Below are 229185 nucleotides of genomic sequence, written 5' to 3'. Positions count from 1 at the left end.
TTGCCGCCTTCGCGCAGGGCGATATAGCTCTTGCTGGCCCAGATGCGGGCAAAGTAGTTGGATAGCCCGCCCACATTGTGGGAAATCGACATGTTGTTGTCGTTGAGGATCACCAGCAGGTTGGAGCGGGTGTGGGCCGCGTGGCTCATGGCCTCGAAGGCCTGGCCGGCGGTCATGGCGCCGTCGCCGATGATGGCCACGGCACGGCGATCACTGCCCGCCATTTCCGCCCCCAGGGCCATGCCCAGGGCGGCGCTTATCGAGGTGGAGGAGTGGCCCACACCGAAGGTGTCGTACTCGGATTCACTGCGCTTGGGGAAACCGGACAGGCCATCCTGCTGACGGATGCTGGTGATACCCTCGCGACGGCCGGTGAGAATCTTGTGCGGGTAGCATTGGTGGCCCACATCCCACACCAGCCGGTCGTCCGGGGTGTTATACAGATAGTGAAGGGCCACGGTCAGCTCCACCACGCCCAGGCCGGCGCCGAAGTGGCCGCCACATTGACCCACTGCGTAGAGCAGATATTCACGCAGTTCGTCCACCACCTGCTCCAGCCGGGTGGCTGGCAGCCGTCGTAACTCGGCGGGGCTGGTCAGCGTGTCGAGCAGCGGAGTGGCCGGGCGGGTCAGCGGGATTTGCGTAAATGTCTTGGGCATAGAGGTATGCAGCCTGAAATGCACGGCGAAATTGAGTGCCTAGTATACCTTCACCGGGCGTCAGGCGTCAGTGATCGCGGGAGATGATGTATTGTGCCAATTGTTGCAATGGTTGGGCGCGTTCTCCATACCCGGCCAGGGCCTGTTGGGCCTTCTCACACAACTCCTGGGCCCGCTGCTGGCTCTGTTCCAGGCCGAGCAGGGACGGAAAAGTGCTTTTCTGCAGTTTCTGGTCAGAGCCGGAGGGCTTGCCCAACTGTTCGGTGCCGGCGGTGATATCGAGAATGTCGTCCTGGATCTGGAAGGCCAGACCGACGGCATCGCCGAACCGGTTCAAATCATCGAGTAGCACGGCATCATCCACTTCGGCGGCGAAGTAGCCCAGTTGCAGGCTGGCGGTGATCAGTCGACCGGTTTTCAGATAATGCATTTCTTCCAGTGCTGCCACGGTCTGCTGCTGGCCCTGGGCGAGCATGTCCTGCATCTGGCCGGCGGCCATGCCGTCCACGCCGGCGGCCAGACACAGGTGGCGAATCATGGCGATGCGGGTTTCTGCGTGGTAATGACCGCTGTTGGCGAGCAATTCGAAAGCACGGGTATGCAGGGTGTCGCCGGCCAGGATGGCAGTGGCCTCATCGAAAGCCTTGTGGCAGGTGGGTTGGCCTCGGCGCAGGTCGTCGTCATCCATGGCTGGCAGGTCATCGTGGACCAGCGAGTAGGCATGAATCAGCTCCACGGCGGCGGCGGGCACATCGGCCCGGCCCGGTTCGGCGCCAGCCAGCTGGGCGGCGCCATAGACGAGCAGGGGGCGGATACGCTTGCCGCCGCTGAGGGCCGCATAGCGCATGGCCTGGCTCAGTCGTGGAGCGGCACTGGCGGCAGGGACAAAGGTGTCCAGCGCCTGTTCCAGTCGGGCCCGGCTGGTCTCGCCGAGCTGGTCCAGGGCGGGGAAGTTACTGGCCATTATCTTCACCGGCAAAAGGAGCCGGCTCGGCGTCAGTGTTCTGCTCCAGCAGAATACGTACCTTCTGCTCCGCCTGCTGCAGGGCCTGCTGGCACTCCCGGGACAGGCGAACCCCTTCTTCAAAGGCTTTCAGGGATTCTTCCAGGGTCAGGTCACCGGATTCCATCCGTTCCACAAGGGATTCCAGATTGTCCAGTGAGGTTTCCAGCGCGGGGGCTGCCTGCTTTGCCATGGGTATCTCCTAGCCTGAGTATGTCGCCAAAACGCGCTGAGCTATTCACAGGTGCGATGATAGCAGTCAGAAAGGCAATTTGGGCGTTCTGGGTCAGTGCATCCGGCGGGAACAGTAATGCACAGGCGGTGGTGAATCAATTGCTATCTGCCCGCCTGCGGGGCCTTGAGGCACCATTGTTCGATTTATTTGATGGGTTGCAAGTAGCTGATAATGAAGGGGTAAACCCGGGCTTTCAGAAGCGGGGGAGAATTGATTCCAAATGGTTCTAAACAGGGGGTTCCGGTGCCGATGGCGGCCTGCTTATAGTGAAAGACCCGCCGGAGGCCGCAGGCAGCTTCTTCCTCTGATCTCCTAAGCTATGGCGTTTAGTCTGCGTCACCGGCGGGGTTCTCTCCATGCGATTTGCATAATGCGGCAACAACGCGAACGTCGCCTCAAGGATTAAAAACGCAGCAGGCCGCGCCCAGCCAGGGCGCGGCCTGTTACGTTTCAAGTTGTACCAAGCCGTGCAGTTGCATTCAGAAATCGTAGCGCAGCCCCACTGTGAACACCTGCCCGTCGCTTTCCACCTGGTAGCCAGCCAGTGGGTTGAAGCTGTCCGAATTGGGGGTGTAGATGGCGTAGCCCAGCTCCTCATAGAAGTATTCGGCGAAGAACTTGAGCGCCTCTGTGTGCTGGTAGTCCATGCCCACATGGACGGAATCCCCCTGGAAAAAGGCTTCTCCTTCCCCGTCGGTTTCTTCCCCCTGGGCGTACATGGCCTTGAAGGTGTACTTGTTCCAGCTGTAGGAGCCGTACAGGTTGTAGGTGATGGGGTCCTCATCGACGGTGACGCTGCTGTGGGAAAGCAGCTGTTCCACCTTGGCGGCAAAACGCCAGGGGCCGGTGGTGTAAGTGGCCGAAGCGCCGACCTGGTCCGGACGGTCACCGGAGTCCTGTTCGGTATCCTGGTAGGCCGCTGCCAGGGTCAGGTTGTCCGCTGACCAGGACAGGGCATATTGCATGGTATCCAGGTAGCTGGTGCCAGCTTCGTCTGTCATGTCCACCCCGGAGACCGTGGCGGTGACCCCTGCCATGCTCGGCGAGGTATAGGTCAGGGCGTCGCGGCGGAAGGCTGCCTGGGTGGCAAAACCGGAGTAGAACGAACTGAAGAAATCCACCGGGTATGCCACGTTGTTGTAGTAGGCCAGCCACTGGGTGCCCACCGTCACGCTGCCGTATTGATCATGGGCCGCAGAAATCGTGGCAACGCGGGGCATGCTGTTGTTGTCTTCTTTATAGAGCTCATGAAAGAAGGTGGGGTCCTCGGCGCGCAGGCGCGCGGAGTTGATCGGGAACTCCACTGTGGCGGTGATATCCAGGTTGTCGAAGTCGTTGTAGCTGGCGTTGACGCCGAGCCGGGAATAGGCATCGCGCAGGCCGGTGTAGGAATCGTCTTCCCCGGGCTGGGCTTCATCCACGGAGACGGTTTCAGCCTGAATCCGTAACGAGCCGTAAGGTGTCACCGTCAGTTCTGCCTGGGCAGGCAGGCTCGCCATGCCGGCAAGCAACGCCGCGCTTAGCGGCAGGGTGTGTGGGTATTTCATCCTTGATCTCCCTTCATTTATTTCAAATTCAGACAATCAGAACCGGGCATGGCGACAGGCTGGCTACCCGCTGGGAAACACTGCCCAGAAAGTAACCGTCCACATCGCCACTGGTGCCCCGTGAACCCATGACGATCAGGTCCACGTTGTTGTCCTTGGCAAAACGGATAATGGCCCTGGAAGGTCTGCCTCCCTTGACGAAGGCCCGTACCTGTTCAGCGCCGGCGTCGGCGGCCAGTTGTTTTGCCTGGTCTGCCACCGAAGAGGCATATTCCTTCAGCGCTTCATCCGGTAGCTGTACATCGTTGGGTCGCACCATGGACAGTGACGCTTCAAAGAGACTGTGGTGCTTGAAGACGCAGAGCAGATACAGCTCGGCGTCGTTGTCTTGCTGAAGTTTGGCGGCATGGTCCAGGGCCTTGAGAGAACCTTTGGAGCCATCCACGGGAACCAGAATCCTTTGATACATAACTGCCTCCTTGCGGGTTGTTATTCCTCTCTTGAATCAGTCGAAGACCAGGTCTCTCAGGCACAGGGCGATTTGTGGAAACACAATGACCAACAAGGTGGCTGCCAGCAGCATGATGACAAAAGGCGGAGTGCCCCTTATCACTTCCCAGTAAGGGCGTTTGAAAATGGCAATGGCGGTAAAAATGTCGCAGCCAAAGGGCGGCGTCGCTGAACCGACCGCCACCATCATGGTAATCAGAATCCCCACATGCACTGGATCCAGGCCGGCGGAGGCGACTGCCGGAGCGAAAATCGGTGTGAGCACCAGGATTACCACGATGGGATCGACAAACATGCAGGCAATAAAGAAGGCCACGGCAATGGCCATCAATACGCCGAACGGGCCCGCTTCATTGATCCCCAGGGCGCCGAGTAGAGTCTGCGGAATCTGGGCAAAGGAAATGATCCAGGAGAAACCGTTGCCCACGGCCACCAGGATGAAGACCACGGCGGTGATCAGGCCGGTGGACTTGGCGATGGCATAGATATCCATGGCCTTGAGGGAGCGGAAAATCACGAACTCCAGTAATACCGCATAGAGCACACAGGCAGCGGCCGCTTCCGTGGGGCTGAAAATGCCGCCGTAAATGCCACCGACAATGATGACGGGAAAGCCCAGAGGCCAGAGTGCCTTGCGTACCGAGACAAGGCGCTCGTTCCAGCTTGCCTTGGGTTCGGTGGGGACTTTCTTGGTATGGGCGTAGATCACACAGTAGGCAGAAAACATCAGCAGGATCAGCAGGCCTGGGCCAATCCCGGAGATAAACAGTTCGGCAATGGAGGTGCCGGTGATTACGCCGTAGATAATCATGCCAATGCTGGGAGGGATTAGAAAAGCAATGTCACTGGCGTTGATGATCAATGCCAGGGTAAAGGAATCCTTGTAACCGGATTCCAGCATACGCGGGCGTAGCGGCGAGCCCACCGCAACAACGGTGGCCTGAGTGGAACCGGAAACGGCGCCGAACAAGGTGCAGGAGGCCGCAGTGCTGACCGCCAGGCCACCTTTGATATGGCCGATAAAGGCCATCACCATATTAACCAGCCGATTGGCAGATTGTCCGCGGGTCATGATGTCGGCAGCCAGAATGAACATGGGAACGGCAATAAGGGCAGTGGGACGAATGCCTGCCAACATTTGCTGGATGAAAAAATCCATGCGGCCGAAACCGTCGAACATCATCACGAAGCCGACCACAGCGCCGACGATCAGCGGGACCATCATCGGAAACCCGAACAGCAACAGCACCAACATGACGAGAAACATGATCCAGGCCATCATCAGTCAGATCTCCGTTTCCTGTTCGTCGTAACCATCCAGAACGGTGGTGGACAGATAGACGTCCCGGGAAAAAATATTCTTGATCCCGGCCATGAAGTACTGAATGCCTGTTACGGCAAGGCCTACGGGTACCCACAGATAAATCAGATAAATGGGAAAGCCCAGAGTGGGTAGTACCCGGCCGCTGGTATAAACCGAATGGATGTAGCTGACCGAGTACCAACAAAGGAAAAACATGATCGCAGAAGTGACAAAGCTGATCAGAATCATCATTAGCCGGCGAACATTTGTAGGGAATATATCGTAAATAGCGGACATGCGAATATGTCGGCCATGACGGGCCGCATAGCCCAGGCCGGCAAAGGTGATCATGACGATCAGTATGCGATTGAGTTCTTCGGAAAAGTGCAGGCTTTCACCCATGACGAAACGGCCTACCACATTGGCCACGGTATTGATGGCCATGAGTAGAACGCCGGTGGCGAGGATGATGGCTTCGACTTTGGCGATGCCGTTGTCGAGGGTGCCGAGAAATCCGGGCAGGGTGGATTTCTGCGGAGAGGGAGCCCCATCGTTCATGATTGCGTCCTTCTGCAATTGCCGGTTGAACGGATCGTCCTGATCCGCGCCCCCGGCTTGTGGTGATTCTGGTATAGCCGGGGAAACCCGAGGAATCCTGTACTGCTATTCAGGGTTCCGGAATTGGTCAGTCGCCGGGAGCCGAGCGCAGAGCTGTTCGGCCCCGGCGTGGTATTGCCGGTTATTCTTTTTCAATGGCTTCAAGGTCGGCCTTGAACTGCTTGAGCAGTTTGGCGCCGCTCTCGCCGGTCATTTCCACGAAACGCTCTTCCACCTGAGGAGCCCGTTCCCGGAATGCCTGGCGCTGTTCTTTGGTCAAACGGGTAACGGTAACCTCGTCACTGTCCTCAAGAATCTTGTCGAGCATTTTTTCGCCAAGACCGGGCACGTAGTCCGCAATATGTTCAAAGGCATGATCGGTGGCATTGCGAACCAGTTCCTTATCTTCCTCAGACAAGCCGTTGAAGAATTCCTGGTTGGCCATCATGGCCGTGGTGAACTGGTTGTGACCGGTAAAAATCAGGTTCGGCGACACTTCATAGAGCCCCCCTGACTGGATCCAGAAAATGGGGTTTTCCTGTCCCTGAATGATGTTGGTCTGCAGTGCACCGTAGACTTCACCCCAGGGCAGGGGAGTTGGGGTGGCACCGAAGGCCTGGTAGGTCTCGGAAAGCAGCGGGTTGGTCATGGTGCGGATGTTCTTGCCCTGCAGATCTTCCGGTGAGGTGACCGGTTCATCGGCGGTAATCACCACTTCCCCTTCCGGGTACATGGTCAGCAGTTCCAGGCCCTGTTCGGCGTAGAGCTTGGGGAACATCTCGTTGATGGCCTTGCTTTCTTCAAAGAAGGTGACGACTTTCTCGGAGTCCACTGGCAGCAGATAGGGAATGAAAAAAATCTGTGCTTCGGGAATCAGTGAACCGGTAAAACCCGGTGACTGGTTGACGAACTGCAGCACGCCGGCCTGGGTCAGTTCCATGATATCGTCGGATTCGCCCAGCTCGCCAAAGCGGTGTACTTGAACGGTATGTTCGGAGTTGTCTTCGATGTATTCCTTGAATTTGTGCGCGAAAACATCCTGCACATCGCCTTCGTATTCTTCGTGGGCATAGCGCCAGTTCTGTCCCTGTGCTTCGGCGCTGGCGGCGGGTTCCTCAGCGTTATCGCTGCATGCTGCCAGTGACGCCATCATCACCGTGGCCGCGGCGGCGCCTGCTAGTGATCGAATGGTCATTGTGTACCCTCTATACTCTGGTTGACGGAAATTTCCCTCAAGCAATGTTCGCAAAATCTTCCGTTTTTCACGGACATTGGGCTTCACCTTGGCAAAGGAAAACCGGAAGTGCAAGAAACCGGGTCGCGTTTATGTCAGGAGAGTTACCTTTTTTGCGGGCCGGTGCCGAGTTTGGGGAAATGCGTTTTTTTGCTTTTTTTATGGCGCCGGAGTACTGCGCAATGCAGATGCCGTGCTGGTTTCAGCGGCGAAACATCACGGGGAGTCGCCAGTGCTTTCTGTTAGAATACGCACCATGAAACTGATTCTTGCCCCCATGGAGGGGCTGGCGGACTTCTGGGTTCGTCAGGCCCTTACCGACGTGGGCCATTACGACTGGTGCGTCAGCGAGTTTGTCCGCGTCAGCGAGCTGCTGTTGCCTCCCAAGGTGTTCTATCGCTGGTGTCCGGAGCTCAAACAGGGCTCGCGCACCCGGGCGGGCACCCCTGTGCATGTGCAACTGCTGGGCTCGGATCCTGCCTGCATGGCGGAGAATGCGGCCCGGGCGGTGGAGCTGGGGGCGCCGGCTATCGATCTGAATTTCGGCTGCCCGGCGAAAACCGTGAACCGCCACCGTGGTGGCGCGGTGTTGCTGGACGAGCCGGAGCTGGTGCACGCGGTCACGGCGGCGGTGCGCCGCGCCGTGCCGCCGTCCATTACCGTGTCGGTGAAGATGCGTCTGGGCAACGAAGAGGACGCCTTGGCACTGGATAATGCCCGTGGCGTGGAAGCCGCCGGGGCGGCCTGGCTGACGGTGCATGGCCGCACCAAACGCCAGGGCTATCGGCCGCCAGCCTACTGGGACCGCATTGGCCACATCCGTGAGGCGGTGTCGCTACCGGTGATAGCCAATGGAGAAATCTGGACACCGGAAGATGCGCGACGTTGCCAGCAGGAAAGCGGTTGTGCAGATTTGATGATAGGTCGTGGTGCGGTGGCCGATCCCTGGCTGGTCAACGCCCTGCGTGATGGCCGCGCCACCCGCTGGGAGGATATCCCGCCGGTGCTGAGCCGGTTTCTGGACGATGTCATCGGCACCGGTACCGATGCCCAGGTGGCCGGGCGGGTCAAGCAGTGGCTGAGTTATCTGCGCCGGCAATGGCCTCAGGCCGGTGTGCTGCTGGAGCAGATCAAGCGCGAATCCGACCCTCAGGCTATGGCGCCGTTTCTGGCGGCGCCGCAGCAGGAGGTGTCAGCGTAAAGGGCTGAAACGGTGGCAGGACGAAAAAATCACCGTCGTGACGGTCGGCCATGGCACGGAAGGACGCATCCAGGTTATCCAGTGCCCAGGGCAGTGGCGCCACGTCTTCACGCAGTTCCGCGAAAAAATCATCCCAGTGCACCGGGATCACCGTGTGTGCGCCGACCGCCTGGGCGGTTTCTTCCATGAATGCCTGCTGGTAGGCCTCGCTCTGCTTGCCCAGGCTGGCGCTGGCCAGTAGTGCATAATCCGCCTGGTAGCGGTCCAGTTCGCCGGGTTGCATGCCCGCGCTTCCCTGAATCAGCAGGCTGCCGGCCGGGTGTTTGACCACCAGGCCGTAGCTGGTTCCCTCTTCCCAGGCCCCCAGCGGCGCCGGTGGCGTCACCGGTTCGGTGATTTCGCCTTTGCCGGTCCAGTTTTCGATGACCTCCGGCAGCGGCACGTGGCCGGCGGGGACAAAGTAGAGCGTGAAGTCACCGAACCGGTAAGGGTAGTGGGTCTGTACCGTAGTGATGCGCGCTTCCGGCAGGCCGCCTCCGCGTCCCACCATGGCCGTGGAGGCGGAGCCCAGCAGCTGGGCCCCGGTGCGCCGGGCCACCAGGGGGGAATCCATGGCATGGTCGAAATGGGAATGCAGCACCGGTATGGCGTCCAGCTTGCTGATACCCGCCTGTTTCAGGGCGTTATCAATACGCTGCTGTTCGGGCTTGAGCAGGCCAAACAGCTGGGGAATGCTGACCCGGGAAAAGTAGCCGTCGGTGAGCAAGTGGGTGGTGCCGTCACTGATCAGCACGGTACTGGTGCCGAGAAACGTCAGGGTAACCTCTCCGGGTTCTGCTGGAGGTTGGGCTTCGGCAACGGGCCAGTGATCCCGGGAGGGGGCCAGCTGGAATGACACTGTGATAGCCATCGCCGCTATCAGAAGGGCGCCGATTATCCATCGCGCAATTTTCATGAGACATCCAATGTTGTTCTGTTTTCAGGCCGTTCCGGGCCAAGTGGTGCATTTTAACGAAAAAACGGCAGTCTGACAGGGAGCTACCGCGATAGATGGCGCTCTTTTGCAACGTCTGCACGATGAGCGGGGGCGTTAGCCATATCGTCTCCCCCATCCGGCCCGGCCTCGCGGGGCTTCGACTAAAGTCATACTGTGCCGCCACTGTCCTTTGGCTAGTCTTGGTACAAGCCCGATTCCCCCGTGGGAACCGGCCACTTGTAACGAGGACGCAGAGGGACGAGTAATGAAAGAAGAAAATGCCCGCGCCTATTGGGCTGCCAACCTGCGATTGATTCTGACCTACCTGGCTGTCTGGTTCGCCGTTTCCTATGGCTGCGGAATCCTGCTGGTGGATGAACTCAATCAGATTCAATTTTTCGGATTCAAACTGGGCTTCTGGTTTGCGCAGCAGGGAGCCATCTACGTGTTCCTGGTGCTGATCATCATGTATGCGCGATCCATGAACAAGCTGGATCGTAAATTCGACGTCCACGAAGACTGAGAGGGGTAAGATTATGGATGTTCAAACACTCACCTATCTCTTTGTGGGCGGTTCCTTTGCGCTCTACATCGGGATTGCGATCTGGTCGCGAGCCGGGTCGACAAAAGACTTTTACGTGGCCGGTGGCGGTGTGTCTCCCATTGCCAATGGCGCGGCTACGGCAGCGGACTGGATGTCCGCGGCCTCTTTTATTTCCATGGCGGGGATTATTGCCTACGCCGGTTACGATGCGTCGGTGTACCTGATGGGGTGGACTGGCGGTTACGTGTTGCTGGCCATGTTGCTGGCGCCTTACTTGCGCAAATTCGGCAAGTTTACCGTCCCGGATTTTATCGGTGACCGTTACTACTCCAATGTGGCGCGAACGGTGGCAGTGATCTGCGTGATCTTCGTGTCCTTTACCTACGTGGCCGGCCAGATGCGCGGTACGGGTATCGTGTTTGCCCGCTTCCTGGAAGTGAATGTGAATACCGGTGTGGTAATCGGTATGGCCATTGTTTTCTTCTATGCGGTACTCGGTGGCATGAAAGGGATTACCTACACCCAGGTAGCCCAGTATTGCGTGCTGATCTTTGCCTTCCTGGTGCCGGCGGTCTTCCTGTCCATCATGATGACCGGCCATGTGCTGCCGCAGACCGGGTTCGGTGCCACGGTTCTGGATGCGGCCGGTAACGATTCCGGTGTCTATCTGCTCAACAAGCTGGATCAGGTGGTCACGGATCTGGGCTTTACTGCCTATACCGATGGTTCCAAATCCACCATTGATGTGTTCTTTATTGCGGCGGCGCTGATGTGTGGCACCGCCGGTTTGCCCCATGTGATCGTGCGTTTCTTCACGGTGCCGCGGGTAAAGGATGCCCGTATCAGTGCTGGCTGGGCGCTGTTCTTTATCGCCCTGCTGTACACCTCCGCCCCGGCGGTGGGTGCCTTCGCCCGCCTCAACCTGATCGATACGGTTCACCAGACCCAGTACGAAGAACTGCCGGAATGGTTCTACAACTGGGAAAACTCCGGCCTGATCGGCTGGATGGACAAGAATGGTGACGGTGCGGTGCAGATGAGCGCCGGCGCCCCCTTCGAAGGTAAGCCCACCTTTGCCGGCAGCCGTGAGGAAGCGCAGGGTAGCTACGGCGAGCGCGTTCTCACCAATGCTCCGACTGACAACGATGCGGAAGTGTATATCGATCGCGACATCATCGTGCTGGCCAACCCGGAAATCGGCAACCTGCCGGCCTGGGTGATCGCCCTGGTGGCGGCCGGTGGCGTGGCCGCAGCGCTATCCACTGCAGCAGGTCTGTTACTGGTGATTTCCAGTGCCATTTCCCATGACCTGCTGAAGAAAACCCTGAAGCCGGATATTACCGAGAAGCAGGAACTGTTGGCGGCCCGTGGCGCAGCGGTGGTGGCGATCTGTATCGCCGGCTACTTCGGCATCAATCCACCGGGCTTTGTGGCCCAGGTGGTGGCGTTCGCCTTCGGGCTGGCGGCGGCAAGCTTCTTCCCGGTGATCCTCATGGGCATCTTCTACAAGCGCATGAACAAGGAAGGGGCCATCGCCGGCATGCTCACCGGGCTTGCCTTCACCTTCTGCTACATCGTCTATTTCAAGTTCGTTTCCCCTGAGATGAACAGCGCCGAGCACTGGCTGCTGGGCGTGTCTCCGGAAGGTATCGGGACTGTCGGCATGCTGCTCAACTTTGCCGTGGCCTTTACCGTATCCCGGGTCACCGCACCGCCGCCGGAGCATATCCAGCACATCGTGGAAGACATCCGTGTCCCGCGGGGTGCCGGTGAAGCTGTGGCGCACTAAAGCAAGCTGAGGATGGGGCCGGTATGGGGCGATGGATCCATACCGGCTTTCTTCTCTGAGTGACAAGAGACAAGTTTCAAGTTGCAACGCGAGAGGGTTTGAGAAGCCTGCTTCGACACAGGTGGCCGCGAGGATACGTCTGCCGTAGCCACCCTGAATAATGCGCGTAGCTGTTGCCTTTCGGCTGGCAATATCGGTAATCCGCGTTGTAACTTGAAACTTGCCACTTGCTCCTGAAGGTCGCCGGAAATGATTGAACAGGAACTCGACCAGTATCCGTTCAGCCTGCTGGGAACAGCGGGCCGCCATCGCCTGCATCAGAGCACTGATCTGGCCTATTACGAACCCGGCGATATCATTCTGGAAGCGGCCAGTCCCAGTGACCATGTCTACGTGGTTCACAAGGGCAGCGTGGCGGAGCTGGACGTGAAGGCCCCGGACGGGCGCAGCCAGGTGGGGGTGTATGCCGCCGGTGATCTGTTCGGTGCCATCAGTGTGCTCAACGGCAAAAGCCGTTATCGCTTCCGTGCCGAGCAGCAGACCCTGTGCCACCTGATTCCCGCCGCCCTGTTTCTGGAGCTGTGCGACAGTGAGCCGGAGTTCGGCCGCTTCTTCCGCCAGACGCTGGCAGAAAAAAGCCAGCGACTGGCGGAGCGGCGGGAGGGGGGTGTCACCCTGGCCGGGTTCATGCTGGCGCGGGTGGATCAGTGTATGCGCGAGCCACTGGTCATGGCAGCCAATGCCACCCTGCGTGACGCGGTGACGGCACTCAAGCAACACGGTGTGGACAGTGTGTTGATCCATAGTGACGAAGGCTTTGCCATTGTCACCAAAACCGATCTGCTGACCGCCCTGGTGCTCAACGGGCAAAGTGCCGATACCCCGCTGGAAGCGGCGGCAGAAAAAAAGCTGGTAACAGCCCGCCCGGACGACTATCTGTTCACCGCGCTGACAAGCATGACCCGTCACAAAGTGGCCCGGGTGGTAGTGATGGCGGGCGAGCAGGCGGTGGGGGTGGTGGAGCTCACCGATGTGCTCAGTTTCTTTTCCAGCCGCTCCTACGTGGTGGGGCTGGAAATCGAGAAGGCGGAATCCCTGGACGAGTTACGGCTTGCCAGCGAGCGCCTGCCGGAACTGGTGGAAGCGCTGATGGCCCAGGGCGTGAAAATGCGCTTTGCCATGGAACTGCTGGCCGCCCTTAATGGACGGATCATGGCCAAGGCGTTTGGCATGGTGGTGCCCGCCGAGCAGCAGCAAGCCTGCCTGATCATCATGGGCAGTGAGGGGCGTGGGGAACAGATACTGAAAACCGACCAGGACAATGGCTTGATCCTGGCGGATGATCAGCACTGGCCCCGCTGCGACACCGATGCCCGCCGCTTTACCGAAACGCTACTGACCTTGGGTTACCCGCCTTGCCCCGGCAAGGTGATGGTGTCCAACCCGGAATGGGTGGGCAGCCTGAGCCAGTGGAAGCAGCGCATCCATGGCTGGGCCGGGGATGTGGGTGGCGAAGGCTTGATTCGCATCACCACCCTGGTGGACGCCCATTGCGTGGCCGGCGACAACCGCTTGCTGGACACCGTGCGCACGGCGCTGTTCGATCGCTGCAGTGGCGATGATCTGTTCATGGCGCACTTTGCCCGCCCCATTCTGCAATTTGCCACGCCACTGAATCTGTTCGGCTCCTTGAAAAAGCCCCAGCACGGTATCGATATCAAGAAAGGGGCGTTGTTTCCGGTGGTCCACGGCGTGCGCGCCCTGGCCCTGCAGCAACGGATTGTGGAAACCTCCACCCTGGCCCGGCTGGAAAAGCTGGTGGCATTGAAGGTGCTGGAGCCCGGGGTTGCCGAAGACCTGGGCGAAGCCATGGAGCTGTTCAGTGAGCTGCGGCTGAATCATCAGCTCGAACACCTGCACGGTGATGCCATGAATATTCCCGATAACCATATTGTGGTGCAGCGCCTGTCATCCCTGGAGCGGGATCTGCTACGGGATGCCCTGCATTTGGTCAGTGAGTTCAAACAGCGCCTGTCCCGTCGTTTCCATCTGGAATATTGAGGGCAACCATGGGTGCAGGCAGGAGGATTAAAAGAATGCTGCGACACTGGCGACGTTATACCGACAGGTACCGACACGGGCAGGGGCCCTTTGCCCACCTTTTTATGCCCTACCAGGGCGATGAGGTGATCGCCATCGACTGTGAGACTACCGGCCTGGACAGTCGCCACGCGGAGCTGGTTTCCATCGCGGCGGTGCCGGTGAAGCAGGGGCGGGTGCTGACCAGCCAGGCACTGGATATCAAACTGCAAGCGCCGGACAGCCTGGAAGGCAGCTCCATTCGTATTCATCGTTTGCGGCCGGTGGATCTGGAAGAGGGCGAGTCCGTGGTCGCGGCGCTGGAGCAGCTGCTGGACTTTATCGGCAATCGCCCCCTGGTGGGCTGGTGCGTGGATTTCGACGTGGCCATGGTCAACCGTTACCTGCGCCCTCTGTTGGGTTTCGATCTGCCCAACGCCACCATCGAGCTGTCCAGCCTGTATCAGAAAAAAATGCGTCACTGGAAACCGGAACTGGAGCCGGACTTGCACTTCGATGCCATGGCCGACGCCCTGCAGGTGCCGGTTATGGAGCGGCACACCGCCCGTGGCGATGCGGTGACCGCGGCACTGATGTACTTGCAGCTTCAGAAGCCGGTGATGAATTAACCTGTTGGAGCCTTGCAAGCAAGGCTCCAACGTAAAATTGTGGAGGGAACATGCTCTACGCCGAAAAAATGGCCTTGATTGCCGGTCTCTGTGTCGTGCTGTATGCCTACCTGCGTTACTGGCAACGGACCCGTGATACCCGAGGCCTGCTGATGTTCTGGCGGCGGGAAATGACACTCACTGTGAGTGAATTCAAGTGGCAGCGGGCAGGCGTCGCCCTGTTGCTGGTAGCGGTGGCGCTACGCTTCGTTCAGGCGTTGCTTTAAGCTGAAACCTGTATCCGTTAACCGGGAGCGGCGGTGTTTTCATTGTGGCAGCTGAGTGGCCTGGCACTGGGGTATGTGCTGGTGCTGTTCGTGATCGCCTGGTGGGGCGACCGGGCGGCGCGCCAGGGACGTAAAACCTTCCAGAATGCCTGGGTCTACAGTCTGGGGCTGGGCGTCTATTGCACCTCCTGGACCTTTTACGGGGCGGTGGGTGAAGCCGCCCAGAACGGTTGGAACTATCTGCCTATTTACCTGGGTCCCATTCTCACCGTGCTGCTCGGTGGCGCCCTGATCTACAAGATGGTCACGGTGGCCCAGCAGCATCACATTACCTCCATCGCGGATTTTCTCGCCGCCCGTTACGGCAAGTCCCGCCGCCTGGCGGTGCTGGTCACCCTGGTGGCGATTATCGGCGTGCTGCCCTATATCGCCCTGCAGCTGAAAGCGGTGACCCTGTCATTTGATTATGTGCTCAAGGATTCCGCTCAATACGGGATGGATACCGCCCTGGTAGTGGCGGTGCTGATGGCGGTCTTTACCCTGCTGTTCGGAACCCGTCATATCGATACCACCGAACACCAGTCCGGTTTGATGCTGGCGGTGAGCTTCGAGTCCTTTATCAAGGTAGTGGCCTTTGTGTTGCTGGGGCTGTACTGCCTGTACTTTATTTTCGATGGCCCCATGGATATGTGGCAGCAACTGGAGTTGCAAGGCGACGTCTTGCCGATTTTCGAGCCCACCCTGTTTTCCCAGAGCTTTGTTACCGCCTTGCTGTTGTCCATGGTGGCGATTCTCTGCCTACCCCGACAGTTCCATGCCGGGGTAGTGGAAAACAACGACCTGCGACACCTGCGCACCACTCGTTGGCTATTCCCTTTATATCTGCTGATGTTTGCCATCTTTGTGCTGCCCATCGTGGTGGCCGGCGTCATCACCCAGCCTTACCTGATCGGTCAGGCAGATACCTACATGCTGTCGCTGCCCATGGCCCAGGACAATTCTGCCATGCTGATGGTGTCCTTCATCGGGGGGATTGCGGCGGCAACCGGGATGGTGATTGTGTCCACCATCTCGCTGGCCATCATGCTCACCAACGAGGTGTTGCTGCCCCTGTGGTTGCAGTCCCGGCTTCATGAAAAGGATCAACTGGCTGGCTTGAGCCGGCAACTGCGGTTCCTGCGCCGGGCCAGCATTCTGGTATTGCTGGGCCTGGCCTTTGCCTTCCATACCCTGATTGATCGCTTCGATGGCTTGGCCAGTATCGGCCTGTTGTCCTTTGCGGCGGTGGCCCAGTTTGCCCCGGCGCTGGTGGGGGCGCTGTACTGGCGCACCGGCCACAAGCAGGGCGCCTTTGCGGGGCTGGGAGTCGGGTTTCTGCTGTGGTTCTACTGCCTGCTGGTGCCGGTGATTTTGCCCATGGAATGGGTACAGGTGCTGAATGAACGGGGGCTGCTGGGGCTAGGCCTGCTGCGACCCCATGCCATGTTCGGCATCGAGGGGCTGGAGCCGCTGACCCATGGGGTGTTCTGGTCCCTGTCGGTGAACCTGGCGGCGTTTATCTATTTTTCCCGGCGTGCGAGCCACGATGCCCTGGACGAGGCCCAGGCGGCCCGGTTTGTGGACATGCCCATGGACTGGTGGCGCGAAGGCATCGGTCACCCGTCCATTACCACCGCCGAACTGCTGGAAGTGTGCAAACGCGGGCTGGGCCATCCCCGTGCCGAGCCGCTGTTTTTTGATTACATGCGTCGCCGCAGTGTGTCCGAAGAACTGGAACTGCCGGCTCCCCTGCATCTTGTGCGCTATGTGGAGCGGTTGCTGGCGGGCACCATGGGTGCCTCCACCGCCCGGATCGTGATGAGCACCCTGCTGCGCAAGCAGAACAGTCGCCATGACGACGTGGTACGGATGATGGATGAGGCCTCCGAGCTCATCCAGTTCAATCACCAGTTGCTGCGTACCACCATTGAAACCATCAGCCAGGGTATTTGCGTGGTCGACCGGCAGATGCAGGTGGTGGCCTGGAACCAGGCCTATGTGAAGTTGTTCGATTACCCGGATGGTTTGATTCGACTCGGTCGCCCCATCGAGGAAGTCTACCGCTACAACGCGGAGCGCGGCTACTACGAGGGGGAGAACCTGGAAGAGGATGTGAGCAAGCGGGTGCAGCTGTTACGCGAAGGCCATTCTCACCAGTTCGAACGTGAGCTGCCCAATGGCATTGTTGTGGAGGTGCGCGGCACGCCCATGATCGGCGGTGGTTTTGTCAGTACCTACATGGACATTACCGAGCGCAAGCGCGATGAACAGGCCCTGCGCCAGATCAACGAAAATCTGGAGAACATGGTTGCCGAGCGTACCCGCAAACTCACCGAGGTGAATGAGAAACTGGCCCGGGCCAATGAGGGCAAGACCCGTTTCCTGGCTGCCGCTGGCCATGATCTGATGCAGCCACTCAATGCCGCCCAGCTGTTTACCTCGTCACTGCGCCAGCAGTTGGTCAAGCGTGATGGCGGTGGCTTTGACCATGAAGTGGGCGTGTTAGGACATATTGATACCTCCTTGCAGGCTGCCGAGCAGATCATTTCCGCGCTGATGGAAATCAGCAAGCTGGATACCGGCACCATGCCGACCCATGTGCATCCGTTACGTCTGGGCAGTTTGATGGAGCCGCTCAATCAGGAGTTTTCCGCCCTGGCCGCTGCCAATGATCTCAGGTTGCGCTCGGTGATCTGTAATGCGGTGGTGGAAAGCGACGAAGCCCTGCTGCGACGGGTACTGCAGAACTTGCTGTCCAATGCCATTCGCTACACTGAGCACGGGCGCATCCTGTTTGGGTGTCGTCGTCAGCACAATGCCATTCGTATCGATGTGTGGGACACCGGCCCGGGGATTCCCGATGATCAGCACGAACAGATCTTCCGGGAATTCCAGCGCTTGCCACAACAAAGCCGGAAAGCGGTAAAGGGGTTGGGGCTTGGGCTGGCCATCGCAGACCGTATCTGCCGCCTGCTGGGGCACCGGTTAACGGTTCGTTCCTGGCCGGGTAAAGGTACTGTATTCAGCGTTACGGTGCCGTTGGCCAAGGGAGAGTTACCGCCGCTGTTGCAAGAAGCGGAAACAGTCAGCAAGGGCATTCATGGTATGCGGGTGTTCTGCGTGGACAATGATCCGGCACTGCTCGCCAGCCTGGTGGCGGCCCTGGAAATGCTCGACTGCGATGTGGTTGCCGCCAGTGGTCTGGATGAGGCCTTGCAAAAAGCCGCCGACAGCCCGGTCCCGGATGTGCTGCTGGTGGATTATCAACTGGATAATGAAGACGGCTTCGCCGTGATCGAAGGTCTGGACAGCTGCTGGGACGACGTGGTCCCAGCCATCCTGATGACCGCCGACCGCAACCCGCAGGTCCGCGAACGCGCGGAAGAACAGGGGATTGGTTTTTTGCAGAAGCCGTTGACGGAGGGGATGCTCAGAAGGGCGCTGGAGGCAGTGAATAGTTAACAGTGAACAGTTAATAGTGCGCGCCGAGCGCATGTGTCTTTTAACACGCATGAGGCCGCGACCATGGTTTGGTCGCGGCCTCATGCGTTGAAAATATATAAACCTAAATCGCGAGCTGTTAACTGTTCACTATTCACTGTTAACTGCTTTCCACCCCCTGCGGTTCAATCGCCAGATCCTTCAATGCCAGCACTGCCTGGGTGCGGTTGCGGACACCCAGTTTGCGGAAGATGGCAGTCATGTGGGCCTTGATGGTGGCTTCCGAGACCTCCAGTTCGTAGGCGATTACCTTGTTCTGCATACCTTCCATCAACATGCCCATGACCCGGAACTGCTGCGGGGTGAGGCTGGCGATGCGTTCGCTCATGGCCGAGTGGTCGGGCAGGGTGGGGGGCATGGCGCGACGAGCGTGTTCGGGGAGCCAGCGTTCGCCACCCATGATCTTGCGCATGGCGTCGGTCATGGTGTCGATGGAGGCGGACTTGGGGATAAAGCCATCGGCACCGAAATGAATGGCACGCTGAATCACGTCGACACTTTCGGTGGCGGAAATCACCACAAGAGGCACCTTGCGGTACTGTTCGCGCAGATACACCAGGCCGGAGAAACCATGGGTGCCCGGCATGTGCAAATCGAGCAGAATCACATCAAAGGGAATCGCCTGCTGGCCCAGGGTTTCCAGGGTGGCGAGGGAGTCCGCTTCGTGGATAGTGGCATCAGTAAAGCTGGCCTCCACCGCCTGTTTCAGGGCAGCGCGGAAAAGGGGATGGTCATCGGCTATCAGTATTGTTGTCATGACCCCGATTTAAGCATGAAAGAAAAAAAGATGCTGCCCTTGGGGTACCCGGAGGGCAGCGTGGGAAAAACAGCAAACAACAGACTCCCTTCAGCGTAAATTACTTGTTTCCTGATGCATGGAGTCCTTGAGCGTCGGGTAGTGCATCCTGGCTAGCTTCAGGGCTCCCAGCGCTGACATGAAGTCACCGGTTAACCCGGGTCTCCACCAGGCTTGCCACCACCGCCGGGTCTGCCAGGGTGGAAATATCGCCCAGGCTGTCATGCTCGTTGGCAGCCACTTTTCTCAGGATGCGCCGCATGATCTTGCCGGAACGGGTCTTCGGCAGACCGGCCGTAAAGTGGATCAGGTCCGGAGTAGCGATGGGGCCGATTTCCCGGCGTACCCATTGGCGCAGCTCCTGCAGCAGTTCCTCGCTGGCAGTTTCTCCGTCATTGAGGGTCACATAGACATAGATACCCTGGCCCTTGATGTCGTGCGGGTATCCCACGACTGCTGCCTCGCACACCCGGGGGTGGGCGACAAGGGCACTTTCCACTTCCGCCGTACCCATGCGGTGGCCGGACACGTTCAGCACATCGTCCACTCGGCCGGTGATCCAGTAGTAACCGTCTTCGTCCCGGCGGGCGCCGTCGCCGGTGGTGTAGTAGCCCGGGAAGCTGCTGAAGTAGGTCTGCACAAACCGTTCGTGGTCGCCCCACAGGGTGCGAGCCTGCCCGGGCCAACTGTCGGCAATGACCAGATTGCCTTCGGCGGGGCCGTCCAGCAGGTTGCCGTCGTTGTCCACCAGTGCTGGCTGGATGCCGAAGAAGGGCAGGGTGGCGGCACCGGGTTTGGCTTCGGTGGCAGCGGGGAGCGGGCAGATCATGATGCCGCCGGTTTCGGTCTGCCACCAGGTATCCACCACCGCCGCCTGGCCGTTACCGACCACATCATGGAACCACTGCCAGGCCGCCGGGTTGATCGGCTCCCCGGCGGTGGCCAGTACCCGTAACTTGTCACGGCGGCTGCTCTGGCAGCAGTGATCGCCACCAGCCATCAGGGCGCGGATAGCGGTGGGGGCGGTATAGAGAATTTCCACCTCGTAACGGTCGATGATGTCGCCCACCCGCTGGTCGTTGGGATAGTTCGGTACCCCTTCAAACATGACACAGGTGGCGCCATTGGCCAGCGGGCCATAGACCAGATAGGTATGTCCGGTGATCCAGCCCACATCGGCGGTGCACCAGTACACCTGGCCGGGCTGGTAATCGAAGGCCAGCTGGTGGGTCAGTGAAGCGTAGACCAGGTAGCCGCCGGTGGTGTGCAGCACGCCCTTGGGTTTACCGGTGGAGCCGGAGGTGTAAAGGATGAATAGCGGGTCTTCCGCGTTCATGGCTTCCGCCGGGCAGTGGCTGTCGCTTTGCGCCTGTTCCTCTGCGTAATCCAGATCGCGCCCGGGCTGCCAGTGAATCTGGTTGCCCACATGGCGAACCACCAGCACTTTTTCTACGCCACCGGTGCCGTCCTGGCGCAGAGCTTCATCCACATTGCTCTTGAGCGGCACGGGTTTGCCGCCGCGCCGTCCGGCGTCGGCGGTGATCACCATTTTGGCGCCACAGTCGGCAATGCGACCGGCCAGGGCATCCGGGGAAAAGCCGGCAAACACCACGGAATGAATGGCGCCGATGCGGGCACAGGCGAGCATGGCGAAAACGGCTTCCGGGATCATCGGCATATAGATCATTACCCGGTCGCCCTTGCCGACCCCCTGGCGCTTGAGGGTATTGGCAAGCTGGCAGACATGCAGATGCAGGGCCTGGTAGGTGATTTCCCGGCTCGGTTCGCCGGGTGCATCCGCTTCCCAGTACAGGGCGACGGCATCACCATTGGCAGCCAGGTGGCGGTCGATGCAGTTGCTGCTGGCGTTGAGTTCACCGTCATGGAACCAGCGAATATGCATGTCATCCGGATGGAAGCTGGTGTCGCGAATTTGCAGCGGCTCTCGCAACCAATCGATTCGCTGGGCCTGGCTGCGCCAGAAGCCGACGCTGTCCTGCAGACTCTGCTGGTAGAGAGACTGGTAGTCATTGGCGTCGATCCAGCAATGGGATTTCAGCGCCTCTTTCACCGGCACACGTACACCCGTTTCCATGGGATTTCCTCACTGAAGTGATGCAGTTGTTATAGGGGTGTTGCCAGTGTGCGAAAGCAAGGCGGTGCCCTGAATTAGACCTTGGTCTTACGAAAGGGCTGGCCTGTTTCGACCTATGGCTAATAGTTCGCCGATTATTGGCCGCGCAAGCTGTTCGTGTAGTCACTTACGTGTTGATGAAAACAAGAGGACAGGGCCATGACAGCAATAAAACCCAAGTACCTGTGTGCCGCCGTTTTGCTTGCCCATGCGGGTATGGCGGGTGCTGCTACGCTGGAGGAGCGGGTCGCCGAGCTGGAAAACAAGCTGGAGCATAGTGGCGGCAATAGTCAGATCACCTTCGGAGGCTTTATCAAAGCCGATACCATCTACAGCAAATACAGTGATGGCGAAGAAGCGACAGCGCCGATAGGTGAAGATTTTATGGTGCCTTCTACCATTCCTGTAGCGGGGGAAGAGGGTTCCGGCAAGCTACACATGCATGCCAAGCAGAGCCGCTTATGGTTGAAGAGCGTGACCCATACCCCCATGGGCGACGTGAAAGGCCATATCGAAATCGACTCCCAGACCACAGGTCTGGGGGATGAACGTATCAGTAACAGCTATGCAGTGCGAATTCGACATGCTTATCTGAGCTGGGACAAGTGGCTGTTCGGTCAGACCTGGTCCACCTTCTTTAATGTCAGCGCGCTGCCGGAAACCCTGGATTTTGTCGGTGCTGCCGGCACCGTGTTCGAGCGGCAACCGCAGATTCGCTACACCAGCGGCCCCATCATGCTGGCCCTGGAAAATCCGTCCACCACTCTCTACGGCGGTTCGGAAAACCCCTACGACGATAATGGTGTGCCCGATGTGGTGCTGCGCTACAACCTGACCGGTGACTGGGGCAATGTGAGCCTGTCCGGCATGGGTCGGGAACTGGCCTATCAGGACAACATCGGTGGCCAGGACCGGGACGAAAGCGAATACGGTTACGGGCTGGCCCTGGCAGGCAAGATGATGCTGGGCGAGATGAATGATGTGCGCTTCCAGCTCAATTACGGCAATGCCATCGGCCGGTATCACACCCTTAATGCGTTCCGCTCCGGGCAGATCGAGGCCGACGGGGATATCGAGCTTATCGATCAGTGGAGTGCGGTGCTGGCCCTGCGTCACCACTGGAATGATAGCTGGCGGTCCAACTTCGCGGTATCCATGAGCGAAGCGGATAACCCGGATACCGTGGCCGGTACCACCAATGAAACCGTGCAGAGCGCTCACGCCAACCTGATCTGGCAGGTGGCCAAGCCGCTGTCATTGGGTGGCGAATTGATCTACGGCGAGCGGGAAACCGAAGCGGGTGATGACGGCGACCTGAAGCGCGTGCAGTTCACGGCCAAGTACGCATTTTGAAAACGGCGCTTCAGGTTGAGTCGTTGCAGCCATGCAGGCATGGCGAAGTATCCTCGGGAAATGGCAGGTTCGCCTTGTGAACAAGGCTCCAACGGTAAAGCCTACTGGGCAAACAAAAAAAACGGGGCGCTGATAGCGCCCCGTTTTTCTTGCCTGCGTGTGGCAAGCTTTCTTAATCCAGATCCGCCGGGTACACGCCGTGCTCATCGTGCACTTCCTTGCCGCTCAGGGGCGGGGTGAAGGCGCAGGCTACCACCATGTCTTCGTCACCACCGTAAAGCCAGTGCTCGTCGTGCTCGTCGAGCAGGTAGATGGTGCCCGGCAGCAGGTCGTAGACCTTGCCGTCGGCGATGGTTTCGATCTTGCCGTTGCCGGAAATCACGTACACGGATTCCCAGTGATTCTTGTAGTGGATATGGGTCTTGGTGCCCTTGAAGATGGTAGTGATGTTGAAGGAATGACCCATCTTGTCGTCTTTCAGGGACAGGCGAACAGACTGCCAATTGCCGTTTTCGGCTTTGACGCAACGGTCTGACTTCTCGGCTTCCGCCAGAGTACGAACGATCATGGTGTGGCTCCTGAGCAAAAAGGGAGAGGAGAGAAGGAAGGCTCCCCCGGATTCGGGGGAGCAAGCAGCCTGTTAGGCAGAAATGCTGGAAACAGAGTGCGCTTCACCGCGCTTGATGCGGTCAGTCATGACTTCGGCAACGCTTTCCTTGATGATGTCCAGCGCGCGAGTCAAGTCTTCTTCATCAATGGTCAGAGGACACAGGGTCTTGATCACCTGGTCATCGGCACCGGAGGTTTCAATCACCAGCTGGCGCTTGAAGCAGGCCTTGGTGATTTCACCGGCCAGTTCGCCATCGCGTGCCACCAGACCCTGCATCATGCCGCGACCGTTCAGGTAGAACCAGTGGTCGTCATAGGCGTTGGCGATCTCGCGGAAACGGTCGGTGATGATGTCCGCCTTGCGCTGTACTTCCTTGGCAAACTTGTCGTCGCGCCAGTAGTGATTCAGCGCAGCGGCAGCAGTGACGAACGCCAGGTTGTGGCCACGGAAAGTCCCGTTGTGCTCACCGGGTTTCCACTGATCCAGTTCCGGCTTCAGCAGCACCATGGCAAACGGCAGGCCGTAACCACTCAGAGACTTGGACAGGGTGATGATGTCCGGAGTGATGCCGATATCATCGAAGCTGAAGAAGGTGCCGGTACGGCCACAACCCGCCTGGATATCATCCAGGATCAACAGCATGTCGTGTTTGCGGCAGACTTTTTCCAGGTTGCGGAGCCAGTCGAAACTGGCTGCATTGATGCCACCTTCGCCCTGTACGGTTTCCACAATCACTGCTGCCGGGTGGTCCACGCCGCTGGAGGAGTCGCCCAGCACCTTGTCCAGGTACTCGGTGGTGTCGAAGGCATCGCCCAGATAGCCATCATATGGCATCGGTGTTACACCGCCCATGGTGACACCCGCAACGCCACGGTGGTGGCTGTTACCGGTGGTGGCCAGGGCGCCCAGGCTCACGCCATGGAAGCCGTTGGTGAAGCTGATGATGTTCTCGCGACCCTTGATGTTACGGGCAACCTTCAGCGCCGCTTCCACCGCATTGGTGCCGGTGGGGCCGGTGAACTGCATGATGTAGTCCATATCGCGGGGCTTCAGGATCACTTCATAGAAAGCATCCATGAATTCACGCTTGGCGGTGGTGTGCATATCCAGGCCGTGAACGATGCCGTCGCGCTGAATGTACTCAAGCAGCTTCTCTTTCAGTACCGGGTTGTTATGGCCGTAGTTCAGGGTGCCTGCACCGGCCAGGAAGTCGATGTATTCCTTGCCGTTCTCATCGTACAGGTAGCTGCCCTTGGCCTGGTCAAACACCACCGGGAAGCTGCGTGCATAGCTCATTACTTCCGATTCGTGACTGTCAAAAATGTCGGTATCCATGATTCCTGTTCCTCGCTTGAATTCGGTGCTTGTTTCGTTCTGGTCAGGTCGTTCAGGCTTCGTCTCTATTGAATGGCCCGATACGCAGCAGATATTCGTCGTTGTGTTCGCCGGCAAAGTGAATGCGCGAATCGAACAGTATGAATTCTTCCGTGGGCATGCTGCGCTGGTAGGCGAAGCTGCGGAACATTCCCCAGGACGCTTCGTTGTCCGGGGTAATGGTGGTCTCGATGAACTGTACGTCGCTGCTTTCCTCGCGCTCGATCAGTTCGGCCAGCATGCGCTTGGCCAGACCCTTGCCGCGAGCTTTCTCATGCACGGCCACCTGCCAGACAAACAGGGTGTTCTGCTGCTTGGGCGGGATGTAGCCGGAGATGAAGCCCACCAGATCGCCATCCATTTCCGCGGCGACGGAGGTATCAGCAAAGTGCGTGCACTGCAGCAAGTTGCAGTAGACGGAATTCTCGTCCAGCGGCTTGCACTCACTGATCAGCTTGTGCACCCGGCTGCCGTCCTGGCTTTCCGGCTTGCGGAAAGTGATGTCATCCTGATTATCGGTGGATGAGTCCGTTTTCTTTGCACTGTCTGCAACCATGATTTCACTTTTGGTCCGTTTTAGAGAAAGAGTTGGCTTCGCGTTCGCGGCGGCTGCTCATGTCCACCGCTGGCTGAGCGCGGTCAATTGCGCCCAAATCCAGTACCGGAGAGGCATCGATATCCCCGGCATTCATCATGGCGGCCACCCGTTGCAGGGAGCTCAGTATTAAAGATTGCTCCCAATCTTCGAGGCGGTCAAAGCGCTCGATGAATTCGTCCTGAAGCGGGGTGGGGGCCTGGTCGATAATATCGTCGCCGGCCGGCGTCAGGTGAGCGTATACCCGGCGCTTGTCCTGCTCGCCGCGCTTACGCTCCACCAGTTCCCGCTTCTCCAGGCGATCCAGAATGGTGGTAATGGTGGCCTGGCTGAGGGAGACCTCATTGGCCAGGTCGCCCATGGTGATTTCACCGTGGGCAGAGATCGCCTGCATGATAAGCAGTTGCGGCGAAGTCAGGCCTGAGACCTTGCTCAATTTCCGTGAGTAAAGGTCGGTGGCGCGAATAATCTGTCTTAATGCGATCAGCACGTCTTCGTGTCTGGCCATTGCCGTCAGTTCTCTTGATAACAAAGTAATGTGACCGTTGTTAGACATAATATGTCTGCAATCACCTTTGAGATGTAAGGATTCAACCCCACACCATTCAGGGCAACGCCAAGTAATTCCTTGCGAAAAGTGATAAGCTATTTTAGAGATAAAACATTTAGAAGTCAAAGTAACTGCCCGCCAACAGACTGCCATATCGTCGGAATCCACGTCCTTTCTGGGCTGCACGGGATTTGCCCGGTGCCTTGTTATATGCCCCTTTATCCTTTCTTTAATCCGGTCTGATGCCTTGTCGTCCGCTGAGTCACCACTGATCATTACTGCCAGTGAAACTGGTTACAGCGGTGGCGTATACGGGGGCTTAATGCGACCATAGCGTCGATCTGAAGCGATGCCTTCAGATTCTTGTTTTTGACCGTAAGTCGACAGATTGAGGATAGAGTCTTGCAGACAATGCGACTTGCGCGCCTGGCTTTGCTGGGGGTGTTGTTTCTGGGCCTGGCGCCCATGGTGGTGGCGGAAACCGATCAGGCTCCGCGCCCGGAATCCGAAAGCGAAATCGAAAAAGGCCCGGTTATTTCCCAGTTCCGGGAAAACTGGATCCTTGGCGAGCTGCGGAACCTGCGCCAGGACATGATGGAATACCGTAACCAGATGAACCTGCTGGTCACCGACCGGGAGCTGGAAGTGGCGGACAAGGCCATGGGCTACGCCACCAATACGGTGACCTATTTCTTCTACCTGATCGCCGGTGCCGCCTCCATCCTGGCGCTGGTGGGGTGGTCCACCATCCGTGATCTGAAGGACAACGTGCGGGTCTACGCGGAAAAGGAAATGGCCCGCCTCACCAGCGAGTATGAGGCACGCCTGGCGGATCTGGAGCGGGAGCTGCGCAAGAAATCCCTCACCATTGCCGAAAACCAGGAAGAGATCGAGCGCACTAACGAGATCCACAGCCTGTGGCTGAAGGCCACCAAGGAGCCCAGTGCCCAGGCCAAGATCGAGCTCTATGACCGTATTCTGGAATTGCGCCCGGATGATCCGGAAGCCCTGGCCTGGAAGGCGGATGCGGCCCTGGAGCTGGGCGAGCAGCGCTGGGCCCTGAGTCTGTGCGACCGGGTGCTGGAAGTGGATGAAGAAAACTCCCATGCCTTGTACCAGCGCGCCTGCGCCTGGGCCGGGCTGGGCGAGATCGACAATGCGCTGGCCGACCTGGATACCGCTATCCAGACCTCGGAAACCCTGCGTCGCCATGCCCGCAGTGAAGAGATGTTCCGGCCGCTGCACGAGCTGGCTCGCTTCCAGGAGCTGGTCGGCAGCACAGACGAGCCCATCTGATAGGGCTATTCTGTCAATCCCATAGCCAAAGCCACGCCCGCAAATGGTCAATTTGCGGGATACTTTCTGCTAGACTTGCCCCCCTTGTCAGTCAGGGCGATGACGGTCGGGTTACCGTTTTGTTCACCCGACGGGCCGTAAGATGGCCTCTCGTGCGCCCCTATGGAGAATCCCATGACACGTGAAACTGGTGCCGGTGGCACCAAACAGATGCCGGACGTCGCGTCCAATTCCATGGTGGATCACATCCATAGCACCCTGGATTGGGTCGGCATGAGCGAAATCCACCTGCCCGCCCGGGTCAGTGACACCCTGGCGGGTGAGCGCCCGGTAAGCACCTCCATTCAGGCCTATGTGAACCTGTCCAACCCGGATGCCAAGGGTATTCACATGTCCCGTCTGTTCCTGATGCTGGAAGAGACCTTTGGCGATCATTCGGTCAGTGCTGCATCCATTGAACAGCTGCTGCGTAACTTCCTGCAGACTCACGAAGGTCTCAGCACCCGTGGCTTTGTGCAGCTGGACTTCGAGTACTCCATGCGCCGCCCGGCCCTGAAGAGCAGCTATTCCGGCTGGAAGAGCTACCCGGTGAGCATCAAGGGCACCCTGTGCGAAGAAGGCATGCGTATCGAGATGTACGTGGAAGTGCCGTATTCCTCCACCTGTCCGTGTTCAGCGGCCCTGTCCCGCCAGCTGATCCAGGAACAGTTCCGTCGTGATTTTGCTGAAGGCAAAGTGGATGCGGAGGCGGTGTTTGAATGGCTGGGTACCGAAGAGGGCATCCTGGCTACCCCGCACAGCCAGCGTTCCGTGGCCCAGGTGCGCGTCCTGCTGGATCACACCGAAGGGGATGCCTTTCCAATCACCGCGCTGATAGATTCCATCGAAGGGGCCCTGAAAACCCCGGTGCAGACCGCCGTGAAGCGGGTGGATGAGCAGGAATTTGCCCTGCTCAACGGTCAGAACCTGATGTTCTGTGAAGATGCGGCCCGCCGCCTCAAGCAGGCTCTGAATCCGCAGGGCTGTTACAAGGACTTCTGGCTCCGGGTGAATCACCTGGAAAGCCTGCACGCTCACAACGCTGTGGCCATCGTCACCAAGGAAGTGGACGGCGGCTACCTGCCGATTCCCTGATCTACTGAGGGAATTCTGAAAAGCCTCCTTCCTTAACGGGAAGGGGGCTTTTTTGTGGCTACTAGGCCCTCCCGGCCCTAGTGGGAAGCGATGATCGCATCGCGAAGGACTGGCAGCGTTAGCGTATTAAAGCCTCCAATATTTCGACTCTAGGAATACAGGGTGCGCATAAATTGGAAGATATCCTACGTTTTCCTGGTCTGATCTCTGATGGTTAGTTCTAGCCTTTGAGTTATGGAAAGCAAGGAGCCCTCCATGACTCGAGCGCGTTATTCTCTGGTCTCTCTGGACGAACCCTCGTACTACCACTGCATCTGCCGTTGTCTGCGGCTGGCTTTGCTCGTCGAGGTGTTTGTCATCGATTTGTGTGCCTATGCGGTGATGTCGAATCACTACCATGTTGTGCTTAAAGTGGACCGTGGGTGGGCTGTACGGATAGATAAGCGAGGCATGATTTCCGGGTAGGCAGCGGATTTACTGGAGAGGCTTGGCATTGATCAGCAGGCCTGGCTTAGCCATATGAAGCCTCGGAAACGCCTCCAACCCGTTGCCCTCGGATCTTTGGCGAGGATAAAGGTCTTTGCTGGGGCAGCAGGGCGCGCCTGGATATCGGGGCAAAATGCAGGGTTTGTATGAAATGCTGCTCTAAGATGAGTATAAATTAAATGCGTGCCCCCGATTTTTGCCGATTTTCCGATTAATCCAGATGTTCAAATGAGCGAATGAGTAGATGGTTTCATGAGAATCTATGCCAATAAGGTGTAGAATTTTATTATTATGCATGGATTTTATTATCCGGGAATTGGTGTTTGGGTGATGCGATAGGATAAGACTGATTTTTTGTTGTGGAATAATGGGTGTAGCCTTGTTTAAGGCTTTTAACGTGAGAATAGAAATGCATCTATCAAGGCGATATATAAATCTTATTTTTGTAGGGTGGTTTTCATTTGGATTGACATGCTTTCTTTGTTCCCGTGGTTACACTGGTGGAGCAGAAGCATTTTTCTTTTGGTTGTCATTGGCTTCTTGGACATTGCTTCCATTGGCTCACTTGCTTGGGTTGCAGTCAAAAAGCCCTCTTCCTTAACGGGAAGGGGGCTTTTTTGTGGCTGCCATGCACAAAATACTAAAATACAGTAAATATATGATCACCCTGCCCACAGCAAGGCTGTGAGCCTGATTTCTCCATGACAAGTATTACGGCAGCACCGGAGCACAACGGTCATCGACATATATCCGGTATCGAGTACCTTGATGAGATTGATGTGTAGTAATTCACGGCTGTGCCAGGTTCTGCTTGCCGGGCTCAGGCCTTGGCCACGAGCAGATCGCAGTGATTATGGTTGACCACATAGTGGGTTGTACTACCCAGTAGCCAATCGCTTAGAGCGGTCTCGCCATGTTTTCCCATTGCTATCAGGTCAACCCCAAGACCAACGGCTTTTTTATTAATGGCCATCGGGGTGTAACCGTCCTCAATGATGGTGGTGACACTTTCCGGTTCGATGTTGCATTGCGTCAGCAGTTTCCCCATGGCGTTAATGGCTCGCTGCTCGGTTTGCGCCAGGTACTTGGCCATATCCTCGCCAGTGATTACCCCCTGAAGGCCATGCTCCTGAGGCAGAGGCGGGATGACATGCATGATGTGCAGCATTGCATCCGGTGCCAGCTCCCGGGCAAGTACTAACGCTCGCTGGCTGTCCTCGGTAAAGTCCACGGGGATCAGCACTTTCTGGTAGGGCTGAGTGGCGGGATTCTGGACTACCAGAACTGGGCCGCTGCTGCGGCGCAGTGCCCGCTCCGTGGTGCTGCCAATGACTACGTCGGCCAGGCTGGTTTCCCCTTTGGCGCTGATGATCAGCAGTTCGTCAGGATGGCTTCCCTCGACCAGAACACTGGCAGCATCCCCTTCCTTCACTATCTGCTCAAAAGGAATGCCGCTGGCGTCTTCCAGCGCTCTTCTGGCTTTCTCAAGCCCGGATTCTGCGGCATAACCACGCTTCTGTTCCACTTCGGCCAATACGGGTAAAAGATCCCGCACTGCGCGAATGAAGTGAGGATCAAGTGCGTGGCAAACACTGCCATGGGCAATGCCAAGTTGGCGGATCAGCAAGGCTGCCCGTTCAATGCTCCGCTGGGCCGCTGCTGAAAAGTCTGTTGCTACCCGCACTGATGTGATGCTGCCCATGTTGTTCTCCCTTCTCCTCGGTCCGTGCCTTTTAGGGGGATCATCGCATCACAATAGCTGTCTGCGATGGCGAAGATCTTGCTCCAGATCATGTTTTTGGCGTTGCTTGTGAGAAGGGTGCGTGCATGCGTGCTCCCAATTGGGATGCTTGTCTTGGTCAAAGTGAGGTTGTTCGCTGAGTCGAGAGAGCGTGTATGGGGCGTGGTGTCGTTGAGCCTGTTATCTAGTATTCATATAAATAAACTATTGTGTCGGCTTGGGGCGGGTTATCGCAATAATGAACAATTAAATTGTTTGCTTTTGTCTTGTGGCGTAACTGGATTGGTGTGATTGTCAGTAAAGATGCGATTTTTGTGCTGATATTTTACTGAAATGAAAAGTGTGATGAGCGCCATTGCTGGGTGGGTTATGGAATGGTATCACCTAATTTTTATTTGGGATTTTAGGGTTTTCAAGATGCCAATGACAGAGAGGGTTACACATGAAAGCAAGGATGATTAGTGTCGCGGTGTCGGCGATTGTGCTGGTTACTGGATTGGTCGGACAGGCGCTGGCGGCGGGGGGCGGTGAAATTATCAAGGCGGACCCTTCGAGGCATTTTGACCCAAAAGGAAAAGCGCCTTCAAAATACACTGTTGAAGTACAGAAGGAGCGGCGAGAATCGTTACCTTTTGATGATACGCGTGATTTCGAGGAAGCAAAGAGAGGGCTTATTGCAGCGCCTGATTACAAGCAGATAAAGGCGGATGATGGCCGTGTCGTCTGGGATATTGGTAGTTGGGAGTGGCTGCTCGACGGGAAGGACTATGACAGCATACACCCATCGTTACAGCGTCAGGCGATCCTGAATATGGCCTATGGCCTCTTTGAGGTGCTACCAGGAAAAATCTATCAGGTGCGCGGCTACGATCTCGCGAATATCAGTTTTATAAAAGGTGACACAGGCTGGATTGTATTCGATCCCCTGACGGGTAAGGAAACGGCTAAAGCAGCGCTTGATTTCATCAATGAGAAGCTTGGGAAAAGACCGGTTGTCGCTGTGGTTTATTCACATTCCCATGTGGATCACTACGGTGGTGTACGTGGTGTGGTTGATGAGGCTGATGTAAAAAGCGGAAAAGTAAAGGTGATTGCACCGGCGGGTTTTATGGAGCACGCGATTGCCGAAAATGTTAACGCTGGTAATGCGATGACACGGCGGGCGATGTTTCAGTACGGTCTTTTGCTGCCCCGTAACCCGTACGGTCATGTCGATCAGGCTATCGGAAAGGCTGCCTCAGCGGCTACACCAGGCGTAATTGAGCCAAATCATACCGTTGTCGACGATTTCGAGACGATGACAATTGATGGGGTGCGGATGGAATTCCAGAATACCCCGGGCACAGAGGCGCCTTCGGAAATGAATACCTGGTTTCCGGATATGAAGGCCTTCTGGGCAGCGGAAAACATCACCGGGACGGTGCACAACATCTATACTCTGCGTGGGGCACTGGTTCGTGACCCATTGATCTGGTCCATGTAGTGGTCAACTAATCCCGGACAGTGATTTAGGTTTTTCTTCTGCCACCGCAGGGGCGATTCCGCCGTTGTAGCTGTGTGGCCTGTGGTGATTGTAGTAACCCATCAGATAGTCACCGATATCTTTCTTTGCTTCAGGCAAGTTGCGGTAGCCCATTGTCGGCACCCATTCTGACTTCAGGCTACGGAACAGCCTTTCCATTGGCGCATTATCCCAGCAGTTGCCCCGCCGGCTCATGCTTTGCTGCATCCGATAGCGCCACAACCGCTGCCGGAACATGCGACTGGCATATTGGCTGCCCTGATCCGAGTGGAACATGACTTTCTCAGGCTGACCTCGTTGCTCCCAGGCATGATCCAGGGCCTTCACCACCAGATCTGCATCCGGGTGGCTGGAGATGGCCCAGCCCACAACTCGCCGGGCGTAGAGATCCAGCACGACAGCCAGGTAACTCCAGCCTTTCCCCGTCCAGATATAGGTGATATCTCACACCACACCTGATTCGGGGCTGCCACCGTAAACTCTCGATCCAGATGGTTCGGTATATCGGGCCGCTCTACTGTCGCCTGCTTGTAAGCATGAGGCCCGGGCTGCTTGCAGACCAGCCCGAGTTCACGCATAAGACTGCGTACCTTGAAACGGCCAATTTCCTCCCCCTGCTCATTGAGGAGCCCTTGTATCGTACGGCTTCCCGCCGAGCTGCGACTCTGATTGAATAAGCAGTTCACTTTGGCTTTCAAGGCTACCCTCTCCGCATCAATACGACGGCACCGCTTACGGTGTTCGTAGTAACAGGAACGATGCACATTAAACGCTGAACAGACCAATTCCACAGGCTCTTGCTCACTTAATTGGTCAATCAGCGCGTACGATTCCAGTCGTCCGACATCAAGAGAGCAGTAGCCTTTTTTAGAATGTTCTTCTCCCGTTCCAGGCGCTCACACCGAGCCTCAAGCTCCTGTATCCGGCGCTGTTCCGGGGTAAGAGCCTTGCCTTTGGGGGTAACACCTTGGCGTTCAGCCTCAAGCTGCTTGACCCAGCGCCGCAGCGCGCTCTCAACTACACCAAGCGATGTGCTGGCTTGGGGAACAGTGTAGCCTTGATCCAACACCAAGCTGGCGGCTTCCTGCTTGAACTCAGGAGTAAAGGAACGTCGTTTTCTGGTCATCTGACACCTCGATTAAGGTGGTAACTTTACCACCTACGTTGGTGTCCGGATTCATTAGACCACTACACCAAACATATCAACATTGCCTTGCATCGTTATGGTCAGGAGGCAGACGTGATGTTCGCATCTCACTCCTGGCCCCGTTTTGGAAACGAGCGAATTCAGGAGATTATGCGAACCCAGCGTGACGTGTATGCCCACCTGAATAATGAAGTGCTACACCTCGCTAATCAGGGTGTCACGATTAACGAGATCCACAATGTCTACTCGTTGCCGGAATCGCTCAAACAGAATTGGGCTGCACACAGCTATCACGGCTCGGAAGAGCATAATAGCCGCGCAGTGATAAACCGTTATCTCGGCTACTGGGATGCTAACCCGGCTACCTTGATGCCCTTGTCACCGGCGGATTCTGCGCCTTTGTATGTCGAAATGATGGGTGGGGCCGGCAAGATCATACCAAAGGGAAAGGAGCTCTATAACAAAGGTGAGTACTTCGCGGCAGTAGAGATTCTCAACAAGCTGGTTTATGCCGAACCTGAGAATCAGAAGGCGAAGGATCTGTTGGCCGATGTTTACGAGCAGATTGGGTACCAGAAAGAGAGCCCCAGCGTGCGCAATAGTTTCCTGGCAGCTGCCTATGAATTGCGCAATGGTCTTCCCCCGGGGGAAGCGGTTTCTTCCGCATCTGCTGATACGATTCGGGGCATGTCGACTGAGCTGTGGCTGGATTTTCTGGGCATCAGTATGGACAGCTCCAAGGTGGGCGGTCAGGAGTTTGTGATTAACCTGGTAACCCCGGATAACAAGGAAAAATTTATTGTTGAGCTAAGTAACTCGGTGCTTACCAATATCAAAGGTGAACAGGCAGAGAAGGCAGACCTGACCATCACGGTTGATCGCAAGGATTTGGAAAAGGTCATGGGAGCAGCTGCGACCTTTGACAGTCTTATCAAAGAGGGTAAGGCCACGTTTGAAGGTGACCACAAAGCCTTTGACGTCTTGCGTGAGGCGATGGTGGGCTTTACGCCTGACTTCGAGATGGTACCGGGTGCCTCCCCGAAGAAAGGAACGTCTCAGGCTAAGGCTCCATTGTAAAGAACTGGCTTTGCCGGCCATCACTCTGGCCGTTCTTGATAAAACGCCTACCGTAAAAGGTAGGCGTTTTTCGTTATGCACCTGTAGATAGGGTGCTGGCAGAGGCGTTTTTGTTTAAAACCTGCCGTTGATCCCGAAGCCAAGGTTCGATACTTCATCACCGCTGCGATCTACCGCGCGCAGATATTCCACGCTGAGGAAGATCTGGTTGGTGATGGTGATGTCGGCGCCCAGGCCCAGGGACAGGTCCTTGTAGTTTTCGCCGTCAGAGCCGCCACCGGGGAAGTTGGCGGTGGTTTCGATGTAGGACAGGCCGATCAGGCCGTAGGGGCGTACTGGCAGGGTGTTGGGGAACTGGCCGCGGAAGTAAGCGCCGTACATGCGGTCGATTTCCACGTCCACGTTATTGCTCAGTTCGTCATCGCCGATGCCCAGGCCCAGGCGCAGTTCGCCGCCCAGGGTTTCGTCGCGGTTGATCCAGGTGCCGAATTTGAATTGCAGGGCTTCCGGTTTGGCGGAGGCGCTGGTGTTGTCTGGCTCGATTTTGCTGCTGACGATATCCAGCCCGGCGTAGCCGCTGGCATTGGCCAGCAGGGGCAGGCTGATAAGGGTGGCGATGAGTGTTTTTTTCAGCATTATCAGGGTAGTCCTTTCACAGAGTGACATATGCCAAGGATTGTATCCAATTCACTCCCTGGCTGCGATGACTCGGGTCACGGTGGCGAGAATGGCGGCTACGGCGAGGGTGGTAACGATGGCAGGGCCGCTGGGCCAGTCCAGCCACAGGCTGGCGGCCAGGCCGCTGAGGTAGCCGGCGATGCCCACGGCACCGGCAATCAGCAATGGGCGTTGCCCTTGCCAGGCCGCCAAGGCCGGGAAGATCAGTGATGCAAACACCAGATACACGCCCACGGCCTGCACAGAGGCGGTAATGGCTATGGCAAAGGGCAGGTAGAAGGCGAGCAACGGATGGCGGAACAGGGCCATGGCCGCAAGGGCGGCGATGGCGCTGGCGGCCAGGGCCAGCAGCTGCGGGTTGTCTACCCAGAGGATCTGTCCGGCCAGACTGGCGCTGAGATGTTCGCCGCCGTGGGGGTCGCTGGCGAGCATCAATACGCTGGCACTGGCCAGCACCACGAAGGTGGCGCCGATCAGGGCTTCCTGTACCCGGTGGCCAAGCTTTTCCAGCTGATGCAGCAGCAGGGCAAAGCCCAGCGCAGTGGCGATGGCCACCAGTTGCAGCAGCCAGTTGCTTTCCACATGGGCGAAATGGCGCACGGCCAGCAGACCGGTGGCGGCGGCTTGTGCCACCGCCAGGTCGATAAAGATGATGCCCCGCTCCAGTACCTGCCGTCCTAACGGGATGTGGCTGGCCAGTACCAGCATGCCGGCGATGAACGCCGGCAGCAGGATATCAATCATGCCTTGCCTCTCTCGCAAGCCTGAAGTGCGCTTGTCAGGCGCTGAATCAGGGTGTCGTACAGGCTGGTCAGGGTGTCGGTGTCTTCCTCGCCCGGGGAGAAAGGCAGTTCGACAGCACAGGCGGCGGTACGACTGGCCAGCCAGTTGGGTGCCTTGTCTCCGTTAATGGGCTGGTAGAGGATCAGGCGGACTTGTTCCTTCTCGGCCTTGCCCACCAGGTCGGCCAGGTGGCTCGGGGTAGGCGGCAGACCGGGTTTGGGCTCCAGCTCATCCACACGAGTCATCCCCAGCCAGTCCAGCAGATAGGCCCAGGTGCGGTGGTAGGAAATGACTTTCAGGCCCTCCAGGGGGGCGGCCTGCTTTTTCCAGGCGGCCACGTTGGGCTCGAATGCCGCTTGCCAGGCTTGTTGCTGTTCACGGTAGCGGGCGCCATTGTCCGGATCCAGTGTGGCAAAGCGTTCGGCCAACTGTTGTGAGATGGTGATCACCCGGTTCGGGTCCAGGTGCACATGGGGGTTGCCCATGGCGTGCACATCCCCGTCTGCGCGGTCCAGGGTGGCCGGGATCTCCAGCCGTTCTACCTGTTCGGCGGCCATGAACAGGCCGGGGGCCTGGCGCACGTCCGGGTTGCTGCCGCGGTTGAGCAGCACCGGTAGCCAGCCGGTTTCCAGTCCGGCGCCGGTACACAGCACCAAGTCGGCACGGCGCACCTGGGCGAGCAGGCTGGGGCGGGCCTGGATATGGTGGGCATCCTGCCCCGGCGCACTGGCACTCTTGACGGTGACCAGGTCACCGCCAATCTCCGTGGCCAGTTGGCCCCATTCCGGTTCGCAGGCGAGGATGCGAAGGTCCGCGTGGGCACTGAATGACGCCGCGCAAAGCACGGCGATCAACAGACGGCGGGCCTGCGCAACGGTGGTCTGCAGGATCATGTTGGCCTCCTCAGAATGAGTGCGCGCCGTGGGCGCCCAGGCTCAGGTTGTACTGCAGGAATACCTGGTTGTACTCCTTGCTGCCATCATGGCCGTGCACGTCGTTGCGATTGAATTGCAAGCGCAGCTTGGAGAACTCGGTAGCGTACCAGGTGAGAGCGGCGCTGTGCTGGCGTGACAGGCGCACTTCCTCGGTTTCATCGCCTTCGCTGAATTCTCCACCGATGCCGCTGGCAGCGGTGCGCAGACCGAACTGCCAGCGCGGGGCGAAGCCGTAGGTGGCTTCCACATAGGCAGCGCCCTGTTCGCTGGTCACTGGCAGGCCCAGCTCATCGGCTTCACTGTGGAAAACCGCTTCCTGGTCGGAGTCCGCATAGAAATACTCGCCGGTGAGGCTCCAGCCGCCCTGGCCGTACTGGCCGGTGGGGAAGTGCTTGTATACCGCCTGGGCGCCGTAGATATCGGTGTCGCCTTCGGTGACAAACAGTTCGCCGCCGCCTTCTTCATGGAAGGACTGGCTGTCCTGGTGACGCGCGGCAGACAGGCCCAGCTGCAGGGCGCGACGGGCACCCAGGTCAGGGGCGTAACGCAGGGTGAAAATACCCAGCTGCGGACCGTCCTGTTCGGCCAGATTCAGGTCCTCGGCAGTTACCTCTGTGCCCAGTTCGGCACTGATATCTTCGGCGACATGGTCCGCATCAATCACGCTGCCGGCTCGCTCCAGATTGTCACCCTGAAGGATTTCCAGGCCTAGTTGCAGGTAGCTTTCAGTGGGTGCCAGCCAGGTGAGTTGGAGGCCATCACCGCTGACGCCGTGATCGCCAAACAGGCTCAGGTAAGCCAGGTTCTGGTCGGCGAAGTTCCAGCTATGGGGGTGCTTTTCGTTGTGGTAACCGATGGCGCTGAGGAAGCGACCAGCCTTTACTTGCAGACCGGCAGGCAGGGATTGGCTGCGAATCCAGGCCTCTTCAAGCTCGAAATCGCCGTCGCTGCTGATAGCGGCGGACAGCCAGGCGTCAAAATAGCTGTCCACACTGCCGCTCATGGTCAGCTCGGTTTCGTTGAGGTTGAAACCACGCTTGAGGTCGCCGTGGCCATGGCCCTCATGGCCGCCATGGCTGTGGAAGGCACTGTCGGCATCTTCCAGCAGGGCCGTTCCTTCGCCCTTCACGTTGTCGCTGTAGTACATGCCGTCGAAGATGACGGAGAAAGCCGGGTTGAAGGCGGCCAGGGGGTTGCTGGTATTGTCGTCGGCAGCAAGCACGGAAGAAGAGGCGGCCAGCAGCGCGCTGGCAAGGGAGAACTTTTTCATTTCAGATCCTGAATGTGTTGTCTCTATCGGCAACGGGCATGGGAAACAGGCGCACGAGCCTCTTAACAGGGAAAGAGGACTGGGCGCTCACCACGACCGTTCATTGGCATATCAGTTGATAGGAATTCAGGCGAAGTGCGGGGGAGCCCGGGCTTGTGCCGGCAGGGCGAAACAGGGGGGCAGGAAGGGTTGTGCGTGTGCCTGGCCGATTACCGGGGCGCTGGCCGGCATGGCCGGGACACCGGTGCTGGGCAAGGCGATAAAGCCGCTGTGGCCACACAGGTCGCAGTCTGCCGCCTTTAGGGCCAGTTCATGGGGGCTGCTGGCCGGGTCGATGTGGCTGGGGGCGTGCCAGGCAAGGAACAGCTGAGCACACAGCAGCGACAGAACCAGGGTGAACGACAGGCGAGCATGGATCATTTCGATGCCTCTGCGCTGTCATTGGGCTCGGTGCCCGGCACATAGTCAAAACCGCCGGGGTGCCAGGGGTGACACTTGCACAGGCGCTTCGCCGCCAGCGCGCTGCCGCGCAGGCTGCCATGGACTTCCACCGCCTGTCGGGCGTATTCCGAGCAGGTGGGGTAGAAGCGGCATTGGTTGCCGATCCAGGGACTCAGTAGCTTCTGGTACAACCAGAGCATGCCGAGCAGAAGCGATTTCACGGTATTCGAGACCTGTGTGATGTCAACTCAACGGGCCATGATACGGCCAATTTGGTGGCGGATGCCAGCCTGATACGGGAGCGGGCTGATTCTGCCCTTGCAGGAGCTATGCTTGCATGGCGAACCGGTGGGGGTGGTTCGCCATGCAAGCATGGGCTCCTGCGGGACGCGTTGGCCGGTTGTGCCAATTTGCTGCTGTGCGCTTGTCTGATGAATGGCAAGGCGCATACTGCGGCACGGAGATGATTGTGAGGAGTGTTGTTGTGAAAGCCATTGTTCTGGCGATGTTGATGTTGGCGGCACCCACCTGGGCTGCTGACTGGGAACTGAACCACGAAGGTTCGCAGCGGGGTGAGGTCACTACCTATGTGCGCGAGGTATCAGACAGCCCGGTGAAGGCCTTCAAGGGCGTGGTGGAGCTACAGGCCAGCGCCACCTCGGTGCTGGCGGTGCTCACCGCCGTGGATACCTTTCCTGAATGGATCTTCCAGAGCCAGGGCGCGGAGCGGCTCACCATGGAAGAAAAAGAGCGGATCCACATGCGCTTCAACGGTATCTGGCCGGTGGCGGACCGGGATGTGGTGCTGGCAAATACACTGACCCAGCAGGCCGATGGCGAGATTCACCTGCACAGCGAAAATGCCGAGGGCTTCAAGGACAAGCAGCAGGGCTTTGTGCGCATCCCGGCCCTGGATAACCAGTTCGTGATCACGCCGCTGACGGATGGCTGGGTGCGGGTGAAATTCGAAACCTTCGTGGACCCGGGCGGCAATGTACCTGTGTGGCTGGCCAACCTGGTCTCCACCAAGGCACCCCGGGTGACTCTGGAAGGGCTAAAGGAGCAGCTGGAGAAGCCGCGATTTGCCAAGGCCACGCGGGAGGATTTGCCGGAACTGCCGGGGATGGATGAACTGGCGTTGTGATAGCTGCGAGCTACTAGCTTCTAGCTGCTAGGCGCGATGAAGGATTGTCGGTTGTTGAACGCAAGAGGCCGCGCCAAAACCTTGGGTGCGGCCTCTTGCGTTTCAGATGATGAAAACCTGTTTTTTCTCGCAGCTAGAAGCTAGCAGCTAGAAGCTGCCTTTACCCTTCATCGACTCCAGCGAGTGCCTTCGCGGGTATCTTCCAACTGGATGCCGGCGTCGGTGAGTTGCTGGCGGATGTCGTCGGCGCGGGCGAAGTCCTTGTCTTTCTTGGCCTGGGTGCGCTCGGCGACCAGGGCGTCGATTTCCTCGTTGCTGAGACCGTCGTCGCTCACGTTCTTGTTCTGGAACCAGGCGGTGGGGTCTTCGGTAAGCACGCCCAGCAGGTCCGCAGCGGCCAGCAGTTCGGCTTTTAGCTTCGGCTTGTCGGCCAGCTCCGCCTTGTTCAGTTCCCCGGCGATGGCGTGCAGGGCGCTCACTGCTTCCGAGGTATTCAGGTCATCTTTCAGGGCTTCCAGCACCGGGTGGTTGTCCGGCAGCTGGTAACCGGCTTCCGGTTCCACCGTCTCGCCCCGGCCGAGCAGGGCGTAGTAGAGGGTATCCAGGCCTTTCTCGGCATTCGCCAACACGTCCGCAGAGAAGTTCAGCGGTGAGCGGTAGTGGCTGGAGACCAGTGCGAAGCGCAGGATTTCACCGTGGTACTGGGTGAGCAGGTCGCGTACCAGGCGGAAGTTGCCCAGGGACTTGGACATCTTCTCGCCGTCGATATTGATGTAGCCGTTGTGCATCCAGTAGCGCACGTAATCGGTGCCGTGGGCGCAGCAGCCCTGGGCGATTTCGTTTTCGTGGTGCGGGAAGATCAGGTCCTGGCCGCCGCCGTGGATGTCGATCACGTCGCCCAGGTGCTTGTGGATCATGGCGGAGCACTCAATGTGCCAGCCCGGGCGGCCACGGCCCCACGGGGACTCCCAGCCGGGCTGCTCATCCGTGGACGGTTTCCAGAGGATGAAGTCACCGGGGTGGCGCTTGTAGTCGGCCACTTCCACCCGGGCGCCAGCGAGCATGTCTTCCAGCTTGCGACCGGAGAGTTTGCCGTAATCGGGCATGGATTCCACCGCGAACAGTACCTGGCCGTCGGCCTCGTAGGCATGGCCTTTTTCCACCAGGGTTTCGATCATCTGGAGCATTTCGGGGATGTGATCGGTGGCCTTGGGGATGATGTTCGGGGTCTTGGCGTTCAGGGCCGCCATGTCTTCCAGAAATGCGGCGCTGAAGCGTTCGGTGAGTGCGCCGATGTCTTCGCCGTTTTCCGCCGCGGCCTTGATGATCTTGTCATCAATGTCGGTGATGTTGCGGGCGTAGGCAACCTCCGGATAGAGCCGCTGCAGCAGGCGATACAGCACATCAAACACCACCACCGGGCGGGCATTGCCGATATGGACGAAGTTATAGACCGTGGGGCCGCACACGTAGAGGGTGATGCGGTTGGGATCCAGCGGAATGAAGTCGTCCTTTTGCCCGGTGAGGGTGTTGTGCAGTTTCAGGCTCATTGTTTGTAAAGCTCTTTCGGATCGATGATCGGCGTCTTGTCGATGGTCACGGTGTTGGCGTCGGCTTTCCAGTAGAAGCAGTCGCGGCGGCCGGTGTGGCAGGCGGGGCCGGTCTGGTCCACTTTCACCAGTACGGTGTCGGCGTCGCAGTCGATGCGCAGTTCTTTCAGCATCTGCACCTGGCCGGAGGATTCGCCTTTGCGCCAGAGTGTCTTCCGGGAACGGGAAAAGTAGCAGACCCGACCGGTGGCCAGGGTTTCCTCCAGGGCTTCCCGGTTCATCCAGGCCATCATCAGCACTTCGCCGGTGTCATGCTGCTGGGCGATGGCGGCGATCAGGCCATCGTCGGTGAGCTTCAGGTTGTCCAGGGCCTCCTGCAGAGGTACCTGGAAGCCTTCGGGCTGTTGTTCGTTGTCTTTGAACATGAACGCCTCCGGGGGCTGAATGCTGCCGTTGGAGCTTTGCTTGCAAAGCGAAGGGGGGATCCCCGGTTCGCCTTGCGAGCAAGGCTCCAACGGTGTTTTGTGGCTTCAGATCGGCAGGCGGGTGGCGTTGGCCAGGGCGGTGACGGCGGCGTCCAGGCTTACCGTGTCGGTGGCCTGGGAACCCAGGCGGCGCAAGGCGACCTGTTGCTCTTCCGCTTCCTTTTCACCAATGACCCAGATCTGCGGCACCTTGGCGCGGGAATGCTCGCGTACCTTGAAGCCGATCTTTTCGTTACGCAGGTCCAGTTCCGCCGGGATGCCGGCCGCTTCCAGCTTTTCCTTCACGCTGCGGGCGTAGTCATCCGCCGCATTGGTGATGGTGCACACGGCCACTGGCACCGGTGCCAGCCACAGGGGCAGGTGCCCGGCGGTGGATTCGATCAGGATACCCAGGAAGCGTTCCAGGGATCCCAGCACCGCGCGGTGCAGCATCACCGGGCGCTGGCGGGAGCCGTCTTCGGCCACGTATTCCGCGTCCAGACGCTCGGGCAGCACGAAATCCACCTGCAGGGTGCCACACTGCCAGTCACGGCCGATGGCGTCGCGCAGGACGAATTCCAGTTTCGGGCCGTAGAAGGCGCCTTCACCCGGGTTCAGTTCGCATTCAAGGCCCAGGGATTCCACCGCAGAGCGCAGCGCGCCTTCCGCCTTGTCCCAGGTCTCGTCGGCACCGGCCCGTTTTTCCGGGCGGTCGGAGAACTTGATACGGAAGCTTTCGAAGCCGAAGTCCTTGTAGACCTCACGCAGCATGGTGATGAAAGCGGCGGTTTCCTCGTTGATTTGCCCTTCGGTACAGAAGATGTGGGCATCGTCCTGGCTGAAGGAGCGGGCACGCATCAGCCCGTGCAGGGCGCCGTGGGCTTCGTTACGGAACAGGGTGGTGAACTCACCCAGGCGAATGGGCAGGTCCCGGTAGCTCTTGATGCCCTGGTTGAAGATCTGCACGTGGCCCGGGCAGTTCATGGGCTTGACCGCCATTTCCCGGTGATCGTGGGTGCAGACGGTGAACATGTCATCGCCGTACTTGTCCCAGTGACCGGACTTTTCCCAGAGGATGCGGTCCATCATCTGCGGGGTGGCCACTTCCTGGTAACCGCCTTTTTCCATCTTGCCGCGGATGTAGTTTTCCAGGTTCTTGCGCATGCGCCAGCCTTTCGGGTGCCAGAACATGCTGCCCACCGCTTCCTGCTGGATATGGAACAGGCCCATTTCCTTGGCCAGTTTGCGGTGGTCACGTTTTTCCGCTTCCTCAAGCTGCTTGAGGTAGGCGTTGAGTTCTTTCTTGTCGCGCCAGGCGGTGCCGTAGATACGCTGAAGCTGAGCCTTGGAGGCATCGCCACGCCAGTAGGCACCGGCCACCTTCATCAGCTTGAAGCCGTCGCCCAGCTTGCTGGTGCTGGGCAGGTGGGGGCCACGGCACAGGTCGATAAAATCGCCCTGGCGGTAGAGGCTCACTTCCTGGTCGGCGGGCAGGTCACGGATGATTTCCGCCTTGAATTCCTCGCCTGCTTTCAGGAAGAAGCTGACGGCTTCGTCACGGTCCCAGACTTCACGGCGGATATCCTCGTTGCGGCGTACGATTTCCATCATGCGCTTTTCGATGGCCTTGAGGTCTTCCGGGGTGAAGGAGTCTTCCCGGTAGAAGTCGTAGTAGAAGCCGTTTTCGATGGTCGGGCCAATGGTGACCTGGGTTCCCGGGAACAGCTCCTGCACCGCTTCTGCCATGACATGGGCAGCATCGTGGCGGATCAGTTCCAGGCCGTCGTCGGTGTCGCGGGTGATGATTTCCACCGTGGCGCCATCGTCGATGGGCAGGTAAACATCGATCAACTTGCCGTCCACTTTGGCGGCAAGGGCCTGTTTGGCGAGTTTTTTGCTGATACGCTCGGCGATGTCCAGGGCGGACGCCGGCTGATCAAACGCCATGGTTGCCCCGTCGGGCAGTTGATAGCTGACACTCATGAGAGGTAGGAATCCAGATTGGCTCGGAACCGGCAGATGGTAGGCAATCGCGCCCCCGGCTTCAACCGGAACCGGCGCTATATGCGCCGGTCGGAGGGAAATAGACGTATAGCGGCGTGTTTTGCCTGAAATCCTGGCCCGGCCTATGCTTGTCGAATTGGATAGTGACTTTTATTACGGATGATTATTGGGAGCGGGATTGCTCATGAACTCCTCTTTGCCGGACTCAGCGCCGGTGACGGATGAAAACCTGATGCCGCGGCTGTTGCGGGTGGCGCAACATCTCAGCGAGCAGCGGGACGTGCCGCGCCTGCTACAGGTGTTGCTGGATGAGGCCCTGTACCTGTGCGAGGCCGATACCGGCTGGGTGTGGCTGTATACCGACGGCAAGCCCGAACCGGGTCTGAGCTGCCTTTGCCGTCGGGCCGGTGATGCCTCCTTACATGAGGAGGCCAGTCTGTTCTGCCCCATGGCACGCAAAACCGGTTTGCCCGAGCAGTGTTACGAGGACGGCAAGCCGTTGGCGGTGGACCTGTCGGAAACCGGGCTTGGCGAGGATGATCGCCAGCTGCTCAATGAGCTGGCTCCGGATGCCGGTGGATTACGGCTGTGGCCCCTGCGCAATCACGAAGGGGTGGTCATTGGTGTGCTGCAGCTGGCCTATAACCGGTCCTTGCCGGTTCGTCTGCACCGGCTGGGCAAGCACAGTGACCTGATCTTCCAGTCCCTGCTGACCTACGCGGGGATTGCCCTGAGTAATCTGAGCCAGGTGCAGGAGCTCAAGGAACTGCTGGATGCCTTTATCAAGGTGCTGGCCCAGGCCATTGATGCCAAGAGCCCGCACACCAGTGCCCACTGTCAGCGGGTGCCGGTGATCACCGAGATGCTGGCCCAGGCGGCCTGTGAGGATGATTCGGACTTTGCGGATTTTTCCCTGGATGAGGATGGCTGGTACGAGTTGCACGTGGCGGCCTGGTTGCACGACTGCGGCAAGCTGGCCACCCCGGATTCGGTGCTGGATAAGTCCACCAAGCTGCACACCCTGCATGACCGTATCGACGAGGTGGCCAGTCGCTTTGCCGCCCTTCGCGCGGAAATCCAGTTCCGTTACGAAAAGGCCTGCCTGCTTGATCCCGCCGATGAGCCAGCCAGTCGAGCGCGCATGGAAGCGGAAATCGGCCAATTGAAGGAAGAGCTGGCGTTTCTGGAGCGCATCAACCGGGGCGGAGAGGCCATGGCGGAGGCCGACCAGCAACGGGTGCGAGAGATTGCTGCGCGGCGCTGGACGGATGCCTGGGGCCAGAAAAAGCCTTTGCTCACCGACGACGAGGTTTACAACCTGTGCATTCCCCGGGGCACGCTCACCCCGGAAGAGCGGCAAATCATCAATGGCCACATGGATGTGACCCTGGACATGCTCGGTTCCCTGCCGTTTCCGCCCAAGCTGCGCCAGGTGCCGGAATATGCCGGCGGTCACCATGAAAAAATGGACGGTACCGGTTTCCCCCTCGGGCTTACCCGCGAGCAAATGTCGATCCCGGCGCGGATCATGGCCATCGCCGATGTGTTCGAGGCCCTCACCGCCAAGGAGCGCCCCTACAAGACACCGCTGAAACTCAGCGAAGCGCTTGGCATCTTGCAGCGCATGCGCGACAACGATCACCTGGACCCGGACCTGTACCGGCTGTTTATCCGGTCCGGGGTATGGCGCCAGTACGCCGAGAAGCATCTGGACCCGGTGCAGCTGGATGTGGAGGATGGCACGGCGTTTCTTTGAGCTACGAGCTACAAGCTACAAGCTACAAGCTACAAGCTACAAGCTACGCTGGTTGGATAGGGAAAGGTTGCAAAGTTCCCAAGGCCTTGGCATTGCTACGAAGCCGCTGTGGGAGCTCATGCTTGCATGGCGAACCGCGCTTGCGCGGAATCGCCCGCAGGGCGATCAGGAATATCAGAACTCGACAGGTTCTTCTTCAAGACTTCGCCATATGTTTTCACCACCCATCCACCCGGTAATCACATAGAGGTATTCGATGTTGCGAATTGTTGTAGGTCTGCTTGTGTTGCTGTCGGGCAATGTGATGGCCAGCGATTGGCTGCTATCCCTGGAAGGGGAGCGAACCCAGGGGGCGCTGTTGCGCGGGCAGGTGGCAAGTGGGGTGACGGTCAAACTGGGTGACCGGGCGGTGCGGACTACGCCGGAAGGTTTTTTTGCCGTTGGTTTCGGCCGGGATGATGCCCTTGAGCAGGTGTTAGTACTGGAAAGGCAGGGTGAGGTACAGCAGGTACCCGTGACGCTTAGCAAGCGGGAGTACGACATCCAGCGAGTCGACGGGGTGCCCAAGCGTACCGTGGAGCCGCCGCCGGAAGCGGTGCTCAAACGGATTCGGCGCGAAGTGGCCGAGATCAAGACGGCCCGCAATACCGACTCTCCCCTGCTGGCCTTTCTCAGTGATTTTCAGTGGCCGCTGACTGGGCGAATCAGCGGTGTCTATGGCAGCCAGCGGGTCTACAACGGCAAGCCAGGCCGTCCGCACTTCGGCGTGGACGTGGCCCGCCCTACCGGCACTGTTGTCGTCGCGCCAGCAGATGCGGTGGTGACCCTGGTGCAGGACGATAACTATTATTCCGGCGGCACCCTGATCATGGATCACGGCTATGGGGTGTCCTCCACCATGATTCACCTGAGCGAGGTGCTGGTGGAAAAAGGCCAGACCGTGAAGCAGGGCGACCCGGTGGCCAAAGTCGGCGCCTCCGGCCGCGCCACCGGTCCGCACCTGGACTGGCGGTTGAACTGGTTTGAGGTAAAGCTGGATCCGGTGACGGTGGTGGGGGAGATGCAGTGAACAGTTAATAGTGAATAGTTAAAAGCTGCGCGATCCAGGGTTTTCATGTTTGAAACGCAAGAGGCCGCGCCCATTCTCTGGGCGCGGCCTCTTGCGTTTCAAAACCTATAGTCCGCAACCGCGTCGCTGTTAACTATTCACTATTAACTGTTAACTAACTCAGCATCTCCACCAACCCCTGACTATTCATCAACGCCACCCGGTTACGCCCGGCGCCTTTGGCCTGATAGAGGGCTTCGTCGGCCTGTTTCAGGAGTTCAGCCCCATTACTGGCGCCGTGGTCCGAGCAGGCGACGCCGACGCTGATGGTAACCACCTGGCTGACCCGGGAGCCGCTGTGGGGGAGGCCCAGTTGTTCCACCCGGTTGCGCATGCGTTCGGCAAATACCAGGGCATCGTTGAAACTGGAGTCAGTGAGGACGATAACAAATTCCTCGCCGCCATAGCGGGCTACAAAATCGGTCTCTGCCTGCACCATGGAGAGGGGAACATTGGAGATTTTTTTCAGGCACTCATCCCCGGCCGGGTGGCCGTAGGTGTCGTTGTATTGCTTGAAGAAGTCGATATCGAACAACAGCAGGGAAAGCCGTTCCGGTGCGTCCGGGTTGCCCTGCTTGTGCAGATGGAACAGGTGATTGAGCCGGGACTCCATGCCCCGCCGGTTGATGCAGCCGGTCAGGCCATCCACGGTGGCCTGGTTTTCCAGTACCAGGTTGGCGGAGTGCAGTTCGTTCCGGTGTTGATAAAGCACGTGCTCAGAGAGGAAGTGCTGGCGCAGCAGCCGTTCGTACACGTATTGGCCGAACAGGCTCATGCTGGCAAACGCCAGTGTCACCATGGTCAGGGTGGTGGATTCGAAGGGAGTGCGCTCCGGGTTGGCCACCAGAGTGGCGATCATGGCACCGATCATGATCGTGGAACTGAGTAGGGCGGAATAGAACGGCACACGGATCAGGATGCAGATCATGATGATCGACAGGGGCGTGTGCAGGAAAAAGGTATAGGCAAGGGGGTGGTCAACATGCACGCCCAGATAATTGCCTGTCAGAGCGATGGCAAAGGCCAGCGCCAGTGTGGCCGGGTGTAGCCATTCCCGCCATTGAAGTTTGCGGGTGAGGATAACGCAGCCGCCAGCCAGCATCAGCGTGAACAGGCGGGGGCGCCAGGAGTTGTTGATCACATCCGCGCCGATCCAGGACTCGATCAGCATGGCGGTGACGATCAGAATGGAGACCAGTCCCAGCGCCCAGGGTGCCACCTTTGACACGCTGGCCAGGAAATACAGGCGAAAGTCTTTTTCCAGCGGCTTCGGCAGACGCAGGTGCCACGGCAGAATGATATCACTGCCGGTGGGGAGCGGGTTGCGGTTCTGGGGAGCTGTCACGGCCGATAGGGCTCCTTTCTGTCCATGCGTCGTTGGCGGCCATGTTTCATCATAGAGTATGCCCGTTATGGAAAAAAATCACAGGCGGCCAACGGCATAATGCAAGGACAGAAGGTCGTCAGCGTTCAGTCCAGCAAAGCCAGTAGCGCCTGTTGTTTACCTGCAGGCAACTGTCGGAAGCGTTCCAGCAGGTACGCTTCCTCGTTGCCATCAGGAATTGCCGGTTCGCCATGGGGCAAGGTAGTGGGCCAATTGCTCAGACTGTGCTGCAAGCGGGCAATGATCTCCGCGTTCATGCTTCGATGACTGAGGCCGGCGGCTTCCGCCACACTGGCCCGCATGCCATTGGGAAATCGAACCACGAACTTCTCGGCTCGCGTGGTTGCGCTGCTTGTCATAGTAACCTCTGAATCACACCTGCGAACTATAAAACAGCCTCTGTATATAGAGTGGCTGTTCCAGACAACACGGCAGGGTGTAGCGTTAACAGTGCATCAGACCTTACGCATTTTTTTGCCTTTAGGCGATACTGGCAGCTTGCCATTAAGCCTCAAATAGCGACCCGGTTAACACTGAAAACGGTAAAAATTGCTTTTACATTGCAGAATGCTTCGCGCAACGTGCCGAATACGTCACGTAACGGGGATGGGTACTGCCTGCTGTGTGATGCAGCCGGCATGCTGGGTTCTTCATGTGACAGCCTGATCGCCGCTCTATAGAATCCATCTCAATGATGCTTCATTGAGTGATGATTCATACCATGAATATTGGCGCGGCTGACCTGAACCTGCTCAAGTACCTGGACGTGTTGTTGCGCGAGCAGAATGTGACCCGGGCGGCGGAACAGCTGGGGATTACCCAGCCTGCCATGAGCAATTCACTCAAGCGTTTGCGGGAATTATTCGGCGACCCGCTGTTGATTCGTACCAGCGATGGCATGACTGCGACGGAGCGGGCCCAGGAGTTGCGCCCGTTGGTGCGACAGATTCTGTCCCAGGCAGAGCAACTGTTTACCCCGGAAGATGTGTTCAAACCCTCGGAAAGCCGCCGGGTGTTTCGCATCATGACCAGTGACTATGCGGAAGCTACCCTGGTGCCCCATATTGTGCGGCGCCTGCGTGCAGAAGCGCCCAACGTGGTGCTGGATTTTCTGACTCCCTCGGACGTGAGCTACCAGGACATGGAGCAGGGCCGGGTGGATATGGCGGTGAACCGCTTCAACGAGATCCCCGGCTCCTTTCACCAGGTGAGCCTGTGGAAGGATTCCTTTTCCTGTCTGCTCAACCGGGATAACCCCATTGCCAGTGATTTCAACCTGGAGAGTTATCTGTCAGCGCAGCATATCTGGGTATCGAAAACCGGCTTCGGGGTGGGCTTCGGCATGAATCCGGAAAAGCTCGGCGGACTGGGCTGGATCGACCATGCTCTGGAGCAGCTGGGCAAGAGCCGCAAGATCAGCATTTTTACCCGCCACTACCAGATGCCAGCGTTGCTCGCCATGAACAACGACCTGGTCGCCACCTTGCCAAGCCGCGTGGCGCGCATGCAGGCACAGAACGAACGCCTGCTGATCAAGGAGCCGCCCTTCGATATTCCCCAGTTCGAACTGAAAATGGCCTGGTCGTCGTTGCTGCATCACAACGTGGCCCATCGCTGGCTGCGAAGGCTGATTCAGGAAGAGGCGGAAAGCATTCTGGCGGAGGAGTAGCTACGAGCTACGCTTCGATTGGATAGGGAATGTCTGGAAGGTTCCCGGGACTTCGTCATTGCTACGAAGCCGCTGTAGGAGCCCATGCGAGCATAGCTCCTACAAAAAGGTCTCAATCCTCGCCAAGGCTCGAATCGCGCCGCCAGCGACGCTCCTACAAGCTTCGATTGCGGGCAGGGTGCTATTCGATAAGCTCTCTGCCCAGATCGCGTTACAGCTTGCAGCTCGTAGCCAGCCGCTAGCAGCTCCTTCTCAAATCACCGACGCGCCGCTTAGCCAGCCGCTGTGGGTCTTGCCGGGCATGTTTTCGCCGGCTTCAGCGATGGCGCCCTTGCCCACGCCTTCAAAGGCGCGCACGCGGAAGTGCTTGCCGGGGGCTTCGGTAGCCAGTTGCTCGGCAATGTGGGCGGCCAGCTGCTCCACGGTGGTGTCTGTGTTCACCAGATAGCAGTGGTCTTCGGGGATTACCAGCTCGAAGTGCCCCTGGGGCGCGTCGTAGCGGAAGCGATGGTGGGGAATCTCGTCGATGTAGTAGGTTCCTTCCAGGTCCTCTTCGGTGCCCAGGTAGATATCTTCCCAGCGGTCCGCCCAGAGTTTTTCCCAGTAGCGGCTGCGGCGGCCATTTTCGAAGATGTGGATGCCGGAGCGGTGGCCGTGGGCAATACGCTGGCAGTTGCCGTCGTGTTTCTTCAGGCCGTGGGAGTAGTGATAGAAGGGGGCGGTGCCGGTGTCTTCCTCGCGCAACACGATGCGCACTTCAGCCACATTTTCCGGCACCACCTGCTGCACCAGGTCCATCAGGAACAAGGTCAGGTTGGCCTTGGAGACTTCCGGGCCGCTCATCAGAAGCAGGCTCTCGCTGGGCGCAACCATGCGGATGGTGCCTCCCCGGTACAGCCATTCCAGGCTGGTGTTGTTGTCCCGTTCGCTTACCGTGGCGTGCTCGCTGTCCACCGGCACCAGTAGCCGGTGGTCCACGCTGTCGTCGATGATCTGCTTGATGCGCTTCTTGATGTGGCCGAAGTCGAACACCATGCCCTGATGATCCAGGTCGCCGGTCAGTTCCAGATCGACCAGCCAGGACTCACCGACCATGCCGCGCTTGGGGTGCAGGTAGGAGAAATCGGCGACGGTTAAATTTTCGACAAAAAGAGTGGCCATGCGGTTCCGGTGGAATAAGGTTGGGTTTCGACAGGCTGCTATAATGCCATTATTCTGGGCTGTCGCTAAGGTGTACGCCACACACAGCGACCATTTTACGCGCAGTTACCGTGCGAGCTGTGAACCGGGGCACACCCTTAGGGCCTGAAAACTGCTCGCCCTTGCCTATCCGGAGCAATTCAAACCATGGCTGAAACCCTGTTTTCCAAGATAATCGACCGGGAGATCCCCGCCGACATCATTTTCGAAGACGACCAGTGCCTCGCCTTCCGGGATATCAATCCCCAGGCGCCCACCCACTTCCTGGTGATCCCCAAGAAACCGATCCCCAAGCTGTCTGATGCCGAAGAGGACGACAAGGGCCTGCTTGGCCACCTGCTGCTGGTGGCCAGCCGTGTTGCCGAACAGGAAGGGCTGGAGGATTTCCGCCTCAACGTGAACAACGGCGCCGGCGCCAGCCAGACCGTGTTCCATCTGCATGTGCACGTACTGGGTGGTCGCCCGTTCAGCTGGCCGCCGGGTTGAGCATGGCTCGCCGCTGGCTGGCGCCGGTTACCTTGTCCGGCAACCGGGTGGAGCTGCGTACCCACTGGCACAACCGCCAGTCGCGCCAGGCCATTGCCCGGCACGGAGCCAAGCAGGACGGCGTATTACAAAACCATACCGTGAGTCCTGGCGGGATTTACCGGGATACGGTGGTGTTTTCCATCATCAACCAGGAATGGCCGGCGGTGCGCCAGAATCTGCGTTATCTGCTGGAACGTGGTGCCAGATGAATTACTTTGCCCACCTGTCCCTGGCGCAACCCACTGCGGCGTCTAAGGTGGGCAATCTGTTGGGTGATTTCATGCGTGGGGTGGACGAAGCCTTGCTGCCACTACCCGTGCGGCTGGGGTTGCGCAATCACCGCCTGGTTGACCGTTTTACCGACATGCACCCTCGGGTGCGTGAGAGTCGAAGGCTGTTCTCGCCGCAACGTCGCCGGTTTGCCGGCGTTGCGCTGGATGTGCTGTTTGATCATTTTCTGATTCGTCATTGGTCTCGTTTCTATACGGAATCGCTGGAGTCGGTCATTAGCCGCGATTATGTCCTGCTGCGGCAAGGCGAAATCTTCATGCCCGAATCCATGCGTCGTACCACTGAGCGTCTGGTGGCATTTGATGTTTTTCATCGCTATCAGGAACTGGATCAGCTGGGAGACGTGCTGGACCGGATTGCCGGGAGAATCCGTTTTGCCAATCAGTTTGAGGGCAGCATCGAGGACATTCGTGAGCATTATGGTGAGCTGGAGCAGGTGTTTCTGGCCGTGTATCCGCAGCTGCGGCGTGTGGTTCGCGGTGCCTCGGTGGAGCGGGGACGATAACATCAATGTCGAGGCGCTAGCTGGTACTTGTCCAGCTTGCGATACAGGCTGGAGCGGCTGATACCCAGAACCTGTGCGGCTTGTTGCACATCGCCACAACAACTCTGCAGGCAATGCTGCAGGTGCAGCTTTTCCTGTTGTTCACGGAACTCGCGCAGGGTGCAGCACGACTTGGGTGTCGATAGCGGGGCTGTCAGGCCAAAGTGCGCGGGATCAAGGCTGCCGTTGTTACTGAGTGCCGCTGCCCGCCACAGACAGTTGCGTAGTTCCCGTACATTGCCCGGAAAATCATGGCCCTTGAGGGTTTTTATGGCGTCTTCGCTGAGCGGATGCTGACCGGGCAGCTGCGACAGCAGGGCATTGGCCAGCTCGGGAATGTCATCGCGATGCTCCCTTAAAGGCGGAAGCGATTGGCACAGCACATTGATGCGGTGATACAGATCCAGCCGGAACCGGCCCCGCTCCACATCATCGGCAAGAGGCCGGTTGCTGGCGCAGATGATCCGGGCATGGCAGTGATACTCCCGGTTACTGCCCAGCGGTGAATAGTGGCCGGATTCCAGAAAGCGCAGCAGTGTGGTCTGGCTGGATGCATCCATATCGCCGATCTCATCCAGAAACAACGTGCCGTTGGCGGCGTCATGGACCCGCCCCCGTCTTGCCTGGGTCGCCCCGGTGTAGGCGCCTTTTTCATGGCCAAACAATTCGGCTACGAACAGGTTGTCGGGGATGGCTGCACAGTTCACGGCAATAAAGGGTTCGCGGCGCCGGCAGGACGCCTGATGAATCATGCGGGCGGCACATTCCTTTCCTGTGCCACTTTCTCCTTGTAGCAGAACAGGCAGGTCGGATTGGGCGAAGCGACTGAGGCGTTGGCGTACTTGCTCCATCTGGGCGGATTGCCCCAGCAGCAAAGGTTGTTCGGCGCTGACGCCGGTGTGGCAGAGGGCACTCATGCCCAGTGCATGCCCCAGCGTGTTGTGCAGCTGGGTCAGATTGCAGGGCCAGGTAAAATAATCCCGGAAGCCGTTGGCCACCAGATGCTGCATGCCTTTGCAGCGCATGGCGCTGTTGTCCGTGATTGCCAGATAGTGACCGCGCTTGAGTTGGCCGAGAAACGGTTCCAGCTTTTCCTTCTGTTCTGTGGTTCGGAGTTCCAGAATTCCCACAGAGGGCCATGCCTGAGGCTTCAGGCCGGTCAAGGGTTGTTGCACCAGATGCCAGCCTTGCTGGTGCAGGTGTTGGGCCAGGGGAGATAGCGTCTGGCTGTCCCAGGCAAACAAGGCCTTGCGGACCAGGGAACTCATGGTGCTGTCCCGGTTTTGCGACTCCCTTCGCGTTAGTGGGAATGGGCGTCGCCTCCTGCGCGTTCGCTAACCTCCTGTTTCTGCCCTCCATCACCAAGATTTACACCATCGATTGCCTGCGAGTATCCGGGGTTTGCAACAAAACGTTGTTGGCATGTAACGCTGCCAAACGGGTGGCGCCCGCATCGTCGCAAGGCAATGACAAGGTGTATTCGCAACTAACTGAAACTGTTGGTTTTGTTTTGCCTGTTCAAGGCATGGCCGTATGGGTGTCCCGGAAATGGGAAAAAAAACCGTCCAAACCGTAAACGTCTTTTCCCAAGTCTTTCAAAAATAACCAATAAAAAATTGGCCCGTTTTTTTCAATGTTGCCTCAGAGATACGCGTATTTATCTGGAGGACGGTACCATGAAAAGATTAGCACTCTGGCAGCACTGCTGCTGTTTTCTGATGGCTTTTTTGCTGGGGGTAACGTCCCCGGCGATGGCCAGCAACTTCATCGAAATGGACGGTAATGCGATTGATAATGCCGATCAGGATTGGCAAACCTTTCATAATGGCAACGATGATGGCTCGGCTGCGTTCAGCGGTATCATTGCTGATCCGGCTCCGCTGAGTATTTTTACCGGTGGCGGGTCCAAGGACATCAACGATATTCCCAGTTGGAAGTACCGGGACGGATCGGTGCCCGACAAGAACGATCTGACTAACGGGTATGCAGCCGGCAAGTTGGTCAATGGTGATCTGGTGCTGCATTTCGGTGCCGACCGGTACGCCAACAATGGCGATGCCATCATCGGGTTCTGGTTTTTCCAGGATCAGGTCGGACTCGGTGAACGTGGCGCTTTCATTGGCGAGCATCAGGAAGGCGATATCTTCGTGGTGATGGAGTTCCCCCAGGGGAGCACCAGTGCCCCTTATGTACAGGTTATGCAGTGGGTGAACAGTGGCGGTGACATCAGCAGCAACCTGCTGGAGTTGTTCTCCACTGGGGATCCCAAGGATGCCGGGTATATGGGCGCATTGTGCGGCGGCAGTAATGACGATATTGCCTGTGCCATTACCAATGACATGTCGGAAACCAGTCCCTGGCCATATTTGTCCAAGACCGGGACCACGGATTTCCCCCCGGAATCGTTTTTTGAGGGCTACCTGAATGTCAGTGCGGCGCTTGAGCTGGCCGGGCAGTCTTCCGTCACACCATGCTTTTCCTCATTCATGGTCGAGACCCGGTCCTCCCGGTCTGAGACGGCGCAGTTGAAAGACTTTGTGCTGGGTCGATTCCCGTTATGTGGCATTGAGGTCAGCAAGACTTGTGATGTGACCCGCCTGGCCACTGTCAATGATGATACCGATCGGACCTATGTGGTGGATTTCGAAGGTCTGGTGACCAACAGCGGAGCAGGTACCTTCCCGGCCGGGGAGACCCTGACGGTGGTGGATGATGCCGGCACTCCGGATGACACCAGCGATGATGTGACGTTGACGCAGACATTGTTGACGGCGTTTGCGCCGGGCGAGACCTTGCCCTTCAGCGGCAGTTTCTTCAGCAACGAAAACCCGCCAACCAATACCGTGGATGCCTCTCTCACCTTTGGTGCCGCCACGGTCTCTGCGGACCCGTACTCCATCCAGTGTCAGTCCTTGCCGTTGACGCCGGGGCTCTGGGTCGACAAGGACTGCGCTTCCGGTCTGGTAGCCGAGAGCGGTCAGGTGGTGCTGGAAGTGGGTTACGACATCGCGGTGTGCAATACCGGCGATGTACCGCTGAGCGTGGAGCTGGATGATCCCACGGCCAACTACATGAATACGGTCCTCCTGGATGCCGGTACCCTTTGCGAGACTGATGCAGATTGCGGCGAAGGTGTGGTCTGCCGTGGTGTCGGCATGGGTGAAGGCGATACCGTGGTGAAAGGGGTGTGTGATGCCACCGGTGACATTCTTGGCAGTGACGTATGCTTTGATGTCAGTGGGGATTACCAGCCCAGTACCGTACCGTCCGGGGACCGCTACCTGTCCAGCAACACGGTCACCGCCACGGGCAGCAATGACGAGATTCTGGAGGAGGATATTGAAGCCAGCGCCTCTGACCAGTGCAACCTGTGCCCGTGAGGCTAATGAAAAAAATCTGCTTTGTGTGAGGTGAACGTTCAGGGGCCCGTTGGGGGCCCCTTTTTTATGGCATTAAACTTACAGCGTAGGCAGATCCAGCTCCGCCATGGTGTCGTAATACAGCTCTTCCGCCAGCGTTGAATTGCGTGCCCGTGGCGAGCGTAGAGCCGGTTTGTGGTTGGCGAAATATTCGCCGCTCACCTCGGCATACTGCGGGTCCAGTGCCAGGCTGACGGGCAGGGTCGCTGCCTTTTCCGGGGTGGTCAGTGTCGGGCGAATCAGGGCCATGGCGGCCTTGGGTACATGGCGGAAGATCGGGGTATCCACGCCCCCCGGGTGCAGTGCGTTGCTGGTAATGCCGATATCCCGCAGGCGATCGGCGAGCACATTGCTGAACAGAATATTGCCCAGCTTGGATTGCCCATAGGCATCCATCACCAGGTAGGGTTTGCGGCCACGCCAGGTCTTCTTGTTGATGCGTCCCAGCCAGTGAGCCACGGAGGCTACATGCAGTATGCGTGGCTGATTACCTTTCTTCAGCAGCGGCAACATCAGGTGGGAGAAGAGCACCGGTGCCAGATAATTGACCCCGAACTGCATTTCGTAACCATCGCGGGTGAATTCCTGCTGAGTGGGCACGACGCCAGCGTTATTGATCAGCACATCCAGTTCGCCCAGCTCGCGGTAGATCAACGCGGCGTTGTCGCGGACATTCTCCAGGTCGGAAAGATCCAGGGGAAAGAGCCGGACCTTGGCGTCAGGATGGCGATTCTTGATGCGAGCTATGGCGGCCTGGCCCTTGGTCTGGTCGCGACAGGCCAGGGAGACTTCCGCGCCATGGCCGACCAGTTGCTCGGCGGTACAGTAGCCGATGCCGGAATTGCCGCCGGTAATCAGAACACGCTTGCTCATGGTTTGCTCCGCTGTGGTTTGCGCCAGCTTACCAGTATGGGTGTGTCCTGTGAGGCCAATCTAGTAAGGAGTGCGATCGATCCAGTCGAGGATATCATCAGCCACCTGCTGCCACCGGGGGCTCTGGAGCAGCAGGTGAGGCCCTTCTGGATAGAAGCGATATTCGCCCTGGTCTGCCAGGTGGTCGTGAAGATGGCTGATGCCGGCTGCGGGCACGGAGTTGTCCTTGCCGCCATAGAGCAGCAGCGACGGCGTCTGGAGTGATGGCGCCTGGTCGCTGGCACTGTCGGCCAGCTGGATCAGTCCCCAGTAAGCATCCATGCGGACTTCGCGGATCACCCGAGGGTCGTTGGCCAGACGTTGGGCGCTGTCAGCCGCCAGGTTTGGGTCATCGGGGTCGCGGTTTACTGTCAGCTGGTATCCGGGAGCCAGCAAGGCGGCGCTGGCGATGGCCGCATTCCAGCCGTAACGCAGGCGAATCCCCTCGCGCACTGCAGGCCCGGCGAGCACCATACCGGCCACTTTATCTGGCACTTCCAGTGCCGCCAGAATAGCCACAGCACCACCAAGACTCTCACCGATCAGGAACACCGGGCGCTGATGGCGTTCATAGAGTTGCTTGATCTGGGCGACCGCTTCGGAGACCAGCTGTTCCTCCCCGGCCCAGTGTCCTTGCTCGATACGCTCGCCGAACCCGGCCTGGTCGTAGCTGACCAGCAGGTGCCCGGCGTCGGCGAAGTAGGGGCCAAGGGCGTCGAAAGCCGCGCCGTAGTCACCAAAGCTGTGCAGTCCCAGAATCACCGCATCGGGGTTGTCGACGGGTTGCCATTGGCGAAGAGTGTCGGCGAGGGGGGCAGGCGCAACGGGCTCCTCCGCCCTCTTGTCGGAAAGCAGGTTGCAGGCTGACAGCAGACCGTGAAGCATAACAAGAGTAATCAGACGGAGAATCATGCCATGAGCTTAGCAGTCAGCCCGCAACGGCGAGTGAATGCCGCCGCCTTTACCCTGGTGCTGGTGGCAGTGACCTGGCTGGTGGCACGGTGCGAGGCGGATCAGAGCAAGCCCGCCGCGCCGGACATGGTGACCATGACGGTGACCGCCACCGCCTACAATTCCCTGCACGGCCAGGGCGCCGGTGCGGACCATGCCCTGGCTGCCTGGGGCGACCGCCTCAAGCCGGGCATGAAGGCTATTGCGGTATCGCGAGATCTGATTCCCATGGGGCTGGGGCATAACGCGGAACTACAGATCGAGGGCCTGCCCGGAACCTGGGTGGTGAAGGACAAGATGCACTGGCGCTGGAAAAAGAAGATCGATATCTACATGGGTGAGGATTTGCAGGCGGCTAGGAACTGGGGGCGGAGGAAGGTGAAGATTACCTTTGTGCCTGGGGGGTGAGTTGCAAGCTACAAGCTTCAAGCTGCAACACGACGGAAAAGATTTTGCGTATTGAAAGCATAGGGGCCGCGCCCAGATTTTGGGCGCGGCCCCTATGCCTTGAAAACCGGAAAACCGTTATGCCGTGTTGCAGCTTGTAGCTTGCAACTGCTTCAATCCCGGCTCAAAAAGCGCATCAATAACCGCGTGGAGGCGCTGGGCAGGGCCTTGTCGAGGAGTTTGATCAGCTTGAAGGTAAGGCCCACCGGGTTGTGCACTGGTGCTTTTTCGTTGGCGGCCTGCCAGACCGTATCGGCCACGTCGTCGGCACTCAGGTTGACGCCCATGCGGTCCACCACCGGCGCCCGGACGCTGGCCTTTTCCACCATGGGGGTCTTCACGAAAGGCGGCATGATATCGACGACGCGAATGCCCTGACGGCCCCATTCGATATTCAGCGACTCGGTGAGCGAACGCACCGCGAACTTGCTGGCGGAGTAGGAGGCCAGGTGCGGCACGCCGTACAGGGCCGAGGCGGAACTCATGTTGATCACCGCTGCCGCCTTGCTCTCCTGCAGGAAGGGGTGGGCCGCCAGGCTCATGTTGATCAGGCCGGTCACATTGATATCGATGATCTGCTTGTGCTGTTCTGCGGTGATGGACTCGAAGCGCCCCATGCGCAGGATGCCGGCACAGTTGAACAGCACATCGATGTCGCCGTCTTCGGCGAAGTCCCGGCAGGCATGCTCACAGGCAATGGGATCGGTCACGTCCAGGCGCCGATACCAGCTGTCGTTCAGTTCTCTGGCCAACTTTGCCAGGGCAGTTTCATTCACATCGGTCAGACCAACCCGCCAGCCCTCGTCATGAAAGCGTTTGGCGGTGGCCAGGCCGATGCCGCTGGCGGCGCCGGTGATCAGGATGCGATTCATGCGGCGGGCTTCCAGTGTTGATGGATAAAGCGGGCGCAGGTCATCAGTGCCTGATCCGCATCAGCCAGTACGCCGGCGTGGAGCTGGAAATCATGCCAGCGCTGCGGGTGTACCTGAAGGCGGGCGGGGGTGCCAGCATCGTTCAGGGCGGTACACAGGCGGTGGCTGTCGTTGAGCAGGATTTCGTCGCTGCCGGACTGTATCAGTACCGGAGGCAGGCCCGTCAGGTCACCATTGAGTGGAGAGCAGCTCGGGTGGCTTAAGTCGTCACCGCCATAGGCCTGGGCTGCACTGCGCAACCAGATGGGGCTGAGCATGATGTCCCGGTCGGTGTCGAACAGGTCGTTGAGGCTCAAGTCCACCCAGGGAGAGATCAGGATGGTGCTGCTGGGCAGGGCGATCTTTTCCGTCTTCAGTGCTTGCAGGGCGGCCAGGGCAAGACCGCCGCCAGCGGAGTCGCCGGCGATGACCAGGGTGGTAGGGTCCACGCCCTCTGCCAGCAGGGCTTGATACACTGCCACGGCATCCTCGATGGCGGCGGGGCAAGCATGCTCCGGCGCCAGTCGGTAGTCCGGTACGACCACGCGGGCATTGGCGAATTTTGCCAGGTGCGAGGTAACCGACCGGTGGCTTTCCGGGCTGCCGGCCACATAGCCGCCGCCGTGCAGATAAAGCACGGTGCCCTGGGCATTGAGCGGCGCATAGTGGCGGCAGGGGACGCCGCCCAGCGGAGCGTCATGGCTGGGCACATCCCGGGCCACCAGGGTGGTCTTGGCCATGATGTCCATCCAGCGGCGCTGCGCCTTCACGCTGAAGCGCGGGTTGGCCACCGGTTTGAACAGCATGGCCAGGGACTGGCGCAGGGCGCCGGCCAGTAATTGCTGGGTGCCGGACTGGGCCCGGCTGATTCGTTCAACGAAGGAGCTCATAGTCACTCAGATCCAGGGTCCGTGTCTGGCGCCGGTAGTCAAAGGTAAAGCCGGGCCAGTTGTTGGTGTTTTTGCCGCTTTCGGTCTTGTACCAGCTGTGGCAGCCCTTGTCCCAGACGGTATTGCTGATTTTGTCCTGCACCGTTTTGTTGAAGTCTTCCTGAACCCGGTCGCGGACTTCCAGTGCCTTTATGCCCTGTTCGTCCATCTCTGCCACACATTGCAGGATGTAGTGAATCTGGCTTTCCAGCATGTAGATGATGGAGTTGTGGCCCAGGTTGGTGTTGGGGCCATAGAGCATGAACAGGTTGGGGAAGCCGCGCACGGTGATGCCCAGGTAGGCCTCGGCGCCGTCCTTCCAGACCGCGTTCAGGTCTGCCCCGTCACGGCCGGTGATGGTCATGGGGGTCAGGAAGTCGGTGGCCTTGAAGCCGGTGCCGTAGATGATCACATCGGCGTCGTGATGGGTGCCGGTGCTGTCGGTAAGGCCGCTCTGATCCACCGAGCTGATACCGTGGTTGATCACTTCCACATGGTCCTGGGCCAGGGCCGGGTAGTAATCGTTGGACATCAGAATGCGCTTGCAGCCCATGGGGTAATCCGGGGTCAGTTTCTCGCGCAGTTCAGGGTCCTTGATCTGTTGCTTCAGGTGGCGGCGGAACAGCCACTCGTACACCTTCATGGCTTTCTGGAAGGAGGTGAAGCCCAGAGCCCGGGATTCGTTGGTGGCATAGATGCGCAGCCGATCAAGGGTCTGGGTAATGGGTGCCTTGCTCAGTACCTGGTGTTCCAGTTTGCTGTAGGCGCGATCCGGTTTGGCAATCACATGGGCGGCGGAGCGCTGGAACAGTTTTACCTTGCCGGCCACCTTGGCCACTTCCGGTACGAACTGGATGGCGCTGGCGCCGGTGCCCACCACGGCTACGGTTTTACCGGTCAGGTCCACATCGTGGTCCCAGCGGGCGCTGTGGAAGTGCGCACCAGCGAAATCCTCGATACCGGACAGCGGCGGGTAGGCGGGCTGGTTGAGCTGGCCGGTGGCGGTGATCAGCACCCGGGTAGTGAGGGTGTCGCCGTTGGTCAGGGTTAATTCCCAGATGCCGTCTTCATCCCGGTAGCGAGCGTCGGCCACTTCCGTGTTGAAGCGGATATGCCGGTACAGATCGTACTTGCGCGCGCAGTATTGCTGGTAGGCAAAGATTTCCTGTTGCGGGGCGAAGCGGCGGCTCCATGGGTAATGGCGCTCGAAGGAAAAGGAATACAGATGCGAGGGCACATCGCAGGCGGCGCCGGGGTAGGTGTTGTCGCGCCAACAGCCCCCCACGTCGTGGCCTTTCTCAATCATCAAAATATTCTCTTCGCCCTGGGCTTTCAGGCGAATGGCCATGCCGAGTCCGCCGAAGCCGGCACCGATAATCACCACGTTGTGGGTCACTTGCATGGTAAACATCCCAGTAATCTTTTATTGATGGTTACTCTAACGGGACGGATACGCCTTGTTTATGGCATTCTGGGACACAAAATTGTGGGAAACGGACATTTCATGGATGTACGTCGAGCCATCACCAGTGTGCGCCTGCAAATGGCCTATGCCGCCGAACAGGGGCTGGACGCGGGGGCCTGTCTGGCAGGCAGCGATATTGACCCGACCATGCTGCACCGACCGGATGCGACCATCGAGCGGGCTCAGGAGCGCCGGGTGGTGGAAAATCTCTGTGCGCAACTGGATGATCCGGTTAAACATGGCCTGGCCATGGGGCAGCGCTATCACTTGAGCAGTTATGGGGTGTGGGGCTTTGCCCTGCTCAGCAGTCCTACCTTCCGGCAGGCGGTGGAGCTGGGGGTGCGCTATCTGGATCTGACCTTTGCCTTCCTGGATATCCGCCTTGATGAAGAGCAGGGGGAGGCGGTGTTGATGCTGGATGACAGCGGGCTGCCGGAAACCATTCGCCCCTACCTGCTGGCAAGGGATGCCAGCGCGGTGATGATGGTCCAGGAAGAATTGTTCGCCAGCCGTATTCCGCTCTCCTCCCTGGCCCTGCGATTGCCCGAGCAGGATCCTGCGCCGTTTACCGCTATTTTTGGACTGCCTCCCCGTTTCGACCAGCCGCACAACCAGGCCCGGTTTGTGGCCGGTCTGTTGGACATGCCCTTGCCCCAGGCCAACCCGGTCACCGCCCGACTCTGCGAAGAGCAGTGCCAGCAATTACTTGTCCAGCGCTATCGACAGGGTGGGGTAGCGTTGCAGGTGCGCCGCCGCCTGCTCAGCCAGCCGGGCAGTTTTCCGGATATGGAGGCCATGGCAGCGGAGCTGGGTGTTACCAGCCGCACTCTGCGGCGGCAGCTGCGGGCAGAAGGTACCGGTTACCGGGAACTGCTGGATGAGGTGCGGCGGATGCTGGCGGAGCAGTGGTTAATCCTGGGCGGACTGGGCATGGAAGAGATTAGCGAACGGCTGGGTTTCTCCGAGCTGTCCAACTTCAACCACGCCTTTCGCCGCTGGACCGGCCAGACCCCGGCCCGGTTTCGCCGCGAGCGTCAGGGTGGATGATTTTTTACCACAGAGGCTCCATAGGTTGTAGGAGGCTGCTTGCAGGCGAATCGGGTTAGCAGATCAAGGCCGATGTTCGCTTGCAAGCAAGCTCCTACGCAAGGATTGCAAGACAGTTGCTTCAGGGCATTGCCGGCAGGGTCATTTCGCCTTCCTTGTCGAAGGACAGGGGCAAGGGGACACCGGCGACTCTGGCCTTGCCGACCAGGCGGTACTGCAGCGGCTTGTCCTGTTGCTGCTGGATTTTCTGCAACTGTTTGAGGCTGCCCAGCAGGCTGGTGGTGATGGTGGTGGTCACCTGGGCATCGCCCATGGCGGGCAAGGTGACGCTATCGCCGGTAAGGCCGCGGGCAAACTTTTCCCCGTTGATGAAGATTTCGTAGTCCAGGCTCTTCAGGGTCAGTTGCCGGTTATTGGGATTGCGGGCACGCAGGGTGAGCCCCCATTCCTGTTCAAACAGGGTGATGCTGTTCAGGGCAATACTGGAAACACTGACTTCCGGTGCTTCCAGTGAGCCCAGACGCTGACAGCCCGCCAGCATGATGGCGGCCATGATCAGCCATAACGACACAATCTTTCTCATTCCCGAACTCCTTGGCATTGACCCTGTTAGAGGCAAGCATAGCGGGAAAGTTGCATGAATGAAGGGGGGATGATTTCTGGCTGGGTGAAGCGGGGCAGGTGCATGCCGAACGGCCCGATCTCCCGCCACGCCACCGCGCCCCTGACGGGGCGCGAATGGCGCGGCATCCTGACCGGGCCGCCGGCATGGGTGCCAATGCACATTGTGCATCAGCCCGTTGATAGTGGCGCGGGTTGGCAGGGTATGGCAAGCGACAACTGTGGAAAAATTGTATCTGTCACCAGGGTAGCGACTCTCCCCGCCAGTTGAGGAAGCTGCCACTCTGTTCCGGCGTTGCTTTATCCAGCTGTTCCGTCAATTGCTCTGCTACCCAGTCGGGAGAAAACAGCTTCTCTTGCGGGACCCGGGACTGAAAGGGGGCCGACAGGGGGGTATCGGTGGTACCGGGGTGCAGGGCCAGTACGGTGAGATTGGGTGCCCGGCGGCGAGCCTCCACCGCAAAGGTGCGCATCAGCTGGTTCAGGGCCGCTTTGCTGCTGCGATAGCTGTACCAGCCGCCCAGGTGGTTGTCGGTAATGCTCCCTACCCGGGCGGAGATGGCGGCAAAAGTTGCTGGCTGACGGCGCAGTAGTGGCAGCAGCGCCTGGGCCAGCAAGATAGGCGCCAGGGCGTTGAGGCGGAAACTGTATTCCAGATTCTCCGGTAACAGTTCTTCCAGGCGTTTTTCCGGTGACATGTTCCTGTTGGTGTCGTGCAATACACCGGCACAGCAAATCACCCGGGACAAATGTTCGGTGCGCCTGACGGTTTCATCAGCAAGTGCTGCTGGGCCCCGGTTGGTGGTCAGATCGGCTTCCACCAGCTCAAGCTTGTCATGGCGGGAGGCCAGTGCTGCCAGTGGCGAGCTGTCGGGTTGGCGGCTGCTGGCGATAACCCGATCTCCCCGTGCCAGATGAAGGCTGGTGAGCGCCAGGCCGATGCCGGAACTGGCACCGGTGATCAGTACCGGGTAGGGAAACGATGAAGGTGTCATGGTGGAAGAATCGTCGTAAAGCGGACAAGTTAACGTGAAGAGCAGATCGGGTGTGATGATCACAACAGTCAAAGCCGCACGGCTATGGTAGATTGCCAAAAAATCATCGGGATTGGGGAAGCGCAATGCGTCGTGTAGTAGTGCTGCTGTTAATGTTTTTTGCCAGCCAGCTTCATGGAACCGAGCTGGACAAGGAGCTTGCGGATTTCAAGCGCGACGTGCTGGAAGTCAACAAACGCCTTCTACTGCTGGAAGAGGAGCTGCTGTTCCCCGCCGATACCCAGGTAGGAATCTATGTGTCCCTGGATGTGGGGCATTACTTCCAGCCGGACAGCATAACCCTGGAACTGGATGGGGAGGTGCTGGCCAGCCATCTTTACACCGAGCGTGAGCTGCGTGCCCTGAAAAACGGGGCGGTGCAGCGTCTGGCACTGGCCAACGTGAAGAACGGCGAGCATGAGATGGTCGCTTTCGTGACCGGTATGGGGCCAGAGGGCCGTGAAATTCGCCGGGGTGTGACCGGTCGATTCGACAAGCGCCATGGCCGACACTTTGTGCAACTGCATATTGAGGACGACAAGGCCAAACAACAGCCCCGCCTTTTGTTCCGTGACTGGCGCTGAGACGAGCATGCTGAAGTGGTCTGTCATGGTGTTTATGCTGGCCAGCTCTCTGGCCTGGGGGCGGCTGGATAAGCCGCATCAGGTGCAGGAGCTGGCCTATGGGGAAGTGGCCTATCTCTATCTGCAAGGGGACTATTTTGCCGCCCTGACCCGGGCGCAGATGGCACTGGAGCGTGGCGAGGTAGATGTGCACCGGGCTGACCTGGAAGTGCTGCTGGGCGCCATGTATAGCGCCTACGGTATGCCGGAAGATGCCGAGCGTGTGTTCAGCGCCTTGCTGAATCAGCAGGTCAGCGGTGAGGTGGCAAAGCGAGCCTGGATTCATCTGGCGGGCCTTTACTATCGTCAGCAGAAATATGCTCGCGCCCTGGATACCCTGGAACAGCAGGCCGGCACACCGCCCGAGGATCTCAAAGAGGTCTATCACAGCCTGCGGGCCCGGGTGCTGATGCGCCTGGGCCGTTACGAAGAGGCGGCGGAGTCCCTGGATGCCTTTGCTGCCAATCACCCGCTCAATGCCTATCTTCGCTATAACCTGGCGATTAGCTGGATCAACGGCGAGCACCCGGGGTTGGGTCAGGAATGGCTGTGGCAACTGGCCAACCTGCCGCCCGGTGATCCCCAGGTTAATGCCATCAAGGACAAGGCCATGCTGGCCCTGGCCATTTACATGCTGCGCAGCGATCAGGAGCACCGTGCCCTGCAACTGCTGGGCGATGCCCGCCTGGAAGGACCGTTCGCCGATGTCTCCCTGCTGCTTTACGCTCGTGCCCTGCTGATCGAGAATCAGCCGGCCCGGGCGTTGCCGATACTGCAGCAACTGGACCGCAAATCGATCCAGCGTTCCACCGTGCAGGAAGCGCAGCTGGCGATCCCCTATCTTTATGAACAGATGGGCGATCAGCGTTCCGCCCGGAAGGCTTTCCAGACGGCGCTGGAACGCTTCGAGGGGCTGGAACAATACCTGCTGGAGGTGGAGGCGCGCATTGCCAGTGGCGACTGGTTCGAGGAGATGGTCGGCGAACCGCGCTGGTCCACTGCCATGGACCCGGTGCCGCCGTTTCTGCCGAAAAGGGTGAAGAGTTTTCCCACTTTCTACGAATGGTTTGCCACCACGGAATTCCAGCACGGCTGGAACAACTATCACGAGCTGATGCGTCAACGAAATCTGCTGACCCAGTGGCAGAATACCTTGCCCGCCATGCAAACCATGCTGGCTGCTCATGAGCGCAAACATCAGGAAGTCAGGCCCCAGGCACAGGCCCTGCTGCGGGAACTGTCGCAGCAGGATTTCCAGGGGCGCCTTACCCGGCTGCAGCGGGACTATGATCAGGCGGTAACGGAACAGGATCCGTTACCTTTTGCTACGGACAAGGAGCAGCGTCTCTGGGAGGCCCAGCAGGAAGCGGAGCGCACAACCCGGGGCTGGGGGGAGCGCAAGCGCCCGGACATGACCGCCAAGCTGGACTTCTACAAGGGGGTTCTGTTGTGGGAGATGCAGGAGGATATCGTGCCGCGCCAATGGCAGCGCGAGCAGGAGCTCAAGCAGATCAGTGCCATGCTTGAGCGGACCCGGGAGTTGCGCAGCCGGGTCATGGTGGCCAGCAGTCGGGTGCAGCGGCTGGATTACTTTCGCCAGGAACTGCCGGCCCTGAAGCAGGAGTTGGCTAGCCTGCAACAACGCGGCGAGCGGCTCATGCGTCGCCAGCAATACTCGTTGCAAGCTTCTGCGTTTGAGCAGGTCACGGTGACTCGCAAGAGGCTCAAGCGTTTCAGTGCAGCAGCCCACGAAGGCCTGGCGGATCTGTACAACAAGGCGTTGCGTAATCGTCGCGAGCCGGCCAGTGATGTCGAGTCACCGGTAGAGTAAGAGGGGCGCGACCCACTTCGCCTTCCAAGCAAGGCTCCAACGACAACGTGTTATGTTGGCGGCAACGGTTTTATGGGCAGCCTTGTTCTCAAGGCAACAGCGTTGATGGCAGGGCATGGCCATGGATGGATACGGGTTACTGTTACTGATTCCGGTGATGATGGTGCTGGCGGCGCTGCCCAGTACCAGCGTTGCGCTGGTGGTGGTGCGGTCCGTCCGGCTTGGTGTGGCTCACGGCCTGTGGGTGGCCGCCGGTATTGTCATGGCGGATTTTCTGTTCGCCGCTCTTGCCCTGTGGGGGATGACCGAGCTGGCCCAGCAACTGGGTGGTTTGTTTGCGTTGGTCCGTATCGCCGCCGGCCTCTGGCTGGTGTGGTTCGGCATCACGCTTATCCGCAATCGTGATACGGCATTAAAGACGGGGTCGATCAGCGGTAGCAGCAAGACGGTCAGTTTTCTGGCCGGGCTGGTGGTGACCCTGGGCGATATCAAGGCCATCGTTTTCTACGCCAGCCTGTTTCCCCTGTTTGTGGATATGCGCTCGCCGGATGCGGTGCATATGGTTGGGGTGCTGCTGATTACGGTTTTCAGTGTGGGCGGCGTTAAGGCCGTGTACGCGTTACTGGCCCAACGGATTAGCCGCCGCAGTAATCCCCGTTTACAGCAGCCCCTGAGCATCGCCGCCGGCGGGGCCATGATCGGCGCCGGCACCTGGCTGGTCACCCGCCCGTAGACACGTAGGGTGGATTGGCCGAAGGTGTAATCCACCATCCAACCACCCGTACATGTAATCACAAGGATGTGATCATGCCTCAATATCATCGCCTTCTCGAAGGCGGACGGACCTGGTTCTTTACCGTGAACTTGCAGGAGCGTCGCAGCGGCTTGCTAATCGAGCAGGTGAGCAGCCTGCTCGATGTCGTTGCTTGTGTTCGCCGGAAATACCCTTTCACAATCAATGCCTGGGTGGTGTTGCCGGATCATATGCATTGCGTATGGATACTGCCCGACCAGGATGGCGATTTCTCGTTACGCTGGCGCTTGATCAAAACGGGCTTTGCCAAGCAACTGCCTAGACAGGAAAGCATCAGGGAAAACCGTCTGCGTCGGGGAGAAAGAGGTATCTGGCAACGTCGTTTCTGGGAGCACCAGATCAGAAACGAACTGGACTATAACAACCATGTGGAATACTGCTACATCAACCCGGTCAAGCATGGTTATGTGTCAGCGGTGAAGGAGTGGCCGTATTCCAGCTTTCACCGGGATGTAAGAAAAGGGTTGTTTCCAGAAGATTGGGCCGGGCCGGTGGGCGACGCGGCGTTAGAGTGGGAATAGGTGTTTGTAAGGTGGATTACGCTTTCAGCTAATCCACCCTACCCAGACCGAAACGTAGGGTGAATTAGCCGCAGGCGTAATCCACCTTCCCGGTAGGCGTAATCCACCGTTACTCCGGTGTCGTTAAATCGTTGGAATAAAAAACATTGCCACTGCGGTCGATGATGATAGCCGACGTATCCGGCAGTCGGTTGATCAGGGCCAGGCCTTTTTCTACTCCCAGCACAAAGACACTGGTGGAGAGTGCATCCGCATCCAGGCTGCTGTCTGCAAGCACGGTGACGCTGGCCAGGCCATCGATGCTCTTGCCGGTTTGCGGGGAGAGAATGTGGTGGATGCGGCGGCCATCGCGGATGAAGTAGCGCTGGTAATCGCCGGAGGTGGACATGGCCAGGTCAGTGATGGGCAGGCGCATGGCTACCTTCTCCCGGTTGCGAGGGTGCTGAATGCCCACCTCCCAGGGACGACCCCGGTGATCGCCGAGCACATAACTGTCTCCGCCCAGGGACAGCCAGGCATGTTCAATGCCTGCCTCCTTCAATAGCGCAATGCCCCTGTCGATGGCATGGCCCTTGGCGATGCCGCCCAGGTCGATGCGGGTGCCGGGGGTGCGAAAGCGCACCCGGTAATCCGGCAGCAGTTCAATGCGATCGGCGCCGATGTGGCGGGCTGCATCGGCCAGTTGGGCGTCGTCCGGGGCCTTGCCTTCCCGATAGTCGTAGAGATGGCCGGCACTGGCGAAGGTGATGTCGAAGGCGCCGTCGGTGAGTTGATGGAAATGCAGGGACCGCTCCAGCAACCGGTAGAACTCGGGACTGATAGCCTGCGGTTTTTCATGGCCATGCAGGTTGAGCTGGGCAAGCTCGCTGCTCTCCACCCAGGGCGAGAGTAACTGGTTGAGTCGCTCCATTTCTGTTTCCAGTTGCTGGAACAGGGGGGCGGCATCGTTCTCTGACCACACGGACAAGCTGGCGCGGGTGCCCATGACATCCCAGTCGTGTTGTTGCCAGTCGGCGTGCAGGGGGAGTGCCAGCAGCAGTAGCAGGCTGGCAAGGAGGGAGCGAAACGGGCGAGGGTAATGCATCGGTGTATCCGGGGCCTGTGTAGATGTTGGAGCTTTGTTCGCAAAGCGAAGATGTAAGAAAGCACCGGGGCTGATTTACCCCTTCGCGTTGCAAGCAAGGCTCCAACGGTTGCCGTCAGGTAATGGTACCACTGACGATGGGCTCGAAGGCGGTGAGCCGGTCCATGGCGGTACTGTTGCCAAGGCTGTGATTGGGGAATTTCTCTGCGAATTGGCCTTGTTCGCCATGCAGAGCCATGTAGTTGAGCCACACGGTCTCTGCCAGCAGGTTCACGTTGTTGGCCGCCGGGGTGCTGGCGGTTTCCACCGAGGCGTCCGGGCGCATCCAGCCCAGTTGCTGTTGGCCATTGTGCAGGGTGGGCCGCCCATTCGGGTTGTACACCAGAAAGAAGGATGCGGCGGTGGCGGAGCTGTCGCCGGTCCACTCGCCCTTGCCGCGACCGTTGGGAGAGTCATCAATCCGCCCATTGCTGGATACCGAGCCGTCACTGAAGACATACAGCATCAGCGGGACGCCCTTGCGGCGGGCATATTCCAGGCAGGCACCCATGCACCGTCCGGCGCGCAGGTCGCGGATTTCACCGGTGCCCCGTTCGCCGGTGTGATAGTCAAAGCCGCCCATGGAAATGCAACCGGCACCGGCATAGCCATTGATGACCAGCTTCATGATGGAGGCGGTTTTTTCGAACTCCCGGTCGTTGAGCTCGCTTTCACTGAAGATGCTCAGAATATCCATGTCCGCACGCACGTTCAGTGGGGTGGGGTCACCGTAGCGGTCGGTGATATCCGCCGCTTCCACGTAACCGCAACGCAGCAGGTCCTGGAGATTGGCGCGTCGGTTGCTGTCGGTGAGGCCACTGTCGATCTGGTCGATCCGCCGGTGACTGATGCGGGCGATGGATTCCATCACTGCGGTGGCATCTTCCTGATTAAGCAGCCCAACCAGTTTGCCGGTGTCCACCAGGCCGCTCACATCAGTGATCCGGTCAATCTTGGTGGGGCGGGCCGAGTTGATAATGGAGCCGTCCGGGGCCATGGAGTTGCCCCCGGAGAGGGAGCTGCGCGAGCCGGTCAGTGACATCAGCTCACCATCGGCACCGGCGGTAAAGATGCCGTACATGGGGTTGTGCGGGTTGTTGGCGGTATCATTTTCCGAGCGGGCCGGTATCACACAACCATTCACATTGGCCGCCGCTGCCGGGGCCTTTTCCATGATGCCGCGCAGAAAGGGGGAGTCACTGTGGAAGGCCAGTCCCAGTTCACGATTGATGACGCTGGGATTGTTGTTGGGGGCCAGGCCACCGGGCAGTCCCAGCTTGGAGTAGCCGCCACTGGTGAGGAAGTCTTCCTGCCCGCCCTGGCCGCCGACCAGCACATTGGAGCCGGCAATATTGGCGCCACCGGCCAGGTCGAAGCAGATAAACGGAATCTTGCCCGCCCCTTCTGCCTTGATGCCGCATTCGGTCTTGATGGCTTCCAGGTCGTTGGACAGAGCGGCCATGGCGTCTCGAGGGTGACTGAACAGGCCGAACAGGCCAATGCTGCTGAAGGCAACCCCGCTGATCAAGCCCCGACCGAGCATGTCCCGGCGACTGACGGGTTTGCCGTGGCCCAGATTCAGCAGGGGAGCATCCGGGTGGAGGGGCTGTCGACGTTTGTTGAGAAAGTGGCGTCTCATGGTTTTCCCCTTATTGAACCAGCATGGTGGCACTGCCCAGCATGGTGGCGCAGGCGGCCTTGGTCGCCGTGGCAGTGCGTTCCATACAGTCACCGCTACACTGGGTCAGGTTGGTGTTGAACAACAGATCTTCCAGTTCGCCTTCCACATCGGCTCGGGCGGGCTGTCGTGCCTGGCCGTTACCGACCATGCGCTCGAACAGGGGCGAGATGACCCAGTCGCGCCATTGCTGCTGAGTGATGGAGGTGACGTCGGCGTTGTAATTCATGCCGACAAACAGGGGGGGCACGGTAGTGTCCCCATCCCTTTCTGCTTCCACCAGCGCGTTGCAGTATTCAATGGCCAGCTGGGCGATACCGACCTGGTGAGCGGTCATGAAGGCTTCGATATTTTCCTCGCTGGGCAGCTGGGTACGCAGACGTTGATAAGTTTCCGGGATGTCGCCATGGGTTGGCGGCACGCCAGTGAGCTGGCTCATGGAGGCATTGATCTCGGCAAAGTCGCGCAGGCCTACCGCCGGTTGTTCGCCGTACTCGTTGGCGGGCAGTGGCAAGGGGGTCGGTTCGGTGTGCACATGGGTGTGGCTACCAAGCCGCTCGAAAGTAAGGAAAAACTCGTCGTTTAGCTGGCCCTGTTCCACCGGTAGCAGGGTGCCGAGGCGTGACAGGGTTTCACCCTGCTCGCTGTAACCATCGCCGCCGATCAGGGTGTCCAGGGTGGCAAAGGACTGGGCCACGTCCGGTACCCTGCCGTTGATGCCCAGGCGCAGGCCGGCCAGGGGAATTTCATTGCTGACGATATCCTGCTCCAGATTGATGAAGTAGGGGGCGGCAAACAGGTAGCTGTAGTTGTCGAACCGGGAGACCTCGAAAACCAGATAGGCACCGGGCTGGTCGATCAGGTGACCGATATAGAACGGCAGGAAATACCGTTCCCCCACACCGGCAGCAAAATTGGTGCGGATCTGTTCAGCGGTCAGAGCCCGATTGTGCAAGGCGGCAAACCGGATCACGCCATCCCAGGGGCGATCGCTGGACGCTTCGTTGCCCAGCACCAGTGCAAAGGTGTTGTCCCAGGTGTTGAGAAGGGCCGGGGTGACCGGGTCCTGGGCCGGGTTGAGTTCGCCGTTGATGTAAAGCCGCCGGCCGTTCACCGGATCAAAGGTGACTACCACATGCTGGAGGCTGGCCTGAAGGGGGGCATTGCCGGTTTCCAGGGCGGGCTCGCCATTCAGATCGGTGGCATCACCAATTCGCTGGAACACCTGATAATTGCTGCCGCTCTGGGCCAGCGTAAGGTTGCGGGCATCCGGTCCGGCGGAGTAGCTGATGATGTGGGCATTGTCCTGGCCGGTGCTGGCAGGTACCAGCCAGGCCTCCAAGGTCAGCTCGCCGGTGGCGCGGATCAGCTCGGTAAGCTTGGCGCTGGTCTGGGTATTGCCCTGTGCCTTGGCGGTGCCACCGTTGAGGCGAATGCCCCAGCCCCCTTCCCAGGTGACATCACCACTGAGTTGCAGGTGCAGGGCCGGGTCCACGCCGGAGGCATCGAAGGCGGTGGTTCCTTCGCCGGTCTTGAATTCGTAGCGGGCAATCACGTTGCTGTCGTAGCGACCCCCGCCGGCGGCCAGGGTGCCGTCATCCACGGTGAGCGCCTTGCTCAGCACCAGATCGTCATCCGGCGCGGTGGCGGTAATGCCGCCGGCCATGGCGGTGATGGCCGCTTCCATGTTGTCGGCGTCGTTGTCGCAGCTACCGGACCAGCAGTTATGGCTGTCTTCACCGAGCCGCTCCACCAGCCGGCTAAGCGCTGGATTGTTCAGGTCGATCTTGCTCTGGGCAGCACTGTAGGCCTCGCTCACATCGTCGGATGCAATATAGGGGGCCTGCGGGGTGCTGGCGTCACTCTGGTGACAGTCACTGCAATAGTCGTCAAGCAGTGGGTAGACGTGGGTCTCGAACAGGGTCGGATCCGCCGGGAAATTCTTGCTGTTGCCCGGATCCTTGATAGGGGGGTCCTCCAGTTCGGTGGTGCCGCCTCCCAGCCCGATGCTTTCTCCGGCCCAGGCGCTGATCCAGGTGCTGATCTGATCGGCACAAAATTGCGGGTTGGATTCCCAGCAATTATGGCCGCCGGCCACTTTCTGCACCATTTGCGAGGCGGCGGGTTGGTTCAGGTTGATCAGTGGATTGGCTGCCGCATAGGCCTGGTTGATGTCGCCGGTCTGTACGAAGGCGGGGGTCTGGTTACGGTGACAGGCGCCACAGCGCTGCGCGTCAACCAGGTTGTTCCAGATATAGATTTTGAAGGCGGAAACATCGGCATTGCGCGGAGCGGGGCCATTATAGCTGACGCCACTGTCGCTATCGGTATTCGGGTTGGGCTGGGTGTCGGCACCACTGCCGCTGCCGCCGCAACCGGTCAGGAGGGCGGCGAGCAAGGTGGTTGCAAGAACAGGATATCGCATCGTCTCAGTCCCCCATGCAGTAAACGGCCGCATCGGCAAACAGGGTCTTCATGCGGTAGTTGTCGTTCTTGAAATGGCTGGTCATGCTGGCCAGTTGAGCGGTGTCGTCGCTGTCGGCGGGCTTGCGCAGGCAGACGGCCTGGAACACTTTTTCGGCCTGGCAGCTGCTGAAGACATCGCTTTGTGCCAGTTCCCGGCCGAGGCTTGCAGCGCCGTTACCGCTACCACTGAGATTCGGGTCCCAGCCCAGGTTGGCATTGGGGCCCTCGCGCCAATAGTTGTCCCAGCTGTCGTTGGGGGTGATATAGCCCCACGGGAAATTGTTGCTGTTGATCAGATACTTGCCCTGCACGCGGGTGCCTGTGTCCGGGTCGTTGCTGGTGTTGTAGACCATGCGGCCATCGTCGCCTTGCTGTTCGCCTTCCCAGTCGTAATAGGCAAAGGCCTGGGCCAGGGGATCCATGCCGCTGTGACAGCCGATGCAGTTGTTGCGAAAAATGCGGCTATCGCCGCCGGGGCTGCGGCTCACATCCTGGCGGATGCGGTCAGAGGGCCGGGAGGTGTCTTTGACCTGCTCCAGGTCCCGGCACATATGGTTCATCAGGGTGAAACGCAGCATGGCCCGGTTGGTGCCGGCGTAGAAGAATGCCTGGGCGGCCGCCCGGCTGGTCAGAACCCCGGCCACTGCTTCAGCGGGGGTGCCGTACTGGCTGATCTGACTGCTGGGGGTGAGCACCTCCTTGAGATTGGCATGGCGGCTTTCCAGATTCCGGTAGTGCTCGTTGCTGTCCGCCGCTGCCGCAGGGCTCACATCGCCCACGTAAAGCAGGTCGGCATAGAGGATTTGGCGGAAATCCACATCATCACGGATGGCGCCGATCACGGTGGCGGTATAGTCATTGAGGGGCGCAAAGACGTCCCGGTTCTCGTTGGTCCAGGGCGTGGCAAACTGCTTGAGGGTGACGTTGTAGAATGCCGGATGCTCCATGGCCAGCTCCGCAGCAGCATGGGGGCCGCTGGCAGGGTTGCTGCTGATCAGGTCCGCCATGGTTTGCAGCGTCGCGGCATCGGCCGGTACGCCAGCCAGTCGATTGTGAATGCGTTGTGCCTGATCCCGGCTGTTGGCATTGCCCGTTAATGGCAATAACAGCATCAGCCCCACCAGTACACTCCCCCGGTAGCCTTGCATGGGCCTTATCCTTTTATTCTGGTTGTGGTCCGTCAGCCCCCCGGGACTGCCGGTTAACAGATTTGCCGTTCCCAGGAATTATTATCCATGACATTCTGCCTCTTTCTCTGTGGCACAGAGCTCAGAAAATAACGACAGTTCTGTAATACTGACACAAAGCGAAGAAAAACAGATAAACGGGGAAAGGCATGAGGGGTGTTGTGCTGCTGGGCCTGCTTGGGGCGCTCGGTGGTTGTGGTGGCATGGATGGGGGCGACCAGAAGCAGGCGGTAACCGTGACCGAGGTTCCGCTCGCCTATGTGATGCGCAGCCTGCCACGCGATGAAGACGGCGCACTGGCTGTTACCTCTCTGGAGGCGCCGGCGGATTTCCAGGCCGGTGCCCGGCTGATGGTGAGAGGCAGCGTTTCCTCCCGGTCTGAAGCACAGGACATTTCCACTCCCTTGCTGGGTGTCGGCCATGATATCCGGGATCTCTCTGTCAGTTATGACGGGCAGCGGCTGCTCTTTGCTGCCAGGGCGCCGGCCATCGAGGACGCGGATGATGATGAGCAGCCGACCTGGAACCTGTGGGAATATGATTTTCGCGGCCAGGCCGCGCGCCGACTGATTTCCAGTGACTTGCTGGCGGAGGAGGGGCAGGACCGTTATCCCGCCTATCTCCCGGACGGCCGTATCGTGTTCGCTTCAACCCGCCAGCGCCAGGCTGGTGCGCGTTTGCTGGACGAGGGCAAGCCCCGGTTTATGCCGCTCGAAGAAGGACGCGATACCCATGCCTTCGCGCTGCATGTGATGAATGCCAATGGCGATGACATCGAGCAGATCACCTTCAACATGAGTCACGATGTGGCGCCGCTGGTGGGCCGGGATGGTCGGGTGATCTTCCAGCGCTGGGATAATAAAGACAGTGTGGATCGCTTCGATCTGTATCGCGTCAATCCGGATGGCTCGGCCCTGGAGCCCCTGTACGGAGCCAACAGCCATGACGAGCGCAATGATGAGGAGCGCCAATTCCTGCCCTTGTCATTGATGGGGGATGGTCGCCTGCTGACGGCGGTGCGCTTGCGCGAGGCCCGCGGCGGGGAGATGGAGCCGCGGGCGATTGATATTGATCATTATGTTAATCGTGACGGCCCCCTGTACGGTTCGGTTGCCGGCCAGCCAGAGCAGGCCCTGCCCGCTCCGGGGGGCGCCTGGTCGGAGAGGGTGGCGCTGCAGGGTCGCTTGTCGGATCTGGTGAGTCTGGAGGATGGTACTGGCCGTTTTCTGATGGCCTGGTCTCCGTGCCGGTTGCTGGACGGAGCGTCCTTGCGCCCCTGTACACCAGAGTATTTGCAGCAGGGGCTGCCGGAAGCGCCGCCAGCGTTCGGCTTGTGGGTGTTCGATCCCGCCGAAGGGACACAGCGGCCGGTGGTCAAACCGCAGGATAACCTCTGGGTTACCGAGCTGGTTGCGGCGACTCCTCGCACGTTGCCGCCATTGGTTGTCGCTGCAGGGCGTGACGAGGACCTTGCAGAGGATAACCTGGCGCGTCTGGATATTCGCAGCGTTTACGATCTGGATGGCGGCTTCAACAGCTTTCATGATCCGGCCCTGCCGGGGGTATCTACACTGGAAGCGTTTCGGGATCCGTCAGTGATTACCCCCGGGGATCGTCGAGTCCGTTTTCTGCGGATTACCAAAGGTGCTCTCATTCCTGATGATGATGTGCGTCTGATTGTCGGTGCGCACATCGGTCGAGCCCCGAATTTCGGCATGCGGGAAATCGTCGGCTATGTGCCGGTGGAACCGGATGGCTCCGTAAGGGTGCAGGTGCCGGCCAATGCTCCGCTGGGATTGCAGCTGGTGGATGCGCAGGGAAAGGCAGTTTACAGCCGTCATGGCGCCTGGCTGAACCTGCGCCCCGGTGAAACCCTGCAGTGCCAGGGGTGTCATGAGCGCGGCTCGTCCTTGCCCCATGGTCGCGATGACGGCCTGGCACCTTCTGTTAACCCCGGCGCGCCGCTGGACGGCTTGCCTTTTCCCAATACCCGCACCGATGTGGTGGCGTTTGCCAATGCTGGCGAAACCATGGCCCAGGCGCTCACCCGGTTGCATCCGGAGCGGGAAATCCCGGCCATGGACATGCTTGCCTTTGATGCCTGGAGTGATCCGGCCACTGCCGATGAAATACTGCCGCGCTATGCGGATCTGCAGACGCCGGCACCGGCAACCCCCGACTGCCAGCAACAGTGGCAACCGGAATGTCGTACCGTGATCCACTACGAGGACCATATCCAGCCAATCTGGGACCGGCCCCGCCAGGCCATGGTCGGGGGGGCTCTGACCGATGTGACCTGTTCGAGCTGTCATAACCGTCGGGATGCCAGCAACGCCTTGCAGGTGCCTCCCGCCCAGCTGGAACTCACCGGTGATGCGTCGCCGGATCTGGTGCTGCAGCCGATCAGCTACCGGGAGTTGCTGTTCGATGACGATGAGGTAGTGCTGGTGAACGGTGCCCTGGTCGACCGGCTGGTGGTGGCCACGGATGATGACGGCAATGTGGTGTACCAGACCGATGAAGACGGTGAGTTGATACTTGATAGTCAGGGTAATCCGATCCCGGAACTGGAAACGGTAGAGCTGGATCCGCCGATTCGTTTTGGGCGCGCGCGTACTTCCACAGCATTTTTTGATATCTTCGCTGCGGGGGGTAGCCATGAAGGTTGGCTGGATGCGCAAGAGCATCGGCTGCTGGCCGAATGGATTGATCTGGGCGCGCAGCTCTACAACGACCCATTCCGTGTGCCTGAGAACTGAGGGCTGCTGATTTGCGGCCCCGGATAACCGAATTCTGAAAGGGGAGACGCACCCGGTGCGCCTTGTGGTAGTCCTTTTATCTGTACTGGCGGCGTTGTCCGTCAGCGCCTATGCCGACCCGGCATCAGACGATGCACTCTTGCAGGTCAAGGTGGCAGAGCCCTTCGTGGAGGTTCACACCGGCCCGGGGAGGGGCTACCCGGTGTTTCATGTGGTGGAACGTGATGCCAGCCTGACGTTGCTGTTTCAGCGTGCCGGCTGGATCAAGGTGGAAACGCTGCGTGGCCGGGTTGGCTGGGTGCCTCGACGGGCGTTGACGGCAACGCTTGATGGAAAGGGGCAGCCCCCGGTCATGACCCGTCTGGGGCATGAGGCCTTTCTGTCCGGCCATTGGCAGGCCTCGGTGATGATGGGCGAGCTGGAAGGGGCCAGTTCCCTGTCCGTGGCGCTGGGGTATCGCTTTACGGAAAACCTTACCGCAGAGGGCATGTTTTCCCGCTCCAGTGGCGATTTTGCCAACACGACGCTGGCGGGGCTGAATCTGCAGCACCAGATGTTTCCCCGCTGGCGGGTCTCACCTTATGTGTTGCTGGGAGCGGGCAAGGCCAGTATCGAGCCCCGGGAAACGCTGGTGCGCCCGGAAAACCGGGACGAGAATTACGCGGTGGGTGGCTTGGGCCTCAAGGCCTACCTGTCCCGTGGATTTGTGCTGCGCGGCGAGTACCGCAGCTATGTGCTGTTTACCGAAGAAAATGACAACCGGAATCTGGAAGAATGGAAAATCGGCTTCTCTGCATTGTTCTAGCTATCGTGATGGTGTCCCCGCTGTCGGCGCTGGCTGATGACTCCAGCTCATCCGGCCAGGTGGTGCGAGACGCTGATCCCGGCTCTGTGCTGGATCCGCAGATCGAACGGCGACGTGTTCGCGAAGCGGACATTGATACCGAGAACTTCGAAATTGGCACCTACGCCGGCATTTTGTCCATCGAGGATTTCGGCGCCCAGCCGGTGGTGGGGGCGAGGCTGGATTATCACCTCTCCGAGGATGTGTTTCTGGAAGCGGTGATCGGCCATGCCAAGGCAGACGAGACCAGCTTCGAAACCCTCAGTGCCGGCGTGCAGCTACTGACCGATGATGAGCGTGAATACACCTATTACCAGGCTCTGGTGGGGTACAACCTGCTGCCCGGTGAGGCCTTTCTGTCCCGTAATCGAACCTATAACAATGCCCTGTATCTGCTCGGTGGCGCAGGCATGACCGAGTTTGCCGGTGATGACCATTTCACCCTGGGGCTAGGCGTGGGCTACCGGTTGCTGATCAATGATTGGCTGACGGTTCGTGTGGATATGAAGGACAACATCTTCAACCTGGATGTGCTGGGTGAAGACAAGATGACCCACAATCTTGAGCTGACCGCCGGCGTCGGTCTGTTTTTCTGACAAAGAATGTATCGGGGGAGGAATAATGAAAAAAATACTGATAGTGCTGCTCTGTGGGATGGGGCTGCTGGGTGGTATCAATGCGGTAGCGGCGGAAGGTGATCCGGCGCCGGACTTTACCCTCAAATCTCTCAGTGGTGGGAACATCAAGTTGAGTGAGTTGCGTGGGACGGTGGTGTTGCTGAACTTCTGGGCATCCTGGTGTGGCCCTTGCCGGACAGAGATGCCATTGCTGGACAGTCTCTATCAGCAATACCGTGATTACGGCTTTACTGTTCTGGGCGTGAATCTGGATGAGAACCGGGATCAGGCCGATATGCTTCTGAGCAAGGTGCCGGTGACGTTTCCGATCCTGTTTGATCCGCAAAACCACACCAGTGAAAGCTATGCTGTGGATGCCATGCCCACCACGGTTCTTATCGACCGTAACGGTGTGATTCGTCATCACCACCGTGGCTACAGGGATGGCTATATGGATAAATACGATGCTCAGGTAAAGGCGCTGGTGCTGGAATGATGCGCAGTCTCGTTTTCTCTGCTCTGTTGCTGGTCGTGGCGCTGTCGAGCAGCGGTTGTGCTATCAAGCCCTGGCTCAAGCCCTATGAGCGTTCCCGGTTGGCGGACCCGGTAATGAATGCCTCGGCGCACCCGGTGGCGGAAAGCTACATGGGACATGTGCATCAGGCCAGGGAAAGCATGCGTGGGGCGGAAGGTGGTGCTGGCGGAGGTTGCGGATGCAACTGATGCGCGTTCTTCTGGTGGTCTTGCTGGCGTTGTCGAGCTTGTCGTCGAATGCCTCAGTGCTTCCCGAAGACCGGCTGGATGTGCTGTACCACCAGTACGAAGGGGGTGGCATGAAAATCAATGGCCCGTCCGTTCTGGTGAGAAAGTCCTTCGCCGACAAGGTGGCCGTGCATGCCAACTATTACGTTGATGAAGTTTCCGCTGCATCCATTGATGTTCTGGTGAGTGCCAGCCCGTACTCGGAGGAGCGCACGGAAAAAAGTGTGGGTGTGGATTACCTGCACGGCAAGGCCATCTATTCGCTGAGCTATGCCAACAGCGAGGAAAATGATTTCGAGGCCAATTCCGTTCATTTCGACCTGAGTCAGGACTTCTTCGGTGATCTCAGCACCCTGAGCCTGGGTTATTCCCGGGGTTGGGACGAGGTGTTTCGTAGTGGAGATGATAGCTTTGCTGAAGAGGCCGATCGGCAGCATTTCCGCATCGGGCTTTCCCAGATTCTGAGCAAGAATCTGCGTGCCAGCCTGGCCCATGAATTGATTACCGACGAAGGCTATCTGAACAACCCCTATCGTTCCGTGAGGTATCTGACCTCGCCTGACAGTTACAGCTTCGAGCCAGAGCGATATCCGCAAACCCGTACCAGTGAGGCAACCGCTCTGCGGCTGTCCTACTATCTGCCCTGGCGCGCCGGATTGCATGGTCAGTACCGGGTCTATAATGATTCCTGGGGTATCGATGCCAGCAGTTGGCAATTAAAACTGATACAGCCTCTCGGTGGCAGGTGGACCCTGGAGGGCCGTTATCGGGCCTATGAGCAGGGTGACGCGGATTTCTATGCCGACCTTTTTCCATTCCAGAATGCCCAGAATTTCCTGGCCCGTGACAAGGAGCTCAGCGAATTCAACTCCACGGTAGTTGGCTTGGGTATCGGTTTCGAGTTCAGCAAACCGAACTGGGGAACCATTGATCGGGCAGGCCTGAACCTGTGGGTGGACCGCTTCAGTTTTGATTATGACAATTATCGTGATATCCGGGTCGGTGCCGCCCCTGGTAGTGAGCCGCTGTACAGTTTTGATGCCACAGTAACCCGGTTGCTGTTTACACTTTGGTACTAGTCCTCTGTCGATAAGGGCTTCATGGCGGGCTGAGCCGGGCAGCCTTCCATGGGATCTGTGAGGCCTGTCCCCTGACTGTTCTGAGGGAAGGCGGAAGCCCTCTTTTGCTGTGCCGATCTTCTGTCAAATTCTTCTAATTCCTTCCAAATCAAGTCTTTTTCAGCACGCGCTGCTTTTCTCGCGTGGCGGCCATATTCAATATATTTCACTTAAAAGTGTTACTTTAAGGTTCTTGCCTAGGTCTTTGTTAGATATAGAAAACAAGATGTTTTTATCTGATAAAAATGAGTACCAGTCGGAGGAATTACCTATATCTGTGTGTTCTTATTTTGACTGACTGAAATAAGGGGCATCAGAGCCGAAGTCCTTCTGGGGGAAAGATGAGTGACATAAGAAACGTCTCGTTTTTGCTGTGTTTGCTTGCCGTGGTGCCCTTTGCCACTGCAGCGGACAAGGTGTCCCGGGACAAGATCAAGGGGCTGGATGAGCAGGTGCAGGACATCAAAACCGATGTGCTGGCGATTTCCACAGAGCTGCTGCAACTGGAAGAGACGCTGATCTACCCCTCCAATACCCAGGTCTCCCTCTTTGTCTCCGTGGTCCCTGATCATGATGTCCGGCTGGATTCCATGGACGTGATTATTGATGGCGAGGAAGTCATGCACCACGTCTATACCCACAAGGAGCTGGAAGCCCTGAAGAGTGGCGGGGTGCAGCGTATTTATACCGGTAATGTCCGTTCCGGAAAGCACAAGCTGGAGGTCGTTCTGGCGGGCTGGACTGGTGGCAATGACGAATACCGTGAAACTGCCAGCTATACCTTTACCAAGGATGAGGGGCCGAGCCTGGTCGAGATCTCACTCTTTGGTGCGGATAACAATATCAATTTCAAAGACCGTTAATTCATGGCATGTCGATTCATCGCGCTGCTCGGCCTGTTTGTGGCTTCTGCCACCGGGGTAGCCGACTCATCCAGTACGAATGCGCCCAGGGATCTGTTTCTGGGCGAGTCATTCTATTATGCGGAGCAGGGGCTGTATTTTGATGCCATCTCCCGCCTGGATGCCGAGTTGCAGCAGTATCACCGGGTGGATGAGCGGCAGCTGGATCCGCTACATATTCATGCCAACTACGCCGAGTTCTCGGTGGGCGATTTCGAGCTTTCCTATCGGATGCACCGCAAGGCGGGCCGTGCCATTCAGGCGGTGCTGGAGGGCAACGTCAGCCAGGATATCCGTAATGAGGCCGCGTACCGGCTGGCCCGTATCTATTATGAGAAGGGCGAAAAGGTCAACGCCCTGCATACCATTGACCGCATTGAAGGCGAGGTGCCGGCGCACATACGGCATGATGAGCGATTGCTGCGGGCGCAGATCTATACCGTCAATGGGCGCTTTACAGAGGCCGTGGACATCCTGGAAAAGCTGGAAAAGGTCGACGGTTATGAAGGGTTCGCCGGCTATAACCTGGGGGTCGCCCTGATCCTGCAAGGCGAGGAAGACAAAGGGCTGGCGCAACTGGATAAAGCCGGTCAGATCAAGGTCGATGACGATGATGAGCCCGCTCTGGCGATTCGGGACAAGGCCAATCTGACGCTGGGTTACCGTCTGCTGAAAAATGAAAAAGCCGGTTCCGCGGCACAGTATCTGGACCGGGTGCGTCTCGAGGGGCCCTTCTCCAACAAGGCGTTGCTCGGCGCAGGCTGGTCCAACGTGGCCCGGCAAAAATTCGATCGTGCGCTGGTGCCATGGAGCATCCTGTTCAAGCGCAACTCCACCAACAAGGCGGTTCAGGAAAGTTTGCTGGGTGTCCCCTATGCCTACGCAAATCTGGAATTGCACGGCCGGGCGGCAGTCCTTTACGGCAGTGCCCTGGATGCCTTCGGGGCGGAGCTGGTCAGGCTCAAGGATTCCGTCGCCAGCATCCGTAGTGGCAACTTTCTGAAAGTCATGGTGCGTGAAGAGATCAAACTGGACAGCAACTGGTTGATCCGTCTTCGCGAGCTGCCCGAAACCCCGGAAACCTACTACCTGATGGACCTGATGGCATCCAATGACTTTCAGGCGCTATTGAAAAACTATCTGGATCTGGAAGACATGCGCCAGCGGCTGGTTGCCTGGCAGGGCCATCTGGATGCCTATGAGGACATGATCGCGCTTCGCAGGAATTACTACGAACCCCTGCTTCCCGGCATTGATGAACGTTTCCGTGTGCTCGACTCCAAGATCCGTCTGCGTATGGAGCAACGCCAGAGTCTGGATGACCGGTTGCAGCGTCTGCTGGTCGCGCCGCGCCCTGAATTGCTGGCTACCGCGGATGAACGTATGGCGCTGGAATCACTGGACAGCATTGCCGCGGACTATGCCGGTAATGATAGCGCCTCGGCTGTAGAGGCGCGCCGTCGTATTGCCAGATTGAGAGGCGTTCTTGCCTGGAATATCCATACCGATTACGACCGGCGCCTGACCGAAGCCTTCGAGCATTTGCGTGAACTGGACGATGATGTGGCTCGCCTGGAAAGCATCTATGCCTCCTATGTACGCACCCGCCAAGCGGCTACCCAGAGTTACCAGGGCTATGAAAACCGGATTTCCCTGTCGCGCAATAATATTCGCCAGGCAAGCCTGAAGGTTGACCGGTTGATGAATGGCGTTGGCCACATGCTGGAAACCATGGCTATCAACGAGCTCGAGCAGCGTCAGAGGCGGCTTGAGCAATACCGCGTGCAGGCGCGCTTTGCCATGGCCGAAAGCTATGACCGTGCTGTGAAGGCGCAGCAATCACAGGCCCATGACAGTGCCGGTGAAGAGGAGTCTTCACCATGAGCCGTTATCGTTACACGGCCCTTGGGCTGTCGTTGCTGGTGTTGGCTTCCTGCGCCTCAGTGTCTGAGAAAGGCACCATCGCCCAGCTGCAGAAGGTCAAGCTGGATCTCACTGACGAGAAGATCGAAGGTGGCATCGAAAAGGCCATGCAGGGTTACCAGAAGTTCCTGGAAGAAACCCCGGAATCCGCGATGACGCCAGAAGCCATGCGGCGTCTGGCGGATCTCAAGATTGAAAAGGAATACGGGATTCTGGAGAGTCCGTCACAGCCGGTAGCGCGAACAGCGCCTGCTGCATCGGCGCCGCTGGATCGCCCGGAAAGTGCTGTTATTGCCGGTCAGCAACCCCATGAGACCGACCAGACCGATGTGGCCAGGGAATCCCAGCAGGATTTCGAGGCACGGACAACACAAATGGATGTGCCGGAAAATGCCGACACCTCGCTGGCTGTTCAGGACGGGCTGGCAAACAAGGGGGCCGAGGAAGCGATCAAGCTCTACAAGGAGTTGCTGGAAAAATATCCCTTCTATGAGCGCAATGACCAGGTGCTTTACCAGATGACCCGGGCCTATGAGGAGCTGGGTGAAGTGGAGCAAGCGATTGAGGTCATGAACCAGATCGTAGCGGATTATCCGGATTCCCGGGTTATTGATGAAATCCAGTTCCGGCGCGGTGAATTCTACTTCATGCGCAAGAAGTACCTGGATGCGGAGCGGGCATACCTGGCCATTGCAGAGATGGGTGCCAGTTCTTTCTATTATGAAATGGCACTCTACAAATTGGGCTGGACCTTCTACAAGCAGGATATGCTGGAAGAGGCAATGAATCAGTTTGTTGCCTTGCTGGATCACAAGATCAATACCGGTTATGACTTTGCCAATCCCACGGATGAGTACGAGCAGAAGCGTATCGAGGATACACATCGTGTTATCAGCCTGAGTTTCTCTGCCATGGGTGGCCCGGACGCTGTTGTCGATTACTTCGAAAAATATGGAGAGCGAAGCTACGAAGTCGATATTTACCGGAATCTGGGGGAGCATTATCTGGAGAAGCGTCGTTACGCTGATGCAGCATCCGCTTACAAGACTTTCGTGGAACTGAATCCCTACAACAAGGTGTCGCCGCACTTTGATATGCGGGTTATCGAGATCTACAAGAAAGGCGGTTTCCCGAAACTGGTTATCGAGGCCAACAAGGAGTTTGCTACCAGCTATGGTCTCAAGTCAGCGTATTGGAGCCATTTTGAAGTCGATGCCTTCCCCGATGTGCTGGCCCTTCTCAAGACCAACCTGAAAGAGCTGGCAAACTATTATCACGCTCTTTATCAGAACAAGGATTTCGCCAAGCAACGACAGGAAAACTTCCGCGAAGCCCAGCACTGGTACCATGAATTTCTTGACTCCTTCCCAAGAGATGAGGAGTCACCAGTCATGAACTATCAGTTGGCGGATCTGCTCCTGGAAAACAAATCCTTCCACGCTGCGGCGCTGGAATACGAGCGTACTGCTTACGATTATCCAGCACATGGAAAAGCCTCTGCTGCCGGGTATGCCGCTGTTTACACGCATCGTGAAAATCTCTCGTCCGCAGAAGAGTCTGACAAGCCGACTATCAAGAGGGATGTCATTCGCAGCTCCCTGCGCTTTGCAGATGTTTTTCCGGAGCATGACAAGGCAGCCCTGGTGATGGGCGCGGCGCTGGAAGATATCTTCAGCATGAAGGACTATCCGTTTGCCGTTGCTACCGGCAGAAAAATGCTGGAAAAATTCCCTGGCGCATCCAGAGAGCTACTGCGATCAGCCTGGCTGGTTGTGGCGCACTCTTCCTTTGAGCTCGCACAGTATGCCGATGCAGAGCAGGGCTATTTGAGCGTGCTGCGTCTTACCGATGAGGACGATGAATCCCGCAAGGAGCTGACAGAAAATCTGGCTGCTTCCATCTACAAACAGGGTGAACTGGCAAACCAGGAAGAAAATTATCAGCAGGCTGCAGATCACTTCCTGCGGCTGGGTGTGGCGGCGCCGTCGTCAAGTCTTCGTCCCGCGGCTGACTATGATGCAGCCACCGCCTTGATCAAGCTGAAGAACTGGCAGCAATCTGCTGATGTTCTCATGGCTTTCCGTGGCAATTACCCCGACCACAAGTTGCAGCCTGAAGTAACCAAGAAGCTGGCTCATGTTTATGGAGAATCGGGTCGCTTATCTGAAGCCGCTGCGGAATACGAGCGTATTGAGCGCGAAAGTGAAGACCCGACGGTTCGGCAGGAGGCCCTGAAGGTGGCGGCTGAGCTGTATATCCAGGTGGGCAACAAGAGCAAGGCGGTCAGTGTCTATCGCCATTATATCAAGTCTTTCCCTGAGCCCCTCGAGCCGGTTGTGGAGATGCGTCACAGCATTGCCGGTATTCTCAAGGAGAAGAGCGATATTGAAGGTTATCGACGGGAGCTGCAGGCGATTGTGGATGCCGATCAGCGCGCTGGCGCTGACAGAACCGACAGGATTCGGTATCTGGCTGGCACATCGGCGTTGATTCTTGTTGAGCCGGTTTTTGATGAGTATGCGGCCATTCAACTTACCCAACCACTTGAGCGAAACCTGAAGAAGAAGCGCGATGCCATGAAAGCTGCGAATGCTGCTTTCGGGAAACTGGTGGATTACGAGATCGGCGATGTGACAGCCGCCGCCACATACTACATTGCCGAGATCTACTATAACTTCAGCCGTGCGCTGCTCAACTCGGAGCGTCCCGGAGGTATGGATGAGCTGGAAAAAGAGCAGTATGAAATGCTGCTTGATGAACAGTCATATCCCTTTGAAGAAAAAGCCATTGCCATTCATGAGAAGAATGTTGGGCTGATTGGGGTGGGTGTCTACAACGACTGGGTCGACAAGAGTGTTAGGCGGCTGGCTGCGTTTGTTCCGGGCCGCTATGCCAGATTTGAAGAAAGCAGCGGTTTTGTTACTTCGGTACTCAATGTTGACTATAGCTACCTTGTTCAGCCCAGGGTGGCAGCTCCTGAGGCGGCAACGGTGATGGATGGCGAGCCTGAGGCTGGCGCCAAGTCATCGGAAGAGTCAGCAGACTCCGGCAATCCTCAGGAGCAGGATCAGCAGGCTGAAGAGGCACCTGTTGGTGAGCCTGAGACACCGGTTGAAACCTCTTCGGCAGACGTTGCGGCAGGTGTCGATGAAGGCTCGGCAGATTCCAGTCTGGTAGAGGGAGGCATCTAATGCGGGGACCTTTCTTCTTGGAAAGTCAAAAAGTGCTTGGAGCCGTACTGATTACAGCCTTGCTGCTGTCGGGCTGTGCTTCCTCTCCGGGTGGCGATGCTCGTCAGGGGGGCGCAAAGATCAGCGAGGATGATGTTGCGCTTTTTCAATCGGCCATGATGAAGATTGAGCAAGAAGACTATCAGCAGGGCATTGCGTTGCTTAATGAGCTGGCCGGACGTTCTCGTGAAAGTGCGGTTCCCTTCATTAATCTTGCCATGGCTTACAAGAAACAGGGCGACAGCGAAAAGGCTGAAGAAAATCTGCTGACGGCATTGGAGATCGAACCAAAGAACCCTGTGGCGAATAATGAATATGCCATCCTGCTGAGAGAGAGTGGTCGGTTTGATGAATCTCGGGCCTTGTATGAAAAAGTAATCACCTGGTACCCGAGTTTTGCCCTGGCCAACCGAAATCTCGGAGTGCTTTGTGATATTTACCTGAGGGACTACTCGTGCGCTCTTGAGGCTTACCGGGCATACAGTGCTTTGTTGCCGGATGATGAAGATGCCCGGATGTGGGTGTCTGATCTTGAGTGGCGAGTCAAGCAGCAAGGGGGTGGCTGATGCGATATTTTCTTGTGTTTTTTCTCTTCGTCCTGGTTATGCCTTCATTGGCAAATGCCGAGGAAGAAGGGGGGCAGGAAGACGAGGCGAAGATGATTTCTGGGATGTCGGTTCTCGGTAACAAGGATGCTCCAAAATCATTGTATATCGTTCCCTGGAAGAGTTCCGAAATTGGTGTGGAGACTGATTTGACATCAAGTCTTCTTGACGAAGAGATGGTGCCGGTGGATAAGCCGGTATTTATGAGAGAGCTGGATTTTTACCAGGTCAGTACTGAGAAATAAAAACTCAAGCGATTATCTGAGGAAGAGTGAAACCATGAACGTGATTATAAAATTTTTCCAGGACGGTGGCTTTTGGATGTACCCGATTCTGGTGGCCGGCATCGTCGGTGGGGCCTTCGCCGTGGAGCGCTTTATCAAGCTGAAGCTTCTGGAGAGGGCAAATCGTAAATCCTGGGAGGAGCTGCACCCTGTACTGGTGTCTGGCGACTTCGAACGGGCCAGAGAGATGGTCGAGGGGGACAACTCCGCTGTCGCGCAGCTTCTTTCCATGGGCCTTGAAGTTCAGGGCACCGTCCGTCGTCGGGACGATATCGAAATTGCTATGGAAGAGGCGATGATGGAAATTACGCCACAGCTGCAGGCGCGGACCATTTACATCTCCATGTTCGCCAATATTTCCACCCTGCTGGGTCTGCTTGGCACCATTATCGGTTTGATCTCGGCGTTTGAGGCTGTTGCCAATGCCAATCCTGCGGAAAAGTCTGCAATGCTTTCCAGCTCTATTGCTATGGCAATGAACACCACCGCGTTTGGTTTGATGGCGGCGATCCCCCTGTTGATTTGCTACAACATGGTCAGCTCCAAGACTGCTGCCATTGTCGGCAGCCTGGAAATGATTTCGGTAAAAATGCTCAAGCTGGTAACAACGCTGACAAAGAGAAGTTATCAGCAAAAACCGGCACAAGATAATGAAAGTGCTGAGCCTGAAGGGGAATCTCCTATTATTCCAGAGCCCGCCCAGGCGACAACCTGAGTTCTGAAAAATGCGAAGAAAAAAGCATCTGAAGCTACAAGAAGAAGTTGAGCTGGATGTCACTTCTTTCATGAACCTGATGGTGGTGCTGATTCCCTTCCTGTTGGCGACTGCAGTTTTTTCCCAGGTCACGATTCAGGAATTGAATGTGCCTTCGCCCGGTGTAGGTGGTGCAACGCCGGATAAGCCGTTGGTCACGATTGAAGTGATGGTCAGGAAAGAATCAATTGAAATCAGTAATGGCAAGGTTATTACAAACCGCTTTCCTAAAGAGGAGGGTGAGTATGACCTTGAGGCCCTGACGGGTGCGCTTCTGAATCTCAAGGAGCAATACCCTGACAAAGAGGATGCCACCGTGCTGCTTGAGCCTGATATCGAATATAACGACATGATAGCAGTGATGGATACCGTCAAGTTCCATGATGTTGCCAGCGAAGATGGCGAGGATAACTCCCGGGTGCTTTTCCCTGAAATTTCCATTGGGGATGCTCCATGAGAAATCCGAGAAGAATGCGCAGGCTGGCCAGCTTGACAGAGAGGCCGGCAGGTTCGCTCAGTCTGACATCGTTGATGGATATTTTTACCATCCTGTTGCTGTACTTGCTGGTGAACCAGTCAGACAGCACCCCTCTGGATCCGCCGAAAGACATCCGGCTGCCTAACTCTATTGTCGAAACAAAGCCCAGAGAAAGTCTGGTGGTGTCCGTGAGTGGTGACCAGGTTCTGGTGAAGGGTGAGGCTGTTGTCTCCATGGCTGATGTGATTGCCAGTAGCGGTGACGTTATTGAACCCATACGGTCACGGATGGAGAGCATCCGAAAAACGTCTGTCGGTGAGGGGGACGAGGCCGATGCACGTAATACGGAGGTGACGATCATGGCTGATCGTGGCGTTCATTACAGTGCGTTGAAGCGAATTATGGCCTCTTGTACGGCTGCCGGTTACAACAAGATTTCTCTGGCGGTCAATCAAAAATAATCTTTATGTTGGCATGATCCTGTGAATACATCTTTGGCACAGCGACAGCAGGTGTTGATTGAGCAGATCGAGAGCGAAGAAACTGCGCTTGCCGATCTCCAGATACGCCTGCGTACAGTTGAATCCGAGCTGACGGATATGGCGCCGCAGCGTCAGAAATTTCAGTTGCTGGGCGTGATTTGCGAGTCACTGGACCAATTGAGCGAAATGGGGGCAGCTTCGCTGTTCTGGGGGGATGATGCATCTCCTTCAGATCATGAGAAGCAGCTCTCTCGCAGTCGTGAGCTCGCCAGCGCCTTTAATAATGAGTTCGATAACCTTGAGGCCGGCAAGACTGAGATTCAGCAACAAATTTCTCAGGGTGAAGAGAGGCTTGGCGAGCTGGATTATCACCTGGCGGAAGTGACTGAGGAGCTGGAAAACGCCCAGTACGATTTTGTCATTGAGCGCGAAGCGGACGATGAAAAGCTCTTCCGTGCCGGCATTATGCCCTGGTCCCGCTCCGATGAAGATCGCAAGCGTCAGCGCAAGGTTCTGCTTTGTTCCCTGGCGGTGATGGTGATTGTGGGCCTTGTCCCCGGTATCTGGGAATTGCCGCCGCCAGACCCGAATCGCAAGATCGAGGTCCCGGAACGTCTGGCCCGCATGGTCAAGAAAAAAGTGGCGCCAGAACCGGTTCAGAAGCGCGAACAGCCCAAGAAGGAAGAGAAGAAGGATGCTTCCAAGGTGGCTGAAAAACCCAAGCCTGAAGAAGTGCAGAAGGCGCGTAGCAAGGCAAAAACCAAAGGGGTTCTGGCACATAGCGATATGTTCTCGGATCTGACCGAGGACGCTGTATTGTCAAATCTGGGTGCAGATGCCCGGATTTCCGGTAGCCAGTCCAAGGGGGCGGCGCAAAGCAGTGGTGCCAAAGGCTCGCGTGCGCTCATCACTGCATCAACATCAGCCAGTGGAGGTGTGGCTGCTGTGGCTTCGGTGAGTCGTGGTGGTGTTGGCAGTGGCAGTGGTAGTGCAATTGCCGGTAGTGGCGTGTCTGTAGGATCGGTGAAGAGCGATGTGGCAGCCAGTGTCAGCAAATCTTCCCGACCGGTCAGCAAAGGCGCAGGTCCGTCACGCACGGATGAAGAAATCCAGATCGTCTTCGATCGTCACAAGTCCGCACTCTACCGTATCTATAACCGTCAGCTGCGCAATGATCCCAGTCTGCGCGGCAAGATGGTGCTGGAACTGGTGATTGAGCCGGACGGCTCGGTGTCGTCGTGCCGAGTGAAATCCACGGATATGGATTCGCCGACATTGTCTTCGGGGATTGTGTCCCGAGTGAAAATGTTCAATTTCGGGGCCAAGGAAGGAGTGCCGACCACGAAAATTCTTTATCCGATCGACTTTCTGCCTGCAGGCTAGGGTGATCCCCGGTGCGGTTGTTCGGGCCGTGCCGGGGTCATGATTTCCGCTGATGTCGGGCTCTCTGGCGTCACGATAAGCATCTTATTGCATTTTGATAAGAGTTCCCGATAAATGATTGTTTCTTCTGGATAATTGCGTGTCACTTCACGGTATTCCCAGTAGCTTTTTCCTAGACTCGATTGCCGCTTTGGTTTTTTCGTACCAAGCATTTATAAGAACTAAAGACTGATAGGGTCATTGCGTTGAAAAGAGAGTCTTTCCGGGGAAGGCCGCCCGCTGGGGGGGCGCTGTGCAGGCAGCGTATTGCCACCATCGTCGCGCAGGTTTTTGCCGTCATATTGTTGCTGGGGACCTCCGGTATTGCCGAGGCGGTACAGTACAATTGCTCCGACTACCCATTGATCAATGGTTTTCATGTCATTGATGGTGAGGTGCCGACGACGCCACCTTTTCCGCCATCATCGCCGGCGCCGGACAATATCAAGATTGATGTGAATTGCCGGATCCAGAACTATCCGCAAGGGTATCCCGGCGGTTTCAATACCAACTTCAGCTTTGATAACAATGACCCCACCCCTTATCTGGTGATATTCGACAATGTGTTCCACACCGGGAACATGTCCTGTAACACCGTGGCGGAACACAAGATCTGGTTCACCAATGGTTCCTCCAGCAAGATTCTTGGTGGTAGCTGTCAGAATCTGTTGATCCCTGTCGAGATGATCGACAAGCGAGCGCTGGAAGGCCCGGGAGGAAACGAGATTACCTCGGCCACAGTCGGCGTTCCCTTTACCTACAATCTGACCATTCCGGTGCTGTTCGATGCTGGCTCCGGCACGGTGATCAATGGCGAGGGCTCCCTTAACGACGTCCATGATATCTCCGTACGGGACGACATTTCCTCGGCCGCTCTGGGGGTGGATCTGACCTACCTGGGGCATACCGTTACCCGTGAAAGCAACGGCGCTCCGGTCGCCCATAACTTCAGCAATGTGGGCGGGCTGCTTACGTTTGATAACTTTCAGCCCAATATCTTGCCGGCTGGCGAGCAGATCATTATCGAGATCGAGGTGGTGCTGGAAGACACCCCGCTCAACGCTCCGGGTTCTGCTTTTATCAACGTGGCCGAGTGGGAATTTGGTCGCTTTATCGACGGCATCTTCTATGACCCTCTGCCTGGGGAGAACGGCCGGGCAGAGCTGGTAACGATTTCCGAGCCCGAGCTGGTGCTGGACAAGAATACCGATGCCACCGCCATCAATTTTACGGATTCTCCTTCTTATACTGTCGATGTTCAGAATGTGGGCGGGTTTGATGCCTGGGGTATCACGGTCGAGGATGAGCTCCCCACCGGTATGTGCCTGACCGATCCTTCTGCCAGTGTTGTCGCTTCCGTGCTGGCCACGGATGGCAGCACGGTGGTGCGTACCCTGGATCCTCTGGCTGGGGATTTTGTCGTCAGCTACGACGCCGGCACCTGTCTGCTGACGGTGACTTTGAACGATTCTGCGGGGGCGATAGCACCGGATCAGCATCTGCTTATCAGCTACGACAGCCAGCTTGATCCCATTGGCAGCCCGGATGAGGCCAGTGATGGCGATACGCTGACCAACGTGGCTGCCGCCACCCAGTGGTTCAATGACAGTAGCGCCAATGCTTCCCGGGTTGAATTTACTGCTCCACGTTCTGACGGTACTCCCGGGGTCACGGATAATCAGGATGCCGAATCAGTGACGGCGGGCCTGTCTGGTTATTATTTCGAAAAGACAGTCGTCAATCTGGTTACAGGAGCGTCGCCTGCCTTTACGGCGGCGTCCGGTGATCGCCTTCGTTACCGTCTGCGACTGTTTAACCTGGATCAGGTCATCAATGACATCAGCATCAGCGACCTGATCGATGTGGCCGGCCTTGATGCATCGTCATTGGTGATAACCAGCTGCCCGGCACTGGCAACCTGCTCTTTCGATGCAGGTACAGGGTTGCTCTCCGTTGATGGGAATCCTGTTCTGGATGCGGCAGCCGGCACCGACTTGATGGTCGAGTATGAAGTGGATGTGCTGGGTGGGCTCGCCGATGGCACCTTGATCAGTAACCAGGCGGATCTGAGCGCCACTGATGGTCTGGGTGATCCCTTCCTGACGCAAAGTGATGACCCTAACGTGAATGGTGTCTCCGACCCGGAAGTAGACGGCGATGAGGATCCGACCGTTGTTCAGGTGGTGGCACCCGGTCCGTTGAGCAAGGCCAACCCGGCGCAGAGCGAAGTGGCCATTGGGGAGCAGTTCACCTATCGGGTCACGGTACCGGAAACCCCGGACGCCTCGCCGCTGTTTGACGTGCGTATCCTCGATAACCTGGCCGCCTCCGGTGTGGATCTGGAATTTGTCGGTGCCACCGTGGTATCGGGCGGCAGCTGGTCCCTGACCAATACCGGTACGGCAAGCGATCTGGTGATTGAGGATCTGTCCACCGGCATCGATATTCCGGCCGGAGGCCAGGCCGTTATTGATATTACCGTGGAGCTGCTCAATACCGTCAACAACCAGAGCGGCGATGCATTCAGCAACACCGCCTCCTATACTTTCAATCGTGCCAATGGCAATCCGGCTTTACAGGTCAGTGGCCCGGCAGGTCCCAATGACACTACGCCGCCCCTGACGGTAGTGGAACCGGATCTGGCAATCAGCAAGACCGTCGCCAATGTGACTGCAGGCAAGTCTCCCACGGATCCGGCCAGCGGGGGGGATCTACTCGAATATACGCTGACCATGCCCAACAGCGGCACTTCTGCGGCCAATGACGCCACCATCACCGATACCCTGCCAGCCGGGCTGACCCTGGTGCCGGGATCGGCGTCAGCAACCATTGGCGGTGTGCCGGTTGCCGGGTTTGTTGCCGCGCCCACAGACGCTGGCAGCGGGGTGTTGATCTGGGGGGATGACAACGGCGATGGCAGTCTGGATATTCCCGTCGGGCAGTCGCTGGAGCTCACCTACCGGGTCAATGTGGCTGATGCTTCCATTGCCAGTTTCGATAATAGTGCAGTGGTCGAGTGGACGTCCCTGCAGGGGGACAGCAATGCAGAACGCAGCGGTGCAGGCTGCCCGAATATTACCCAGCCAGATGACTACTGTGCCGGCCCAGCCACGGCCACAATCACCACGGTAGATACCAATGCTCTGGCCAAGACGGTGGTGTCTGACAGCTGGGATGACGCCGTCAGCACGGCCAGCGATAGCCTGCTGCGGGTAGGCGATACCGTGGTTTACCGCCTGGCGCTGAACCTGCGCGAAGGGCTGACCGCTAACGTGGCGGTAAGTGACAGCCTGCCGGCCGGGCTGGAATTCGACAGCATGGTGGCCATCAATGGCGATGCCTCGGCCCCGTTCAGTGCCGTGGCGCCGTTTAGCCACGGGGATATTGCGGCCCCGGCCGTGGCGGGTAACCAGATCACCTGGACCATTGGTGACATCACCAATGCCATTAACAACGATACCAGCGACGATATCTTCATCATCGAGTATCAGGCTCGCGTGGTCACGGATACCCTGGCTCATGTCGCCACCACCACGCTGACCAACGATGCCAGCTTCAGTTACGACAACGGTATCGTCCTCAACGACAGCGCCAATATTGAGGTACGCCAGCCGGTGCTGGTCACCCTGACCAAGACCGATGATCTGGGCAACAGCTACCCGGATAGCACCAGCCCGCTGCAGGTGGATCTGGCCAGCGACATCATGAATTTCCGCCTGCAAGCTTGTAATGACAGCGGTTCCACGGCCCCCGCCTACAGCTTGCAACTGGTGGATACCCTGGCTGCCGAGCTGGATGAAACCAGCATCACTACGCCGCTGGTAACGGTGAATGGCGCAGCCCAGGCCGATGGTGTGGATTACACCTACACCCCGCCCGCCGGGCCGGGTGGCACCCTGACCTTTGATTTCGTTACTCCGGTGAACCCGGGCCAGTGCGCCCTGGTGGAATACTCCATCGGCTTCCAGGACGATGTGGCGCCCAACCAGCTCTGGAACAACAGCGTTACCGCTGCGGAGTACTGGTCATTGCCGGCGGCGGCTGGCCAGCAGTATGCCGCCCTGGGGCCGGCCGAATTCTGGATGACCAACCAGACGGTTGACCCGCTGCCGTTGAAGAACCTGGTGTCTCCGGCCTCGGAAGCCGTCATCGGCGAGACGGTCACTTATACCATTACCATTCCGGCCATTAATGCGGCCCGCAGTGATGTGATGGTCACCGATAACCTGCCGGTGGCACTGGTCTATGACAGTGCCACCGCCACCGTGGGTGGCAACCCGGTCGCCCTGACGGACAACAGTACGCCGCCGGATCAGGTGAGCCTGACCATTGCCGATATCCCCGCCGGTCAGGAAGCGGTAGTCACCCTGGTCACCCATGTGGCCAACACCGTGGACACCAATGCGGGCGATACCTTCAACAACGTTGCCAGCTATACCTATGCCGGCTATAGCGGTACGGCCCTGACCAGCCCTCCCTCTAACTCCCTGACGATTGTCGAGCCGCTGGTCAGCCTCACCAAGGCCGTCATCCCCACCGATCCGCCTGTGTCCGGGGATGTTCTTACTTATACCGTGGACATGACGGCAGATACCGGGGCCACCTTCTCGGATGCCTTCGATCTGGTGCTTACCGATACCCTCAGCCTGGGGTTGGCCTATGTGCCTGGCACGGCCACGGTAGCCGGCGCTGCAGTGGAACCGGACACTATCACCGGCGATGGCATCAATACGGCGCAGACACTGACCTGGGAAAACATCGACATCCTGGAAGGCACCGCCGTTCAGGTGGTGTATGACGTGGAAGTGCAGAACAACGTTACCCCGGGGCAGGTGTTGGCCAATACTGCGACTGCCACCTGGACCAGCCTGAGTGGTGTGGACGCCAATGAGCGTGATGGCAGTGGTGGCGTGAATGACTACATCACCTCTGATAGCACCAACCTGGGAGCGCCGGACAATACCACCCTGGCCAAGACCCGAATCGCGGACACCTTCAATACCGCCGCCCAGGATGTGCGAGTGGGGGACCGGGTGCAGTTCGAACTGCGCATCGGCCTCCAGGAAGGCAGCCATAACGATCTGGTGCTGACCGATGTGCTGCCCACCGGGCTGACCTACGAAGACATGGTCAGCGCAGATTTTTTCGGCACGGCAGGCACCGCCACACCAACCGTCAGCGGCCAGACACTGACCTGGAATCTGGGTGACGTCACTAACCCGGCCGATGGCGACCCGGGCAATGATTTCCTGGTGCTGGTTTACGAAGTACGAATCGAAAATAACGATGTGCTGAGCCAGACACCGGCCAGTCAGCCGCTGTTCAACAGTGCGTCTCTGGATTACACCGTGGGTGGTGTAGCGGCACCCACCAAGACCGCAGATGCTTCGGTCGAGGTGCTGCAACCGGAACTGGCCGTGGCCAAGAGCGCCAGCGCAGCGGGTGGAGATACCGTTGTGGTGGCCGGTGAAACGGTCACCTATACCGTGGATATCACCAACAACGGCCTGGCGCCAGCTTACGATACGGTGCTCACCGACACCCTGCCAGCTGGCATGCGCCAGAGCGGGGCGACAACCACGGCCATGACCCTGGTGAATGCCGGCGCGGTTTTGCCGTTGCTGGCCCCGTCCTATGACCCGGGCACGGGTGTAGCCACCTGGGATCTTGATAACGGCGCCGCCGATACCTACACCATTCCGGTGGGGGAGACCCTGCGGGTGGAATACACGGTGCAGGTGGATCCGGATGTGGGGGCTTCCCTGACACTCATCAATTCGGCCCTGGTGTCCCTGTACTACTCCTTCGATAACGATGCTGTGCCTGCCAATGGCGCAGACACCGAACGGGAAGAGTACGGTCCCACCGGCGCGGCCACCAGCTCCCTGACCACCCCCGGACCGGGGGCCCTGTCGAAGGTGGAGTCTGCCAGTACCGTTGCCGTGGGCGACCAGTTCAGCTATCAGATTCTGGTTCCGGCCACGCCGGTAGATACCGCTCTGTTCGATGTGCGCATCACCGATGATCTGGGTGCGTCTGCGGCGGTGTTGAGCTTTGTCAGTGTGGATCGGGCGCCAGCAGCCCCGGGCATCAATAGTGGCGCCTGGACGCCGACCAATACCGGCACGGCGACGCAGCTGGTGATTGAAGACATCGCCGGTGGTATCGATATTCCTGCCGGTGAACAGATTGCTGTGGATATCACCGTCGAGGTGGTGGACGACCCGGCCAATGTGGACGGGCTGGTGTTCAACAACAGCGCGGATTACACCTTCAACCGTGCCGACGATGACGCTGCTACCCAGGGGGCCGGTCAGCCGGGTACCTCCGGTGACACCACCATTGTAGAGCCGGGTCTGGTGATGACCAAGAGCGGTCCAGCGACCATGAGCGTGGGCACCCCGGACCTGTTCTCGCTGGATGTGCAGAATACGGGTTCCGGCGCGGCCTGGGATATCACCCTGACGGATCATCTGCCTAACCTGGCGTCCGGTGGCATGTGCGACAACGCACCGGTGATCACCACTGCCCGGGTTTACGATACGGATGGCAGTACCCTGCTGGCGGACCTCACTGCGGGTACGGATTACGTCACCAGCTTTGCGTCCAGCAGCCCGGGAACGCCTTGTACTTTCATTTTTACCGGGCAGACTGCGGCCGCCGCCCTGGAAGCCGGGCAATTCCTGCGGGTGGAATACCAGGCCGAGCTGGATGATGCCACGCCCGCCAACAGCGAGCTGACCAATTTCGCCGGGGCAACAGAGTGGTTCAGTGCCGATGATGCGTTTACCGAACGCCGCACCTATAGCCATGTTCTGGAAGATGTGGTCGAGGACACTCCGGACCCGCAGGACTACCACACCCTGACCAGCAACCCGCCGGAAATGACGGTGGAGAAAACCGTTGCCATCCAGAACGACCTGAATGGGGATGGCCTGGCCAATCCGGGTGACAGCCTGCGTTACACCCTGACTGTCACCAACACCAGCCAGGTACTTTTGCCTAACTTCTCCCTGCGGGACGATGTGGGCGCGCTGCACACCGAGGTGATTTTTGAGCCGGGCAGTCTGGTGATGGTAACGGTTCCGCCGGGTGCCACGGACAACTCCGACGCCAATGGCGGCACCAATGGTGCTGGCCTGGTGGATGTGCAGGATCTGAGCCTGGATGTGGCGGGTTCCGCCGGCGATACCGTCACCGTGGTCTTTGATGTGACCCTGGCGAGTCCGATCGATAACGGCACCGTCGTGCTGAACCAGGGCAGCGTGGAAGCCTTTGGATCCACACTGCAGCTTACCGATGATCCCAACCTGCCCGGAGACGAGGACCCCACACGGATCACTATCGCGTCGGCGCCAGTCATGCAGGTGCAGAAGGTTTCCGATGATATGACCGGGGATCCTGCCGTGCTGGCACCGGGGGATACCTTGTTGTACACCATTACGGTGGCAAACATCGGCAACGAAAATGCCATGGGTGTGACGCTGCGGGATGCCATTCCCGAATACACCACCTACGTTACTGGCAGCACCACGTTGAATGGCAATTCGGTGGTCGATCCGGCAGCGGGTGTGTCGCCCCTGGAAGCGGGCATGCTGATCAATGCGCCGGGCAATACCACGCCGGGAGCCATGGACGCGGATGCGACCGCGGCGGCGGAGAACGTGGCCACCATCACCTTCAGTGTGACCATTGATGCGGACACCCTGTCAGGTACCCGCATCGTCAACCAGGGTTTCGTTAATGGAGCCGGTGCCGGCGGTACTGACTTCATGGAACAGCCCTCTGACGACCCGGCCACCCCGGTAGCCAACGACCCCACCGAGGATATCGTCGGCGCCTTGCCGTTGCTGGACGTGCAGAAAACCGTGGTGCTCGCCAATGATGTGAACGGCAACAATGCGCCGGATCCGGATGACACCCTGCTCTATACCTTCGTGGTGACCAACAGCTCCGGTAACCCGGCCACCGATGTGGTCCTCACCGACCAGATTCCTGCCAACACCACCTATGTGGCCGGCAGCACCACCCTGAACGGTGCGCCTGTTGCCGATGCAGGGGGGGCGTCTGCATTGGCGAACGGATTGCCGATCAACTCCAGTGGCGAACCGGCTGGCAGCATGGCGGGCAACAGCAGCGCCACGGTAACCCTGAGCGTGACCATCAATGCCGGCGTTGCCGGTGGCACCGTGATTCGCAACCAGGGCATTCTGGGCAGCACCGAACTGCCAGATGAGCCTTCCGATGCTGACGGGGTGGATTCCAATGGTGATCAACCTACCGAGATCATTGTCGGTGCCGCCCAGCAGGTCTCCATCGTCAAGGATGTGACGGTCGTCGGTGGTGGCATCGTGCAGGCGGGATCGGTACTGGAATACACCCTGCAGGTGGTCAACAACGGTCTGGTGCCTGCCACCCAGGTGGTACTCACCGATGACCTGACACCGCTGGCCGGTCTGGCCACCTATGTGCCGGATTCGGCGCGGCTGAACGGTGGCATCGCGGGCGTGGATGACAGCACAGCGATCCTGGTGGGCGACTATGGCAGTGCCTACGGCGATCTGCCGGTGGGAGCAACGGCTACCTTGCGTTTCCAGGTTCGGGTGGATGACACCGTGCCGCCGGGAACCACCATCAGCAATACCGGCGAAGTGAGCTGGGACAATGATACTCGTTCGGCCAGCAGCACGGTGGTGGTGGAAGTGGGTGCCATCCCCGGCACCGCCACCCTCAGCGGTCAGGCCTGGCATGACGCCAACTTCGACAATGTGCTCGATACGGGTGAAACCGTGCTGCCTGACTGGACGGTGGAAATCTACCGTAACGGTTCGCTGCTACGAACCACCAATACCGATGATAATGGCCGGTTTGTGGCGGCAGGCTTGCCCGAAACAATGGGCGGTGAAACCTATGAAGTACGCTATCTGGCTCCGGGCGCAACCGCATCCACCGCAACTCTGGGTCTGACCGACTCGGCATTTACCGATGGTCTGCAGCGTATTACCGATATCACTGCTGCCGCAGATGATCTGGTGCAGAACCTGAACCTGCCGATTGATCCGAACGGGGTGGTCTACGATGCCATTTCCCGCCAGCCAGTGCCCGGAGCCCGGGTGACTATGGTGGATGCGGGTGGCAGCGCCGTTGCCACCAGCTGTTTTGATGATCCAGCCCAGCAGGGCCAGGTCACCACGGCCAACGGCTTCTACAAATTCGATCTGAATTTCAGTGCCGGTTCCTGTCCGGGCGGCAGCGATTACCTGATTCAGGTGACGCCACCCGCCAGTGGCTATGAGCAGGGCGTATCGCGTCTGATTGCGCCCGATACCAGTGACGCAACGGCAGCCTACGATGCGCCGACCTGTTCCGGCGATGCGGTGGCAACCACCAGCGCCTGTGAGGTCCAGTCCTCAGCGAACCAGCCGGGCACCTCTGTGGCAGCGGGCAGCCCGTTGACTGGTTATTACCTGCACCTGACGTTTGATAATACGGTGCTGCCGGACGACAGCCAGATTTTCAACAACCACATCCCGCTGGATCCGCAACTTGGCGGTGCGGTGTCCATTACCAAGACTTCGTCGGTTGTGAACGTCAGTCGTGGCCAGTTTGTGCCCTATGTGATTCGCATCAGCAATACCTATGGTCTGGCGATTCCGGATCTGGTGGTGGTGGACAGCTTCCCGGCTGGCTTCAAGTACGTGGCGGATTCCGCCCGCCTGGATGATGTGCCGGTGGAGCTGGTCCGTGAAGGCCGGCAACTGATACTGCGCGACCTGGACCTGGCAGCGGATGGGCAGCACACCCTGAAGATGCTATTCATCGTCGGGGCCGGTGTCAGTGAAGGGGAGTACGTCAATCGCGCCCAGGTGTTCAACGCAGTGGCACCACGCAGCCATGCCGGCACCACCCGGGCGGCATCCGGGGAAGCCTCGGCAACGGTGCGTGTTGTGCCGGACCCGGATTTCGACTGTACCGATGTGATCGGCAAGGTCTTCGACGATGCCAACCAGAACGGCTATCAGGATGAGGGTGAAGCCGGCTTGCCGGGTGTCCGCGCCGTAACCGCTCGCGGGCTACTTGTCACCAGCGATGAATACGGCCGTTTCCACATTACCTGTGCGGTGGTGCCGGACGAGAACCGTGGCTCCAACTTCATCCTGAAAGTCGATGATCGCACCTTGCCCACCGGCTACCGTCTGACCACGGAGAATCCTCTGGTTCGCCGGGCAACCCGAGGGAAGATGATCAAGTTCAACTTCGGTGCGGCCCTGCATCGGGTGGTACGCCTGGATCTGGCGAACGGTGTCTTTGAGCCGGATTCCACACAAATGCGTTTGCAGTGGCAATCCCGGGTGCCGCTGCTGATGGAAGAGCTGGGAACAGATCCTTCCATCCTGCGCCTGGCCTATATGGCCGAGAACGAAAGCAAGCGCCTGGTGGAAAAACGCCTCAAGGCCATGAAGCGAATGATTGCCGAGCAGTGGGCGGAAATGGGGAACCCCTACGAGCTGACAATAGAAACGGAAGTGTTCTGGCGAACAGGCGCTCCCCCTGAGAGGAGCAGCAAATAATGACAAGGCGCATTCTCTCTGCGCCCCTGGGGGCGCGATTTGCAGCGGGGATTCCCGCTAATGAACAGGAACGGCGAGCGTTTTTGGCAATGAATCCAGCAATGCTTCTGATTGTGGCGTTGATGTTCCCGGCAGCGGTAATGGCGGAGCAGGCGCAACCCGAAGAAGACAGGGAAAGCGGCAAACCACAGGTGCGTGAAAACGCGTCATTGGGCAGCCCGACAGAAAAGCAATGGCCTCTCTACGAGCAGCCAATGCTGTGGATGCAGGATGACAGCATCTACAAGGAGAACCTGGGCGATCGCATCGAGACACAACAGGTTGAGAAACAGGTGTTGAAAACGGTGAAGTTGCCCAATGTGGTGCCGCCGATCCGTTATGATTCCGGCGTGGCGGATATTCCTGATTCCTACGTGGCGATGCTGCGCGATGTGCTGGATGGGATGCGGGACAAGCGTAATGTTCGTCTGCATTTTGTTGGCCATTCCGACAATGTCCCCCTGTTCGGCGCCTTGAAGGCGCGCCTGGGCGACAATGTGGGATTGTCCCGTGAGCGGGCCGGTACCGCAGCAGAATTCTTTCAGGCCGCATTGGATCTGCCGGCAGAATCCATTTCCTATGAAGGGAAAGGGGAGGCGGAGCCGATAGCCAGCAATGCCACTGCTGCTGGCAAAGCCAAAAACCGTCGCGTGGAAGTGCAGGTCTGGTACGACGAGGTGGAGCAGGAAACGGTGGAGAAAGAAGTGGTCGTTTCCGAGAAGCTCAACCGGATCAAGGTTTGCCGGGTGGAGACCGTGTGCAAGCTCACCTACAAGGATGGCCATAGCAAACGCACCAAGGTAAGAAACCTGGTGCCGCCTTTGCACTTCAGTGGCGAGTCACCGGATATTCCTCCCTCATTCCGAAATCATGTGCTGCAGGCGCTGGATAACCTGGAAGACAAGCAGAACGTTGTAATCAAGCTGATCGGCTACACAGACGATTCGCCGCTGGTCGGTCGTGATGCCCGAATCTATGGCGACCATCTGGGTCTTTCCAAAGCGCATGCTCGCCGTGCGCTGCTGGCATTGCAGGATTCCCTGAAGCTGCCTTCTTCCATGCTTGACAGTGCCGGTCGTGGTAACACGAACCCCATTGCATCCAATGAATCTGAATCCGGACGCGCCCTCAATCGTCGTATTGAAGTGGAATTCTGGTACGACGACATGCTGCAGTCACTGCCGGATGAGCCACAGATGTGCCCGGAAGATTCCGGGGCCGAAACCGTGGCGCGGGTTTACGATCCACCCACCGGTCGGATCAAGCCGGTACCTTACGAAGATGGGCAGCCGAAGATCGCTGAAGGTTATATAGCCCGTCTGGGTCGAATCCTGGAAGACATCACCGACAAGAGCAATGTTCGTCTGCGCTTCATCGGCTATACCGATAACGAACGGCTAGACCGCCGCACCGCGATGGTCTATGGCGATGACATCGGGCTGTCAACTGCCCGTGCCCGCCGTGTCATGGAGGCGATAAGTCAGGAGCTCGGCCTTACCGAAGAACAGACAGAGTATGAAGGCCGTGGCTACGTGCAAAGCGATGACGTGGTCAATACCGGCTTTGTGGAATCGGATATTTCCCGGGTGGAAGTCCAGGTGGTCTATGACGAACTGGCCATGCTGGATGATCTGGATGGTGTGGATATCCAGCGCCTGACTCGTGAAGTGGACGTGGCCAACCCCTACGACCTGAACCTGATGCGTATTACCGTGGACGGCAAGCCGCTGGATGACCCGGGTAAGAGTACGCCTGATGTACAACGCTGTACCGATGTGGCATTGGAAAAAGCGGATATCCAGTTCAAGTTCGACAATCTGGACATAAAGCCACGCCTGAACGTCACTGCCTGGCCCAACAGTATTCGCTACCAGGATGTACCGGATACGGAGCTTCAGGAAAACCTGGTGCAGTTCCGCATCTACAGCAACTACCCGGCCTTTATCGACAAGGCGGAAGTGCGTCTTTTCGAGAAAAGCGCATCGCTGCGTGATACGCCGCTGGCGGTGGTACCGGTGGACCAGAATGGTTATGCCGAATGGTTAGCCGAATTCGAAAGCTACCAGGCCCCAGGGCGCGATCTGCAGTACGTACTGCGAGTGTACGACAAGGACGGCCGTTACGATGAAACCGCAGCGCAGACGCTGTGGGTGGTGGATGATCTGCCTGAGTCTGATCTGGCAGACAAGGATGACGCTTACCTGGCGCCCGATCAGGAGCTGCTGGTGGGCTATGGCGAAAACCGTCTGGTGCGCTCCGATATTCCACTGAAAGGCGGCACCATCAAGGTGTATGGCAAGCATATACCCGAGGACCGTCAGGTCTTTGTGGCCGGTCGCGCCGTGCCGGTGTCCCGCAGCGAGCAGACCCCCGGTGAGTTTGTGGTGGAGGAAATTCTGCCGGCGGGCCTGCACACCATGGAAGTGGCCGTTATCGATCAGGAAGGCAACGGCGAACTTTTCCTGCGCGATTTGGAACTGGAGAAAAGCGACTGGTTTTATGTGGGGATTGCCGATGTGACAGCATCGCTGTCGGATACCAATGGTCCGGCGAAACTGGTCACCCAGGATGGCCATTATGACGATGATCTGAGTGTGGATGGGCGTCTGGCATATTACACCCACGGAAAATTCGGTGAAGACTGGGAACTCACGTCCAGTGCCGACACCCTGGAAGGGCCGGTGGAAGATCTGTTCACCGGCTTTATGGACAAGTCTCCTGATGCCATGTTCCGCCGTATCGACCCGGACTATCATTTTCCTACCTATGGGGATGACAGCACAGTGGAGGATGGGGCGCCGACGCTGGGCAAGTTCTACCTGAAACTGAAAAAGCAGGATAACTACGGTTTGTGGGGCAACTTCCGCACCAGTTATACCGATAACTCACTGTCACACATCGACCGAAGTCTCTATGGCGGCAACCTGCATTTCCAGTCGGATGCGGTAACCAGTTTCGGTGAGAAGCGATTCCTGTTTGATGGCTTTGTGGCGGATCCGGGAACCATTCCCGGGCGTGATGAATTCCGGGGCACCGGTGGCTCGCTTTACTATCTGCGCCATCTGGATGTGCTGGAAGGATCTGACCGGGTTCGCATCGAGGTGCGTGACAAGGTGTCCGGCATGGTGCTGGCGGTGAAGAATCTGGTGCCGGCCCTGGATTATGACATCGATTACCTGCAGGGGCGCATCCTGCTGTCCGAACCGTTGTCGGCCAGTTCTGCCGATGAACTGCTGGTGTCAACGGATGCCAGCGGCGGCAACGAGGTGTACCTGGTGGCACGCTACGAGTACGCCACCAGCTTCGAGGAAATCAGCAATCTTTCCCAGGGCGGGCGACTGCATTACTGGGCCGGTGATCACGTGAAACTCGGGCTGACCGGCAGCAATAGCCAGGAAGAAGGCAATAGTGACCTGCAGGCGGTGGATCTGACTCTGCGCAAAAGCGCGAAGACCTGGTTCAAGGCTGAACTGGCTGGCAGCGAAGGCTCGGACAATTCCACCTTTTTGTCGAGCGACGGGGGCTTCAACTTTGCCGGGGCCAGCAATGGTGCCGCACCAGGGCAGGAAGATGACATCGAGGCTGATGCCACCCGTTTTGATGCCAGTGTCGCCTTTCGTGATGTCTGGTCAGAATCGGTTGACGGCACCGCGACCGCTTACCAACAGAAAGTCGAGGCCGGCTATTCTGCCCCCGGTGTGATAACCGCCAAGGAAACCGAGCAGATCGGCGGGACCTTGTCCGTGCCGGTGACCCGCTCCACGGACGTGACTGCCAAGGTGGATAGCAGCGAGCAGGTTCAGGGCCTGACAATCGAAGCGGCGGAGTTGAATGTGGGGCATCGCCTCAATGATAAATGGAAAGTCAGCACTGGGGTCCGACAGGAAAACCGTGAGGATAATTCCGCCCTCGTTCCGCTCACCCAGGTTGAGGGAGAGCGGACTGATGTGGTGGTGCGCGGTGATTATGATTCCGGCAGCAGATGGTCCGCTTACGGCTTTGCCCAGAGTACCGCGCAGAGTAGTGGTAATCAGGAAGACAATGATCGAATAGGTGCCGGTGGTTCCTGGCGCTTTACCGATCGCCTGCGCAGTGATGGCGAGCTGTCCTCCGGTGATATGGGAGTCGGAGCCCGGCTAGGAACGGAATACCTAGTGTCTGATCGCAGTAACGTTTATCTGAATTATGCGCTGGAAAATGAGCGCAGCGACAACGGCGTTCGTGCCCGGCGTGGCAACATGAGCTCCGGGTTCAAGACCCGTTACTCGGATACCACCAGTGTCTACCTGGAAGAGCGCTATACCCATGGCGATGTGCCCACCGGCCTGACCCATGCCACCGGCATTGATATTGCTCCCAACGACCGCTGGAATTATGGCGGTAGCCTGGATTTCGGCACTCTCAGTGATCGCGAAACCGGGGCAGAACTGGAGCGTCGCGCTGCGGCCTTGAAAGTGGGTTATGCATTCAATGAAGTAAAATTTGCCAGCGTGCTGGAATATCGTATCGACAAGGCCGAAGCGCTGAATCTGAGCACTTCGGAGCGCAAGACCTGGTTGACCAAGAACAGCATGAAATACCAGTTCACCCCGGACTGGCGTTTAATCGGCAAGCTCAACTATTCTGATAGTCAGAGTTCACTGGGTGAATTGTACGATGGCAGCTTTATCGAAGCGGTCATGGGTTACGGCTACCGCCCGGTGTATCACGACCGGCTCAATGTGCTGGCCAAGTATACCTATTTCTACAATATGCCCTCGGCGGGACAGGTGACATTGAACAATACGGCGGCGGAGTTTATCCAGAAAAGTCACATTCTCTCCGTGGACGCCATTTACGATCTGACACGTCGTTGGAGTGTGGGTGGCAAGTACGCCTACCGTCTCGGCCAGATCAGCCAGGACCGGGTTGATCCGGAATTCTTTGACAGCCGGGCCAGTCTTTACATCTTGCGGGCGGATTGGCATGTGATTCGTCACTGGGATGCCACCGTAGAGGCCCGTTTGCTGGATCTGCCGGATGCGCAAGATCAGCGCAGTGGCGCTTTGGCTGCGATCTATCGCCATCTCAATGACAATGTGAAGTTCGGGATCGGCTATAACTTCAGTGACTTCTCGGATGACCTGACGGATCTGGATTACGATCATCAGGGGGCGTTTATTAATTTGGTGGGCAAGATCTAATAGTGAATAGTTAATAGTTCGCGGGAAAATGTAGCATCAGCTGAAACGCATGAGGCCGCGCCCAAAGTCTGGGCGCGGCCTCATGCGTTTCAAAAATAGCAAGCCTGATTCGCGTCGCTATTCACTGTTAACTATTAACTGCTTTATAGCGAATCGGTCAGCAAAATCCCGAAGCTGAAACGGTTTTCGTAATCGTCGTAGTTGATCAGCGAATCGCCATAGCCACTGAATACCTGTACCAGTCCCTTGAAGCGCTTGCTGAGCGGGAAAGAGTAGTTAATCCGTCCGGCGCCCTTGTTGTCGGAGCGCAGGTTGTTACGCACCATCAGTTCCAGTACATGGTTACGGAACGGGTAGGCGACTTCCAGCTCGAAATTGCCCATGAACTTTTCGATATCCGGGTTATCGTCACCGGAGGTATCTAGCGGGTCGTCTTTCTCTTCTTCGGGAATCCGGTACCAGGGTTTCACGGACCAGTAGTAGTCACCGGTCTTGAAAATGTAATTCATGAATACCCGGTTCCAGCTCCGTGACACCGGCACATCCCGGCCATTGGACTGGTGGTTGAAGCCAGCTACCAGCAACTCGGAATCCAGCGGACCAATCTGCCAGTCCACCGGTTTGGAAATGAAGATTTCCGGTTCGTAATTGGTTTCCCGGAACGGCGCGGAAATCTCACTGTTGTAGGCCTGCCAGAAGAAGGTGCCGGTAAACGCCATCCACAGGGTCACATCATCGACGATGTTCTCCTTTATCGGTGCCTTGAGCGACAACTGGAACTTCACCTCGTTGGGCTGCAAGTCCCGATCATCCTTATCTGGGTCATTCCACTGGCGGTTGGACCAGTAGCTGTAGGGCAACAGGTAATTGCGGCGGTGCGGAGTAATCACAAACGGGTTGCCGCGGGTAGTATTTTCCAGCGCCAGGCGAGCGCGCAGGGCATCCTCGTTAGTGCGCTCCCCGGGGAGCGCCTCGCCGTTCTGGCACCAGCCGCGCAGTTCTTTCAGGGTGACCTGCTCATTGGCAGTCTGGGCACTGCGCAGCAGGCAGTCATTCTGCTGCTGGGCTTTGCTCATCGTCGCCGATGGCTCATCAGGTACCGGAGCATCGTCACCGTCTGATGCCTGTGGTTGCTCTTTTTCAGGTTCGAAGGCTTGCGGGTCGTCTGCGGCATGGAGAGTGGCGGCACAGAGAGAGGCACTGATCAGTACCAGGGCTAGCACCGGGGACTTGTACATGCGGCGATCCTTTTGTGTTGCCGAGATTTCCGTATGGCAGGTTCAATGGCCAATTACAGGTTGCTGACTTCCTCGTCACTCATTGAACGAGCCTGATCCTCCAGCATGACAGGAATACCATCACGCACCGGATAGGCCAGGCCGCTGGCCTTGCACTTGAGTTCGCTGGCCTTGTCATCATAGATCAGCGGTGCCTTGCTGACCGGACAAACCAGGATGTCGAGCAGGTTGGTATCAATCATTGGCGGGTTCCTAAGCAGTCATTCAGCCGTCTCAGGCGAGTATACCCAATGTCCACGGCAGGGGAGAGGATACCGCCGTAACTCCTGCCTGTTTTTACGAAAAACCTGTTAAAACAGTTAACTAGATAGGTAAACGGTAGTTTCAAACGCTTGTTTGACTCGCGGGTCACAAATAGGGCTGGAGCGGCCCCGGAGGGCTGACCTAAGATTACCGTCCACATTACCGGCGAGCCCCCGGCCCGCCTGACTGACATCGATTATTTAGGGAGATTTGAGATGCCGGATTACAAGGCTCCCCTGCGCGATATGCGCTTTGTGCTGAATGAAGTCCTGGACATGGACGGCCACTACCAGGGTCTGGGTCTGGAAGAGATCAACAGCGAACTGCTGAATGCCTTCCTGGAAGAAGGCGCCAAGTTTTCCGAAAACGAGCTGGCTCCCCTGAACCGCTCCGGTGATGAGGAAGGCTGTGGTTTTGACAACGGTGTGGTCACCACGCCAAAAGGCTTCAAGGAAGCCTACGCCAAGTACGTGGAAGGCGGCTGGCCGGCCATGGGCGGCGACCCGGAGTTCGGTGGCCAGGGCCTGCCCGGTTCTGCCGGCATTGCCATCTCTGAAATGACCGGTACCGCCAACTGGTCCTGGAGCATGTACCCGGGCCTGTCCCACGGTGCGGTTGCCACCATTGAAGAGCACGGCACCGATGAGCAGAAGCAGGCGTACCTGCCCAAGCTGACCAGCGGTGAGTGGACCGGCACCATGTGCCTGACCGAGCCCCACTGTGGTTCCGACCTGGGTATCCTGAAGTCCAAGGCTGAGCCTAACGCGGACGGTTCCTTCAACATCACCGGTACCAAGATCTTCATCTCCGCTGGTGAGCACGACATGGCCGAGAACATCGTCCACATCGTACTGGCCCGCCTGCCTGACGCGCCCAAAGGCACCAAGGGCATTTCCCTGTTTATCGTGCCCAAGTTCCTCACCGACGGTAACGGCAGTGTGGGCGAGCGCAACGCGGTGACCTGCGGTTCCATTGAACACAAGATGGGGATCAAGGCATCAGCTACCTGTGTGATGAACTTCGATGGCGCCAAAGGCTACCTGATCGGCCCGGAAAACAAGGGCCTGAACTGCATGTTCACCTTCATGAACTTCGCCCGTCTGGGGACCGCCATTCAGGGCGTTGCCCACGCCGAGCTGGGTTTCCAGGGTGGCCTGACCTACGCCAAAGAGCGTCTGGCCATGCGCAGCCTGTCCGGCCCGAAAAACCCGGAGGGTCCGGCGGATCCGATCATCGTGCATCCGGATGTGCGTCGCATGCTGCTCACCTCCAAGGCGTTTGCCGAGGGTGGCCGTGCGCTGGTTTACCTGTGTGCCCAACTGGGCGACAAGGTGAAGCTGGAGAAAGACGACGCGGCCCGCAAGGAAGCCGACGATCTGATGGCGCTGCTGACGCCCATCGCCAAGGCGTTCGTGACCGAAGCGGGTCTGGAAGCGGCCAACCACGGTGTACAGATCTACGGTGGCCACGGCTTTATCCGTGAGTGGGGCATGGAGCAGAACGTCCGTGATGCCCGTATCTCCACCCTGTACGAAGGCACCACCGGTATCCAGGCGCTGGACCTGCTGGGCCGCAAGGTGATGATGACTCAGGGTCAGGCCCTGCGTAACTTCACCAAGATCGTGCACAAGTTCTGCGAAACCCATGCAGACAATGCGGACCTGAAGGAACTGCTGGAGCCGCTGGCCGGCTACAACAAGGAATGGGGCGAGCTGACCCAGGCCATCGGTATGCAGGCCATGCAGAACCCGGATTATGTCGGTGCCGCTTCCGTGGACTACCTGATGTACTCTGGCTATGTGACCCTGGCTTACCTGTGGGCCCGTATGGCGGCCGTGGCGCACGCTGCGCTGGAATCCGGTGCCGGTGACGAGGACTTCTACAAGGCGAAGATCAGCACCGCCAAGTTCTACTTCAAGCGCATCCTGCCGCGTGTGGCCGGTCACAAGGGCGCCATCGAAGGCGGCCTGGACTGCCTGATGGAGCTGGACGCAGAGCACTTCGCGTTCTGATCCGGCGCCAACGCCAGTAAAAAAGCCCGCCCATCTCCGGCGGGCTTTTTTTTGGGGGCAAACTCACGGCGTTGCGAACGCAGGGATAACGACACCGTAGTTGTGAACGGTTTCCAGCGGGCACCTTTTTTGCCGGTATGGATCTGGCGACGTTGGTTGGCGTTTTTCGTTATAGTGTCGGCACAAAAAAACATAACAGGGGTAAGGGGGATATATCCATGAAGAAGGTTGTTGCACTGATTCTGGTGCTGGTTGTGGCGTGGCTGGGGGCTACGTTTTATGTGGGCATGCGCGCCGAGACGCTGGTTCGCGAAGAATTGGCCGGCCTGGAAGTGATCCCGGGACAGCGTGATATCGTTGTTGATGTGCTTCGCTATGATCGCGGCCTGCTCCGCTCCGAAGCGATAGCCTGCCTGATTATCCAGGGGGAGCTGGCATCAAATCAGAATCTCGGCCCCTTGTCCGGCCAAATTTGCTCCCTGAGCACCATCCACCACGGCCCCTTCGCCTGGACCGATGACGGTCTGTTTGTGGGCATTGCTGCCAGCGAGGAAGTGCTGGATCTGAGTGGCCTGCCAGCGGAAATAGCAGCCATGGTGAATGAGATCTTCCAGGGCAAGCCGCCGGTGAGTGGTTACAGCCGCTATGGCTTTGACGGCAGCCTGACCATGACGGTGGCGGTGGCGCCGGTGAACCTGGATTCGCCCATGGGCAAGGTGGTGCTTGAGGAGTTGCAACTGGACGTGTTGCGGCCGAGTGCGGATGCCTACCCGGTCAATTCCTACCTGTCCCTGCAGGGGCTGGATGTGTCGTCTCCGAAAATGGGCTTTGCGGTGGACTCGCTCAGCGGCTCGGTGGATGTGGTTGCCATGCTGGGCGGTGAATTGCCCCTGGTTGATATCAACCTTACTGGCAAGCAGTTGCGCTGGTCCCAGGGAGAGCAGCCGATGCTGGCGTTTGATCTGACCCTGCAGGGAACCAGCCAGGACCACGGTGATACCCTCAGTGGCAACAGTCGGTTGTGGCTGGATCAGATCGCCGGGCCCATGGTGCCGCTGCCCATGGATAGTGCCTATCTGGGCATGGAATACGCGGGCCTGAACAAGCAGGCCCTGGTCAGGGTGCATGCGCTCAACCGGGAAATGGATGAAATCCAGACCCGGGCCATGATGGGCGCTCTGTCTGGCAGTGGTGAGCAGGACATGGAGCAGCAGATGGAGCGTATCCAGGCTCTGCTGGCGGAGATGACTCAGGTGGCAGCCGAGCAACTGCTGCGCCCGGGGGGCAGTGAACTGGCTCTGCAAATGCTGGTGGATCACCAGGGCGAGCGGCAGCTCACCCTGGACAGCAAGGCTCGCTACCTGGGCCTGGACGGCAACAACCTGTCCACGCAGGAGCTGATGGCGTTGAGCGAGGCGCAGATCCAGCAGATGCTGGATATAATGGTGCGCGTGGATATGCACGACTCCCTGGTGCCGCCGCCCTATGCCGACAGGCTGACAGCCCTGGCAGAGCAAGGGGTGGTGGAACGGCAAGGCGAGCGCTGGCGCGGTGTCATCAAAGCCAATGGCGGCATCCTGAGCCTCAATGGCCAGCCAGTGAGCCGGGAGCAGCTGGGGGAGCGTCTGAAAGCGATTTCAGGGGCTTCTGCAGACTCGGAGGCGGCACACAACGAGACGGTTCTGGATGACCCACTGGCTTATCACGTCAATTGACCCGCAAAACCCGCCGTCCGGCGGGTTTTTTTATTCCCCGAAAATCGGGCATGCTGTAATAACTCTCTCGCAGGAAGTGAGTTCATTACCTGTTCCAGGAGGGGAGACATGGAAACAGTCAGGGTGCTTTGCTGGCGTTCGTTAGCGATGCTGTTTGTGTTGCTGGGGATGATCGGTGTGATCGTTCCGGGCATGCCCACGGTGGTCTTCCTGTTGCTGGCGGCCTGGGCCGGTAGCCATGGCTGGCCGCAGCTTGAACACTGGCTGACGCACCATCCCCGCCACGGCGGCCATATCCGTCAGTGGCGTGAGCAGCGCGCCATTCCGCGCCGCGCCAAGTGTGCCGCCTCCACCATGATGCTGCTCAGCATCGGTTTGATCAGCCTCTCTTCGGCCCCGAATTACGTGAAAATCGGTGTGCCCCTGTTTCTGTGCGTGGTGCTGCTGTGGATGTGGCGCCGACCGGAGCCGTCTGAATAGGCGAAGAGGGTTTCTCAAGTTTCGGCGAAAACAAGGCAAATTGCGCCGAAAAATCACTTTATGTCCTTAATCTCTCTCAGAATATGTGAATCTTGCGTTAATGGTGGGGGCCATGAACGGCGGGTCACAAATAACCCTGTTACCTGAGGCCCTGGCTGCCTAAAATTTGCGCCCTGCCAACTTTCGGGAGATGTGCAAATGGCGACCTATAAAGCGCCCCTCGAGGACATGCGTTTTGTTCTCAACGATGTGTTCAAAGCGGATCAGCTGTGGGCCTCCATGCCCGCCACCGCCGAGGTAACCCGCGACCTGTCCGACGCCATTCTGGAAGAAGCGGGCAAGATGACCGAAGGCCTGCTGTTTCCATTGAATCGCAATGGTGACGAGCAGGGCTGTACCTGGAATGACGGGGAAGTGACCACCCCGGACGGTTTCAAGGACGCATTCAAGACCTTTGCCGAAAATGGCTGGAGTGCGTTTTCCGGTAATCCGGAATTCGGTGGCCAGGGCATGCCCAAGTCCTTGGCGGTGCTGTTCGAGGAAATGATGCACAGCGCCTGTTCTTCCTTCGCCCTGTATCCCGCACTGACCAGCGGCGCTTGCCTGGCCATCGACGCCCACGCCAGCCAGGAGCTGAAAGAGCAGTATCTGCCCAAGCTCTACAGCGGTGAGTGGAGCGGCACCATGTGCCTGACCGAGCCCCACTCCGGCACGGACCTGGGTATCCTGCGTACCAAGGCTGAACCCAACGACGACGGTTCCTTCAACATCACCGGCACCAAGATCTTCATCACCGGTGGTGAGCACGACATGACCAGCAACCATATCCACCTGGTGCTGGCGAAATTGCCGGATGCCCCGGCCGGTTCCAAGGGCATCTCCCTGTTCCTGGTGCCCAAGTTCCTGCCCGACGCGGACAACAACGCGGGCGAGCGCAACGGCGCTACCTGCGGCTCCATTGAGCACAAGATGGGCATCAAGGGCTCCGCTACCTGTGTGATGAACTTCGACAGTGCCAAGGGCTGGATCATTGGCGAGCCCAATCAGGGGCTGGCCTGCATGTTCACCATGATGAACTACGAGCGTCTGTCCATTGGCCTGCAGGGTCTGGGGCTGGGTGAAGTGAGCTACCAGAGCGCCGTGGACTATGCCCGCGAGCGTCTGCAGGGCCGTAGCGCCACCGGTGCGAAGAACCCCAATGGCCCGGCGGACCCGATCATCGTTCACGGCGATGTGCGCCGCATGCTGATGAACATGCGCGCCATCAATGAAGGGGGCCGTGCCCTGGCCGCCTATGTAGGCATGCAACTGGATACCGCCAAGTTCAGCGAAGACGCGGACGCCAAGAAAAAGGCGGAAGATCGGGTGGCCCTGCTGACACCGGTGGCCAAGGCTTTCTTCACCGATCGCGGTCTGGACACCACTATCACCGGCCAGCAGGTGTTCGGTGGTCACGGCTATATCCGTGAGTGGGGCATGGAGCAGTTCGTACGTGACTGCCGTATTTCCCAGATCTATGAAGGCACCAACGGTATTCAGGCGCTGGACCTGGCGGGCCGTAAAGTGGCCCGTAATGGCGGTAAATCCGTTGAAGCGTTCCTGGCCGATGCCCAAGGCTGGGTTGAAGAAAACAGCGGTAATGGCCAGCTGGCTGCCATCAGCGGTGAGCTGCAGGCAGCCCTGACCCTGCTCAAGGACGCCACCGATGAACTGCTGACCCAGGCCGGGAGCAACCCGGATGCCATCAGCGCTGCCGCCGTGGAGTATCTGGATCTGTTCGGTTATGTGCTCTACGCCTGGCTGTGGGCGCAGATGCTGGCGGCCACAGATGGTCGTGATGATGACTTCGCCAAGGCCAAGCGCATCACCTGCCAGTATTACTTCCAGCGCATCCTGCCCAAGGCCCACGCCCTGTTCACCCAGATCAAGAGTGGGGCGGATACCATGATGGGTCTGGATGGCGAGTTGTTCTAAATAGCTACGAGCTACGAGCTACGAGCTACGAGCTACAAAAAAACCGCGCCCGAGAGGGTGCGGTTTTTTTGTTTTTGGGGCAGCGCGGAGCAAAAATGCTGGTCGTTATCAGGATGCTTTCCTTGCGTCGCAGCTAGAAACTCGTAGCGAGTAGCTGCCCTTAAGGAAACTGCATATTCAGGGGTGAACTGCTTCGCAGGGATTCCGCGCGATCCGGTTCATCGATGAAAGGATTACGGTTGCCCTGCACTTGTTCAATCACGTTGTTACGGCGGCGCTCCTCATCGTCCACCGGGTCATCCCGATGCCAGCGCTGGTACATCTCCAGCGTGCCCAGCAGGGGAATGTCATACCTGTCGTACAGATACAGCATGGCCCTGGCCACATCGCCCTTGGCGGATTGTGGTGGTTCGAATACCTGAAAGGCTTGCTTGTAACCGCATTGGCTGTCAGTGGCTGTCGTGGCCGGCAGGTCGCCAAACAGGGTTCGACGCCGGTCAAGTTCGGCTCTCCGGGTTACCGGAAACAGGCTGTGGCGGTCCCGTGAGACATCGACAAACTGCGGCTTGCTCTGACATAACCGACCGGTCCGGCAGCCAAAGTGTTGGGCCAGTCGACGTTCATCATAAATATGTTCTATGGAGACCCGGTCATCGGGTTGGAAAACTTCCTGACAGTAAAGCGTCTTGCCGCCGTTGGCATACACTTGCTTGAGGAACTGACGCTCAGGTGTATCCCCATGGCTGGTCGCTACAGGCAAGAAAAATGCCAGCAGCACCAGTGAAAACTTATTCATATTGTGAGCCCCGTCACATGTCTGCTCTTGCCATCTTAGCCCCCAAAGCCAGAGTGACATCTATTTACAATGTATACCGGGGTGACGAGTGGTGCCAATGGCGGGACTAGTGGTTGTCTAACAAAAAAGTGACGCAGTCCTGGATATGTGCGCTGATCGCACTTTTCGCAGGCAGTTGCTCCGGCGCCAGCAGAGCGCAAAGCTGGAACTCAGCCTTCACCATACCCAGGAACTGGCGGGCGGTATGAGGGGTCGGTAGCCTGGCAGGAAGCTGGCCCTGTCGTTGCAAGTGGTCCAAGTATCTCTCCAGTTCGCTGAGCAGCAACGCCGGGCCCACCTGGTAGGCGCTCCGGCTCAGTTCCGGGAAGGCTGGAGCCTGGGTGATCAACAGGCGGTATAGCTCCAGGTTGACCGGCTCGAGCAAGGCAAACACAAAGTTCTTGGCCAGCAGCGTCAACCCTTCCCGTGCAGACATGCCGATCACATCAATCGAACGGACTTCCTCGACCAGCTTGTCGGTGTGGTAGCGAATCACCGCGCCGAACAGGCCCTGCTTGTCACCAAAATAGTCATAGAGACTGCGCCGGGAGCCGCCAGCTTGAGCAATGATCATGTCCAGGGTGGTGCCTTCGTATCCATGCTGGAGAAAAGCGTCGGTGGCTGGGTCAAGAATCGCCTGGCGGCGTTTCTGGCCGCGATGGCTGAGTGGCTGGCTCATGATTACTGGCCTGTTGGGGGGGATTGATAAATGGTACTGAAGAGGACACTTTCGAGCAATTTGTTGCTTCTATACCCGTAAAACGGCGCAAAAATGTGCGTTACTGGGACTGTGGCGGGGGCGAAAGAAAAAAAAGAACTTTTTTAAAGAAAAGATGGATATATAAAGTTGGGGTTTTAATGCGGAGAACGTTGTTCGAAATGAGATTTACGGCCAGTAGTTACGATATGTACAACAATTAAGTTATTAATTTAACAATTTGAGTTTCCTCGATAATTCAATGGCTTGCACTGTTTTTTGTTATTTAACTCATATGGGGTATGGCTTATCTCATTGATTATTAATAGGAAAAACAGGGTGAGGAACGGTATTCAATTTTCCTGGCAGAGACAGGTTACAGAAAGATTAATTCTCCACACAGCAAATAAATACCTTTGCCCTCTTTGCAAGCGCCAAATGATGTATGTCCGCATTGTTTATGTGACCAGCTTTGCAAAGCTGGAATATTTTACAGGCGGCTCACAAAAGGAAAGTTTGATGTCTGGAGGACAAGTCATGAAACAGCTGTTTATGCAATTCATCAAAGAAGAAGACGGGGCCACCATGGTGGAATATGCAATTCTGGTTGCCCTGATTTCCGTGGTCGCCATTGTTGCGATTTCTGTAATCGGTACTGAGACAAGGACGGCGTTTGAAACGGTTCAAGGTGAATTGGAGTCAGCGAACGGATCATAACTCAGTATTGCTACCGACCCAGAAACTCTGCCCGCCGAAAGGCGGGCAGAGGAGGTGACCCGGAAATGGTGACACTTATTCTGACCTTATCCTTGTTGATGCCGGCGGTGTATTACGATATCGCCGAAAGGAGAATCCCGAATCGCCTTGTAGCAGTTTTTATTCTTGTGATTCCTGCCGTTCTATTTCTCGAACAAGGTTATTCTGTGTTGCTCTTACACCTTGCTGCCGCAGGAATTGTTTTTCTCTCTTCTTTTATTTTCTGGTTTCTGGGCTGGCTGGGAGCTGGCGATGTGAAATTGCTAGCGCTGGTTGCGCTGATAGTTGGGCTCTCTATAGTTCCTGAATTATTACTGAACACAGCATTGTGCGGCCTGGTTCTGGCTGTAATGGCAATAGTATTGAAAGGGTCGTTTCGACAAACAGGGAAAAGATTATTTGCAGTGGTGCGAGGTATGCCTGCCAGTGAAATGGAACAGGACGCCAATCAGGCAAAACTGCCGTATGCGGTGGCCATCGCTGCCGGTGCGGTACTCACAGTTTCAGGAGTATCGCCGCTACCGTAATGAAGGCGGGTGATACGGGAAGGGACGGAAAAGGAGATTCCTCATGCAGTTGCGACCTCTATTAATTCTTTTGGTGGCCATTATTCTCGGTGGGCTGACAGTCTACCTGGTTAACCAGTTTTTGCAGCGCGAAGTCAGCAGTCGATCGGATATGCGAACCATAGCCACCGTGCCGGTAGTGGTGGCTGCGGCTGACCTTAACAGTGGAACCCGGTTGGATGAGGTGCTGTTGAATGTGGTGGACTGGCCGGAATCCAGCGTGCCGGAAGGTGCATTTCGCACCAAGTCTGCGCTGCTGCAGGACAAACCGCCCCTTATTCTCACACAGGCTAAAAAAGGCGAGCCGATTCTCAAGTACAAGCTTTCCCCATATGGCGCACGCGGGGGCTTGCCGTCAAAAATCCCGGAAGACCAACGTGCCGTTACCTTGTCCGTGAATGAAATAAAGGGCGTAGGGGGCTTTGTCATGCCCGGTGATTATGTGGATGTGCTTCACACCACCACCTTTGGTCGCTCTGACAAAAATCCGGTAACCCGGGTGATATTGCAGAATGCCAAAGTCCTGGGCATTGATCAGCGCTCCAGTGAAACAGACACCGAGCCGAAAGTAGTTAACGCCATCACTATTCTGGTCGCTCCTTTCGATGGTCAGAGAATTGTTCTGGCGGCCAAGACTGGGGATCTCAACCTGCTTCTGAGAAACGAGTTCGACGCATCAATCGTCGAAACCGAATTGGTGACTTACAAGGATCTACTGACAGAGGAGCCGGAGCGGGAAACCAAAGTGGTTCGCCGGGTTCGGCGCGCCCCTCCCAAGCCGCAGGTTGAAGTGATTCGTGGACTGGAAGTGGAAAACCAGACTGTCAAAGAAGGGGAAGTTCGTCAGAAAACGCCAGCACCGGCCGGTGCGCAATAGGATTCCAGGGAGGAAGGATAATGAGGATGAATACTGACATTCGGTTACCAGGCTGGTCAATGTGTGTGGTAGCAGCATTCATGATGGCAATGGTATCTACCGTTTATGCTTCGGAAGGCTATGAACTGCAATTTAGTGATGGACTTCAGAAAGAGGAGTTGTCGCTTTCCCTGGGTAAGTCACAGATGATCTATTCCCCGTCACCCCTGGATCAGGTGGTGATCGGTAACCCCGAGATTGCAGATATTAAGCTGTTGTCCTCGCGGCATGTTCTTATTCTGGGAATGAAGCCTGGTCATACCAATCTGGCATTCCGGGACAAAAACCGAAATCTTGTGGCGCTGATGGATGTGATTGTCGGCTACGACATGGACCAGATGAAGCGTCGAATTTATGAGCTTATGCCTGAAGAGGACGAAATACAGATCCGTGGCGCCAACGATCAGGTTATTCTTTCTGGAAAAGCTTCCAGTGTCATGGCCATGGAACAGGCTTTGTCTGTAGCGCGGAGCTTTGCGCCGAAAGATAAAGTGGTAAATATGCTGGAAGTAGGGGGCGGTACTCAGGTGATGCTGGAAGTGCGTATTGCCGAGATCAAGAGGACATCGCTGCAGGAACTGGGCGTCAGTCTCCAGGCGTTTAATCGTGATGGAGTCAAGACCTTGGCCACGGCTACCGGTATAGCGCCTAATAATATCCCTTTTCTTTCATCAATATTTACCGATCCAGCTTCTACTATCTTTGGCTATAACGGTATCAGTGTGCGGCTCGACGCTTTGGAGCGTGAAGGTCTGGCCAAGGTGCTGGCCAAGCCCAACCTGACTGCCTTGTCCGGTCAGGAGGCCAGCTTTCTGGCTGGGGGGGAAGTGGCCATCCCGGTGGCTCAGAATGGTGATGAAGGCAATGTCACCATCACTGTGGAGTTCAAGGAGTTTGGTGTCGGGCTCAAGTTTGTGCCAACGGTGCTGTCGGATGACAGCATAAACATCAAACTGAATGCGGAAGTCTCTGCAATCGACCCTTCCAATGGCTTTCAGACGTCCGGCTTCAATATCCCCGGCTTTGTCACTCGTCGTACCGGAACCACCGTGGAAATGGCCGATGGACAGGCCTTTGCCATTGCCGGTCTTATCCAGGATGACTTGAATAACGTCATTAATCAGGTTCCGGGACTGGGCAGTATTCCGGTGCTGGGTGCCTTGTTCCGTTCCACCGAGTTCAAGCGTAACGAAAGCGAACTGGTGGTAATTGTCACGCCGAAACTGGTGACGCCGAAACGAATCGATCAGTACGCCCTGCCTACTGACGTGTTCGTTCCTCCCAGTGACATTGATCAGTATCTGATGGGTTTCCTTGAGCATAAGCCTACCCGGAATCGCAATGCCCGTGAGCAGGAAAATGAGGATTCAAAAGACACGTCAAGTCGTGGCGGTTTGCACGGCAAGTTCGGACATCAGATCAGGGAGGTAGCACACAATGAATAAGATTATGACGGTAGTAATCGCGGTACTCCTGAGTGCCTGTGCAAGAGAGTCCTTGCGGCCAGATTATGGCTACAGTGTGAATCAAAATTCTCAGGTACAGGTGATCAATCCGGGCGCCCGCTACAAGGACCATCCAGTGATCAGTACCCATGGCGGAAAGTTGGATGCGGGTTACGAGCGATTCCTCAAAGATGACGGAAAAGTTGAGGAAGGAAGGATCGTGGAGGAAGTCTCCAGCTCCAACTAATGTAAAAGGGTGAGCATGATGAAAAGGCAGCAGCGCGGGGCCTATATGGTGATGATGGCCATACTGATCGTGATACTGATCGGTATCGCCGCTTTGGCCATCGATGTTGGGCGGGTTCTGATGATGCGAACTGATATGCAGAACGCGGCAGATGCGGCTGCTCTGGCTGCAGCAGCAGAGCTGAACTCAGATAATAACGCCCAGGATCGCGCTCGTGCTGCTGCCAGAGATCTGCTGGAGCATGATGCTCGCTTTGCCCGTGTTACTGAACTGCTGGGTGCGACCGGCTTGCCGGATGGAGCATTTGATTTCTTCTGCGTCATTGGCAGTGAGACGGATGTGAAGCCTTCCGATCCGGGATTTTCAGATTTTTGTAGTGGTGCTGAAGTCGAGCCAGGCAAATACGCTGCCACATCCGATGTGGATGCTCACTATGTCAGAGTTACTCTGGATCCGACTCTGGTGGGTGATGGTGACCGCTTCACGTCAGACCTGATCTTTTTGCCTGTGCTTGGCGCCTTGGGTATCGACACTGCGGAGACAGCCTCCGCGGTAACCGATGCTTTGGCTGGGCGAAACTTCTTCACCTGCAATTATCCTCCCATGGCCATGTGCGATCCTTGGGAGCCTGAGGGATCCCATTTCAGCGAAGAAATGGAAGTGGGTGCCCATATCGAAATGCGACAGCAGGGATCCAATCAGTGGAGTAGTGGTAATTTCGGGTTCCTTCAGCCGCCTAACGCGGGTCCCGGAGCAAATGATGTGTCGCTGTTTATCGCCAATGAAGGTGATGTGGGATGCCAGCCCGCAACGTTCACCACCCAGACAGGCTCAATGACGGCCAAGACCAGAGCCGGATGGAATACCCGGTTCGGTATTTATGACGGCCCCAACCCTTTCCAGAATTATGACAGTGACTGGCCGCCGGCTCCCAATGTGGTGCCTTATCCGCTGGATAGTAGTTCTGATCCAGTGGATAGCCGGATTGGTGCAGGTGATTGGGACTTTGATAGCTACTGGTCAACGAACCATGGCACGCCGGCGCCAAATGGCTGGAGCAACGTGAGTCGCCCATCCCGTTATGAGGTCTATCAGCACGAAATCGCCAACAGCATTCCTGTGGCCGGACAACCTTCAGACCCGGCAGGTCAGGAGTCTCGACGCGTGATGAACATGGCCGTGCTGAGCTGCGAGGCATTGGGCATAACTGGCGGCAAGAAAAGTGGTGTGATTTTCCCGAGGGATGGTTTTGCCCGAATGTTTCTGGTGAAGCCGGCGGAAGGTCCTCCGGATGTGACTTTCTACGGGGAGTTCATCGGTTGGGCCCAGGATACGGATGATAACTACCATGTGCAGATTCAGCTGTATGAATAGATTGCCTGCACGCCAGGCGGGGGCAGCCATGGTGGAGTTTGCCATTCTGCTGCCCTTGATGATTGTGCTGGTGTTTGGCATTACAGAGATGGGGCGGGCTATCTATCAGCAAAACACGCTGAGCAAAGCGGTGGCTTCTGGCGCCCGCTATATGAGTCGCTCCGCGCAAAGTGTCAATGCCGATTGTACTCAGGGCGCACAATGGGGAGCTTCAATCAACAATGCCGCCAACCTGGTGGCGTTTGGTAACCAGGCAGGTAGCGGCAATGCCTTGCTGCCTGATCTGGATGCAGGGGATGTGAGCTTTACAGTGGAGCAGCGCACGGTCACCGGGGGTGATGATGCCTGCGTCATTATCGCCACAGCTTCCGTAGATTTCAGCGCTATATTTGGTGACACCGTTGTGCCTTTCCTGGATCTTGGTCCTATCACGCTAAGTTCCACCGTGGAGGAACGTTACCATGGTGAATAAAATCCTATCCAGAAAAAAACAGCGGGGTGCCACCATGGTGGAAGTGGCCCTCACGCTACCGATTTTCCTTCTTCTTATCTTTGCCATTATCGAATTGGCGTTGGTTATTTTTACCTGGACTAGAGCGGTGGATGCCACCCGTGCTGGTGCACGCTATGCCATTGTTAGTGATCCGGTGACCGATATTTCCTCACTGGATTGCTCTGCGGTAACAGAGCTGACGGTGACGTGCGATTCGGCCAGTTGTACCGGTCTTATGGGTGAAATGAATGCACTCTATCAGGATCTTCAGGCCGCCAATGTAACGGTGCGCTACGGCTGCTCTTCCACTGGATTTTCTGGGAATCCACGGCCCGTCAGGGAGGTTACTGTTGCCATTGTGGGACAGGAATATGAATTGGTTTTGCCGGGGATTATTGGGATGGATTCTAGCCTGACACTACCAAGTTTTACCAGCACACGAGTCAGTGAAGACTTGAATACACCCTGAAATAATTCAGAGGGAACAAGGATGAGTACAGGTTTGGTCATCGGATTGATATACCGCAATGAGACGACAAAAGCCCAGTTTGGAAAGATAGTGACAGGGCTTAAAGCCGGTTTTGTCGCATTGCCATTCACTCTCAACGGTAGCTTGGTGAGCAAGGTGCGAGAGGCGGGCTGTCATGCTCTCATTGTCGAGGGTAATGACGAAAACGAGCAGGACTCGTCACTTGTTGAAGCTCTGATCACTGAGTTGAATGATATTCCTGTGTATGCGGCATTCCGAGAGCCAGGGGTAGATATCATTCGTCGCCTTATGCGGGTTGGCGCCAGGGATGTGATTCCTGTTCCTCCTGCCGAAGATGATCTAAAGAGAGAGTTATCCAGGCTGCAAGCTGGTATTAGCCAGAATGGCGATAGCAGAAAAGGCAAGATTATTTCCATCATCAACAGCAAGTCAGGCAGTGGTGCTACCACTATCGCTGTCAATATGGCCTGTGACATCGCCGCCATGGATGAGGAACTGAAAGTGGCATTGATCGATCTGGATGTTCAGTTCGGTTGTGTCTCTTTATACCTGGATGTGAAATGGCAGGCTAATGTCATGGATGCGCTCGGTCAGGCATCCAGGCTCGACAAGACCATGTTGAGCGCCATGATGAGCCACCATGATTCAGGCCTCTATGCCTTGCCTGCGCCAACAAAAATTACCCGCCTCGACAGAATAAGTACTGCTGATGTCAAAAAGTTCCTGGAAGTCATCCGTCAAACCTTCGATGTGGTGATTCTGGATCTTCCAAAAGCCATTAACGACTGGAATGAAGAGATACTAAAAGCCAGCGACGATATCTATGTGGTGATACAGCGCAGCCTGGCGATATTGCGCGATGCCCGTCTTCTGCTGTCCTATTTTCATAGTGTGGGCATTGAGGATGACAAGGTGACCATTGTGGACAACCGTTACCGATCCAAACATTCCGCGGTTACCGACAAGCAGATTTTTGACACTCTGAAGATTGAAAGAATGATCCGTGTTGCCAATGACTACGATGCGGTCATGGGTTCTCAGGACCACGGCATGCCGTTGAGTAAGCACGCTAAACATAGCCGTATCAGTAAAGACATGCACCAGATTTCTGAAAAGATACTGGAAGAGCTTACCGGTGAAAAAAGAGAGCAAGCTGGCCTGTTGGGGCGGCTTATCCGGCGGCATTGAGAAAGGAGTTCATCATGTTTGCCAGTGAAAGAGGGATCGATGAAATGGACTTCAGTGCAGTGCAGAAAAAAGTGCACTCACTGTTGATGGAGCGCCTGGATCTTCGTCAGATGGAAAGGATGGAAGATAAGCTGGTGAGGCAGCAGATACGCCAGTCCTTGCGTGACCTGATTGACGATAATGGTTTTGTGCTTAATGAGCATGAACAGAGCGTATTGATAGAAAATGTGGAAAACGAAGTGCTGGGAATGGGGCCGCTGGAGCCGCTTCTTCGTGATCCGTCCATTTCTGACATCCTGATTAATACCGCAGATACCTGCTATATCGAACGTCACGGGGTGTTGGAGAAGGTCAATATCCGTTTTCAGAATAATGACCACTTGATGCGCATCATCCAGAAGATTGCCGGTGCGGTCGGGCGTCGGGTGGATGAATCCAGCCCCATGGTGGATGCTCGCCTTATGGATGGTTCGCGAGTCAATGCCATTATCCCCCCGCTGGCTGTGGATGGCCCTCTGCTGTCTATTCGTAAATTTGCGGTGGATCCTCTAACGGTCACCGATTTGATGAATTTCCGCTCCATTACCCAGCCTATCGCCGATTTCCTGAAAGCGGCAGTGAAGGCAAGAACCAATATCCTGATTTCCGGTGGTACCGGCTCCGGGAAAACCACGCTGCTCAATGTGGTATCCGGGTTTATTCCTGCCAATGAACGGATTCTCACCATTGAGGATTCTGCTGAACTGCAGCTTCAGCAACCTCATGTGGGCAGGCTGGAAACCCGCCCTCCCAATATCGAGGGGAAAGGGGCAGTGGTTGCCCGCGACCTGGTAAGAAATGCGTTGAGAATGCGCCCGGATCGTATTGTGGTAGGTGAAGTCCGCGGTGAGGAAGCGTTGGATATGTTGCAGGCCATGAACACGGGCCATGACGGTTCGCTGTCCACCATCCACGCCAATTCTGCCCGTGATGGTATCTCCCGGTTGGAGCACATGATCGGGATGGCTGGGGTTTCCATATCACCCAATGTCATCCGCCAGCAGATTGCTGCTGCACTGGATCTAATTGTACAGACCGAGCGGCTTTCGGATGGTCGCCGAGCGGTGATCAGTGTCCAGGAGATTACCGGCATGGAGCAAAACGTGGTGAACATGCAGGAAATCTTCCAATTCAAGCGATTGGGTGTGGACGAAAACGGAAAGGTTCTGGGCGAGTTCCGGGCCAGCGGTATCCGGCCGATGATGATGCAGCGGATCAAGGAGCGCGGTATTCCGCTGGATGAGGGCATCTTCGATCCTGAGCGTGTCTACGAGTAGGGGGCGGCCATGATTATCAATGAAATCACCATCATCATATCGGTTATTGCTTTTCTGGCCGTGGTGGGGCTGATTGAAGGCTTCTACCTGCTTTATCGTTCCATGAATGTGGAACGCACCCAGGCGGTGAGCAAGCGGCTTCGTAATCTTTCGGCTTCCGGGCTCAGTAATGAAGAAGCGCTGTCCCTGTTACGGCGAAGAACTTTCAGTGAAGTGCCTGCGCTCAACAGGATTCTGGCCATGTTTCCCCGTTCTCATTCCCTCGACAGAATGCTGGTGCAATCCGGTGTAGAGCTTACCGTATCACGGTATCTGCTGATCCAGTTTTCGCTGTTTGTGCTGAGTTTCCTGATCCTGTGGCTATTACTCAAGGTGTTCTGGTTTCTGGCGCTGCCGATTGCCACGCTGTTGGGGTTCTATGTGCCCTATGCCTATGTGAAGGCAAAGAAGCGGGAGCGTGCAAAGCAAATTTCGGACCAGTTGCCGGATGCCATGGATTTTCTTGCCCGTAGTATGCGAGCGGGCAACCCGTTTTCAGCGGCTATCAGACAGGCGAGCATGGAAATGGCCGAGCCGATTGCATCGGAATTCGCCACTACCTTTGATGAATTGAACTTTGGTATGGATCTGGAAGATGCCTTGCGTCATCTTGCCCAGCGTAGCAGTAGTGAGGAAATGCGTTATTTCATTACCGCGGTGCTGATACAGAAAACCACTGGCGGCAATCTGGCGGAAGTGCTGAATCGCTTGTCTGCGGTAATGCGCTCCCGGGCACGAACTTTTCGGGAAATTCGTGTGTTGGCAGCAGAAATGAAGTTTTCAGCCAACATCCTTATTGCTTTGCCGTTTGTGGTGGCCGGAGCCCTGCTGCTGTTGAATCCCGCGTATCTCTACACCTTGGTGGAAACCACCATGGGCTACATGGTGATCGGTGCTCAACTGGCCCTCATGGTAATGGGGTATATCGTCATTCACCGAATGATTAACTTCAGGGTTTAATCAAGGGGGGGCGTCATGTTGGAAGGAATTAGCCTGTCAGTCCTGATAATGGGGACATTGTTTCTGTTGACGGTGATCATTGTCGCGTCAGTGGGCAACTGGCTGTTCAGTGGCAATGCCACCTTTGACCGGCGTCTACGTGAAATTCAGGGGCTTGCTCCTGGCGATAAAAGGAAAGATCAGCCCACGGAAGAAGGTGCCTTCACGGTTAAATGGTTACAGCCAATGGCCCGCCTGGTAGTACCGGATGACAAGTGGAAGCAGTCCCGGATCCGTGCTCGTCTGGTGCGCGCCGGCTACCGTAGCCCTCAGGCGATGAGCATCTACTATACGGCCAAATTTTTTCTGGCTGTGCTGTTGCCGGTTCTCAGCATCTCCCCCTTGTTGATGTATCCCACCCTGGTGACCCAGCGGCATTGGGCTGTGGTGGCGCTGGTGGTGTCCGCCTTGATCGGTTTTTTCATTCCCAATCTGGTGCTGCGCCACAAGGAAGAAGCAAGACGCCAGCATCTGGCAGAGGTCTTCCCGGATGTGCTTGATCTTTTGGTGGTCTGTGTGGAAGCCGGTCTCAGCCTGGATGCCGCCATCAAGCGGGTAGGTGATGAATTCCATTTTGCCTCCCGGGACATGAGTGACGAACTGCTGCTGGTGACACTGGAAATCCGTGCTGGCAAGCCACGCAATGAAGCCCTCAAGTCCCTGGCCGAGCGTACTGATCTTGAGGAGATGCAGGCGCTGGTATCCATTCTGATTCAGGCTGAACATTTTGGTACCAGCATTGCGGATGCGTTGCGGGAACATGCGGATGAAATGCGGGATATCCGTATTCAGACCGCCCGTGAAAAAGCTGCCAAGTTGCCGGTAAAAATGGCAATACCGATTTTGCTATTCATCTTTCCCGCCCTGTTCCTGGTGATTCTTGGCCCGGCGGCTATCCACATCTACACCGGTTTTATTGACCGCATGTGACGGGGGCTGACCATGAAAGTATTAATGATGATTCTGTTGGCAGGCTGGCTGAGTGCCTGCGCTACCTCATCCAGTCTGGATGACCAGGCTGATGAGATTCTCAGCCCGGATGAACAGTTCGAGCAGGGAGAGTCCGCCCGGGCCAAAGGGGATTTCTCCGAAGCACTGGCCAATTATTTGCCACTGACAGAACGAGAGGATGACTGGGCAATACGTGGCAAGCTTGCCATTGCCCGGTTGAGCCTGGACAGCGGCCGAAGTGAGCCGGCGCTCAAGGCCTATGAGCTGATCCTCAAGGAGGCGCCGACCCTGGTAGAAGCCCAGGAGGGAAGAGGGCTTGCGTTGTTGGCGCGGGGAGACTGGGAGAATGCTCGTCGTCAGTTGCAAATTGCCTATCGCAATGATCCGCTACGCTGGCGCACCCTTAATGGGCTGGGTATAGCCGATGACATGATCGGTTCCTACCAGTCCGCCGCTCGCTGGTATGGATTGGCGCTTGAGGCTGGCGGTGACCGGCCCATGGTGATTAACAATGCCGGCTATTCCCTGATCATGGCGGGCCAGTACCGCGAAGCGGAACAGTTGCTGCAGCGGGCCGTAGCACGTTACCCCCGAGAACAACGCATGAGCCATAATCTGGCCATTGCCCAGGCCCGGCAAGGGCATTATGAGCGAGCAGTGGCAACCTGGCAGCGCTCTCAGGATCGGGCGGTAGCGCTCAGCAATGCCGGCTATGTGGCGTTGCTGAATGATGATCGGGAGCGGGCCCGTACTCTGTTTGAACAGGCCAATGATGCCTCCACCAGCCATCGCCCCATAATTGCGGCCAACCTGGCCAGTGTTGCTGAAGAGCGGTAGTCAACGGTTCTTTCCTGCGGGGCGCCATATTGCGCGCCGCAGGCCCCTTCTGGCCCCTGGTCGGGCAATATTCGTTAAAGCCGCCGGATGTGTCTGAAAACCAATGCCCGCTACCGCGGCAAGGCAATCCAGCTGAGTACGCCCTGTTGGCGTTCTCGCCAGCGAAAGGGTACCTCGGTGCCGTGCTTCCATTGCTCTGTCAGCGTTGTCAGCAAGGTGAGTGAGCGCTGGTTGCGGCGGGCAGCATCATGAAAGTAAAAGCGCTTGCCGGTCAGGGGATAGAGTGCCTTGAACAGGCTTTCCTTTGCGGAGAAGATCAGGGTGATCCTGTTGGCCCGTTGTATCGGGGTGAGGCCTTTCAGGTTTTCCCTTTCCTCGCTGGTCAGCAATTCACGACACAGCCGATCCGCCCGTTCTGCGGTTAGCCATTGCTCCGTATCCAGGCCCACCGCCAGCCAGTGCCGGGCATCCGCCACCATCACCTCAGCGGTGCCCTTGCTGTGAGTAATGCTGCCCACGGTGCCAGGGGGCCAAATGGGGGCTCTGTCGGCACCCATGCCCGGTATCCCGTCGACGCCCAGCATGCGCAGCGCTTCTCTGGCACACCAGCGGCCGGCCAGGTATTCGGTTTTGCGTTTATCGACCGATGACGTTAATGAGGCGGGCAAAGGAATATCGGCCAGCAGAAAACTGTCATCGAGCAGCTTTTCGATCTGATAGTGACAGCCAACACGGACCAGACCATCGGCAATTTCCTCGCGATGGATATTGGATAGGCATTGTGGGCGTTGATATTCCGGCATGGTTTATGGGCTGTCGATGGCTTTGCTGCACTATACCAAACTCGCGGCATAAAGAGGGGGCGGGTTCGCGGTGCGTTGGGCGGTCAGTACCGGTAGACTCGGTGCGGTATCTGCACGCAGATGTATAGATTATTCAAAGGAGAGACTCATGGCCGGAACCAGCTTGCTGGCATTGCTCGATGATATTGCCACCATTCTCGATGATGTATCGGTAATGACCAAGGTGGCAGCAAAGAAAACCGCCGGTGTGCTGGGGGATGATCTGGCGCTGAATGCGCAACAGGTGTCCGGTGTGAAGGCAGACCGCGAGCTTCCTGTGGTCTGGGCGGTAGCCAAGGGGTCTTTCGTCAACAAACTGATTCTGGTGCCGGCCGCGTTGCTGATCAGTGTGTTTCTGCCCTGGCTGATTACGCCGCTGCTGATGGTGGGGGGCGCTTACCTCTGTTATGAAGGCTGTGAAAAACTGCTTCACAAGTTCCTGCATGGCGATGAGAAAGAGGTAGAGCACCAGCAGCGCCTGCAGGCGGTCAGCGATGAAAATGTGGATCTGGTGGCCTTCGAAAAAACCAAGATCAAGGGGGCGATCCGTACGGACTTTATTCTCTCGGCAGAAATCATCGTGATTTCCCTGGGCGCGGTGCAAAGCGCCACTTTTGGGGTCCAGGTGGCTGCTATCTGCGCCATTGCCGTGTTGATGACAGTGGGCGTGTACTCGTTGGTAGCGGGTATTGTGAAGCTGGACGATGCGGGTCAGCACCTGATGCAGACGCCTGCGGACAGCACCGCTGCAGGGGCCCGTATTGCCTTCGGGCAAGTTATTCTGACGGTGGCGCCGTGGTTGATGAAGACCCTATCCGTGGTCGGCACCGCCGCCATGTTCCTGGTGGGTGGTGGGATTCTGGTTCACGGTATCCCCGGTTCCCATGACTGGATTCATCATCTGCAGGAAATGGTGGCAGCGGTCTCGTGGCTGGTGCCGTTGCTGATCAATCTGGTGGGCGGGATTATTGCCGGGGCGCTGGTGTTGTTGGTGGTCACCGGTGTGTCGAAATTCCGGGGCGGAGAAGCCTCCGCCCACTGAATCCAACGGATGTGATCTGCTGTCACTGCCTGTGCTTATACGCAGGCGGTGACGCCATCCGGACATCACTGCTACAGCAGGCGCTCATTGGCTTTGGCCAGTTTCAGGGCCTTGATTTTCTGGCCTTGCTCAAGAGCCTCTTCCCGCTTCCTCAGCACCTCGGTTTTGCCTTGGCATTTCAGCTCATGCTTGATGGCACCCCAGGATGTCAGCGATTTTTTGCCGTCCCCGGTGCCTCCGAGTGCTCCTTGAGCGAAAACCTTTCTGCATGGAAAAGCGGATCCATGGGGAGCGCGAGGCTGCCATAAAGCGGCCGCCGTTAAGCATGGTCAGGTAGATGTGGGGAATAACAAGGAAATTGGTGGGCCCACCAGGACTTGAACCTGGGACCAATCGATTATGAGTCGACTGCTCTAACCAGCTGAGCTATAGGCCCGGAAAAACGGAAGGACAATAAAATGCCGGCCGCCGATTATTCGGGGGCCGGCAATTTTTTTCAAGTGTTACAGGTCGCCGTCCAGGAAGCTGCGCAGGTGTTCGCTGCGACTGGGGTGGCGCAGCTTGCGCAGCGCCTTGGCTTCTATCTGACGGATACGCTCACGGGTCACGTCGAACTGCTTGCCCACTTCCTCGAGGGTGTGGTCAGTGTTCATGTCGATACCGAAGCGCATGCGCAGTACCTTGGCTTCCCGGGCGGTCAGGTTAGCCAGTACTTCACGGGTGGCTTCTTCCAGGCCCAGAGAGGTGGCGGAATCCACCGGGGACTCCATGTTGCCGTCCTCGATAAAGTCGCCCAGGCTGGAATCTTCATCGTCACCGATGGGGGTTTCCATGGAGATCGGCTCTTTGGCGATCTTCAGTACCTTGCGGACCTTGTCTTCCGGCATTTCCAGGCGCACGCCCAGTTCTTCCGGGGTCGGTTCACGGCCCATTTCCTGCAGCATTTGGCGCTGTACCCGGTTGATCTTGTTGATCGTCTCTATCATGTGCACCGGAATCCGGATGGTGCGTGCCTGGTCGGCGATAGAGCGGGTAATGGCCTGACGAATCCACCAGGTGGCGTAGGTAGAGAACTTGTAACCGCGACGGTACTCGAACTTGTCCACGGCTTTCATCAGACCGATGTTGCCTTCCTGGATCAGATCGAGGAACTGCAGGCCGCGGTTGGTGTATTTCTTGGCGATGGAAATTACCAGACGCAGGTTGGCTTCCACCATTTCCTTCTTGGCGCGGCGAGCCTTGGCTTCGCCGATGGAAATGCGACGGTTGATTTCCTTGATGTCAGCCACCGGCAGACCAATGATTTCCTCGACGGTGGTGATCTTGCGCTGAGCGCGCTGAATGTCTTCCTTTACTTCGCTCAGCTTGTCGGCAATGGTCTTGCCTTTCTTGGTTTTCAGCTGCTGATCGACCCAGTCCATGTTGGTTTCGTTGCCGGGGAACAGCTTGATGAAATCCTTGCGGTCCATGCCGCCACGGCGAATGGCGGAAGACATGATCTGACGCTCGAACTTACGAACCAGGTCCAGATTGTTGCGGGCGCCGACCAGCATTTCGTCATAGATGCGCGGCACCAGCTTGAACAGAGTGAAGTGCTCGGCCAGGGCTTCCATGGCTTTGGCGGTGCTGGCATGGTCACGACCGTTGCGCTTGAGGGCGCGCTCGGCTTTCTCGTGCAGTTTCTTCAGCTCGGCAAAACGCTCTGCCGCCAGTACCGGATCCAGACCGCCTTCATCTTCATCATCATCGTCGTCGCTGTCTTTTTTGTCAGCGTCGTCGTCATCGTCGTTTTCTTTCGCTTTTTCTTTCGCTTCAGCGGCTTTCTTGGCCTTTTCTGCGAAAGTCGGTTCCTTGTTGGCATTGGTGGCGGCGGCGCCGTCATCATTGGGGTCCAGGTAACCGGCGATGATATCGGTGAGCTTGCGCTCTTCGTTTTCCACGCGGGCGTATTCGTCGATCAGCATGTCAACGGCGCCGGGCCAGAAGGCCAGGGCGTGCAGGACTTCCCGGGTGCCTTCCTCGATGCGCTTGGCGATCTCGATTTCGCCTTCACGGGTCAGCAGTTCCACCGTGCCCATTTCGCGCATGTACATGCGCACCGGGTCGGTGGTGCGGCCGGGCTCGCTCTCTACGGAGGCGAGAACAGCGGCAGCTTCTTCGGCGGCAACTTCGTCGGTGCTGTCGGCACTTTCCTCGATCATCAGCTGATCGGCATCGGCGGCTTTTTCCACCACGGTGATGCCCATGTCGTTGATCATCTGAATGATGTCTTCCACCTGGTCGGTGTCGGTAATGGACTCCGGCAAGTGGTCATTCACTTCGGCGTAGGTCAGGTAACCCTGTTCCTTGCCGAGCGCGATCAACTGCTTCAGCTGGGATTGTTGCTGCTGCTTTTGAGTCGTCATGCAATAAAGCCCGTAACGTCGTGCTAGCTTGCCGTGGCTGACTAGCGGATTGTGGCGTGGGAAAACGGCGTATTATACCGGTATATGGGGATTTCGGCCAGTAATTGCAAGACTACGGGCCTATGGGTGGCGAATTGTTTTCCGTATTACTTCTCTATAAAAATCATTGGGTTACAGGTTTTTTCTAGTTGAAGGGCTGGCGGGCATGCTGGCGGGCTTCGGCGAGTGCCCGGTGGAGTTCCTGCCAATGGGCGGTATCCGGGATGCCGGCCTGCTCCATTTCGTGGAGGGCGGCCTCCAGGCGAGAGACTTCCAATTGGGAGAGGGCATCTTGCCAAAGACGGGTGGCCATTTCTTTCTGCATGGGCGGCTTGAGGCTGGCCTTTAGCAGACGGGACAGGGTTTCTCCCTGTTCCAGTGCCATCAGCGCGCCGAGCAGGGCGGCGGGGCTGTGGTTCTGGCGGCACAGGCCTGCCACCTGTATCAGCAGATCAATGTGGGGCATGGGCAATAGCTCCACGCCATCGGGCAGTGGCTGTTCGCTCACCAGATCCGGGTAATCCAGCAGCACCAGTACCAGTCTTTCCGCCAGGGTCATCGGGCCCTTGCGGCTGCCGTCCTGGTGGCGGGTTGGGCGGTTGTTGGCGCGTGACGGGTAGCTGTTACTGTCCGCCGGGTAGAAATCGTCCGGTGGCGGCATGGAGTCGCCATAATCCATGGGCATGAAGTCATCATGGGATTCCGGTTCAGGCTCGGGCCGGGGGCGCGGGGCTGGGGCGGTCTCCGGTTTGGGGGCCGGCTTCAGTTGTGTCAGCGATTCCTTGTCCAGTCGGGTCAGCTGCGACAGTTCCTGGGTGAGCAGTGCCCGATAGACCGGCCCGGCGGGTTTGTCCAGATAGGGCAGGGCGAGCCGGGCCAGCCGGGCGCGGCCGTCCACGGTGGTCAGGTCCAGCCCTTCGGACAGGTGCCGGAACAGGTAGGTGGAGAGGGCGTCGGCCTTGTCAGTGAGCGCTCGCAACGCTTCCGGGCCTTGCTGGCGGACCAGGGTGTCCGGGTCTTCGCCGTCGGGCAGGAACAGGAAGCGTACCTGCTTGCCGTCGTCCAGCGCTGGCAGCAGGGATTCCAGGGCTCGCCAGGCGGCGCGCACCCCGGCCTTGTCACCGTCGAAACAGAGCACCACTTCGTTGACCTGGCGAAACAGCTTGCGGGCGTGATCTTCCGTGGTGGCGGTGCCCAGGGTGGCAACCACATTGGGCACCCCGTGCTGGGCCAGGGCGATTACGTCCATGTAGCCTTCCACCACGTAGAGTCGGTCGCTGCGATCGCGGCTCTGGCGCCATTCCCACAGGCCATAGAGCTCCTGGCCCTTGTGGAAGACCGGGGTTTCCGGGCTGTTCAGGTATTTGGGTTTTCCGTCGCCGAGCACGCGGCCACCAAAGCCGATAGTGCGGCCGCGGGTGTCGCGGATCGGGAATATGATGCGATCGCGAAATTTGTCATAGGTGCGTCCGGTATCGTCCCGGCGTACCAGCAGGCCTGCGGTAAGGGCCTGCTCAAGACCCGCTTCAGTCAGCGACAGTCCGCCGATCAGGTTATCGTAACCGGGCGGGGCAAAGCCGATGCCGAAGCGCTTGGCGATTTCCCCGCTGAGTCCCCGACCTTTCAGATAGGTGACCGCTTTCTGCCGCTCCGGCGCCTGGCGCAATTGCTGACAGTAGAATTTCTCTGCCCGGCTGAGCAGGTCGTACAGCGACTGCAGGCGGTCTTTCTTCTGTCGGTCGGCGGGGGTCTCCGGACGGCTTTCCGGCACTTCCATGCCGGCACGACCGGCAAGCTGCTTCACCGCTTCCGGGAAGCTCTGATGTTCGTATTCCATCAGAAAGCCCACAGCATTGCCGGAGGCGCCGCAGCCGAAGCAGTAGTAGAACTGCTTATCCGGGGCCACGGTGAACGACGGGGTCTTTTCCTGGTGGAAGGGGCAGCAGGCGCTGTAGTTGCGGCCGGTCTTTTTCAGGGGCACGCGGGAATCAATCAGCTCCACCAGGTCGGTGCGAGCCAACAGATCCTGTATGAAATTTTCCGGAATGCGTGCCATGGGTCTGATTTTGCCAGAATGGGGAATTATTCAAACAGAAACCGCGGAGTGGCGGTAGCCGCGTGTTGGAGTCGGGGCTGGTGGAAAGCCGGACAGAAGACGAAAAATCAGGCGCAGCGTCAGTGGCTGGGCCTTTGATTCGGGGTGTTCTGTATTATCGGTGGTAAAAATCAGTTCAGCTTGGCGCGAACCTTGCCACTGGCGGCGCCCATGTCGGCACGGCCCTGTAATTGTGGCTTGAGGATGCCCATTACCTTGCCCATGTCCTGCATGCCTGTGGCACCGGTTTGGGAGATGGCATCGTCAATCAGAGCGTCGATTTCGTCGTCGCTCAGCTGGGCGGGGAGAAACTCCTGGAGTACCAGGATTTCCGCTTCTTCGGTTTCCGCCAGTTCCGGGCGGCCCGCGTCGCGGTATTGGGTAGCAGAATCCTTGCGCTGCTTGATCAGCTTGTCGAGCAACGCCAGTACACGGGCATCATCGGGCTCGATGCGCTCGTCCACTTCGATTTGCTTGATCGCTGACAGCGCCATACGAAAAACGCCAAGACGTGCCTTTTCTTTGGCACGCATGGCGTCCTTCATGGCTGCAGTGAGCTGCTCTTTGAGCGCACTCATCAGACGTCTATACCTTAGTAGAGACGTTTGCGTGCGAGTTGCTCACGCTGCAGTTTCTTAAGGTGACGCTTGACGGCTGCGGCACGCTTACGCTTACGCTCTTGAGTGGGCTTCTCGTACTGTTCGCGACGACGCACTTCAGAGAGAATGCCCGCTTTCTCACAGCCACGCTTGAAACGGCGCAGGGCCACATCAAACGGTTCGCCTTCTTTCACCTTCACCTGAGGCATGAAGAATCACCTTCCTAAAAGTCTTTGGGTTATATGGATTCGCCGCGGGCTCAGGTGGTCCCGGGTGCGGCGAGGGCGGGGATTCTACCTGAGTCAGGAAGAAATGCAAATCCGGGCGTCTGGCGCTATCATGGCGCCCGTATTTCAAGGGGTGAGCATCATGCGTGTATTGGGTATCGAATCAAGCTGTGACGAGACCGGGGTGGCTATTTATGACACCGATGCCGGTCTGCTGGGGCAGGCCCTGTACAGCCAGGTAGAGATGCACGCCCGCTTTGGTGGCGTGGTGCCGGAGTTGGCCAGCCGTGACCATGTGCAGCGGGTGCTGCCACTGGTAAAACAGGTGATGGCGGAAGCAGGCACCACCCCGGATCAGCTCGATGGCATCGCCTATACCGCCGGGCCCGGCCTTGCCGGGGCCTTGCTGGTGGGGGCCGGCGTGGCCCGGTCACTGGCCTTTGGCTGGGGCATTCCCGCCGTGGAGGTGCACCACATGGAAGGCCACCTGCTGGCGCCGCTGCTGGAACCGGATGCGCCAGCCTTTCCCTTTGTGGCGCTGCTGGTCAGTGGCGGCCACACCCTGTTACTGGAAGCCCGCTCCCTGGGTGACTACGCCATTCTCGGCGAATCCGTGGATGATGCTGCTGGTGAAGCCTTCGACAAGGCGGCCAAGATGATGGGGCTGGGCTATCCCGGCGGCCCGCGTATCGCCGCGCTGGCGGAAAAAGGAACGCCGGGCCGGTTCCGCTTCCCCCGGCCCATGACCGATCGCCCAGGTCTGGATATGAGCTTTTCCGGCCTGAAGACCTTCACCCTCAACACCATCAACGATCTGGGTGGCAAGGAGGCTCTCAGCGAGCAGGACCAGGCAGATATCGCCCTGGCGTTCGAAGAGGCAGCGGTGGATACCCTGGTGATCAAGTGTCGCCGGGCGGTGGAGCAGACCGGCGACAAGCGGCTGGTGATGGCTGGCGGGGTCAGCGCCAATCGTGCCTTGCGTGCCAAGCTGGCAGAGCAGATGAAAAAGCGGGGTGTGCAGGTGTTCTACCCCGCCCCCCAGTACTGCACCGACAACGGCGCCATGATCGCCTTTGCCGGTGCCCTGCGCCTGCAGGCGGGGGAAAGTGCGGCGTTACCCATCAAGGTGCGACCGCGCTGGCCGTTGACGGAATTGGAGAAGCTGCAAGTTGAAAGTTGAAAGTTGCAAGGCGCGAGCCAATTTTGGTGCTATTCGGCAACTCCTGAGCCGCGCCGCCTGGCCTTTAAAGAAACGAGCACAAAGATACGAAGGGATCATTTTTCTTCCCCAGAGGCGCGGCGACACCGGTTAACGGTTGGCTGCTGCCTCGATCCGCGCCTTGTAACTTTCAACTTGAAACTTGTTACTCAGTCCTTCTTCCTGAACCCCAACTCTTCCCCGCGCAGCAATTTTTGCAGGTTGCTGCGGTGGCGCAGGATCATTACCAGGGACAGGGCCAGCATGGGCCAGAAGGCCTGGGGCAGCCAGGCGAAGATGCAGGCGGGGGCGACCACGAAGGCGCTTAACGAGGCCAGGGAAGAAATGCGGGTGAGGGCGAAGACCAGCAGCCAGACGGCCCCCGCCACCAGGCCGCTGGGCCAGTGCAAGGCAAACAACAAGCCGAAGGCCGTGGCCACACCCTTGCCGCCCTGGAAGTGGAAGAACACCGGAAACAGATGGCCGAGAAAGGCAAAGGTGCCTACTAGCGCGGCCACGAAGGGGCCCATGTCCAGATAGCGGGCCAGCACCACCGGGATCACCCCTTTCAGCACGTCGCCCAGCAATGTCAGCGCCGCGGCCGGTTTGCCGCCGATACGCAGCACATTGGTGGCGCCGGGGTTGTTGGAGCCCTCGGTGCGCGGGTCTGGATAGCCGAACAGTCGGCACACCAGAATGGCACTGGAAATGGAGCCCATCAGATAGCCGGCCACGCACAATGGCAGCAGCCAAAACCACACATCCTGTAATGTCCCTGCTTGCACCGGCTATAATCTCCCTTCACATCGCCGGGGTGGCGACTTCTGCATGCTTGGCAGGCATTTATTGTACACATGGCGACACGCCGGCCTGCGTTGCAAGCGTAACATCTGATTACCCAAAGTGGGATTCATGCAGATGGAAAGTCGCTTTCCCGTGAAACCTGCGCCAAGAGGGCCAGTATGGACATTGTTTATATCAATGATTTGAAAGTGGATACCGTTATCGGGATTTTCGACTGGGAGCGGCGTATTCGCCAGACTGTCAGCCTGGATCTGGAAATGGCGGCGGATATCCGCAAGGGTGCGGCGTCGGATCACATCGACGACGCACTGGACTACAAGGCTATTGGTAAACGTGTGATTGCGTTTATCGAAGGGAGTGAATTCCAGCTGGTGGAAACCCTGGCGGAAAATGTGGCCCAGCTGGTAATTGGCGAATTCAATGTGCCCTGGCTGAAGCTGCGGCTGAGCAAACCGGGCGCCCTGCGCGGATCCCGCGATGTGGGCGTGATCATCGAACGGGGTGAGAAACCCAATGGGTAATACGGAACAAACCGCCCGGGTGTACCTGAGCCTGGGCTCCAATATCGACCGGGAACACAATATTCGTTCCGGCCTTCAGGCACTGGCCGCCGCCTTTGGTAAGTTGGCGGTAAGCCCGGTGTACGAAAGTGAGGCGGTGGGTTTTTCCGGTGACGCTTTCTACAACCTGGTGGTGGGAATCGACACAACCCTGTCTGTGGGTGAGCTTGCTGCAGCTCTGCGCGATATCGAGAAAGACCATGGCCGGGTGCGCGGGGAAAAGAAATTCTCCAGTCGGACCCTGGATATCGACATCCTCACCTATAACGATCTCACCGGAGAGATCGACGGTGTGCAATTACCCCGTGATGAAATTCTCAAGCATGCCTTTGTTCTCAGGCCCCTGGTGGACCTGGCCCCCGATGCGATTCACCCGGAAATCGGCAAGCCCTACCGGCAGTTGCTGGAAGAAGCAGATTTTGCCGGGCAGGCATTGTGGGTGGTGGCGTTCGAGGCATAGCTCCTACAGCGGCTTTGTAGCCGGTTTTATAGGGCGCCGAACCTGTGTTCGCGGGCGGGGCGGGGATTGTTTTATTGAATCTTTCCGCGTTGCAGCTTGTGGCTTGAAGCTTGCCGCTGTTTTCAATACCAATGCGGCGCCATGTCGCTCTGCGCCCAGCGGAAAAAATCATATTCCAGTCGTGTCAGCCCGCCCGGGTAGATCTCACCGATTCTTTTCAGCGTGGGCCGGCTGTCGGTTTTTTCCAGTTCCTGAAGCAGCGTGCGCAGGGTGCTGCGGCCCACGGGTTTGGACATCAGAAAAGCAGTGGTGGCCCAGGCGACGGTGTAGGGAATGGCGTCCAGTTCGTGGGCCATGCGTCGCCACTGGGTGTCATCCAGGGACAGGTACTGTCGCAGGGTAATCAGCCTGCCCTCGTCCATCCATTGACGGATGCGTGTCTGGGCATCCGGCAGGGCGCTGACTTTCAGGCGACCATCAGGTTGCACTTTGAGAGTCTGGAAATACTGGGCCAGGCCTTCATGCAGCCAGACCGGGGACGCCGGGGATAACTGGTAGAGGAGCACGTGGCTGCTTTCGTGGAGAACCGTCTGGGCCACGTCCTGATCGTTTCCCCAGCGCCAGACGGCGACTTCATTGCTGGAAGGGATAAAAACGCCGGCATAATTGGCGTTGCTGGAGCCGATACGATCGACCATCCATTGACGGAAATCCGCCTGCTGCTCGAACAGATACAGGTTCACTTGAGCGGTGCCATGCAGGTCCAGCCCAAAGTCATTGCGGTAACGTCGGTAGATGTTGCGGATCGCCCCGAGGGTGCGGTCATGGAGCCCGTCGGGCAGGGTGAAGTCCTGGCGCAGCACGGTAATTTCCAGTTCCTGCATGACAGGAGAGGTTTTTGGGGTGACCTTTTCGCTATCCACCTGTTCCGGTGGACGATCCCCAAAGTGCAGCTTGCCGTTCTTGTCACGCCACTGAAAAATATCCCCGTGGGCCGCCAGAGATGACGTCAGCGCGGTGAGCCAGAGGGCGGCCCGGATCAGGGCGAACAGTTTTTTTGCATCCATTGGCGAACTTCGTCCTGGTCGGCTCTTACCCTGTCCATGGTGGGGTGAGTGATATTGCCTTCATCATCGCGATAGACAAAACGGCCCTGCAGTCGTTTCAGTCTTGCCCTGGCATCCCGGCATTTTCTGGCCTGGGTATCCTGTTCTTTTTTCACCCTGGCCGCCTGCTCTTGCCGCCGGGTTTCTTCACTCTCGCGTAGTCGCAGGGCGCGCTGGTTGATTTCCCGGACACGCTCGCCCTGGCCAAGCTTGGGCGGCGCCTTGAGATCAATTTTTTCGTGCTGATCCTGTGGCGGCTGATCACCAAAATGCCAGTTGCCCCTGGCATCCTGCCAGCGATACACCTCGGCACTGGCAAGCATCGGTAGCAATGCCAGTAGTGCAATGATTCCCTTCATGGTTACCCCAAAATATCCTCTGCTCAACTGCCCTGTAAGGTGAGTGATCGTCCCCCGTCCACCGCCAGTATCTGGCCGGTGATGAAGGGAGCTTGTGTCCCCAGCCACCATACGGTGCCGGCAATGTCTTGTGGTGTGCCACAGCGTTTCAGAGCGGTGGCATCCTGGATTTCCTGCTGGTTCATCTGCCCGGCCTCGGGCCACAGGATAGGACCCGGCGAGACGCCATTGACGCGAATGTCCGGGCCCAGCTCCCGGGCCAGGCTGCGGGTCATCATTGCCAGCCCGGCCTTGGCCATGCAATACAGGGTATGGTTTTGCAGGGGTTTTTCCGCGTAGACATCCACAATATTGATAATGCTGCCCTGTTGCTGGCGCAGGGCGTCGGCCAGTTTCTGGCTGAGGATAAAGGGGGCGCGCAGGTTGCTGTGAAGCAGCCTGTCCCAGTCGGCATCATCGGCCTGATCAACGGGGGTCGGGTAAAAGCTGGAGGCGTTGTTCACCAGCAGGTCCATGCGACCGAAGCTGGCCAGGGCATCTGCGGCCAGCTGGCGTACCTGATCGGGTTGATCCAGGTCTGCCTGTAGCAGGACGGCGCTGTCCGGCCTTTTTGCGTTCAGGCTGTCGGCCAGTGCCCGGGCATCGTCGACACTGTTGCGGTAGTGAATGATCACTCGAAAGCCGTTGCTGTGCAGGGTGCGGACAATGTCTGCGCCGATGCGACGGGCGCTGCCGGTGATCAGGGCGACGGGATCAACCATGGTTTTCAAACCCTTTCTTGTATTCGGAGATTGCATGAATGCGGGCCTTTTCAATGGCCTCGCCCAGTGCTGGCCCTTCGATGCCGCTCTGACGGAGTGCCGCCACATCAATATCCCTGGCGGCCTGCGCGGCGCCGCGCAGGTAATCCGCCTGTGGGTAGGGGCGATCTTCCAGTCCGGTGCGGCCGCGGGCGTCCGCTTCACAGGCGAGCAGGAATTCCTCCAGCCGTTCCGGCCGGCGAATCAGATCCAGCGTTTTCAGCAGCTTCCAGACCGTGGCCGGCTTCAGCTCCAGGGCCCGGTGGCAGTGGGTATGGTATTCCGCTACCAGGGCCGCCAAGGTGGCCGCGTCCTTGGGGACTCGCCAGCGTTTTGACACGGTTTTTGCCAGCCGGGCGCTACGGATTTCGTGGGCGATATGCCGGGGCCATTCTTCTTCGGGCGTCTTGCCCTTTCCGAGATCATGGCAGAGCACGGCGTAACGGGCCGTCAACGGCAGATTCAGCTGGCTGGCCTGTTCCAGGCACAGCCATTGATGCACCAGGGTGTCCACTTCCGGGTGATGTTTTTCAGGCTGTGGTACGCCGTCCAGAGCGGCCAGTTCCGGTAACAGCACTTTCAGGGCGCCACAGGCATGCAATACCTGGAAGAAGACCTGCGGGTCTCGTTCCATCAATGCCCGGCTGGTTTCCTTCCAGACCCGTTCCGCCACCAGATAATCCAGCTCGCCGCTGTCAGCCAGCTGCCGCATCAGCGCCAGGGTGTCATCGGCAACCCGAAAACCCAGCCAGTGATAGCGGGCGGCAAAGCGCGCCACCCGCAGTACCCGCAGGGGGTCTTCCGCGAAGGCGGGGGACACATGGCGAAGCAGGCGGGCTTTCAGGTCGATGCGACCGTTGAAGGGATCAATCACCTGGCCGTCTTCCGCCTTGGCCATAGCGTTGATGGTCAGGTCGCGGCGCACCAGATCATCTTCCAGGCTCACATCCGGGGCCGCATGGAAGGTGAAGCCGCCATAGCCGTGGCCGGACTTGCGTTCGGTGCGGGCAAGGGCATATTCCTCCTGGGTCTTCGGGTGCAGAAACACCGGAAAATCCTGCCCCACCGGGCGGAAGCCTTTGGCCTGCATGTCATCGGGGGTGGCCCCCACGACAACCCAGTCCTTTTCTGTCACCGGCAGCCCCAGTAACGCATCCCGCACGGCACCACCGACCAGATAAATTTTCATCTTGTGCGCTCTCGTTATCTTGGACAGAATGGTCGCATGCTTTCTATCGTACTGAAACTACACATGCTGGTCGCAGACCGCTGTGCACGCAAATGGCGTGCGCAGGGACCGCGGCTGTGTGACTGATAGTTTCAGTTCTGCAAAAAGGCCGCAGCGTCCCAGACCTGCGGCCTTTTTTTGTGTTTTTGGAAAGGTGGCAGGTCGTTAACCAGCTACGAGCTTCTAGCTTAGAGCTGCTACACGGGAGAGCCTTCTCTGTTGTTTAGCGCAGAGGCCGCGCACGAAAGTTTGTGCGCGGCTTCATGGACTGAATTCAGGACAGGTTTAAACCGCGTAGTAGCTCGCAGCTAGAAGCTCGTAGCTAACGAATAGGAGAACGACATGCCAACCCTGGCAGCATATTTGATCGTGGTGGCGGTGTGGGCGACTACGCCGCTGGGGATTAAATGGAGTGGTGAGGCCATGGCGCCGCTGGCGGCAGCCGGTGTGCGTATGGCGATTGCTGCGCTGCTGGGTCTGTTGTGGCTGTGCTGGAAGCGTCAGCGCCTGCCTCTGTATGGTCGTGCTGTGCTCAGTTATACCGTTGCACTGCCGGGGATTTTCGGTGCCATGGCGTGCAGCTATATGGCCGCTACCCATCTTCCCTCCGGGCTGATCTCGGTAATTTTCGGGCTGGCGCCGTTGATCTCCGGCTTGATGATGCAATGCCTGCCGGGCGGTGTGCGGCTGAATGGCTGGCACTGGAGTGCCTGTCTGTTGGGGCTGTTCGGGCTGGCGCTGGTCTTCGATGAAAACCTGACCGGGTTGCTTGGTGGTGCGGCGCTGGGTGAGCGTGGCACCGGACTGCTGTGGATGCTGTCCGCGGTGACTCTGTTTGCCGGCGGCGGCATTGCCGTGCAGCGGGTGGGGGCCGGTCTGCAACCCATGCAGCAGACCGTGGGTGGCCTGTTGTTGTCACTGCCCTGTTACGGGCTGGCCATGGTCATTGCCGGGCAGAGTTTTGCGTTTAGCGGGGATGTGCGCGGATTGGCGGCGATTGTCTATCTGGCGGTGTTCGGTTCCCTGTTGGGCTTCTATTGCTACTTTCAGATTCTGTCGCGGCTGTCCGCCGCCACGGTGGCGCTGGTGACTCTGATTACACCGGTGCTGGCGCTGGCACTGGGTAATCTGCTCAATGGCGAGAGCCTGGGGGGCATGGTGCTGATTGGCGCGGCGGTAATTGTGCTGGCTCTGTCCCTGTTTGTGTTGGGGGATCATCAGGTGCGGCGGCAGATCAAGCAGTTTCAAGTGGAAAGTTGAAAGTGGCAACGTGGTCCAGGGTTCTTGCCAACCGGGAAGGGCCTGGCTGCGTTCAGCATCGGTATTCGCGATGCTGTTGCATCGCGAGAAGGTTTCGAGAACGGTTGGTGCTACGAGGAAGATGCAGATGCGGGCTCCGGCGGCATGCTGTGGCGGCTGACTACGCTGCCGTTTTCCACGCTTTCCAGGTGCACATCGAATTGCCATAACCGGTGCAGGTGGCGCAGGACTTCCCGGGCGCTGTCATCATCCAGGGGGCGGCCGCTGCTGCGTTGGTGGCGCAGGGTCAGGGCGCGGTCGCCATGGACATTGGCGCGTACGATCTGGATGTTGGGCTCCTGGATACTCAGGTTGTACTGCTCGGCCAGGGCGTCCCGGACCTTGCGGTAGCCCTGTTCGTTGTGGATGGCGGCCACTTCCACATAATCGTTGCGGTCATCATCGTCGATCTGGAAAAACTTGAAATAGCGGATCATCCGTGGCGACAGGAACTGCTGGATAAAGCTTTCGTCCTTGAAGCTCTCCATGGCGAATTTCACCGTTTCCACCCAGTCGGAGCCGGCAATCTCCGGGAACCATTCCCGGTCCTCGTCATCCGGGTTTTCGCAGATGCGGCGGATATCCTGGAACATGTTGAAGCCCAGCGCATAGGGGTTCATGCCGCTGTAGAACGGAGCAGTGAAGGGCGGCTGGTAGATCACCTGGCTGTGATTCTGCAGGAACTCCAGCATGAAGCCGTCAGTCACCTGGCCCCTGTCATAGAGATCGTTGAGCAGGGTGTAGTGCCACAGGCACGCCCAGCCCTCGTTCATCACCTTGGTCTGACGTTGCGGGTAGAAGTACTGGGCCATCTTGCGCACGATGCGGATGATCTCCCGCTGCCAGGGTTTCAGCAGTGGCGCATTTTTCTCAATAAAATAAAGCAGGTTTTCCTGGGGTTCTGACGGAAAAGATTCGGTTTCTTCGCGGAGTTGGGTCGCCGGCTGCAATTGCGGAAAGGTGCGCCATAACTCGGAGACCTGCTTCTGTAGGGATTCTTCCCGTTCGCGCTGGCGACGCTTTTCCTCCACGGCAGAAATGGGCGAGGGGCGTTTGTAGCGGTCTACCCCGTAATTCATCAGGGCATGACAAGAGTCCAGGGTTTCCTCTACGGCAGTGACCCCGTGGCGCATTTCGCACTCGGCAATATAGTTCCGCGCGAAAACCAGGTAATCAATGATGGAGGAGGCATCGGTCCAGGTCTTGAACAGGTAATTGTTCTTGAAGAAGGAGTTGTGCCCGTAGCTGGCATGGGCGATCACCAGGGCCTGCATGGCGATACTGTTTTCCTCCATCAGGTAGGCAATGCAGGGGTCGGAATTGATGACGATTTCGTAGGCCAGGCCCATCTGGCCTCGCCGGTAGCGACCCTCCACTTCCACGAATTGTTTGCCGAAAGACCAGTGGTTGTAGCCCACTGGCATGCCCACCGAGGAATAGGCGTCCATCATCTGTTCGGAAGAGATCACCTCGATCTGATTCGGGTAGGTATCCAGCCCGTATTTGTTATGAGCAATATCGGCGATGGCTTCGTCATAGCGGGCCAGCAGCTCGAAATCCCAGTCGGACCCTTCGGAGAGATAGCGGCTCATGCATCCTCCATGCGTTTCTTGAAAAGGTGCCGGAAAACCGGGTAAATCTCGCCGGGTTCATCAATCTGGGCCATGGAAAAGGCAGTCGGATGTTTTTCCATGATGTGTTGATAGTGGTCCCACAGGGCCTGGTGGGCGCGGGGCATGACTTCCACGTAGGTGAAATACTGCAGCTTGGGCAGCAGCTCCTCCTCGATCAGTTTGGCGCAGGCCGGAGAGTCGTCATTCCAGTTGTCACCGTCGGATGCCTGGGCCGCATAGATATTCCATTCGGCCACCGGGTAGCGTTCATTGATGATGTCGCGGGTCAGCTTCAGGGCACTGGAGACAATGGTGCCGCCGGTCTCACGGGAATAGAAGAACTCTTCCTCGTCCACTTCCTTGGCGCTGGTGTGGTGGCGGATAAAGACCACTTCGATCTTTTCGTAATTGCGCTGCAGGAACAGATACAGCAACAGGAAAAAGCGCTTGGCCAGATCCTTCATGTCCTGATTCATGGAGCCGGACACATCCATGATGCAGAACATTACCGCCCGGCTCACCGGCACGGGCACCTTCACATGGTGATTGAAGCGCAGGTCCACGGTATCCAGAAACGGAATACGTTCCAGGCGTCGTTCCAGTTTGGCGATCTGTTCCTCCAGCTCCTGCAGCCGGGCCTGGCGTTGTGGGGACTGATCCTGTTGCAGGAGCGCCTCCCGTTCGGCCTTGAAGTCACGAATACGGCGGCGGGTGGCGGCGGTGAGCGCCCGGCGGCGCATGGACGCCTGGCGCATGGAGCGGACAATATTGATCTTGGCGGGCATGCCCTGGCTGACGATGCCGCCATGTTTGGTCTGGAACGTCTGGGCACCCTCCAGGTGTCGCTTTACCAGGTTGGGCAGCTCCAGATCCTCGAACAGGAAGTTGAGAAATTCCTGTTTGTCGATTTCAAAGGCAAAGGCATCATCGCCTTCGCCCTGATCACTGGCCTGGCCATCGCCACTGCCCTGACCACCTCCGCCCTCCGGGCGCAGGATCCGGTCGCCCTGGTGAAACTCCTTGTTGCCGGGATGAACGATGCTGCGCTGTCCGCCGGGACCATGGTGGAAAATGGGCTCGGAAAGATCCTTGCGGGGAATATTGATGCGCTCGCCCTGTTCCATATCCTGAATGGAACGACGATTCACCGCATCGTTCACCGCTTCGCGAATGTGCTTGCGGTAACGACGCAGAAAGCGCTGGCGATTGACGGTGCTCTTGCGCTTGTCATTCAGGCGGCGATCAATGATGTAGCTCATCAGTTTCTCCCGACTTCACCGACTGCGATGTAGGAGCGCCGCTTGAGGCGCGAATTGCCGCAGCCGGCTCGCGCCTCAAGCGGCGCTCCTACAGCGGTTTTTTACTGCGCTTTGCGAACTCGCAGATACCATTCGGACAGCAGGCGTACCTGCTTTTCCGTGTAGCCGCGGGAGACCATGCGTTGCACGAAGTTGTTGTGCTTGCGCTGGTCGTCTTCGCTGCCCTTGGCATTGAAGGAAATCACTGGCAGCAGGTCCTCGGTGTTGGAGAACATTTTCTTCTCGATCACGTCGCGCAGCTTCTGGTAACTGAGCCAGCTCGGGTTCTTGCCATGGTTGTTGGCGCGGGCGCGCAGTACGAAGTTGACCACCTCGTTGCGGAAGTCCTTGGGATTGGAGATGCCCGCCGGTTTTTCGATTTTTTCCAGATCTTCGTTCAGAGCCTGGCGGTCGAAAATTTCCCCGGTATCCGGATCCCGGAATTCCTGATCCTGAATCCAGAAATCTGCGTAAGTCACATAACGGTCGAAAATGTTCTGGCCGTATTCGGAGTAGGACTCCAGGTAGGCGGTCTGGATTTCCTTGCCGATGAATTCCACATAGCGAGGCACCAGGTATTCCTTGATAAAACGGCGATACTGTTCCTGCCGTTCCAGCGGGAACTGCTCCTGGTCAATGCGCTGTTCCAGCACATGAATCAAATGCACCGGGTTGGCCGCCACTTCGGTGTGGTCGTAGTTGAACACCTTGGACAGGATCTTGAAGGCGAAGCGGGTGGAGAGGCCGTTCATGCCTTCATCGACGCCGGCCATGTCATGGTATTCCTGCATGGACTTGGCGTGGGGATCCACGTCTTTCAGGTTCTCGCCGTCATAGACGCGCATCTTGGAGTAGATGCTGGAATTCTCCGGTTCCTTGAGTCGGGTCAGGGTGGAGAACTGGGCCAGCATGTGCAGGGTATCCGGTGCGCAGTGGGCATCGCGCAGGCTGGAGTTGCGCAGCAGTTTCTCGTAGATCTGCATCTCTTCGGTGACGCGCAGGCAGTAAGGCACCTTGACGATATAGACCCGGTCGATAAAGGCTTCGTTATTCTTGTTGTTCTTGAAGGTATGCCACTCCGCTTCGTTGGAGTGGGCCAGCACAATACCGTCGAACGGGATGGCGCCCATGTGCTCGGTACCGTTGTAGTTGCCTTCCTGGGTGGCCGTCAGCAACGGGTGCAGCACCTTGATCGGTGCCTTGAACATTTCCACGAATTCCAGAATGCCCTGGTTGGCCCGGCACAGGCCACCGGAGAAGGAATAGGCATCCGGGTCGTCCTGGGCGAAGTCTTCCAGTTTGCGAATATCCACCTTGCCCACCAGGGCGGAAATGTCCTGGTTGTTCTCGTCGCCGGGTTCGGTCTTGGCCACGGCCACCTGATCGAGAATGGAGGGGTAGCGTTTCACTACCCGGAACTGGCTGATATCACCGCCAAATTCATGCAGCCGCTTTACCGCCCAGGGGGACATGATGGTACGGATGTAGCGGCGGGGAATGCCGTATTCCTCTTCCAGGATCGGCGCGTCTTCCTCCGGGTCAAAGAGGGACAGGGGCGAGTCGTTAACCGGGGATCCCTTGATGGCATAGAAGGGCACTTTCTGCATCAGGGCCTTGAGCTTTTCCGCCAGGGAAGATTTGCCGCCGCCCACCGGGCCGAGCAGGTAAAGGATCTGTTTCTTTTCTTCCAGGCCCTGGGCCGCATGGCGGAAGTAGCTGACGATGTTTTCGATCACTTCTTCCAGGCCGTAGAACTCGTCGAAGGCAGGGTAGCGACGGATGACCTTGTTGGAGAAGATGCGTGACAGGCGTGGGTCCTTGGCGGTGTCGACCATCTCCGGCTCGCCGATGGCCATCAGCATGCGTTCGGGGGCCGTGGCGTAGGCGCTGGGGTCGCGTTTGCACAGCTCCAGGTATTCTTCCAGCGACATTTCTTCCTGCTGGGTGCTGTCAAACCGGGCCTGGTAGTGGCTGATAATGCTCATGCCTGCTTCCTCCTGGCGGAACCGACAATTGTCACAACAAAACTACATACGGTGCTTTTCCTGATGCATGTCCCTGATGAATGTCCTGATCACTCTTCTCATTAATAAAAAAAGTCGTGTAAATAAAAAATGAAAATGGGCATTTCTCGATGCAGGGCTGACCGTGCAGTCACGTCTTTAGCATGTAGCCAAACGGCAGATGAAGTCAAAGCGGAAGGAAAATTTTTTTTGCAGAAAAAGGATGAAGTGTGGCGAATGTCTGACAGGCCGGGTGATGAGCTGTGAAGGGCGCTGGCGGGGGGCAGAAAACGGTTCTGGCAGGGTTGGGGAATGGCGGATTGCCATCAAATTGCAGTGTGGCTATCAGCTATTCCTGACATAGCGGTGCGGCCGCCAGAAGAAAGAGTGCCTGCCGGCGCTGGGAGTCAGCAGTGGCAGGCGATGCGGGTCAGATCATCGAGACGCAGGGCGGTGAGGCTGCCGCCCCAGACGCAGCCGGTATCCAGCGCGTCTACCCCGGGCACATCCGTATGGCCTTCCAGTGCCGCCCAGTGACCGAACAGGATGCGGGTATCGGTAGCCTGGCGGTGGGGGTGCTGGAACCAGGGCATAAACCCTTCCGGCGGCGCATCGGCTTCGCCCTTGGTGGCCAGGTCCAGTTCTCCTGCCAGGTTCACAAACCGCATGCGGGTGAAATGGTTGGTGATGACTCGCCAGCGTTCCGGGCCCTGCAGGTCGTCGTTCCAGCCCGCCGGCTGGTTGCCATACATGTTGGCAAAGTACTCGCCCACCTGCGGGCCGCGCAGCACCTGCTCCACTTCCCGGGCCCGTTCACGGGCTTGAGCCAGTGTCCATAATGGTGGGATGCCGGCATGGGTCATCACCGCCTGGTGTTCCGGGATATCGACCAGCAGCGGGCAGTCTTGCAGCCAGCCCAGCAGGGCGTTGCGGTCCGGTGCCTCGAGGATGTCCGTCAGGGTGTCCTTGCGGCGGCTGTCGGTACTGCCCTGGGCCACGGCCAGCAGGTGCAGGTCGTGGTTGCCCAGCACCGTATGCACATTATCGCGCAGTTCATAAACCCGGCGCAGGGTGCCCAGGGAATCCGGGCCCCGGTTGACCAGATCCCCGGCCAGGAACAACCGGTCGCGATCGGCATTGAAATTGATTTGTTTCAGCAGGCAATTGAAGGGCTCCAGGCAACCCTGCAAGTCACCGATGGCGTAATCGCTCATAGGGCGCCTCCGGCATAGCGCGGGGCGACTGATGCGCTTACCTCTCCCCGGTAAGAGGAGCAGGGTGTTGGCACGGCCAAGCGTCGGAGGCCCGACGTCAGACGTCTGACGTCGTTAGTGCAGTGCATGCGGTACCGCAAGAGTAAACATGGGGACTTGTGCGTCGAAGTGTGTGCCATCTTCTCCAATCATCTGGTAACTGCCGCGCATGCTGCCGACTTCGGTTTCCAGGATGGCGCCGCTGGTGTAGGAAAATTCCTGCCCGGGGGCGATATGGGGCTGTTCGCCGATGACGCCTTCGCCGTGGACTTCCTGCACGCGATCCTCGCCGTCGGTGATCACCCAGTGGCGGGTCAGCAGGCGGGCGCTGACGGTGCCTTCATTACGAATGGTGATGTGGTAGGCGAATACCCAGCGCTGACTGTCCGGATCGCTCTGATCGGCGAGAAACTCGGTTTCCACCGAGACCTGAATGTTGTGGCGCGGGCTCATGGTTGCTCCGTTGATGTGATTCTCGCTGAATGGGTTGTTCCCCGGTGCCGGTTACCCGGCTGGCTCTGGCGTGGCTAGGCGGTGCCCGCCTCTGGCCGGGTGATATTGGCCAGGGCCACATAGTCAGCCACCGAGAGTTGGTCGGGGCGCAGGCCGGCGTCGATGCCTGCCTGTTCGAACTGCTCCAGCGTTACCTGTGATTTTAGACTATTGCGGATGGCCTTGCGTCGTTGGGTGAAGGCCTGGGCCACCAGCCGGCGCAAGTGATCTTCATCCTCGGCCGGGTGGGGCAGGCTGGCATGGGGAATGAGCCGGACTACCGCGGAATCCACCTTGGGCGGCGGACTGAAGGCGCTTGGCGGCACGAAGAACAGATAATCCGCCTGGCAGTGGTACTGGACCATGATCGACAGGCGGCCCCAGTCGCGGGTGCCGGGGCTGGCGGTGAGCCGGTCCACCACTTCCTTCTGCAACATGAAGGTCATGTCGCTGATGGCGTCCGCCTGGCTGAGCAGGTGGAAGATCAACGGGGTGGAGATGTTGTAGGGCAGGTTGCCGATCACCCGCAGCGGCTTGTCCGCCGGTTTCAGGGTGCGGAAGTCGAAGCGCAGGGCATCGCTTTCATGGATGGTCAGGCGCTCCGGGCTGTTTTCCTGGCGCAGCAGGGCGATCAGGTCCCGGTCCAGCTCCACCACGTGCAGGTGCGGCAGCTGTTCCAGCAGCGGGTAGGTGAGCGCGCCGCGGCCGGGCCCGATTTCCACCAGGGTGTCGTCTTTCTGCAGCCCCAGGGTACGCACCATCAGGTCTACCAGATTGCGGTCATGCAGAAAGTGCTGGCCGAAACGTTTGCGGGTGCGGTGTTCTGTCATGTGGCGGCAAGCTCCAGAGCGAGTCGGGTGGCGGCGATCAGGCTGCCGGCCTTGGCCTGGCCGGTGCCGGCCAGGTCGAAGGCGGTGCCATGGTCCACGGAGGTGCGGATAAAGGGCAGCCCCAGGGTGATATTGATGGCTTCGCCAAAGCCGGCGTACTTGAGGACCGGCAGGCCCTGGTCATGGTACATGGCCAGCACAGCATCGTGCTGTGCCAGCAGGTCCGGCTGGAAGGCGGTATCCGCCGGCACCGGGCCGGTGAGTGCCATACCCTGGGCACGCAGGGCATCCAGGGTGGGAATGATCACGTCCAGTTCTTCGCGGCCCAGATGGCCGCCTTCGCCGGCATGGGGGTTGATCCCCAGCACCAGGATACGCGGTTCCGGGATCCGATATTTGCTGATCAGATCGTCGCGCAGGATGGTCAGGGTGCGGGTCAGGCTGTCCGCGGTTACCGCCCGGGACACCTGGCTGAGCGGCAGATGGGTGGTGACCAGGGCCACCCGCAGTTCGCGGGCGGTGAGCATCATCACCACCCGGTCCACGCCGGCCTGTTCCGCCAGAAATTCGGTATGGCCGGTAAAGGCCGGGTCGGCACCCTCACAGATCACGTTTTTGGCCACCGGAGCAGTCACCATGGCGGCAAAGGTGCCGTCCAGGCAGCCCTGGGCGGCGCGGGTCAACATGGTGACGGTGCCGCTGGCAGTGGTCGGATCAGGTTGGCCGGCGGCCACCGGAGCGCCGGCCGGGGTGTGCCATACCGGCAGGGTATCGGCTGTCAGCGGTTGCCCTGGTTGCCAGTCGGAGAGCGTCACGGTCAGATTGAGCTGCTTTGCGCGCTGGGCCAGCACGTGGCGGTCACCGATGACAACAAGCGGGGCGCCCGGGAAAGTGTCCGGCAGGGTCAGTACCAGATCCGGTCCGATCCCTGCAGGGTCCCCGTAGGTGATGGCAATGGGACGCTCTGGCGTCGGACGTCCGACATCAGACGTCAGACTCATAAGCGAATATCCACGTAGGATTCGCTGCGCTGTTCCTGCAGCCAGGTTTCCAGCTCTTCCTCGAAACGGCGTTTCTGCAGGGCCTGGGTGGCCTGCATGCGGCGGAATTCCTCGCTCATGTCCGCGTCGCGGGTATCGTCCACGCGCAGGAAGTGCCAGCCGAACTGGCTCTCGAATACCGGCGACAGCTCGCCTACCGGGGTATTGAGCATCATGTCCTCGAATTCCGGTACCATCTCGCCCCGGGTAATCCAGCCCAGCTCACCGCCGTTGCGGGCACTGCCCGGGTCGTCGGAATGCTCTGCGGCCACCTTGGCAAAGTCCTGCTTGCCAGTGGCAATGCTGTCATGCAGACGCACGGCTTTGGCTCGTGCCTCGTTGGCACTGGTCAGGGCGTCGGGTTTGATCAGTACGTGGCGAACCTGATACTGGGTGACCACCTTCTCGACCCCGCCCTTGCGATCCATCAGCTTGAGAATATGAAAGCCGGCGCCGGAGCGCAGCGGCTGGGAAATGTCGCCCTTGTTCATATCGATGGCGGTTTCCGCGAACAGGCTGGGCCACTGGGCTGCCGGGCGCCAGCCCAGGTCGCCGCCTTCCAGTGCCTTGGGGCCATCGGATTCGGCAGTGGCCAGTTGCTGGAAATCGCTGCCCTGTTTCAGCCGTGCCACGAGGCTGTTGGCCTTCTCTTTGGCAGCCTGCACTTGCTCCGGGCTGGCGCCAGCGGGCAGCCGCACCAGGATATGACCAAGACGGAAATCGGCTTCGAACATCTTCTTGCCCATTTCCGAGTTCAGGAAGCGGTCCACTTCCCGGTCGGTGATGCGGATGCGGGAGGCCACGCTGCGCTGCTGCAGGCGGGAAATCAGCATGTCCTGGCGGATCTGTTCGCGGAACTGGGCCCAGTCATAACCGTCCTGGCGCAGGGCGGCGGCGAAATCTTCCAGAGTCATGCCGTTTTGCCGGGCGATGCCGGCCAGGGCCTGGTTGAGCGTGGCGTCATCCACCTTGATGCCGGCCCGGTCGGCAAGCTGCAGTTGCAGGCGCTCCAGGATCATGCGATCGAGCACCTGCTCACGCATGACTGCCGGGGGCGGCAATGGCTGGCCCTTTTCCTGGAATTGCAGGGCAATGGTGTTGATGCGCTCGTCCAGCTCGCTGGCCATGATGGCGCCGTCGTTGACCACGGCCACGATGCGATCAAGCATCTGCACCTTGGCGTGGGACCAGACCGGTACCATCAGCACGGCCAGGGCCAGCAGGCCAAGCAGGGTGTGTCTGGCGTGCAGCGTGCGGTGTGCAGCGTGCGACGTTGTCTTAATCATACTGTCTCCTGTATCCCGGAATGCTGCGCTCCAGCAGGGCATCAACCTGGCCGCCGAAGCCGCCCAGGCCAACCATCTGGATCTGTACCCAAATGGTGCTGTCCGCTTCCAGGTCGCCGTCGCCATCATCATCCACTAGCTCCCGCTGACTCAGCAGGCGCAGTTTCCAGCAGCAATTGCGGTATTCGGCCCCGGCGATAGTTTCCAGAGTGCGCTTGTTTTCCAGGTCGTACATCCAGCGGCCTACCATGCGCCAATGGCGATGTATCGGCAGGATGCCGCTGATTTCCGATTCGCGGATGTCGTCTTCGGGGCGGTCGTGATACCCCAGGTTGACGACCCGGCGTTCCCGGTCGTTGTAACCGATCTGGAAGCTGGAGCGTTCCCGCTCGTTCTCTTCCAGATCCCATTGGGCTTCAGTGTAGAGGTACCAGTCGCGGGCAAAGTTCCATCGGGCATCGCCCACCAGCGGCGTCTGGTCGTCGGTGGGGTCTTCCACGGTCTGGTCGGTGACCACCTTGCGATCGTCGAAGTAGAACCCCTGGGCCAGTCGCAGCCGCAATTGTTCCCGGCCGGTGGCATCATGGAGGAAACGGCTGGTCAGGCCCAGCGCCAGTTTTTCCTCGTCACCGATGCGGTCGTAGCCGATAAAGCGGTTTTCCCGGAACAGCGAATTGTAGGAAAAGGTGAGCTCGCGGCTGTCGAAGTTGGGCAGGAAGTCCTGATTCTTGAACGCCACCTTGTTGACGAACAGGCGAGGTTCCAGGGTCTGGGTGTAAGCTTCGCCGAACCAGCGGCTGGGTCGCTCGAAGAACAGGCCGGAGTCCAGGCTGGCCCCCCAGGTGGTGATATCCGGGTTGTCTTCGGCATTGGTGTCCACGCTGTCCAGCTCGTAGCGGGTGTGATACAGCCGGGCGCGAGGTTCCAGGTAGCCCCAGGGTTGCTGCAGGCGCAGGTTCAGTGCCGGGGCCAGGTGGGCGCGCAGGCCGGTGGCCTTGCCGCTGTCATCGGAGCCGCTGCGTTCGAAAGAGGTGACATCGGACAGCCACAGCCCCTTGAGGGGGCCATACAGGGTCGGGTCACCGGTTAGCTGCAATTGTGGCAGGCGACGGTAGGGCAGATCCTGATCCGCCAGGGTCGGGTCGATGGTCTGCCAGGATTGCATGCGCCCCAGTACCTGCCAGGTGCGGCCGTAATAGCGGGCTTCCGCCAGTCGCGGCAGGTGGGTCTGGGAGCTGATTTCCAGGCCGGTATCCAGGTCCTTGAAGTAGAAGTCGTCCGACACATAGTTGAAGTCGGTCTTCAGGTTCCAGCGATTGATGTTGCCGCTATGGGTCCAGCGGGCTACCTGGCGGTCTTCATCATCAAACTTGCGGTCGTTGAACAGCACCCCGTAGCTGATGTCGCCTTCACCCCAGGGCGTCAGGTAGCGGAATTGGGAGTCCACCCCTTCGCCACGACCATCGATAAAGCGGGGCCCGATGGTGGCATCCAGCTGTGGGTGGATGTTCACGTAGATCGGCTGGGTAATGTCCAGGCCGCCGCTGCTGTCGCCGATAGCGATGGTGGGGAACAGCAGGCCGGTCTTGCGCCGGTCGTCAATGGGGAAGGTCAACCAGGGCAGCCAGAAGATCGGCATGCTTTTGACTTTCAGTACCACATTGTTGGCTTCGCCCCAGCCCTTCTCCCGGTCCAGGAAAATCCGCTCCCCTTCCAGAGACCAGCCATTGGAGCCCGGGGCACAGGTGGTATAGGTGCCACGGGTAATGGTGGTGGTGGTCTCGTTGAGGAAGATATAGTCGGCGCTGCCCCGGGCGGCGGTATTGAACAGGGAATAGCGCACACCCAGCAGGCTGCCTTCCTTGCGACGGGTCTGGCCGCTCATGCTGGAGGCAATAAAGGTGGCCTGGTCGCTTTCCAGGCGCATACCGTTTTCCAGCTGGAACTTGCCGGTGGCCTGGTCCAGTTGTGCACTGTCGGTGGTAATGCGGCTGCCAGGCTGCTCGATCAGCACGTCACCATTCAGCTCGATCAGACCATTCTGCGACATGGTGGAGTGGTCGGCGGTGACCACGGTGTCGCTGCCTGCCACGGGAATGCCCACGGCCGGGTTATAGTAGATGCCGCCACACCATTCCGGGATGCTGCGCTGTTGCACGGCAGGGAACGTGGCCATTTCTTCGCGGTCAACCCAGTTCAGGTCGTTGTCCGCGGTGCTGGTGCCTGCCAGAAGCAGCAGGCCAGGGATAAGAATTCGTTGTACGGGCAGTGGCATCGGCTGCTCAGAACAGGTAAAAAGGCCGTTTTGTACAGCGGCGGCAATTCCGCCCTGTAAAAGCGGCAGTGTAATCGAACAAGGAAGGCAATGCAGCCTGATAAAAGTAAATCCGACAATAAGGCCGATCCCCGCAAGGTCGCCCTGGACCAGTGGGTAAGCACTTACCTCGGTGCCAGTGTGGCGGGGGAGCCTGCGTCCGCGGATGCCAGCTTCCGGCGCTATTTTCGCTATCAGCACGATGGCCGCAGCCTGATCGCCATGGATGCGCCACCGGCCCAGGAGGACTGCCGACCCTTTGTGGATGTGGCTCAGCGTCTTCAGCGTGCCGGCCTGCATGTGCCCGAGATCGTCCATCAGGATCTGCAGCAGGGCTTTCTGCTGCTCACCGATATGGGTAATGAAACCTGGCTGACCGCCCTCAACGAGAACAATGCGGATGCCTGGTACAGCGCCGCCATCGACGCCCTGATTACCCAGCAATTGCATGCGGACATATCTGGCCTGCCGGTCTACGACGAGGCCCTGCTGCAGCGGGAGCTGGAGCTGTTTCCGCAGTGGTACCTGTTCCGCCACCGGGAAAAGGTGGTCACCGGCGAGCTGCGCCAGCGCCTGGACCGGGTGTTCACTGTGCTGATCGAATCGGCCCTGGCCCAGCCGCAGGTGTTCGTGCACCGGGACTACATGCCCCGCAACCTGATGGTGTCCGACCCCAGCCCCGGCGTGCTGGACTTCCAGGACGCGGTGGCCGGCCCCATCAGCTATGACGTGATCAGCCTGTTCAAGGATGCCTTTATCAGCTGGCCGGAAGCGCGGGTGCTAGGCTGGCTGCGGGAGTATTTCGACAAGGCCACCGTCGCGGGCCTGCCGGTGCCGGCGGACTTCGATACCTTCCTGCGCGATTGCGATCTGATGGGCGCCCAGCGCCACCTCAAGGTGATCGGTATCTTTGCCCGCATCTGCCACCGGGACGGCAAGCCCAAATACCTGGGCGATGTGGCCCGATTCTTCGCCTACCTGCGCACCGTCATCGCCCGCCGTCCGGAGCTGGCGGACCTGGAATGGATCCTGGATCAGCTCGAGGACAACGAGTGAAGGCCATGATCCTGGCCGCCGGCTACGGCAAGCGCATGCGGCCCCTCACCGACCACACCCCCAAGCCGCTACTGCAGGCCGGGGGCAAGGCGCTGATCGAATACCACATCGAAAAACTGCGCGATGCGGGCATCGACTCCCTGGTGATCAACACCGGCTGGCTGGGCGACCGGCTGGCTGCCACCCTGGGCGATGGCCGGCGCTTTGGCATCCCCATCGCCTATTCCCATGAAGGCACCCCGCTGGAAACCGCCGGTGGCATCCGCCGGGCGCTGCCCTTGCTGGGGGATGACCCCTTTGTGCTGGTCAATGGCGACATCTGGACCGATTTCGACCTGTCCCGGCTGGTGGCCCACCGGCCTGACCCGGTGCATCTGGTGCTGGCGGATAATCCGCACCACCATCCGGGCGGGGATTTTCATCTGACAGAAGGGGGCCGGGTGCGCGATAATGGCGAGCCCAGGCTGACCTATGCGGGCATGGGGCGGTTCGATCCGGCCTTGTTCCGGGATCTGCCCGATGGCGAAGCGAAACTGGCGCCGCTGCTGCGCGCCGCCATGGCCGACGATGCCGTCAGCGGTGAGCACCACCCCGGCCAATGGTGGGATATCGGCACCCCGGAACGCCTGGAAGAACTGGATACGCTGCTCAAGAAAACCCGGCTGTAGGAGCCATGCTTGCATGGCGAACCCGCAGGAGCCTGTTCGCTATGCAAGCATGGCTCCTACGGAAAATTGTAATTGAGGAAATGTCATGCCCAAGCAGGATTACCTGATCGCCCCTTCCATTCTGGCCGCCAACTTCGCCCGTCTCGGGGAAGAGTGCGATAACGTGCTGGCCGCCGGGGCGGACGTGATCCACTTCGACGTGATGGACAACCACTACGTGCCCAACCTGACCATCGGCCCCATGGTCTGCAAGGCCCTGCGCGACCACGGCATCACCGCCCCCATCGACGTGCACCTGATGGTCAGCCCGGTGGATGATCTGATCGGCATGTTCGCCGAGGCCGGCGCCAGCTACATCACCTTCCACCCGGAAGCCAGCCAGCACGTGGACCGCTCCCTGCAGCTGATCAAGAGCCACGGCTGCAAAGCCGGACTGGTGCTCAACCCGGCCACCCGCCCGGACTGCCTGGAATACGTCATGGACAAGCTGGACATGATCCTGCTGATGAGCGTCAACCCGGGCTTCGGCGGCCAGAAGTTCATCCCCTCCACCCTGGACAAGACCCGGGCCGTGCGTGAGCTGATCGATGCCAGCGGTTACGACATCCGCCTGGAAGTGGATGGCGGCGTCTCTGAAAAGAACATCCGCGAAGTCGCCGCCGCCGGCGCCGATACCTTCGTGGCCGGCTCTGCCATCTTCGGCAAGGACGACTACGCCACCGTCATCCAGCAAATGCGCGAGGAGCTGGCGCAGGCCTGAGGGCCTTCACCGCTCAGGAGGGAACCGAATGGCCCTGCCACTGCCTTATCCCTCCATGCGCTACGCAACCCTGCTATTCACCTGTCTGATGCTCCTGCTGGCCGGCTGTGCCAGCAGGGCGCCTGTTGCCCCGGAATCGATGACCGATGCTCCGGCGACAACCCGTGCCAAGCAAAAAGCCAGCCCAGGCAACACGGCCCCGGATCTCCAGTCCCAGCAGGAGCTGGATGCGCTGGTGGCAGAAGTCATGTCCGAAGCGCCGCCTCTGCGGGTTTCCCTGGAGGCCCAGCATGAAGACTGGAAGGGCGTTCCCTATCGTTACGGCGGCCTGAGCCCCCGCGGCGTGGACTGCTCAGGCTTCGTCTACCTCACCTTCCTGTCGCGCCTGGGCATGGAAGTGCCACGCACCACCCTCGAGCTGCTGAAAAGCGGCGAAAAGATAAGGCGCGACGAGATTCAGGTGGGCGACCTGGTGTTCTTCCGCACCGGCCCCGGCAATCGCCATGTGGGCATCTACATGGGCAACGGCGATTTCCTCCATGCGTCCTCCAGCCAGGGCGTCATGACTTCCTCCATGAGTAACCCCTACTGGCACCGCCGTTACTGGCAGGCTCGGCGTCTGGTAAGCCGCTGATCAATTGCTAACTTCTGCAAAATTATGTTGCTTTGTCGCCATGTCGCTTGGCTTTGTCAAAAGGCGCGGCAAATAATCCTGACTGGCTTGGACGCCTTCGCCAGCACTGTCCCTTTTCTGCCGGTCTGTATCAGGAAGCTTACAGAAGCCAGAAATTGCATAGCGTTCACGGAAGCATCCAGGGAATATTCGTCATAGAGCAAGGAAGTCTCATGGACCTGTTCAGCTTTGCAAAAGATATTGGCAAGAAACTGTTTGGTGACAGCGACGCGGATGCGGCGGAAAAGATCAAGGCGCATATCCTCGAAGACAATCCCGGTGTCAGTAACCTGACCGTCAGCTACGCCGATGGCTGTGCCACCCTTGCCGGCGACTGTGAAAGTCATGCCGCCAGGGAAAAGGCAGTGCTGCTGGCCGGCAACGTGGAAAACGTGGAGAAAGTGGAAGGCGACGCTCTCACCGTGCCACCGGAAGCGGCAGTGGAAGAGGTGGCCTACTACGAGATCCAGAAGGGCGACACCCTGTGGAAGGTAGCCACGGAATTCTACGGTAACGGCGCCAAATACACCGCCATCTTCGACGCCAACCGGGAAGTCATCAAGGACCCGGACCTGATCTACCCCGGCCAGAAAATCCGCATTCCCCAACAGGGCTAGGAGGCAGCCATGGAACTGCTCAACCAGATCGTATCCACCCTGGGGGTCAGTGAAGATCAGGCAGCCGGCGGCACCGGCCTGTTGATGAAGCTGGTGAAAGACAACCTGGGCGGTGGCGACTTCCAGAAAGTGCTGGGCGCCGAACCACAGCTGAGTTCACTGATGGAGCAAGCACCGGACAGTGGCGGCGGCCTCATGGGTATGGCCGGCGGCCTGTTGTCCAGCATGGGCAACGACAAGCTGGCCGGCTTCGCCGAAATCGCCGGCGGCCTGCAGAAACTGGGCCTGGAAAAAGAAACCCTGATGCAGTTTGCTCCCCTGCTGCTGAACTACTTCCAGCAGCAGGACAAGGGCGACATCGCCAGCCTGATCCAGAAAGCCCTGCCGTTCTAAACGATACCCTGCCGAACCGGCAGGGAGCACTGAGCCCAAGGCGAACTGCACCGGGAAACGTGAAAGGGTGCAGTTCGCTGCGTTCTAGGCTCTCGGCATTCCTGCTTCTCTCCAGCATTGCTCCCAATCCCACTTTTTCCTCTGTACAGCAGAGCTCTTTTGCTTCGTCTCCCTTGCCCGGGCAGAACCTCCCGTTTTTCACCCGCGCGCAAGTTGAATTTGTAGGATATGGCTTACATATTTTTGTAAGTTGCTGGGATAAAGTGAGTTTTCGGGTTTGGGGGTACAAGAAAAGTCCGAGTTAAATTTCCTGTTCAACACGCAAGTGCAAGAAAAGTCAGTTGAGAATGATCCCTGACTTGCGGCTAATACATTGGTTGCCTTGGTTTTTAGATTATATTCAGCGAAGAATGGGCCAGGGGATATATTGCAAAGTGATATATCGCATCTGCTATTGAATAAACTGTTAAAATGGAGAGGGAATGAGCAGGGATGTTCCAGAACTGAGTGAGTCGCTTTCAATGCTATGGGCGTCTATTGCTTCCCAGGGCGGAGTTTTCCAAATCGCTCTGCTCTTAACCTTTATCAACCTTGTCGTCTTAAACTTATACGTGGCCAAGCATTCTGAATATGTCGAAAAGAAGGGAGTTACTGGCTTTTTTGTGGCATATGATTTGATTTTTCCAAAAGGGAAGAAAGGTGCAGTTTGTTTGGTGCTGCTTTTTTCGTTAATTGGCCTGGCTGCCAGCACTATCTATATTGGTGCTGTTAACCACAGATAGAATAAATTTAACAAGGGCCTGCAGGCCGACCTTCGGCGGCTGAGGCGGGCGTTGTGTGTGAATAAGCATGGACTGGAGTGAAATGCCAGTTTTTCAAGGTGTCGATTTGAACGACTCCTTTATCCTTGGCTGGACTCAAGATAGTGGGAGGTTGGCATTCTATATCGAAGCCAGCATCTGGCCCGCGTCAAGGTACTACTCCACGCCAAAAGCGGGTGAGTACACCTGCTATCACAAGGCGGTCTTAGAGTTCGTTGGGTTCATCGAAATAATAGGCCTGCAGCCTATTGAGCTCACGCCATCATCAAAGGACCCGGACGGATCCAAGGATTATGGCAATATCGATTCACTGATGGCATCGGAAAGCGGGTTCAGACTAACAGGTGACTTTGGCGATATAAGTATCAAGGGTGGGGAGCTTCGGTTTGAAATTCACACATAACAATCGGCGGCAAGCGGATCAAATTTTCGCTCGTTCCTCGCTCCAATTTGCCTGCTGCGCCGGGCGTTAAGCGGGAAGAGATGGATCACACTAGATTCCAAGCATTGGTGAAGGAACTCTACTCCACCGTTCATAGGCTGGAGGAAATGTTTCCTGGCCGGCACTTCACCCCAGACGGCCATATGGTGGGGAGTATTGGGGAGTGCCTGGTAGCAGATGCTTTCGGACTAGAGCTAATGACCGCATCAAATAAGGGCTTCGATGCTCTTTCTGGCTGCGGCAAACAAGTCGAGATCAAGGCTACTCAGTCCAAGTCTGCTGCATTTCGCAGCGAGCCGGAGCATGCAATAGTCATTCAGATTGCCCCCGACGGGTCTTTTACAGAAATATTCAATGGTCCAGGCAGCGTCGTCTGGCAACAATTTGAGGGCAAGCCGCGCCCTTCAAATGGCCAGTACCAGATTTCCATAAATCGGCTCAAAAAGTTAAATGAGGCAATCCCAAATGATCAGAGAGTCAATAGGGTTGCTTAACAAGGCCAAGCAAGCAGGGACCCGCTAACGCGGGCCCCTGTTGGCAACGTTAGAGTAGAAAAGGTATGAGCGAAGAAAATATATACAAAGCACCTGGATCGAAAATAGTCAAAGATATAAGGGTGCCTTTTGCGATAAAGCTGTCATACCTTTTTGTTGGTTTGTTTGTAGTTATCGGTTTTCTCTGGAGTTTGCTGTCAGGGATGCTTTTTTTCGAAGATGAAGAGTTTGAAGTGTTTTTGCTTGTGATTTATTTGGTTCTTACATTGCTGATTGGGTGGTGGTTGTATAAACCAATAAGAGACCGAGATCCAAAAGCAAATACGTTTCCAATATTCTTAATGCTCATTGTGGGTGGGCTGCTGGCTTACGATATGTATAGTGGTGAGTTTATTTTTAACATTCTTGGTATACTTGATACATTTGAATTTTTGGTTTTGGTCTGTCTAGTCGTTACGTTAATTAGTAGCGATGGCAGAAAATGGTGTGGGAAAGAATCTAGCAAATAGACTAAATTGGAAATTTTTATAAAATTTTGAGCAGGTTCAAAAATGGGCTCAGGTCTTGCATTGTGCATTGGATGCAACATCAAGAACTGCCCCGGCATCCTTCAACAAGAGTGGTTACACAATGAAGTTGGCTATATAAAAATTCATAACATAGAAGCAGTGGGGTCAGGTCACCAGTTTCCCAAAGTGGACGTGCGGTGGGAGTTGTGAGGCCTGACTCAAATTCGGATTCTGGAAGATCATGACCGGACAGATGTATATCAGCGGGGGGTAAGATGAGGGCTATATCGTTTTTATTTGCAGTATTGATTTCGGGGTGTGCATCTGTGCCCTCAAGTTACAATCCAGATGATCTTCAATATCAAGATCTTGCGCATGTGAAGCAGTACAAGCCCTCTTGGGGTGAAGCCCAGCATAGAGCGACGATTGCAGCGGTTTATGATGATTCTAAAATCATGGTAATTGATAGCTCTTTTTGGGCAGGGGGGCATGCTTCAGTAAGCTTGGTGCCAGGGACGTACTTCTTTCTCTTTAAATGTGATAACGGATCAACTTATTCTTTTCCTCGAGCAAAGGTTGAGCTTGAAGAGAGCACTGAATATACAATGTTCTGTGAGCGTATTATTGAGGAGGATGCGCTTTTTGGGATAGACCAAATACGTGGAGTTATGGCTCGTGTCGTTAAGAGTAGCGAGTTTTCCCCAGAAATTATTAAGCATAAATACTTTAAGAAAGATTGATGAACGATTAATGGGGGGTTGCAACATTCAATTCCTGGCGCAGTGATGCGACAGAGCTTCTGAGCGAAATTAATTAACGATGAAAATTCGGTGTCAAATCTTGCTTTGCTCTTCAGGAGCCAAAATGGAAGTGCTTAACCCAGTCTCACCAATTCAATGCTGTTTTAGAGGAAGGTCATGGAGATCAAGCGATCGGTTGCAATACTGACGGCAGTTTTGGCGTTGCACTGGGTCTATATGACTTTTTTTTGTGAGTGGCAATTTTTTATTCTTGCATTGCTTTATGTGGCGTTGGCTTATGGTATCTATAAGGAAAGCAAGGCAGCCCGATATTTATCTCTGATGATTCTGCTGCTCCATCTCTTGTTCAATATATCCCTTATAGGGTTTGTATACTATCCAGTGAATGCGGGGTTGAGTGCGGCAGATCAAATTTTCTTGGTGGAGTTTGATCAAACAAGGTTTCTTGTTGAGGTTATTCCTCCTACGCTGTTTGCTTTCGCCGCTTTTTTTCTCTTGATGTTTTCCGCTGCTCGACGTTCTTAGAGAGCTTTCAAGGTTAGGTTTTTATGGCTGTCCTCGCCAATTTATTAAAAGAAGTAAGGCGAGGATAGATACTATTGGTGATGACGTTTTTTAAATAAGAGATATTCTTTAAATGATTAGAGGGCTTCCAATTGGTCTATTGGTGATATCTGCTGGCATGATTTCCCAGATGGGTTTCTTGTTGAATGCCGATGTCATTGGCGGTCACTATTTAACTATAATTGGCATCATTCTTGGCGTATCTGCAGGTTTATTTTTTCTTGTTTATCGGCGCCGGCGACTATTTAGGAAAATACATATTTTCCACAGTTCAAATAAGGTGCCTTGGTACAAGAAGCCGCCTAATCACTACATGGTATTCGCTTTATGCATATTGGGAGGAATGGTCTCAGTATCGTTAATCAACAATATGCCCGATACCGGGGATCAAAGAGTTGAGGTTTATAATGTCACTGGAATAGGCGAGCAGAGGGTGCGCTATGAGGTTTTCAAGTATTTGCGATTAAGTAATGGGTCAGAGACGATCACATATCGGCCCGTGGATAAACAAAATTTCACTCTTGGTGAAGAGGTTGAGGTTACGATCGAAAAAGGGCTGCTTGGCTTTTCACAGGTTCTCGATGCTAAGTCCACCAAACGACAGTGGTAAATGAGAGCACGATGCTGATATAGGGCCGGTTAATGGGGGCTGCTCTTGCATCGTTCACTTGATAGCAACATTCAAGGCGTGACCCAGGATGCCGAAGCTCGACTCCGAGAAGAGTAATGAAATATTTGCGCACCAGAATGGCGACGGATTGGAGTCGTAGGAAATCCTTGAAAATCTATATCTTGGATGCGTTGTTTTGGTTTGTTCCTCGCGCTAACCCTGGTTATGAAAAGAAAATGCATCTCCTTGCAGAGTGGCTGGTTGAGTTTGATGAAGAGGGCCTTCCATGGAGGGAGATTGGTTTGGATATGAATGGGCATCCTGTTCTGGCTGGCCCAAACGATGAATGCTATGGGTTCTGGCTCGATACGAATATGAGATTCGATGATTTCGACGGTGAGCCAGTTACAAAGGGTGAATTCGAGCGGCTTTGGTTGCTATCAGGTGTGAGCGTTTCTTCTTAGTCTTGGGGCATTGTGAGATCGTTTCTTGTATTGTAAAGCGCGGAATCTTGCAAGCAATCGGGGCAGGCCTCTCAATGCCCATCAGTCAGGGAAATAGGTGGCCCGGCCCTGCTGGCTAAATAAAGGTAGTGGTAATCATATGCACACGGTTTTTCTGTATTTTTTTGGAATGCTTTTCGCTTGGGGGTTGTTGGAGTTTCTGACGAGAAGCGGCCTGATGGCGTCTTCAAATGGAGCCTTGATGCTTGCTCTGGGCGTCATGCTGATCATCGTTAGTGTGGCTGATTGGCAGATGAATAGCCCCATGATCAATGCGAGGACGGGTGACCATGTGACACTAGACGATTACATTGAGATTAATGGAGTAGTGGTTGTATTTTCATTCTTAGTGTCAATTATTCTTGAAGTCAGAAAAAGACAGAGTGGGAAAGAAGAAAAGATGTGACTGGGGCTTGCCTCAGGACACGGTGGCAGGTCTTCTCTTTACCAAAGCGTGTGGCAATCAGTTCTCTGAAAGCTTCCCCAAAGCCCGGCTAAGGTTGTTGCGCGCTGAGTCTTCCAGTCGCTCCCTTAACCCAACCGTGTGATAAATCTTCCCTTGGTCCAGAAAGCTCTCTAGCACCGCGCTACGCCCCTTCCGAAACGCCGCTTCCGGCACAAACTCATATTCCTGCCAAATCCACCCTTCATACCGATCGTACAACTCAACATCTGCCCCAAGAATACTCAGGTCGATATCCTGCAGCAGCGCCATGTCCGGGTCCGTGGGTGGGTGCGGGTGGATGGTGGCCAGGATGAGTACGTGTACTCGGGCGCGCTGTTGGTCGGTCAGCGTGCTATCAGCAAAGTGCTGGGCAAACCAGTCTGCACTGCGAGCTTCGTTATCGCTGGCGCGGGGATCGTAGATTACATCATGGGCCCACAAGGCCAGTTCCAGGCTAAGCGGATCTGCGGCGAGGTGTCGGTAATGGTCCAGCCATCCCATGCAGGCGGCGACGTGGTCCAGGGTGTGGTAGTGGCGGTGGGGCTCGCTGTAGTGGTTGACCAGTTGTTGCCAGGTGGGCTCCGGGTCAGGCAGTAGCGGGGCGACGGCGGTGCGCCATCGTTGGTGCAGGGCGGACCCGGTGGTCATCCCGCTTCCTCCAGCGGCTTCCCATCTTCATCCACAAACCGCACATCCCGCACGGTGAGGGGCTGACCCTGCTGGTTCTGGACGGTAACCGGCGCCAGCGGCTCTCCGGTCTGGCGGTCCACCAGCTGCATGGTGTCTTTCTCGCCATTCCAGCGTTCGCTCCACTGGCGCAGGGCGGTGACTACCGTAAACAGGTCGCGGCCCTTGTCGGTGAGGCGGTATTCGTAGCGCTTGCCGTGCTCGCCCACGTCCACACGCACCATTACCCCGTTGTCCACCAGCCGGGTCAGGCGGTTGCAGAGGATGTTCTTGGCGATGCCCAGGTTGTGCTGGAAATCCACAAAGCGGCGGGTGCCCAGCATGGCCTGCTTAACCACCAACAGGGACCACCAGTCACCGACCTCATTGAGGGCGCAGGCCACCGAGCAGCCCATTTCATCGAAACGTTTACGTGTCATGGATGGCATTGTACGCCAGAAAGGTTGCATAACGAAACCAAATAAGGTTTTATTACGCAACCAAATTGAGGGCCGCCGATTGGTGGCCTCGCTGATTCTGTTGTTTTTTATCGCGCTCGCTTGAGCGCCAGAGTGAAACAAAATTCGGGAGAGTAACAATGAGTGGTTCCCTGGACAGTCTGCTGCGCCCTTTTGCGCACAAATCCCTGAACCTGCGTAACCGGGTGGCCATGGCCCCCATGACCCGCACCTTCTCGCCGGGCTATGTGCCCAATGACGAGGTGGTGGGGTACTACCGCCGCCGTGCCGAGGGTGAGGTGGGGCTGATCATCACCGAGGGCACCTTTGTGGGCCACAAGGCGGCCAACGGCTATGAGCGGGTGCCGGCCATTTATGGCGATGCCGCCATGGCGGGCTGGAAGAAGGTGGTGGATGCGGTCCACGAGGCTGGCGGCCAGATTATTCCGCAGCTGTGGCATGTGGGTTCGGTGCGCAAGCCGGGTATTGGTCCGGACAAGGACGTGCCCGGGCATTCGCCGTCCGGCCTGTTCAAGCCGGGCAAGGAAAATGGCCACGCCATGACCCATGAGGACATCCAGGACGTGGTGCAGGCGTTTGCTGACTCCGCCAGGGCCGCCAAAGCGGTGGGCTTTGACGGGGTAGAGATTCATGGTGCCCACGGCTATCTGCTGGACCAGTTCTTCTGGGAAGGCACCAACCAGCGCGATGACGAGTACGGTGGCTCCATCGAGAACCGCGCCCGCTTCGGCGTGGAGATCGTCAAGGCGGTCCGTGAAGCGGTAGGTGAGGAGTTCGCCATTGTGCTGCGCTTTTCCCAATGGAAGCAGCAGGATTACGACGCCAAGCTGGCCCAGAACCCGGAAGAGCTGGAGCGCTTCCTGATGCCGTTCGTGGACGCCGGCGTGGATATTTTCCATGCCTCCACGCGACGTTTCTGGCTGCCGGAGTTCGAGGGTTCCGATCTGAACCTGGCCGGCTGGACCAAGAAAATCACCGGCAAGCCCACTATTTCCGTGGGTAGTGTGGGTCTGGATGGGGATTTCCTGAACAGCCCGGAAGGCATGGGCGGCACCGCCAACCCGGCGGCCTTGGATGAGCTGACCCGGCGCATGGATAACGATGAATTCGACATGATCGCCGTGGGCCGGGCGCTGCTGCAGGACCCGAACTGGTTGGTGAAGGTGAAGGAAGGGCGTGAGGAAGAGATCGCGCCGTTTACCAAGAAGGCGTTGGGAAGTCTGAGCTGATAGCGGCTAGCTACTAGCTGCGAGGAAAAACGCGATCCGGGGTTTGTCGGGTCGGATAGCCAAGAGGCCGCGTCCAGATGTTGGACGCGGCCTCTTTTGTTTCGGGCCTTTCCGTAGGAGCGTCGCTGGCGGCGCGATAACCAACCCAGGAAGCGAGTGACGAGTTTCGAAGACCTGGCCTCTGGGTTGTTCAAGGTTTTGCCTTTCGAGCCTCGCTTCTCGTAACTCGCCACTGTTTTGATCGCGCCGCCAGCGACGCTCCTACGGATGGGGTGGTTATAAAGAGAGAGGCCGCACCTGGATTTCCGGGCGCGGCCTCTGAGGTTCAGCCAGCTTGAGCCTCAAACCGCGTTGCGGCTTGAGGCTTGTAGCTTGCAGCTTAGTCTTCGCTTTGATCCGACAAGGTCTGGTTCACCGCCAGGGCCAGCAGGGTGCAGATGACGCCGGAGAGCAGGTACACGGTCACCGACAGCAGGCCGAATTTGGCGGACAGGCCCAGGGCCACCAGCGGGGCGAAGGCGGCGCCGAACAGCCAGGCGAAGTCGGAAGTCAGGGCGGCACCGGTGTAGCGGAAGCGGCGCTCGAAGTTGGCGGTGACGGTGCCGGAGGCCTGGCCGTAGGAAATCCCCAGCAGGGCAAAGCCGAGCAGGATGAAGGTGTCCTGCATGGCCGGGCTGCCCCCCATCAATAGCGGGGTGAGCAGGCTGAAGACGCCGATCACCGCCGCCAGGGCGCCCACGGTGGTGCGCTTGCCGATGCGCGCGGCGATCCAGCCGGAGCCGATGGTGGCAATAATGCCGACGATGCCGCCGACGATCTGCACGGTCAGCACCTGGCCGGTGGTCTGGCTGCCCTGCAGGGCGATCCAGGACAGCGGGAAGATGGTCACCAAGTGGAAAAGGGCATAGCTGGCCAGGGCGGCGAAGGAGCCGATAAAGATGTTGTAGCCCTGCTTGCGCACCATCTCGGTGGTGCCGATGGGCTCCAGCTCGCTTTCTTCCAGGGCTTCGGTGTATTCCTCGGTGAGCACTAGACGCAGGCGGGCGAACAGGGCGACCACGTTGATGGCGAAGGCCACGAAGAACGGGTAACGCCAGCCCCAGCCCAGGAAATCCGGGGCGCTCAGGCTGTTATAGAGAAACAGGAACAGGGCGCTGGCAATGACGAAGCCCAGCGGGGCGCCCAGCTGCCCGATCATGGCGTACCAGCTACGCTTTTCCTTTGGCGCGTTCAGGGCCAGCAGCGACGGCAGACCATCCCAGGAGCCGCCGAAAGCCACCCCCTGCATGATGCGGAACAGGGCCAGCAGGGTAATGGCGTAGCCACCCAGCTTCTCGTACCCGGGCAGGAAGGCGATGCCGGCGGTGGCGGTGCCCAGCAGGAACAGGGCGGCGGTGAGTTTGATGCCGCGACCCCAATGACGCTGGATGGTCATGAACAGGGCGGTACCGAAGGGCCTGGCCACAAACGCCAGGGCAAACAGGGAGAAGGAATAGAGCATGCCCTGTAGCGGATCGGCGAAGGGGAAGAATACCTGCGGGAAGATCAGTACCGAGGCGATGCCGTAGACAAAGAAGTCGAAGTATTCGGAAGTCCGGCCGATGACCACACCGACGGCGATTTCATTGGGCGCCACCGGGGCATGACTGGAACCGTGGGACTGCTGGGGTTGGGACATGTTGTGCGCTCGAATTTCGTGTTATTGGGCTGGCTGGGGAGTGGCAAGTTGCAAGTTTCAAGTTGCAACGCGGTCAGGTTTGGTCGGTGTGGCGATTCCGTGCCCGCGCCCAACGGTAATGCGCGGGCGCGGCCGAGCAGGGCCTGAAGGCCGTCATCGCGCCTTGCGCCTTGAAACTTGTAACTTGCCACTCATCCCCTAGCACTTTAAGGCCATGGGACAAAATGTCCAATACCCGCTCCCCATTGCCTTGGCTAGAGTTCCCCTATCCCATAAGCCAACCAGAATAGCCGCCAATGCAAATATTCAAATACTTGCGTGGAGTGTCGCTGACGTTGCTTGTCGCTGCCCTGCTGTCGGGTTGCGATGCAGTCGTGATGTCCCCCTCTGGTGATGTGGCAGTGCAACAGCGGGACCTGATTGTCTGGTCCACCATCCTGATGCTGCTGGTCATCGTTCCTGTCATCGTGCTGACGCTGTGGTTCGCCTGGCGTTACCGCGAATCCAACACCGACGCCACCTACAAGCCGGACTGGACTCATTCCACCGTGCTGGAACTGGTGATCTGGGCGGTGCCGCTGCTGATCATCATCGCCCTGGGGGCGATGACCTGGGTGTATACCCACAAGCTGGACCCTTACCGGCCGCTGGATCGTATTGATGCCAGCACCCCGGTGCCGGCGGACCTGGAGCCGCTCACTGTGGAAGTGGTGGCGCTGGACTGGAAATGGCTGTTCATCTACCCGGAGCAGGGCATCGCCACGGTGAATGAGCTGGCGGCGCCGGTGGATCACCCGATCCGCTTCAAGATCACCGCGTCCACCATGATGAACTCCTTCTTCATCCCCGCCATGGCCGGGCAGATCTACGCCATGGCCGGCATGGAGACCAAGCTGCACGGCGTGATCAACGAGCCGGGCGTCTACCAGGGCTTGTCCGCCAACTACAGCGGTGCCGGCTACTCGCACATGAAATTCCAGTTCCACGGCCTCAGCGAGGCGGACTTTCAGGCCTGGGTGGACAAGAACAAGGCCAGCGGCAACACCCTTAGCCGTGAGGTCTACAAGGAGCTGGAAGTGCCCAGCATCAAGGACCCGGTGAAACGCTACGCCAGCGTCGATCCGACCCTGTACCACGCCATCCTCAACCGCTGCGTGGACCCGGGCACCGTGTGCATGGAAGACATGATGTACCACAGCGGCCATGGCAAGCAGGATGCGGATTCCGCTGAAGGGCACGATGCCCACGCCGGCCATGACGCGCATGGAGGCCACCATGAATAAGTGTGTTCCCCTGAATTCAGCTGTAGCAGGTGTCGCCCATGTTTGAAAACCTGGACCTGACCAAACTCATATTCGGACGTCTGACCTGGGACGCGATTCCGTTCCATGATCCGATCATTCTCGCTACCTTTGCCGTGGTGGCAGTGGGTGGGGTGGCCATGCTGGTGGCGATTACCCGCTACAAGCTGTGGGGCTACCTGTGGAACGAGTGGTTTACCTCCATCGACCACAAGAAGATCGGCATCATGTACATCATCCTTGGCCTGGTGATGCTGCTGCGCGGCTTTGCCGATGCCATCATGATGCGCCTGCAGCAGGCCTTCGCCTTCGGCGACAACATGGGCTACCTGCCGCCGGATCACTACGACCAGATCTTCACCGCCCACGGCGTGATCATGATCTTCTTCGTGGCCATGCCGCTGGTGACCGGGATCATGAACTACCTGATCCCGCTGCAGATCGGCACCCGCGATGTGGCCTTCCCGTTCCTGAACAACTTCAGCTTCTGGATGACCACCGGTGGCGCGGTGCTGATGATGATGTCCCTGTTCGTGGGCGAGTTCGCCAAGACCGGCTGGCTGGCCTATCCGCCTTTGTCGGGGATATTGCAGAGTCCCGGTGTCGGGGTGGACTACTACATCTGGTCGTTGCAGATCGCCGGGGTGGGGACGCTGCTATCGGGGATCAACCTGCTGGTGACCATCGTCAAGATGCGCGCCCCGGGCATGAGCCTGATGAAGATGCCGGTGTTCACCTGGACCTCCCTGTGTACCAACGTGCTGATCGTGGCCGCCTTCCCGGTACTGACCGCCGTGCTGGCCATGCTGACCCTGGATCGTTATCTGGGCACCGCCTTCTTCACCAACGACATGGGCGGCAACGCCATGATGTACGTGAACCTGATCTGGATCTGGGGTCACCCGGAGGTGTACATCCTGATCCTGCCGGTGTTCGGTATCTTCTCCGAGATCGTGGCCACCTACAGCCGCAAGCCGCTGTTCGGTTACACCTCCATGGTCTATGCCACCGTGGTGATCACCGTGCTGTCCTACCTGGTATGGCTGCACCACTTCTTCACCATGGGTTCCGGGGCCAGCGTGAACTCGTTCTTCGGGATCACCACCATGATCATCTCGATCCCCACCGGGGCCAAGGTGTTCAACTGGCTGTTCACCATGTTCCGTGGCCGCATCAAGTTCGATGTGCCCATGCTGTGGACCGTGGGCTTCATGGTCACCTTCGTGATCGGCGGCATGACCGGGGTGTTGCTGGCGGTGCCGCCGGCGGACTTCGTTTTGCATAACAGCCTGTTCCTGATCGCCCACTTCCATAACGTGATCATCGGTGGCGTGCTGTTCGGTCTGTTCGCCGGTATCACCTACTGGTTCCCGAAAGCCACCGGCTACAAGCTGGATGAGTTCTGGGGCAAGCTGTCGTTCTGGTTCTGGCTGATCGGTTTCTACTTCGCCTTCATGCCGCTGTACGTGCTCGGCCTGATGGGCGTGACCCGTCGTGTCAGCCACTTCGAGGATCAGTCCCTGCAGATCTGGTTCCAGATCGCTGCCTTCGGGGCCGTGCTGATCGCCGTGGGCATTGCTGCTTTCGCGATCCAGCTGATTGTCAGCTTCCGTCGTCGCGAGGCGCTGGTGGACAAGACCGGCGATCCTTGGGATGGCCGTACCCTGGAGTGGTCCACCTCTTCGCCGCCGCCGCCGTACAACTTTGCCTTCACCCCGCGTGTGCACGACCTGGACGCCTGGTGGCAGATGAAACAGCACGGCTTCAAGCGCCCGGAATCCGGCTTTATCCCGATCCACATGCCCAAGGGCACCTGGGCAGGCATCGTGCTGTCGGCGATCAGTGTGGCCTGTGGTTTCGCCCTGATCTGGCACATGTGGCTGGCCGCTGCCGTGTCCTTTGTGGTGCTGGTGGCCACGGCCATCTACCACACCTTCAATTACGACCGTGACTACTACATTCCCGCCGAGGAAGTAGAACGGATTGAGGCCGAACGAACCAAGGTGCTTGCCAATGTCTGAAGCAACCATGACCGCTGACGTGAAAACGCAGGACGGCCCGCTGGAGTTCCTGGTGAAGGGGGATCACCACCCCCAGAACGGCACCCTGCTGGGTTTCTGGCTCTACCTGATGAGCGACTGCCTGATCTTTGCCTGTCTGTTCGCCACCTACGGCGTGCTGGCGCGCAGCTATGCCGGTGGTCCCACCGGCATGGAAGTGTTCGATCTGTCGCTGGTGGCCATCAACACCTCCATGCTGCTGTTGTCCTCCATCACCTATGGCTTTGCGATGCTGGAGATGCAGGCCAATCGCCTGAAGGGCACGCTGATCTGGCTGGCCGTCACCGGCCTGCTGGGCGCCGGCTTCCTGGCGGTGGAACTGTATGAGTTCTATCACCTGATCCATATCGGCGCGACGCCGCAGAGCAGTGGCTTCCTGACCGCCTTCTTTGCGCTGGTCGGCACCCACGGCCTGCACGTGCTGTTCGGTATCGTGTGGCTGGTGACCTTGCTGTTCCAGCTCAAGAAGCATGGCCTGATCCCCGCCAACAAGCGCCGGGTGTTCTGCCTGTCCATGTTCTGGCACTTCCTGGACGTGGTCTGGGTGGGTGTCTTTACCTATGTCTATCTGATGGGAGTGCTGCCATGAGTGAGCATACACACGACCACGATCATCACGAGGCGGAAGGCCCCCACGTTACCCTGAAGGAATACGTGACCGGCTTTGTGCTGGCGGTGATTCTCACCGTGATCCCGTTCTGGGTGGTAATGGGCAATGTGTTTGAAAGCTCCACCACCACGGCGCTGGTAATCCTGGCCTTCATGGTGGTGCAGATCTTCGTGCACATGGTGTACTTCCTGCACATGAACTTCCATTCGGAAGGAGGCTGGAACATGCTGGCGCTGATCTTCACCCTGGTGCTGGTGTTCATCACCCTGGCTGGTTCCCTGTGGGTGATGATCAGCCTGAACAACAACATGATGCCGGGCATGATGGGGTAGCACGGGCAGTCCACGAAACCCGGCCACTGTAGGAGCTTGCCTGCAAGCGAATCTGATCCTCGAAGAGAGGCAAAAATTCGGCTGCAGGCAGCCTCCTACAGATTTTTTCTCCCTCGTTTGAAGAGGCATTCCCATGGCTCGTCGGCGTCTTCTTTCTTTCCTGTTTCTGCTGCTCTGTGTGGCGGCCTTTGCCGGCTTTATTGCCCTGGGTGTCTGGCAGGTACAGCGGCTGGCCTGGAAAGAGGACCTGATTGCCCGGGTGGATGCCCGCGTCCATGCTGACCCGGTGACCGCGCCTGCACAGGGCGACTGGGCAACCGTGAATAAAGCCACCCACGAATATCTGCGCGTTAAGCTACCGGGGCAGTATCTACCCGAGGGGATCTCGCTGGTGGCCGCGGCCACGGAAGAAGGGCAGGGCTACTGGGTGATGGTGCCCTTGCAGCGGGCGAATGGCAACTGGGTCTATATCAACCGGGGCTTCGTTCCCCAGCGCCTGCGTGAGCAGGCCGGTCGGGGAGACTTTACCCCGGACGGTGAGGTCTCCGTCACCGGCTTGCTGCGCCTTAACGAACCGGGCGGCGGTGTGCTGCGTGATAATGTGCCCACCGAGAACCGCTGGTATTCCCGCGATGTGCTGGCCATGGCCGAGCAGCACGGGCTGGCACCGGTGGCGCCGTTCTTCATTGATGCGGATGCCAGCGAACAACCAGGGCCGGTGGGTGGGCTGACGGTCATCCGCTTCCCCAATAACCATCTGGTTTACGCCATCACCTGGTTTGCCCTGGCGTTGGGTATGATCCTGGCAGCCTGGCTGGTGGTACGCGAACAGCGCAAGCGCTGAAGCCGTTTTTTGTAGGAGCTATGCTTGCATGGCGAACCCGCTCTCGCCCTGGCGGCCATCATGCCCGGTCCATAACCTCCTCACACCTTCACGCCGAAGTCGGTAAACTGACTCTCCATGGAAAAACTGACAATGACAGCCCCCGCCGGCACCCGGCCCCTGGCGGCCATCCGCCGTTCCAGTGAAGACGTGGCCGGCCGCAAGAACCTGCAGCTGCTGATTCAGCTACGCTGGATCGCCATGGGCGGTCAGCTGGCCACCATCCTGCTGGTGCACTTCGGGTTCGGTATTACCTTGCCGCTGGGGCAGATGCTGGTGGTGTTGTTCGGCCTGCTGCTGCTCAACGCGGTCAGTCTACTGCGCCTGAAACTGCCGAAAAGCATCGGCAATACCGAGTTGTTCCTGTCGTTGCTGATCGACGTGGCCACTCTGACCATCCTGCTCTATCTCAGCGGCGGGGCCACCAACCCCTTCGTGTTTCTCTACCTGCTGCAGGTGATCCTCGGCGCCGTGCTGCTCAAGGTGTGGTCCACCTGGGTGATCCTGATCACCACCACCCTGTGCTTTGCCTGGCTGGCCTGGTCCGGCAAGCCGTTGCCCTTGCCGCTGGATCATTCCCGGGGGCTGTTCAGCCTGTATATCGAAGGGATGATCATCTGTTTCGTGCTCAACGGTGTGCTGCTGGTGATCTTCATCAATCGCATCACCCGCAACCGCCGCCAGCGCGACGAGCACCTGGCGGAATTGCGTCAGCGGGCCGCGGAGGAAGAACATATCGTGCGCATGGGGCTGCTGGCCTCCGGCGCCGCCCACGAGCTGGGCACGCCGCTGGCCACCCTGTCGGTAATTCTCGGTGACTGGCGCCACATGGAGCCGTTCAAATCCGACCCGGACATGGCCCAGGAAATCGGCGAGATGCAGACCCAGGTGCTGCGTTGCAAATCCATCGTCAGCGGTATTCTGCTGTCCGCCGGCGAGGCCCGGGGCGAGTCGTCGGAAGAAACCACCGCCCGGGAATTCCTGGATGACCTGGTGGCGGAATGGCGGGAAACCCGGCCGGTGAAGGATTTCATTTACCTGAATGATTTTGGTCAGGACCTGAGCATCGTTTCCGACTCGGCCCTGAAGCAGAGCATCCATAACGTGCTTGATAATGCCCTGGAGGCATCGCCGCAATGGGTGCGCCTGGATGTGCATCGCCATGACGATAACCTGGTGATCTCGGTGACCGACCGGGGCCCCGGTTTTCCGCCGGCCATGCTGGAAAGTCTGGGTCGCCCCTATCAGTCCAGCAAGGGACGACCGGGCAGCGGCCTGGGCCTGTTCCTGGTGATGAATGTGCTGCGCACCCTGGGCGGCAATCTGCGCGCCCGTAATCTGGTGCAGGGCGGTGCCGTGGTGATGCTGTCGTTACCCCTGTCCGCCGTCACGCTGGAAGAGGAATAAGTTGTGAGTGAGGTTGATCAACAGACAGAGCGGTTGCTGCTGATCGTGGAAGACGATGAGGCCTTTGCCCGTACTCTGAGTCGTTCCTTTGAACGGCGCGGGTATACCGTGATCCATGCCGCCGGCATGGAAGACATGGAGGCGCTGCTGGAGGAGCACGATCCGGGCTATGCGGTGGTGGATCTGAAGCTGAAGGGCGATGCCTCCGGTCTGGCCTGTGTGCAGACTCTCAACCAGCATAACGAGGATATGCTGATCGTGGTACTCACCGGTTACGCCAGTATTGCCACGGCGGTGGAAGCGGTGAAGCTGGGGGCCTGCCATTACCTGGCCAAGCCGTCCAATACCGACGATATTGAAGCCGCCTTCCTGCGTGCCGAAGGGGATGTGGATGTGGCCCTGACCGCCCGGGAAACCGACCTGAAAACCCTGGAATGGGAACGCATCCACGAAACCCTGGCGGAAACCGGATTTAATATCTCGGAAACCGCCCGGCGTCTGGGTATGCACCGCCGCACCCTGGCCAGGAAGCTGGGCAAGCAACGGGTGAAGTAAGGCAGTTAACAGTTAACAGTGAATAGTTAACAGCTAACCAGAACGCCGATGCTCCTTATAAAACGTGGGCGCCTGTCGAAAAACGGGCACCCCAATCGATTAGCTATGGAAAGCCAATCCCTTCAAGGAGAGAAACCATGTCTGAAGTCCGTCTCAATCCGTACCTGAATTTCCAGGGAAATTGCCGGGAAGCCTTTGATTTTTATGCCAGTGTGCTCAAGGCTGAGATCAGTTTTCTGATCACCATGGGCGAATCGCCCATGGCCAGTGAGGTGCCCCCCGAGTGCCATAACAACATCTGCCATGTGTGCCTGAAAGGGGAGGGCATCGTGCTGATGGGCTCGGACTGTCCGCCGGATGTGTATGAAAAGCCGCAAGGCACCATCATCAATGTGCAGGCGGAAACCGCAGAGCGGGCGGAGAAAATCTTTGCTGCCTTGAGCGACGGGGGTGAAATCCGCATGCCCATGGAAGAAACCTTCTGGGCCAAGCGTTTCGGTATGTGCACTGATCGGTTCGGGGTGCCCTGGATGGTCAACTGCGATAAACCCATGCCGTAGCCGCGTCGCTGGCGGCGCGATAAAGCAGTCGCAAGCTTCAAGCTGCAAGGCGCGGTCAATGCATTGCCAGAATCAAAGGCCGTGCCCGCGATTACCGGATCAGCGCGGTGCCCATATCTTGCCGGTAGCTACTGCCTTTACGTGCGTTGAGGCCTGTCGCTTGTCGCGTCAGTGCAGTTGTTCCGGATCCGGGATGTAGCGGTGGGGCGGTAGTTCCACCCGTTGCACCTGGCCGCCCTGCACATAGGTGTGGCCGGGGTAGCGCTCTCCGCCGGTGACGGTGAATTCGAAACGGTAAATACGTGTGATGCGCCGTTTGCCGTGGCGATCCTTTTCCAGGGTGAGTTTTTCCAGCCCCACGGTATCATCCAGAAACTCCACCGCTTCCCGTTGGCAAAAGCGCCGGGTGTAGATCAGCGCCCGTTCGCGGATGCCGTGGGAGCGCCAGAACAGGGCGGCAATCACCACCACCGCAGTGACCAGGCCGATATCCGTCAGATCCAGATTCACGGTGCGCCTCCGGGGCGCTGGCCAAACAGGCTTTGCCACTGGTCATCGCTGAGGCCGTTGAGGGTGGCGATGTTGCGCTCGGGAATCTGCTCCGGGTCCGGGTAGCTGGCCAGGCCCCGGTTCAGGCTGGCTTCACGGAGGATATGCAGGATCGGGTAGGGCGCCCGGTTGGTGTAGTTCTCCCGATCGTCTACCTCCGTGTCGGCAAACTGATAGGCAGGATGAAAGCTGGCAATCTGATAGGTGCCTTCCCAGCCCTGCTGTTCCAGCAGGCCGTCGGCCAGATCGAGCATGTCGTTGTAGTCGAGAAAATCCTCCAGCTGATCGGGAATGATCAGCAGGGTAGTGTCGATCTGCTCGGCGGGGGTGTTATCCAGCCGCACCAGCTCGTCATACAAATCGGTCAGCAGGGTTTCCACATTGCGGCTGTCGCTGACGGCAAAGTGAACCTGGCCGGCACCGAGAGGCTTGCGGGCAAAGGGACACAGGTTCAGGCCGACGACGATCTGTTCCAGCCACTGGCGGGTTTGTGCGATGACGGTGTCGGAAGAAGGCATGCTCATTGGGCTGTTCTGTTCATAGGGGCATTGGGTAGGGGCTGTAAAAGGGCGAGGGTAGCATGGATTCACACGCCCGGAGGAAAAGATAACCTACTTCGAAGTCCGCCGTAGGAGCGTCGCTGGCGGCGCGATCAAAGGCGTTTAAAGACTGGAATATCACCGCAGAGGGCACAGAGCACACAGAGGAAAGACCTTCTCTCTCGGTGATCTCTGTGCCCTCTGTGGATCAAATGCTTTTGATCATGGTCTGGAATCGCGCCGCCAGCGACGCTCCTACGGCGGGGGTAGATCAGTTTGTCTTAGGGCGGAAATTGCCGCGGGCAATCTCCTCCGATGCTGCGGTGCAGGCTCAGCCTTCCGGCGTCACAATCTGATCGCCCACCCGAACCACGCCGCTGGACAGGATTTCACAACGCAGGCCGCCTCGTCCCAGAAGGGCCTTTACCACCTGGGGTGGGGTCAGATCGCCGGCCAGCAACTTGCCCACCACGGAGCAGGGCTCGCACAGTTCGATGCCGCGCAGGCGGATGTTGCCGAGCAGAAACTCCCGGCCCTCCAGAGCATTCAGGTCCACCCCTTCGGTGAGTACATTGCGACGCAGGGTGTGTGGCTCAACCTGCTGCTGATAATCGCGGTTGAAGGCGGCGATGGCTTCGGATTCGATCAGGGTGATCTGTTCGGCCGGTTGCGCATTGCGTTTGTAATGCCGGTCACCAACGATGCCGCATCCGGCGCGCAATTGCACAGCGGGCTGGCTTTCAACCGGGCCGCGGGATTCGCTGGCGGTGTAAAGGGCGAGGATCTTCATGGGGCTCCTGGGGTGACGCAGGACGTTAAAGCGCGCAAAAACCGAAGCGCCAGTTTAGCAGTTTCCCCCGGGTTTTCAGCGTCAGGCGTCGAGCGTCTGGCGTCTGGCGTTCTCATTAGCTAGAATTCCCCCAATCTTCACGTTTGAGAAAGGACGTCCCCCTTGGACCGTGCCCTGATCAACAGTTTTGCCTTCCTTTCCGCACCCGCCAGCTGGCGATGGTGACGCTCTCCCTGTGTCTGTGCTGAGCACTGCACTGACGCGCCCTTTTTGCCTTGTTTTTCCTCTACAATTGTTGCACTTGTCGGCCCGTGCGTTTGAATGGCCGAGCGAAGACCAATAGGGACAACCATGTCACAACAGCAACTGGATCGTTATGCCCGAGAGGGCTATACCCGGGTGCCGCTGGTACGCGAGGTGCTGGCGGATCTGGATACGCCGCTGACCGCTTACCGCAAGCTTGCCCAGGGGCCTTACAGCTACCTGTTTGAATCCGTTCAGGGCGGCGAGCGCTGGGGCCGCTATTCCATTCTCGGGCTGCCGGCCACGGAAGTGATCCGCATCACCGGCACGGCCGTCACGGTCAGCAATGAAGAGGGCGAAAACACCGTCGAGGTGGCGGACCCGATCCAGTGGATTGAAGACTACCGTCAGCAGTATCGCTCACCGGAAATTCCCGGGCTGCCCCGTTTCAACGGTGGCCTGGTGGGCTACTTCGGCTACGACAGCGTGCGTTATTTCGAGCCCCGGCTGGGGCCTGCGCCTGGCGAGGATGTGCTCGGGGTGCCGGATATCCTGCTGATGCGCTCCGAAGAAGTGGTGGTGTTCGATAATCTGCGCGGCGCCCTGTTCCTGGTGGTGCACGTGGACCCCCGCGAAGCGGATGCCGGTGAGCAGGCGTCGCAGCGCCTGGATGAGCTGCAGACCCTGCTGCGTGCGCCCCTGCCGGAGCCGGAGCATACCGTCTACGGCGAGCCGGTGGACGAGAGCGATTTCCGTAGCGAATTCCCGGAAGCGCAGTTCAAGGCCGGGGTGGAAAAGGTGCGCGAGTACATTCTCGCCGGTGACGTGATGCAGGTGGTCCCTGCCCAGCGCATGAGTTGCCCCTTCAAGGCCCCGGCCCTGGATCTGTACCGGGCGCTGCGTTACCTGAACCCGTCCCCTTACATGTTCTATCTGGATCTGGGGGATTTCCATATCGCCGGCTCGTCCCCGGAAATCCTCACCCGGGCAGAGCAGGGCGCTGTCACCGTGCGACCCATCGCCGGCACCCGCAAGCGCGGCGCCAATGCAGAAGAAGATCAGGCCCTGGAAGCGGACCTGCTGGCCGACCCCAAGGAAATCGCCGAGCACCTCATGCTCATCGACCTGGGCCGCAACGACGTGGGCCGGGTAGCCAAGCCCGGCAAGGTCACGCTCACCGACAAGATGGTGGTGGAGCGCTATTCCCACGTGATGCACATCGTTTCCAACGTGGAAGGCGAATTGCGCGACGGCCTGGGGCCGCTGGACGTGCTGCGTGCCACCTTCCCGGCGGGCACCCTGAGCGGGGCGCCGAAAATTCGCGCCATGGAAATTATCGACGAGCTGGAGCCCACCAAGCGGGGAATTTACGGCGGTGCCGTGGGCTATATCGGTTTCAACGGTGACATGGATACCGCCATCGCCATCCGTACCGCTGTGGTCAAGGATCAGCGCCTCTACGTACAGGCCGGTGCCGGCATCGTGGCCGACTCCGTGCCCCAGTCCGAATGGGACGAGACCATGAACAAGGCCCGGGCGGTGTTCCGGGCGGTGAATCTGGCACTGGGTGGTCTCAACCTGGCAGACGGAGGGCAGCGGTAATGCGTGTGCTGATGATCGACAACTACGACAGCTTTACCTACAACCTGGTGCAGTACCTGCAGGAGCTGGGAGCAGAGGTGCTGGTGCATCGCAACGACCAGATTTCCATTGAGGAAATCGAGGCGCTGAAGCCGGACCGGTTGATGATTTCCCCGGGGCCCTGTACTCCCAACGAGGCGGGCATCTCCATTGCCGCCATCCAGCATTTTGCCGGCAAGCTGCCGATCCTGGGGGTCTGCCTGGGCCATCAGAGTATCGGTCAGGCCTTTGGCGGCAAGGTGGTGCGCGCCCGCCAGGTGATGCACGGCAAGACGTCACCCATCTACCACAGTGGTGTAGGCATTTTCCGCAACCTGCCGTCCCCCTACACGGCCACCCGCTACCACTCCCTGGTGGTGGAAAAGGACAGTCTGCCGGATTGCCTGGAAATGACCGCCTGGACCTGCAATGAGGATGGCAGCGTGGACGAGGTGATGGGCATGCGCCACAAGACCCTGCCCATCGAAGGCGTGCAGTATCATCCCGAGTCCATTTTGAGTGAGCACGGTCATGCCCTGCTCGAGAATTTTCTTAACAACGAACAACAAGGGGACGCCGCATGAATATCCAGCAGGCCCTGGCCAAGGTGGTCGAGCAGATCGACCTGAGCATCGAGGAAATGCAGGAGGTAATGCGCCAGATCATGACCGGTGGCGCCACTGACGCCCAGATCGGCGGTTTCCTGGTGGCCCTGCGCATGAAGAGCGAATCCCTGGACGAGATCACCGGCGGGGTGCAGGTCATGCGCGAGCTGGTTACCGCCGTACCGGTGCAGAATCGTCAGTACCTGGTGGACATCGTCGGCACCGGTGGCGATGGCGCCAACCTGTTCAACGTGTCCTCGGCCAGCGCTTTTGTGGCGGCGGCGGCCGGGGCCCGGGTGGCCAAGCATGGCGGGCGCTCGGTGAGCTCCAAAAGCGGCTCGGCGGACCTGCTGGAAACCGCCGGTATCGCCCTGGACCTGACCCCGGAACAGATCGGCAGCTGCGTAGACAATGTGGGCGTGGGCTTCATGTTTGCCCCTAATCACCACAAAGCCATGAAGTACGCCGTGGGGCCGCGCAAGGAGCTGGGCATGCGCACCCTGTTCAATATTCTCGGCCCCATGACCAACCCGGCCGCCGTGCAGCGTCTGGTGCTGGGGGTCTTTTCCGAGAAGCTGTGCCGGCCCATGGCCGAAGTGATGGGGCGTCTGGGCGCCGAGCACGTGATGGTGGTGCACAGCAAGGATGGCCTGGACGAGATCAGCCTGGCCACCCGTACCCATGTGGCGGAATTCCGTAACGGGGAAATCAGTGAATACGACGTGACTCCGGAAGACCTGGGGCTGGACTCTGATTCGCTGGTGGGCCTGGATGTGACCGATTCGGACACCTCCCTGGCCCTGATCCGCGATGCCTTCGGCAAACGCAGCAATGACGCGGCCCGCAAGGCGGCGGACATGATCGCCCTGAACGCCGGGGCGGCCATCTATGTGAGCGGCATTACCCGCACTCACAAAGAAGGGGTACGAATGGCCGAAGACCTGATACACAATGGAGAGGCAGCAGAGCGCATGCGTGAACTGGCTCAGTACAGCACGGCCCTCACGGCTGCGGACTGATAAGGAGAGCGGTTATGAGCACAGGCACCATTCTCGACAAGATCATTGCCCGCAAGCAGGAAGAAATTGCGGTCGGCAAGAACAACTACACCCTGGGCGAGCTGGAGGCCATGGCCGATAATGAGCGCAAGGCCCGGGGATTTATCGCCAGCCTGTTCGACCGGGTGCGCGACCACCAGCCGGCGGTGATCGCCGAGATCAAGAAGGCGTCACCCAGCAAGGGGGTGATCCGGGACGATTTCGACCCGGTGGAGATTGCCCGCAGCTACGAGAAAAACGGCGCCGCCTGCCTATCGGTGCTCACCGACAAGGACTTCTTCCAGGGTGACGAACATTACCTGCGCGCCGCCCGCAACGCGGTGAACCTGCCGGTGCTGCGCAAGGACTTCATGATCGACCCCTGGCAGATCTTCGAGTCCCGGGCCATGGGCGCCGACGCGGTACTGCTGATCGCCGCCGCCCTGTCTGACGACCAGATGAACGAGCTCTACCACGCCGCCCAGCAGGCCGGCTGTGATGTGCTGGTGGAAGTGCATACCGAGGAAGAGCTGGAGCGGGCGGTGAATCTCAACGCCGAACTGATCGGCATCAACAACCGCAATCTGCATACCTTTGATACCAGCCTCTACACCACCCTGACGTTGGCGGAAAAAGTCCCCGGTGATCGCATGATCGTCACCGAAAGTGGCATCCACACAATCGAAGACGTGAAGCTGATGCGCAAGAACGGCATCAATGCGTTCCTGGTGGGCGAAGCCTTCATGCGGGCGGAGGATCCGGGGGCGGCGCTTAAAGCCTTGTTTTTTTAGTGAACAGTTAATAGCTGCGCGGGGAGGGTTGGTGCCGTGCAGGGAATGTTGGAGGCCGCGCCCATGAAGTGGGTGCGGCTTCTTCGTTTTAATGCCAAACAGGGAGTTGGAATGACAGGAAAGTCGCCGCAGGAATGCCTGGGTATGGAGGACATCCGTGCCGAAATCGATCGCCGCGACAGGAAAATCATTGCATTGCTGGGTGAAAGGGCGGGGTATGTCCATGCTGCCGCAGCGTTCAAAACCAGTGAAGACGGGGTGCGGGCACCGTAGCGTTTCAGAACCATGCTAGAGATCCGTCGCGAATGGGCGGAGCAGGACGGGCTGGATGCGGATATGGTCGAGAAGCTTTACCGGGATCTGGTGGAGCACTTTATCCAGCGGGAGATGGCAGCGTTCAAGAGTAGTTAACAGTTAATAGTGAACAGTTAACAGCGCCGCGGACCAGGTTGTTCTGTCGTTAAACGCAAGAGGCCGCGCCCATCATCTGGGCGCGGCCTCTTTGCTTTCAGTCACTCATGCGCTGAACGCGCAGCTGTTAACTGTTCACTATTAACTGTTAACTGCTTTTTACCGCGTTCCGTAAACCACCATGGTCTTGCCTTTAACCGACACCAGCCCCTGTTCTTCCAGGTTCTTGAGAACCCGGCCGACCATTTCCCGGGAGCAGCCGACGATGCGGCCGATTTCCTGGCGGGTGACCTTGATCTGCATGCCGTCGGGGTGGGTCATGGCGTCGGGTTGTTTGCACAGGTCCAGCAGGGTGCCAGCCACGCGGCCGGTCACATCCAGGAACGCCAGATCTCCCACTTTGCGGGTGGTGGCGCGCAGACGGCCGGCGATCTGGGCGGAGACGGCGAACAGGATGTCGGCGTCTTCCCGGGCCAGTTGTTTGAATTTGCCGTAGCTGACTTCGGCGACTTCGCATTCAGTCTTGGCTTTTACCCAGGCAGAGCGTGATGGGTCGTTCTCGAACAACCCCATTTCACCGAAGAAATCCCCTTCATTCAGGTAAGCCATGATCATCTCGCGACCATCGTCGTCTTCGATCATGACCGTCACGGAGCCCTTCAAAATGTAGTAAAGCGCATCCGATTCATCACCCGCATAAATGATGGTGCTCTTCGCCGGGTATTTGCGGCGATGGCAGTGGGCCAGAAACTGGTCCAGATTTGGAATAATTTTGTTGCCGTCAGTCATGGGTGCTCAATATTAAGCCAGAAAAATGTCTTAGCTGGTAAGCGTAAGGATATTGCCTGTTTTTATCATTGATGCCAAGGGAACTGGCTCTCACTCTCAATTTTCACAGGCCCAGTGGTGGCTTATGGCTGACCGGCACCCGGCCGGCAGGGGCGGAGAGGGTGTCGGGACGGGAAAATTATCTGTTATCCGGCCCCCGCAGGGGGTGGCGGCGCCCCCGCGCTATGGTACTCTGCGCCCCCTTTCGGGGCCGGATAAAGCCGGCCTGGATCGGTGACTGGAACCTGGGAGATCCCCCATGAAAGCAGTGGTTAAATGGCAGGGCGAAGCCTGCTATGAAGCGCAGACAGAAAGCGGCCATACGGTGCTCATGGACGGACCGCCGGACCACGGTGGCCAGAACCGGGGGCCGCGCCCCATGGAGACCCTGTTGCTGGGGGTGGGTGGCTGCTCCTCCTTTGATGTGGTGCATATCCTCAAGAAGTCCCGCCAGGACGTGACGGACTGCCGTTGTGAGCTGACCGCGGAGCGTGCCGATGAGGTGCCGGCGGTATTCAGCAAGATTCATCTGCACTTCATCGTCAGCGGCAATAACCTGAAAGAAACCCAGGTGAAGCGGGCGGTGGAGCTGTCGGCGGAGAAGTATTGCTCGGCCAGCATTATGCTGACCCGAGGTGGTGTTGAGATCACTCATAGTTATACCATTGAGGGCCAGGAAGCTTGACCCCTGGCCGGTCAAGGGTTCCGGCGCAAGCCGGGCAAGTCTGAGGCCTTGAGGTCTCGCAAACAGGTAACCGCAGACTCTGCGGTGGTGTGTTGGTTTTATTGTGGCGGTGACGCCTACGGGGTACAGCTGTGGTGAAAGATCCCAATCCCAAGATTACGGTTCATGGTTTCAACAACCTGACCAAATCCTTGAGCTTCAATATTTTCGATATCGCCTATGCGAAGACGGAACAGCATCGCAAGGAGTACATCGAGTATATTGACGAGCTGTATAACGCCGAGCGTCTCACCGAGATTCTCACCAACGTGACCAAGATCATCGGTGCCAACGTGCTCAACGTGGCGCGCCAGGATTACGATCCCCAGGGCGCCAGTGTGACCATGCTGATTGCCGAGCACGAGAGCCCGCCGGATGGCACCGACTGGGACGAAGAAGCCCCGGGCCCGCTGCCGGATTCCGTGGTGGCGCATCTGGACAAGAGCCATGTGACCGTGCACACCTACCCGGAATCCCACCCGGATAACGGTATTTCCACTTTCCGGGTGGACGTGGATGTGTCCACCTGCGGGGTGATTTCACCGCTGCGTGCACTGAACTACCTGATCCACAGCTTCGATTCCGATATCGTCACCATCGACTATCGGGTGCGCGGCATGACCCGGGATCTGGACGGCACCAAGCATTACATTGATCACGACATCAATTCGATCCAGAACTTCCTTACCGAAGACACCCAGAACGCCTATCAGATGATCGACGTGAATGTTTACCAGGAGAACATCTTCCACACCAAGATGCTGCTCAAGGACTTCGACATCGACAACTATCTGTTCGGCGCCGGCAGCGACGAATTCGAGAAGGACGAGCTGGAACAGATCGAGGAACGTCTGCGTACCGAGATGCTGGAGATTTTCTACAGCCGGAATATGGGGTGAGAAAGGCAGTTAACAGTTAATAGTGAATAGTTAATAGCTGCGCGGGGAAGTCTCGCGCTGTTTTTAAAGCCAAGAGGCCGCGCCCAGAGTATGGGCGCGGCCTCTTGCGTTTGGGGTGGGAAAACCCAGGTTCGCGACGTTATTAATTATTAACTATTCATTATTAATTCAGATTCTGTAAGTCGTAAACGTCATCACCTTGCTCATCAGCGTCATGGCGTGGCGCACTGGTGGGGGTAGCTCGGCGCCGCCGGCGTCTTTGGCGGTGACGGCGTGTTTCAGTTCGTCTTCCTTCATTTGTTCCAGGATGGCGCGGGTGCGCAGGTCGCTTTCCGGGACCTGGAACAGGTGGGATTCCAGATGTTTGACCACCTGATTTTCTGTTTCCGAGACAAAGCCCAGGCTCCAGCGATCCCCCACCAGGCCGGCAGTGGCGCCTACTGCATAGCTCATGGCGTAGAACAGCGGGTTGAGCTTGCTGGGTACGCCGCCGAGTTCCTGGATCCGCTCCTCGCACCAGGCCAGGTGATCCTCTTCCTCGCGGGCTGCTTCCTCCATGGCGTGGCGCACATGGGGCAGGCTGGCAGTGCTGGCCTGGCCCTGATACAGGGCCTGAGCGCACACCTCGCCGGTATGGTTGATGCGCATCAGTCCCAGCACATGGCGGCGTTTGTCCGAGGGCAGGGTGCCGGCCTCGGGGGCATCCGGCGCCGGGGAGGCATGGGCGGGTTTCCGTTCCGCCTGGATGGTGCCCGGCGTCAACGTACGCAGGGCGTTGTCGGCCCGGGCAAGTAGTTTATCCAGCGGTGACAGTCGACGTTCGCTCATGGGGATCTTCCAAAACGGTTTGCCACGGCGCACACGGGGTGCAGGAAAACAGAGTACTTCCGGTGAGCAGGGAGTCTTCCGCGGCGCTACAAAACAGTGTCAGGCTTCATGCTAGCATAGCGCTGACAGTGACCTGTGAAGAATGATAACAAATGAGCGACCTGAACGATCTGAAAATGCTGCTGGAATCCCGCTATCCCATCGTGGTCATCGAGACCTGGGAGGAGCTGCGGGCACTGGACCTGATACGTCGTCTGGGGATGCGTGAGGGCCGACCGGTGTTTGCCTGGAACGCGGTGGATGGCCTGCGGCGCCTTGAGTTCGAAGACGTTCCCAGTCAGAAGCACACGGTGGAGCCGGATGCGGTGTTGGGGCAGATTCGAGGCACCAATGAGCCAGGTATCTATGCCCTGTGTGATATGCATCCGTTTCTGAAGGACGAGCCGCGAAATATCCGGCTGCTGAAAGAAATCGCGCTGCACCACGAGCGTCTGCATCACACCCTGGTGTTGATCAGCCACCAGTTTTCCATTCCCCCGGAAATCCGCCGTTATTGCACCCGCTTTTCCCTGTCCATGCCCGACGAGAAGCAGCTGGAGCACATCGTTCAGGATGAGGCTCGTCGTTTCAAAAAGGAGAAAGGGGAACGGGTGCGCGCGGATCGGGAGTCGCTCGATCGGCTGGTGCGAAATCTCCGTGGCCTGAGCGTTGAGGATGCCCGCAAACTGGCCCGGGGCGCCATTATCCATGATGGCGCCATTACCGAGGCAGATCTGCCGGAAATCAATAAGGCCAAGTTTGCCTTGATGGAAATGGATGGTGTTCTCAGCTACGAGTACGACACGGAAAGCTTCGCCAGCGTGGGCGGCCTGCAGGGGCTGAAAGACTGGCTGGGTAAACGCGAGCACGCCTTCCATGGTCACAACGGTATCGATTCTCCCCGCGGCATCATGATGGTAGGGGTGCAGGGCGGCGGCAAGAGCCTGGCTGCCAAGGCGGTGGCCGGGCTGTGGGGGTTGCCGTTGCTGCGCATGGATATGGGCGCTATCTACAACAAGTTCTTCGGTGAATCCGAGCGCAACGTGCGCGAAGCCCTGGAGCTGGCGGAAACCATGTCGCCCTGTGTGTTGTGGATCGATGAGATCGAAAAGGGCATCGCCGTGGGTGACAACGATGGCGGTACCTCCCGGCGGGTGCTGGGAACCCTGCTTACCTGGATGGCGGAAAATCAGAGTCAGGTGTTTCTGGTGGCCACGGCCAACGATATTGAACGGTTGCCGCCGGAACTGATCCGCAAGGGGCGTCTGGACGAAATCTTCTTTGTGGATCTGCCGTCGCCGGCGGTGCGCGAGGTGATCTTCCGGATTCATCTGGAAAAACGCGGGCTGGCTGCCGAGCGTTTCGATCTGCCCACGTTGTCCGCGCATAGTGATGGTTTTACCGGGGCGGAGATCGAGCAGGCGGTGGTGGCCGGGCTCTACAGTGCCGGTGCTGCCGATGGCGTGCTCGATCAGGCGCTGCTGGAAGCGGAGCTGGCGGCCACCGTACCGCTGTCGGTGACCATGGCGGAATCCCTGGCGCGACTGCGCCAGTGGTGCCAGGGCAGGGCGGTCCATGCCGGTGCTTGATCCCGGCCTCGCCGGCTCCGACCAGAGCCTCACGGCCGCCTATGTGGATGCGGTGTTGCCCCCCTTGCTGGCGCATTATGGCCTGTCCCGGGAGACGGTGCTGCAGCAGGCCGGGCTCAGCGAGGCGCCCTTTGCGGAGCCGGGGCAGTTATTGCCGCTGGTGGATGTGTTGCGGTTGTTTCTGGTGATTCTGCAAGCCAGTGGCGACCCGGGCCTGGGCTTCGAAATCGGCAAGCGGGTCAAACCTCGTTCCTATCAGGTGCTGGGCTATGTGATTCTGGCCAGCCGCGATCTGGGCCAGGCCATCGACCGGCTGATCCGCTTTGAAAGCCTGTCCGGTAAGCTGGGGGAGACCCATCTCTCGCGTCATGGGGACAGTGTTCGGCTGAGCTGGCAATGCCCGTTGGACGGTGAGCCGGCCCGGTATCTCACCGAGGCGGCGGTGACCGGTTGGGTGGCCTTTATGCGTCCATTGATAGCCCGGCAGCTTAGCCCTGCGCGGGTATGTTTCCGTCACCCGGCTCCGGATGACGAACAACGCTATCAGGCGTTTTTTGAAGCGCCGGTGGTTTTCGCCGCGGATTTTGATGGGGTGGAATTGCCGGCGGAGTATCTGTCCTTGCCACTGGAATCGGCGGATCCGGGGTTGTCGGTGATGATGGAGCGGGAGGCCCGTGATCTGCTGGCGGATTTTGATGCCGATACCAACCTGGTCAGCGCCGTACGGGCCCGCATCTACCTGCAGCTGGCAGACGGTGAGCCCTCATTGGAATCCGTGGCCGATAGCCTGGGCATGCCAGCGCGCACACTCAGTGCCCGGCTGGCACGCCGCTCGTTGCGCTTTGCGGAAATTCTCGATGGCCTGCGTCAGAGTCTGGCGGAGCTGTATCTGCAGGATCCGGCCCTGTCGCTCACCGAGATTGCCCTGTTGCTGGGTTTTGCCGAGTCCAGCTCGTTCAGTCGGGCATTTCGTCGCTGGCGAGGGACAAGTCCGAATCAGTGGCGTCGGGACGGGTAAATCGCACCAGGGTATCGCGTAGCACATTGAGTTCCACTGGCTTGGGCAGATGGGCATTCATGCCCGCTGCCAGGCTGCGCTCCTTGTGCTCGCGCAGGATATGGGCGGTGAGGGCGACAATGGGCACCGCCGGCAGACCCTGTTTCTGCTCATACTGACGAATCAGTCGAGTGGCTTCGAAGCCATCCATCTCCGGCATTTCGCAATCCATCAGGATCAGGTCATAGCGGTGCTTCTTGGCCAGCGTCAGTGCCTCCTGGCCGTTGGAGGCGATGTCGGCCTTGAGACCCAGCTTGCCCAGCATGCCGCGGATCACTTTCTGGCTCAGGTAATGGTCTTCCGCCACCAGGATGTTCAGTTGCGGGTCGGGCTTGTGTTCGGTCTTGCGGGGAATCGGTCGGTGACCCAGCCCCAGTTCCTCGGCCAGCACCTGGCGCAGGCGCGGGGCGGATACCGGCTTGGACAACACCCGATGGATACCCACGTTGCGGGCCTGGGTGGCGGTGGGCGCCAGGCTGACACCGGTGAGCATCACCAGCACTGTGGGGTGCATGATCACCGGGTCCTCGTGGATTCGGGCGGCCAGTTGCATACCGTCCATGCCGGGCATGTTGTGGTCCAGTACCACTACGTCGAAGGGTTCGTTGATGTTGGCCTGGGTGCGCAGGGAGGCCAGTGCCTCGCGGGGATCATGGCAGGCGGTGACGCGCATCCCCCATGAGAGGGCATGGTGACGCAGTACCCGGGTCACGGTGCTGGAATCGTCCACCACCAGCAGACTACGACCCTCCAGGGCGGTGGTATCTACCATTGCCGGTGGCGGGGCGTCGCTGGTTTCCGCTGGCAGGGGGACCACGAACCAGTAATGGGCGCCGCGCTGATCTTGCAGGGTGCCCATGCGGCCCTGCAGGGCTTCCACCAACTGCTCGGCGATGGCCAGGCTTAGATGGCTGCTTTCCGGCTGATTACTGGTACTGCGCAGGCGTTTCAGAATGTCGTCGCTAATGGCGCTGCCGGAGAAGCCGAAGCGTACCCGGTCTGCCTGGCCGGTGGGCTCCATGGATACATCCACCACCAGTTCCCCGTGACTGCCATGGCGTACCAGTGCCCCCATCAGGTTGGTGAGGATCTGGCGCAGCCGCCCGGCGTCGCCGATCACCCGTGTGGGTACGTTGGTATGCACATGGGTGATCAGTTCGATCTGTTTTTCCTCGGCTTTTTCCTTGAACAGATCAATGGCTTCCATGATCAGGTCATTGATGTCCAGGGCACTGTGATTGATGTCTGCGCCTTGGGTGGATAATTGTGAATGTTCCAGCACGTCGTTGATGATGCGCAGCAGGTTGTCGCCGGCATTCTGAATGGCGCCCACGCATTCGCGCTGGTTGGGGGTAAGCGGGGTGTCGCCAAGAATTTCCGCCATGCCAAGGATGCCGCTCAGTGGTGTGCGAATGTCATGGCCAATCCGTGACAGGGTTTCCCGACGAGTGCTGTCCACGGTGTCGGCCACCGCCTCAGAGCGCTTTCTCTCGATCTGCAAGCGTGCCTGCTGGCTGTGTTGCAGTCGCAAACCGATACCCAGTGTCAGCGCTTCTAGCACCGTAGCGCCCAGTAGCCACTGGGGCAGTTCCGCACTGGTTTGCACCACGCCGAGGCAGGCTAGGCAAACCAGTAATGCCGGGAAGCTGATCAGCAGGGAGGTGATGAAAAACAGTCCGCCACCGGTGATTTCCCGGTGCCAGGCCGTGTAACCCATAGTGAGCAGAAACAGGGTGGCTACGGTCACCAGGGCAAAACTGATGTAGCCGGCAGCGGCCAGCGGAAGAATCAGGGTAAAGGGCAGGTTGGCCAGGGCCAGCATCTGCAGCAGACGAGTGCAGTGATGTAGCCAGCCGGTGCGATCAGACAGGTTGAAAAAGCTTCGTGACAAGCCGGTGGCAGACCACATGGCCAGCATCATGCCGGCAAAAAGCAACCGTGGGTGAAGGAGGTTATTGTCACTGAGGGACCAGGGCAGCAAGTCCGCCAGGGTCAGTCCGATCAGCAGGATGCTGAGGATGAAGCCGCAGTGGTAGTAGTAGGTGGCGCCGCCACGAAGGGCGCCAACAATCACGTTATACAGTGCCAGGATCAACAGGGCGCCGGCCAGCAGCATGTAGATGGCATTTTGCTGTTGCTGGGTCTGGAGCAGGTCGTTGACGGTAGTCAGGGTCAGTCCGTAAGTCAGGTAGGCCCGGGGAGGCAATTGCAGATAGAGTAGCTGGGTTTCGCCAGTGGGCAGATGTACCTGGAAGCTGCTGCCGCGCCCGGGAATGCGCTGTTCGGGGTGCACCTGCCGGTAGCCCTGATCCTCATCAGGTAGATAGAGATTTGCCGCTGGGTTGCCGCGCAGATGCAGGGCAAAGTGGTTTTTGTTGCCCAGCTCGTTCTTGATGGCAACACGCACCCACCAGTGTCCGTTGAGGATGCCCAGGCGTTCGATATAGCGTGTGGCCGGCTGGAAGTTGGCCATGGCCGGAGGCTGGCTGACCGCTTTGATATCCAGTTCCCCGGAGGGGTCGCGCAGGTATTCGGAGTAGATAGTGATCCGGGCCTGGTCTGGCAGGCTGTGGATCACAAAGGGGGGCGGCGGTTCCGGATTGGCATGGCAGAGGCTGCCGGCCAGAACCAGCAGCAGTATCAGCGTGCCCTTGAGTAGAAAAGAATCAGGCCACTTCCGTTGGTTTTTTTGCATCCGTCGCTTTTCCCCGGTCCAGCACATAGGCGTTGAGGCCCGCTTCCGAGAGGATATAGGCTCCCAGCTCACTACGTCGACCATCACCGCACACCACATAGAAAAAATCCTTTTCCAGGTTGTGGACTTCACGGCGCAGTTCGTTGAGTGGCAGGTTGCGGGCACCGGGGGTACGATCGTGGCGGAACTCCATGGGCAGGCGTACATCCACCAGAATGCAGGCGGTTTCCGCCTCCAGAACCATGGTGTCCAGCTCGTCTTCGCTAAGATGACGAATCACTGAGTCCTGCAGGATGGACTGGAAATCCTTCTTGCCCAGACACATCAGTACGCCATCACTGGTCATGGTGATGGTGGCGTTGCGCGGGCTGTCGCTGATCAGGGCGTCTTCACCGAAGAAGCGGCCTGCGGACAGGGCTGCCAGGGTTTCCTGTTTGGCCCCCTTGGCACGGGTGACCATGGCCTTGCCCTGCTTGATCACGAAGAAGGTGTCACCATCCTCGCCTTCGGTGACAATGGTTTCGCCAAGCTGCACTTCCCGTTCCTCGAATTTCACGAACAGGCTGTGAATCATGGCCGGCGGTACTGCGGAAAAAAGCTCTGAGGATAGCAGTGCATCCATCCAGTCTCTTTCGCTTTCGTCATCGTCTTCGTCGAGCATGGATTCAGCGGCCTGGGTCCAGGTCATCAGCAGATCCAGTTTGTTTCGGTCGATGGCGTAGAGGGTGGTGGTTTCAGCAGTAATGGCGTTGATGGTGTGTTCGGGGTAATTGTCCAGCGCCAGGTAGTTTTCGTCGTCATCGGCGGCGAAATGGCGCACCTGAAAGCTGGCGTCGGTGAGGTCCACCGAGCCCTCAACAAGAAAATAGGCTTTGTCGCTGGTCTGGCCGCGTTTGAACAACAGCCGTCCTGGGCCCATCTTGATCACTTCAATCTGGCCCTGGATCTCCTTCAGGTGGGATTCGCCCAGGCAATCAAAGGGAATGAAGTTCTCGAGACGAGACATGTCGGCGGCGACATCGCTCATTGGTGACCCCCAGCGGTATACATCATTGCAGCGTTGTGGGTGAGCCCTGGCGGACCCACCCTTACTTCTTATGCTACTACTTTATGACTTTTCGCGGGCCACTGCACGATAACCGATGTCGGTGCGGTGATAGGCACCGCGCCATGTGATCCGTTTCACACCCACATAGGCGTTGGTCTGGGCCTCGCTGACGGTGTTGCCGACCCCGGTGACACAGAGAACGCGGCCGCCACTGGTGACTACCTGGCCGTCTTTCTCGGCGGTACCAGCATGGAATACCTTCACGGTATCGGAATCCGCCTGGTCCAGCCCTTCGATGACATCGCCCTTTTCGTAGCTGTCCGGGTAGCCGCCAGCGGCTATCACCACGCCCAGGGTGGGGCGCGGGTCCCAGTGGATCTCCGTCTGGTCCAGCTTGCCGTCCAGGGCGGCCAGGCACAGGCCGGCCAGATCAGACTGCAGACGCATCATGATCGGCTGGGTTTCCGGGTCGCCGAAGCGGCAGTTGTACTCGATCACCTTGGGCGCGCCTTCCGGGCTGATCATCAAGCCGGCGTACAGGAAGCCGGTGTAGGGCATGCCTTCAGACGCCATGCCTTCCACGGTGGGGGTGATAACTTCGTCCATGATGCGCTGGTAGACCGCATTGGTAACAACAGGAGCGGGGGAGTAGGCGCCCATGCCGCCGGTGTTGGGGCCGGTGTCGCCGTCGCCAACGCGCTTGTGGTCCTGGCTGGTGGCCATGGGCAGCACGTTCTTGCCGTCCACCATGACGATGAAGCTGGCTTCTTCGCCTTCCAGGAATTCTTCCACCACCACACGGTGGCCGGCGTCGCCGAACTTGTTGCCGTCCAGCATATCGCGCACGGCATCTTCGGCTTCCTGTAGGGTCATGGCCACAATCACCCCTTTGCCTGCCGCTAGGCCATCGGCCTTGATGACAATGGGGGCACCCTGTTCACGGACATAGGCCAGTGCTTCATCCATGTCAGTAAAGTTGCCGTAGGCGGCGGTGGGGATGTTATGGCGGGCCAGGAAGTCCTTGGTGAAGGCCTTGGAGCCTTCCAGCTGGGCGGCAGCTTTGCTGGGGCCGAAGCACTTCAGGCCGTTTTCCTGAAAATTGTCGACCAGCCCTTCCACCAGCGGGGCTTCCGGGCCGACGATGGTCAGGTCGATGCTGTTGTCCTTGGCAAAGGCCAGCAGGGCAGGCTGATCCAGCACGTCGATGGCCACGTTTTCCACCTTGGCTTCCCGGGCGGTGCCGGCATTGCCGGGGGCCACGAACACTGTCTCTACCTGTTCCGCCTGGGCCACTTTCCAGGCCAGCGCATGCTCGCGGCCACCGCCGCCAATGATCAGAACTTTCATGTCTACCTCAACCCTTTCAGGTTCGCCGTAGGAGTGGCGCTTGAGCCGCGAATCGTTGTCGCAAGCAGCTTCGCGGCTCGAGCGCCGCTCCTACAGAGAGATGCTGTTAGTGACGGAAATGGCGCATGCCGGTGAAGACCATGGCCATGCCGGCTTCGTCGGCGGCGGCGATCACTTCCTCGTCGCGGATCGAGCCGCCGGGCTGGATCACGCAGCTGATGCCCACCTTGGCGGCGTTGTCGATGCCGTCGCGGAACGGGAAGAAGGCGTCGGAGGCCATGACGGAACCTTCCACCTGCAGGCCGGCATGCTCGGCCTTGATGGCGGCGATGCGGGCGGAGTTGACGCGGCTCATCTGGCCGGCGCCCACGCCCACGGTCTGGCGGTTCTTGGCGTAGACAATGGCGTTGGACTTGACGAACTTGGCCACTTTCCACGCGAAGATCAGGTCGTGCATCTCGGCTTCGGTGGGGGCACGCTTGGTGACCACTTTCAATTCACCTTCGGTGATCATGCCGATGTCACGGTCTTGTACCAGCAGGCCACCGTTGACGCGCTTGTAGTCCAGGCCTTCAGTCGCTGGGCCGTCAATCTCGCCACACACCAGTACCCGTACGTTTTTCTTGGCAGCGGTGATGGCCAGGGCCTCATCGGTGGCGGATGGCGCGATGATCACTTCCACGAACTGACGATCGACAATCGCCTGGGCGGTGGCTGCGTCCAGCTCGCGGTTGAAGGCAATGATGCCGCCGAAGGCGGATTCGGTGTCGGTTTCGAAGGCCAGGTCATAGGCCTTGCCGATGCCATCCAGGCTCACGGCCACGCCACAGGGGTTGGCGTGTTTGACGATCACGCAGGCAGGCTTGGTGAAAGACTTCACACATTCCAGCGCCGCGTCGGTGTCGGCGATGTTGTTGTAGCTCAGTTCCTTGCCCTGCAGCTGCTTGGCGGTGGCGATGGAGGCCGGCGCCGGGTTGCGCTCGGTGTAGAAGGCCGCTTTCTGGTGCGGGTTCTCGCCGTAGCGCATGTTCTGGGTCTTTTCGAAATTCAGGTTGATGGTGCGCGGGAAGTCGTCATTATTTTCCCCGACCTTCTTGCCGAAGTAGTTGGCAATGGCGCTGTCGTAGGCGGCGGTATGTTCGAACGCCTTGATGGCCAGATCGAAACGCAGGGTGTCGGACAGGGCGCCGTTGTTGGCGGCCATGTCGTCCAGCACGCGCTGGTAGTCCGCAGCGGCGGTGACAATGCCGACACTGGCGTTGTTCTTGGCGGCGGAGCGCACCATGGTGGGGCCGCCGATATCGATGTTCTCGATGGCGTCTTCCAGGGAGCAGTCCGGGTTGGCCACGGTGGCCTCGAAGGGATACAGGTTGACTACCACCAGATCAATGCGGCTGATGCCATTGTCGGCCATTACCTGTTCATCCTGGCCGCGACGGCCAAGAATGCCGCCGTGCACTTTCGGGTGCAGGGTCTTCACCCGGCCGGCCATCATTTCCGGGAAACCGGTGTAGTCGGAGACTTCGCGCACGGCGATGCCTTCGTCCTGCAGCTTCTTGTAGGTGCCGCCGGTGGAGAGGATCTCCACGCCTTGCTCGGCCAGGGCCTTTGCAAATTCGACGATACCTGTCTTGTCGGAAACACTGATCAGTGCACGTTCAACCGCGTTGCTCATGGGGTTTCACCAAGTTGCGTTCTGGAATAAGTGGTTCATTTAAAAACAAAAAAAGGGCAGTAAGGACTGCCCTTGATGATCATGGTCGTGCTTACAGCAGACCGTACTGCTTGAGCTTCTTGCGCAGGGTGCCGCGGTTCAGGCCCAGCAGCTCGGCGGCCTTGGTCTGGTTGCCGCGGGTGTACTCAAGGACTTTCTCAAGCAGCGGAATTTCCATTTCCGCCAATACCATCTGGTAAAGCTCGCTCACCGGCTCGCCGTCCAGCTGGTTGAAATAATCGTTTAACGAACGTCGCACACAATTGCGCAGGGTGTCGTGAGTCTCACTGCGCGCAATGGTCAGATGCGGCTTTCGTGCTTCAGCGGTGTTCATTTCAGTAAGTGTCCGTGCAGCGGCTGTGTTAACTGAAGAAAGGGTCATGCGGCCAAGGCTCCGTTTTTCTTCCGGGCAGACACCTCGCCATAACGACCGAAGCGTACCCGGTCGGTAGTGGCGTTTATCTGTTGGAAAAACTGCTCGATTGCCAACCGTTGATCGGTGGCATTTTCCAGTGTGTTAAATCCGCGCCGGAAGTCTTCCCCACCGGGCAGGTTTTGCGTGTACCAGCCCAGATGCTTGCGCGCGATACGCACTCCCATGAACTCTCCATAGAACTGGTGGAGTTCGGCGAGGTGCTGTTGCACGCAATCGTGGACTTCCGTTACTAACGGCGCTGCGGCTAGCGAGCCGTGCTCGAGGTAATGCAGGGTGTCCCGGAAGATCCACGGGTTCCCCTGTGCAGCGCGGCCGATCATGATACCACCCGCGCCGGTGGATTCCAGTACCCGTTTAGCTTTTTCCGGGCTATCCACGTCACCGTTAGCCATAACCGGAATATTCACTGCGGCCACCACCCGGGCAATGGAGTCGTACTCCGCGTCGCCGTTGAACTTGTCCGCACGGGTGCGGCCATGGATGGCCAGCGCCTGGATGCCTGCCGCTTCGGCGATCCGTGCGATCTCCACCGCATTGCGGTGGTCGCGATCCGGGCCGGTGCGGATTTTCAGGGTCACCGGTACATCCACGGCGGCGACAACCGCATCCAGGATGCGGGCCACCAGGTCCGGGTCGGCCAGCAGAGCGGAGCCAGCGGCGCGTTTGCACACTTTTTTTGCCGGGCAGCCCATATTGATATCAATGATCTGGGCGCCGTGATCCACATTGGCGCGGGCCGCTTCGGCCAGCATGGCTGGCTCGCCGCCGGCAATCTGCACCGACACCGGGCCCGGCTCGCCACTGTGATCAAGCCGTTGGCGTGACTTTCGAGAGTTCCACAGACGGGTGTCCGAGGTCACCATTTCCGACACCAGCAAACCTGCCCCCAGGTCCCGGCATAGACGCCGGAAAGGGCGATCCGTGACGCCGGCCATGGGGGCCAGAATCAGCGAATTGGGCAAGGTGTATGGGCCGATCTGCATAGGGTCGGTATGGCATGTGTCAAAGGGGCGCTAATGATAGTGAGCGGGGCGTGGGGATGAAAGGGCGCAGGGTAAAAAATGCGCGATTTCGGACGCCCGGTGCCGGATGACACCAGAGACGGTTGATGGTGGGCGATGCGCCCACCTCGCTCCCTCAGCGTTTGCAGGGTTCGCCGACATGGATCGGCGTCAGGCGCCTACCGCTGACTTACCTGCTCCCGGGTGTCCATTGCGGGGAGTAGGCGCAGGTTGTAATTCACCGCCTGTTCGCCCGGATCGACGATTTCCAGAGAGACATGCAAGGGAGTATTCACCGGCATGGCCTCCATATCGGTCAGGTCGCCACGCAGGTATTCTGCCGGGCTGAAGCGGCGGCTGGCCACCGGATCGCCGTTGAGGGCGCTGAAACTCAGCTCCAGTTCCGGGAACGGCTGGGGATAGCGAGCTTCATTGAACAGGATGGCATCCACGATCAGGGCGTTGGCGTAATCCGGATGGCTGCGCACCACCAGGTTGGCGCCGCGCAGTTTGCTGATGTCGGTGCGGTTGGGCAGCCGACAGCCAAGCACTCCGCAGGCCTGTTGGTAGAGCGGCCGCCATTGCGGGCTGCGGGCAAGATCGTCGAAGTTGAAGTAAGCGTATTGCCCCACCAGTATCACCAGGGCAAGCATGGACAGGGCGCTCCATTTGAACAGGCCGGACCAGTCGCGTTGTGGGCGGAACGGAGCGTCCCTTTCGCGTACCGGGCGAGACAGCGGTACTGGCTCTTCAGTCAGGTCGTCACCGAACAGGTCCAGTCCGCCGAACAGGTCATCATCGTCATCCTGGGGCGGCTTGGGTGCGGGTCTCTTTGGGGCCTGAGGTGATATCGGTTTGGGCTTGTCTGCCTGGCTCTCCCGAGGGCCAAAGCTGGCGGGTTGGCGGGCTTGCTGCTTCGGTGGCTGGTCTTCGTCGTCTTCCAGTTCCTTGAGCAGAGCTTCTGCCCATGCCTCGTCGGCATTTTCATTGTGACTGGCCCGACCGGCTCCCTGCATGTCGGAAAAGTCTTCGCCGAGCCCGGAGTCAGGGGCATCTTCATCCAGATTGATGAAGGAATCGCTCAGTTCCATGCCCTCGATGCTGGGGCCGGAGTCTGCATTGTCATCGTCATCATCGAAGGTTTGCCCATCGCTGTCCGGCACTGCAGTGGCGGTTTCGTTTTCCAGTGCCCCCGCCCAGCGATCACCGGTGGGCTCATCCCTGGCGGCGGGCGGATCAATCAGGTAGTCACTGGCTTGAAAAATCTGCAGACAGGAGCCACAACGAACCGCGCCGCGGGCCTGCTTCAGGTGTTCTTCGGTAATCTTGAACTGGGCTGCACAGTGGGGGCAGCGGGTTTTGTATTGGGCGGCCATGGCTTTCGCCTGATTGTTATTGGTGATGAGACGCAACACGCTGCACGCAGCCCCGAAATCCAGATAACGCGTGCAGATGAGTCAGGTATGTTTTACAGAAAAAGCGGGACAGGCCGCAAGGACCTGTCACTCAGTTTTACGTCGTACCCCGTCGATTCGGACCCAGTCACCCTGTTGGGTGGTGGGATTCAGGTCGAACCAGGGGGTGTAGGCGGCCCGCACCGATTCCGCCTGTTCGGCAAGAATGCCGGACAGGGCGAGGGTGCCGCCCGGGCGACAATAGCCGGCCAGTTGGCCGGCTAGTTCCACCAGCGGGCCGGCCAGGATGTTGGCCACCAGTACGTCACAGCGGTAGTCGGCGGGCAGATTCTCCGGCAGGTAGAGGCTGAGTCCGTCGGCGACGCCGTTATTGCGGGCATTATCTTCGCTGGCGGTGAGTGCCTGCGGGTCGATGTCGGTACCGGTGGCATTGCCGGCGCCCAGCAACAGGGCAGCGATAGCCAGCACCCCGGAGCCGCAGCCGAAATCCAGCACTGCCTTGCCCCGCAGGTCTGCCCGGTCCAGCCATTCCAGGCACAGGGCCGTGGTTTCGTGGGTGCCGGTACCGAAGGCCAACCCCGGATCCAGTTTCAGATTCACCGCTTGCGGGTCCGGCGACTCACTCCAGCTGGGGACGATCCACAGCCGTTCACCGAAGCGCATGGGAGCAAAGTCATCCATCCAGGCCCGTTCCCATACCTGATCATCCAGCATCTCGTGGTGGTGCGCCTGGGCGTCCAGGCCCTGCTGCTGCAGGGCGGCGAGGATCAAGGCCGGGTCACGGTCTGCATCGAACAGGGCGCTGACTACGGTGTTCTGCCACAGGGGCCTGGCACCGGGAGGCGGCTCGAAGACCGGCTGATCAGCGCCGTCGGTAAGCGTAACCGCGCAGGCGCCCATGTCTTCCAGTGCGGACTGAAAGGCATCGGCGTGGGCTTCTGTGGTCGCAAGATGTAGCTGGAGCCAGGCCATGTTGTCGCTTCGCTCTAGTTAATAGTGAACAGTTAACAGTGAATAGTTGCGCGAGAGATGCGGTTGTTATTCAGAACGCATGAGGCCGCGCACAGGGTATGGGCGCGGCCTCAGGGGGTAATATAACAGCTAACGGTGAACGCGAGCTATTCACTGTTCATTGTTAACTATTCACTGCTTCCCAGTTTTTTCTCCAGGTGGTGAATATCCACCCCGCCGGCAATGAAGGCCTTGTCCTTGAAGATCTTGTTGCGGTGCAGTTCCACATTGGTCTTGATGCCTTCCACCACGATTTCGTCCAGCGCATTCTTCATGCGCGCAAAGGCGATCTCGCGGTTTTCGCCCCAGGTGATCAGCTTGCCGATCAGGGAGTCATAGTAGGGGGGCACGGTGTAGCCGCTGTAGATATGGGAATCCACCCGCACACCGTTGCCGCCGGGGGCGTGGAAGTAGGTGATCTTGCCGGGGCAGGGGGTGAAGCGCACCGGGTCTTCCGCGTTAACGCGAACCTCGATGGCATGGCCCTGGAAGGTGATGTCGGATTGCTGCAGCTGCAGGCCTTCGTCGCTGGCAATACGCAGTTGTTCCTTGACGATGTCGACACCAGTGATCATTTCAGTGACCGGGTGTTCCACCTGCACGCGGGTGTTCATTTCAATGAAGTAGAAGCCTTCATTTTCGTAGAGGAACTCGAAGGTGCCAGCACCCCGGTAATTGATTTCCTTGCAGGCATTGACGCAGCGCTCGGCCACTTCGTCTTTCAGGTGCTGGGGGATGCCCGGCGCCGGTGCCTCTTCCACCACTTTCTGGTGACGACGTTGCAGGGAACAGTCCCGGTCGCCCAGGTGGATGGCATGCCCGGCGCCGTCTGCCAGTACCTGCACTTCCACGTGACGGGGCTTCTGCAGGAACTTTTCCATGTAGACGGTGGCGTCGCCGAAGGCGTTCTTGGCTTCGGAGCGAGTCAGGGTGATGGCGTTGAGCAGGTGCTTGGCGTCTTCCACCACGCGCATGCCGCGGCCACCGCCGCCGGCGGCGGCCTTGATGATCACCGGGTAGCCGATCTTTTCGGCCATGGCCAGGGAGGCATCGCCATCGTCACCCAGGGGGCCGTCGGAGCCGGGCACGGTGGGAACACCGGCTTTCTTCATGGCTTCAATGGCGGCCACCTTGTTGCCCATCAAGCGGATGGTCTCCGCCTTGGGGCCGATAAAGGTGAAGCCGGAGCGTTCCACGCTTTCGGCAAAGTCCGCATTTTCTGCGAGAAAACCGTAACCTGGGTGAATGGCGTCCGCGTCGGTCACTTCTGCGGCACTGATGATCGCCGGGATGTTCAGGTAGGACTCGGTGGAGGAGGCCGGGCCGATGCAGACCGCCTCGTCGGCCAGCCGCACGTGCATCAGATCCCGGTCCGCCTTGGAATAAACCGCCACGGTGCGAATGCCCAGCTCCTTGCAGGCGCGCAGGATGCGCAGGGCGATTTCGCCGCGGTTGGCAATGACAACCTTTTCCAGCATGAGATGCCTCCGTTAAACGATGGAGAACAGAGGCTGATCGAACTCAACCGGTTCGCCGTCTTCCACAAGGATGGCATCAATGGTGCCGGACTTGTCCGCTTCGATCTGGTTCATCATCTTCATGGCTTCAACGATGCACAGCACGTCGCCGGCCTGGACTTTCTTGCCCACTTCCACAAAGGAAGACGCGCCCGGTGACGGGGAACGATAGAAGGTGCCAACCATGGGGGAGCGCACCAGATGGCCACTGGGCGTATTGTCGGCCGGGGCCGGGGCTTCGGCGGTAGCAGCCGGTGCCTGGGCGGGTGCGGGCGCAGTGGCCTGCGGGGCGGCATAGTAGTGTGCTGGCGCTGCCGGGTGACGGGAGCCGCGGCTGATGCGCACGGACTCTTCTCCTTCACAGATCTCCAGCTCTTCAATGCCGGACTCTTCCAGCAGCTCAATCAGTTTTTTGACCTTGCGAATATCCATGTATTAACCATCCAGTTGTTCAAGGGCGGCGGTCAGCGCCAGCTGGTAGCCGGTAGCGCCAAGCCCGCAGATAACGCCCCGGGCAATATCGGAAAAATAAGAGTGATGGCGGAAGCTTTCCCGGGCATGCACGTTGGACAGGTGCACCTCGATAAAGGGGATGTCCACCGCCAGCAGGGCGTCACGCAGGGCCACGCTGGTATGAGTGAATGCCGCCGGATTGATGATGATGAAGTCGATGCCTTCGGTGCGGGCATCGTGGATCCGTTCAACCAGCTCGTATTCCGCGTTGCTTTGCAGATGCTGCAGGTGGTGGCCCGCATCGCCGGCCTGGGCCTGCAATTGCTGATTGATATCGGCCAGGGTGGTATGGCCGTACTTGTCCGGCTCGCGGGTGCCGAGCAGGTTCAGGTTTGGGCCATGTAAGACCAGTATGGAAGCCAAAACAGGTCCCCCCTGGGGAATTTGTCGTTATCTACCGTGAACGTGCAGGAAATACCCCGGTTATCCCGGCGTTTCTGGCACTTGTGCAATACTAGGGGGAAATCATGACAGAAAAAAGGGTTTTACAACATTCGTTACAAGTTGCCGGAAGATGCCGTGCAATCGGTACTGTTTCACGGTTTTTGTTTGGGTGGGGCTCCATCGCTTTCCGTAGGAGCGTCGCTGGCGGCGCGATCATCAAACGTCGAAGGAAAAGGCGTCTACCACAGAGGGCACAGAGCACACAGAGGTAAAACAGGTTTTCTCAGTGATCTCTGTGTCCTCTGTGGTGAAAGTGCTTTTGATCGTGGCCAGCTATCGCGCCGCCAGCGACGCTCCTACGGCAACGGCAACGGCAACGGCAACGGCAAGGGCATGGAGTCGTGGCGGGGCATCAAAGCCCCGGCATGACCCGTTTGTCCAGGTGCTCCAGAAACCGTTCCGGTTTCATTTCGCCCAGCACCCGGGATTCCGGCAGTTCCGGGCCTGCCGGGGTGAAGAACACCAGTGCCGGCAGGCCGAGGATGTTGTACTGCTCCATGATCGCCTGGCTGTCCGCATTGATCTCGGTGATATCCACCCGGTAGAGGTCGAAGCCTTCCATGGCGGCCAGTACCTGCGGGTCGCTGAGGGTGGTTTCTTCCAATACCTTGCAGGCCACGCACCACTCGGCAAAGAAATCCACCAGCACCGGTTTGCCGGCCCGGCGGGAATCGGCCAGGGCGGCATTAAGATTGTCGCGGCCAAGGATAGTCTGCCAGGGACCGTGATCGGCCGGGGCGCTGGCGGTGTCTGTGACCGGCGCCGATTGTGTCATCGGCGCCAGGGGTTGCAGCGGGTCGTCGCCACCACTGAGTGCTCCGACGATCATTACCGAGCCATAAAGAGCCAGCACCAGGGCGATGCCGCGCTTGAGTCGGGCAATCCCTTCGCCGGCGGCTTCCAGGGCGCCAAGCTGCACGCCGTAGACCGCCAGCAGCAGACCGTAAAGGCCCAGGGTAATGGTGCCGCTGATGATGCGGTCCAGCAGCCAGATGGCCACCCCCAGCATGACCACACCGAAAAAGCGTTTGATCTCTTCCATCCACATGCCGGCCCGGGGTAGCAGGCTGCCGCCACCGGTACCAAACATGATCAGCGGTACACCCATGCCCATGGACAGGGCGAACAGGGAGGCCCCCCCGGTGAGGGCGTCGCCGCTGGCGGCCACATAGATCAGTGCCCCGGCCAGAATCGGTGTCACACAGGGAGAGACCACAAGAGCAGAGATGGTGCCCATGATGGCGGCACCGACCAGACTGCCGCGTTTGGCCTCGCCGGGCTGGTGCAACCTGTTACGCAGAAAGGCGGGCAGTTGCAGCTCATAGAGGCCGAACATGGACAGCGCCAGCAGCACGAAGATCACGGTGGAGGTAATGATGGCCGCCGGTTGTTGCAGTAGGACCTGCAGGTTCAGCCCGGCGCCAAATACCGCAACCAGCAGCCCCGCCAGGGTGTAGGGCACCGCCATACCGAGTACATAGCTGGTGCTCAGCACAAAGCCGCGGCTGGCACTGGGTTCCTTCTCACCGGCAATGATCCCGGACAGGATCGGCACCATGGGGAACACACAGGGTGTGAATGCCAGCAGCAGCCCGCCCACGAAAAACAGGCCGATGACCAGGCCCAGGGAGCGGTCGTTCATCCACCGGTTAAAGGCATTGGCGTCTTCGGATTGCAGGGTGCCGAGAAAACTGTCGTCATCGTTGCGGGTGCTGGCGGACTCACTGGAGGGGGCCGCGGTCGCGGCCGGGGACTTTTTTGCCGGTGCCGGATTGGCCAGGGGGATGACCTTTTTGGTGGGTGGGTAGCACAGGGTATCCTCGATGCAGCCCTGGTAGCGTACTTCCAGCTCGGTGGCCACCAGCGGTACGCTGGTTACCGGCAGGGCCAGGGAAAGCCGGTCATAGTAGACCTTCACATCCCCGAAAATTTCGTCGGTCTTGTCCTTGCCGGGGGGCAGGGCATAGTCGGCGAAATCCTCCAATACATTGCCGTTCTGGTCACGCAGGCTGAAACCGAAACGGTGCTGGTACAGGTAAACGTCGTCGATCAGCTCGAAATCCAGCAGCAACTGCTGGTTGTCCCAGTCCGCATCCGTGACAAGTTGGATGGCTTCGTCCACGGTAGGTAGCGGGTCGTCCCCGAACAGATCACTGGCACCCGCCCACACCGGGAAAAGCGCAATAATGAAAAGTAGCGGTTGCCAAGCTGATCGCATGCCTGTCTCCTGTGATGGCCACTGCTTCGATGCGCAAAAGGGCGGGAAGTTTCATTGGCGGCAACCCGCAAAGTCCGGCAGTGCAGTGGCGTCGGGCCGCTATTCTCGCCAGTGGGCGTGCAGAAGGCAAAGGGTGTCGACCCGGGCGGTGCATATTTCTGGCCGGGTGCAGGGGATTTGGGTTTTCACCGTCGGCCTATTGTATAGTTATTCGCAGATGGATCTTGGGAGTGATCATGAGTAACGAAAAATTCACAGAAAAAATGGGCGATGCCGTGCTCGACCCTCGCAATAACAGGATCTGGAAGGGTGTGCTCTGGCTGCTCGGGTTGTTGTTGCTCGTGGATGTTCTGCTCAGCTGGTACTGGAGCCAGGAGCCGGATCTGCGTGAATTGCCCAAGCGCGACAATGCGGTTGCCGGGGAAACCATCGCCCGTGAGCTGATATTCGTTGCGGACACCTTGCTATCCAAACCGGGGGGCTATCTCAGTAATGACATCCTCCCCCACCGTCTGTGGATGGATAACATGCCATCCTGGGAATACGGTGTGCTGGTGCAGGTTCGTGATTTCACCCGGGTGCTGCGTCGTGACATGAGCCGTTCCCAGTCCCAGAGTCAGGAGGACCGGGATCTGGCCATCGCCGAGCCCCAGTTCAACTTCGACGCGCAAAGCTGGGCCATGCCCGCAACGGAAAGCGAATACCGCCGGGGTATCAAGGCGCTGGAGCGTTACCTGGATCGTCTCACCGATGCCGACGAAGGTGACGGCAAGTTTTATTCCCGGGCCGATAATCTCAACTACTGGCTCAACGAAGTTCAGAGCCGGCTGGGTTCTCTGAGCCTGAAACTCAGTCAGAGTGTCGGGCGCAGTGAGCTGAACATGGATGTGGGCAGTGCCGAGTCTGTTGCCAAGCCTGGCAATGAGGAAGACTTCGTGAAAACGCCCTGGTTGAAGATCGACGATGCGTTTTACGAAGCTCGAGGAGCCACCTGGGCATTGACGCAACTGATGCGTGCCGCTGAGGTGGATTTCGCTGAAGTGCTGCGCAAAAAGAACGCCACTGTCAGCTTCCGCCAGATGGTCCGTGAACTGGAAGCCACCCAGGAAACCCTCTGGAGCCCGTTGATTCTCAATGGCGATGGTTTCGGCATGCTGGCCAACCATTCCCTGGTGATGGCCAACTATGTATCCCGTGCCAATGCGGCGCTGGTGGATCTGAGGAAGTTGCTTCAGGAAGGGTGAGAACGGCAGTTAACAGTTAACAGCTGCGCGCAAAGCGTTGGCTGTTATTCGAAGCAAAGAGGCCGCGCCCAAGCTCTGGGCGCGGCCTCTTGCGTTTACGGCAAAACAAAGATTGGGCGCATCGCTGTTAACTATTCACTGTTAACTATTCACTAAATCACGCCGCATCCTTTTCCTTCACCTGCGGCAGGCTGGCCCGCCATTTTTCGATCAGGGCGCTGTTATCGTCTTCCCAGGGGTGGAAGCCGGGTTTCAGGTAGCTGAACCAGGCGGGGATGACGCTGCTGATGACGCCGCGGTAACCGAAGCCCTTCCACAGGCCTTTGGCCAGGGTCAGCGGCTGGCGGTGGATGCCGTCGCGTTTGAGCATCTGCCAGGTGAAATAGGAGGTGAAGCCCACCAGGTAGGCCGAGCCAGACAGGAAGGTGCGCTGACGTTCCAGGTAGTTGTCGCTCACGTCCTTGTACAGATCGTAGGCCACCGCCTTGTGTTCGGTTTCCTCGATGGCATGCCAGACCCACAGGTTGCGTACCGACGGGTGCATTTTTTCCACCAGGTCCGGGCGGCGCAGGATGGCGTCGGCAAGAATCGCGGTGATGTGTTCCAGCCCGGCGGTGGCCGCCAGTTGTTGCTGCTGGCTCATGTACTTGCGGGCGCCGGCCAGCAGCTTGCGGGTCACCGCCAGGGCGTGATCAACGATATCGTCGTACTGGCCTTCGGCAAACAGATCATTGAAGGCCTGATGTTCCAGCGAGTGCATGGCTTCCTGACCGATAAAACCGGAAATATCTTTCTGCCGGTTCGGGCCTTTTGCCTGGTCGCGCAGGGCGCGCACGGAATCCACGAAGAAACGCTCGCCATCCGGGAAGGTCAGCGACATCACGTTCAGCACATGGGTGAGCACCGGGTCGTTGTCGAACCAGTAGGGCTGCTCTTCCAGGCCCTCGAAGGTGAACCTCATGCGGCGGGGAGTAATGCTGATGGCCGGGGTTTTCCTTTTTTTCATCAGTCGTAGCTTCATTGGTGTCTCCTCAAGATGTCATTGCTGACATCACTCAATGACATCTACTATGCGAGGTCTTGCAGTCAAGGTCTTGTCGTGGAGGGCCAACAAATGGTGAGTTCGGGCCGTCCCTGGGGAAATGCCGGGATACCGGGTATTTATGTGGTATTGCTCTATGACGTGCTGGCGGGCATGGAGCTGGATGCCCCGTCCCTGCTGGCGGGGCTGGGGGTGAGCCGCGACGAGTTGCTGGCCCCGGACCGGCGGGTATCCATGTCCCTGGCCCAGACCGTGGCCGAGCGGGGGGTGGCCATGGTCGGGGAGCAGGGGCTGGGATTTCGCTATGCCCGTGCCATGAGCATCACCCTGCACGGGCCTGTGGGGCTGCTGGCCCTGTCCAGCGCCAGCGCCCAGGATGCGCTGGATGCAGCGTGCCGGTTTCTGGGGCTGCGGGCCCCGTTTCTGGTCATTGACCAGACCCGCCAGGGAGAGCTTGCCCATCTCCAGCTCCGCAGCACGGCAAACCTGGGCGTGGCCCATGATTTTGTTGTCGAAGCCATGCTGGTAGGACTGGTATTCATGATCGAGCAGTTGCTGGATGCGCCCCCGCAGGGCCTGGAGATTCGCCGCCGGGGACCAGCGCCTGCCTATCTGTCGACCCTTAAACAGGAAGTGGGCGTGCCGGTGCTGTTTGATCAGGATGAGGATGCCCTGGTCTTTCCCCAGTCGGCTCTGGCGGCTCGGCCGCGTCTGGCTGACCCGCAAGTGGCAGCCCTGGCCCGGGAGCAATGCGAGCTGGAGTTCCGGCAGTGGCGTACCGAGGAAGACGGGGTCATGGCTGAGCGAATCCGCGGTGCCCTGCAGGATCGCCCCGCGCCGCTGCCGTCGCTGGAGGCCATGGCAGAAAAACTGTCGGTGTCACCACGGACCCTCAAGCGTCACCTGCAACAGTCCGGTCTCAGTTATCGTCAGCTTCAGGATGAGGAGCGTTATCGTCAGGCTCAGCGTTTGCTGGCGCAGCCGGATAACAGTATCAGCGAGGTGGCCTATGCGCTGGGGTATAACGATGTGGCCAACTTCTCCAAGGCGTTCAAGCGTTGGAGTGGGGCAACGCCACGGGCCTATCGGGAGCAGAGATAAGGGCAGAATCTTAGCTCCTAGCTCCTAGCTCCTAGCTGCGAGCTACAAGCTAGAAGCCGCGGGAAGGCCTGGTGGGGAAAGCTATGCCGTGCCCGCGCACGGAGCCTGCCAGGGAGATCAAGGCACCTGAAAAAGAAAAGGCCGCGCCCTGTGATAGGGGCGCGGCCTTTTTACTTGCTGCTTACCGCGACACTATCTCGCGTTGCAACTTGAAGCTTGTGGCTTGCAGCTCGCCTTACGCTTTCTCGTAGGCTTCTACGGACTTCAGGATCTCGGCTTTGGCGGCTTCAGCGCCGTCCCAGCTATCTACCTTCACCCACTTGCCGGCTTCCAGCTCTTTGTAGTGCTCGAAGAAGTGCTTGATCTGGGCCAGCAGCAGCTCGGGCAGATCGTTGATGTCTTTTACGTTGTCGTAGATCTTGGTCAGCTTGGTGTGCGGTACTGCCACCAACTTGGCATCTTTACCGGCTTCGTCGGTCATGTTCAGGATGCCGACCGGACGGCAGCGGATCACGGAGCCGGGAACCACCGGGTAAGGGGTTACAACCAGCACGTCCAGCGGGTCGCCGTCTTCGGACAGGGTGTTGGGGATGTAGCCGTAGTTGGCCGGGTAGAACATGGGGGTTGCCATGAAGCGGTCGACGAATACGGCGTTGCTGTCTTTGTCGATCTCGTACTTGATCGGGTCAGCGTTGGCCGGGATCTCGATGACCACGTAGATGTCTTCCGGAATCTCTTTCCCGGCGGGAACCTTAGCAAAATCCATGATCTATCCTTCTCAAACAGGGTTGGTGGTGGGCGCGGATTATAGCAATGCAAGGCGGTTCCGGCTAATGGCGGAAAGTCGTAGCCGAAGGAGTAAGGATAATGGCTTTATGGTCAATGAGTTAGGGAGCCCCTGCTGGGCTCCCGGGCGGTTGTGAGCGGGTTATTGGGCTTCGCTCCAGGCGGGATAGTTGCCCTCCAGCAGCCGTACCTTCTTGAAACCGGCATCCTCCAGCACGGTGGCAGCGGCGCTGGCGCGGCGACCGGACACGCAGTACAGCACGATTTCCTGTTTGCGGTACTGCTTGAGCATGTCCAGATGCTGCTCCATCTGTTTGGCCGGCACCATGATGGCGCCGGGAATGTGGCCGGCCAGGTACTCATCCTCATCACGGACATCAATGATTATGGGGGCCCGGTCGGCCTGCATGGCCTGTTTGAGCTCGTTGATGCTGATACTGTCAGCAGCCCACAGTGGGGCGGCGAGAATGCTTAGCAGCACCAGTAGACCCAGACTGATACGTTTCATGACGCTGACTCCTGTCGGGTTTGCCATTCCTGCAACTCTTCCCACAGCTTTTCCGCGTCCCGCACCATACTGGCAATGGAGGGTTTGGCAGTGGGGTTGGAAAAACTGGCTGCCAGCGCGCGGCTGGCACATTCATACACGAACGCCTGTTTTGACAACTCGTCGAGGGTTTTGCTCACGGGATCTCCTTTTTACTTTATGACGCTACCACCGCTGTGATCCGGAGAACAGTGACAGGTGCACGGCAGTGACTTTTGCGGTGTAAGCGGCACAATACTGGCCATCTGTACTTCGCCACCCGGTCCCAAGGAGCGTGTCCATGTCAGTCCATGAAATCACCCACCCTCTGATCAAACACAAGCTGGGCCTGCTGCGCCAGCAGAACCTGAGCACCCGCAGCTTTCGGCAACTCACCGCGGAAGTCGGCAGCCTGCTGACCTATGAGGCCACCAGCGATCTGGAGCTGGAAGAGTATCAGGTGGACACCTGGATGGGCCCGGCGCCGGCCCAGCGCATCAAGGGCAAGAAGGTCACGGTGGTGCCGATCCTGCGTGCCGGCATCGGCATGCTCGATGGGGTGCTGGAGCTGATTCCCAGCGCCAAGGTCAGCGTAGTGGGAGTGTACCGCAATGAGGAGACCCTGGAGCCGGTGGCCTACTTTGAAAAGCTGGCCCACGATATTGATAAACGCCTGGCGCTAGTGGTGGACCCCATGCTGGCGACCGGTGGCTCTCTGGTAGCGTGCATCGACATGCTGAAAAAGGCGGGCTGCCAACAGATCCGTGCCCTGGTGCTGGTGGCGGCGCCAGAAGGCATTGAAAAGGTAAGGGCAGCCCATCCGGATGTGGCGATTTACACCGCCTCGGTGGATCAGGGGCTCAATGAGGATGGCTATATCATCCCCGGTCTGGGCGACGCCGGGGATAAAATCTTCGGTACTCGCTAACCGCCCTTGGAGCCGGTTCAAAGGCGAAGGCTGGCTGCAGTCACCCTGCGCTTTGTGAGCAAGGCTCCAACAATATTTCGCGGCGCCGAATTCAACGCACGGACCCAAAGGGAGCCCCTGGTATGCAACAGCCTGGATTCTGGAACTGGAAAATCATCCTTATCGGTGCGCAGATGCTGTTCGTGGCTTTCGGTGCCATGGTGCTGATGCCGTTGCTCACCGGGCTGGACCCCAGTGTGGCCCTGTTCACCGCCGGCCTTGGCACGCTGTTGTTCCAGTGGATCACCCGCCGCTCGGTGCCGGTGTTCCTGGCGTCCTCCTTTGTATTTGTGGCGCCCATTGCCCACGGCGTCGAACAGTGGGGTGTTTCTGCCACCATGGGTGCGCTGCTGTGTACTGCGGTGGTCTACGTGGTGCTGGGGGGGCTGGTGAAATGGCATGGTCCGGGATTTCTGCACCGGCTGATGCCGCCGGTGGTCACCGGCCCTATCATCATGGTGATAGGGTTAAGCTTGGCGCCCACGGCGGTGAACTTTGCCATGGGCATGACCGGCAACGGCGCCGAGCGACTTTTCCCCTATGGTGAGGCGTTGCTGGTTTCCATGGTGGCGCTGCTTGGCACCATGCTGGTGGCGACGTTGGGGCACGGTCTGTTTCGCTTGTTGCCGATTCTTTGTGGTGTGGTCAGTGGTTACCTGGTAGCCCTGCTGATGGGGATGGTGGATTTCACGGCGGTAGAACAGGCGGGCTGGTTGGCCATGCCGGACTTCGTGGCGCCCAGCTTCCAGTGGCAGGCGATCCTGTTCATGGTGCCGGTGGCCCTGGCACCGGCCATCGAACACGTGGGTGACGTACTGGCGATCAGCAGCGTCACCGGCAAGGATTATATCCGCAAACCCGGCCTGCACCGCACCCTCACTGGCGATGGTATCGCCAGCATGGCCGCCGCTCTGTTCGGTGGCCCGCCCAATACCACCTACTCGGAAGTCACCGGGGCGGTGATGCTGACGAAAGTGTTCAATCCGGTGGTGATGACATGGACTGCGTTATTTGCCATCAGCCTGGCGTTTATCGGTAAATTCGGTTTGCTGCTGCAAAGCATTCCTACCCCGGTCATGGGCGGCATTCTGATTCTCATGTTTGGCTCCATCGCCAGTGTCGGCATGAGCACCCTGATCAAGGCACGGGTAGATCTCAACGCCCAACGCAACCTGGTGATTGTGGCGGTGACTCTGATCTTCGGTATCGGTGGCATGGTGATGGGCAATGGTGATTTCACCTTGCAGGGCATCAGTCTGTGCGGGCTGGTGGCGGTGATTCTAAATCAGGTTCTGCCGGTTGTGCGGGGCGCCAGTGATGATCTGAATGAAGAGCGCGCCTATGTGAAAGATGTTCTGGAGCACGGCAAAGAGAAAAAGTAATTGGTACCTACGTGCTTTTGTTTTTGCGCTTTTATACTTTTGGTAAGCAAAAAGTTTTTCATGAATAAAAAGTTTTTTGCTTACTATTTTACAAACGGGATTGCTAAAAATAATTTTCGGAAAGTTTTTTTGTAAAATTACATCTTTGTAACTGTTTCTGTCATTTTATTTGAGCATTGTTTGTCCCTGATGAAATCAAGGAAGCCTGTAAAAGGGAACAGACTATGAAACTTAATCGTCTCATGTTACCGGCCATTGTTGCCGCTCTTGCCACCGGTTGTGCCAGCAACCAGACCGTTCAGGAAAGTGCTGAATATCAGTCGCTGCAAAGTCAGCAGCAGCAACTCGAACAGGAAAATCAGCAGCTGCGTGCTGCGTTGAGCTCCAACCAACAGCAGCCCGCTCCAGCGCCGGCATCTTCCGAGACCGGTAACCAACTTCTTCCTCCCAATGCCAAGCCCGGCCATTGTTATGCTCGGGTTGTCATTCCGGAAACCTACAAGACCGAAATGCAGCGTGTCATGGTGTCTCAGGAAGACAGCAGGATCACCACCACTCCCGCTCGTTATGAAACCGTGCAGGAGCAGGTCCTCGTCAGCGAAGCCTATGACAAGCTGAAAGTGATTCCGGCCACCTACAAGACAGTGACAGAGAAAGTGCTGGTGAAAGAAGCCACCAGCAAGCTGATCACCAAACCGGCCGAATACAAGACTGTTACCGAGCAGGTGTTGGTCAAGCCTGCCTACACCACCTGGAAGAAAGGCCGTGGCCCCATCGAGAAAATCGATGATTCCACTGGTGAAATCATGTGTCTGGTGGAAGTGCCTGCGGAATATAAAACCGTTAGCCGTAAAGAGCTGGTACAGCCTGAACGTACCGAAGAAGTAAAAATCCCCGCGGTGTACAAGACCGTCACCAAGAAAGTGGTTGATCAGCCCGCGCGGACTGAAACGATTACTGTTCCGGCGGTGTACAAGACCGTTGAAGTGGTTAAACAGGTAGAGCCGCCGAAAGAGCAGAAGACGGTTATTCCTGCCGTGTACAAGGACGTGCCCAAGCAGGTCAAGGTGACCGATGCGGATATGGAATGGCGCGAAATCCTGTGCGAAACCAACACCACCCAGGATGTGGTCCGTCGTCTCCAGAAAGCCCTGGAAGCGAAAGGCTATGATCCGGTGTGGATTGATGGTGTCTACGGCTCCAAGACCCGCGCAGCTGTGGTCGCTTACCAGAAGGACAATGATTTGGCTTCCGGTCAGCTGACCATGCAGACGCTGGACCACCTGGGCGTGAAACTGTAACGTCCTGCTCCTTCCTAGTATTAGGGCCGGCTTTTGCCGGCCTTTTTTTGTGCTCGTGAAAGCGCTACTTTCTCATCGGGGCTTTATGTGCCTCAGTGTGCCGATACCAGATGAATAATATTGGATGGGCTTGAGATCCAGAATGCCTGAAAACCGGCCGGCAAGGGTTCAATGTCATCGCGGCGGTGGAGTCCTTGCGCCTTGACATATTGCGAGGCCTGGCCAATATCGTTGGTGACAATTTCCAGCCATATCTCGGCCTGGCTGATCCCGGGCTCGTAGTCCAGCCAGAGCACCTTGTCACCAAACTCGAATCTCGGCGTATCAGCTGAATTGCCGCTGGAAATTTCCTTGAGTCGAAGCACATCCCTGTAAAAGCGCACTGTGTCTTGATGCTCGTGGGCGGGCACTTTCATGGCGATGTTTTTGCCGGGCTGAAATTTCAGGTCCATAAATCCACCTCCTGATTGTGGTTGCAGCCTGGCGGGCATGGCGAAATCTGCCCCAAAGTAAAACCGGTTATTCGGACGTAACGGATTACGCTGACTTCAACGAGATCTGCCAGGACACGCCAAAACGATCCTGCAGCCAGCCAAAGCAGGGGTTGAATCCATAGTCGTCCAGCGGCATGAGCGATTTGCCCTTTTTTGCCAGGGCGGCAAAGACGCGTTCTACGGTTGGCCTGTCGTCCAGGGTCAAACACAGCGACGTGGATGGCGTGAAATCAAACCCATGGGTCACCGGGCTGTCGATGCAGTGCACGGTGGTATTTCCTATGGCAAACACGGCTTCCTGAACGCTGCCTTCCTTGCCAGGGCCTTCCGGCCCGAAGAGATCCTTGCGAACCAGGGTAAAGCCGGGAATGGCATCCGCGTACAAGGCCAGGGCCTGGTTGGCCTGGCCCTGGTACATCAGTTGTACCGTTAGTTGTGTGCTCACGATTCCTCCGTTCCGAAAGCGAGACGATGCATCGGCAAGATGGCGCTATTTCGCCAATACTTCGCGGTAGTGGCGTTCCAGTTCAGTATGCCGTGGCCAGAAGGCGCTACGCGCTCTGTTGCCCAGTTCCTCGATCAGTATGCCCAGATGCGTATGCCAGCCACTGGCCACACTGGTGCGGGTGTCGATATCCGTGGGCAGTCGGCGATGGGTAAGCAGCAGGTGTACCAGGTCGCCATCTTCGCTTAGTTCAAAGGTCACCTCGCCTTCGTTCTTGCCCCAGGTGTGCGCCAACAGATAGGGAGGTTCGAATCGGGTGATGGTGCCCGAGAGCGTGGCCTGATTTTCGATGCGCTGGTATTTCTCCGGTGCCGGCTGCTTGTCTTCTGACAGGTCCAGATTATGAAAATGAATCTCCACCGCTCCGCCCACAAACTGCCCGAGGGCGCCGCCGCCCAGCCAGCGAGCGCGCTTGTCCGGGTCGACAAGATAGGCCCATACCCGCTCAATGGGGCCGGGCAGGGTACGCTCCACCGTCAGGGTGGTAGCGTCGGTAAACTGCACATCGGGTTCCATGACGAATCTCCTTGTCGCGGATGCGGCCTGACTATCAGTCGCCGTCTTTCAGGGCTTGCTCCAGGGCATCCAGCTTGCTGTTCCAGAAGGCCCGGTAGCGTTTCAGCCAGGCGTCTGCCTCGGCCATAGGGGCGGCATTCAGGCGGCAATGGTGGATGCGGCCCTGTACCTCACGGTGAATCAGCCCGGCCTTTTCCAGTACCTTCACATGCTTGGAGGCACCAGCGAAGGACATGGCAAACGGTTCAGCCAGTTCCCCCACGCTGCGGGGCCCTTGCTCCAGCTGCTGCAGCATGGCCCGGCGGGTGGGGTCAGCCAGGGCGGCAAAGACCGCATCGAGATGTTGATCAATATGTTTAACCATATGGTTAAATTTAAGAGTGCTTGTCTGGATATTCAACCACTTTGTTTAATTTAATCGACAGACGGACACGCGCCAGCCTGATCGCCCTCGCGCAGCTGGCCCAACACCTGACCTGCAGTGAGGGTGAGAAAGACGCGTATCGGCAGTCCCGCGTCGTGCAAGCGCCTGGCGGTCCAGGTATTGCAGGTATTGCCGAACCAGAACGTGTCATTGGAAGGGAAGAAGCGGCTGTCCCCGTACAGCCCCGGGTCGCCGGCGGGTAAGTCCCCCCGATCATCCAGCTGGAAGTACCCGGCCAGGCTCTCCTGCAGCTGAGCAAGCTGTTCGGCACTCAGGCACAGTGCCTGCAAATCCGTATGCGGCAGCATTTCCGGATGTCGCTCCAGCCCCACCACATGCATGGTGGACCGGGTGGGCCACAACATGGCCCGCACCCGCAACCACAGGCTGTCATCCTGCCGGTAAAAGGCATCATCCCCCCAGCCGAATTCGTAGAACTGCGGCTCATTGAAGTGCGGCTCAAGAAATCCCAGGGCAGGGGAGAGCCGATCCGCCGGAAAGGCAATACCGGTATGCCACCGGTGGCGTACCACCAGCACTGTGACATCATCGTTCTCGGCCCCGGCCTGAACCGGCAGCGACAACACCACTGCAAGGACACCCACCAATAAACGCATCATGTCCACAGTTCAGCAAACAATAGGGCTCACAGGAAGTGTTGAACATAGGGAATTGCCGTTGTAAGTGATTGGGGGATCTGGTTTATTCGCTGATATGCAAATTCATATGTGGTGGCACTCGTTGCGAGGGACTGAATAACCGTGCGCCGCCTGACCTCTCTGATATGCAGTGTAATCGTCGGGTTTTGGGTGCCAGTCAGGTTCTACAGGTGGGAAGAATAGTGATCTATGTACTTGTGCCAGGCGCATGGGCAGGAGGGTGGGTTTGGGATGCGATTGCGGTCAGACTCTGCCGGTTGGGGCATGCAGTCCATCAAATGACGCTCCCGGGTTTGGAGAAGGGTGAGTGCGCAGAGAAGGTACATCTGAACACTCACGTTAACGCGGTGATGGACTATTTGGTGTCTCATGAGCTGAACGATGTGGTGCTGGTGGGGCACAGCTATTCGGGTATCGTTGTAGGTCAAGTGTCAGCCAGGCTTCAGCATCGCGTTGCGCACTGTGTTTTCATCGAAGCCTTCTTGCCCGTGGCCGGAAAGTCCATGCTTGAGGTGTCGGGACTTGATGTGACCCATGAAAAACAACTTATCGACGATAATGGTGGCCTTTGGCCTGCGCCGACCCTGGAAGAGCTCAAGAGCCAGCCCGGCCTTTCGGACGAATGGGTCAATCTGTTGCTGACAAGGCAAAAAGGCCACCCCGGAAAAACAGTCACCGAGCCGGCGGTGATGGTCGGTTCTCTGGATAATCTTAGTGCGACCTTTATTTCAGACGCGGGATGGCTGAATTCGTCACCAGAGGCGGATCTTGTAGCCGCTCTGCGAAAGCAGGATTCATGGCGCTTCAAGACCGTCAATGGTGGCCACTGGCCTATGCTTACCCTACCCGGGGAAATCACGATGCTATTGGATGAATTGGGGACCTGAAAAATACCGGCAGGTCGCACCATGTCTTTTTCGTTTCTCCTTCAAGAAAGGAAGCGTTGCGATCACTGAATCCAAGACTCATTGCGGCAAGAATAAGGTTTCCAGTTCGCCGTTTTTACTGCTCAGCCATGGAGGTAAATGCAATGACCGATCTGACCGTAACCACGTTTGACTGGGTCCCTGACATGCCCCGTGGCTATGTGCGTGATCTCCGTGTGCGTTGGGCGCTGGAAGAAGCCGGCTTGCCTTATCGCGTGGAGAGCGTGCCCTTTCGTAATCGGGATGCCGGGCACTTTTCTCACCAGCCTTTCGGGCAGGTGCCCTGGCTCACCGATGGTGACCTCATCATTTTCGAAAGCGGCGCCATCCTATTGCATCTGGCAGGGCGCAGCGAGGCGCTGATGCCAGCCGACCCGCAACGCAGAAGTGAAGTGACCCAGTGGCTCTTTGCAGCACTCAATTCGGTGGAGGCGGCAAGCCTGCCCTGGTCGCTGTTCAAGTTTTCCGGTGACACCGCTGATACACCGGGGCGGCAACATCTGGAGGGGTTTCTCCAGGCCCGCTTGCAGCACATGGAAGCGGTGCTGGCGGACCGGGATTGGTTAGTCGGGGCTTTCTCCGTGGCGGATATTCTGATGGCGGATGTGCTGCGACTGGTGGACCGGTTTGACGGCCTGGCGGAATACCCCGCCTGCCGGGACTATATGACCCGCGCCACTGCGCGCCCGGCCTTTGTGAGGGCCCATGCGGACCAGATGGCCCATTTTGCGGCGGCAGACTGAAGGCTCATGTTATGAAAGAACGACAACTTCCGGCTCATGGGTGCTGGCAGTCCTTTGTGATCCTGCGTCGTGCCTGACCCAACTCTTTCCCTGTTTCTGCTCTGGTCGAGTACACTATCGCCAACGATCAACCCGACCCCTCATATCCAGCCATGCCCCATTCCCATCCCATTGGCATCTTCGACTCCGGTATCGGCGGCCTCTCTGTGGCGGCAAAAGTGCGGGAATTGCTGCCCGCCGACGATATCCTCTATGTGGCCGATTCCCGCCATGCGCCCTACGGCGACAAGTCCGATAACTTCATTCTGGAGCGGATGAATACGGTGACGGATTTTCTGTTGGGGCAGGGAGCCAAGGCGGTGGTGGTGGCCTGTAATACCGCGACGACCTCGGCGATTGCGCAGCTACGGGCCACCTGGTCGGTGCCGATTATCGGCGTGGAGCCGGGGGTCAAGCCGGCGGTGCTGGCCACCCGTAGCGGGGTGGTGGGGGTGCTGGCCACCCCGCGGACACTGCAGACCCATTCCTTCAGTGCTCTGGCGGCACGGTTTTCCAGCACGGTGAGTATCGTGGTGCAACCGTGCCCGGATCTGGTGGGGCAGATCGAGGCGTTGCGTTTTGATGACGACAGTACCCTGGCACTGCTGAACAGCTATATTTCACCGCTACTGGAGAAGGGCGCAGATACCATTGTGCTGGGGTGTACCCATTACAACTATCTGGCTGAGCGCATTGCCCAAGTGGCAGGGTCCGGGGTGCAGATCGTCAGCACCGAGTCGGCGGTGGCCCGGGAAGTGGTGCGGCGGTTAACGTGCGAGGGCTTGCTGGCGGAATCCGGGAAAAGCGGGGGCGAGGCGTTTTACACCAGTGGCGAACTGGCGGTGTTTGGCCGACAGATCGACCGCTTGTGGGGGCCGGGGAAAGCGGTTTATTCGTTGTAGGGGCGACGCGTCTCACTAAAAAACGTGATGGCTGTGTCGAAAGCGCCAAGGGCAGTTCGATAAGGTGATGACAGCGCGCAAGGCTGTTTTGAACCAACCCTTGGGAGACAGCAGCATGACCAGAATGATCTTTGTAAACCTGCCGGTGGCAGATCTTACAGCGTCCATGGCGTTTTATACCGCGCTGGGCTTCGAGAACAATCCGCAATTCACCGACGAGACTGCCGCCTGCATGGTGTGGAGTGAGGCCATCCATGTGATGCTGCTGACCCATGACAAGTGGCGGACCTTCACCGACCGGCCGATTCCGCCTTCCTCTTCCAGTGAAGTGATGCTGGCACTGTCCTTTGACAGTCGTGATGCGGTGGATGCCGTAAATAAGGCCGCTGCGGACAATGGTGGCACGGCCGATATCAACCCGATTCAGGATCTGGGGTTCATGTATAACCGTAACCTGGCGGACCCGGACGGGCATGTGTGGGAAATGATGTGGATGGACATGGCGGCGATGGGGGGCTAGCGCGGGTTCCCCCGATCCCAGTCCGGGCTACAAAGCCCCCTGGAAGGGTATTTATTCGCTTCGCTCACCCTTCAGGCCGCACTTCGTGCGTTACTCCGCTCCGCTACGTTCCTGCAGGGGGCGTAGTGGGGTTGAAGGCGTGAACTTGGAGCAAAACAAAAACGCCCCGCATCGCGGGGCGTTTTTGTATCGGGGTGTGCTTACACCTCGAAGGCGTCGTTCAGCTTCTTGGCCACCGGGACCAGTTTCAGCTTGGCGAATTGCGGCAGGCCATCCTTGTAAGGGGGGTAGGACTCGCCGCCGATCAGCGGGGCCAGATACTCGCGGGCGCTGGGGGTGATGCCGAAGCCATCCTTGGTGATGAACTTGCGCGGCATCTTCTTTTCCACGTTGGCCACTTTCTTCAGCGGTGCTTCACCGATGGTCCAGCTGTATTTCTTGGTTTTCTTGCGTTCGATGGTGGGCATCACCGCGTTCTTGCCGGCCACGGCGAATTCCACGGCTGCGCGGCCCACAGCGTAAGCCTGCTCCACGTCGGTGGCGGAAGCGATATGACGGGCGGCCCGTTGCAGGTAGTCGCTGACCGCCCAGTGGTATTTGTAGCCCAGTTCATCCTTGACCATCTGGGCAATCACCGGGGCCACGCCACCAAGTTGTTTGTGGCCGAAGGCATCGGTGTTACCGGCGTCGGCCAGGAAGGTGCCGTCTTCATAGCGGGCGCCCTCGGACACCACGATCACGCAGTAGCCCACTTTCATCACTGTGGCTTCTACCTTCTTCATGAAGGCAGCCTTGTCGAAGGCGATTTCCGGGAACAGGATCAGGTGCGGGGCGTCGTCATTGTCTTCCTTGGCCAGACCCGCGGCAGCGGCGATCCAGCCGGCGTGGCGGCCCATCACTTCCATCACGAACACCTTGGTGGAGGTGGCGCACATGCTGGCCACATCCAGGGCCGCCTCACGGCAGCTCACCGCAGTGTACTTGGCCACGGAGCCGAAGCCCGGACTCACGTCGGTGAAGGGCAGGTCGTTGTCCACGGTCTTGGGTACGTGGATGGCCTGGATCGGGTAGCCCATCTTTTCGGACAGCTGGGACACTTTCAGGCAGGTGTCGGCGGAGTCGCCGCCACCGTTATAGAAGAAGTAGCCGATGTTGTGGGCCTTGAATACCTCGATCAGGCGCTCGTACTCGCGCTGGGAGGTCTTCAGGTCTTTCAGCTTGTAGCGGCAGGAGCCGAAAGCGCCGCCGGGGGTGTGCTTGAGCGCTTCGATGGCGCTTTTGCTTTCTTTGCTGGTGTCGATCAGCTCCTCGGTGAGGGCGCCGATGATGCCGTTACGGCCGGCGTAGACCTTGCCGATCACATCCTTGTTTTCGCGGGCGGCTTCGATAACGCCAGCGGCGGAAGCATTGATGACAGCGGTGACACCGCCGGACTGAGCATAGAAAGCGTTTTTACGCGCCATGAGAGACCCCTTGGTTCAATTTGCGTGCATTCTAGCGAAGGAGCCCATGAAACACACCCGGTGTTGTCGGACGATGACAGGGAAAAGGCAGCAACAAGCCTCAAGCTGCAAGCGACAAGGCGCGGGCTGGATTCGGTGGCCGTGCCCGCGATGCTATGCATGGATTTCGCGGGGGAGGTGTTTATCGTGTGGCTACACCGGCTTCCGCGTTGCAGCTTGAGGCTTGTTGCTTGCGCCTGCTTACTATTTCCCTCCGGCTCTGGAACAATAGCTCGCCGGAGGATCCATGACTGCATTGATGACATTGTTCTGGCGGTTGGCCATATTTCGTGCCGGCCCTGAAAACGCTCCCTACTCGCCCAGCCTGCTGGGCCTGGTGTTGCTGGGCTGGTGTGGCCTGCAGCTGCTGGTTGGCAGCTTGCAGACGGCGCTGCCGGTGCTGGTGCTGCTAAGCAGCCAGCTCACCTCGATGACGGTGATTCTGGCCGGCATCTTTGTGCTGTTGGGGTTCAAGGGACTGCAAAGCCGCTGGCTGCAGACCGCTCTGTCGCTGGTGGGTATCGATGTGGTGCTGACCCTGGTGACTCTGCCATTGCTGGCAATCAATGCAGGCATGGCCCAGTCCCAGGGCTGGATCGAGGGCCTGTATCTGCTACTGGTGAGCTGGCAACTGGCTGCGCAGAGCTTTGTCTACCATAGAGCCATGAATGTGGGCCCTTTCCTGGGCCTGGGCATTGCCCTGACCCTGCTGGTGGCGGGGTATGCTGCGGTGGTGATGTTGGTGCCGGAAGTGGTCACCGTAACCCGGTAAGCTTCACCTGACGGTCCCTTGCCGTTATGGTGCAGGGATTCTATTGATCGGTTGATTTCCATGCATATCCATATCCTCGGTATCTGTGGCACCTTCATGGGCTCCCTGGCGCAGCTGGCCAAGGCTCAGGGGCACCGTGTTACCGGTAGCGACCAGAACGTCTATCCCCCCATGAGCGACCAACTGGAAGCGGCGGGTATCGAACTGACCCAGGGTTATGATCCGGCGCAGCTGGAGCCGGCGCCGGATCTGGTGGTGATCGGCAATGCCCTGAGCCGGGGTAACCCGGCGGTGGAGGCGGTGCTGGATCGTGGCCTGCCGTATACCTCTGGAGCACAATTGCTGGAAGAGGTTGTGCTGCCGGGCCGGTGGGTGCTGGCAGTGGCCGGCACCCACGGCAAGACCACCACCAGCTCCATGCTGGCGTGGATTCTGGAACACGCGGGACTCAACCCCGGTTACCTGATTGGTGGGGTGCCCGGCAATTTCGGTGTCTCTGCCCGGCTCGGCGAAACGCCGTTCTTTGTGGTGGAAGCGGACGAATATGACACCGCCTTTTTCGACAAGCGCAGCAAGTTTGTTCACTACCGCCCGCGCACCGTCATTCTCAACAATCTGGAGTTCGACCATGCGGATATCTTTGCCGACCTGGCCGCCATCCAGACCCAGTTCCACCATCTGATTCGTACCGTGCCCTCCACCGGGCGGCTGATTCTTCCTCACGGTGAAACCGCTCTGGAAGAAACCCTGGATAAAGGCTGCTGGAGCGAGATCGAGCGTTTCGGTGAGGACGAGGCACTACTGGGCTATCGGCTGGATAGCGCGGATGGGTCTGCCTTTACCGTGCTGGAAAAGGGCGAACCAGTGGCCCAGGTGAATTGGGACCAGACCGGCCGGCACAGCGTTAACAACGGCATGGCTGCGTTGCTGGCGGCCCGACATGTGGGTGTCACCCTGGCCGACGGTGCCGCGGCTCTGTGCGAATTCCAGGGCGTGAAACGGCGCATGGAACTACGTGGCGAGATAGATGGCGTGCGGGTCTACGACGACTTCGCCCATCACCCCACGGCCATTGCCACCACCCTGGATGGCCTGCGTCGCAAGGTGGGGGACGGCAAAATTCTGGCGATAATCGAGCCCCGTTCCAACACCATGCGCATGGGCAGCCACAAGGAGGCGCTGGCGGCCAGCACCGGGGCGGCGGATGAGGTAGTCTGGTATCAGCCGCCGGGGCTGGACTGGTCTCTGGAACCGGTGGTCAGCGAATCGCCGGTACCAGCATCGGTGAGCAATGACATTGACGACATCATTGCCCGGGTGGTGGCCCGCAAGGGTGAGCCGCTGAGTGTGGTAGTGATGAGTAACGGCGGCTTTGGCGGCATCCATCAGAAGTTGCTGGATGCGCTGGGAAGATGTCTGACGTCTGACGTCTGACGTCTGTCGAGAAAACAAAGAACGGCGGAGATGGCTCCCCGCCTTTCTTCGCCGGCATCCATCAACAAGGAGACGTTCCCATGTTCTGGTCCGTATTCTGGGCATCGGTGCATTACCTCAGCATTCTGATGCTGTTTGGTTTTCTCTACGGGGAACTCCTGTTGTGGCGAACCGGTATCAACGAACGCAATATCCGTACTCTTCTGTGGCTGGATATCGGTTATGGCCTCTCGGCGCTGGCTGTGCTGATCAGCGGTATTGCGCGGGCTGGCTGGACGGAAAAAGGCTGGGATTTTTACCTGTCCAGCCCCTGGTTTCATGCCAAGGTGACCCTGTTTATTCTGATCGCGCTGTTGAGCCTGTATCCCACCAAGGTTCTGTTGGGCTGGCGGAAAACCGTGAAGGCCGGTCAGGTTCCCGAGATTGATGCTACGCTGCAACGCAATCTGCGCGGTGTGTTGGTTGCCGAGCTCCACTTGGTGGTATTGATGCCAATTCTCGCGGCGTTGATGGCCCGTGGTGTAGGTGTGGGTGTATGAGCAAACGAATAACCCTGGCTTTTACCGGTGCCTCAGGGGCGCCCTATGGATTACGCCTGCTGCAGTGCCTGCTGCAGGCGGATTGCGAAGTGTTCGTGATTTTGTCGAAGGCGGCGCGGGTGGTGATCGGCATGGAAACCGAGCTGAAGCTGCCAGCCGGCACCGGTAAGGCCGAACAGGCGCTGCGCGACTGGGTGCAGACTGACCGTGGCACGCTGGTGGTGTGCGGGCTGGAACAGTGGACTGCGCCGGTGGCCTCCGGCAGTGGTGCTCCTGCGGCCATGGTGGTGTGCCCGTGTTCTACCGGTACCCTGTCCGCCATCGCCTGCGGTGCCAGTGACAACCTGATCGAACGGGCCGCGGATGTGGCTATCAAGGAAGGCCGCAAGCTGATCCTGGTTCCCCGGGAAGCCCCGTTTTCTCCCCTCCATCTGGAAAACATGCTCAAGCTGTCCCGTCTGGGCGTCACCATCATGCCGGCGGCGCCCGGTTTCTATCACCAGCCAGAAACGGTGCAGGACCTGGTGGACTTCATCGTCGCCCGGTTGCTGGATCATCTTGGGGTGGAACAGACGCTGGTGAAACGCTGGGGGGAATAAAAGCAGCTACTAGCCCCGAGCTACTAGCTACTAGCTGCAACCGTTACTCTCATGCTTTGACGTGGACTTAGGCTTCAGAAGATCACTAGTTCCTGGATCGTGTGATACTCGAAGCTAGTAGCTCGGGGCTAGTAGCTTCCTTTACTGCACCAGCAAATGCCCCACCAACCCCAACGCAAACCCGGCCACTGCCCCCTGGGCCGGAGCCCAGTGTTTTTTCAGGGGCACCTGCGGGGCGATGTCCTGGAAGATCAGGTAGAGAATCCCGCCGCTGGCAAACAGCATGATGCCGCCCAGTACTAGCGGGCTGTCCACCAACACCAGAAAGCCGAGGGCGGCGCTGGCCGGGCCGAGCAGGGCCAGGGCAGCGAATGCCAGGATGATCTTGCGGGAAGAAAGGGTATTGCTCTTGCTGCTGCGGATTTCCCGGTAGGCGTTGAAGCCTTCTGGCAGGTTCTGCATGCCGATCAGGAATGCCAGCAGGTAGGCCTGGCCGCCACCTACCGCCAGTGCTGCCCCCAGGGCGATGGCTTCGGGGACAAAGTCCAGCAGCATGGCCAGCAGTTGGGACATGGCGCCACCATGGGCGGCCAGGGCCCGATCCACCACCATGAAGGCAATACCGCCGCCCACAAACAGCAGGGTGGCGGACAGGGGGTTATGGTGCCGGGCGCCTTCCGGCACCAGCACCAGGGCCACCGCTGCCAGCAAGGCACCGCCGCCGAAGGCGATAACCGTATGACGGATTTCCTGTTCCAGCCAGCCCCGTGCGATGTGTTCTTTGACACCAATAAGGGCGCCAGCGGCCATACTCAGGCCAGCGGCCAGACTGAGCAGTAACGCGAGGCTCAGATGACTCATGGGGGAAATCCTTGCTGTAGAAGTGGAGCAGGCAAGAGGCCTGCCATCTGCTCAACCTGATCCGTGTGCCAACATCGGTCAGGTTGAACATAAAGACTGGCAGGGCAGGGATCAACTGTTGCTGAGGTTGTAATCCACCGGGGCGATAATCTCCACCGGGATGCTGTCCAGATCCTTGGGTGGGGCATCAAAGCGTAGACGGGAGACAAGCTCCTGGGTCGCCCGATCCAGAATGCGGCTGCCTGAGCTTTCCACCACGGCCACTTTTTCGGCCCGGCCGGAGGCATTGATCCAGAACGACACTTTTACCGTGCCCTCCTGGCGACGCATGCGGGCGCGGTGCGGGTACTGCTTGTTGTAGTCGATGGTGTTGCGCACCTTGGCCAGGTATTTGTTCAGGACGTTTTCCGTATCCCCGGATTGATGTACTCCTTCGCCTGGGTCACCGGCCATGCCCTTGGCCCCTACTTGCTGCGTCTGGCTGGCAGCCTGCTCACTTTGGGCGTCTTCCTGAGCGTCCTGTTCTTCTATTTCCTCGCTTTTGGTCACCACAGGCTCAGGCTTCGGTTCCGGTTTCGGCTCCGGTTTGGGTTTCGCCACCGGTTTCGGTTTTGGCTTCACCTTGGGCTCGGGTTTCGGCTCGGGCTTGGGGGCTGGATCCGGTTTCGCCGGTGCGGGCGGCGCGGCGGGTTTTTCCGCCGGTGGTGCCGACAGATTCACCACCATCTCGGTGACGCCGGGCTTGCTCGGGCGTCCGCCGGCCAGGGTCAGGGCGCCCACGGTGACCAGTACGCTGGCGTGAATCAGGGCAGATGCGACCCAGGCAAACAGTGTGCGGGACGTCATTGGCCACCCCCGTCGTTGCGGGTCACCAGGCGCACCTGTTCCACGCCCAGGCCCTGCAGGGTTTGCAGGCGTTCGCGCAGGGTGGTCATAGTGACACCGGCATCTGCCAGCAGGCGGACTTCCGCGCCTTTCGGGCGTTCGCCGAGATACTCTTGCAGTGTGGCGTTGGTGAGTGCGGTGTCGTTATCTTCGGCGAACCACTGGCCATCCTGCTGCAACACCAGCAGCAGTTTGTCACGGGCTTCAGGGCCATTGGCGCTCTGGCTCAGTGGGGTATCCACAGACACTGTGGGGCTCTTGGCCAGCTGGCCGGCCAGCATGAAGAAGATCAACAGCAGGAACACCACATTGATCAGCGGCAGCACCGGTTCCAGCGGTGGGCGACGGGATGAGGTTTCCATGATCATCATGGCAACAGCTCCAGTTGTACGTCCTTGACGCCGGCGGCCTTGATGGCATCCACGGCGGCCAGGGCCTGCTGCAGGCTGGCATCGGCATGAACAGTGACCCACACCTTGGTCTTGGCGGTGTCGAGTCGATCCGCTACCGCGTCAGGAGTAAAGCTGACCCCGTTCAGATTCAGGTCGCCGTCGGCTTCCACTTCGACCACCAGCCACTTGTCATCGGGTTTGTTGATGCTGTCAGCGGGCTGCACGTTCACCGGCAGGTCGTAGAACTGCCCGAAACGGGTGGCCAGCATAAAGAACACCAACAGAATAAATACTACATCAATCAATGGCGTCAGGCTGATGAAGGGCGTGCGGTGACGCTCCGGCTCAATATGCATGCGCCACCGATGGGTCGCGGTCCTCTTCCAGGGGTTCGGATTCCGCGTGGTTGTTGCGCAGGACTTTCAGACGGGACAGACGGTCCTGCATCTTTTCCCGGCACAGCTCCAGGCTGCGATCCGCCCAGTGGAAGGCGGCCAGGGTGGGAATGGCTACGGTCAGACCGGCAGCGGTGGTCAGCAGGGCTTCCCAGATACCACCAGAGAGAATGGACGGATCCACCTGGGAGCCGGCGGTTTCCAGGGCCTGGAAGGCGCCGATCATGCCGAATACGGTGCCCAGAAGCCCCAGCAGCGGGGCCACGGCGCTGATCACTTCCAGGATACGCAGGCCGCCGCGCAGGTTATCCAAAGAGGTGCGCGCCAGGCGCAGGCTTTCTTCCTGCCAGGCGGCTTCTTCCAGTTTGCTGTTCTGCCAGCATTGCCATACCACCTGGTCGATGGGGCTGGTCAGTTTGCCAGGCTTGCCGGGCTGCTGCCCCTTGGCCAGGGCGTCCAGCAGGCGGTCTGCCTGACGGGCTCTGCCCGGGCGAACACGGGCAAACTGCAGAATCTTGGAGATCAGGGTGGCCAGGGCAATCACGGACATGAAGGCGAGCACCCACATGGTGGCGCCGCCGCTGACAAACCAGTCGGGTAGCTGCAGGGAAATTGGGGGCATGAAAAAACTCCTGCTACGGGCGAGTCATTGAAGGCCCGGTCATGAATGCAAAAAAAGTGTGTGTCCACGCTGGCACGCAGTTGTGATATGCCGGTGACAGGGGGAGTGAACCGACAAACACTGATTTACGGCTCTCAGCGTGGAGGCCCGAATTCGGTTCGCAATAATAGGTTTACAGGCCCCTTAATGCAAGTAATTCCTATTTGCAGTCTGTTCGGGGTAATGGCTTGGCGGATCAGCAAGCAGCAGGCTTTCGTGATTGGCGGTAGGGTAATTATCTGCTGGCAAGGATGGAAGTTTTGCGCCCGGCAGGCGCCTGGCGACAATAGTGATGGCCAGGTATGGCAGAGGGCGCCGAAGCGCCCTCACTGGCTTATTTGAGCAGCAAGCGATAGTTCATGTTGGATTCGATGCGGTTGCCGTTCTGGTCCAGCTGCTCAATGGCGTTGACGGCATCCTTGATGTATTGGCGATCAGCATCCGGGTCGTCAGGATTGATCGTATAGACGTCGTATTCCATGTTGCCCTGCATGCGTTTCTCGGCTTCCCAGCTGCCCCGCTCGGATGCGCTCAGCTCCACTTTGGAACCGCTCAGGTATTCTTCGCGCAGTTCAAAGCGGGTGGGGTTGTCGTATTGATCCCGGTACAGCGTCAGGGTGGTGCGAATGCCGGAGCAATCAGCGCAGGGCAGCATGCCGCTGTAGGTCAGCTTTTGGGCGGTGGGGTTGATCGGTTCTTCCGGTTGCTGGCTCTGGCAGCCGGTAACGAGGATGGCACTGCCCAGTACAGCGGCGGCGAGATAGGTTTTCATGTCGTTTACTCCCTGACAGCTCCTGTAAAGATACTGCTTAGAATAAAGGTTTTGTATTTGGTTCGCCGTTTTAACGTTTTTTGATGATTCTGTGGTGTGTTTGCGCGTTGTTTTGTAGACGGGAGCTATTGTTCTGAGTTGCGCAAGAAAGCACCTGGCGCGCATCAATCTTGCGGAAAAGCCACTGCATGACAGCCAGAAAGAAAACAAACACGGCCAGAAAATAGAAAAAAATCATGCTGCGATACCCCGTTTTTATTGTGCAGACAGGCTATGGCCGGATCGAGGGTCCAACCAGCAACACTTTGTTATCAGTTGTTGCTTTACTGTTATCGATGCTCGGGGAAGGCATGGAAAATGACAGATACAGGCATCTCTTGTTGCGGGTCCAGGGGTTCTTCCATGCTGACCCGGTAGCCCAGTCGTTGGAATAGGGAAAGCCAGTTTCCCAGGGTGCGAAAATACCAGGGTGGAGCATCACCGAAGTCGTCGCCGGAACCCGGCCAGCGGGTTTCCCGCCAGCCATTACGATAGTTCCCTTCACAGGCCATCAGTGGGTGCAGTGTCTGTACCAGCAGGGTGCCGGAGGGAGTGAGTCGGGTCTGCAGGTTCGCTAGTAACTGCTCCACGGATTGCTCGCCAAACAGGGAAAAGTTGCAGACGGCCAAATCGAAGGATTCGGTAAGGCTCTCTTCCAGTTCGTCGAATGACAGACAGCGGTAATCCCCATCCGGGTGTTGCCGGCGGGCGCTGTCCACCAGGGATTGGATGGCATCGATGCCAGTGGTGTGAATCCCCTGGCTGGCAAGGTGGCGGCACAGCCAGCCTTCACCACAACCCACATCCAGCACCCGGCCAGGCTGGTGGGCAAGGATGGCTTGTTCGATAGCCGGGTCGCTGATGCGGCGGCTGGCAATACCCTGGCGCTGTATCAGCCGGGTCCAGGGAACTGCGTTGTCATGCCAGCTGGCAAGGATGCGTTGTTCCGGTGTCATGGTGCGTTTCAGCGCATGGGGGTCAGTGGGCCTGCTCGTTCGACGGCTCGCTGGTAGGCGGGGCGTGCTTCCATCTGTTCAAGAAAGCGCTGTATGGCCGGCAGGCTACTGAGATCGGCGCGGGTGGAGGCCGCCTGCAATGGGAAGCTCATGATGATATCCGCCGCACTGGGAGTATCGCCGGTGAACCAGTTCTGCTTGCCAAGGTGTGCCTCGATGACGGCAAGCTGGTTTTCCAGTTGCGGGTCGATAAAGGTGCCGATGACCTTGCCGCTGATGCCTTTGGCAACCGGGCGGACGATAAAGGGCATGGGGGATTTGGGAATGCGGCTGAATACCAGCTTCATGACCAGCAGGGGCATCAGCGAGCCTTCCGCGTAATGCAGCCAGTAGCGTTCCTGCACCCAGCGTGGATCTTCAGCGCTAATTTTCCAGGCGTCGTTGCCGTGTCGTTGGATCAGGTATTCGATAATGGCACCAGACTCGGCCACGGTGATATCGCCATCGGTGATCACCGGGGATTTTCCCAGTGGATGAACCTGCTTGAGCTCTGGCGGTGCCAGCATGGTCTTGCTGTCACGGGTGTAGTGGCGAATCTCGTAGTCCAGGCCCAGCTCTTCCAGTAACCAGACAATGCGCAGGGAGCGGGAATTTTCCAGGTGGTGAAGGGTGATCATGGGCTGCCTCGCTAATTCGATGTTGCCGGGCAGCATAGCAGAGATGGAAGGAAAGGAATGTCAGACGCTCGACACCCAGACATTGCTTCCCATAAAAGCAAAGGACACCGGTATCAGTGTCCGGCGGTATCAATGCTGGGTGGGCGCGCGGCCAGGTGCACCTGTTCGATCACCGAGTCGAGGATGGTCTCTGTACGCCAGGCCTGGTGATGGTTGACCATGGCGACTACCGCCCAGGTGGTGTTGTTTTCATCACGAGTGAAGCCGGCGATGGAGCGCACGTCTCTCAGTGAGCCTGTCTTGATATGACCGAGGCCAGCCATGCCGGCCTTGCCAAGCCGGCGTCGCATGGTGCCATCCATGGCGATCAGCGGCAGGGAGGCGATCAGCTCTGCAGCAAAACGGCTTTCCCAGGCTTGCTGGAGCAGGCCTGCCATCTGCCGTGCGGAAATGCGCTCCAGCCGTGATAGCCCTGAGCCGTTTTCAAACACGATGCCCTTGCTGTCGATGCCTTTGGTTTCCAGCCATTCCCGAATGGTTCTTTCTGCCGCAGCCAGATCATCCCGGTCGTCGGGCTGGCGATGTTTGGCGCCCAGGCTGAGAAACAACTGGCGCACCATCACGTTGTTGCTCCACTTGTTGATGTCGCGAACCATGGTGACAAGATCTCGCGAAGAAGTAGTAGCCAGCAGTTCCGTTCCGCTGTCACGTGGGCGCAGGCCCTGCCGTATCTGACCGGTGAGGGTGCCGCCCAGTTGCTGCCAGAGGCCGGTGATCAGGGCGCCGGTATAGTCGGCCTGGTCCATCACCGACAGGTAGCTGCTGGTGGAACAGCCTTTGGGCAGCACGCCGGTGATGGTGATGCGGGTATGGCCGCTAGCGGTCAATGTCGGTTCGTAGTCGAACTGGTAACGACGGGGGCAATGGCCATAGTCCTTGAAGACCATGCGGTTATTGATCTCCACACCGTTAAGGTTGGGCTCGGTCCAGGTATGAATGCCTCTTTCGTCAGCCCGGGAACGAATACGCAATACGTTCAGATTGGTGAGCAGGGCATGGGGCTCAACCAGGAAGGGGGCGTTGGGGTTGTCGCCGTCATCATCGAAATCAGGGATACCGTTGGGCAGATTGAAGGCACTGGCATCCAGTACCAGATCGCCCTGGATATGTTGGATTCCCATGGCACGCAGCTCGCGCATCAGTAGCCAGAGGCGTTCTTCGGTCAGTTTCGGGTCGCCGCTACCAACGAAATAGAGGTTGCCGTGCAGGGTGCTGTCACTGATCTTGCCATCAGTGTACAGGCGGGTATGCCACTGGTAGGTGGGGCCGAGCAGCTCCAGGGCTGCGTAGGTGGTGACCACCTTCATGATGGAGCCGGGATTGAAGGGCATGTCCGCATTCAGAAAGCGGGCTTCGCCGGGGCCGTTCAGAGGAATCGCGGTAACCGCCAGATGCTCGTCAGCCAGTTGCAGGTTTCTGGCGGCTTCCAGTACTGGAGCCAGCAAGGGAGTGGGTGAGCCCGCATGGGCCGGAGTGGCGGCCATGGTGCTCAGCAGGACAAGACATGGCAGGGCGTAGAAGAGCTGGAGAAAGCGCGCGCTGAAGGCAACTGGGTGATACATGGACGGACCTGGCCACAAATTGGCAGAAAGTAGAGCAACTGGAAAAATGACAGGCTACTAGACTAAACCAAAGCCTGGGCCGGGTCAGTGGTGGGAGCAGCGATGAAATGTAAATTTCATCGCCTTTTGCGTACCGGTCGAGGGTCGGGGGGTCAGTTGGGCTTGTGCATGCCCACATCAATGCCCTTGTGCTGCAGGTCCGCATGGTAAGAGCTGCGCACCATGGGGCCGGAAGCTACCGAGCGAAACCCCAGTTCGTTGGCGATACGGGCATAGTCGCGAAATTCGTCCGGGTGGACGAAACGCTCCACCGGGGCGTGGTGTTTG

The 229185-nt window shown here is 58.5% G+C and carries 215 protein-coding genes, 1 tRNA gene and 1 pseudogene (2 of these 217 cut by a window edge); 112 read left to right on the top strand and 105 right to left on the bottom strand.

The annotated features are described in order from the left end of the window. The 8 genes from dxs to dctP all read right to left on the bottom strand — a co-directional run. Positions 1-659, bottom strand: the 5' end (the start) of a protein-coding gene (gene dxs / locus KZ772_RS08745) for a 1-deoxy-D-xylulose-5-phosphate synthase (RefSeq protein WP_290539404.1). 1258 nt of this gene lie to the left of the window's left edge; the window shows 659 of its 1917 coding nt (coding positions 1-659); its start codon is at positions 657-659; the stop codon falls past the left edge of the window. Between the two features lie 67 nt (positions 660-726). After that, positions 727-1623 carry a polyprenyl synthetase family protein gene (locus tag KZ772_RS08740; RefSeq protein ID WP_290539403.1) on the bottom strand — a complete coding sequence of 299 codons (897 nt, stop codon included), beginning with the start codon at positions 1621-1623 and terminating at the stop codon, positions 727-729. Continuing rightward, positions 1613-1855 carry an exodeoxyribonuclease VII small subunit gene (locus KZ772_RS08735; protein WP_035244971.1) on the bottom strand — a complete coding sequence of 81 codons (243 nt, stop codon included), beginning with the start codon at positions 1853-1855 and terminating at the stop codon, positions 1613-1615. Before KZ772_RS08735 ends, KZ772_RS08740 begins: the two co-directional genes overlap by 11 nt. A gap of 521 nt (positions 1856-2376) precedes the next feature. Further along, the gene (locus KZ772_RS08730; RefSeq protein ID WP_290539402.1) at positions 2377-3444 is read right to left on the bottom strand and encodes a porin; all 1068 of its coding nucleotides are present in this window, start codon (positions 3442-3444) and stop codon (positions 2377-2379) included. 28 nt (positions 3445-3472) lie between these two features. Next, complete coding sequence (locus tag KZ772_RS08725; protein WP_290539401.1) at positions 3473-3913, bottom strand: universal stress protein; 441 nt, start codon at positions 3911-3913, stop codon at positions 3473-3475. A 36-nt stretch (positions 3914-3949) separates the two neighbouring features. Continuing rightward, positions 3950-5233 carry a TRAP transporter large permease gene (locus KZ772_RS08720; RefSeq protein WP_290539463.1) on the bottom strand — a complete coding sequence of 428 codons (1284 nt, stop codon included), beginning with the start codon at positions 5231-5233 and terminating at the stop codon, positions 3950-3952. Between the two features lie 6 nt (positions 5234-5239). Beyond that, on the bottom strand, positions 5240-5815 hold the full coding sequence (locus tag KZ772_RS08715; protein WP_290539400.1) for a TRAP transporter small permease: 576 nt from the start codon (positions 5813-5815) through the stop codon (positions 5240-5242). A gap of 181 nt (positions 5816-5996) precedes the next feature. Beyond that, entirely contained in the window at positions 5997-7007 is a 1011-nt protein-coding gene (gene dctP, locus KZ772_RS08710; protein WP_290539462.1) for a TRAP transporter substrate-binding protein DctP, read from the bottom strand. Positions 7008-7344: 337 nt separating this feature from the next. Between dctP and KZ772_RS08705 the strand changes: the two genes are divergently transcribed. Next, the gene (locus KZ772_RS08705) at positions 7345-8289 is read left to right on the top strand and encodes a tRNA-dihydrouridine synthase family protein (RefSeq protein ID WP_365871079.1); all 945 of its coding nucleotides are present in this window, start codon (positions 7345-7347) and stop codon (positions 8287-8289) included. Here KZ772_RS08705 and KZ772_RS08700 read toward each other — a convergent pair. Continuing rightward, positions 8243-9199: an MBL fold metallo-hydrolase gene (locus KZ772_RS08700; protein ID WP_290539399.1), complete on the bottom strand. Its 957-nt coding sequence runs from the start codon at positions 9197-9199 to the stop codon at positions 8243-8245. The two genes, KZ772_RS08705 and KZ772_RS08700, sit on opposite strands and share 47 nt — an antisense overlap. A 331-nt stretch (positions 9200-9530) precedes the next feature. Here KZ772_RS08700 and KZ772_RS08695 point away from each other — a divergent pair, with 331 nt between their 5' ends. From KZ772_RS08695 to KZ772_RS08670, 6 genes are all read left to right on the top strand, one after another. Next, positions 9531-9788: a DUF4212 domain-containing protein gene (locus tag KZ772_RS08695; RefSeq protein ID WP_062815795.1), complete on the top strand. Its 258-nt coding sequence runs from the start codon at positions 9531-9533 to the stop codon at positions 9786-9788. A gap of 13 nt (positions 9789-9801) precedes the next feature. Then, complete coding sequence (locus tag KZ772_RS08690) at positions 9802-11598, top strand: sodium:solute symporter family protein (protein WP_290539398.1); 1797 nt, start codon at positions 9802-9804, stop codon at positions 11596-11598. Positions 11599-11847: 249 nt separating this feature from the next. Then, entirely contained in the window at positions 11848-13659 is a 1812-nt protein-coding gene (locus tag KZ772_RS08685; protein WP_290539397.1) for a DUF294 nucleotidyltransferase-like domain-containing protein, read from the top strand. Between the two features lie 35 nt (positions 13660-13694). Continuing rightward, positions 13695-14306, top strand: a complete 612-nt coding sequence (locus KZ772_RS08680; protein WP_290539396.1) for a 3'-5' exonuclease — start codon at positions 13695-13697, stop codon at positions 14304-14306. A 50-nt stretch (positions 14307-14356) separates the two neighbouring features. Then, the gene (locus tag KZ772_RS08675) at positions 14357-14572 is read left to right on the top strand and encodes a hypothetical protein (RefSeq protein ID WP_290539395.1); all 216 of its coding nucleotides are present in this window, start codon (positions 14357-14359) and stop codon (positions 14570-14572) included. Positions 14573-14605: 33 nt separating this feature from the next. Beyond that, positions 14606-18073, top strand: a complete 3468-nt coding sequence (locus tag KZ772_RS08670) for a hybrid sensor histidine kinase/response regulator (protein WP_290539394.1) — start codon at positions 14606-14608, stop codon at positions 18071-18073. Positions 18074-18212: 139 nt separating this feature from the next. Here the strand turns inward: KZ772_RS08670 and KZ772_RS08665 are convergent, their stop codons facing one another. Both KZ772_RS08665 and acs read right to left on the bottom strand, forming a co-directional pair. Then, positions 18213-18869, bottom strand: coding sequence for a response regulator transcription factor (locus KZ772_RS08665; protein ID WP_290539393.1), 657 nt, complete (start codon positions 18867-18869; stop codon positions 18213-18215). A 184-nt stretch (positions 18870-19053) separates the two neighbouring features. Next, entirely contained in the window at positions 19054-21003 is a 1950-nt protein-coding gene (acs, locus tag KZ772_RS08660; protein ID WP_290539392.1) for an acetate--CoA ligase, read from the bottom strand. A 198-nt stretch (positions 21004-21201) separates the two neighbouring features. On the opposite strand from acs, the gene KZ772_RS08655 reads away from it, so the two are divergent. Then, positions 21202-22395, top strand: a complete 1194-nt coding sequence (locus KZ772_RS08655) for a DcaP family trimeric outer membrane transporter (RefSeq protein ID WP_290539391.1) — start codon at positions 21202-21204, stop codon at positions 22393-22395. A 172-nt stretch (positions 22396-22567) separates the two neighbouring features. Here KZ772_RS08655 and KZ772_RS08650 read toward each other — a convergent pair whose 3' ends face one another. The 4 genes from KZ772_RS08650 to KZ772_RS08635 form a co-directional block, all read right to left on the bottom strand. Continuing rightward, positions 22568-22963 (bottom strand): ectoine synthase, encoded by a 396-nt coding sequence (locus tag KZ772_RS08650; protein ID WP_290510500.1) that lies wholly within the window; start codon positions 22961-22963, stop codon positions 22568-22570. 72 nt (positions 22964-23035) lie between these two features. Next, positions 23036-24340, bottom strand: coding sequence for a diaminobutyrate--2-oxoglutarate transaminase (ectB, locus tag KZ772_RS08645; RefSeq protein WP_290539390.1), 1305 nt, complete (start codon positions 24338-24340; stop codon positions 23036-23038). A gap of 52 nt (positions 24341-24392) precedes the next feature. Then, positions 24393-24935, bottom strand: a complete 543-nt coding sequence (gene ectA / locus KZ772_RS08640; protein ID WP_290539389.1) for a diaminobutyrate acetyltransferase — start codon at positions 24933-24935, stop codon at positions 24393-24395. A 4-nt stretch (positions 24936-24939) separates the two neighbouring features. After that, a complete protein-coding gene (locus KZ772_RS08635; RefSeq protein ID WP_062815807.1) occupies positions 24940-25482 on the bottom strand; it encodes a MarR family transcriptional regulator in 543 nt (180 codons plus the stop codon). A gap of 453 nt (positions 25483-25935) precedes the next feature. On the opposite strand from KZ772_RS08635, the gene KZ772_RS08630 reads away from it, so the two are divergent. Continuing rightward, positions 25936-26820 carry a hypothetical protein gene (locus KZ772_RS08630; protein ID WP_290539388.1) on the top strand — a complete coding sequence of 295 codons (885 nt, stop codon included), beginning with the start codon at positions 25936-25938 and terminating at the stop codon, positions 26818-26820. 174 nt (positions 26821-26994) lie between these two features. Further along, positions 26995-27954: a GTP cyclohydrolase FolE2 gene (gene folE2, locus KZ772_RS08625; protein ID WP_290539387.1), complete on the top strand. Its 960-nt coding sequence runs from the start codon at positions 26995-26997 to the stop codon at positions 27952-27954. A gap of 1306 nt (positions 27955-29260) precedes the next feature. Here the strand turns inward: folE2 and KZ772_RS08620 are convergent. Beyond that, a complete protein-coding gene (locus KZ772_RS08620; RefSeq protein WP_290539386.1) occupies positions 29261-30142 on the bottom strand; it encodes a universal stress protein in 882 nt (293 codons plus the stop codon). Between the two features lie 481 nt (positions 30143-30623). Between KZ772_RS08620 and KZ772_RS08615 the strand changes: the two genes are divergently transcribed. Then, positions 30624-31664 carry an MBL fold metallo-hydrolase gene (locus KZ772_RS08615; RefSeq protein WP_290539385.1) on the top strand — a complete coding sequence of 347 codons (1041 nt, stop codon included), beginning with the start codon at positions 30624-30626 and terminating at the stop codon, positions 31662-31664. Between the two features lie 3 nt (positions 31665-31667). Here KZ772_RS08615 and KZ772_RS08610 read toward each other — a convergent pair. After that, positions 31668-32829 (bottom strand): annotated as a pseudogene (locus tag KZ772_RS08610) (IS3 family transposase). A gap of 171 nt (positions 32830-33000) precedes the next feature. On the opposite strand from KZ772_RS08610, the gene KZ772_RS08605 reads away from it, so the two are divergent. After that, positions 33001-33927: an alkyl sulfatase dimerization domain-containing protein gene (locus KZ772_RS08605; RefSeq protein WP_290539384.1), complete on the top strand. Its 927-nt coding sequence runs from the start codon at positions 33001-33003 to the stop codon at positions 33925-33927. Between the two features lie 114 nt (positions 33928-34041). Here KZ772_RS08605 and KZ772_RS08600 read toward each other — a convergent pair whose 3' ends face one another. The 6 genes from KZ772_RS08600 to yidD all read right to left on the bottom strand — a co-directional run bounded on the left by KZ772_RS08600 (position 34042) and on the right by yidD (position 38255). After that, a complete protein-coding gene (locus KZ772_RS08600; RefSeq protein ID WP_290539383.1) occupies positions 34042-34563 on the bottom strand; it encodes an outer membrane beta-barrel protein in 522 nt (173 codons plus the stop codon). A gap of 51 nt (positions 34564-34614) precedes the next feature. Continuing rightward, positions 34615-35349, bottom strand: a complete 735-nt coding sequence (locus tag KZ772_RS08595; RefSeq protein ID WP_290539382.1) for a metal ABC transporter permease — start codon at positions 35347-35349, stop codon at positions 34615-34617. Then, the gene (locus KZ772_RS08590) at positions 35346-36281 is read right to left on the bottom strand and encodes a zinc ABC transporter substrate-binding protein (protein ID WP_290539381.1); all 936 of its coding nucleotides are present in this window, start codon (positions 36279-36281) and stop codon (positions 35346-35348) included. Before KZ772_RS08590 ends, KZ772_RS08595 begins: the two co-directional genes overlap by 4 nt. 10 nt (positions 36282-36291) lie before the next feature. Next, entirely contained in the window at positions 36292-37593 is a 1302-nt protein-coding gene (locus tag KZ772_RS08585) for a hypothetical protein (RefSeq protein ID WP_290539380.1), read from the bottom strand. 126 nt (positions 37594-37719) lie between these two features. Next, entirely contained in the window at positions 37720-38013 is a 294-nt protein-coding gene (locus KZ772_RS08580) for a hypothetical protein (RefSeq protein WP_290539379.1), read from the bottom strand. After that, a complete protein-coding gene (yidD, locus tag KZ772_RS08575; protein ID WP_290539378.1) occupies positions 38010-38255 on the bottom strand; it encodes a membrane protein insertion efficiency factor YidD in 246 nt (81 codons plus the stop codon). Before yidD ends, KZ772_RS08580 begins: the two co-directional genes overlap by 4 nt. 263 nt (positions 38256-38518) lie before the next feature. Between yidD and KZ772_RS08570 the strand changes: the two genes are divergently transcribed. Next, positions 38519-39178, top strand: coding sequence for a hypothetical protein (locus tag KZ772_RS08570; protein ID WP_290539377.1), 660 nt, complete (start codon positions 38519-38521; stop codon positions 39176-39178). 167 nt (positions 39179-39345) lie between these two features. Here the strand turns inward: KZ772_RS08570 and cysS are convergent, their stop codons facing one another. The 3 genes from cysS to thrS form a co-directional block, all read right to left on the bottom strand. Further along, positions 39346-40728, bottom strand: a complete 1383-nt coding sequence (gene cysS / locus KZ772_RS08565; protein ID WP_290539376.1) for a cysteine--tRNA ligase — start codon at positions 40726-40728, stop codon at positions 39346-39348. Continuing rightward, positions 40725-41153 carry a phosphoribosyl-AMP cyclohydrolase gene (hisI, locus tag KZ772_RS08560; RefSeq protein WP_290539375.1) on the bottom strand — a complete coding sequence of 143 codons (429 nt, stop codon included), beginning with the start codon at positions 41151-41153 and terminating at the stop codon, positions 40725-40727. The genes cysS and hisI overlap by 4 nt, the downstream gene beginning before the upstream one ends. Before the next feature lie 105 nt (positions 41154-41258). Continuing rightward, positions 41259-43175, bottom strand: a complete 1917-nt coding sequence (gene thrS, locus KZ772_RS08555) for a threonine--tRNA ligase (protein ID WP_290539374.1) — start codon at positions 43173-43175, stop codon at positions 41259-41261. A 205-nt stretch (positions 43176-43380) separates the two neighbouring features. Between thrS and KZ772_RS08550 the strand changes: the two genes are divergently transcribed. Together KZ772_RS08550 and KZ772_RS08545 are read left to right on the top strand one after the other, a co-directional pair. Then, a complete protein-coding gene (locus KZ772_RS08550) occupies positions 43381-44952 on the top strand; it encodes an HD domain-containing phosphohydrolase (protein WP_290539373.1) in 1572 nt (523 codons plus the stop codon). Between the two features lie 256 nt (positions 44953-45208). Continuing rightward, on the top strand, positions 45209-46021 hold the full coding sequence (locus KZ772_RS08545; RefSeq protein WP_290539372.1) for a M23 family metallopeptidase: 813 nt from the start codon (positions 45209-45211) through the stop codon (positions 46019-46021). Positions 46022-46175: 154 nt separating this feature from the next. Here KZ772_RS08545 and KZ772_RS08540 read toward each other — a convergent pair whose 3' ends face one another. Both KZ772_RS08540 and KZ772_RS08535 read right to left on the bottom strand, forming a co-directional pair. Beyond that, positions 46176-47405 (bottom strand): GGDEF domain-containing protein, encoded by a 1230-nt coding sequence (locus KZ772_RS08540; RefSeq protein WP_290539371.1) that lies wholly within the window; start codon positions 47403-47405, stop codon positions 46176-46178. Between the two features lie 125 nt (positions 47406-47530). Then, a complete protein-coding gene (locus KZ772_RS08535) occupies positions 47531-47803 on the bottom strand; it encodes an Arc family DNA-binding protein (protein WP_290539370.1) in 273 nt (90 codons plus the stop codon). Positions 47804-48165: 362 nt separating this feature from the next. On the opposite strand from KZ772_RS08535, the gene KZ772_RS08530 reads away from it, so the two are divergent. Continuing rightward, positions 48166-49113 carry a LysR family transcriptional regulator gene (locus tag KZ772_RS08530; RefSeq protein WP_290539369.1) on the top strand — a complete coding sequence of 316 codons (948 nt, stop codon included), beginning with the start codon at positions 48166-48168 and terminating at the stop codon, positions 49111-49113. 252 nt (positions 49114-49365) lie between these two features. Here KZ772_RS08530 and KZ772_RS08525 read toward each other — a convergent pair whose 3' ends face one another. Continuing rightward, positions 49366-50274, bottom strand: coding sequence for a 6-carboxytetrahydropterin synthase (locus KZ772_RS08525; RefSeq protein ID WP_290539368.1), 909 nt, complete (start codon positions 50272-50274; stop codon positions 49366-49368). A gap of 186 nt (positions 50275-50460) precedes the next feature. Between KZ772_RS08525 and KZ772_RS08520 the strand changes: the two genes are divergently transcribed. From KZ772_RS08520 to KZ772_RS08510, 3 genes are read left to right on the top strand one after another with little or no spacing between them, the layout of a single operon-like run. Continuing rightward, complete coding sequence (locus KZ772_RS08520) at positions 50461-50799, top strand: histidine triad nucleotide-binding protein (RefSeq protein ID WP_290539367.1); 339 nt, start codon at positions 50461-50463, stop codon at positions 50797-50799. A 2-nt stretch (positions 50800-50801) separates the two neighbouring features. After that, a complete protein-coding gene (locus KZ772_RS08515) occupies positions 50802-51050 on the top strand; it encodes a GNAT family protein (RefSeq protein ID WP_290539366.1) in 249 nt (82 codons plus the stop codon). Next, complete coding sequence (locus tag KZ772_RS08510) at positions 51047-51637, top strand: ACP phosphodiesterase (RefSeq protein WP_290539365.1); 591 nt, start codon at positions 51047-51049, stop codon at positions 51635-51637. The genes KZ772_RS08515 and KZ772_RS08510 overlap by 4 nt, the downstream gene beginning before the upstream one ends. A 2-nt stretch (positions 51638-51639) precedes the next feature. On the opposite strand, the gene KZ772_RS08505 is transcribed toward KZ772_RS08510, so the two are convergent. Then, a complete protein-coding gene (locus tag KZ772_RS08505; protein ID WP_290539364.1) occupies positions 51640-52944 on the bottom strand; it encodes a sigma-54 dependent transcriptional regulator in 1305 nt (434 codons plus the stop codon). Positions 52945-53352: 408 nt separating this feature from the next. Between KZ772_RS08505 and KZ772_RS08500 the strand changes: the two genes are divergently transcribed. Beyond that, positions 53353-55056, top strand: coding sequence for a hypothetical protein (locus KZ772_RS08500; protein ID WP_290539363.1), 1704 nt, complete (start codon positions 53353-53355; stop codon positions 55054-55056). 78 nt (positions 55057-55134) lie between these two features. On the opposite strand, the gene KZ772_RS08495 is transcribed toward KZ772_RS08500, so the two are convergent. Next, entirely contained in the window at positions 55135-55968 is an 834-nt protein-coding gene (locus KZ772_RS08495) for an SDR family oxidoreductase (protein ID WP_290539362.1), read from the bottom strand. Positions 55969-56028: 60 nt separating this feature from the next. Next, positions 56029-56919, bottom strand: a complete 891-nt coding sequence (locus KZ772_RS08490; protein ID WP_290539361.1) for an alpha/beta fold hydrolase — start codon at positions 56917-56919, stop codon at positions 56029-56031. 3 nt (positions 56920-56922) lie between these two features. Here KZ772_RS08490 and KZ772_RS08485 point away from each other — a divergent pair, with 3 nt between their 5' ends. Then, complete coding sequence (locus tag KZ772_RS08485; RefSeq protein ID WP_290539360.1) at positions 56923-57366, top strand: hypothetical protein; 444 nt, start codon at positions 56923-56925, stop codon at positions 57364-57366. Between the two features lie 152 nt (positions 57367-57518). Here the strand turns inward: KZ772_RS08485 and KZ772_RS08480 are convergent, their stop codons facing one another. From KZ772_RS08480 to KZ772_RS08470, 3 genes are read right to left on the bottom strand one after another with little or no spacing between them, the layout of a single operon-like run. Beyond that, positions 57519-58277, bottom strand: coding sequence for an SDR family oxidoreductase (locus KZ772_RS08480; RefSeq protein ID WP_290539359.1), 759 nt, complete (start codon positions 58275-58277; stop codon positions 57519-57521). Continuing rightward, positions 58274-59206 carry an alpha/beta hydrolase gene (locus KZ772_RS08475; protein WP_290539358.1) on the bottom strand — a complete coding sequence of 311 codons (933 nt, stop codon included), beginning with the start codon at positions 59204-59206 and terminating at the stop codon, positions 58274-58276. The genes KZ772_RS08480 and KZ772_RS08475 overlap by 4 nt, the downstream gene beginning before the upstream one ends. Continuing rightward, a complete protein-coding gene (locus KZ772_RS08470; protein WP_290539357.1) occupies positions 59190-60647 on the bottom strand; it encodes an NAD(P)/FAD-dependent oxidoreductase in 1458 nt (485 codons plus the stop codon). Before KZ772_RS08470 ends, KZ772_RS08475 begins: the two co-directional genes overlap by 17 nt. Before the next feature lie 102 nt (positions 60648-60749). Between KZ772_RS08470 and KZ772_RS08465 the strand changes: the two genes are divergently transcribed. Beyond that, entirely contained in the window at positions 60750-61757 is a 1008-nt protein-coding gene (locus tag KZ772_RS08465) for an AraC family transcriptional regulator (RefSeq protein WP_290539356.1), read from the top strand. A 121-nt stretch (positions 61758-61878) separates the two neighbouring features. Here KZ772_RS08465 and KZ772_RS08460 read toward each other — a convergent pair whose 3' ends face one another. Further along, entirely contained in the window at positions 61879-62340 is a 462-nt protein-coding gene (locus tag KZ772_RS08460; protein ID WP_290539355.1) for an LEA type 2 family protein, read from the bottom strand. A gap of 277 nt (positions 62341-62617) precedes the next feature. Then, positions 62618-63373, bottom strand: a complete 756-nt coding sequence (locus KZ772_RS08455) for an SDR family NAD(P)-dependent oxidoreductase (protein ID WP_290539354.1) — start codon at positions 63371-63373, stop codon at positions 62618-62620. 125 nt (positions 63374-63498) lie between these two features. Here KZ772_RS08455 and KZ772_RS08450 point away from each other — a divergent pair, with 125 nt between their 5' ends. From KZ772_RS08450 to KZ772_RS08435, 4 genes are all read left to right on the top strand, one after another. Continuing rightward, on the top strand, positions 63499-63996 hold the full coding sequence (locus KZ772_RS08450; RefSeq protein WP_290539353.1) for a hypothetical protein: 498 nt from the start codon (positions 63499-63501) through the stop codon (positions 63994-63996). A 7-nt stretch (positions 63997-64003) separates the two neighbouring features. Beyond that, positions 64004-65866 (top strand): tetratricopeptide repeat protein, encoded by a 1863-nt coding sequence (locus KZ772_RS08445; protein WP_290539352.1) that lies wholly within the window; start codon positions 64004-64006, stop codon positions 65864-65866. Positions 65867-65981: 115 nt separating this feature from the next. Then, positions 65982-66599: a LysE family translocator gene (locus KZ772_RS08440; protein WP_290539351.1), complete on the top strand. Its 618-nt coding sequence runs from the start codon at positions 65982-65984 to the stop codon at positions 66597-66599. A 74-nt stretch (positions 66600-66673) separates the two neighbouring features. Next, positions 66674-67201, top strand: a complete 528-nt coding sequence (locus tag KZ772_RS08435) for a transposase (RefSeq protein WP_290539350.1) — start codon at positions 66674-66676, stop codon at positions 67199-67201. A 109-nt stretch (positions 67202-67310) separates the two neighbouring features. On the opposite strand, the gene KZ772_RS08430 is transcribed toward KZ772_RS08435, so the two are convergent. The 4 genes from KZ772_RS08430 to KZ772_RS08415 all read right to left on the bottom strand — a co-directional run bounded on the left by KZ772_RS08430 (position 67311) and on the right by KZ772_RS08415 (position 73616). Continuing rightward, on the bottom strand, positions 67311-68285 hold the full coding sequence (locus KZ772_RS08430; protein ID WP_290539349.1) for an FAD:protein FMN transferase: 975 nt from the start codon (positions 68283-68285) through the stop codon (positions 67311-67313). A gap of 115 nt (positions 68286-68400) precedes the next feature. Then, positions 68401-69963, bottom strand: coding sequence for a general secretion pathway protein GspF (locus KZ772_RS08425; protein WP_290539348.1), 1563 nt, complete (start codon positions 69961-69963; stop codon positions 68401-68403). A 10-nt stretch (positions 69964-69973) separates the two neighbouring features. Beyond that, positions 69974-72427 (bottom strand): LamG domain-containing protein, encoded by a 2454-nt coding sequence (locus tag KZ772_RS08420; protein WP_290539347.1) that lies wholly within the window; start codon positions 72425-72427, stop codon positions 69974-69976. Positions 72428-72431: 4 nt separating this feature from the next. Beyond that, positions 72432-73616, bottom strand: coding sequence for a hypothetical protein (locus KZ772_RS08415; protein WP_290539346.1), 1185 nt, complete (start codon positions 73614-73616; stop codon positions 72432-72434). A gap of 188 nt (positions 73617-73804) precedes the next feature. Here KZ772_RS08415 and KZ772_RS08410 point away from each other — a divergent pair, with 188 nt between their 5' ends. From KZ772_RS08410 to KZ772_RS08330, 17 genes are all read left to right on the top strand, one after another. Continuing rightward, on the top strand, positions 73805-76414 hold the full coding sequence (locus KZ772_RS08410) for a hypothetical protein (RefSeq protein WP_290539345.1): 2610 nt from the start codon (positions 73805-73807) through the stop codon (positions 76412-76414). A gap of 55 nt (positions 76415-76469) precedes the next feature. Beyond that, positions 76470-77219 carry an outer membrane beta-barrel protein gene (locus KZ772_RS08405; protein WP_290539344.1) on the top strand — a complete coding sequence of 250 codons (750 nt, stop codon included), beginning with the start codon at positions 76470-76472 and terminating at the stop codon, positions 77217-77219. Then, positions 77189-77854 (top strand): outer membrane beta-barrel domain-containing protein, encoded by a 666-nt coding sequence (locus tag KZ772_RS08400; RefSeq protein ID WP_290511500.1) that lies wholly within the window; start codon positions 77189-77191, stop codon positions 77852-77854. Before KZ772_RS08405 ends, KZ772_RS08400 begins: the two co-directional genes overlap by 31 nt. 25 nt (positions 77855-77879) lie before the next feature. After that, on the top strand, positions 77880-78371 hold the full coding sequence (locus KZ772_RS08395) for a TlpA disulfide reductase family protein (protein ID WP_290539343.1): 492 nt from the start codon (positions 77880-77882) through the stop codon (positions 78369-78371). Then, entirely contained in the window at positions 78368-78598 is a 231-nt protein-coding gene (locus KZ772_RS08390) for a DUF4266 domain-containing protein (RefSeq protein ID WP_290539342.1), read from the top strand. Before KZ772_RS08395 ends, KZ772_RS08390 begins: the two co-directional genes overlap by 4 nt. Beyond that, the gene (locus KZ772_RS08385) at positions 78589-79716 is read left to right on the top strand and encodes a DUF3570 domain-containing protein (protein WP_290539341.1); all 1128 of its coding nucleotides are present in this window, start codon (positions 78589-78591) and stop codon (positions 79714-79716) included. Before KZ772_RS08390 ends, KZ772_RS08385 begins: the two co-directional genes overlap by 10 nt. Before the next feature lie 380 nt (positions 79717-80096). Further along, positions 80097-80618 (top strand): hypothetical protein, encoded by a 522-nt coding sequence (locus tag KZ772_RS08380; RefSeq protein WP_290539340.1) that lies wholly within the window; start codon positions 80097-80099, stop codon positions 80616-80618. A 3-nt stretch (positions 80619-80621) separates the two neighbouring features. Next, positions 80622-82541, top strand: a complete 1920-nt coding sequence (locus KZ772_RS08375; protein WP_290539339.1) for a hypothetical protein — start codon at positions 80622-80624, stop codon at positions 82539-82541. After that, positions 82538-85771: a tetratricopeptide repeat protein gene (locus KZ772_RS08370; RefSeq protein ID WP_290539338.1), complete on the top strand. Its 3234-nt coding sequence runs from the start codon at positions 82538-82540 to the stop codon at positions 85769-85771. The genes KZ772_RS08375 and KZ772_RS08370 overlap by 4 nt, the downstream gene beginning before the upstream one ends. Beyond that, entirely contained in the window at positions 85771-86376 is a 606-nt protein-coding gene (locus tag KZ772_RS08365) for a tetratricopeptide repeat protein (RefSeq protein WP_290539337.1), read from the top strand. Before KZ772_RS08370 ends, KZ772_RS08365 begins: the two co-directional genes overlap by 1 nt. Then, positions 86376-86660 (top strand): hypothetical protein, encoded by a 285-nt coding sequence (locus tag KZ772_RS08360; protein WP_290539336.1) that lies wholly within the window; start codon positions 86376-86378, stop codon positions 86658-86660. Before KZ772_RS08365 ends, KZ772_RS08360 begins: the two co-directional genes overlap by 1 nt. 34 nt (positions 86661-86694) lie before the next feature. After that, entirely contained in the window at positions 86695-87414 is a 720-nt protein-coding gene (locus KZ772_RS08355) for a MotA/TolQ/ExbB proton channel family protein (protein ID WP_290539335.1), read from the top strand. A 10-nt stretch (positions 87415-87424) separates the two neighbouring features. Continuing rightward, positions 87425-87910 (top strand): biopolymer transporter ExbD, encoded by a 486-nt coding sequence (locus tag KZ772_RS08350; RefSeq protein WP_290539334.1) that lies wholly within the window; start codon positions 87425-87427, stop codon positions 87908-87910. Continuing rightward, positions 87907-88392 carry a biopolymer transporter ExbD gene (locus KZ772_RS08345; RefSeq protein WP_365871042.1) on the top strand — a complete coding sequence of 162 codons (486 nt, stop codon included), beginning with the start codon at positions 87907-87909 and terminating at the stop codon, positions 88390-88392. The genes KZ772_RS08350 and KZ772_RS08345 overlap by 4 nt, the downstream gene beginning before the upstream one ends. A gap of 33 nt (positions 88393-88425) precedes the next feature. Further along, on the top strand, positions 88426-89796 hold the full coding sequence (locus tag KZ772_RS08340) for an AgmX/PglI C-terminal domain-containing protein (RefSeq protein WP_290539333.1): 1371 nt from the start codon (positions 88426-88428) through the stop codon (positions 89794-89796). 341 nt (positions 89797-90137) lie between these two features. Then, positions 90138-100406 carry an isopeptide-forming domain-containing fimbrial protein gene (locus KZ772_RS08335; RefSeq protein WP_290539332.1) on the top strand — a complete coding sequence of 3423 codons (10269 nt, stop codon included), beginning with the start codon at positions 90138-90140 and terminating at the stop codon, positions 100404-100406. Between the two features lie 101 nt (positions 100407-100507). Continuing rightward, on the top strand, positions 100508-105628 hold the full coding sequence (locus KZ772_RS08330; RefSeq protein ID WP_290539331.1) for an OmpA family protein: 5121 nt from the start codon (positions 100508-100510) through the stop codon (positions 105626-105628). A gap of 143 nt (positions 105629-105771) precedes the next feature. On the opposite strand, the gene KZ772_RS08325 is transcribed toward KZ772_RS08330, so the two are convergent. Beyond that, on the bottom strand, positions 105772-106866 hold the full coding sequence (locus KZ772_RS08325) for a phospholipase A (RefSeq protein ID WP_290539330.1): 1095 nt from the start codon (positions 106864-106866) through the stop codon (positions 105772-105774). Between the two features lie 53 nt (positions 106867-106919). Next, positions 106920-107108 carry a Trm112 family protein gene (locus KZ772_RS08320; protein ID WP_290539329.1) on the bottom strand — a complete coding sequence of 63 codons (189 nt, stop codon included), beginning with the start codon at positions 107106-107108 and terminating at the stop codon, positions 106920-106922. A gap of 276 nt (positions 107109-107384) precedes the next feature. Between KZ772_RS08320 and KZ772_RS08315 the strand changes: the two genes are divergently transcribed. The 4 genes from KZ772_RS08315 to KZ772_RS08300 all read left to right on the top strand — a co-directional run bounded on the left by KZ772_RS08315 (position 107385) and on the right by KZ772_RS08300 (position 113350). Next, entirely contained in the window at positions 107385-109181 is a 1797-nt protein-coding gene (locus KZ772_RS08315; RefSeq protein WP_290539328.1) for an acyl-CoA dehydrogenase C-terminal domain-containing protein, read from the top strand. Positions 109182-109399: 218 nt separating this feature from the next. Next, positions 109400-110896, top strand: a complete 1497-nt coding sequence (locus KZ772_RS08310; protein ID WP_290539327.1) for a DUF945 family protein — start codon at positions 109400-109402, stop codon at positions 110894-110896. A gap of 108 nt (positions 110897-111004) precedes the next feature. Continuing rightward, positions 111005-111376, top strand: a complete 372-nt coding sequence (locus KZ772_RS08305) for a YbaN family protein (protein ID WP_290539326.1) — start codon at positions 111005-111007, stop codon at positions 111374-111376. A gap of 198 nt (positions 111377-111574) precedes the next feature. Beyond that, positions 111575-113350, top strand: a complete 1776-nt coding sequence (locus KZ772_RS08300) for an acyl-CoA dehydrogenase C-terminal domain-containing protein (RefSeq protein ID WP_290539325.1) — start codon at positions 111575-111577, stop codon at positions 113348-113350. 160 nt (positions 113351-113510) lie between these two features. Here the strand turns inward: KZ772_RS08300 and KZ772_RS08295 are convergent, their stop codons facing one another. Continuing rightward, positions 113511-114146 (bottom strand): endonuclease, encoded by a 636-nt coding sequence (locus KZ772_RS08295; protein ID WP_290539324.1) that lies wholly within the window; start codon positions 114144-114146, stop codon positions 113511-113513. Positions 114147-114252: 106 nt separating this feature from the next. Further along, positions 114253-114864: a TetR/AcrR family transcriptional regulator gene (locus KZ772_RS08290; RefSeq protein WP_290539323.1), complete on the bottom strand. Its 612-nt coding sequence runs from the start codon at positions 114862-114864 to the stop codon at positions 114253-114255. Between the two features lie 357 nt (positions 114865-115221). Between KZ772_RS08290 and KZ772_RS08285 the strand changes: the two genes are divergently transcribed. From KZ772_RS08285 to KZ772_RS08225, 13 genes are all read left to right on the top strand, one after another. Beyond that, a complete protein-coding gene (locus tag KZ772_RS08285; RefSeq protein WP_290539322.1) occupies positions 115222-115599 on the top strand; it encodes a Flp family type IVb pilin in 378 nt (125 codons plus the stop codon). Between the two features lie 65 nt (positions 115600-115664). Beyond that, on the top strand, positions 115665-116165 hold the full coding sequence (locus KZ772_RS08280) for a prepilin peptidase (RefSeq protein WP_290539321.1): 501 nt from the start codon (positions 115665-115667) through the stop codon (positions 116163-116165). 43 nt (positions 116166-116208) lie between these two features. Beyond that, a complete protein-coding gene (gene cpaB / locus KZ772_RS08275) occupies positions 116209-117081 on the top strand; it encodes a Flp pilus assembly protein CpaB (protein ID WP_290539320.1) in 873 nt (290 codons plus the stop codon). A gap of 26 nt (positions 117082-117107) precedes the next feature. Then, positions 117108-118565: a type II and III secretion system protein family protein gene (locus KZ772_RS08270; RefSeq protein WP_290539319.1), complete on the top strand. Its 1458-nt coding sequence runs from the start codon at positions 117108-117110 to the stop codon at positions 118563-118565. Continuing rightward, on the top strand, positions 118558-118812 hold the full coding sequence (locus KZ772_RS08265; protein ID WP_290539318.1) for a hypothetical protein: 255 nt from the start codon (positions 118558-118560) through the stop codon (positions 118810-118812). Before KZ772_RS08270 ends, KZ772_RS08265 begins: the two co-directional genes overlap by 8 nt. A gap of 15 nt (positions 118813-118827) precedes the next feature. Beyond that, a complete protein-coding gene (locus KZ772_RS08260; protein WP_290539317.1) occupies positions 118828-120186 on the top strand; it encodes a TadE/TadG family type IV pilus assembly protein in 1359 nt (452 codons plus the stop codon). A gap of 28 nt (positions 120187-120214) precedes the next feature. Then, positions 120215-120658 (top strand): TadE family protein, encoded by a 444-nt coding sequence (locus KZ772_RS08255; RefSeq protein ID WP_290539316.1) that lies wholly within the window; start codon positions 120215-120217, stop codon positions 120656-120658. Next, entirely contained in the window at positions 120648-121148 is a 501-nt protein-coding gene (locus KZ772_RS08250) for a TadE family protein (protein ID WP_290539315.1), read from the top strand. Before KZ772_RS08255 ends, KZ772_RS08250 begins: the two co-directional genes overlap by 11 nt. 21 nt (positions 121149-121169) lie before the next feature. Then, complete coding sequence (locus tag KZ772_RS08245) at positions 121170-122357, top strand: AAA family ATPase (protein ID WP_290539314.1); 1188 nt, start codon at positions 121170-121172, stop codon at positions 122355-122357. A gap of 14 nt (positions 122358-122371) precedes the next feature. Then, positions 122372-123673, top strand: a complete 1302-nt coding sequence (locus KZ772_RS08240; protein ID WP_290539313.1) for a CpaF family protein — start codon at positions 122372-122374, stop codon at positions 123671-123673. 9 nt (positions 123674-123682) lie between these two features. After that, positions 123683-124672 (top strand): type II secretion system F family protein, encoded by a 990-nt coding sequence (locus KZ772_RS08235; RefSeq protein ID WP_290539312.1) that lies wholly within the window; start codon positions 123683-123685, stop codon positions 124670-124672. Positions 124673-124687: 15 nt separating this feature from the next. Next, a complete protein-coding gene (locus KZ772_RS08230) occupies positions 124688-125641 on the top strand; it encodes a type II secretion system F family protein (protein WP_290539311.1) in 954 nt (317 codons plus the stop codon). A gap of 12 nt (positions 125642-125653) precedes the next feature. Beyond that, on the top strand, positions 125654-126499 hold the full coding sequence (locus KZ772_RS08225; protein WP_290539310.1) for a tetratricopeptide repeat protein: 846 nt from the start codon (positions 125654-125656) through the stop codon (positions 126497-126499). 110 nt (positions 126500-126609) lie between these two features. On the opposite strand, the gene KZ772_RS08220 is transcribed toward KZ772_RS08225, so the two are convergent. Next, complete coding sequence (locus tag KZ772_RS08220) at positions 126610-127302, bottom strand: 4'-phosphopantetheinyl transferase superfamily protein (protein WP_290539309.1); 693 nt, start codon at positions 127300-127302, stop codon at positions 126610-126612. Between the two features lie 148 nt (positions 127303-127450). On the opposite strand from KZ772_RS08220, the gene KZ772_RS08215 reads away from it, so the two are divergent. After that, entirely contained in the window at positions 127451-128383 is a 933-nt protein-coding gene (locus KZ772_RS08215; protein ID WP_290539308.1) for a DUF808 domain-containing protein, read from the top strand. 359 nt (positions 128384-128742) lie between these two features. On the opposite strand, the gene KZ772_RS08210 is transcribed toward KZ772_RS08215, so the two are convergent. The 5 genes from KZ772_RS08210 to rpsU form a co-directional block, all read right to left on the bottom strand. Further along, positions 128743-128819, bottom strand: a tRNA-Ile gene (locus tag KZ772_RS08210). 67 nt (positions 128820-128886) lie between these two features. Continuing rightward, on the bottom strand, positions 128887-130788 hold the full coding sequence (rpoD, locus tag KZ772_RS08205) for an RNA polymerase sigma factor RpoD (RefSeq protein WP_290539307.1): 1902 nt from the start codon (positions 130786-130788) through the stop codon (positions 128887-128889). A gap of 184 nt (positions 130789-130972) precedes the next feature. After that, positions 130973-132883 (bottom strand): DNA primase, encoded by a 1911-nt coding sequence (dnaG, locus tag KZ772_RS08200; protein WP_290539306.1) that lies wholly within the window; start codon positions 132881-132883, stop codon positions 130973-130975. Positions 132884-133053: 170 nt separating this feature from the next. After that, positions 133054-133500 carry a GatB/YqeY domain-containing protein gene (locus tag KZ772_RS08195; protein WP_290539305.1) on the bottom strand — a complete coding sequence of 149 codons (447 nt, stop codon included), beginning with the start codon at positions 133498-133500 and terminating at the stop codon, positions 133054-133056. Between the two features lie 14 nt (positions 133501-133514). Next, positions 133515-133730 carry a 30S ribosomal protein S21 gene (rpsU, locus tag KZ772_RS08190; RefSeq protein WP_007148705.1) on the bottom strand — a complete coding sequence of 72 codons (216 nt, stop codon included), beginning with the start codon at positions 133728-133730 and terminating at the stop codon, positions 133515-133517. Positions 133731-133890: 160 nt separating this feature from the next. On the opposite strand from rpsU, the gene tsaD reads away from it, so the two are divergent. Further along, positions 133891-134928, top strand: coding sequence for a tRNA (adenosine(37)-N6)-threonylcarbamoyltransferase complex transferase subunit TsaD (gene tsaD, locus KZ772_RS08185; RefSeq protein ID WP_290539459.1), 1038 nt, complete (start codon positions 133891-133893; stop codon positions 134926-134928). Positions 134929-135116: 188 nt separating this feature from the next. Here the strand turns inward: tsaD and plsY are convergent, their stop codons facing one another. Then, complete coding sequence (plsY, locus tag KZ772_RS08180; protein ID WP_290539304.1) at positions 135117-135707, bottom strand: glycerol-3-phosphate 1-O-acyltransferase PlsY; 591 nt, start codon at positions 135705-135707, stop codon at positions 135117-135119. A gap of 201 nt (positions 135708-135908) precedes the next feature. Here plsY and folB point away from each other — a divergent pair, with 201 nt between their 5' ends. Then, entirely contained in the window at positions 135909-136271 is a 363-nt protein-coding gene (gene folB, locus KZ772_RS08175) for a dihydroneopterin aldolase (protein WP_290511560.1), read from the top strand. Next, the gene (gene folK / locus KZ772_RS08170) at positions 136264-136770 is read left to right on the top strand and encodes a 2-amino-4-hydroxy-6-hydroxymethyldihydropteridine diphosphokinase (RefSeq protein WP_290539303.1); all 507 of its coding nucleotides are present in this window, start codon (positions 136264-136266) and stop codon (positions 136768-136770) included. Before folB ends, folK begins: the two co-directional genes overlap by 8 nt. Positions 136771-136892: 122 nt before the next feature. Here the strand turns inward: folK and KZ772_RS08165 are convergent, their stop codons facing one another. From KZ772_RS08165 to KZ772_RS08150, 4 genes are read right to left on the bottom strand one after another with little or no spacing between them, the layout of a single operon-like run. Continuing rightward, complete coding sequence (locus KZ772_RS08165) at positions 136893-137837, bottom strand: DUF4124 domain-containing protein (RefSeq protein ID WP_290539302.1); 945 nt, start codon at positions 137835-137837, stop codon at positions 136893-136895. After that, positions 137810-138235: a DUF4124 domain-containing protein gene (locus tag KZ772_RS08160; protein WP_290539301.1), complete on the bottom strand. Its 426-nt coding sequence runs from the start codon at positions 138233-138235 to the stop codon at positions 137810-137812. The genes KZ772_RS08165 and KZ772_RS08160 overlap by 28 nt, the downstream gene beginning before the upstream one ends. Positions 138236-138258: 23 nt before the next feature. Next, positions 138259-138996 carry a pteridine reductase gene (locus KZ772_RS08155; protein ID WP_290539300.1) on the bottom strand — a complete coding sequence of 246 codons (738 nt, stop codon included), beginning with the start codon at positions 138994-138996 and terminating at the stop codon, positions 138259-138261. After that, on the bottom strand, positions 138989-140224 hold the full coding sequence (locus KZ772_RS08150) for a multifunctional CCA addition/repair protein (protein WP_290539299.1): 1236 nt from the start codon (positions 140222-140224) through the stop codon (positions 138989-138991). The genes KZ772_RS08155 and KZ772_RS08150 overlap by 8 nt, the downstream gene beginning before the upstream one ends. A 381-nt stretch (positions 140225-140605) precedes the next feature. On the opposite strand from KZ772_RS08150, the gene KZ772_RS08145 reads away from it, so the two are divergent. Next, positions 140606-141523 (top strand): DMT family transporter, encoded by a 918-nt coding sequence (locus tag KZ772_RS08145; protein ID WP_290539298.1) that lies wholly within the window; start codon positions 140606-140608, stop codon positions 141521-141523. A 110-nt stretch (positions 141524-141633) separates the two neighbouring features. Here the strand turns inward: KZ772_RS08145 and KZ772_RS08140 are convergent, their stop codons facing one another. From KZ772_RS08140 to lptD, 9 genes are all read right to left on the bottom strand, one after another. Then, positions 141634-143154 carry a SpoVR family protein gene (locus KZ772_RS08140; RefSeq protein ID WP_290539297.1) on the bottom strand — a complete coding sequence of 507 codons (1521 nt, stop codon included), beginning with the start codon at positions 143152-143154 and terminating at the stop codon, positions 141634-141636. After that, a complete protein-coding gene (locus KZ772_RS08135; protein ID WP_290539296.1) occupies positions 143151-144434 on the bottom strand; it encodes a YeaH/YhbH family protein in 1284 nt (427 codons plus the stop codon). The genes KZ772_RS08140 and KZ772_RS08135 overlap by 4 nt, the downstream gene beginning before the upstream one ends. 101 nt (positions 144435-144535) lie before the next feature. Beyond that, entirely contained in the window at positions 144536-146458 is a 1923-nt protein-coding gene (locus KZ772_RS08130) for a PrkA family serine protein kinase (protein ID WP_290539295.1), read from the bottom strand. A 425-nt stretch (positions 146459-146883) separates the two neighbouring features. Then, positions 146884-147690, bottom strand: coding sequence for a symmetrical bis(5'-nucleosyl)-tetraphosphatase (locus tag KZ772_RS08125; RefSeq protein ID WP_290539294.1), 807 nt, complete (start codon positions 147688-147690; stop codon positions 146884-146886). Positions 147691-147804: 114 nt separating this feature from the next. Then, complete coding sequence (gene apaG, locus KZ772_RS08120; RefSeq protein WP_290539293.1) at positions 147805-148182, bottom strand: Co2+/Mg2+ efflux protein ApaG; 378 nt, start codon at positions 148180-148182, stop codon at positions 147805-147807. 74 nt (positions 148183-148256) lie between these two features. Next, the gene (gene rsmA / locus KZ772_RS08115) at positions 148257-149051 is read right to left on the bottom strand and encodes a 16S rRNA (adenine(1518)-N(6)/adenine(1519)-N(6))-dimethyltransferase RsmA (protein ID WP_290539292.1); all 795 of its coding nucleotides are present in this window, start codon (positions 149049-149051) and stop codon (positions 148257-148259) included. Next, positions 149048-150052, bottom strand: coding sequence for a 4-hydroxythreonine-4-phosphate dehydrogenase PdxA (gene pdxA, locus KZ772_RS08110; RefSeq protein ID WP_290539291.1), 1005 nt, complete (start codon positions 150050-150052; stop codon positions 149048-149050). The genes rsmA and pdxA overlap by 4 nt, the downstream gene beginning before the upstream one ends. Continuing rightward, positions 150049-151377, bottom strand: coding sequence for a peptidylprolyl isomerase (locus tag KZ772_RS08105; protein WP_290539290.1), 1329 nt, complete (start codon positions 151375-151377; stop codon positions 150049-150051). The genes pdxA and KZ772_RS08105 overlap by 4 nt, the downstream gene beginning before the upstream one ends. Further along, positions 151370-153652, bottom strand: a complete 2283-nt coding sequence (gene lptD, locus KZ772_RS08100) for an LPS assembly protein LptD (RefSeq protein ID WP_290539289.1) — start codon at positions 153650-153652, stop codon at positions 151370-151372. The genes KZ772_RS08105 and lptD overlap by 8 nt, the downstream gene beginning before the upstream one ends. A 90-nt stretch (positions 153653-153742) precedes the next feature. Here lptD and KZ772_RS08095 point away from each other — a divergent pair, with 90 nt between their 5' ends. The 15 genes from KZ772_RS08095 to KZ772_RS08025 all read left to right on the top strand — a co-directional run bounded on the left by KZ772_RS08095 (position 153743) and on the right by KZ772_RS08025 (position 162968). Continuing rightward, positions 153743-154747, top strand: coding sequence for a phosphotransferase (locus tag KZ772_RS08095; protein WP_290539288.1), 1005 nt, complete (start codon positions 153743-153745; stop codon positions 154745-154747). Further along, complete coding sequence (gene murU / locus KZ772_RS08090) at positions 154744-155415, top strand: N-acetylmuramate alpha-1-phosphate uridylyltransferase MurU (protein ID WP_290539287.1); 672 nt, start codon at positions 154744-154746, stop codon at positions 155413-155415. The genes KZ772_RS08095 and murU overlap by 4 nt, the downstream gene beginning before the upstream one ends. A gap of 85 nt (positions 155416-155500) precedes the next feature. Then, entirely contained in the window at positions 155501-156175 is a 675-nt protein-coding gene (rpe, locus tag KZ772_RS08085; protein ID WP_290539286.1) for a ribulose-phosphate 3-epimerase, read from the top strand. A 28-nt stretch (positions 156176-156203) separates the two neighbouring features. Next, positions 156204-156809, top strand: coding sequence for an NlpC/P60 family protein (locus KZ772_RS08080; RefSeq protein ID WP_290539285.1), 606 nt, complete (start codon positions 156204-156206; stop codon positions 156807-156809). Between the two features lie 212 nt (positions 156810-157021). Then, positions 157022-157465: a peptidoglycan-binding protein LysM gene (gene lysM, locus KZ772_RS08075; protein ID WP_290539284.1), complete on the top strand. Its 444-nt coding sequence runs from the start codon at positions 157022-157024 to the stop codon at positions 157463-157465. Positions 157466-157474: 9 nt separating this feature from the next. Next, positions 157475-157858: a DUF2780 domain-containing protein gene (locus KZ772_RS08070; protein ID WP_290539283.1), complete on the top strand. Its 384-nt coding sequence runs from the start codon at positions 157475-157477 to the stop codon at positions 157856-157858. A 482-nt stretch (positions 157859-158340) separates the two neighbouring features. After that, positions 158341-158640 (top strand): hypothetical protein, encoded by a 300-nt coding sequence (locus KZ772_RS08065; RefSeq protein ID WP_290539282.1) that lies wholly within the window; start codon positions 158341-158343, stop codon positions 158638-158640. A gap of 67 nt (positions 158641-158707) precedes the next feature. Next, a complete protein-coding gene (locus tag KZ772_RS08060; protein WP_290539281.1) occupies positions 158708-159082 on the top strand; it encodes a hypothetical protein in 375 nt (124 codons plus the stop codon). Between the two features lie 107 nt (positions 159083-159189). Further along, complete coding sequence (locus tag KZ772_RS08055; protein ID WP_290539280.1) at positions 159190-159615, top strand: hypothetical protein; 426 nt, start codon at positions 159190-159192, stop codon at positions 159613-159615. A 65-nt stretch (positions 159616-159680) separates the two neighbouring features. Then, positions 159681-160124: a hypothetical protein gene (locus KZ772_RS08050; protein ID WP_290539279.1), complete on the top strand. Its 444-nt coding sequence runs from the start codon at positions 159681-159683 to the stop codon at positions 160122-160124. Positions 160125-160399: 275 nt separating this feature from the next. Next, positions 160400-160864 (top strand): hypothetical protein, encoded by a 465-nt coding sequence (locus KZ772_RS08045; protein WP_290539278.1) that lies wholly within the window; start codon positions 160400-160402, stop codon positions 160862-160864. A gap of 177 nt (positions 160865-161041) precedes the next feature. Further along, positions 161042-161410 (top strand): hypothetical protein, encoded by a 369-nt coding sequence (locus KZ772_RS08040; RefSeq protein ID WP_290539277.1) that lies wholly within the window; start codon positions 161042-161044, stop codon positions 161408-161410. Between the two features lie 112 nt (positions 161411-161522). After that, positions 161523-162059, top strand: a complete 537-nt coding sequence (locus KZ772_RS08035) for a hypothetical protein (RefSeq protein WP_290539276.1) — start codon at positions 161523-161525, stop codon at positions 162057-162059. A 167-nt stretch (positions 162060-162226) separates the two neighbouring features. Beyond that, the gene (locus KZ772_RS08030) at positions 162227-162523 is read left to right on the top strand and encodes a hypothetical protein (RefSeq protein ID WP_290539275.1); all 297 of its coding nucleotides are present in this window, start codon (positions 162227-162229) and stop codon (positions 162521-162523) included. 139 nt (positions 162524-162662) lie between these two features. After that, on the top strand, positions 162663-162968 hold the full coding sequence (locus tag KZ772_RS08025) for a hypothetical protein (RefSeq protein ID WP_290539274.1): 306 nt from the start codon (positions 162663-162665) through the stop codon (positions 162966-162968). Positions 162969-163025: 57 nt separating this feature from the next. Here the strand turns inward: KZ772_RS08025 and KZ772_RS08020 are convergent, their stop codons facing one another. Further along, positions 163026-163655, bottom strand: a complete 630-nt coding sequence (locus KZ772_RS08020; RefSeq protein ID WP_290539273.1) for an N-methyl-D-aspartate receptor NMDAR2C subunit — start codon at positions 163653-163655, stop codon at positions 163026-163028. Further along, positions 163652-164113, bottom strand: coding sequence for a helix-turn-helix domain-containing protein (locus KZ772_RS08015; RefSeq protein WP_290539272.1), 462 nt, complete (start codon positions 164111-164113; stop codon positions 163652-163654). The genes KZ772_RS08020 and KZ772_RS08015 overlap by 4 nt, the downstream gene beginning before the upstream one ends. Positions 164114-164271: 158 nt before the next feature. Here KZ772_RS08015 and KZ772_RS08010 point away from each other — a divergent pair, with 158 nt between their 5' ends. Then, the gene (locus KZ772_RS08010) at positions 164272-165381 is read left to right on the top strand and encodes an NADH:flavin oxidoreductase (protein WP_290539271.1); all 1110 of its coding nucleotides are present in this window, start codon (positions 164272-164274) and stop codon (positions 165379-165381) included. A gap of 379 nt (positions 165382-165760) precedes the next feature. On the opposite strand, the gene KZ772_RS08005 is transcribed toward KZ772_RS08010, so the two are convergent. Further along, entirely contained in the window at positions 165761-167059 is a 1299-nt protein-coding gene (locus tag KZ772_RS08005; protein ID WP_062815900.1) for an MFS transporter, read from the bottom strand. A gap of 296 nt (positions 167060-167355) precedes the next feature. On the opposite strand from KZ772_RS08005, the gene cyoA reads away from it, so the two are divergent. From cyoA to KZ772_RS07965, 8 genes are all read left to right on the top strand, one after another. Next, positions 167356-168342, top strand: a complete 987-nt coding sequence (cyoA, locus tag KZ772_RS08000; protein WP_290539270.1) for a ubiquinol oxidase subunit II — start codon at positions 167356-167358, stop codon at positions 168340-168342. A 38-nt stretch (positions 168343-168380) separates the two neighbouring features. Continuing rightward, positions 168381-170381 (top strand): cytochrome o ubiquinol oxidase subunit I, encoded by a 2001-nt coding sequence (cyoB, locus tag KZ772_RS07995; RefSeq protein ID WP_290539269.1) that lies wholly within the window; start codon positions 168381-168383, stop codon positions 170379-170381. Further along, on the top strand, positions 170374-171009 hold the full coding sequence (cyoC, locus tag KZ772_RS07990) for a cytochrome o ubiquinol oxidase subunit III (RefSeq protein ID WP_290539268.1): 636 nt from the start codon (positions 170374-170376) through the stop codon (positions 171007-171009). Before cyoB ends, cyoC begins: the two co-directional genes overlap by 8 nt. Beyond that, positions 171006-171362: a cytochrome o ubiquinol oxidase subunit IV gene (gene cyoD / locus KZ772_RS07985; protein ID WP_290539267.1), complete on the top strand. Its 357-nt coding sequence runs from the start codon at positions 171006-171008 to the stop codon at positions 171360-171362. The genes cyoC and cyoD overlap by 4 nt, the downstream gene beginning before the upstream one ends. Before the next feature lie 133 nt (positions 171363-171495). Continuing rightward, on the top strand, positions 171496-172206 hold the full coding sequence (locus tag KZ772_RS07980; protein WP_290539266.1) for an SURF1 family protein: 711 nt from the start codon (positions 171496-171498) through the stop codon (positions 172204-172206). Between the two features lie 117 nt (positions 172207-172323). Beyond that, the gene (locus tag KZ772_RS07975; RefSeq protein WP_290539265.1) at positions 172324-173652 is read left to right on the top strand and encodes an ATP-binding protein; all 1329 of its coding nucleotides are present in this window, start codon (positions 172324-172326) and stop codon (positions 173650-173652) included. Positions 173653-173655: 3 nt separating this feature from the next. After that, a complete protein-coding gene (locus KZ772_RS07970) occupies positions 173656-174207 on the top strand; it encodes a response regulator transcription factor (protein ID WP_290539264.1) in 552 nt (183 codons plus the stop codon). A 137-nt stretch (positions 174208-174344) separates the two neighbouring features. After that, positions 174345-174767: a VOC family protein gene (locus tag KZ772_RS07965; RefSeq protein ID WP_290539263.1), complete on the top strand. Its 423-nt coding sequence runs from the start codon at positions 174345-174347 to the stop codon at positions 174765-174767. Between the two features lie 168 nt (positions 174768-174935). Here KZ772_RS07965 and KZ772_RS07960 read toward each other — a convergent pair whose 3' ends face one another. From KZ772_RS07960 to KZ772_RS07950, 3 genes are all read right to left on the bottom strand, one after another. Next, complete coding sequence (locus KZ772_RS07960) at positions 174936-175277, bottom strand: DUF3301 domain-containing protein (RefSeq protein ID WP_290539262.1); 342 nt, start codon at positions 175275-175277, stop codon at positions 174936-174938. Beyond that, entirely contained in the window at positions 175274-175840 is a 567-nt protein-coding gene (locus KZ772_RS07955; RefSeq protein ID WP_290539261.1) for a DUF1415 domain-containing protein, read from the bottom strand. The genes KZ772_RS07960 and KZ772_RS07955 overlap by 4 nt, the downstream gene beginning before the upstream one ends. A gap of 346 nt (positions 175841-176186) precedes the next feature. Continuing rightward, positions 176187-176645, bottom strand: a complete 459-nt coding sequence (locus KZ772_RS07950) for an MOSC domain-containing protein (protein ID WP_290539260.1) — start codon at positions 176643-176645, stop codon at positions 176187-176189. Between the two features lie 351 nt (positions 176646-176996). Between KZ772_RS07950 and trpE the strand changes: the two genes are divergently transcribed. The 6 genes from trpE (at position 176997) to KZ772_RS07920 (ending at position 181352) form a co-directional block, all read left to right on the top strand. Then, complete coding sequence (gene trpE / locus KZ772_RS07945) at positions 176997-178490, top strand: anthranilate synthase component I (protein ID WP_290539259.1); 1494 nt, start codon at positions 176997-176999, stop codon at positions 178488-178490. Then, positions 178490-179092: an aminodeoxychorismate/anthranilate synthase component II gene (locus tag KZ772_RS07940; protein ID WP_290539258.1), complete on the top strand. Its 603-nt coding sequence runs from the start codon at positions 178490-178492 to the stop codon at positions 179090-179092. Before trpE ends, KZ772_RS07940 begins: the two co-directional genes overlap by 1 nt. Continuing rightward, the gene (gene trpD / locus KZ772_RS07935; protein WP_290539257.1) at positions 179089-180132 is read left to right on the top strand and encodes an anthranilate phosphoribosyltransferase; all 1044 of its coding nucleotides are present in this window, start codon (positions 179089-179091) and stop codon (positions 180130-180132) included. Before KZ772_RS07940 ends, trpD begins: the two co-directional genes overlap by 4 nt. A 14-nt stretch (positions 180133-180146) precedes the next feature. Next, the gene (gene trpC, locus KZ772_RS07930) at positions 180147-180941 is read left to right on the top strand and encodes an indole-3-glycerol phosphate synthase TrpC (RefSeq protein ID WP_290539256.1); all 795 of its coding nucleotides are present in this window, start codon (positions 180147-180149) and stop codon (positions 180939-180941) included. A 111-nt stretch (positions 180942-181052) separates the two neighbouring features. Then, the gene (locus KZ772_RS07925; protein WP_290539255.1) at positions 181053-181214 is read left to right on the top strand and encodes a chorismate mutase; all 162 of its coding nucleotides are present in this window, start codon (positions 181053-181055) and stop codon (positions 181212-181214) included. A gap of 12 nt (positions 181215-181226) precedes the next feature. Then, positions 181227-181352: a hypothetical protein gene (locus KZ772_RS07920; RefSeq protein WP_290539254.1), complete on the top strand. Its 126-nt coding sequence runs from the start codon at positions 181227-181229 to the stop codon at positions 181350-181352. Positions 181353-181511: 159 nt separating this feature from the next. Here KZ772_RS07920 and crp read toward each other — a convergent pair whose 3' ends face one another. Further along, positions 181512-182141, bottom strand: a complete 630-nt coding sequence (gene crp / locus KZ772_RS07915) for a cAMP-activated global transcriptional regulator CRP (RefSeq protein WP_035250214.1) — start codon at positions 182139-182141, stop codon at positions 181512-181514. A gap of 298 nt (positions 182142-182439) precedes the next feature. Between crp and KZ772_RS07910 the strand changes: the two genes are divergently transcribed. After that, complete coding sequence (locus KZ772_RS07910; RefSeq protein WP_290539253.1) at positions 182440-182865, top strand: OsmC family protein; 426 nt, start codon at positions 182440-182442, stop codon at positions 182863-182865. 155 nt (positions 182866-183020) lie between these two features. Continuing rightward, complete coding sequence (gene speD / locus KZ772_RS07905; protein ID WP_290539458.1) at positions 183021-183803, top strand: adenosylmethionine decarboxylase; 783 nt, start codon at positions 183021-183023, stop codon at positions 183801-183803. 168 nt (positions 183804-183971) lie between these two features. Here speD and coq7 read toward each other — a convergent pair whose 3' ends face one another. After that, positions 183972-184631, bottom strand: coding sequence for a 2-polyprenyl-3-methyl-6-methoxy-1,4-benzoquinone monooxygenase (coq7, locus tag KZ772_RS07900; protein WP_290539252.1), 660 nt, complete (start codon positions 184629-184631; stop codon positions 183972-183974). Positions 184632-184783: 152 nt separating this feature from the next. Between coq7 and KZ772_RS07895 the strand changes: the two genes are divergently transcribed. Together KZ772_RS07895 and KZ772_RS07890 are read left to right on the top strand one after the other, a co-directional pair. Continuing rightward, the gene (locus KZ772_RS07895; RefSeq protein ID WP_290539251.1) at positions 184784-186259 is read left to right on the top strand and encodes an AAA family ATPase; all 1476 of its coding nucleotides are present in this window, start codon (positions 184784-184786) and stop codon (positions 186257-186259) included. Continuing rightward, positions 186246-187277 carry an AraC family transcriptional regulator gene (locus KZ772_RS07890; RefSeq protein ID WP_290539250.1) on the top strand — a complete coding sequence of 344 codons (1032 nt, stop codon included), beginning with the start codon at positions 186246-186248 and terminating at the stop codon, positions 187275-187277. The genes KZ772_RS07895 and KZ772_RS07890 overlap by 14 nt, the downstream gene beginning before the upstream one ends. Here KZ772_RS07890 and KZ772_RS07885 read toward each other — a convergent pair. The 12 genes from KZ772_RS07885 to dsbD form a co-directional block, all read right to left on the bottom strand. Continuing rightward, positions 187216-190011, bottom strand: coding sequence for a hybrid sensor histidine kinase/response regulator (locus tag KZ772_RS07885; protein ID WP_290539249.1), 2796 nt, complete (start codon positions 190009-190011; stop codon positions 187216-187218). The two genes, KZ772_RS07890 and KZ772_RS07885, sit on opposite strands and share 62 nt — an antisense overlap. Next, positions 189983-191038 carry a cyclic nucleotide-binding domain-containing protein gene (locus KZ772_RS07880; protein ID WP_290539248.1) on the bottom strand — a complete coding sequence of 352 codons (1056 nt, stop codon included), beginning with the start codon at positions 191036-191038 and terminating at the stop codon, positions 189983-189985. The genes KZ772_RS07885 and KZ772_RS07880 overlap by 29 nt, the downstream gene beginning before the upstream one ends. A gap of 81 nt (positions 191039-191119) precedes the next feature. Then, complete coding sequence (gene purD, locus KZ772_RS07875) at positions 191120-192406, bottom strand: phosphoribosylamine--glycine ligase (protein WP_290539247.1); 1287 nt, start codon at positions 192404-192406, stop codon at positions 191120-191122. Positions 192407-192512: 106 nt separating this feature from the next. After that, positions 192513-194081 (bottom strand): bifunctional phosphoribosylaminoimidazolecarboxamide formyltransferase/IMP cyclohydrolase, encoded by a 1569-nt coding sequence (gene purH, locus KZ772_RS07870; protein WP_290509330.1) that lies wholly within the window; start codon positions 194079-194081, stop codon positions 192513-192515. A gap of 91 nt (positions 194082-194172) precedes the next feature. Next, on the bottom strand, positions 194173-194454 hold the full coding sequence (fis, locus tag KZ772_RS07865; RefSeq protein WP_062815927.1) for a DNA-binding transcriptional regulator Fis: 282 nt from the start codon (positions 194452-194454) through the stop codon (positions 194173-194175). 44 nt (positions 194455-194498) lie between these two features. Then, positions 194499-195539, bottom strand: coding sequence for a tRNA dihydrouridine synthase DusB (gene dusB, locus KZ772_RS07860; RefSeq protein ID WP_290539246.1), 1041 nt, complete (start codon positions 195537-195539; stop codon positions 194499-194501). Between the two features lie 197 nt (positions 195540-195736). After that, positions 195737-196933, bottom strand: coding sequence for a zinc-ribbon and DUF3426 domain-containing protein (locus KZ772_RS07855; protein WP_290539245.1), 1197 nt, complete (start codon positions 196931-196933; stop codon positions 195737-195739). A gap of 126 nt (positions 196934-197059) precedes the next feature. Beyond that, entirely contained in the window at positions 197060-197944 is an 885-nt protein-coding gene (gene prmA / locus KZ772_RS07850) for a 50S ribosomal protein L11 methyltransferase (RefSeq protein ID WP_290539244.1), read from the bottom strand. A 167-nt stretch (positions 197945-198111) separates the two neighbouring features. Continuing rightward, positions 198112-199461 (bottom strand): acetyl-CoA carboxylase biotin carboxylase subunit, encoded by a 1350-nt coding sequence (gene accC / locus KZ772_RS07845; RefSeq protein ID WP_290539243.1) that lies wholly within the window; start codon positions 199459-199461, stop codon positions 198112-198114. Positions 199462-199473: 12 nt separating this feature from the next. Next, on the bottom strand, positions 199474-199932 hold the full coding sequence (accB, locus tag KZ772_RS07840; protein WP_290539242.1) for an acetyl-CoA carboxylase biotin carboxyl carrier protein: 459 nt from the start codon (positions 199930-199932) through the stop codon (positions 199474-199476). A gap of 3 nt (positions 199933-199935) precedes the next feature. Continuing rightward, positions 199936-200376, bottom strand: a complete 441-nt coding sequence (gene aroQ / locus KZ772_RS07835) for a type II 3-dehydroquinate dehydratase (RefSeq protein WP_290539241.1) — start codon at positions 200374-200376, stop codon at positions 199936-199938. Between the two features lie 433 nt (positions 200377-200809). After that, complete coding sequence (dsbD, locus tag KZ772_RS07830) at positions 200810-202675, bottom strand: protein-disulfide reductase DsbD (protein ID WP_290539240.1); 1866 nt, start codon at positions 202673-202675, stop codon at positions 200810-200812. Between the two features lie 236 nt (positions 202676-202911). On the opposite strand from dsbD, the gene KZ772_RS07825 reads away from it, so the two are divergent. Beyond that, positions 202912-203919: a DUF2333 family protein gene (locus KZ772_RS07825; protein ID WP_290539239.1), complete on the top strand. Its 1008-nt coding sequence runs from the start codon at positions 202912-202914 to the stop codon at positions 203917-203919. Positions 203920-204076: 157 nt separating this feature from the next. On the opposite strand, the gene KZ772_RS07820 is transcribed toward KZ772_RS07825, so the two are convergent. After that, on the bottom strand, positions 204077-204940 hold the full coding sequence (locus KZ772_RS07820; RefSeq protein WP_290539238.1) for a metal-dependent hydrolase: 864 nt from the start codon (positions 204938-204940) through the stop codon (positions 204077-204079). A gap of 93 nt (positions 204941-205033) precedes the next feature. On the opposite strand from KZ772_RS07820, the gene KZ772_RS07815 reads away from it, so the two are divergent. Beyond that, positions 205034-206062, top strand: coding sequence for an AraC family transcriptional regulator (locus tag KZ772_RS07815; RefSeq protein WP_290539237.1), 1029 nt, complete (start codon positions 205034-205036; stop codon positions 206060-206062). 235 nt (positions 206063-206297) lie between these two features. On the opposite strand, the gene ppa is transcribed toward KZ772_RS07815, so the two are convergent. The 3 genes from ppa to KZ772_RS07800 form a co-directional block, all read right to left on the bottom strand. Beyond that, positions 206298-206828 carry an inorganic diphosphatase gene (gene ppa, locus KZ772_RS07810; protein WP_290539236.1) on the bottom strand — a complete coding sequence of 177 codons (531 nt, stop codon included), beginning with the start codon at positions 206826-206828 and terminating at the stop codon, positions 206298-206300. A gap of 162 nt (positions 206829-206990) precedes the next feature. Next, complete coding sequence (locus tag KZ772_RS07805) at positions 206991-207356, bottom strand: rhodanese-like domain-containing protein (RefSeq protein ID WP_290539235.1); 366 nt, start codon at positions 207354-207356, stop codon at positions 206991-206993. Next, entirely contained in the window at positions 207353-207535 is a 183-nt protein-coding gene (locus KZ772_RS07800; RefSeq protein WP_290539234.1) for a hypothetical protein, read from the bottom strand. Before KZ772_RS07800 ends, KZ772_RS07805 begins: the two co-directional genes overlap by 4 nt. A gap of 140 nt (positions 207536-207675) precedes the next feature. Here KZ772_RS07800 and upp point away from each other — a divergent pair, with 140 nt between their 5' ends. The 3 genes from upp (at position 207676) to KZ772_RS07785 (ending at position 211024) form a co-directional block, all read left to right on the top strand. Further along, positions 207676-208302 (top strand): uracil phosphoribosyltransferase, encoded by a 627-nt coding sequence (gene upp, locus KZ772_RS07795; RefSeq protein ID WP_290539233.1) that lies wholly within the window; start codon positions 207676-207678, stop codon positions 208300-208302. A gap of 122 nt (positions 208303-208424) precedes the next feature. Continuing rightward, positions 208425-209723 (top strand): uracil-xanthine permease family protein, encoded by a 1299-nt coding sequence (locus KZ772_RS07790; protein ID WP_290539232.1) that lies wholly within the window; start codon positions 208425-208427, stop codon positions 209721-209723. A 224-nt stretch (positions 209724-209947) separates the two neighbouring features. Continuing rightward, positions 209948-211024 carry a peptidoglycan-binding domain-containing protein gene (locus KZ772_RS07785; protein WP_290539231.1) on the top strand — a complete coding sequence of 359 codons (1077 nt, stop codon included), beginning with the start codon at positions 209948-209950 and terminating at the stop codon, positions 211022-211024. A 92-nt stretch (positions 211025-211116) separates the two neighbouring features. Here the strand turns inward: KZ772_RS07785 and KZ772_RS07780 are convergent, their stop codons facing one another. The 5 genes from KZ772_RS07780 to KZ772_RS07760 all read right to left on the bottom strand — a co-directional run bounded on the left by KZ772_RS07780 (position 211117) and on the right by KZ772_RS07760 (position 213583). Further along, on the bottom strand, positions 211117-211476 hold the full coding sequence (locus KZ772_RS07780; RefSeq protein WP_290539230.1) for a hypothetical protein: 360 nt from the start codon (positions 211474-211476) through the stop codon (positions 211117-211119). 85 nt (positions 211477-211561) lie between these two features. Continuing rightward, positions 211562-211963, bottom strand: coding sequence for a VOC family protein (locus KZ772_RS07775; RefSeq protein WP_290539229.1), 402 nt, complete (start codon positions 211961-211963; stop codon positions 211562-211564). Between the two features lie 45 nt (positions 211964-212008). After that, positions 212009-212539 (bottom strand): SRPBCC family protein, encoded by a 531-nt coding sequence (locus KZ772_RS07770; RefSeq protein ID WP_290539228.1) that lies wholly within the window; start codon positions 212537-212539, stop codon positions 212009-212011. A 34-nt stretch (positions 212540-212573) separates the two neighbouring features. Continuing rightward, positions 212574-212903 (bottom strand): metalloregulator ArsR/SmtB family transcription factor, encoded by a 330-nt coding sequence (locus KZ772_RS07765; protein WP_290539227.1) that lies wholly within the window; start codon positions 212901-212903, stop codon positions 212574-212576. A 50-nt stretch (positions 212904-212953) separates the two neighbouring features. Beyond that, on the bottom strand, positions 212954-213583 hold the full coding sequence (locus tag KZ772_RS07760; RefSeq protein WP_290539226.1) for a DUF2459 domain-containing protein: 630 nt from the start codon (positions 213581-213583) through the stop codon (positions 212954-212956). Positions 213584-213747: 164 nt separating this feature from the next. On the opposite strand from KZ772_RS07760, the gene KZ772_RS07755 reads away from it, so the two are divergent. From KZ772_RS07755 to KZ772_RS07740, 4 genes are all read left to right on the top strand, one after another. After that, positions 213748-214509: an alpha/beta hydrolase gene (locus KZ772_RS07755; RefSeq protein WP_290539225.1), complete on the top strand. Its 762-nt coding sequence runs from the start codon at positions 213748-213750 to the stop codon at positions 214507-214509. A 143-nt stretch (positions 214510-214652) separates the two neighbouring features. Beyond that, complete coding sequence (locus KZ772_RS07750; RefSeq protein WP_290539224.1) at positions 214653-215291, top strand: glutathione S-transferase family protein; 639 nt, start codon at positions 214653-214655, stop codon at positions 215289-215291. A 152-nt stretch (positions 215292-215443) separates the two neighbouring features. Then, a complete protein-coding gene (murI, locus tag KZ772_RS07745; RefSeq protein ID WP_290539223.1) occupies positions 215444-216232 on the top strand; it encodes a glutamate racemase in 789 nt (262 codons plus the stop codon). 115 nt (positions 216233-216347) lie between these two features. Then, positions 216348-216752, top strand: a complete 405-nt coding sequence (locus KZ772_RS07740; protein ID WP_290539222.1) for a VOC family protein — start codon at positions 216348-216350, stop codon at positions 216750-216752. Positions 216753-216952: 200 nt separating this feature from the next. Here the strand turns inward: KZ772_RS07740 and KZ772_RS07735 are convergent, their stop codons facing one another. Then, positions 216953-218215 (bottom strand): 6-phosphofructokinase, encoded by a 1263-nt coding sequence (locus KZ772_RS07735; RefSeq protein WP_290539221.1) that lies wholly within the window; start codon positions 218213-218215, stop codon positions 216953-216955. 286 nt (positions 218216-218501) lie between these two features. Between KZ772_RS07735 and KZ772_RS07730 the strand changes: the two genes are divergently transcribed. The 4 genes from KZ772_RS07730 to KZ772_RS07715 all read left to right on the top strand — a co-directional run bounded on the left by KZ772_RS07730 (position 218502) and on the right by KZ772_RS07715 (position 221598). Beyond that, positions 218502-219026 (top strand): hypothetical protein, encoded by a 525-nt coding sequence (locus tag KZ772_RS07730; protein ID WP_290539220.1) that lies wholly within the window; start codon positions 218502-218504, stop codon positions 219024-219026. Between the two features lie 60 nt (positions 219027-219086). Next, entirely contained in the window at positions 219087-220460 is a 1374-nt protein-coding gene (gene mpl / locus KZ772_RS07725; protein WP_290539219.1) for a UDP-N-acetylmuramate:L-alanyl-gamma-D-glutamyl-meso-diaminopimelate ligase, read from the top strand. Positions 220461-220540: 80 nt separating this feature from the next. Further along, a complete protein-coding gene (locus tag KZ772_RS07720; RefSeq protein WP_290539218.1) occupies positions 220541-220999 on the top strand; it encodes a DUF2214 family protein in 459 nt (152 codons plus the stop codon). Beyond that, the gene (locus KZ772_RS07715) at positions 220996-221598 is read left to right on the top strand and encodes a flavin prenyltransferase UbiX (RefSeq protein ID WP_290539217.1); all 603 of its coding nucleotides are present in this window, start codon (positions 220996-220998) and stop codon (positions 221596-221598) included. Before KZ772_RS07720 ends, KZ772_RS07715 begins: the two co-directional genes overlap by 4 nt. A gap of 141 nt (positions 221599-221739) precedes the next feature. Here the strand turns inward: KZ772_RS07715 and KZ772_RS07710 are convergent, their stop codons facing one another. From KZ772_RS07710 to lipA, 10 genes are all read right to left on the bottom strand, one after another. After that, entirely contained in the window at positions 221740-222459 is a 720-nt protein-coding gene (locus tag KZ772_RS07710; protein ID WP_290539216.1) for a divalent cation transporter, read from the bottom strand. Positions 222460-222570: 111 nt separating this feature from the next. Then, a complete protein-coding gene (locus KZ772_RS07705; protein WP_290539215.1) occupies positions 222571-223305 on the bottom strand; it encodes an energy transducer TonB in 735 nt (244 codons plus the stop codon). Next, complete coding sequence (locus KZ772_RS07700) at positions 223302-223715, bottom strand: biopolymer transporter ExbD (protein WP_290539214.1); 414 nt, start codon at positions 223713-223715, stop codon at positions 223302-223304. Before KZ772_RS07700 ends, KZ772_RS07705 begins: the two co-directional genes overlap by 4 nt. After that, positions 223712-224092: a biopolymer transporter ExbD gene (locus KZ772_RS07695; protein ID WP_290539213.1), complete on the bottom strand. Its 381-nt coding sequence runs from the start codon at positions 224090-224092 to the stop codon at positions 223712-223714. The genes KZ772_RS07700 and KZ772_RS07695 overlap by 4 nt, the downstream gene beginning before the upstream one ends. Then, the gene (locus KZ772_RS07690; RefSeq protein WP_290539212.1) at positions 224082-224753 is read right to left on the bottom strand and encodes a MotA/TolQ/ExbB proton channel family protein; all 672 of its coding nucleotides are present in this window, start codon (positions 224751-224753) and stop codon (positions 224082-224084) included. Before KZ772_RS07690 ends, KZ772_RS07695 begins: the two co-directional genes overlap by 11 nt. A gap of 373 nt (positions 224754-225126) precedes the next feature. Next, the gene (locus KZ772_RS07685) at positions 225127-225564 is read right to left on the bottom strand and encodes a copper resistance protein NlpE (RefSeq protein WP_290539211.1); all 438 of its coding nucleotides are present in this window, start codon (positions 225562-225564) and stop codon (positions 225127-225129) included. A 329-nt stretch (positions 225565-225893) separates the two neighbouring features. Continuing rightward, entirely contained in the window at positions 225894-226559 is a 666-nt protein-coding gene (locus KZ772_RS07680; protein WP_290539210.1) for a class I SAM-dependent methyltransferase, read from the bottom strand. Between the two features lie 8 nt (positions 226560-226567). After that, positions 226568-227236: a glutathione S-transferase gene (locus tag KZ772_RS07675; RefSeq protein WP_290539209.1), complete on the bottom strand. Its 669-nt coding sequence runs from the start codon at positions 227234-227236 to the stop codon at positions 226568-226570. Positions 227237-227349: 113 nt separating this feature from the next. After that, entirely contained in the window at positions 227350-228858 is a 1509-nt protein-coding gene (gene dacB, locus KZ772_RS07670; RefSeq protein ID WP_290539208.1) for a D-alanyl-D-alanine carboxypeptidase/D-alanyl-D-alanine-endopeptidase, read from the bottom strand. A gap of 152 nt (positions 228859-229010) precedes the next feature. Next, positions 229011-229185, bottom strand: partial view of a lipoyl synthase gene (lipA, locus tag KZ772_RS07665; RefSeq protein WP_290539207.1) — the 3' portion only. 806 nt of this gene lie beyond the right edge of the window; the window shows 175 of its 981 coding nt (coding positions 807-981); its start codon lies off the right edge, out of view; it ends in the stop codon at positions 229011-229013.

The sequence above is a fragment of the Alcanivorax sp. genome (assembly GCF_019431375.1).
GTDB classification, from domain to species: Bacteria; Pseudomonadota; Gammaproteobacteria; order Pseudomonadales; family Alcanivoracaceae; genus Alcanivorax; species Alcanivorax jadensis_A.
This window is presented reverse-complemented; position numbering and strand designations above follow the sequence as displayed.

Coding starts and splice junctions, on each gene's coding strand:
- KZ772_RS08395 (WP_290539343.1), top strand. CDS start 77,880: ATGAAAAAAATACTGATAGTGCTGCTCTGTGGGATGGGGCTGCTGGGT.
- KZ772_RS07820 (WP_290539238.1), bottom strand. CDS start 204,940: ATGAAGCTACGACTGATGAAAAAAAGGAAAACCCCGGCCATCAGCATT.
- KZ772_RS08255 (WP_290539316.1), top strand. CDS start 120,215: ATGGTGGAGTTTGCCATTCTGCTGCCCTTGATGATTGTGCTGGTGTTT.
- KZ772_RS08495 (WP_290539362.1), bottom strand. CDS start 55,968: ATGAGCAAGCGTGTTCTGATTACCGGCGGCAATTCCGGCATCGGCTAC.
- KZ772_RS08715 (WP_290539400.1), bottom strand. CDS start 5,815: ATGAACGATGGGGCTCCCTCTCCGCAGAAATCCACCCTGCCCGGATTT.
- KZ772_RS08135 (WP_290539296.1), bottom strand. CDS start 144,434: ATGAGCTACATCATTGATCGCCGCCTGAATGACAAGCGCAAGAGCACC.
- KZ772_RS08630 (WP_290539388.1), top strand. CDS start 25,936: ATGCGACTTGCGCGCCTGGCTTTGCTGGGGGTGTTGTTTCTGGGCCTG.
- KZ772_RS08720 (WP_290539463.1), bottom strand. CDS start 5,233: ATGGCCTGGATCATGTTTCTCGTCATGTTGGTGCTGTTGCTGTTCGGG.
- KZ772_RS08605 (WP_290539384.1), top strand. CDS start 33,001: ATGCGAACCCAGCGTGACGTGTATGCCCACCTGAATAATGAAGTGCTA.
- KZ772_RS08045 (WP_290539278.1), top strand. CDS start 160,400: ATGAGGGCTATATCGTTTTTATTTGCAGTATTGATTTCGGGGTGTGCA.
- KZ772_RS08525 (WP_290539368.1), bottom strand. CDS start 50,274: ATGGCCACTCTTTTTGTCGAAAATTTAACCGTCGCCGATTTCTCCTAC.
- KZ772_RS08295 (WP_290539324.1), bottom strand. CDS start 114,146: ATGAATAAGTTTTCACTGGTGCTGCTGGCATTTTTCTTGCCTGTAGCG.
- purH (WP_290509330.1), bottom strand. CDS start 194,081: ATGAGCAACGCGGTTGAACGTGCACTGATCAGTGTTTCCGACAAGACA.
- accB (WP_290539242.1), bottom strand. CDS start 199,932: ATGGATATTCGCAAGGTCAAAAAACTGATTGAGCTGCTGGAAGAGTCC.
- KZ772_RS07675 (WP_290539209.1), bottom strand. CDS start 227,236: ATGATCACCCTTCACCACCTGGAAAATTCCCGCTCCCTGCGCATTGTC.
- KZ772_RS08665 (WP_290539393.1), bottom strand. CDS start 18,869: ATGACAACAATACTGATAGCCGATGACCATCCCCTTTTCCGCGCTGCC.
- KZ772_RS08635 (WP_062815807.1), bottom strand. CDS start 25,482: ATGGCCAGACACGAAGACGTGCTGATCGCATTAAGACAGATTATTCGC.
- KZ772_RS07735 (WP_290539221.1), bottom strand. CDS start 218,215: ATGGCGCGTAAAAACGCTTTCTATGCTCAGTCCGGCGGTGTCACCGCT.
- KZ772_RS08245 (WP_290539314.1), top strand. CDS start 121,170: ATGAGTACAGGTTTGGTCATCGGATTGATATACCGCAATGAGACGACA.
- KZ772_RS08650 (WP_290510500.1), bottom strand. CDS start 22,963: ATGATCGTTCGTACTCTGGCGGAAGCCGAGAAGTCAGACCGTTGCGTC.
- dusB (WP_290539246.1), bottom strand. CDS start 195,539: ATGCAGATCGGCCCATACACCTTGCCCAATTCGCTGATTCTGGCCCCC.
- KZ772_RS07730 (WP_290539220.1), top strand. CDS start 218,502: ATGACTGCATTGATGACATTGTTCTGGCGGTTGGCCATATTTCGTGCC.
- KZ772_RS08550 (WP_290539373.1), top strand. CDS start 43,381: ATGAACTCCTCTTTGCCGGACTCAGCGCCGGTGACGGATGAAAACCTG.
- KZ772_RS07880 (WP_290539248.1), bottom strand. CDS start 191,038: ATGAGCGATGTCGCCGCCGACATGTCTCGTCTCGAGAACTTCATTCCC.
- KZ772_RS08685 (WP_290539397.1), top strand. CDS start 11,848: ATGATTGAACAGGAACTCGACCAGTATCCGTTCAGCCTGCTGGGAACA.
- KZ772_RS08305 (WP_290539326.1), top strand. CDS start 111,005: ATGGAAACAGTCAGGGTGCTTTGCTGGCGTTCGTTAGCGATGCTGTTT.
- upp (WP_290539233.1), top strand. CDS start 207,676: ATGTCAGTCCATGAAATCACCCACCCTCTGATCAAACACAAGCTGGGC.
- KZ772_RS08080 (WP_290539285.1), top strand. CDS start 156,204: ATGGCCCTGCCACTGCCTTATCCCTCCATGCGCTACGCAACCCTGCTA.
- KZ772_RS08510 (WP_290539365.1), top strand. CDS start 51,047: ATGAATTACTTTGCCCACCTGTCCCTGGCGCAACCCACTGCGGCGTCT.
- KZ772_RS08365 (WP_290539337.1), top strand. CDS start 85,771: ATGCGGGGACCTTTCTTCTTGGAAAGTCAAAAAGTGCTTGGAGCCGTA.
- KZ772_RS08390 (WP_290539342.1), top strand. CDS start 78,368: ATGATGCGCAGTCTCGTTTTCTCTGCTCTGTTGCTGGTCGTGGCGCTG.
- KZ772_RS08600 (WP_290539383.1), bottom strand. CDS start 34,563: ATGCTGAAAAAAACACTCATCGCCACCCTTATCAGCCTGCCCCTGCTG.
- KZ772_RS07855 (WP_290539245.1), bottom strand. CDS start 196,933: ATGGCCGCCCAATACAAAACCCGCTGCCCCCACTGTGCAGCCCAGTTC.
- trpC (WP_290539256.1), top strand. CDS start 180,147: ATGAGCACAGGCACCATTCTCGACAAGATCATTGCCCGCAAGCAGGAA.
- cysS (WP_290539376.1), bottom strand. CDS start 40,728: ATGAGCCTGAAACTGCACAACACCCTCACCGGGCAAAAGGACGACTTC.
- KZ772_RS07740 (WP_290539222.1), top strand. CDS start 216,348: ATGACCAGAATGATCTTTGTAAACCTGCCGGTGGCAGATCTTACAGCG.
- KZ772_RS07925 (WP_290539255.1), top strand. CDS start 181,053: ATGACAGGAAAGTCGCCGCAGGAATGCCTGGGTATGGAGGACATCCGT.
- KZ772_RS07695 (WP_290539213.1), bottom strand. CDS start 224,092: ATGCATATTGAGCCGGAGCGTCACCGCACGCCCTTCATCAGCCTGACG.
- KZ772_RS08155 (WP_290539300.1), bottom strand. CDS start 138,996: ATGGTTGATCCCGTCGCCCTGATCACCGGCAGCGCCCGTCGCATCGGC.
- KZ772_RS07975 (WP_290539265.1), top strand. CDS start 172,324: ATGGAAAAACTGACAATGACAGCCCCCGCCGGCACCCGGCCCCTGGCG.
- KZ772_RS08095 (WP_290539288.1), top strand. CDS start 153,743: ATGCAGCCTGATAAAAGTAAATCCGACAATAAGGCCGATCCCCGCAAG.
- ectA (WP_290539389.1), bottom strand. CDS start 24,935: ATGGTTGCAGACAGTGCAAAGAAAACGGACTCATCCACCGATAATCAG.
- KZ772_RS07825 (WP_290539239.1), top strand. CDS start 202,912: ATGAGTAACGAAAAATTCACAGAAAAAATGGGCGATGCCGTGCTCGAC.
- KZ772_RS07780 (WP_290539230.1), bottom strand. CDS start 211,476: ATGGACCTGAAATTTCAGCCCGGCAAAAACATCGCCATGAAAGTGCCC.
- KZ772_RS07910 (WP_290539253.1), top strand. CDS start 182,440: ATGAAAGCAGTGGTTAAATGGCAGGGCGAAGCCTGCTATGAAGCGCAG.
- KZ772_RS07805 (WP_290539235.1), bottom strand. CDS start 207,356: ATGAAACGTATCAGTCTGGGTCTACTGGTGCTGCTAAGCATTCTCGCC.
- KZ772_RS08735 (WP_035244971.1), bottom strand. CDS start 1,855: ATGGCAAAGCAGGCAGCCCCCGCGCTGGAAACCTCACTGGACAATCTG.
- KZ772_RS08460 (WP_290539355.1), bottom strand. CDS start 62,340: ATGAGAAAGATTGTGTCGTTATGGCTGATCATGGCCGCCATCATGCTG.
- KZ772_RS08725 (WP_290539401.1), bottom strand. CDS start 3,913: ATGTATCAAAGGATTCTGGTTCCCGTGGATGGCTCCAAAGGTTCTCTC.
- KZ772_RS08380 (WP_290539340.1), top strand. CDS start 80,097: ATGAGTGACATAAGAAACGTCTCGTTTTTGCTGTGTTTGCTTGCCGTG.
- ectB (WP_290539390.1), bottom strand. CDS start 24,340: ATGGATACCGACATTTTTGACAGTCACGAATCGGAAGTAATGAGCTAT.
- pdxA (WP_290539291.1), bottom strand. CDS start 150,052: ATGAGTCTGACGTCTGATGTCGGACGTCCGACGCCAGAGCGTCCCATT.
- trpD (WP_290539257.1), top strand. CDS start 179,089: ATGAATATCCAGCAGGCCCTGGCCAAGGTGGTCGAGCAGATCGACCTG.
- KZ772_RS08270 (WP_290539319.1), top strand. CDS start 117,108: ATGAATACTGACATTCGGTTACCAGGCTGGTCAATGTGTGTGGTAGCA.
- KZ772_RS07755 (WP_290539225.1), top strand. CDS start 213,748: ATGCAGTGTAATCGTCGGGTTTTGGGTGCCAGTCAGGTTCTACAGGTG.
- KZ772_RS07965 (WP_290539263.1), top strand. CDS start 174,345: ATGTCTGAAGTCCGTCTCAATCCGTACCTGAATTTCCAGGGAAATTGC.
- KZ772_RS07885 (WP_290539249.1), bottom strand. CDS start 190,011: ATGCAAAAAAACCAACGGAAGTGGCCTGATTCTTTTCTACTCAAGGGC.
- KZ772_RS08450 (WP_290539353.1), top strand. CDS start 63,499: ATGCGTCGTGTAGTAGTGCTGCTGTTAATGTTTTTTGCCAGCCAGCTT.
- KZ772_RS08130 (WP_290539295.1), bottom strand. CDS start 146,458: ATGAGCATTATCAGCCACTACCAGGCCCGGTTTGACAGCACCCAGCAG.
- KZ772_RS07790 (WP_290539232.1), top strand. CDS start 208,425: ATGCAACAGCCTGGATTCTGGAACTGGAAAATCATCCTTATCGGTGCG.
- KZ772_RS08160 (WP_290539301.1), bottom strand. CDS start 138,235: ATGAAGGGAATCATTGCACTACTGGCATTGCTACCGATGCTTGCCAGT.
- KZ772_RS08700 (WP_290539399.1), bottom strand. CDS start 9,199: ATGGCTATCACAGTGTCATTCCAGCTGGCCCCCTCCCGGGATCACTGG.
- folK (WP_290539303.1), top strand. CDS start 136,264: ATGGGTAATACGGAACAAACCGCCCGGGTGTACCTGAGCCTGGGCTCC.
- KZ772_RS07890 (WP_290539250.1), top strand. CDS start 186,246: ATGCCGGTGCTTGATCCCGGCCTCGCCGGCTCCGACCAGAGCCTCACG.
- KZ772_RS08505 (WP_290539364.1), bottom strand. CDS start 52,944: ATGAGTTCCCTGGTCCGCAAGGCCTTGTTTGCCTGGGACAGCCAGACG.
- lptD (WP_290539289.1), bottom strand. CDS start 153,652: ATGCCACTGCCCGTACAACGAATTCTTATCCCTGGCCTGCTGCTTCTG.
- KZ772_RS08705 (WP_365871079.1), top strand. CDS start 7,345: ATGAAACTGATTCTTGCCCCCATGGAGGGGCTGGCGGACTTCTGGGTT.
- KZ772_RS07715 (WP_290539217.1), top strand. CDS start 220,996: ATGAGCAAACGAATAACCCTGGCTTTTACCGGTGCCTCAGGGGCGCCC.
- KZ772_RS08590 (WP_290539381.1), bottom strand. CDS start 36,281: ATGATCCTGCAGACCACCGTTGCGCAGGCCCGCCGTCTGTTGATCGCC.
- KZ772_RS08025 (WP_290539274.1), top strand. CDS start 162,663: ATGCACACGGTTTTTCTGTATTTTTTTGGAATGCTTTTCGCTTGGGGG.
- acs (WP_290539392.1), bottom strand. CDS start 21,003: ATGGAAACGGGTGTACGTGTGCCGGTGAAAGAGGCGCTGAAATCCCAT.
- KZ772_RS07950 (WP_290539260.1), bottom strand. CDS start 176,645: ATGAAGATCCTCGCCCTTTACACCGCCAGCGAATCCCGCGGCCCGGTT.
- KZ772_RS08435 (WP_290539350.1), top strand. CDS start 66,674: ATGCCTCAATATCATCGCCTTCTCGAAGGCGGACGGACCTGGTTCTTT.
- KZ772_RS08445 (WP_290539352.1), top strand. CDS start 64,004: ATGCTGAAGTGGTCTGTCATGGTGTTTATGCTGGCCAGCTCTCTGGCC.
- KZ772_RS08420 (WP_290539347.1), bottom strand. CDS start 72,427: ATGCGATATCCTGTTCTTGCAACCACCTTGCTCGCCGCCCTCCTGACC.
- KZ772_RS08675 (WP_290539395.1), top strand. CDS start 14,357: ATGCTCTACGCCGAAAAAATGGCCTTGATTGCCGGTCTCTGTGTCGTG.
- rpsU (WP_007148705.1), bottom strand. CDS start 133,730: ATGCCTCAGGTGAAGGTGAAAGAAGGCGAACCGTTTGATGTGGCCCTG.
- folE2 (WP_290539387.1), top strand. CDS start 26,995: ATGACACGTGAAACTGGTGCCGGTGGCACCAAACAGATGCCGGACGTC.
- KZ772_RS08480 (WP_290539359.1), bottom strand. CDS start 58,277: ATGAATCGCATCCTGATCACCGGCGCCGCCAGCGGCATCGGCCTGGCC.
- coq7 (WP_290539252.1), bottom strand. CDS start 184,631: ATGAGCGAACGTCGACTGTCACCGCTGGATAAACTACTTGCCCGGGCC.
- dsbD (WP_290539240.1), bottom strand. CDS start 202,675: ATGCGATCAGCTTGGCAACCGCTACTTTTCATTATTGCGCTTTTCCCG.
- KZ772_RS07705 (WP_290539215.1), bottom strand. CDS start 223,305: ATGACGTCCCGCACACTGTTTGCCTGGGTCGCATCTGCCCTGATTCAC.
- KZ772_RS08690 (WP_290539398.1), top strand. CDS start 9,802: ATGGATGTTCAAACACTCACCTATCTCTTTGTGGGCGGTTCCTTTGCG.
- KZ772_RS07685 (WP_290539211.1), bottom strand. CDS start 225,564: ATGAAAACCTATCTCGCCGCCGCTGTACTGGGCAGTGCCATCCTCGTT.
- cpaB (WP_290539320.1), top strand. CDS start 116,209: ATGCAGTTGCGACCTCTATTAATTCTTTTGGTGGCCATTATTCTCGGT.
- KZ772_RS08330 (WP_290539331.1), top strand. CDS start 100,508: ATGCTTCTGATTGTGGCGTTGATGTTCCCGGCAGCGGTAATGGCGGAG.
- KZ772_RS08315 (WP_290539328.1), top strand. CDS start 107,385: ATGCCGGATTACAAGGCTCCCCTGCGCGATATGCGCTTTGTGCTGAAT.
- KZ772_RS07750 (WP_290539224.1), top strand. CDS start 214,653: ATGACCGATCTGACCGTAACCACGTTTGACTGGGTCCCTGACATGCCC.
- KZ772_RS08145 (WP_290539298.1), top strand. CDS start 140,606: ATGCCAACCCTGGCAGCATATTTGATCGTGGTGGCGGTGTGGGCGACT.
- KZ772_RS08475 (WP_290539358.1), bottom strand. CDS start 59,206: ATGAGCTCCTTCGTTGAACGAATCAGCCGGGCCCAGTCCGGCACCCAG.
- KZ772_RS07770 (WP_290539228.1), bottom strand. CDS start 212,539: ATGGAACCCGATGTGCAGTTTACCGACGCTACCACCCTGACGGTGGAG.
- KZ772_RS08240 (WP_290539313.1), top strand. CDS start 122,372: ATGTTTGCCAGTGAAAGAGGGATCGATGAAATGGACTTCAGTGCAGTG.
- KZ772_RS08230 (WP_290539311.1), top strand. CDS start 124,688: ATGTTGGAAGGAATTAGCCTGTCAGTCCTGATAATGGGGACATTGTTT.
- KZ772_RS07765 (WP_290539227.1), bottom strand. CDS start 212,903: ATGGTTAAACATATTGATCAACATCTCGATGCGGTCTTTGCCGCCCTG.
- KZ772_RS08500 (WP_290539363.1), top strand. CDS start 53,353: ATGAAAAGATTAGCACTCTGGCAGCACTGCTGCTGTTTTCTGATGGCT.
- KZ772_RS08310 (WP_290539327.1), top strand. CDS start 109,400: ATGAAGAAGGTTGTTGCACTGATTCTGGTGCTGGTTGTGGCGTGGCTG.
- KZ772_RS07700 (WP_290539214.1), bottom strand. CDS start 223,715: ATGATGATCATGGAAACCTCATCCCGTCGCCCACCGCTGGAACCGGTG.
- KZ772_RS08010 (WP_290539271.1), top strand. CDS start 164,272: ATGAGTGGTTCCCTGGACAGTCTGCTGCGCCCTTTTGCGCACAAATCC.
- KZ772_RS08535 (WP_290539370.1), bottom strand. CDS start 47,803: ATGACAAGCAGCGCAACCACGCGAGCCGAGAAGTTCGTGGTTCGATTT.
- KZ772_RS08220 (WP_290539309.1), bottom strand. CDS start 127,302: ATGCCGGAATATCAACGCCCACAATGCCTATCCAATATCCATCGCGAG.
- cyoA (WP_290539270.1), top strand. CDS start 167,356: ATGCAAATATTCAAATACTTGCGTGGAGTGTCGCTGACGTTGCTTGTC.
- KZ772_RS08655 (WP_290539391.1), top strand. CDS start 21,202: ATGACAGCAATAAAACCCAAGTACCTGTGTGCCGCCGTTTTGCTTGCC.
- KZ772_RS08350 (WP_290539334.1), top strand. CDS start 87,425: ATGCGAAGAAAAAAGCATCTGAAGCTACAAGAAGAAGTTGAGCTGGAT.
- folB (WP_290511560.1), top strand. CDS start 135,909: ATGGACATTGTTTATATCAATGATTTGAAAGTGGATACCGTTATCGGG.
- dctP (WP_290539462.1), bottom strand. CDS start 7,007: ATGATGGCGTCACTGGCAGCATGCAGCGATAACGCTGAGGAACCCGCC.
- fis (WP_062815927.1), bottom strand. CDS start 194,454: ATGAACACCGCTGAAGCACGAAAGCCGCATCTGACCATTGCGCGCAGT.
- KZ772_RS08300 (WP_290539325.1), top strand. CDS start 111,575: ATGGCGACCTATAAAGCGCCCCTCGAGGACATGCGTTTTGTTCTCAAC.
- thrS (WP_290539374.1), bottom strand. CDS start 43,175: ATGAGTGTCAGCTATCAACTGCCCGACGGGGCAACCATGGCGTTTGAT.
- cyoD (WP_290539267.1), top strand. CDS start 171,006: ATGAGTGAGCATACACACGACCACGATCATCACGAGGCGGAAGGCCCC.
- dacB (WP_290539208.1), bottom strand. CDS start 228,858: ATGTATCACCCAGTTGCCTTCAGCGCGCGCTTTCTCCAGCTCTTCTAC.
- dnaG (WP_290539306.1), bottom strand. CDS start 132,883: ATGGCACGCATTCCGGAAAATTTCATACAGGATCTGTTGGCTCGCACC.
- KZ772_RS08140 (WP_290539297.1), bottom strand. CDS start 143,154: ATGAGCCGCTATCTCTCCGAAGGGTCCGACTGGGATTTCGAGCTGCTG.
- prmA (WP_290539244.1), bottom strand. CDS start 197,944: ATGGCCTGGCTCCAGCTACATCTTGCGACCACAGAAGCCCACGCCGAT.
- KZ772_RS08470 (WP_290539357.1), bottom strand. CDS start 60,647: ATGCAAGTGACCCACAACGTGGTGATTATCGGTGCCGGCTTCGGCGGA.
- KZ772_RS08195 (WP_290539305.1), bottom strand. CDS start 133,500: ATGAGTGCGCTCAAAGAGCAGCTCACTGCAGCCATGAAGGACGCCATG.
- KZ772_RS08400 (WP_290511500.1), top strand. CDS start 77,189: ATGGAAAATCGGCTTCTCTGCATTGTTCTAGCTATCGTGATGGTGTCC.
- KZ772_RS08730 (WP_290539402.1), bottom strand. CDS start 3,444: ATGAAATACCCACACACCCTGCCGCTAAGCGCGGCGTTGCTTGCCGGC.
- apaG (WP_290539293.1), bottom strand. CDS start 148,182: ATGAGCCCGCGCCACAACATTCAGGTCTCGGTGGAAACCGAGTTTCTC.
- KZ772_RS08325 (WP_290539330.1), bottom strand. CDS start 106,866: ATGTACAAGTCCCCGGTGCTAGCCCTGGTACTGATCAGTGCCTCTCTC.
- rpe (WP_290539286.1), top strand. CDS start 155,501: ATGCCCAAGCAGGATTACCTGATCGCCCCTTCCATTCTGGCCGCCAAC.
- KZ772_RS08065 (WP_290539282.1), top strand. CDS start 158,341: ATGAGCAGGGATGTTCCAGAACTGAGTGAGTCGCTTTCAATGCTATGG.
- mpl (WP_290539219.1), top strand. CDS start 219,087: ATGCATATCCATATCCTCGGTATCTGTGGCACCTTCATGGGCTCCCTG.
- KZ772_RS08680 (WP_290539396.1), top strand. CDS start 13,695: ATGCTGCGACACTGGCGACGTTATACCGACAGGTACCGACACGGGCAG.
- KZ772_RS08430 (WP_290539349.1), bottom strand. CDS start 68,285: ATGCATTACCCTCGCCCGTTTCGCTCCCTCCTTGCCAGCCTGCTACTG.
- KZ772_RS08585 (WP_290539380.1), bottom strand. CDS start 37,593: ATGAAAAAGTTCTCCCTTGCCAGCGCGCTGCTGGCCGCCTCTTCTTCC.
- KZ772_RS08020 (WP_290539273.1), bottom strand. CDS start 163,655: ATGACCACCGGGTCCGCCCTGCACCAACGATGGCGCACCGCCGTCGCC.
- accC (WP_290539243.1), bottom strand. CDS start 199,461: ATGCTGGAAAAGGTTGTCATTGCCAACCGCGGCGAAATCGCCCTGCGC.
- KZ772_RS08410 (WP_290539345.1), top strand. CDS start 73,805: ATGAGGGGTGTTGTGCTGCTGGGCCTGCTTGGGGCGCTCGGTGGTTGT.
- KZ772_RS08455 (WP_290539354.1), bottom strand. CDS start 63,373: ATGACACCTTCATCGTTTCCCTACCCGGTACTGATCACCGGTGCCAGT.
- ppa (WP_290539236.1), bottom strand. CDS start 206,828: ATGGATTTTGCTAAGGTTCCCGCCGGGAAAGAGATTCCGGAAGACATC.
- rsmA (WP_290539292.1), bottom strand. CDS start 149,051: ATGACAGAACACCGCACCCGCAAACGTTTCGGCCAGCACTTTCTGCAT.
- KZ772_RS08060 (WP_290539281.1), top strand. CDS start 158,708: ATGGACTGGAGTGAAATGCCAGTTTTTCAAGGTGTCGATTTGAACGAC.
- KZ772_RS08050 (WP_290539279.1), top strand. CDS start 159,681: ATGAGCGAAGAAAATATATACAAAGCACCTGGATCGAAAATAGTCAAA.
- purD (WP_290539247.1), bottom strand. CDS start 192,406: ATGAAAGTTCTGATCATTGGCGGCGGTGGCCGCGAGCATGCGCTGGCC.
- KZ772_RS07680 (WP_290539210.1), bottom strand. CDS start 226,559: ATGACACCGGAACAACGCATCCTTGCCAGCTGGCATGACAACGCAGTT.
- KZ772_RS07940 (WP_290539258.1), top strand. CDS start 178,490: ATGCGTGTGCTGATGATCGACAACTACGACAGCTTTACCTACAACCTG.
- KZ772_RS08695 (WP_062815795.1), top strand. CDS start 9,531: ATGAAAGAAGAAAATGCCCGCGCCTATTGGGCTGCCAACCTGCGATTG.
- cyoC (WP_290539268.1), top strand. CDS start 170,374: ATGTCTGAAGCAACCATGACCGCTGACGTGAAAACGCAGGACGGCCCG.
- KZ772_RS08320 (WP_290539329.1), bottom strand. CDS start 107,108: ATGATTGATACCAACCTGCTCGACATCCTGGTTTGTCCGGTCAGCAAG.
- KZ772_RS08125 (WP_290539294.1), bottom strand. CDS start 147,690: ATGAGCGATTACGCCATCGGTGACTTGCAGGGTTGCCTGGAGCCCTTC.
- KZ772_RS08375 (WP_290539339.1), top strand. CDS start 80,622: ATGGCATGTCGATTCATCGCGCTGCTCGGCCTGTTTGTGGCTTCTGCC.
- KZ772_RS07815 (WP_290539237.1), top strand. CDS start 205,034: ATGGTGAGTTCGGGCCGTCCCTGGGGAAATGCCGGGATACCGGGTATT.
- KZ772_RS08620 (WP_290539386.1), bottom strand. CDS start 30,142: ATGGGCAGCATCACATCAGTGCGGGTAGCAACAGACTTTTCAGCAGCG.
- KZ772_RS08520 (WP_290539367.1), top strand. CDS start 50,461: ATGGCTGAAACCCTGTTTTCCAAGATAATCGACCGGGAGATCCCCGCC.
- tsaD (WP_290539459.1), top strand. CDS start 133,891: ATGCGTGTATTGGGTATCGAATCAAGCTGTGACGAGACCGGGGTGGCT.
- KZ772_RS08415 (WP_290539346.1), bottom strand. CDS start 73,616: ATGCAAGGCTACCGGGGGAGTGTACTGGTGGGGCTGATGCTGTTATTG.
- KZ772_RS07760 (WP_290539226.1), bottom strand. CDS start 213,583: ATGATGCGTTTATTGGTGGGTGTCCTTGCAGTGGTGTTGTCGCTGCCG.
- KZ772_RS08595 (WP_290539382.1), bottom strand. CDS start 35,349: ATGATTGATATCCTGCTGCCGGCGTTCATCGCCGGCATGCTGGTACTG.
- trpE (WP_290539259.1), top strand. CDS start 176,997: ATGTCACAACAGCAACTGGATCGTTATGCCCGAGAGGGCTATACCCGG.
- KZ772_RS08040 (WP_290539277.1), top strand. CDS start 161,042: ATGGAGATCAAGCGATCGGTTGCAATACTGACGGCAGTTTTGGCGTTG.
- KZ772_RS08345 (WP_365871042.1), top strand. CDS start 87,907: ATGAGAAATCCGAGAAGAATGCGCAGGCTGGCCAGCTTGACAGAGAGG.
- KZ772_RS07895 (WP_290539251.1), top strand. CDS start 184,784: ATGAGCGACCTGAACGATCTGAAAATGCTGCTGGAATCCCGCTATCCC.
- KZ772_RS07955 (WP_290539261.1), bottom strand. CDS start 175,840: ATGAGCATGCCTTCTTCCGACACCGTCATCGCACAAACCCGCCAGTGG.
- KZ772_RS08250 (WP_290539315.1), top strand. CDS start 120,648: ATGGTGAATAAAATCCTATCCAGAAAAAAACAGCGGGGTGCCACCATG.
- KZ772_RS08615 (WP_290539385.1), top strand. CDS start 30,624: ATGAAAGCAAGGATGATTAGTGTCGCGGTGTCGGCGATTGTGCTGGTT.
- KZ772_RS08370 (WP_290539338.1), top strand. CDS start 82,538: ATGAGCCGTTATCGTTACACGGCCCTTGGGCTGTCGTTGCTGGTGTTG.
- KZ772_RS08280 (WP_290539321.1), top strand. CDS start 115,665: ATGGTGACACTTATTCTGACCTTATCCTTGTTGATGCCGGCGGTGTAT.
- KZ772_RS08485 (WP_290539360.1), top strand. CDS start 56,923: ATGAGCTTAGCAGTCAGCCCGCAACGGCGAGTGAATGCCGCCGCCTTT.
- KZ772_RS07920 (WP_290539254.1), top strand. CDS start 181,227: ATGCTAGAGATCCGTCGCGAATGGGCGGAGCAGGACGGGCTGGATGCG.
- KZ772_RS08440 (WP_290539351.1), top strand. CDS start 65,982: ATGGCCATGGATGGATACGGGTTACTGTTACTGATTCCGGTGATGATG.
- rpoD (WP_290539307.1), bottom strand. CDS start 130,788: ATGACGACTCAAAAGCAGCAGCAACAATCCCAGCTGAAGCAGTTGATC.
- KZ772_RS08150 (WP_290539299.1), bottom strand. CDS start 140,224: ATGAAAATTTATCTGGTCGGTGGTGCCGTGCGGGATGCGTTACTGGGG.
- crp (WP_035250214.1), bottom strand. CDS start 182,141: ATGACTGACGGCAACAAAATTATTCCAAATCTGGACCAGTTTCTGGCC.
- KZ772_RS08225 (WP_290539310.1), top strand. CDS start 125,654: ATGAAAGTATTAATGATGATTCTGTTGGCAGGCTGGCTGAGTGCCTGC.
- KZ772_RS07690 (WP_290539212.1), bottom strand. CDS start 224,753: ATGCCCCCAATTTCCCTGCAGCTACCCGACTGGTTTGTCAGCGGCGGC.
- KZ772_RS08005 (WP_062815900.1), bottom strand. CDS start 167,059: ATGTCCCAACCCCAGCAGTCCCACGGTTCCAGTCATGCCCCGGTGGCG.
- KZ772_RS08465 (WP_290539356.1), top strand. CDS start 60,750: ATGGATGTACGTCGAGCCATCACCAGTGTGCGCCTGCAAATGGCCTAT.
- KZ772_RS08035 (WP_290539276.1), top strand. CDS start 161,523: ATGATTAGAGGGCTTCCAATTGGTCTATTGGTGATATCTGCTGGCATG.
- KZ772_RS08740 (WP_290539403.1), bottom strand. CDS start 1,623: ATGGCCAGTAACTTCCCCGCCCTGGACCAGCTCGGCGAGACCAGCCGG.
- KZ772_RS08215 (WP_290539308.1), top strand. CDS start 127,451: ATGGCCGGAACCAGCTTGCTGGCATTGCTCGATGATATTGCCACCATT.
- KZ772_RS08580 (WP_290539379.1), bottom strand. CDS start 38,013: ATGATCCATGCTCGCCTGTCGTTCACCCTGGTTCTGTCGCTGCTGTGT.
- KZ772_RS08490 (WP_290539361.1), bottom strand. CDS start 56,919: ATGATTCTCCGTCTGATTACTCTTGTTATGCTTCACGGTCTGCTGTCA.
- KZ772_RS08070 (WP_290539283.1), top strand. CDS start 157,475: ATGGAACTGCTCAACCAGATCGTATCCACCCTGGGGGTCAGTGAAGAT.
- KZ772_RS08385 (WP_290539341.1), top strand. CDS start 78,589: ATGCAACTGATGCGCGTTCTTCTGGTGGTCTTGCTGGCGTTGTCGAGC.
- hisI (WP_290539375.1), bottom strand. CDS start 41,153: ATGTTCAAAGACAACGAACAACAGCCCGAAGGCTTCCAGGTACCTCTG.
- murI (WP_290539223.1), top strand. CDS start 215,444: ATGCCCCATTCCCATCCCATTGGCATCTTCGACTCCGGTATCGGCGGC.
- KZ772_RS08260 (WP_290539317.1), top strand. CDS start 118,828: ATGATGAAAAGGCAGCAGCGCGGGGCCTATATGGTGATGATGGCCATA.
- KZ772_RS08530 (WP_290539369.1), top strand. CDS start 48,166: ATGAATATTGGCGCGGCTGACCTGAACCTGCTCAAGTACCTGGACGTG.
- KZ772_RS08290 (WP_290539323.1), bottom strand. CDS start 114,864: ATGAGCCAGCCACTCAGCCATCGCGGCCAGAAACGCCGCCAGGCGATT.
- KZ772_RS07785 (WP_290539231.1), top strand. CDS start 209,948: ATGAAACTTAATCGTCTCATGTTACCGGCCATTGTTGCCGCTCTTGCC.
- KZ772_RS08015 (WP_290539272.1), bottom strand. CDS start 164,113: ATGACACGTAAACGTTTCGATGAAATGGGCTGCTCGGTGGCCTGCGCC.
- cyoB (WP_290539269.1), top strand. CDS start 168,381: ATGTTTGAAAACCTGGACCTGACCAAACTCATATTCGGACGTCTGACC.
- KZ772_RS08235 (WP_290539312.1), top strand. CDS start 123,683: ATGATTATCAATGAAATCACCATCATCATATCGGTTATTGCTTTTCTG.
- KZ772_RS08515 (WP_290539366.1), top strand. CDS start 50,802: ATGGCTCGCCGCTGGCTGGCGCCGGTTACCTTGTCCGGCAACCGGGTG.
- KZ772_RS08355 (WP_290539335.1), top strand. CDS start 86,695: ATGAACGTGATTATAAAATTTTTCCAGGACGGTGGCTTTTGGATGTAC.
- KZ772_RS07710 (WP_290539216.1), bottom strand. CDS start 222,459: ATGAGTCATCTGAGCCTCGCGTTACTGCTCAGTCTGGCCGCTGGCCTG.
- KZ772_RS07720 (WP_290539218.1), top strand. CDS start 220,541: ATGTTCTGGTCCGTATTCTGGGCATCGGTGCATTACCTCAGCATTCTG.
- KZ772_RS08545 (WP_290539372.1), top strand. CDS start 45,209: ATGTTGCGAATTGTTGTAGGTCTGCTTGTGTTGCTGTCGGGCAATGTG.
- KZ772_RS08105 (WP_290539290.1), bottom strand. CDS start 151,377: ATGATTAAGACAACGTCGCACGCTGCACACCGCACGCTGCACGCCAGA.
- lysM (WP_290539284.1), top strand. CDS start 157,022: ATGGACCTGTTCAGCTTTGCAAAAGATATTGGCAAGAAACTGTTTGGT.
- KZ772_RS08425 (WP_290539348.1), bottom strand. CDS start 69,963: ATGAGACGCCACTTTCTCAACAAACGTCGACAGCCCCTCCACCCGGAT.
- KZ772_RS08360 (WP_290539336.1), top strand. CDS start 86,376: ATGCGATATTTTCTTGTGTTTTTTCTCTTCGTCCTGGTTATGCCTTCA.
- KZ772_RS08165 (WP_290539302.1), bottom strand. CDS start 137,837: ATGGATGCAAAAAAACTGTTCGCCCTGATCCGGGCCGCCCTCTGGCTC.
- KZ772_RS08265 (WP_290539318.1), top strand. CDS start 118,558: ATGAATAAGATTATGACGGTAGTAATCGCGGTACTCCTGAGTGCCTGT.
- KZ772_RS07980 (WP_290539266.1), top strand. CDS start 171,496: ATGGCTCGTCGGCGTCTTCTTTCTTTCCTGTTTCTGCTGCTCTGTGTG.